Origin of the sequence: Acetobacter lambici (assembly GCF_011516885.1) — a bacterium.
In the GTDB taxonomy this organism is placed as follows: domain Bacteria; phylum Pseudomonadota; class Alphaproteobacteria; order Acetobacterales; family Acetobacteraceae; genus Acetobacter; species Acetobacter lambici.
Genome location: NZ_WOTD01000001.1, coordinates 112,952 through 340,392, shown reverse-complemented (window position 1 = coordinate 340,392; position 227,441 = coordinate 112,952). Strand labels below are relative to the sequence as shown.

Sequence of the window (227,441 nt, the reverse complement as noted above, 5' to 3'; positions counted from 1 at the left end):
GAATGAAGTGATCAAGATTTGGTCGCGTCGTTCAACGATTCTTCCGCAGTTCGTTGGTCTGACGTTCGGTGTTTATAACGGTCAGAAGTTCCTGCCTGTGCAGGTGACGGAGAATATGGTTGGCCATAAGTTTGGCGAATTCTCCCCCACCCGTACATTTCACGGGCATGGTGCTGACAAGAAGTCTAAGCGGGGCTAAGAGCACAGATGAGCAAGCCGAAGCATCCGCGCACGCTCGCGGAAACAGAAGCGCAAGCTATCACGCGTAACATTCGGGTTAGCCCCCGCAAGCTGAACCTTGTGGCAGGCCTGATCCGTAATAAACCTGCATCTCAGGCAATTGCGACGCTAACATTTTCCAAGCGCCGTATCGCTCAGCAGGTTAAGAAAACGCTGGAAAGCGCGATCGCTAATGCTGAAAACAATCACCAGCTTGACGTAGATCAGCTGGTGGTGAAAACGGCGGAAGTGGGTAAGTCCATTGTCATGCGGCGTTTTCACGCCCGTGGCCGCGGTCGTTCCGCACGCGTCGAAAAGTTTTTCAGTCACCTGAAGATTGTTGTAGCCGAGCGGGCCGTTGTGTCCGACACGGCTTCTTCCGAGCAGAAGGCGGCCTGAGATATGGGGCATAAAGTCAATCCGATCGGGCTGCGGCTCGGCATCAACCGCACATGGGACAGCCGCTGGTACGCAGATGCAGACTATTCCCGTCTGCTGCACGAAGATCTTAAGCTTCGTGCATTCCTGCGCCGCAAGCTTGCTGGTGCAGGCGTGTCCCGCGTTGTTATCGAACGCCCGGCTAAAAAGCCGCGCGTGACGATCTACGCAGCACGTCCTGGTGTTGTGATCGGTAAGAAGGGGCAGGATATCGACGCTCTGCGCAAAGAACTGACCCGTATGGCCGGTACTGAAGTTGCGCTGAACATCGTTGAAATCCGTAAGCCGGAAATCGATGCAACTCTGGTTGCCGAAAACATTGCTCAGCAGCTTGAACGCCGTGTGGCTTTCCGTCGTGCCATGAAGCGCGCCGTACAGTCAGCCATGCGTCTGGGTGCTCAGGGTATCCGGATCAACTGCTCCGGTCGTCTGGGTGGCGCTGAAATCGCACGTATCGAGTGGTATCGTGAAGGTCGTGTGCCTTTGCACACCCTGCGCGCCGACATCGATTACGGCACGGCAACGGCGAAGACCACCTACGGCACCTGCGGTGTGAAGGTATGGATCTTCAAGGGTGAAATTCTTGCTCATGATCCGTTGGCACAGGATCGCCGGGCGGCCGAACAGGCTCCTCAGCGCTGAGGAGAGGATAAAAAACAATGCTTTCCCCTAAGCGGACAAAATTCCGCAAAGCACATAAAGGCCGTATTCACGGCCTTGCAAAAAGCGGTACCACACTGAACTTTGGTACGTTTGGTCTTAAAGCTCTGCAGCCGGAACGTATTACGGCGCGCCAGATTGAGGCCTCCCGTCGTGCCATCACCCGCGCTATGAAACGTGCTGGTCGTGTATGGATTCGGATCTTTCCGGATATTCCGGTCTCGACAAAGCCCGCAGAAGTGCGTATGGGCTCTGGCAAGGGATCGCCTGAATTCTGGGTGGCCCGTGTGAAGCCTGGTCGTATTTTGTTTGAGATCGAAGGTGTTCCGCCGGAACTAGCGCGTGAAGCGCTGGCTCTTGGGGCCGCCAAGCTGCCGATCAAGACCAAATTTGTGACCCGAATTGGAGATGCGTAAGATGGTAAAGGCAGTAAAGCCAGCTGATTTGCGCGCTAAAACGGCAGACGAGCTTGAAGCTCGTCTAGTTGAACTCAAGCGTGAACAGCTCAACTTGCGTTTCCAGCAGGCTACCGGGCAGACAGAAGCGCAGAGCCGCGTCCGTGTGGTCCGTCGTGAAATTGCGCGCATCAAGACAATTGCTGCGCAGAATGCAAAGAATGCAGCAGGTGCAAAAACATCTGCTGCCAATGCCTGAGGAGAGGTAGCCGATGCCGAGGCGCGTCCTAACCGGACGTGTGACGAGCGACAAGATGGACAAGACCGTTACGGTTCTTGTCGATCGTCGCGTCATGCATCCTGTGTATAAAAAGTTCATTCGTCGCTCCAAGAAATATGCGGCGCATGATGAAGAAAACATCTGCAAGACGGGTGATTCCGTGCGGATTGTTGAATGTGCGCCTATTTCTCGGCGTAAGACGTGGACCGTGATTTCCCGCAACGGTGAAGCCGTGGGCGTGGAAGCAACCGCGTCGGCCTAACGTAAGGATTTCAGGTTATGATCCATCCCGAGACCAACCTCGATGTGGCCGACAATTCCGGTGCACGTCAGGTGCAGTGCATTAAGGTGCTGGGCGGTTCCAAGCGGAAGTCTGCCTCGGTCGGCGACGTGATCGTCGTTTCCGTCAAGGAAGCCATCCCCCGTGGGAAGGTGAAGAAGGGCGATGTTCACCAGGCCGTTATCGTGCGTACCTCTTATCCGGTTCGTCGTCCCGATGGTAGCGCCATTCGGTTCGACCGCAACGCTGCTGTGCTGATTAACAAGCAGCAGGAGCCGATCGGTACCCGTATCTTTGGCCCGGTCGTGCGTGAACTGCGTGCTAAGAAGTTCATGAAGATCATCTCTTTGGCGCCGGAGGTGCTGTAATGGCTGCCCGCATTAAAAAAGGCGATACAGTTGTCGTCATCACCGGCTCTTCCAAGGGCGTGCAGGGTGAAGTTCTGGAGGTTCGTCCTTCAGAAGATCGTGCTGTTGTGCGTGGTGTTGCAATTGCCAAGCGCCACCAGCGCGCAAATCGTATGGGTGAAGAAGGTGGGATTATTGCCCGTGAGGCAGCTGTCCACCTCTCCAACCTGAAGCTGATTGATCCCGCATCCAAGAAGCCTACTCGCGTTGGTTTCCGGGTGCTGGAAAACGGCAAAAAAGTTCGCGTTGCCAAGGCGACTGGCGAAGTGATTGAAGGTTGAGAGGCCAGGTATGAGTGCGAATCAGGAAGGGCGTTCCCTCCCGCGCCTTCACCAGCGCTATGAGAGTGAACTTCGTGCCAAGCTGCGTGAGCAGTTTGGGTATAGCAACGAAATGCAGGTGCCGCGGCTTGAAAAAATCGTCCTGAATATGGGCGTTGGTGAAGCCGCTGGTGACCAGAAGAAGCTGGATGCAGCTGTTGCGGAAATGACCCTTATTGCAGGTCAGAAGCCGGTCAAAACGGTTGCCAAAAAGGCAATTGCTGGCTTCAAGATCCGCGAGGGGCTGCCGATTGGCTGTAAGGTCACGCTGCGTCGGGCTCGGATGTACGAATTTCTCGATCGTCTTGTGACGATTGCGATGCCGCGTATCCGTGACTTCCGTGGTCTGCCTGCGACGAAAGGCTTCGATGGCCGTGGCAATTTTGCCCTTGGCCTGAAAGAGCAGATCGTTTTCCCGGAAATCGAATATGACAAAGTGGACGAAGTCCGCGGTATGGACGTCGTGTTCGTGACCAGTGCGAAAACGGATGCTGAAGCTAAAGCTTTGCTGAAGGCGTTTGATCTTCCCTTCGTGGGATGATACAGGCTGCTTTATTGTGTGATCTTGGAAAACCGTCGAAGGTTTTCGAAGGGTTCCGGAGGTAATGTTGAATGGCTAAAACATCTGCCATCCTGCGTAATGCTAAACGCAAGCGCATGGCGGCACGGGATAATGAGAAGCGTACTGCTCTCAAAAACATTGTAATGGATCGTTCTTTGCCCGTGGAAGATCGGTTCGATGCGTCTCTCAAGCTGGCAGAACTGCCGCGTAACGGTTCTCGTGTACGCGTTCGTCTGCGTTGCAAGCTGACAGGTCGTTCTCGCGGTAACTACCGTAAGTTTGAGCTGTGTCGTATCGCTTTCCGTGATCTGGCCTCTGATGGTCAGATTCCGGGAGTGGTAAAAGCTAGCTGGTAAGGGCTCGAGATGTCGCTTTCAGATCCTTTGGGTGATATGCTCACCCGTATTCGCAACGCTCAGCGTGCGCGTCACAACTCTTGCGTTGCTCCGGCATCCAATCTGCGTGTGAACGTGCTTGAAGCTCTGCAGCGCGAAGGTTACATCCGTGGTTACAAGCGCGAAGACGTGCGGAAGGGTATTTCCCAGCTGCATATCGAGCTGAAGTACGCGGAAGGTGAACCGGTTATTCGTGAAATCCAGCGTGTTTCCCGCCCTGGCCGCCGCGTCTATTCCAAAATTAAAGAACTGCCGCGTGTCTGTGCTGGTCTGGGTGTTTCCATCCTTTCCACGCCGCGTGGTGTTCTGTCCGATGTAGAGGCCCGCGCCGCCAATGTTGGTGGTGAAGTCCTTTGCCGCGTATTCTGAGGAGGGATAAATGTCACGAGTAGGCAAGTATCCCGTCGAAGTTCCGGCAGGGGTAACAGTTTCCATCGCGGACGGTGTTTTTAAGGCCAAGGGTAAGCTGGGTGAGCTTTCTCTGCCGATCACCAGTCATGTTACGGCTGAAGTGAAGGATAATTCGGTTGTTGTGCAGCCGAATGGTACCGAATCTCAGGCCCGCATGATGTGGGGAACAACACGCGCACTTATCGCTTGTGCGGTCAAAGGGGTTTCCGACGGGTTTTCAAAAACCTTGGAAATCAACGGGACAGGTTATCGTGCTGCAGTGCAGGGTTCTAACCTGGTTATGAACCTCGGCTTTTCTCACGATGTGATCTATCCGATTCCGGCTGGCATCAAGATTTCTACCCCGCGTCCGACCGCGATTGTGGTGGAAGGGATTGATAAGCAGCGTGTTGGCCAGGTGGCTCTGGATATTCGTAGCTACCGCAAGCCTGAGCCTTACAAAGGCAAAGGTGTGCGTTACGAGACGGAAACCATCCGCCGTAAGGAAGGCAAGAAGAAATAATGAGCACTCAGCAGGAATTGCGGAACCGGCGACGTGCGCGTCTCCGTTTTCAGCTTCGCCGCAAGGCTGGTGGCCGTCCTCGTCTGTCGGTTTTCCGGTCTGGTAAGAACATCTATGCTCAGGTGATTGATGATGCGCAGGGACTGACCCTTGCTGCTGCGTCAACACTGGATAAAGAACTGCGTGAAGCCCTGAAAAATGGTGCTACGCAGGACAGCGCGGGTGCTGTAGGTAAGCTGGTTGCCCAGCGTGCTGTTGCTGCCGGCGTATCTCAGGTCGTATTCGACCGGGGGTCTTATCTTTATCACGGGCGCGTCAAGGCCCTGGCGGAGGCGGCCCGTGAGGGCGGTCTCTCCTTCTGAGGAAAGGATCACGCAATGGCTCGTGAACCAAGAGAAGGCGGTCGAGGCGGCCGTGAGCGCGAACGCGAAGGCGATGAACTGGTTGATAAACTGGTAACCATCAATCGCGTTGCAAAGGTTGTTAAGGGTGGTCGGCGCTTTGCGTTTGCTGCTCTGGTTGTGGTTGGTGACCAGAAAGGTCGCGTGGGCTACGGTGCCGGTAAGGCACGTGAAGTTCCCGAAGCTATCCGCAAGGCGACTGAGCGCGCAAAGCGTGGGATGATTCGCGTTCCCATGAAAGAAGGGCGTACGTTGCACCATGACGTTGCTGGCCATTTTGGTGCCGGTAAAGTTGTGCTGCGCTCGGCGGAAGCCGGGACCGGGATCATCGCTGGTGGTCCTATGCGTGCGGTTTTTGAAAGCCTTGGCATTAACGACGTTGTTGCCAAGTCTCTGGGAACCCGGAACCCGCATAACATGGTCAAGGCGACATTCGATGCCCTGACGCGTTGTGCAAGCCCTCGCGCCGTGGCAAACCGTCGTGGCAAGAAAGTGGCGGAAATCTTTGGCAAGCGCGACCAGGCTGCTGGTGCGGAGGCTGCAGATGTCTGAGAAAAAAACCTTCAAGGTGATTCAGGTTGCGTCCGGTAACGGACGTAAGCCGGGTCAGCAGGAAACCCTGATCGGGCTTGGTCTGAACAAGATCGGGCGCGAAAAGGTTCTGGAAGATACCCCCTCTACCCGGGGTATGGTCCGCAAAGTGGCCCACCTGGTGAAGGTGGAGGACTGATATGAGACTTAACGAGCTTCGTGATAACGAAGGCGCTCGCTACCGCAAAAAGCGGCTTGGGCGCGGTATTGGTTCCGGTAAAGGCAAGACGTCCGGTAGGGGTGTTAAAGGCCAGAAAGCACGTGAGGGTGTATCTCTTAACGGCTTTGAAGGTGGTCAGCTCCCGATTTATCGTCGTCTGCCGAAGCGGGGCTTTAAAAACATCTTCCGCAAGGTCTATGCACCAGTTAACCTTGGTGCGGTAGAGCAGGCGTTGGCTGATGGTAAGCTGGAAAACGGCGCCACCATTACTGAAGAAGCGCTGAAGAAAGCTGGTCTGGTCGGGACCGGCAAGTACGCAGGGGTTCGCATTCTTGGTGAAGGCGAACTGACAAAAGGCGTTTCTTTTGAAGTGTCTGGTGTTTCTGCTTCTGCTAAAGCGGCCATTGAAAAAGTTGGCGGCAGCATCAAGCTGCTGGTGGCTGCCCCTGTGGAAGCTAGCGCCTCCTGATTGGCGTGGGAGAGAGAATGGTGGGAGACCCTGTTCTCTCTTTCTTCCCCAGATCAGAACAGCTGTCTGATATTTTTCAGGCAATCATGCCAGCGTCTCCACATTGCGTGGCGGCGCTGTTTGTGTGAAAGGACGGATGCATGGCTTCCGCGGCCGAACAACTGGCTGCCAATTTTAACGTAGGCTCCTTTGCCAAGGCGACGGAACTCAAAAAACGGATCTGGTTTACGCTGGGTGCGTTGATTGTTTATCGTTTGGGAACGTATATTCCTGTGCCCGGCGTAGATGCTACGGTTATGGGGCAGCTTCTGGCGCAGCATCAGGGCGGCATTCTTGGCATGTTCAACATGTTCTCGGGGGGCGCTCTTGGGCGTATGACCGTGTTTGCGTTGAACATCATGCCCTATATCTCTGCGTCCATTATTGTGCAGTTGATGTCTACGGCGGTGCCCTCTCTTGAAGCTCTCAAGAAAGAGGGTGAGCAGGGGCGCAAAAAGCTTAACCAGTATACGCGTTACCTGACCGTGCTTATCGCCGTTTTTCAGGCATATGGCATTGCGATCGGGCTTGAGAACGTTCAGAGCGGCGCGGCCGTCGTAAACCCCGGACCACTTTTTCTGGTAACCTGTGTAACCGCACTTGTTGGCGGAACAATGTTCCTGATGTGGCTGGGTGAGCAGATTACGTCCCGTGGTGTTGGTAATGGCATTTCGCTGATTATTTTTGCCGGTATCGTCGCCAATCTGCCGCATGCGTTGGTGAGCCTTTTCCAACTGGGTTACACTGGCGCTCTGTCCTCCTTCTTTGTGCTGTTGTTCCTTGTGCTGGCTGGTCTGACCATCATGTTCATCGTGTTCATGGAGCAGGCGCAGCGACGGGTTGTTATTCAATATCCCAAGCGGCAGATGGGGCAGCGGATGTTTGGTGGAGACACTACGCATATGCCGCTCAAGGTGAATACTGCTGGTGTTATTCCGCCTATTTTCGCGTCGTCGGTCCTGCTCATTCCTGTAACCCTTGCGGGTTTCATGAATGGTATGTCCTTGCCGGGATGGTTGTCTTTTCTGGGTGAGGAACTGGGGCAGGGGCAGCCTTTGTACCTGCTGTTTTACGCCCTGATGATTATCTTCTTCTCGTACTTCTATGCTGCGGTGACCTTTAACCCGGCAGAGACGGCAGATAACCTGCGTAAGCAGGGTGGGTTCATCCCTGGTGTACGGCCGGGTGCTTCTACCGCATCTTATTTTGACAAGATCCTGACGCGTCTGACGACCATTGGTGCGGCGTATATGGTTGCTGTCTGCCTACTACCGCAGATATTGATCAGCCGTTACAATGTGCCGTTCTACTTTGGTGGGACCAGCCTGATCATTATTGTATCAGTTACGATTGATACGGTAACGCAGGTTCAATCCCATCTTGTGGCGCACCAGTATCAGGGTCTTATGCGTAAGTCCCGTGGTGGCCGGAAACAGAGGATCATCAGACGATGAACATTATTTTTCTGGGTCCGCCGGGGGCCGGGAAAGGTACCCAGTCCAAGCTTCTGGAAGAGCGCCACGGTCTGGTCCAGATTTCCACGGGGGATATGCTGCGTGCGGAAGTTGCACGTGGCTCCGAGGTTGGTAATCAGGCAAAGGCGTTGATGGTTGCGGGCAAGCTTGTGCCCGATGCCTTGATCATTGCCATGCTCAAGGACCGGATTGCCCAGCCGGATTGCCAGAATGGGTTCATTCTGGATGGTTTTCCACGCACTTTGGCGCAGGCCGAAGAACTGGATACCATGCTCGCGGCTGATGGAAAAAGCATCGATGTGGTGCTCTTTCTGGATGTGAATGAAGAGATTCTTGCCGATCGTATTTCAGGGCGTTTCACCTGCGCACAATGTGGGCAGACTTATAATGAAGCGTCCAACCCTCCTGCAAAGGAAGGGGAGTGCGATACGTGCGGGAGCCACGAGTTCAAGCGTCGGGCAGACGACAAGCGTGAGACAGTTGTCGAGCGCCTGAAAGAATACCGCAATCTTACGGCGCCGATTCTACCGTTTTATGAAAAAACGGGACGTTTGCGTAAGGTGAACGGCATGCTTTCGACTTCTGAAGTGACAGCAGAAATTGAAGCAGCGCTTGAAGATAGCGGCGCGATCACGAAGAAGTGATCAGTTTTCGTTGACTTGTAACGGTGGTCGGTATATTTCGCGGCCACCAAGTGAAATCCGCCCAGTCAAAACAGGGCTATGAGCCGTTCGCTGAAAAAGCGGGCGAACAGGAGTATAAGGCGTGGCACGTATTGCCGGCGTGAATGTCCCGACGAACAAGCGGGTTGTGATCGGGCTTCAGTATATTTATGGAATTGGCGCATCTAAGGCGGCAGAAATCTGCAAGTCCTTGGAGATTCCGGAAGCAAAGCGGGTTAACGAACTCAGCGACGATGAAATCATGAAGCTCCGTGAGCTGATTGATGGCACCTATCGCGTTGAAGGTGACCTGCGTCGTGAAATTGCGATGAACATTAAGCGCCTGATGGATCTTGGTTGCTACCGCGGCCTGCGTCATCGTCGTGGCCTGCCGGTTCGTGGCCAGCGGACGCACACCAATGCCCGTACCCGCAAGGGTAAGGCAGTGGCCATTGCCGGTAAGAAGAAAGCAACGCGTTAATCCAATCCGCTAAGGCGGCCAGCCTGCACACGCAGGCTGGACAGGGACTGAGGTAGAAAAGACATGGCGAAAGCCGCAACACCGCGTGTTCGTAAAAAAGAGCGTAAGAACATTATTTCGGGCGTGGCGCATGTGCTCTCCACGTTCAACAACACCATGATCACCATTTCTGATGCTCAGGGGAATGCTATCTCCTGGTCTTCTGCTGGTGCGCAGGGCTTTAAGGGCTCGCGGAAGTCTACGCCTTATGCGGCGCAGGTTGCGGCTGAAGATGCTGGCCGCAAGGCCCGTGAACACGGCATGGAAACGCTGGAAATCGAAGTTTCCGGTCCCGGGTCGGGGCGTGAAAGCGCACTGCGTGCCCTGCAGGCCGTTGGTTTCACGATCACTTCCATTCGTGATATGACACCTGTCCCGCACAATGGCTGCCGCCCGCGCAAGCGTCGCCGCGTCTGAGCTTACGAGCGGAAAGGCGGCCTGTTTGCAAGCCGTCTTTCCATTTGTTGTGTCCACTTCAGAGAAATCGCTGCGCAAGCAGTGGTTTTTCGTATTGAAAGGCCGGTCCATTGGTCCTTCAGAAAAACTGGCAATCTCTGATCAAGCCCGAAAAGCTTGAAGTTGAATCCGGAGTGGAGCCCGCTCGTATCGCAACCGTAGTGGCTGAGCCGCTGGAACGCGGTTTTGGTATGACGCTCGGTAACGCTCTGCGTCGGGTTCTGCTGTCTTCTCTTCAAGGTGCTGCGGTCACAGCGGTTCAGATTGACGGCGTTCTGCACGAGTTTTCGTCTGTTGCCGGTGTGCGGGAAGATGTGACTGACATCGTCCTGAACATCAAGCAGTTGGCGTTGCGCATGCACGGTGAAGGGCCGAAGCGTATGGTGCTGACGGCCACCGGCCCCGGCGAAGTGCGCGCAAGCCAGATCCAGACGGGTCATGACATTGAAATCATGAACCCCGATCTGGTCATCTGCACGCTCGATGACGGCGTTAAGCTGGGTATGGAATTCATTGTTAACACCGGAAAAGGCTATGTTCCTGCGGCGGCTAACCGCCCGGAAGATGCGCCGATCGGCCTGATCCCGGTTGATGCAATCTATTCGCCCGTCAAGCGCGTGTCCTACAAGGTGGAGCCGACCCGTGTTGGTCAGGTCACCGACTATGACAAGCTGCTGCTTACGGTCGAAACAAACGGTGCGGTAACGCCTGAAGATGCGGTGGCCCTTGCTGCCCGTATTCTGCAGGATCAGTTGCAGCTCTTCATCAACTTTGATGAGCCGCGTCCTGTACAGGCTGAAGAGCCTGAGGATGATCTGCCGTTCAACCGTAATCTGCTGCGCAAGGTGGATGAGCTTGAATTGTCTGTTCGAAGTGCAAACTGCCTGAAGAACGACAATATCATCTACATCGGGGATCTGGTTCAGAAGAGTGAGCAGGAAATGCTGCGCACACCGAACTTTGGCCGTAAATCCCTGAACGAAATTAAGGAAGTCCTGACCTCTATGGGGCTGTCCTTGGGTATGAACGTCCCGGCTTGGCCGCCGGAAAATATTGAAGAGTTGGCAAAGCGGCTTGATGAGCCGTTTTGATCTGACTTTTCTCGATACTAGGAACTGAACCATGCGTCACCGGATTGCCGGCAGAAAGCTCGGCGTTACCTCTTCTCATCGTGCAGCCATGTTCCGCAACATGGCTGTGGCTTTGATCAAACATGAGCAGATCACCACCACGCTTCCCAAAGCGAAGGAACTGCGCCCGTTTGTTGAAAAGCTGGTCACCCTTGGCAAGCGTGGCGATCTGCACGCACGTCGGCAGGCATTTGCTGTGCTGCGTGATGATGTGATCGTTAAAAAGCTGTTTGCAGCCGTTGCAGAACGCTACAAGGCTCGCAATGGTGGTTACACGCGCGTTCTGCGTGCTGGCGTACGCTACGGCGATGCCGCCCAGATGGCTGTGATCGAACTGATCGACCGCGATGTCAGTGCTAAAGGGCAGGACAGTGGTCCGCGCCCGGAAGTGGAAGATAAGCAGGACCTTGCTGCTTAATTTTTGCTTTCAAGCAGAATGAAAGAAGCTGGCTCTTAGGAGCCAGCTTTTTTTATGTCATTCGGTTGTGGCTGATATGTGTGAGTAATGTGCGTGGAATAAAATTATTCCATGATCATGCGTGAGTGATTGACAAATTCGAGAATATATTCACTTTTATTTTTGATAAAATATTTCAGTGAAAGAGATAACATCATGAAACGCGCGTTACTAAAAATGTTAACGCTCGCCACCGTGGCATTTGGCTGGGCTGTAAGCCCCGTGCAGGCGGCGGAGAGTATTCGTATCGGCTATATTCCTGTTCTGGGGTCTTCCGCGCTGTTCGTGATCGACGGTGAGGGCTGGGCCAAACAGGCCGGTCTGGACGTGCAGCTTGTCCGCTTTACCTCTGGCCCGCAGGCCATTCAAGCTCTGGTCGCCGGGCGGATTGATGGTTACGTGGCGGGCGTTCTGCCGTTGTTGCAGGCGCGTGCACATGGTGTGGATGTCAAGGTCGTGGCAACTGCCTCGATCGAGGAACTGTCTGTGATTGCGCGCGGTGCGTTGGCGCAAGGTATCAAGCCGGATGTGGATGGCGGGTTAGCCCCCGATGACGTCAAAGCCATTTTTGCGCGATTCAAGCAGGACCAGACGCGGCTACCGCGTCTGGCTGCACAGCCTGCGGGTTCCGTGCCCGATACGCTGTTGCGCTACTGGCTGCAAAAGCAGCTCGACTTTGCACAGGTCAATACCGTGGCGTCCATTGTTGGGGTGGATATTGACGCTGCCCAGCAGGCCTTCCTTGCTGGTGCGGTGGATGGTGCGGTTTTGCGCGAGCCAGCATTAACGGTTGTAAAAACCCGTCTGCCAGATGCCCGTATTCTGGCATCTGGTCATAGCATGATGCCTGATCAGCCCGGCTCGGTTCTGGCTATTGTCAAACCGGATGCGCCTGAACACAAAGTATGGGCGGGAACACTGACAAACCTGTTCGTACGCGCGACAAGGCTGCTGGCCCAGCACCCTGATGATGCGGTGCCATTTGTGCAAAAAGCGCTGGGTGGTGGTATGCTCAATGACGACGTTATGAAAACAGCGTTGGAGCATTCGGCATCCCGGTTTGTCAGTGATCCGGCGCGTATTGTGGAAAGTGTTAAGCAGTTGCAGGAGTTTGAAGTGTCCGAAGGTCTGCTGCGTAAGGCTGAACCTGTGGAAGACCTGTTTGATACGGGTCTGTGGCAGCAGGCCAAGCCGTGAGCATAAAGCTGTCTGGTTCTGTCCGCCTTGGGCTTGGGTTGGCAGGGCTTGTTCTGTTCTTTGGTTTGTGGGAGGCAGCAGTCCAGTCCGGGCTGCTGCCATCTGGCATGGTGCCAGCACCTTCCTCCCTCGGACCAGCATGGCTGGACGAGGTGCGGGGTGGGTTCTGGCAACAGGCTATTCTGGATAGTCTGAACCATTACCTGCTTGGGCTGCTTATTGGCTCGGTTCTGGGGGCTGGACTTGGCATATTGTGCGGTATGCTGGGCCTGCTGGATAGCCTGCTGGAAGGCATTGTCCGCCTGTTGCGGCCCGTGCCGGGGCTGGCATGGGTGCCGTTTGCCATTCTATGGTTCGGGCTGAGCACTGCCGGGGCAACTTTTGTGATTGCCATATCGGTTTTCTGGATCAATTTTTATGCAGCCCATAGCGCCGTAAGGGGCGTTGACCCCGAACTGTATGAACTGGCATCCGCCTTCGGGCATGGCAGTTTTGTGGGGCGGTTGTTCAAGATCGTACTCCCCGCTTCCGCTCCCGGTATTATGGCAGGATTGCGGACCGGGCTGGGGCAGGGGTGGATGTCTGTTGTGGCGGCGGAGCTGTTTGGTGTGCCGGGCATTGGTGCGCGTATGATGCAGGCTTCCAGCCTTCTGGCGACCGATGTTGTCGTGGTTTACATGCTGACCATGGCCATGCTGTATGCCATTACCGATTTTCTTTTTGGGTTTGTGCGCAAATGGGTTCTCAGATGGCAACCATGAACGGGGCGGATGTGGTTGCCTCTTTGCATGATGTTGGCCTCTCGCATGATGGAGGGGCACATTTTGTGCTGCGCCATGTCAGTCTGACACTCGCGCGCGGCGAATTTGTTGCGCTTCTGGGGCCATCTGGCGTGGGCAAGTCCACGCTTCTGAGGGTGTTGATGGGGCTGATGCATCCAACCGAAGGCCAGACAGGTGGTTCCGCCTGCACAGCCGGTGCCGGGGCGCATGCCACGCGGCGTAGCCGGGCTATGGTTTTTCAGGATGCGCGGCTGCTACCATGGCGCTCGGTGTTGCGTAATGTCATGTTCGGGCTGGAAGGCCTGCACCTGAATAAAAATGAAAAAAAAGCCCGCGCGCAGGAAGCTCTAAGACTTGTCGGGCTGGAGGAGGTGGCGGACAGGTTGCCACGCCGCCTGTCTGGCGGGCAAAGGCAGCGTGTGGGTGTTGCCCGCGCCCTGACCGTGGACCCGGACCTGCTGCTGATGGACGAACCCTTTGGCGCACTGGACCCCATTACCCGCACAAGTCTACAGGAAGAGTTGCAGCGGATATGGCAGCAGACGCACAAAACAGTTCTGTTTGTGACGCATGATATTGAAGAGGCCCTGCGCCTTGCCACGCGTGTTGTAGTGCTGGCTGGTGGACCGCCTGCGGGCATTACGGGCGAGATAGTGCTGGATATGCCGCAGCGTAACCCCGATAGCCCCGCTTTTAGAACCTACGCGGCCCGTCTGCGCGCCATGATTGCAGGGGAACCCGACCCGGGTGGTGAAGCCTACTGGCGCTCGGCTGAAATCTAGTCTTGAGCGAAAAAATCGTTCACATAGGCATCTTTAGGGGTGCGCAGCGCGTTACCCTTTAATCCAGTATGGAGGACATCCTCTTATGAGTGATGAGAGCAAGACGGATTTTGGTCTTGAGGATGGTATTGGCAACCTTCAGGATGGGGCCGATGGCCTTTTGGGCAAGGTATCCAGTTATGATGCCCTTGATCCGGGCAAACGCAGTGCCGCTGCTGAGGCACTGCGAGATGTTGTTATTGACCAGCCACTGTTTGCCGTCGCCACGGCGGGGATTGTTGGTCTGATTATTGGAATTTTCCTGCGGCGCAGGAAGTAAGGCGGCAGGGCGTTTTTGGCTCTGACCGGGATTGGAATGCAAGGGAGTTCGTTATGCTGAAACTGGCACTGTTTTTTCTGGTTATTTCACTTGTTGCAGGGCTGTTTGGTTTTGGCGGAATTGCCTCTGCCTCGGCCGGGATGGCTAAAATTCTGTTCTTTATCGCCATTGTTCTGTTTGTGGTGTTTCTGGTGGTCGCCCTGCTGGCCGGTCGCGCGGTCATGAAGTAACGGGCTTGGCTTCCAGTAACCGGGTATAAAAAAACCTCCGGGGCCAAAAGCTCCGGAGGTTTTTTTATTGGGTAAGCCCCTGCGTGGCGGCTAGTTTTTATCTTTTTGGATAAAGGACGGCAGGAAGGGGTTGTCCGTCTGCATGGAGTTTTTGCTCGGCAGTTCGGAGGCATCCCAGCCACCACCAAGAGCTTCCACCAGACTGACAGAGTCCAGTATGCGGCTTTGCTGGATTTGTAACGCGGTTTGGGCGTTGGACAGGGCCGTAACCTCGGCGGTAATCACGGTCGTGTAGATCTGGGTGCCCGCCATGTATTGGTTAAAGGCGACTGTCACAGCTTTGTTGGCGGCTTCGAGCGCTACATGCTGCTGGTCCGCCTGATCGGCCAGAATGCGTAGGTTGGAGAGTTGGTCTTCCACTCCTTGCAGGGCTGTCAGCACGGTCTGGCGGTAAGTGGCCACATAGGCATTGTAGTTGCTGTCGGCCTCATGAACCGCAGCGGTCCGGGAGCCCCCGGAAAACAGTGTTTCCGTGGCTGAGGCACCTAGTGTCCATATGCGGTTTGCAACCTGCACGAGCGAGCCGACCGGGTCCCCACTATAGGAGTAGGTCGCGGTTAGTTTGACGTCGGGGTAGAAGGCCGCCATGGCCGCGCCAATCTGGGCGTTATATTCCTCCATCCGGCGCTCGGCGGCGGCAATGTCGGGGCGGCGCTGGAGCAGGCTTGCAGGCACCATGACCGGAATGGCCGGAATGGCGCGCGGCAATGCGCCGTGGGGAATGGAAAGCTCGGCAGGCGCTTTGCCCATCAGCACGGCAACGGCGTGTTCGTACTGGGCGCGGGCTATGCCGGTTGCGGTCGCCTGCGCGCGGGTCTGTTCCAGTTGTGTCTGGGCCTGGAGCAGGGTGGTCGGGTCCGCGGTACCCGCATCATACTGGTTTTTGGTAATCTGGTAGGACCGCTCATAAAACGCCACGTTTTTGGTCAGCAGGTCATACAGACTGTCCTGATACCGCAGGTTGAAATAGGCCGTGGCCAACTGCGCCTGATAGGACAGGCGCGCATTGGCAAGGTCAGCGGCCGTGGCCTGTGCCTCGGTCACCTGTGCTTGAATCTGCCGCCGGATCTTACCCCACAAATCCAGATCCCATGATACGGAAGGCCCCATGGCATAAGTGTTTTCGGTCGAGTTGGAAGGGGTGGACGTTGTGCTGGTGGTGCCACCGGACCCATAGTTGATGATGGTGCCGCTCGAACGCGACCCACGCCCCGAACTCTGCCGGTTGAAGGACAGCGCCCCGCTGAGCGTTGGGTAGAGCTGCGCCCGTATGGAGTTAATGGTGGCACGGGCGTTACGGTAGCGTGCCTCGTACTGAATGATGTTCTGGTTGTTGATGTCCACCTGCGCTTCCAGCGCATTCAGTTGTGGATCGTTATAGATCGTCCACCATGAGCCTTTGGGCAGGCTGGCCAGTTGCGGCGTTGCATACTGCCACCCGGGTGCTGGGCGAAGCTCCTTGAAAACAGGCGAGATAATAGGAGTGGGCCGCTTGTAATCCGGCCCAACCATGCAGCCAGCCAGAACGGCAGGGGCCAGCAGCAGGGACAGGCGAAGGGAACGGAAGGGACGATAAAAAGGCATTCAGCTATCCTGCCTGAAACTGCGGGAAAACGAAAACGAGCGGATAAAGGAACCAGCACGCGACTGCCAAGTATCGAACATCAGATAAATGACAGGCGTTGTATAAAGTGTGAGCGCCTGACTGACGATCAGCCCGCCAACAATGGCAATACCCAGCGGGTGCCGCAGTTCCGCTCCGTATCCATTGGTGACCATAAGCGGGGCGGCCCCAAGGGCGGCTGCAACCGATGTCATCATAATCGGGCGGAAGCGGAGCAGGCAGGCGGTGCGTATGGCATCATGGGCGGACATGCCCTGTTCGCGTTCGGCCATAATGGCAAAATCCACCAGCATGATGGCATTTTTTTTCACAATGCCAATCAGCAGGATCACGCCGATCATGGCGATGAGGGAAAATTCCTCCCCCGCCAGTTGCAGGGCCAGCAAAGCGCCGACACCAGCCGATGGCAAGGTGGAGAGAATGGTCAGTGGATGGACGTAACTTTCGTAAAGCACGCCTAGAGTTATATACACGGCCACAAGGGCTGCCAGAATAAGCAGGGGTTCATCACTGACCGCCTTTTGGAACTGCGCGGCATTACCAGCAAAACTGCCATGAATGGTGTTGGGCATGTGCAGGGCAACTTGTGCAGTGTTTATAATCTGCGTTGCCGTGCCAAGCGAGACCCCCTTGGCCAGATTGAACGAGAGCGTTGCCGCAACAGCCAGACCCTGATGATTGACCGAAAGGGGGGTGCGGCTGGGAACCAGATGGGTCACCAGTGTAAGCGGTACCATGGCCTCGGACGCGGTGCTAACGGCCGAGCCATTGGATGCACCAGCCCCCCCGGCCAGCGCATTGGCGATCTGGTTTTTAAAGGACAGGGAGCTCTGGGTGGCCTCCGTACTGGTGGTGGAGCCGGTGCTGGAGGCATTACGCACCCGTATGGTGTTGGACTTGGTGCCACCGCCAGCAGAGCCCCCGGCAACGCTGATCCAGACCTGCATCAGGCTTTCCGGGTTTGACCAGTTTTTGGGGTCGGCTTCCATGATCACACGATACTGGTTCAGCCGGTTATAAATGACCGAGGCCGCGCGCTGGCCAAACGCATCGTACAGCGTGTTGGACAGGAGCTGGGGGGTAATGTTCACACGGGCGGATGTATCGCGGTCGATCTCGGTGCTGATGGCCGAGCCACCGAGTTGCACGTCCGAGGACAGGGTTGTCAGTTCCGGGTGGCGGCGCAGTTCCGCCAGCAGGCGGGATGTCCATTCGTAGAGTTCGGAGGAATTTTCGCCTTCCAGCGTGTACTGGTAGGCCGCATTGCTCTGCCGTGCGCCCGAGCGGATGGCACCGGGCTGCATAAGAAAAAAACTGGCGCCAACCAGATTACGCAGCTTGCGGTTAACACGGGCGATCAGTTCTGTTGGGGTATCGCTGCGATCACTCTTGTCCTTGAGTTGCAAAAACAGCCCCGCCTCGTTGGATGAACCGCGGCCACCAATAAAGGAGGACACGCTCTCCACGTCCCGGTCGTGCAGGAGCACTTTTTGCACTTCGGTCAGCTTTTTGGCCAAAGCCCCGAAGGAGATGGACTGGTCACCCTGCAAGTGCCCCATGAGCATACCCGTGTCTTCCACCGGGAAAAAACCTTTGGGCATCAGCACGAACAGGGCGGCTGTAAGGGCCAGCGTAAAGGGCAGGCTGAGCAGTACGGTCTTGTGGTAGCGCAGGGCAATGTCGAGCGAGCGGGTATAGCCCGCCTGCATGTGGTCCAAAAAGGCGGTCATGACGGCAATGGCGTGGCGCATAAGGCTGCCAGAGCCAGCCGGAGCCGTGCCCGCCTTGTGGGGGACCAGCAGATAGGCCGCCATCATGGGGGTCAGGGTCAGGGACAGCACCATTGAAATCAGGATGGTGATGGAGACCGTCATGGCAAATTCATGGAACAGGCGGCCCGCCAGCCCCCCCATGAGCAGAATGGGCAAAAAGACGGCGATCAGGGAAACCGAGATCGAAATAACCGTAAAGGCGACCTCGCCACTGCCTTTTATGGCGGCGTCGCGCGGGTGTAGTCCCTGCTCAATATAGCGGGCTATATTTTCCATAACCACAATGGCGTCATCCACCACAAAGCCGGTGGAAACCGTAAGCGCCATGAGCGACATATTATCGAGCGAAAAACCAAGCAGGCGCATAACGCCAAACGTTGCCACAATGGAGGTAGGCACCACCACGGCGGGAATAAGCGTCATCCGCCACGAATGCAGGAAGAGCAGCACCACCAGCACTACCAGCACGACCGAGATCAGGAGTGTAAGCTGCGTATCCACCAGCGCCGCGCGAATGGTCAGTGAGCGGTCCAGCCCCACATGCAACGCCACCCCGCCGGGCAGGGCGGATTTGAGCATGGGCATTTCGGCATTGATCTGATCCACCGTGTGGATCACGTTGGCACCAGCTTGGGGAAACACAACGGCAATCACCGATGCCTGACCGTTGTAGTACCCTGCGTTGCGCAGGTCTTCCACACTGTCCTGCACCTGTGCCACATCGGCCAGCCGCACGGGGCGGTTGTTGCGCCATGCAATAATCAGGTCACGGTAGTCCTGTGCTGTGCGAACCTGATCATTCGTGTCCAACGTGTAGCGGGCACCGTTCTGGTCAATAATGCCTTTGGGCGTATGCGCGTTGGCCGAGGCAAGGGCTGCGCGCACGTCCTCGAACCCGATCCCGTATTTGAACAGGGGGAGAGGGTTTATTTCCGCCCGGATGGCGGGCAGCGCACTCCCGCTGATTTCCACCTGACCAACCCCCTGTATGGCGGACAGGTGCTGCACCAGCACGTTGGTTGCGTAATCGTACAACTGGGGGCGGGTATGGGTGTCCGACGTTAGGGTCAGGATGAGAATGGGTGCGCCGTTGGGGTTGGCTTTGCGGTAGCTTGGGTTCTGCCGCAAGGAGGAGGGCATATCCGCATGGGCGGCCTGAAGGGCGGCCTCCACATCACGCGCAGCCCCGTTAATATCGCGCGAGAGGGCAAACTGAAGCGTAATGCGCGTACTGCCCTCGGTGGATTGGGATGTCATTTCCGTAACATCTGCAATCTGGCCCAGATGCCGCTCCAGCGGTGCTGCCACAGCACTTGCAATTTCCTCCGGGGAGCCACCAGCCTGCCGTGCCTGAATCTGGATGACCGGAAAATCCACATTGGGCAGGTCAGCAACCGGCAGGCCGCGATACCCCAGTAGCCCCCCAAGGAACAGGGTTATGGTCAGCAGGATTGTGGCAACAGGCCGGTCAATAAAAATCCGGCTGATGTTCACGGCACGGCCTGCCCGTTAGGGGGGGAGGTCGTGCGGGCATGGCGTAGCTTGCTCCATTTGTGTGCCCATGTATCCAGTGTCAGATAGATTACTGGTGTTGTGAACAGCGTGAGCAACTGCGAAAGGGCAAGCCCGCCAATAATGGCCAGCCCCAGCGGGTAGCGCAGCTCAGACCCCGTACCGTGCGAGAGCACCATGGGCACAGCCCCCAGCATGGCTGCCAGAGTGGTCATGAGAATGGGCCGAAAACGCAGCGTGGCCGCCGTGCGGATGGAGCGCAGGCTGTCCATCCCATGTTCACGCTCTGCCTCCAGTGCAAAGTCGATCATCATGATGGCGTTTTTCTTCACAATCCCAATCAGCAGCACAATGCCAATAATCCCCATAATGTCGAGGTTCACACCCGCCACGATCAGGGTCAGCAACGCGCCAATGGCTGCGGAGGGCAGGGTGGAGAGAATGGTAATGGGGTGGATAAAGCTCTCGTACAGAATGCCCAGCACAATGTAGACGGCAATAATGGCAGCCGCGACGAGGAACATTTCGTTGCTGAGCGAGCCTTCAAACGCCGCCGCAGTCCCTTGGAAAGACGTCTGGAAAGCGGAGGGGAGGTGGATATCCGCTTCCGCCCGGCGAATGGCCGCAGTGGCGTCTCCCAGCGCATAGCCGGGGGCGAGGTTGAAGGAGATGGTCGTAGCCGGGAACTGCCCGAAGTGGGTCAGCAGCAGCGGAGCGGTTTCCTGCGTGACCTTGGTAACCGCAGGGAGTGGCACCAGCCCGGAGGTGGGCGAGCGCGTAGGCCCGGACGTGCTTTCCCCCGTATTGCCACTGATCCCGGGCAGATAAAGCTGGCTAAGGGAGGACAGATCCGTCTGGAACTGTGGGTCCGCCTCCAAAATTACGCGGTACTGGTTGGACTGCGTATAGATTGTGGAAATCTGGCGCTGGCCAAAGCTGTCATACAGCACGTTATCAACTGTCTGGGGTGTTACGGAGTAACGTGCCCCCGTGGCGCGGTCGAGTGTTACGCGCGCGACCAGCCCTTCGGCCTGTAGGTCGGAGGTCACATCGGCCAGAGCGGGCTCTTGCTGTAGCCGCTCGATCAGCTTGGGTATCCAGATTTTGAAGGCGTTGTAATCGGGATTTTCGAGCAAAAACTGGTATTGCGTTGCAGATACCGTCGTGTCGAGCGAGAGGTCCTGTACCGGTTGCAGGTAAAGTTTGATTCCTGTGACCTGCGCTGTTTCCTGCTCCAGCCGCGTTGCAATCTCGGTCGCGGAGGAGGAGCGGGCGTCATGCTCTTTTAGGTTGATCAGGAACCGGCCCTGATTAAGCGTTGCGTTCTGCCCGTCCACCCCGACAAAAGAGGACAGGGACGCCACATCCGGGTCCTTGAGAATAACATTGGCCAGTTCCTGCTGGTGCACCTTCATGCTCTCGAACGAGATGGACTGTGCGGCAACGGAAATGCCCTGAATAACCCCCGTGTCCTGTACGGGAAAAAACCCTTTGGGAATGTACCAGCCCAGAACACCGGTCAGCACCAGCGTGCCTACGGCCACGGTCAGCGTTAGCTTGCGCCATTCCAGCACCACATCGAGCATACGGTCATAGGCTGCAATCAGGCGCTCGGTTGCGGCTTCCATCCGTGCGGACCAGCGCAGGAATGGTGTTGCCGCACTCCCCGCGTCATGCGGACGTTCGGAGAGGATGCGTGCACACATCATAGGCACCAGCGTGAGCGACACCGCGGCGGACAGAATAATGGTGGTGGCCAGCGTAAGCGCGAATTCGTGGAACAGCCGCCCTACCACATCGCTCATGAACAGCAGCGGAATCAGCACGGCAATGAGCGATATGGTCAGGGAGATAATGGTAAACCCGATTTCCCCCGCACCCTTGAGTGACGCACTCATGCGGTCCTCGCCCGCTTCCACATAGCGCGAGATATTCTCGATCATGACAATGGCATCATCCACCACAAAGCCGGTGGCGATGGTCAGGGCCATGAGTGAGAGATTATCGAGCGAGAAGTCGAGCAGATACATAATGGCCAGCGTGCCAATAATGGAGAGCGGCACGGACAGGCTGGGAATAATGGTGGCGGGAACATTACGCAGGAAGACAAAAATAACGGCCACAACCAGAACAAGGGCCAGAAAAAGCTCAAACTGCACATCCGATACGGATGAGCGGATGGTTGTGGTGCGGTCGGTCAGGGGCACAATATCAATGCCCGGTGGTAGCGTCTGGCGCAGGGCGGGCAGGGTGGCCTTAACATTGTCCACCACGGCAATTACATTAGCACCGGGCTGGCGCTGCACGTTCATGATCAGGGCCGGGGTTTTGTTGGACCACGCGGCAAGCTGGGTGTTTTCTGGCCCAATAACCACCGTGGCCACATCGCGGATGCGTACCGGTCCGCTGCTCTGGTAGGCGATAACCTGATTGAGCAGCATCTCGGGGCTGGTAATCTGGCCATCCACCCGCAAGGTGGCCGAGCGTTGCGCGCCATCAAACGTACCCGTGGGGGAGTTGACGTTCACATTGCCAATGGTCGTGCGCAGTGTGTCCAGGTCAATACCGTAGGAGGTCAGTTTGGGAACATTCACCCGCACCCGGTAGGCCTTGCGGTTCCCGCCCGAGAGCGTGACCAGCCCGACGCCCGAAATCTGGCTGATTTTTTGCGCAAGCCTTGTATCCACGTAGTCTTCCACTTCGGGCAGTGGAATGGTGGCTGACGTAATGCCCAGCGTAAGCACGGGCGTGTCCGCCGGGTTGACCTTGGCGTAAACCGGGGGGGCGGGCAGGTCGGTTGGCAGCAGCGAGTTGGCCTGATTGATGGCGGCCTGCACCTCCTGCTCCGCCACATCCATGGACATGGACAGGTCAAACCGCAGGGTAATGACCGACGCCCCACCTGATGAGCGCGATGTCATCTGGTCCAGACCGGGCATCTGGCCAAGCTGGGTTTCCAGTGGTGCGGTCACCGAGGTCGCCATAACATCTGGCCCGGCACCGGGGTAGAAGGTCTCTACCGTTATGGTGGGGTAATCAACCTGCGGCAGCGCGGAAATGGGCAGAAAATGATAGCCCAGCAATCCGGCCATAAAAATGGCCAGCATCAGCAACGTGGTTGCGACGGGCCTGCGAATGAAAATGGCGGATGGGTTCACGGCGTGGCATGGTCCGGCGTTGGGGTGGGAGCCGTGGAGGGAATGGTCACCTTAATTCCCGCGCGCAAATGGTCCGTGCCGTCCGTGACAACCCGGTCACCGTCCTTCAGCCCGGTAGTGACAACACTGAGCGTGCCGTTGGAAATGCCCGTGGTCACTGGCTGTACGCTCACCGTGTCATCATCCTTGACAACGTAGACAAACAGGCCGGAGGGGCCGGTCTGCACGGCGGTTGTGGGTAACAGCAGCACGTGGTCCAGTGTTTTGACCAGCAGACGCGCGTTGACAAACTGGTTGGGGAACAGGTGTTCGTCTTCATTGGTAAAAATGGCGCGCAGGCGCACGGTGCCGGTTGCCGTATCTATCTGGCTATCCAGCGTGCTGACCGTGCCATCGGCTATTTTTTGTGTGTTGGAACTGTTCCACGCCGAAACGGGGAGGGACTTGCGGGCCTGCAACTGGGCAAACACCTCGGGCAACTGGTCCTGCGGCAGCGTAAATATGACCGATATGGGCTGCATCTGGGTGAGCACCGCCAACCCGCCAGACTGGCCCGCCGCAACATAGTTGCCCTGATCAACGGCGCGAATACCAATGCGCCCGTCCACGGGGGCGATAATGTGACAGTAGATCAGTTGCAGCTTCTGGTTATCAATCAAGGCCTGATCAGCCTTGACGGTACCTTCGAGCTGCTGGACCGTAAACTGCTGGTCGCGCGCGGTTTTTGCGTCAATGCTGTCCTGCTTGATCAGGCGCTGGTAGCGTCCGCTATCCACGCGGGCCTGTTCAAGCTGCGCCTTATCCTGCGCCAGTTGGCCTTCATACTGTTCCAACTGGACCTGATAGGGGCGGGGGTCGATCAGTGCGAGCAGGTCGCCCTTATGCACATGCTGTCCTTCGGTAAAAAGCACCTGCATCAGGTAGCCTTCCACGCGGGTTTGCACGGTTACGTTGGTAATGGGCACAACCGTGCCCAGTTCGGTCAGTTCCACGGGCATGCTGCCGGCATGGACCGTTTGCACGGCAACGGGCTGGCTTTGGCCGGAATCGGCCGTGCTGTGGTGTGTTTTGTGCCCGGCCTGCGGGCGCAGGAAGGCAAAGCCTAAAATGCAGGCTCCCACCAGAACGCCACCTGCCAGAAGCAGACGTTTTTTGGAGGAACGTGGTTTGGCGGGAGTGGTGGTGGGCGGAGTGTTATCGTCCATGAGGTGCGCTGTTCGTTAACCTAAGTTGCGTCAGAATGTTCAGGGGAACGCTGTGCATAGGGGCACCCTGCTGATGGAGGGGAAGTGTGCTGAACTCTTTGCTTAAGTGCAAGCCTCGTCATTGAAAGCATGCATAAAATAACATTTCTCTATGTAATTTGTGCGTTAAAAACGTGCGTTTAACGGCGGTTGCCACTCATGTTTGCCCCAGCGGAAGGAGAAAGTGTGGCGCACAAAGGCACGGCAAAAAGGGATATGGCGCCAGTCACAACAAAACCAAGGGCAAAATCGGTCATGTTTGCGGGGGTGTTATGGTGCAGCCTGCTCAGTACCGTCAGGGTGCCAGCGGCAATGCATATGCCAGCCGAAAGCATGATCTGTTGCATGGTGGAATACAGGCTGGTCGCAGCACTCATCCTGTCTGCTGGAATGTCGGCATAGGCAACGGTGTTATAGGCCGAAAACTGGAGAGACTGCGCAGCCCCCGCCAGTGTGAGCACGAGCGAGAGGAGCCACAACGGATAGGATGGGCGAAAAAGCGCTATCATCGCAAAGACCAGTGCTGCCGAAGAGCCATTGGCCATGAGAATGGTGCGAAAACCCCAGCGTTTGAGCAGTGCAGGCACAAAAGGGCGCATGGCAATGGCCCCAAGTGGCGCCACAAATGTGACAAGCCCGCTTTGTGCGGCACTCAGCCCCGCCCCGATCTGCAAGAAGGAAGGGAGCAGAAACGGCAATGAGCCCACGGCAATGCGTGATGCCGCTCCCCCAAAAACGGAGATACGGAATGTCTGGAAGCGCATAAGCCGCAGGTCCAGAAGCGGAAAAGACGTACGCCCCGCGTGGTAGGTGTACATTCCCAACAGCACCAGCCCCACGCACAAAAAGCCCGTAACCAGCGCGGGTGAACCCGTGCCATGGCTGAACAGTTCGGCAAAAACGGACAGAACCGCCAGCCCCCCGCCAGCCAGAAAAAGACCTTTGACATCAAACGGAGGGGGCGATGGCTCGCGCACTTCGGGAATAAAGCGGTAGGTCAGGAGCAGGCCAACCAGCCCGACTGGAATATTAAGGTAAAAGTTCCACCGCCAGGTCAGCCACGTTGTAATATACCCCCCCACCACAGGACCAAGCAGCGGACCAAGGGTTGCGGGGAGCATCATCCATGTCATGGTGCGGACAAGCTGGTCCGCGGGCGTGCTGCGGATAACCGCCAGCCGCCCCACAGGCACCATAAGTGCCCCGCCAATGCCCTGTATGGTACGCATGACTGCCAGAAACAGCAGGGAATGGGCGGTGCCGCAAAAAATTGAACTGCCCACAAAAATGCAGATCGCCAGCATCAGGATCGTGCGGCTGCCCAGACGGTCGGCCAGTGCGCCGGACGCGGGAATAAAAATGGCCAGCCCAATAATATAGGACGTCAGGGCGACAGAGGTAGCCACTGTATCCACATGCAGGCTGTGGGCAATGGAGGGCAGGGCGGTCGCCAGAATGGTGCCATCAAGCTGTTCCATAAAAAACATGGAACCAACAATGAGTGCAGTCAGTTGTGTGGACGTCGGAGAAGGCATGCCTAGTCAGAGACGCGTTTTTGCGGTCTGATGCAACAGGCGATCGTGCAGATCTCCGGTCGCTTTCATGCGCGGACCATTACAGAATGGTTCAGAAAAGGAGAAAGTCGTCATGGCTAAAGATAAAATCGACACCATCGAAAGCAAGATCGATGCCAAGGTCCGGGACGTTCAGGGACATGTCAAGGATGCCGCTGGCGGGTTGACCGGAGATATCGGTCTTCAGGCTGACGGAAAGGTCGATCAGTTCACCGCACACATGCAGGAAGATTTTGCAGACCTGTATGAAGAGGGTGAGGGCGCGGTAGAAAAAGCAGTAACCTTTGTGCGGGATAAGCCCTTGCTTTCATTGGGGATTGTTTCGGTCGTGGGTATCCTGCTCGGCTGGCTTTTCTTCCCCCGTCGTAGCCGTTCCTGAAAAATCATTTGACCGGGACTCTTGCGCTCCCGGGTAAAAAAATGCTTCTCCTTCCCTACGGAGTCGCGATTGCTGCGACTCGGTAATTTTAACCGAGTCGTTTCAAGCGGACGGGAAGGGAAGCAATGCCGGATTTCAGGCGTGAACAACAGCATGGCGGTTTGGTCGCTGGAGTGGATGAAGTGGGCCGTGGTCCGCTGGCCGGTCCGGTTGTGGCCGCCGCTGTGGTGTTCGCCTGTGGCGTGCCAGATGACCTTGCCGCCATCATTGATGATTCCAAAAAATTAAAACCCACTGTGCGCGAGGCCATTGCCAAGCGTCTGCCCCATGTGCCCGGTGTGGCCATTGGCGTAGGTGCCGCCTCCACGGCGGAAATAGACCGTATCAACATCTACCATGCGTCCCATCTGGCCATGCAGCGTGCAGTTGCCCGTCTGCCGGTCCGGCCCGACCATGTGCTGGTTGACGGCAACAAAATTCCAGATTTCGGGTGCAGTGCGGAAGCCATTGTGGGCGGGGATGGGGTTAGCCTGTCCATTGCCGCGGCCTCCATTGTGGCCAAGGTGCTGCGTGACCGCATCATGGCGCGGCTGGATGTGCGCTGGCCCGATTATGGATGGGAAAAAAATGCAGGATACGGCACGGCGGTCCACCGTCAGGCTCTCATGCAGACCGGTGTGACCCCGCACCACAGAAAAACATTCGGCACGGTACGCCAGCAGTTGGAACATTTGAAAACGGAGACCCGGGCATGAGCGGCGCAAAAGCAGTTTCCATGGACCTCCCACTTGACGAAATCCTGCGGGGTGAATGCGTGGAGACCATGCGCACCCTGCCTTCGGGTTCTGTGGACTGCATTTTTGCCGACCCGCCATATAACCTGCAACTCAGGGGCGAACTCCGCCGCCCCGATGACAGTGTTGTCGATGGCGTGGATGATGACTGGGACAAGTTTTCCGACCTGCAGGAATACGACCGCTTTACGCGTGAATGGCTGAGCGAGGCCCGCCGTCTTTTGCACAAGGATGGCACAATCTGGGTTATTGGCTCCTACCATAATATTTTTCGCCTTGGGGCTATTCTGCAGGACCTTGGGTTCTGGATTTTGAACGATGTGGTCTGGCGCAAATCCAACCCCATGCCCAACTTCCGGGGCCGTCGTTTTACCAACGCGCATGAAACGCTCATCTGGGCCGCACGCAGTCAGGACAGCCGCTACCGCTTTAACTATCAGGCCATGAAGGCGCTGAATGATGATGTGCAGATGCGCTCGGACTGGTACCTGCCGCTGTGCACAGGCAATGAGCGGTTGCGTAACGAACATGGGTTGAAACTGCACCCCACCCAAAAGCCCGAAAGTCTGCTGCACCGCGTATTGCTGGCGTCCACAACGGTGAATGACGTCGTGCTCGACCCGTTCTCTGGCTCAGGCACCACGGTCGCCATGGCCCGCCGCCTGCGCCGCCATTTTGTAGGCATTGAGCGTCACCCGGACTATGTGGAGGCCGCCAAGGCCCGCGTGGCCCGTGAAGTGCCACTTGATGATGATGCCATACAGACCACGCAGGACAAGCGCGAAGCGCCGCGTGTGCCGTTTGGCAGTTTGGTGGAGCAGGGCGCGCTGGTGGCCGGGACGGTTCTGAGTGACAAAAAACAGCGTATTCAGGCAACAGTTGCAGCAGATGGCACGCTGGTCAGTGGGGCCAAACGTGGTTCGATCCATAAAATGGGGGCCATGCTGACTAACGCGCCATCGTGCAATGGCTGGACATTCTGGCATTTTGAACGTGAGGGCGTGCTGCTACCGCTTGATGTGCTGCGGCAGGAAAGTCTGGGCGGCACGGTCTCGCTGTAAAGACGGCTTTCTGGTTACGGAATGGCATAAAAAAAAGGGGGCATCGCAATGCCCCCTTTTTTTATGAAGTCAGGTGAAAACAATAACCGGATTAGCTGCCGCCAAAGCCCAGAAAACCGATAGACGGCTGGGCGGCGCCTCCCGTCCGGTCATAGCGCGGGTCATGCGCCTTGTTCTTTGAGGTATCGTCCTCATCCGCGCTGCCACCGCCCATACGCAGGTCGGATGTGCTGACCGCTCCCACACTGTCATCCCCCCGAAGGCTGCTGGAATTGCGCAGGGACAAAAGCAGGAAGGTAATGGGGTTACGGTTCAGGTCGATGGACATATCAAGCGGCGTCTGACCCAGAATGTTGTGCCCGTTCAGGTCCGCGCCACGGTTAATGGCGTCACGCGCGGAGGCAACGCTGCCCCGGTTAATGGCCTCGAACAAAGCCACTGTGGGTTCAATATCCCTGTTGGGGTGCCCGCCCCCTTCGCCCGCTTCATCATCGCTCCCTTCGGCACCGGGAATGGCGGTCGGCGGGGCTGCATGTTTGGCGGCCTTGGCGCTTTCCGATTTTTCGGCGGATTCAGCAGCGGCAGCCTGATCTTCGGCCTCATCGGCAAATGCCGGAACCGCTACAAGCATGGCAAGGCTGCTGAAGAGCAGAGCGGATGAAACAAGGCGTGGAAAACGGGTCATTGTCTGTCCATCAATACAGGTAACCTTTAGCGTATCACACCCCATGGGAGCGGAAAAGACGGCCCATTCCTATCGGGTGCGGCCTTCGCGCCACCATGCGGCAAAGAGCAGCATGAGTGCGAGTGCCATGGCAAGGGGGGCGGGCAGAAGTGGTATGGGCGTTCTACCCGTTACCAGATGCGCGTCGCGCTGTGCAAAAGCCAGCCAGTTGCTACCATGCAGCGCGCCGGATGTAGCCAGTTTTGGCGTAGGTGTCTGCATGCTGGCCGTGGTGTCGCCCAGCCAGAACACACCACCTCCGGTCATTTTAGCCATATCGGCCACACGGGTTGCGGTTACGCGCAGGTCGGTCTGTTCAGGTGTGTTGTCCTGCTCGGAGGCAGCGTAGGTCGTGTGCGTACCATCGGAAATACGCCAGATACCGGATTCCGTTATGGGCACATGGGTCGTCTGCGTTCCCTCATCCCCACTTGTATGCAGGGTTACAGTGCTGGTCTGCCCGGAGGGGGACGTAAGCGTTATGGCAGCGGCTGCCGGTGCGCCAATACTGTGACGGGTTATGTCGAGCGCGTCCGGGGTCATGCTGGCCGTAAGTTGCTCTTCCTCCAGTTCTGGCTCCTTCATCAGCCAGTGCGAGATACGGCGGAGCAGTTCGGCCTGTGGGCCACCGCCATCCTCTCCGCGCGACCAGAGCCATATCTGGTCGGACAGGAGGAGCGCAATCCGCCCCTGATCAACCCGGTCCAGCACCAGCAGGGGGCTGTTGTCCGGTCCGTTCATCAGCACTTCGCCATGGGTGCTGTCGGGGTGCAGTGCGCGGTACCACGGTCCCCACAGGCCGGGAACGGCTGTGGGGCTGCCAAGCTGCGCATCGGCCTTTGGCGCACCGGGAAGGGACGCCGTAACAGGGTGCCTGCGGCCCGTGTCTGTCAAGGTGGGGCGGAAGCGGCTGATGAGCATACTGCTCTGGTCCGGGGCCACGTGGGCGGGCAGCACATCGCCCACCGGGGTATCCTGCAAGGAGCCGGGGCCAATAAATTCGGGACCGGCAGTCAGGAGCAGGCCACCGCCACGGCGCACGAAGCTGGCAATGTTCTCCAGATAACTATGTGGCAGAATATGCCTGTTTTCAAAACCGTCGAGAATGATCAGGTCAAACTGGTTGATTTTTTCCTGAAACAGCTCGCGCACGGGGAACGCAATAAGTGCGAGGTCGGATAGCGGGGTGCCATCGTCCTTTTCAGGCGGGCGCAGGATGGTAAAGTGGATCAGATCAACCGAAGGGTCCGCCTTGAGCAGCCTGCGCCAGACCCGTTCCCCCTGATTGGGAGTGCCCGAAATCAGCAACACCTTCAGCCGGTCGCGGATGCCGGTAATACGGGCCACGGTCTGGTTGTTCAACTGCGATGCTTCACCCGGCAGGGGGGAGGCAGACAGGCTGACCAGAAGAGGCCCCGGCTGGGTTACGGGGACCGTAATCTCTTGTGGCGCACCGCTCAGGACCGGAATACTCCGTGCTTCCTCCCCATTGATCCGCACACTCAGTTCCGCTGGAGTGCCAGCCTGTGTGCCCGGTCCCATGTCGTCCACCTGCACGCGCAGCTTGGCGCTCTGGCCTGCAATGGCGTAGGGCGGAGCCTGTAGAACACTCAGCTTGCGGTCTTTCTGCTCCTTGCTGGCGCTCAGCAGAATGTGCAGGGGCAAGGTCGCGCGGCTGTTGGTGTCCAATAGGGGGCGCAGGCGCTCGGGTATGGTGGTGGGCACATCGGCAATCTCACCATCCGTTACCATCATGGCACCAGCAAACTGGGCGGGGGGAATGTCGGCCGCCGCCTGATCCAGAGCGTCAAACAGCTTTGTGCCGTCATGCGCGTTGCCACGCACGGTCACGGTGCGGATGTTCAGCCCATCCACCTTGGTCTGGGCCAGTGTATCCGCCGCCTGCCGGGCTATGGCGGCACGCTGGTCAAGCCCCATGGAGGGGGACTGGTCAACTACCAGCAGGGCGGTCTGGGGGAGTGTGCGCCGCTGTTCATGGTAGCGTTGCGGCCCGGCCAGCCACAGAAGCACCACACAGACGCTGCATAGGCGCAGGATGGCCCCCCGAGTGCGGCTGAACACTCCCCACCCGCACAGAACCAGAGCCAGAGCACCTACTAGGGTGAGCAGCCACAACGGCAGTAACGGGGCAAAACCCACGGAGGCAAAGAGGGGGGTCATGGCTTGTCCTCCAGCCGTTTGAGCAGCATGGGAACATGCACCTGATCAGCCTTGTAGCTGCCTGTCAGGGCGTAAATAACGGTGTTCAGCCCAAATCGGTAAGCCTGCAGGCGCTGGTCACCGCCACCGGGAATAACGGCAAATGGCGTATTGCCTGCACTGTCCACCGCCCAGGCATGCGCCCAGTCGGCCGAACCAATAATAACCGGGCTGACATCATCATTCTCGGCATCCCCTTCCTTGGCAACCCAGATGGGCTGGCCCGCATACCGGCCGGGAAAGTCGTGGAGCAGATAAAAGGTATGGGCGAGCAGGTGGCGGTCGGTCATGACCACCAGCGGAGGTACTACAAGCCCGGTTGTAACCCGGCGCAGGGCTGCACCCGTGCCCGGTGCATCGGCGGTAAAGGTGGTGTCGGCCGAACTGGTGCTGCCGTCCTGCCCCTGTGTGTCAATCAGCAGAATACCGCCATGCGCCATAAAGGTGTTCAGGGCTGCCGTCATGGCCGGGGTGGTGGTGGCATCCGCCGTAATTGGCCAGTACAGCAGCGGGTAATAGCTCAGATCATCCGTGCCGGGGTGCACGGCATCGGGGTGGCCCATCACGGCGGAGGTGCGGGCGTTTACAAAGTCGGATAGTCCCTGCAACCCGGCGCGGGAGGCATCATCCACATCATCATGCCCGGTGTCAATGTAGCCCAGCCGGGTTTCCAGCGCTGCGGCTGGTACCTTGGCCACGCTGTTCAGGTCCTGCGCGTGGAGGGGGGGGGAATGCGCGCCAAGGGCTGCAAACAGCGCGAGTAAGGGGGCTGCGGCTTTGGGTGCCAAAAGTTTGCCTGCGCGCATAAGGCCAACGGCCACACAGTCGAGCAGTAAAAGCACAAGGGCGCCTAGCAGGCAGTAACGCCCCAATGGCAGATCCGGCCTTTGACCCGAGGAGTCCGTTATGGTGCCCACAGGCTGTGCGGGTTGCAGGCTTTGCAGCCCAGTGGCGGCATTGAGTGCCCTGTGTCCATCCGCTGGGCCATACAGGCCGGGGGGATGAATGGGGGAGACAGAGGTTGTGGCAAAAACATTGCCCTGAATGCCGCGCGCCGTTGGTGGGGGCGGGCCTGCCATGCCCTCTCCATCCAGTGTTATGGCGGGGGCAAGCAGTGCGTTGTCTGCTGGAATGTTCAGCCCGTTGGCATGTTCCGTCAGGCGTTGCAGCATGCTCACAAACAGGCCGGAAAGGGGCAGGTTGGACCAGTCCGCCGTGCTGCTGACATGGAACAGGATCACTTCGCCCTTGCCCAGTTCCGCATGTGTGACCAACGGCGTGCCATCGGCCAGACGCGCCCACACATGTGCCCCCAGATCAGCCGAAGGGCTGGCCAGCACCTGCCGCGAGACCGTAACATCGGCTGGAATATCCAGCCCCCGGAAGGGAGATGCCTGCTCAAATGGGGCCAGTTTTTGCGGTGTGCCCCATGTCATGGAGCCACCTAGCTGGCGTGCGCCGTCCAGCAGAGGCACCGGTAGCAGGTCTTGCGCTATGTCCGGCGTATTGGGGGGGGGGGCCGTATCGTGCTGGCTGCCAGCCAGTGCGGGGCCTGCAAAGCGGATGAGCGTGCCGCCGTTTTTTATCCAGTCCAGCACGGTTTTCTGGCTTTGGGCACCCGCCAGTGTGCCATCTGGCGCGATCAGCACGGACAGGGGGCGGGCCAACAGTGTTTCCAGATTACCCTCATGCAGGTCGGACAGGGGGGCAAGTGCCCGGCGGAGGTAAAAAACCGAGCCGATCAGCGGTGTATCAGCCCCACCGCTGGAGAGCAGGCCAACGGGGTGCAGGCGTGTATTTTCGTCCAGTAGAACAGTGGTGGCAGCACTCGCCACGCCCTGTATGGCCAGTGTGTCAATCCGGTTGCGGACGGTTATGGGCAGGTTGATGTGCACGTCTGCCTGCGTGGCATTGGCGGCTACGGGTACGGGCACCACTGCCAGCGTACCGCCATCTGTTGCGCGGGCTACCACATGGACAAGACGGGGTTGCCCGGTGGGGAGTGTAATCAGGTGCGCCATGGCGCCGTCCGCCGCAGGGGTGGCGGGGGCAAGTGCTATGCCTGCCTGAGTGGAAAAGCGGATTTCCCGCACAGCACCCCGTGCGCGCAGGGCTTGGGCAAAGGCTGTATCTCCGCTTTGGGCAACGCCGTCGGCCAGATACACAACACGGGCAAAAGGAGTGGCAGGCAGGTGCAGGATCTGCTCGGCGGCCCGCTCGCGGTCCACGGGCCACGGGCTGGGGTGGTGGCTGTTGAGCATCTGCCGCACAGTGGTCGCAGGCTGAGGCGTAAGGACTGGCGAGGCATCCTCCGCCTGTGGGGCGGTGCCCAGCACCAGCATGCTGGATTGCGTGCGCTCTGCGTCATCTACAATGGTTTGTGCTGTGGTCAGGCGGTCAGTCCAGTCCGCCGCACTCAGCATTCCGTCGTCAAGGACCAGCAGAACAGGCCCGTGGGTTTGCACCACATCACGGGTGCCGGGAATAAACGGGCGGGCAAACCCGACCACCAGCAACCCGATAGCGACAAGGCGGAGCAGCAGCAGCCAGAGGGGGGAGCGCGCGGCTTCCGTTTCCTTCGGACGTAATTTGGACAGAAAGGCAATGGGGGGGAAAACCTGCTGGCGCGCGCGTGGCGGGGTTGCGCGGAGCAGCCACCACACCAGCGGCAGGCTAAGCAGGGCAAACAGCAGGGTGGGGGATTGGAAGATCATACGCGTTGGCTCATCTGGGCATGGAGCGCCAGCAGCGTGGGCAGTGGTGCCATATCGGTCTGGTGGCGCGTGAACAGATGGCCAGACCGGCTTATGGTCTGCTCAAGCCACTGGTTGCGGGCCGTAACAAGGGCTGCGTAATCCGGGCGCAGGCTCTGCACGTGCGGTAGCTCCAGCGTGGCTTCTCCCTCAAGGCCGCAGAACTCGGTGCGACCGGAGTAGGGGAGTGTGTTTTCGGCCGGGTCGCTCACATGCAGCACGTAGGCCCGTGCGGGGTGGGCTGCCAACTGGTGCAGGCAATCCTGTAGCTGGGCATCGGGGCAGAGCAGATCGCTGGCAAGCAGCAGGCGTGTGCGCCGGGGCACAAGGGCAGGGGGCGGGAGTGGGGCAGCCGCAGGGTCGGTGCTGGTCGCCAGCCCGCAAAGCCCCAGTGCCAGCCGCTCCAGCGCGGAAGAAGCGGGGGGCAGGGGAACAAGACCGGAGGGGGAAAGAAGCTGGACCCGCTCACCATTGCGCAGCAGTAGGGCGGCCATGCTGAGCAAAAGCAGGACGGCGCGGTCTAGCTTGCCGGGCAGGGCGTTGGTGGAGCGCCATTGCATGGAGCCGGAAAAATCGCACCAGAGCAGCACTGTCTGCGCGGCTTCGGCTTCGGTTTCGCGCACATGGGCGCGGGCTGTGCGGGCGGATTGCCGCCAGTCTATGCGGTTGACCGGCTCGCCCGGTTGTGCGGGGCGGTATTGCCAGAACGTATCCCCCCACCCCGCGCGGCGCTGTGGGTGCCTGCCCGATGCCAGCGTTGTGGCAATCTGGCTGGCATGGAGCAGAAGGTCCGGCATGCGTGTGGCCAGCGTTTGTGCAGAGCAGGCCATATCCGCCGTAGCGGAAAGTGGGGGGCTTGCGGTGCCCGACGCACCGTGTTGCCCGCCCGCCACGGTGCGGTTCTGGCCCAAAAACCGGCGTAGCAGAGTGGTTGGCGTCAGTCCGGACCGGCTCATGGGGTCAACCCAGAGTCTTGACCAGTCGGGCCACAATATCGTCCGTGGTCACGCCCTCAGCGCGGGCGGCAAAGGTGAGCGCCATGCGGTGGGCCAGCACGGGGCGGGCCAGAGCGGCCACGTCGTCCAGACCGGGGGAGAGCCTGCCATCCAGCAGCGCGCGCGCGCGGGTGGCCAGCATGAGCGTTTGTGCTGCACGCGGGCCGGGGCCCCATGCAATCTGCTCGCGCAAGGTGGCGTCGGGCGTGCTCTGGGGGCGGGCGGCGCGGACAAGGTTTACAATGGCGTCCAGCACTTTTTCGCCCACAGGCATGCGGCGGACCAGGTCCTGTGCCTGCATAAGGCTTGGCGCGTCCATGACCTGCTGGGCCTGTTTGTTCTGGGCGCCAGTTGTTGCCAGCAGCATGGCGCGCTCTGACGCAGCATCGGGGAAGGTCAGGCCGATCTGGAGCATAAAGCGGTCAAGCTGTGCTTCGGGCAGAGGGTAGGTACCTTCCTGCTCCATGGGGTTCTGCGTTGCCAGCACATGGAAGGGCTGGGGCAGGGGGTATTCCACCCCGGCCACAGTCACATGGTGCTCCTGCATGGCCTGCAACAGCGCGGACTGGGTGCGCGGGCTGGCACGGTTGATTTCGTCCGCCATCAGCAGTTGGGTGAACACGGGACCATGCACAAAGCGGAAGCTGCGGTGGCCGGTTGCATCCTCGTCCAGAATTTCACTGCCGGTAATGTCGGAGGGCATCAGGTCGGGAGTAAACTGCACGCGGCGGGCGTTCAGGCCCAGCACAGTGCCAAGTGTGGTCACCAGCAAGGTCTTGCCCAGACCCGGAGCGCCAACCAGCAGGGCATGCCCACCAGCCAGAACCGTGGTCAGCGTCTGGCGGATAATCTGGTCCTGCCCGAAAATGACGGTTGAAATTTCCTGCTGGACGGCGGCAAGCCGTTCACAGATACGATCTGCCTCCCGCACTTCTGGGGGGGAGGAAGGCTGTTGTGCCGGAAACGGTGCGTCTGATGTGGTCATGGATCCAGTCTGAATTACATGCAGGGCTTACATCAAGCGGGGTAAGCTCCCTATATCATTGTGCACAACACAAGGACACGTATTAACAGGATGGTGAGTCAGTGAAAGGTGAACAGGTAGGCGGCGCGCAGGCCCTTTCGTGCCACGATAAGCACGGGACCGATACCCCTGACGGAGCGGAAAACCGGCGTCTGCCTTTTTTGGTCAGGCGGGATGGCGTGTGGCTGTACCGTGGGTCCGAGATCAAGCGCAAGGCCATGTCCTGCCTGTTTGGCTCCCTGCTCACGCGGGATGCGCAGGGCGCTTACCTGCTCCGCACACCGTTTGAGAGCGGCGTGATCGAGGTTGAGGATGTTCCCTTTTTAGCGGTGGAGCTGGACTGGAGCGGCATGGGGCGTATGCAGCGCCTGAGTTTTCGCACCAACATGGACGAGGTGGTGGTGGCCGATGCCGAACACCCGATTCGGACCCTGTGGGACATCCCGCCCGAAGCCTGCCCCGAGGGCTGCCCCCCTTACCTGACCATAAGGCAGGGGGAGGGGACCTACCCGCTGGAGGCACGCCTGTCCCGCGCGGTGTGGTACGAACTGGCGGCTCTGGCCGAGCCGGGGGCCTGCCAAGGTGTGCCCTGCATGGGTGTGTGGAGTTGTGGCTGCTTTTTCCCCATTGCGCGTATGCCGGTGGATAGTGGTGACGCATGATTCGCTCATAAGCAGGCTGGAGCCGCCCCGGCAGGCTGCACTGGCGCGCCTGTGGTCGATCCTGCCCGCCATGCGCCTTGTTGGGGGCGTTGTGCGTGACCTGCTGGCAGACCGCGCCATTGCGGATATTGATCTGGCCACCCCCGAACCACCCGAACAGGTTATGGAACGCCTGCGCGCGCAGGATGTGCATGTTGTGGCGACCGGCCTGCAACATGGCACCGTGACCGCCGTCATGGATGGAGCGCCATACGAAATTACCACACTCAGGTGTGATGTTGAGACAGACGGGCGGCACGCCGTTGTGCGCTGGACGCAGGACTGGCGGGCGGACGCGCTGCGGCGGGATTTTACAATCAACGCCATGTCGGTCGATCGGGCCGGAGTGCTGTACGATTATTTTGCCGGGCAGGCCGATCTGGCGGCCGGGCATGTGCGCTTTGTGGGCCAGCCCGCGCTGCGGATAGAAGAGGACGCACTGCGTATTCTACGGTTTTTCCGCTTTTATGGGCGTTACGGGCGGGGGCAGCCGGATCAGCAGGCCCTGTATGCCATAAGCTGCGGTGTTGCTTTGCTTGATGGTCTGTCGGTCGAGCGGGTGTGGATGGAGTTGCAGCGGATTCTGGTCGGGCCGAATGTGGCCGCCATTCTGCGTCTTATGGAGAATACAGGCGTTCTGGCCCGTATATTGCCAGAAGGCCATACACTGGAGCGGTGTGTGCGGCTGCTGGACTACGGCGCACCGGGGCATGCGTTATTGCGGCTGGCGGGGTTGAGCGCGGCTCCGCTTGCTGTTGCCCGCCGCCTGAAGATGTCCCGCGCCCAGACCGGACTGCTGGCGGCGTTAAATCGATCCACCCCCATGCCCGATGTAAGCATGAGCGATGATGCTCTGCGCCGCCTTGTGGCAGACGAGCCGCATGATGTGCTGGAAGGGCGCATATGGCTGCATCAGGCCGCAACGCCACGCACGGCGGTGCAGAACGCGGCGTTTGCACAACTCAGGAGCCGGTTGCGCGGGATTGAGGCTCCGGTTTTTCCCATAGCCGGGCGGGATGTGCTGGCCATGGGTGGGCAGGCAGGGCCGGAAGTCGGGCGGATTATAGGGCTTGTCCGCCAATGGTGGCTGGACGGAGGGTGCCGTGCGGGAGCGCATGCGTGCCGCATGCAGATAAAGCACCTGCTGGATGCAAAAGCGGCACAAAGCTGAGCCCCGCCCCTTACATGGGAGGGGGAGAGGCTGGTAAAGACAGGGTATGACGTCCGAGCCCCCTGCCGCCCCATCCGCTTCTTCCCGCCCCCTGCGGCCCGATGATACGCGCGCCCTGCTCAGAAGGCTGTGGCGTACGCAGATAAGCCAGTACCCCGCCCGCATTGCCACAGTTGTAGCCGTTACGGTGCTGACAGCGGCGCTGACAGCACTGTACCCGCTGGTTATCCAGCGAGCACTGGACATGTTTGCCACGCGTGATCCGCGTATTCTGTATCAGGTTCCGCTGCTGGTGGTGGTGATCACACTGGCCAAGGCTCTGGCCCAGTACGCGCAGACCCTTGCAACACACGGGCTGGTGCTATTGGTGATCCGGGGTTTGCAGGAGCAGATGTTTGAACACCTGCTCCGGACTGATATCGCCCATGTGGAGCGGGAGGCTCCGGCCAAGCTGGCCGCGCGCTTTACCACGGATGCGGTCACCATTCGGGATGCCCTGATCCGTGCCGTAAGCTCCATGGGAGATGTGGTTACGGTTGTGGGGCTGATCATCTCCATGCTGTACATGGATTGGGAACTCAGCCTGATCGCAGCCGTGCTGTACCCCATAGCCGCAGTGCCCATCCAACGTCTTGGCAAGCGTGTGCGCCGCGCCTCGAACGGAATGCAGGAACGGGTGGGGGAAACAGCAGCCTTCCTGACCGAAAGTTTTGCGCAGGCCCGCACGGTGCGCGTTTACAGGCTGGAAGAGAGCGAGAGCGCGCGGGCAGCGCTCTCGTTTGGTCATCTGTATCAGGCCATGCTGCGGATCACCCGTGGCCGTGCACGGGTGGAGCCTCTGCTGGAGGCACTGGGGGGAGCCGCAGTTGCCGCCGTGCTTGGCTTTGCTGGCTGGCGTGCGGCCATGGGTGGGGCGACGCTGGGCGATTTTTCCGGTTTTGTGGCGGCCCTGTTGCTGGCCTCGCGCCCGTTGCGGGCGCTGGGTTCGCTGAACGCAGCCTTGCAGGAAGGACTTGCCGGGCTTGTGCGTGTGTTTGCCGTGGTGGATGACCCCCCGGCGGTAACAGACAGCCCACAGGCCCGTTCGCTGCCTGCGGGGGGTGGGCACCTTGTTTTTGAGAATGTCCGTTTTGTTTATGCCGATGGGCGCGTGGGGCTTGATCATCTGAGTTTTGATGCGCAGCCGGGGTGTACGGTTGCACTGGTCGGGCCGTCTGGGGCCGGTAAGTCCACAGCACTTTCCCTGGTGCCCCGCCTGCATGATGTCTCGTCTGGTCGTATCCTGCTGGATGGTATGGACCTGCGGGATGTGCAACTGGAAAGCCTGCGCGGCGGCATGGCCTATGTCAGTCAGGACCCGTTGCTGTTTGACCTCTCGGTCCGGGAAAATATTCTGATCGGCCGACCCGGGGCGTCCGATACGGAGGTCGCCGCTGCCGCCCATGCAGCGGCCGCGGCAAAGTTTATTCAGGCTCTGCCCAATGGTTATGACACGGTGGTCGGTCCGGGGGGGCAGCGCCTGTCCGGCGGGCAGCGCCAACGCGTGGCCCTTGCCCGCGCCCTGCTGCGCAACCCCCGTCTGCTTTTGCTGGATGAAGCAACCAGTGCGCTCGATAGCGAGAACGAGGCTCTGGTGCAGGATGCACTGGCCACACTGCGCAAGGGGCGCACGACTCTTATCGTTGCGCACCGCCTGTCCACCGTGCGCTCGGCCGATATGGTTGTGGTCATGAAGGAGGGGCGGGCCGTGGAATGCGGCACGCATGATGATCTGATGCGCCATGATGGACTTTATGCCCGTCTGGTCAGGACACAGGGGCTGGATCGCTAGAAAACTGACGGCGGTTTCGCACGCATAACCGTAAATTATGGGCATGGCGGTCCATGTGGCGCTTGATGCAGGGGTATGAACGTGCCACATACTGACCGAACTGGTCGGTCAGCGCTGCTGGCCGAAAAAAAATGCCGCGCAGGATGTGTTTGAGAGGGCAAGGAACAGAATGGCCGACGACCACAACGAGCAGTCTTTATCATCCCCCCCCGCGCCGGAGCAGAGTGGCCCCACGGACCAGCCTACGGCTGATCAGCCACAGGCCAAAAAGAGCAGCCGGGGCAAGGTCATCCTTTCTGGCGTTATTGGCTGTCTGGTTGTAGCGGGCGGGCTTTACTGGTTCATGACCCGTAATGAGGTGGAAACGGACGATGCCTTTACCGCAGGGCGTTCCGTAACCATTGCCCCCCATGTTGGTGGCTATGTGACCGAACTGCTGGTGAATGATAACCAGTTTGTGCGCAAAGGGCAGATTCTGGCCCGCATTGACCCGCGTGACTGGGAAGCGGAAAGGGACAAAGCCGCCGCACAACTGGCCAACGCACAGGCCGCGGCCCAGGCGAGTGACATGATGCACCGCGTGGCATTGCTGGAATTCCCCGGTAAGCTGTTGCAGGCACAGGGCCAACTGGCAGACGCCAAGGCCCAGTTGTTCAAGGCGGAAACAGACTATAAACGCCAGCATGGCGTGGAACGCGCGGCAACCTCCCAGCAGGATATAGATTACGCTAAGGCAGCGCTGGAGGCCGCACAGGCACGGGTCATGGCCTCCGAAGGGTCGGTGCAGATGGCCCAGCCCGTCCAGCCGAATATTGAAAATGCAGCCGTGCAGATTTCGCAGCAGGAGGCACAGGTCAAGGCCGCGCAGGCCGGTCTTGTGTCCGCTGCGCTGAATGTGGAATGGACTGTTATCCGCGCGCCTCATGATGGCTGGATTTCGCAGCGTAATATCGAACAGGGTAACTTTGTCCGTCAGGGCCAGAGCCTGTTTGCCATTGTAGAGCCCGAAGTCTGGGTTGTGGCCAACTACAAGGAAACACAGGTCACCAGAATGCACCCCGGCCAGAAGGTGGATATCCGGGTGGATGCCTACCCCAGCCTTAAGCTGCACGGACATATTGATTCGCTGCAAAAAGGCACGGGCGCGACCTTTAGCGCCTTCCCGCCCGAAAACGCGACCGGCAACTACGTAAAAATCGTGCAGCGTTTGCCAGTTAAAATCCTGATTGATGAAGGTCTGGACCCAGAGCAGCCTCTGGCCCTTGGTCTGTCGGTTGAGCCAACCGTCCATGTGGAGACGCAGGGCCACTCCGATGCGCCCCCGCATGGTGTTGTGGATAACGGCGGGCAGGTCGCTCCATGAGCGCACAGGCAGGCGCTGCAACGGCGGGGTGGAAACCAAAACATAATCCATGGACCGTGGCTTTTGTGGTGACCATGGCCGCGTTCATGGAAATTCTGGACACCACCATTGTCAACGTGTCCCTGCCGCACATCGCGGGCAGCCTTTCCAGCACGTATGACGATTCCACCTGGACGCTCACCGCCTATCTTGTTGCCAACGGCATTGTGCTCACCATATCTGGCTGGTTGGGAAAAGTGTTTGGTCGCAAGCGCTATTTTCTTATCTGCATTACCATGTTCACCGTATCGTCCTTTTTGTGCGGTATGGCGACCAGTCTGGGTGAACTGGTTGTTTTCCGCCTTATGCAGGGCTTTTTTGGGGGTGGGCTCCAGCCCAACCAGCAATCCATTATTCTGGACAGCTTCCCTCCTGCCAAACGTGCGGCGGCGTTCGGGCTGACCGCTATTGCCGCAGTTGTGGGGCCAGTTATTGGCCCAACGCTGGGGGGGTGGATTACGGATAACTTCTCATGGCGGTGGATATTTTTCATTAACGTGCCATTCGGCTTTCTCACCACGGTGGGGGTCATGGCCGTGGTGGAGGACCCGCCATGGGCGCAAAAGCAGAAGGCCCCGGTGGATGTTATTGGCATCAGCCTGATCACCCTTGGCTTTAGCTGCCTTGAGGTCATGGTGGACCGTGGGGAGGATGCCGACTGGTTTGGCTCCAACTTTATCCGCATTATGGGTGTGCTGGCTTTTCTGGGGATTACGGGCGCTGTGTTCTGGCTGCTCCATACCGATAAGCCGGCTGTGGACCTGCGTGTTTTCAAAGACCGTAATTTTGCCGTGGGCACGGCCATTATGGGGGCCATGGGGGCGTTGCTGTATGCATCGGCCATTGTGGTGCCGCAGTTTGCCCAGCAGGTTATGGGTTACACCGCAACCCTGTCCGGTTTGCTGCTCTCCCCCGGTGGGATGGCCGTTATCGTGCTTATTCCCATCGTGGGTAAGCTGATGACCCTGACCAGCGTGCGTAATGTGATTGCTATCGGCTTTGCGCTTATGGGGCTGGCGTTGTTCTATTCGGCCCAGTTGCTGCCTTTGCTGGATTTCAGGCATCTTATGCTGTACCGCATGAGCCAGACGGCCTGTCTTGCCTTTTTGTTTGTGCCGCTCTCAACCATTGCCTATTCAACGATCCCCGAACGGTTGAACCCCGATGCATCGGCCCTGTTCAGCATGGCGCGAAATGTGCTGGGGTCCTTGGCAATTTCTGGCGCAACCGCGTTGCTAACCGAGCGCAAGCAGGCGCACCAAGCCTATATGGTGCATTGGATGACGCCGTTTAACCAGCCATTCAATGCGTATCAGGATCAGGTGCGGCAGGCGGCAACGGCTCGTGGCGCGCCGGAAGGACTGGCCGACGCCGTGGCGCAACATACCCTGTTCAAGGAATTTTCGCGTCAGGTGGCCATGTTGTCTTACAATGAGGTCTTCATGATTTTGGGTATTGGCGCGTTCCTGTGCGTGCCACTGTGCTTTTTACTTTCCCCCCTCAGGGGTGATGGAAAAGCCAAAGGTGCTCATTAAAAACAACGTGTAAAGCTCAGGTTTAAAAAAAAGCCATTGGTCGGGGCATTTGCTCCCCAATCAATGGCTTTTTTGTTTATGGGCTGTTTGCTGTTTGCTGTTTGCTGTTTGCAGGGGAGGGGAAGATTCCGTCCCTCCGCAGTTTAGGTCGCGACAGCAAGGTGGGCAAAAACCGGAACCAGTTGTTCATAGACCGGTTTTTTAAAACCAACGGCGCAATCGGGTAGAGTTTGCAGGTCAATCCACATCCAGGCATCAAATTCGGCGGGCAGGTGACTGTCGAGTTGGATGTCAGCTTCCGTGCCCGTAAAGCGCAGGGCAAACCATTTTTGGGTCTGTCCACGGTAGCGCCCGCCAAGGGCATGGCCAATCAGTGCTGCGGGCAGGTCGTACTGGATCCACGCCGGGTGTTCAGCCAGAATGCTGACCTGCGTAGTGCCAAGTTCCTCCCCCACTTCACGCAGAACGGCTGTGCGTGGGTCTTCCCCTTCGTCTATCCCGCCTTGTGGGCATTGCCATGTTCCTTGCGAGAGTGGCCCCCCCGCACCGGGCATGTCCGTCCGGCGGGCAATAAGCACGCGGCCTTCTGCATTAAAAATCAGCGCGCCTACATTGGGGCGGTAAGGCAGGGTGGTCGGGTCAACCGGCATTAGTGGCGTCCCCCCATCATGTTTGGTGTCGGGTTGGAAAGGTTGACGTGCATCTGCCCGTTGCTGGCCGGTTGGGGCAGGCTTGCCGGGTCCGGTGGCTGGATAAGCTGGCTAACAGGAACCAGCGTTATGCCCACGTCCTTGAGGTGGGGCAGCCACGCCCGCAGGCAGGCCAGCGCTACGGGACGCAGGGGGCCAAGCACACCAATGGCGCGCCCGTTCTGGCGGGCAAGCTGCTGGAGTTTGAGCAACTGGATATCAATATTAACAATATCCTCATCGGTATTGATGCTCACGTTAGCCGTGCCAACCGCGTTGCTACTGTCAATATGGATATCGGGGCTTGCATTCAGGTAAAGCAGGCCACGCTGGTCCAGAGCGGACAGAATGGATTTGAACCCGTTGGAATTGGAGAACCCGCCACCATTCTGCCCGTCAAAAGCATTGGTAACCCCAACATAACCCGCCAGATGCGAGAGGGACCAGTTCAGGTTATCCATGTTCTGTTGGGCGGAGAGCAGAACGCCCAGTGCCTTTGGGCCTTCGCTGTCGGTGGCGGCATCCTTGCCAGTATTATCCGCTTTGCCTGCATCCGCCGTATCCCCCTGCATGGGCAGGGAAAGCAGGAGTTCATGCTGGTGCAGGCGGGCCGCTTCCATAATAGCGTCCGGGTCCGCCACATAGGGGGAGACCGCAAGTGACACCTGCCCGGGCAGGGCTGCAATGGCGTCCTTGGTCAGGTCATCGGACTGGCCAACACCATCAACCAGCAACGCAACCATGGGGGAGCCGGGGGGCACGTCCACTTGAGGCGCTGCATAAATCTGCCGTGGCAGTGCGCCGTGTAGCCCGCGCTTTGGGAGGGGAAAACCACCGGGGCCAACATTTTTTTCCAGAAGACTGGCCTGTGGGGGAGGAATATTGACCAGATGGGTCGCAGAGCCGGCTTTGTTTGCTGGTTCTGCGACCGTATCAATATCATCCCCCCCGGCAATCAGGTGGGGTGGCCCCATAACCTGGAGTGCCAGAGCCAGAACAGCCGTTGCCGTAAGGCAGCCCCCCCAGAAGCGGATGAACAACCGACCATTGGCCGGAAGCTGCTGCCATAGGGGGGGTGTCTGCATGACCACTGCCTTTTGCCTGCTATGCGTTAGTTATGAGCCGAACAGTCGGTCTTGGCCGCTGGCTTGACCGGCGGCAGGGATGCCGTGGGGTCGGGGGCTGGTAGGCCAGCCATGGACCGCACAACACGCAGGCCTTCTTGGAGCTGGAAGTCCGTATTGGGCTTGTTGTATTCAAATTCCGGCCAGTTGGCGGGGGGCTGGTCGGGAATAATCTTGGCAATGGCAGGCAGGTCCGTGCGTGGCTGCGCCTTGGTCTGGTTGCCGCCCTGATTTTTGAGAATATGTTCCAGATCGGCTTCACGCAGGCTGAATGCGGGGTCTTCGCGCGTTTCCTTGACCACAACATCAGGTGTAATACCCAGCGCCTGAATGGAACGGCCAGAAGGTGTGTAGTAACGCGCGGTTGTCAGGCGTACCGCCCCATTGCCGGGAATGGGAATAATGGACTGCACGGAGCCTTTGCCAAAGGTGCGCGTACCAACAAGCACGGCGCGGTGGTGGTCTTGCAATGCGCCGGACACAATTTCCGACGCGGAGGCGGAGCCACCATTGATCAGCACCACCATGGGCAGACCATCCGTAATGTCGGTTCCGTGGGCATCCCAGCGCTGGCTGTCCTTGGCGTGGCGGGCACGGGTGGAGACAATTTCGCCCGAGCGGATAAAGCTGGAGGAAACTTCCACCGCCTGATCCAGCAGGCCGCCGGGGTCGTTGCGCAGGTCAAGCACCAGACCGCCCAGCTTGCCACCAGCCTGCTGTTTGAGGGCGTTATACCCCTTGAGCAGTTCTTTTTCCGTGGTTTCGTTAAACTGGGCAATGCGCAGGTAGCCAATCCGGTCGTACAGGGCGGATTTGACCACATCAATATGAATGATCTCGCGCGTAAGGGTGACCGTAATGGGCTTGGGCGTTTTTTCGCGCACAAGGGTCAGGGTAATTTTGGTGTTGGCCTTGCCACGCATTTTTTTAACCGCTTCGTCCAGCGGTGTACCGTCTATGGTGTGGCCATCCACGGCAATGATGTAATCCCCGGGTTTGATGCCTGCGCGAAAGCCCGGTGTGCCATCAATGGGGGAGACAACGCGGATATGCCCATCCTGCTGCTGTAGCTCCAGCCCAAGGCCGCCAAATTCGCCCTTCATCTGGACCATCATGTCATCATACTGCTTTTGGGTCATGTATGAGCTGTGGGGGTCCAGACCGCTGAGCATGCCGTTCAGGGCGTTGGTGATCAGGTCCCGGTCGGAAACAGGCTCAACATAGTCGGCCCGGACCAGATCCAGCACCGTGCCAAACAGGGTCAGCAGGCGGTAGGTTTCCGCGTGGTTGGTGGTGGGGGAGGCATCCGGCGTAGCACTCTGGGCCTGAGCCGGGGTGGCCAGCAATCCCGCACCATTGTTGTGTCCGGGGTGAAAAGTCAGGGCAAGGCCGGTCATGGCTGCGGCGCCGAGCATCAGACCTGTGCGGAACTTCATGCGATCTTGTCTCCTGTCGCAGGGCTTTGGCCCGTGCGCTTGTTCTTCCTGTCTTTTCAAATGCGCGCGCCAACCACGGTCGGGTGCGTTGCGCGCCGTGCCGGAGCATGGCGGCATATTGCCCAAGACTAGCGTGTTCCGCAACGAAGGGGAACAGCCAGAGAGCGCAACCCGCCTCACTCTTTACAGAAAGGGGGCGGGATTGACGGTTTTTTGTCCGTTACGCAACTGAATGAAAAGTGTGGCGGAACTGCCTGTTGCACTCATGTGTCCCAGTGGCGCGCCTTTTGTCAAACTCTGTGCGGTGTCCACGCTCAACTCGGAAAGTCCAGCAAGAACAAAGCGGTAGTGTCGGCCACAGTTCAAAATCACCATCTGGCCGTAGCTGCGGAACGCCCCGGCAAAGTCCACGCTGCCAGAACAGGGGGCGCGCACGCTGGCCCCCGGAGGGGTGCGGTAGGTCAGGCCCGTTGTGGGGCCAGAATCGCTGGCGACCCCCCAGCCCGAAACCAGCCTGCCCGCAACGGGCTGCACACCAGCACCCGTGCCACGTTCGGCCAGCCCCGGTCCTTCGTTCCGGCTGAGTGTGGCTTCCTGCTGGCGGGCAGCGCGGACCCGTCCGGCCGGGTGGGCCTGTTCGGCAGCGGCAATCTCATGCTGCAAGGCGGCGCGGGCGGTATCTTCCAGCGCGTCCAGCCGAGCAATGGCGTCCTGCAAGCTGGAGGCGCGCTGGGTTGCCGCCAGCAACTGCTGTGCGGCACTTTGCGCCATTTTGCTAGCCTGTTGCTGGGCAATGCGGGCAAGGGCTGCCTGCTGGCGCACCGTATCGCGCTGCTGGCTCTGGTTCTGCTTGAGCCCCGCGAGTGTGGCATACTGGGCCGAGAGGTCCTCATCCACGCTGCTCAGACGTGCCTGCTGGGTGCGCATGGCCTGTGCCTGCACTTCCATCTGCCGGGACAGCCCACGCAGGATCAAAAAACCGGTGACCGCATCCCCCTGTGGCACGGGGGCCGCCAGCAGGGTGTCTGACGGATAGAGCGACAGGCGCTCGGCCAGTGGCAGAATAGGGCCAAGGGCTCGGGCATTGGTGCTTAAGGCCGCCTGCAGGCTCCTCTGTTCATCCCGGATTGCGGTAATGCGCTCGCTCAGATCGGATATCTGCTGTTCCGTATCATGCAACTGGCTTGTTGCGGCAACGGTTGCGGCGGACAGGGCCAGAGCCTGATTTTTTGCCTGAGCGGCGGCGGCCTGTGCGGCATCATTTTTTGCGCGCGAGGCTTCAATGGCTGTGGCCTGCCGGGCTTTTTCCATTTCCATGGCTTTGTGCTGCGCACGGGCGGCAGCCACGGCTTCCTGTGCCTGTAGGACGGAATGGCCCTGCCTACCATGTGTGGTGGCGTGTGTATCAGCCAATCCGTCCGGGGTTTGTGTGCCGGTTTGGAGCGTGTGGCGTTTTTTGTGTGTGGTGGTGGAGCCTGCCTGCCGGGTCCGGGCCGCGTGTGTTGTGCCTGTGTGCTCAGCACTCCATGCCAGCGCAGGGCAGAGCATCCCTGCTCCCAGCAGTAGTGCTGCTGCCCCGGCCAGCTTTCTGCCCGTTCTGGCAGATGGGCTTTGGGTGCAAAAAGGTGGCCGGGGGCTGGTCATTCAGTGCGCAAGCAGGGACTGGCCTGTCATTTCGGCTGGTTTGGGCAGGTGCAGAATATCCAGCAAGGTCGGGGCAAGGTCGGCCAGTTTGCCGCCATCATGCAGTTGGCCTGCTTTGGCGCCCGCTACAATAAAGGGCACAAGGTTGAGCGTGTGCGCTGTGTGTGGGCCACCGGTTTGCGGGTCTTTCATGGTTTCGCAGTTGCCATGGTCGGCAGTAACCAGCAGAACGCCGCCTTCTTCCTCCAGTGCGTGTGCAATGCGGCCCAGCCCGGTATCCACTGTTTCCACTGCTGTAATGGCCGCGGCCAGCACTCCGGTATGGCCAACCATGTCCGGGTTGGCAAAGTTGAGGACAATCAGGTCGTATTCCCCGCTCTTGATGGCGGCCACCGCCTTGTCGGTCAGTTCGGGGGCGGACATTTCGGGTTGCAGGTCGTAGGTGGCCACTTTGGGGGAAGGCACCAGAATGCGGTCTTCGCCTTCAAACAGTTTTTCGCGCCCACCGTTCATGAAGTAGGTGACGTGGGGGTATTTTTCGGTCTCCGCCATGCGGAGCTGGCGTAGCCCGGCCTGCGCCACCACCTCACCCAGCAGATTGGTCAGTTCCTCTGGTGGGAACAGAACGGTCATGCGGTTTGCCAGAGCGTCGCTGTAATGGGTCATGGCAAGGGCTGCGGCAAAATGCACGACCTTGCCGCGGGCAAAACCAGTAAAGTCCGGCTCCAGCAATGCGTCCATCAACTGGCGGATGCGGTCTGCACGGAAGTTGAAGGAGAGAATGCCGTCTCCATCCTTCATGCCCGTATAGCCATCCAGCACAGTGGGGAGGATGAACTCGTCCGATACATCCTGCGCGTAGGCAGCGCTGACAACCTCTTCTGGTGTTCCGGCCTGCGGGCCGGTTGCACTGAGCAGGGCGTTGTAGGCTTTTTCCACCCGGTCCCAGCGTTTGTCACGGTCCATGGCGTAATACCGGCCGGAAATGGTGGCAAGCTGCACTGTGGCAGGCAGTGCAGCGCGGAGCTGTTGCAGGTAGGTTGCGGCCGAGCGGGGGGCCGTGTCGCGCCCGTCAGTAAACAGGTGGAGTGCTACAGGCACTCCGGCGTCACTTACAATACGGGCAAGGGCTGCCGCGTGGTCCTGATGAGAATGGACCCCCCCAGCGGAGACAAGCCCCATAAGGTGGCATGTGCCCCCGGTTTTTTTGAGCGTTGCAATAAAATCGGTCAAAGCCGGATTGCGCGCCAGAGAGCCATCTGCAATGGCGGCAAAAATACGCGGCAGTTCCTGCATGACCACCCGGCCCGCCCCGATATTGAGGTGCCCGACCTCCGAATTGCCCATCTGCCCTTCCGGCAGGCCCACATCCTCGCCACTTGTGCGCAAAAAGCTGTGCGGGTTTGCCTGCCACAGCCGGTCAAAATTGGGCGTTCTGGCCAATTGCACGGCGTTGTCCGACGAGTCTTCCCGCCAGCCAAATCCGTCAAGAATGACCAGCATGGCGGTGCGCTTTTGGGGGGTATGGGTGGATGGCATGGAGTTGGACCTCTTCTTATGTTTTTTGGTTATGGCGTGAATAATGCCACCAAAACGCGGGGAAGATAAAGAGGTCACGGAGCAGGGGGGCAGGAGGCATAAAAACGGGGTGGTGGAATGCGCTCCACCACCCCGTTTTGCGTGCGGTCAAAAGTGCGGAGGAGCCCTTACGCCCTGCGCACGATGTAGGACAGACCAAGCGCTTTGGTAATAAGGGCTGCGTGTTCAGGGTCACGCGCTTCGATCATGACTTCCAACTGGGCGGCCTGCACGGATGGGGCTGCAAAAAGCCGCTGGTGCGACACTTCTATAATGTTGCCGCCTGCTTCCCCAATGGTTTTGGAAATATCGGCCAGAACACCCGGCCGGTCGGGAATTTCCATGACCAGACGCAGGATGCGGCCATCACGCAGCATGGCGCGCAGGAGGGTGTTGGCCAGAATGCGGCTGTCGATATTCCCGCCAGAAATGGGGAGTGCGACCTTTTTGCTTCGGAACAGTTCGGGGTAGGTCAGCAAGGCGGCAAGGGCTGCGGCCCCAGCGCCCTCGCTTACCTGCTTTGCCCCTTCGGCCAGCAGGGTAATGGCATTTTCAATCGCACATTCGGAGACAACCAGAACCTTGTCGACCTGTTTGCGTATGACCTCATCCGTCTGTGTGCCAATCTGGAGTACGGCAATGCCCTCGGCAATGGTGGAACCGCCATTGGGGTGTGTGGCGGGGCCGGGGAAGGCGGAAAGGGAATCGTAGGATTCAACCTGCACGCCAATCAGTTCCATATTGGGGCGCATGGCGCGCGCGGCAATGGAACAGCCCGCCAGCAGGCCACCGCCGCCAATGGGGGCTACCAGCATGTCCAGATCGCCCGCGTCTTCCAGCAGTTCCAGCGCGCAGGTGCCTTGGCCAGCCATAACGGCGGCATCATCATACGGATGGACAAAGGTCCGGCCCTCGCGGGCCTGCATGTCCTGCGCGAACATCAGGGCTTCGGCAAAGGTCTCGCCTTCTAGCACCACGCGCGCACCCCAGTTGCGGGTCCGCACCACTTTGCCCGCGGGGGTGAATTTGGGCATGACAATAACCGCGTCAATACCCAGCAGGCTGGCGTGGCGGGCAACACCCTGAGCGTGATTGCCAGCGGATACAGCTATTACGCCGCGCGCGCGTTCCTCCGGGGTCAGCAGGGCCAGCTTGTTGGCCGCCCCACGTTCCTTGAAGGAGCCGACCGCCTGAAGGTTTTCCAGCTTGAGCGTAATGTCCGCCCCCGTCGCGCGGGAGAGTGCGTGCGAGGCCAGCGTTGGCGTGCGGATAACCTTGCCACGAATGCGCTCGGCCGCGGCGGTGACATCTTCGAACGAGATCATGTCAGATGAATTTGACGGACAGGATTTCGTAAGTCCGGTCTCCACCAGGAGCAGGCACGGACACGGTGTCGCCTTCCTGCTTGCCTATAAGGGACTTGGCGAGCGGGGATGAGATGGAAATTTTGCTCTGTTTGATGTCCGCCTCGTGCAGGCCAACGATCTGGTAGGTGATTTCCTTGTCCGTATCCTCGTCAACAAGGCACACGGTCGCGCCAAATTTGACATGGCTGCCAGACAGGGAGGAAGGCTCGATCACCTCGGCGGTGGAGATCAGTTCTTCCAGTTCCTGAATGCGTCCTTCAATAAAGGACTGGCGCTCACGCGCGGCATGGTATTCAGCATTTTCCGAAAGGTCGCCATGGCTGCGGGCTTCCGCAATGGCGCGGATAACAGCCGGGCGTTCTTCTGACCGGAGCCTGCGCAGCTCATCTTCAAGCTGTAGCAGGCCCTTGCCCGTCATTGGAGTTTTCTGCAAGACGTGTCCCCAGAATAAAAGCTGCCGGACCTGCCGGCCCGGCGCAGTAGTTACATCAATATTCGCGTCGGGTGACGCCTCACACTCGTGGGGTTTGGCCCGGCATGGAACGGATGGGGCAGCCGGTCCGGCTACCCCGTGCGCTCAGAACGAACCACTAAAGTATGACTGAAGTGGCGCAACATCAAGCGGTCCTTCGCGCATTGCCGCAATAGCGTGGATTGCAGCGCGTGCGCCCGCCATGGTGGTGTAGTGCGGAATGCCCAGTACAAGGGCGGAACGGCGGATGTCAAAACTGTCCGCCACGGACTGTGCGCCCTGTGCGGTGTTAATGACCATCTGCACTTCGCCCGAGCGAATGGCGTCCACGCAATGCGGGCGGCCTTCGAGCACCTTGTTGACCACACTGACCTCGATCCCGGAGTCACGCAGCTTGCGCGCCGTGCCCCGTGTTGCCACGATTTTAAAGCCCATGGAGGCCAGCAGGCGGCCCAGCGGGGGCAGTTGCGGTTTGTCGCTCTCCCGCACGGACAGGAACACCGTGCCACTCATGGGCAGGCGCACGCCAGCCCCAAGCTGTGATTTGGCAAAGGCCCGCTCAAAGGACGTATCCAGCCCCATGACCTCACCCGTGGAGCGCATTTCCGGCCCCAGAATGGTGTCCACTTCGGCAAAGCGGTTGAAGGGGAACACCGCCTCCTTGACAGCCACGTGCGGCACCACGGCCCGGTCGTCCAGATTAAAGCCGCTCAGCTTGCTGCCCGCCATAACCCGTGCGCCAATCTTGGCAACCGGAACCCCCGTTGCCTTGGCCACGAACGGCACGGTGCGCGAGGCACGCGGATTGACCTCCAGCACAAAGATCTCCTGATCCTTGATCGCGTATTGGACGTTCATCAGCCCCACAATGCCAAGCTCACGCGCCATGGCCTCGGTCTGGGCCTTAAGCTCGGTCACAATGGCGGGGGAGAGGGTATAGGGCGGCAGTGCGCAGGCGCTGTCGCCCGAGTGAATGCCCGCTTCCTCAATGTGTTCCATAACGCCTGCCACGTACACGTCCGTGCCATCGGCAATGCAGTCCACATCGGCTTCGATCGCTTCGTTCAGGTAGCGGTCGAGCAGAATGGGGCCGGAGGAAATTTCGTGCCCGGCAACGCGCAGCACGTCACGCATGTAACGCTGGAGGGAGGCGCGGTCATACACAATTTCCATCGCCCGGCCACCCAGCACGTAGGACGGACGCACGACTACGGGGTAGCCCACGCGCTCGGCCACAGCTTCGGCTTCCTCGGGGCTGCGGGCAATGCCGTTTTCGGGCTGGCGCAGACCAAGTGTGTGCAACATGGCCTGAAAGCGCTCGCGGTCCTCTGCCCGGTCAATGGCATCGGCTGGTGTGCCCAGCAGCGGAATGCCAGCCGCTTCCAGTGCGCGGGAGAGTTTGAGCGGGGTCTGTCCGCCATACTGCACAATGCAGCCCTTGACCGTGCCGTTGCGCTGTTCGCAACGGATCAGGGCAATGACGTCCTCGGCCGTAAGGGGTTCAAAATACAGACGGTCGGATGTGTCGTAGTCGGTGGAGACCGTCTCGGGGTTGCAGTTGACCATAATGGTTTCATACCCGGCCTCACGCAGGGCGTAGGCGGCATGAACACAGCAATAGTCGAACTCGATCCCCTGACCAATGCGGTTGGGACCACCCCCAAGGATAATGATCTTTTCGCGGTCTGTCGGGTTGGATTCACAGATCGGGGGGGCAAAATGCCCTTCGTAGCTGGAATACATGTACGGTGTTGCGGAGGTAAACTCGCCAGCGCACGTATCAATCCGGCGGTAGACCGGTGTTACGCCCGCTTTTGTGCGCAGCTCGTCCACTTCCTCGGGCTGTGTGCCCGACAGGCGGGAGAGTTGCACGTCTGAAAAGCCAAGGGCCTTCAGGCGGCGCAGGCTCTGTGCGTCCTTGGGCAGACCGTGGTGTTCGACCTCGCGCTCGGCACGGATGATTTTTTCCATCTCGCGCAGGAACCACGGCTCAAACTTGCAGGCTTCATGAATGGCCTCAACCGACAGGCCTGCACGCAGCGCCTGAGCGGCCATAAGAATACGCTCGGGCCGGGGCTGGGAGAGGGCGGCGCGGAATGCGTCTTCCCCACCATCGCCGGGGGCTTCCACCGGGTCCAGCCCGTGCAGGCCGGTTTCCATCGAGCGCAGGCCCTTCTGGAGTGCCTCGGGGAAGGAGCGGCCAATGGCCATGGCCTCACCAACCGACTTCATGGAGGTGGAGAGCAGAGCCGGAGCGCCGGGGAATTTTTCAAACGTAAAGCGCGGAATTTTGACCACAACGTAGTCAATGGTCGGCTCGAAGGAGGCCGGAGTTGTGCGCGTGATGTCGTTTTTCAGCTCATCCAGCGTGTAGCCAACCGCAAGTTTGGCTGCGACCTTGGCAATGGGGAAGCCCGTAGCCTTGGACGCAAGGGCGGATGAGCGCGAGACACGGGGGTTCATCTCGATCACAACCATGCGGCCATCGGCGGGGTTAATGCCGAACTGCACGTTGGAACCACCCGTTTCCACCCCAATGGCGCGCAGGCATGCCAGCGAGGCATCGCGCATACGCTGGTATTCCTTGTCGGTCAGCGTAAGGGCGGGCGCGACTGTAATGGAGTCCCCCGTATGGATGCCCATGGGGTCGATGTTTTCGATCGAGCAGATGATAATGCAGTTGTCCGCCGTGTCGCGCACAACTTCCATTTCATACTCTTTCCAGCCCAGCACGGACTCTTCGACCAGCACTTCCGTGGTGGGCGAGGCGTCCAGACCCGAGAGGATGATCCGCTCGAACTCCTCGCGGTTATAGGCAATACCGCCGCCCGAACCACCCATGGTAAAGGAGGGGCGGATAATGGTGGGGAAGCCGATCTGCTTGAGCGCTTCGTGCGCTTCGGCTAGTGTGTGGGCAATAAAGCTGCGTGGGCTTTCAATGCCAATGGCGTCCATGGCCTCGCGGAACTTCTGCCGGTCTTCTGCGCGGTCGATCACGTCGGCTTTCGCGCCGATCAGTTCAACATTATGCTTTTCCAAAAAGCCCGAGGCATGCAGCGCCATGGCTGTGTTCAGCGCTGTCTGCCCACCCATGGTTGGCAGGACCGCGTCGGGCTTTTCCTTGAGAATAATGCGCTCGACCACTTCTGGCGTAATGGGCTCCACATAGGTGGCGTCCGCAAGGCCGGGGTCGGTCATGATGGTGGCGGGGTTGGAGTTGACCAGAATAACCCGGTAACCCTCCTCCCGCAGGGCCTTGCAGGCCTGCGCGCCGGAATAGTCGAACTCGCACGCCTGACCGATAACAATGGGACCGGCGCCGATGATGAGGATGGAGCGGATGTCTGTCCGTTTGGGCATGATGCGTTCGGTCCTGTTAGTGCTTGACGCCGTTGGTGTCGATCAGGGTGACAAAGCGTTCGAACAGATAAAAACTGTCGGACGGGCCGGGGCTTGCTTCGGGGTGGTACTGCACGGAAAACGCTGCGTATTTATCCGATGCCAGACCTTCGTTCGAGCCATCAAACAGGCTGACGTGGGTGACATGCGCGTTTTCGGGCAGGGTTTTGGCATCTACGGCAAAACCGTGGTTCTGGCTGGTAATTTCCACCTTGCCGGTTGCCAGGTCCTGCACGGGCTGGTTAGCCCCCCGGTGGCCGCGTTCCATTTTGTAGGTCTTGGCCCCCAGTGCTTGCGCAAGCAACTGGTGCCCGAGGCAGATGCCAAACAGCGGTATGCCAGCTTCCAGCACGGTGCGGATGGCGGGCACGGCGTAGGTGGCGGTGGCCGCAGGGTCCCCCGGACCGTTGGAGAGGAACACACCTTCGGGTTTGAGTGCCAGTATCTGCTCGCCCGTGGTGGTGGCGGGGACCACGGTCACGTCGCACCCGGCACTGACAAGGCAGCGCAGGATGTTGCGTTTGGCCCCGTAATCCACGGCGACAACCTTGCGGCGTTTGCCTGTGGGGGCTGCGGTGTTGGCAGGCCACGACCATACACCTTCGGACCATTCATAGGGTGCTGTGCAGGTGACTTCCTTGGCAAGGTCCATGCCCTCCAGCCCCGGCCACGCGGTAACTGCGGCGGCAATGGCGTCCAGATCAAACTTGCCGTCGGCGGGGAATACGAGGGCTGCGGTCTGTGCGCCACCATCGCGGATTTTCAGGGTCAGGCTGCGGGTGTCCACGCCGGCAATGCTGGGGGTGCCGTGCTGCTTGAGCCACGCATCCAGACTGCTGGTCGCGCGCCAGTTGGCCTGCTCGGTCGGGTCTTCCTTGACCACCAGCCCAAGAGCTGCGGGGCGCGTGGCCTCGTCATCCTCCGCATTCGTGCCAACGTTGCCGATATGCGGGAAGGTGAAGGTGATGATCTGCCCGGCAAAGGAAGGGTCGGTCAGGGTTTCCTGATACCCGGTCATGCCGGTGGAAAAGCAGATTTCCCCAATGGCGGGTTTGGGTGTGAAGGCACCAAAGCCTTTCCCCCACAATACGCTGCCATCAGCGAGAACAAGAGCGGCGGTCGCGCCATCCGGGCGGGCTTGAGGCATGGATGATCCTGTCTGGCTGCCTCCCGCAAGCGGGGAGGGTCTGTCTGTAACTGCGGGTGCGGGCTGGAGGTCCTGAAGGGAAAGACCCGTGGCCTGGGCAATGGCTGTCCAATGGCGGGAGGGAATGGCCTGCGCCTGCCGCCATTTGCGAATGGCCTCGGTGCCAACGCCGGTCAGCCGCGCCGTGGCGTCTGCTCCGCCAATGCGGGCTATAATGGAGTCGATTGACATGGGCATGTGCAAAATGGTTCCTCCCGGGGCGCTCTTTTAGCAGCATGTCAAACCGGTGGGAAGAAATTTCCCACCAGCAGGCGCTGACCCTGCGGGAGGCTGGGAAGTTTTTTCCCGTAAAGCTTTTTTTCGTGGCGGGTGATATGGTGCGCAGCGATTATAAACACATATGGAGCGTAGAAGAAGCATGACCCTTCGTGAAAGCCTGATGGCAGATCTGAAAACCGCAATGAAGGCAGGCGAAAGCGCACGTGTTGCCACCATTCGCATGGTCACGGCCAAGCTCAAGGATGTGGAAATCGCAGGCCGTGCAAAGGGCAATGAAGGGCTGAGTGAGGATGAAGGCGTGTCCGCCCTGCGCGGCATGATCAAATCCCGCACGGAATCCGCCACCCTGTACCGTGATGCCGGTCGCCCGGAACTGGCCGACAAAGAAGAGGCGGAAATTGCCGTAATCCGTGGCTATCTGCCGCCAGAACTGGATGAGGCAACCCTGAATGCCGCCGTGGCCGAAGCTATTGCTTCCACGGGTGCGGCATCCATGAAGGATATGGGTAAGGTCATGGGTGTGCTCAAAGGCAAGTTTGGTGCAGTGCTGGATATGAGCCGCGCAAGTGCCGCCGTAAAGGCGCTGCTGGGTTAAGGCTGAGGGTGGCAGCAGCTCCAAATGGCCATTGATTCCAACTTTCTGGATGAGTTGCGTGCGCGCACCCCCATAACGTCCGTAATTGGACGCAGGGTCAAACTCGCGCGTTCTGGCCGGAACTGGAAAGGCTGTTGCCCGTTCCACGGGGAAAAAACGCCCTCGTTCTATGTGTATGACGACCACTTCCATTGTTTTGGCTGTGGTGTGCATGGAGATGTGATCTCCTTTGTCATGCAGATGGAGGGCAAAAACTTCCCCGAGGCGGTGGAAGAGCTGTCCTCCGCCGCAGGCATGGAAGTGCCAAAGGACACCCGCGTCATGCGTGAGCAGGTGGCCCATGTCCGCTCTTTGGAGGATGTGCTGGAGGCCGCGCAGGCGGTGTGGTCGGCAGCACTGTACAAACCCGAAGGCCGCGCCGGGCTGGACTATCTGCTCGGGCGTGGTCTTACGCGTGAGACCATAGCAGCATTTGGTCTGGGTTGGGCCAGTGCGGGGCGTGGTCAGTTGGTGGAAGCGCTGGCCCCACAGGGCATTACACCGGAGCAGATGGCGCAGGCCGGGCTGATGCGGGTGGATGAGGATGGGCAGCCCAAAGGGGAGCTGTTCTGGGGGCGTGTGACGTTCCCTATCCGTGACCGCAAGGGGCGGCTTGTCTCCTTCGGGGGGCGTATTCTGGGGGATGGGCAGCCCAAATACCTGAACGGGCCGGAAACCCAGCTTTTTTCCAAGCGCAGGCTGCTGTTCGGGCTGGACCGCGCCCGCGCTGCCGTGCGAGCGCCAAGACCAAAGGGTGTGGTAGCCCCGGACCTGATTGTGGTGGAAGGCTATATGGATGTCATAGCCCTGCATCAGGCGGGCTTTACGGGGGCGGTAGCCCCATTGGGTACGGCCCTCACACCTGAGCAACTGGAAGTGTTGTGGCAGGTCGATCGCGCCCCCATATTGTGTTTTGACGGTGATGGTGCAGGCAGGCGGGCTGCGGTCAAGGCAGCAGAAACCGGGTTGCCTCTGCTCGCACCCGACCACACGCTCCGCATCTGCCTTCTGCCCGATGGGGAGGACCCCGACAGTCTGGTCCGCCAGCGGGGGGCTGCGTTTGTAGCCGAGTTTTTTGCCGGGGCATCCCCCCTGTCCAGCGTACTGTTCGACCTGCTGGTGGGCGGTGTGACCAGTCCGGGGCCGGAGGAGCGGGCCGCCCTGCGGCGCAGGCTGGCCGAAGTTGCCGCTCTTATTCCAGACAAGGCTCTGGCCTCGGAATACCGCGCAACGCTGTTTGACCGTTTTTTTGCGACTTTCCGCCAGCAGGGGCGGGGGAAGCAGCATAAGGGGGGCAGGCCCAATTTTGTTCCGCCGGGTGCTGTGCAGGATTCGCACACGGTGGATATGGATCAGGTGCGTGAGCAGCAGCGGCTTATGCTGCTGCTGCTGGTGGAGCACCCGCAACTGGTGGCGGAAATGGAAGAAGCCCTGTGCCGCCTTGACTTACCAGTGGATTTTGCGCCATTGCGTGGTGTGCTGCTGGACTTGTCGGCCGATGGTCGTCTGCCCCAAACAGGGGATGACCTGCAGGTATGGCTGAAGGAGCACGGGCAGGAGGCAACTCTGGCGCCGCTCATGCGTGTTGATGGCACAGGCCTGAGCCATGGGGACGTGGAGATTGTTGCTGCCAGAACACGATGGTGGCATTTTTACGGCTTGTTGTACCGTGACCAGTTCATACGTGAGGTTACGGACGATGTGGCCCGTTTTTTTTCCGAAAAAACGGGAGATACCAGCCAGTGGCAGAGATTACAGGCGCGGCTGGAGGCCATGGAGCGCCTGCGCCGTGGCGGACTGGATGACGCGGATATCTGAGCAAATGCTGAATGTTCCTGAGGGTGTTCCTCTTGACTTCGTGCTCAGTATATCCCACGTCCTGCCCGCCCCGAATAACGTGAACAGTGTAGTGTGGTAAACTGGTCGTTCTGTATCCTGTCCGGGATGCAGATGGGGGGAGGAGCAGGTCTGGCATGGCGACAAAAACGGCATCAACGAACGCAGCGCAGGAACAGGATGGTGATTCCAGCCTGTTGGATACTCAGTCATCCGCGGTCAAAAAGCTGATCGCAAAAGGGCGCGAGCGGGGATGCATCACGTTTGATGAGCTGAATGCCGTTCTGCCGCAGGATAAGATGTCCTCCGAACAGATCGAGGACATTATGGCCGTCCTGTCCGAAATGGGCATTCAGGTGGTCGAAAGCGAAGAGAGCGAAGAAGGCGAAGCCCAGAAGCCTGCCGAAGACGATGAAGAATCGGATGAGGAAGAGCCCGAAGCCGAAGCTGATGCAGAAAGCCCCGCTGTAGGGAATGTCAACGAAAGTGCGGGTCGTACGGATGACCCCGTTCGTATGTATCTGCGCGAAATGGGCACGGTCGAACTGCTCTCCCGCGAAGGCGAAATCGCCATTGCAAAGCGGATCGAGGCAGGCCGGGACGAAATGATCGGCGGCCTGTGTGAAAGCCCGCTGACCTTCCGCGCCATTATCTCGTGGCATGAAAAAATCCGTAACAATGAAATGCTGCTGCGTGACATTGTGGATCTTGAAGCCATGCAGAGCGGCGGCCCGATGGAAGAAGGGGCCGAGGGCGCTGAAGGAGAAGGCTTTGCCGAATCCGAGACCGAAGAGACGGAAGAGCCAGATACCGAATCCGAAGGCGATATTGAGGGCGAAGGCAGTGGCCTGTCCCTTTCCGCGCTGGAAGAAAAGCTCAAGCCCGAAATTCTGGCCCATTTTGCTGAAATCGAACCGCTGTATGAGGCCCTGCGTAAATTGCAGGTCCACCGGATTGAAGCCCTGACATCTGGCGAAGATGTGGATGGTGCGTTCGAGGATAATTACATCGCACTGCGTGACCAGCTGGTCAGCAAGGTTGAGCAGGTCCACCTGCACAACAACCGGATCGAAGATCTGGTGGCCCAGCTCAAGCAGATGTTCCAGCGCCTGAACGTGCTGGAAGGGCGCATGCTGCGTCTGGCGGAAAGCTGCCGCGTCTCGCGCGATGATTTTTTGATGAAGTACCGTGACCGCGAACTCGATCCGGGCTGGATGGACATGGCCTCCGCCCTGCCGGGCCGGTCATGGAAGAACTTTGTGGCCAAACACGCGCCAACTGTTGTGGATCTGCGCAACAATGTGGCGGGTCTGGCGCAGGAAACCGGCCTGCCAATTGGTGAGTTCCGGCGTGTGTATGCAACGGTCGCCCGTGGCGAGCGCGATTCCGCACGTGCCAAAAAGGAAATGATCGAGGCCAATCTGCGGCTGGTTATTTCCATTGCCAAAAAATATACCAACCGTGGTCTTCAGTTCCTTGACCTGATTCAGGAAGGCAATATCGGCCTGATGAAGGCGGTGGACAAATTTGAATACCGCCGTGGCTACAAGTTCTCCACCTATGCCACGTGGTGGATCAGGCAGGCCATTACCCGCTCTATTGCGGATCAGGCCCGCACCATCCGTATTCCCGTGCATATGATCGAGACCATCAACAAGCTGGTGCGCACCTCGCGCCAGATGCTGCATGAAATCGGTCGGGAACCTGCACCGGAGGAACTGGCTGAAAAGCTGGGGATGCCTTTGGAAAAAGTGCGTAAGGTGCTCAAGATCGCCAAGGAGCCAATTTCTCTCGAAACCCCGATCGGGGATGAGGAAGACAGCCATCTTGGGGACTTCATCGAGGATAAATCGGCGGTTATCCCCCTCGATGCGGCAATCCAGACCAACCTGCGCGAAGCAACGACCCGGGTTCTGGCTTCCCTTACCCCGCGTGAGGAGCGTGTGCTGCGCATGCGCTTTGGTATTGGCATGAACACCGATCATACGCTTGAAGAGGTCGGTCAGCAGTTCAACGTTACCCGTGAGCGTATTCGTCAGATCGAGGCCAAGGCGCTGCGTAAGCTCAAGCACCCCAGCCGGAGCCGCAAGCTGCGTTCCTTCCTGGATGATAACTGATCTAGGTTTTCTTCAGCCGGTTACGCGCATGAGGGTGCTTGTCACCTTCATGCGTATGGCCCGCCCACCCGTTATGCCTCCGTTGGCACTACCGCGGGGATGGGTGTTTGAAGATGATGTGCGTCTGTCCGTCTCCCAGTATCGGAGCCTGCATTTTGGTGTCGGGCGTAACTGCTGCTGGTGGATGCGGCAGGTCCTGTCCGACAAGGCATTGGCCCACCTGCTGGCCACCGCTCCCATAAAAGTTGGTCTGTTGCGTGAGCACCGGCATATTCGTGGGTTTTATGAGCTGAACCTGACAGACCCGCAGGATATTAATCTGGCCTATTTTGGCCTGCTGCCCGAGGCAATAGGGCAGGGGGTAGGCCGGGCTTTTCTGGATGGGGTTCTGCGCCGGGCATGGGCCTGCGGGCCAAAAAGTGTGCGGGTCAACACCTGTACGGCGGATCATCCCCGCGCTCTGCCGCTCTACAGGCAGATGGGGTTTGAGGTGATCCGGCGCGTGGAGGAGGAATGGGATGTGCCAGACCGGCTTGGTCTGGATATTCCGGCTCATCTGCGCTGCTAAATATCTTGCATTTCGGGTCGGGGTGTGGTTGACACTCCCTTTCCCTGCCGGGCTCAGGCATTGGTCCGGCTATACCCTTGGTTTCTGGCTTGTTCAGAGGCACCGCTGCCGAAAGGGTTCGGCGCGGGTGGGTTGATTGTATCCGAAGGGAGCAAACATGCCACTTTACGAAAGCGTGCTTATTGCACGTAATGACATTTCTCAGCAGCAGGTCGACGCTATTCTGGACGGCATTGCCGCTCAGATCGAAGCAGACGGCGGTGCCGTTCGCAAGCGTGAATACTGGGGTCTGCGCAGCCTTGCATACCGCATTAAAAAGAACCGTAAGGGCCACTACGCTCTTCTGGGTCTGGAAGTGCGCTCCGAGCTGCTCAAGGAAATTGAACGCCAGCTGTCCCTCAATGAAGACATCCTGCGTCTGCTGACGCTGCGGGTGGACGAAATTGACGAAGCTCCGTCCCCCGTTCTGTCCCGCAAGGGCGAAGATCGTGGCGAACGCGGCAGCTTCCGTGGTGGCGCCAAGCCAGCCGGTGGTCGTTTTGAAAGCGGCCGTGGTGGCCGTCGCGGTGGCGACGACCGGGTTGCTGACCAGCCAGAAAACGCAGCGGAGTAATTCAGATGTCTGAAACAGCAGAAATCAATCCCGCCGCCCGTCGTCCGGCTGTTGGCGCTCGTCGTCCGTTCTACCGTCGTCGCAAGTCCTGCCCGTTCTCCGGCCCCAATGCGCCGAAGATCGACTACAAGGACGTGCGTCTGCTCAGCCGCTTCCTGTCCGAACGTGGCAAGATCGTGCCGAGCCGTATCACGGCGGTTTCCGCAAAAAAGCAGCGTGAGCTGGCGCAGGCTATCAAGCGTGCCCGCTTCCTGGCTCTGCTTCCTTACGTTGTAAGCTGAGGGGAACAACCATGGCTGCTACAGAAGTAATCCTGCTCCAGCGCGTAGCGCATCTGGGTCAGATGGGTGATGCGGTAAAGGTTCGTCCGGGTTATGCCCGTAACTACCTGCTGCCGCAGGGCATGGCTATTCGTGCGAACGAAGCCAACCGCGCCCGTTTTGATCGTGAACGTGCTCAGCTCGAAGCGCAGAACATCAAGAACCGCGAAGAAGCAGAACGTCTGTCCGAACGGATGGAAGGTCTGGCGGTTGTCCTGATCCGTCAGGCTGGTGACAGCGGTAGCCTGTATGGCTCCGTAAGCCCCCGCGATGTGGCAGAGTCCGTGACGGAAGCTGGTTTCACCATCTCCCGCCAGCAGGTCTCCCTTGCACACCCCATCAAGTCCCTTGGGCTTTATGAGGTTAAGGTTTCCCTGCACCCGGAAGTTGTCGTGTCTGTTATCGTTAACGTTGCCCGTTCGCAGGAAGAAGCTGAACGTCAGGCACGTGGCGAAGCGACCTCCGTGGAAGAAGAAGCCACTCTGGCCGGTGACGAAGCCTTTATTGAAGGCGAAATCGTTGCTGACGCAGAAGACACCGAAACTCAGGAAGCAACTGCCTGATTTTTCGCTTCTGCGAGAGTACGAAAAGAGGATCGGCTTCGGCCGGTCCTTTTTTTTTGTCGGTTTGTCGGTTTCGTTCTATGTAGTTGCTAGATATTTTTACATATAGGGATTTTTCAGCATGAAGCGCGTTCTGGGGCCGATCTTGCGGCATTTTGTAGAATCCGGCTCCCTGCGCGTGCTGTGGCCAGATGGTGCAAGCAGCACCTACAAGGGCAAAAAGCCCGGGCCACAGGCCGGTGTGCATTTAAAAAATACAGCAGCGGTCAAATCTCTGGTGCTCAACCCCGGTCTGGCTTTTGGCGAAGCGTATATGGATGGCTGCCTGGAGCCATTGGACTGCACACTCTACGATCTGCTGCATCTGCTTATGCTGAACGCCATGAACCCGTCGGGGCATATAACGGAGCAGTTCTCCGCAGCTTTGCGCTACGTACGGCGTGGCTGGATCCAGTTTAACTCCACCTCCCGTTCCAAGCAGAATGTGGCCCACCATTACGATCTGGGTAATAGCCTTTATGCGCTGTTTCTGGATAAGGACTGGCAGTATTCCTGCGCGTACTTCCGTACGGGGGAGGAAACGCTGGACGAGGCGCAGGAGGCCAAAAAGCACCACATTGCCTCCAAGCTCAAGCTTGACCGGCCGGGGCTGGAGGTGCTGGACATAGGCTGTGGCTGGGGTGGCATGGCCCTGACACTGGTGCGCGATTACGGTGCGGTTGTAACCGGCATCACCCTTTCGGAAGAGCAGCTGGCCTTTGCACGCAAGCGTGCGCAGGATGCCGGGCTTGCGGAGCGTGTTCATTTTGAACTGCTGGATTACCGCCATTTACAGCGCAAGTTTGACCGTATTGTCTCGGTTGGTATGTTTGAGCATGTCGGCGTTGGACACTACAAGGCATTTTTTGAGACGGTCCGTAACGCTCTGAAGCCCGATGGTATTGCGCTGATCCACTCCATTGGCCGTAGTGACGAACCGGGAACCACCAATCCGTGGATGAACAAATACATCTTCCCCGGTGGGTATTCTCCCGCATTGAGTGAGGTCTTTTCCGCCGTGCAGCAGACCGGACTATGGGTTACGGACTGCGAGATCCTGCGGCTGCATTATGCCAGGACCATTGCCATCTGGCGTGAGCGCTTTGCCGAGCATCGTGCGGAGGCCGTGGCCATGTATGATGAGCGCTTTGCCAGAATGTTTGAATTCTATCTGGTCGCGGCGGAGCTCGCCTTCCGCGTGCAGGGGCACATGAACTTCCAGTTGCAGCTCTCACCATCCATCAACGCGGTACCCTACACCCGCGATTACATGGTGGATGCGGAAAGACGCCAAACCGCCAGCTAATACCTAGCCCAGTGCCAGATGGGCACGCGCCAGTTGGTCGAACTCTGCAATGCTCAGGGTCTCGGCCCGGCGGGTGCCGTCTATATTGGTGGCATCCAGCAGCTTTGCGCCGTTCAGGCTTTTAAGTGACCCACGGAGCATTTTACGCCGCTGGCCAAAGGCTGCGGCAGTTACGCGCTCCATGGCTTTGAACAGGGCGGGAGAAGGCTGGTCACGATGTGGGGTAATGCTGGCTACAGCCGACCAGACCGCCGGAGGTGGGGTAAAGGCACCCGGGGGTAGCTTCATGACCACAGAACAATCCGCACACCATTGGCTTAAAACTGCCAGACGACCATAATGTTCGCTGTCGGGGGCCGCACATATCCGTTCGGCGACCTCCCACTGGAACATCAGGGTCAGACGGTCCCATGCCGTACCCTGTCGCAACCACCCGATGAGCAGGGGCGTTGCAACATTGTAAGGCAGGTTGGCTACAACCTGCCGGGGGGCCGGGCAGAGTGTTGTCAGGTCATGCTTGAGGGCATCGGCCTCGATTACGCTCAGGCGATCAGGGTAAAACTGGGCCAGTTCCGCAATAACCGCTACCGCACGTGTGTCCAGTTCCACGGCGGTCACCGTGCTAGCCCCTGCGGCCAGCAATGAGCGGGTCAGGCCACCGGGGCCGGGGCCAACTTCCACAACATGTTGCCCGGCCAGAGCGCCAGCAAGGGCTGCAATATGGTCGGTAATACCCGGGTCGAGCAAAAAGTGCTGGCCCAGAGCCTTACGGGCGTCCAGTTCATGCCGGCGAATAACATCGCGCAGGCTTTCCAGTTCGGGAGGCAGGATTATGCCCCTTTCAGCTTAACGTGCAGGTCAATCATGGCGCGGCGATGCAGGTCGCTGTCGAGCTGGCGGGCTGCCTGCTCCACGCGTTCGTTCATCAACTGGTCGGCAATTTCGCTCGGTGAGCGGTTGGAAAAGTTCTTTTCCGTTTTGGAGCAGACCATCAGCAGGTCAATCCCCTCGCGCGAGACCATGGGGCGGGAGGCCTGAGCAATGGGAAGCTCGGCCAGCACCGACTGCATTTGCGGGTTAAGGCGTTCAAGAGGCAGTTCACCGGGGTTGCTCGGGCGTTTTTCGCCCTCAGCCTTGTTGGCGGCTTCCATTTCCGTACAGCTATGGGTTGTCTGGATAATGTGCATGGCTTTTTGCAGCGCGGCTTCCTGCTGCGGGGTTACGTGCTGGGGGTCCAGTGGTGTGTCAAACGCCACAAAGACCTGACGGATATCGACCATATGGCCCATTTCCTTCCCCACGATCCGTTTGCCGTTCAAGGACACAATCAGGAACCCGCCGGGTACGGTAATGGGGTTGGAGACCGCACCCACGCCCACAGGCATCTGCCGCACAATATCCACAACGCTCGGGTCGAGCTCATCTTCCTGCACCCAGCCCATGGAGCCGCCGTCGAGCGCTGTCTGGCTCTGGGAGAACTGGGCCGCAACAATGGGGAAGGGGGCACCCTTATGCAGTTCGTCAATAACCGTGTTGGTAAAAGCGAGTTCTTCTTCCGCGTGGCGGGGGTCATCCACCTTGACAAAAATTTCGCTGATTTCGTATTCCGTCCGGCCTTCCTCGCGCTTGAGCGCGGCCTGACGCTGGGCAATATCACCAGCGGATACGCGTGAACGCGGGCCAAGCTCCTGCCGCAGAACCTGAATCCAGCCAATCTGTACGCGCAACTGGTCGATGAGCGTGGTCAGGGAGACACCATCCTGCGCAAGGTGGCTGCGCAGGGTGCCTTCGGGCATGCCGTTACGTTTTTCAATATTGACTATGGCTGCGGCAATCTGTTCGGGGGCAATGTTGATGTGGCGGCTCAGGATTTCCTGCGTACGCAGTTTTTCATCAATCATCTGCCGAATAATCTGCGGGCGCAGGCGGGCCATCAGGTCATCGGATACGGGCAGGCCAGTGGAAAGGGCAAACAGTTTGCCGCGGTTGTCCACGTCTCTTTTGGTCAGCGGAATGCTGTTCACCACCGCGACGATCATGTCATCGGGTTCGGGCTGTGCCTCGGGGGCCGGGGTTTGCGCGGTTTTGGCAGCGGACGTGCGGTGGTGTGTGGCCGCCACGGCATGGGGAGCCGCCAAACAGACCGGAAGGGCCAGCGCGGTAAGAGAACAACAAGCCAGTGTTAAGGAGCGCAGACGCATACGGAACGGTCTTTCAGCTTTCTGCCATATCAGAACGATCTGTTTGTGATACCGGAGATGGCACTATTTTTGAAGCAGTTCTTACTTGAGCCCAAAGGCCCCCAGAGTTTTAAGGCTTACCGTGACCAGATAGGTCGAATTACGCTGCTGCCCACCGATGGTTGTGTATTGCTTCAGATACATGAAGTCGATAGCGAAGCAGTCATTATCATACCCCAAATCACCGCCAAGAGAGACGAAGTCCTTGCGTGAAAGGCTACGCCGCGAAAAGCCTGAAGCGTGCCAGTTCTGCCAGTCCACAGATACGCCGCCACTGAGTTCGCTCGTCTGTGTTGTGTAAAGCTGGTTGGGGGAGTAGGCGCGGTAGTTGGTGGCAAAATAGTAATAGGGCGTGACAGGCTCGTAAATATAACCGCCACGAATGCGAAAATGCGGCACACCAGCGCTGAAGAGCGCATCGCCAAAATTGATTTTGGTATTGTGCGGGTCCAGCCGCATGCGGGCTGTAAAGTCAAAATACTGGCTGGGTATGACGCGTGCGCGCGCCACCACGTCCGAGGCATGGTGGTCCAGCCCGGAGTATGGGAGCATGTCATGCGTAATGTGCTGCTGGAAGCTTTCGCCCGCCAGCAGGTCGACTACGTGCCCGTCCCATGTCCAGTTGGCATGAATGCCCACATTACCGCGCAATCCGCCATCCAGCCTGTCCGTTCCCTGATAACGGTTGAGGGCAAATAGTGTGCTATCGGTAAATTCGTAGCTCATGCTGTCTTCATTGGGGATCATGTCACTCGCACCTGCGCCGGTATTGGGGGCGTAGATGCCTTGCACAATCGGTTCGATCAGCTGTGTGCCCCGGCCATGTTCAAACGTGCGGACGAATGGCCAGTTGGTTTTCAGGGCGATGGTGGGCAGCACCTGCCCGCTTACGGTTGTACGGGCCGTATTGTAGTAAGTGGGCTGCTGGTACAGCTTGCGGGCGCGGTAGACCATTGAGTCCAGACGCAGGGTTAGCAGGAACTGCTGGCCCATTTTGGTATGGAATGGCCGGTTCCAGTTCAACTGGAGTTCGCCACGCTGGTCGGATACGCCGTTTTCACGCCGGACGTTGAAGTCCGTTGTATCAACACTCAGACGCCCACCCAGCGCATCAGGTTGCCCCGTAAAGCTGTAGGTATAGCGGGGCAGTACAAGAGGCAGGTCCTTGTTGTGGATGATACCCTGGTTCAGCCCCTGATAGTACTCGCCATCCAGGCGGCTGTAAGAACCGGTGCCAAATCCTTCCAGATTGGCGGTGGTGTTGAGGGTATCTTCCCCATAACCCTGCACACGGTAATCGCGCATGTAGTTTGCCGAACTGGTCAGTTTGATGTTGGCGCCAGCCCGCCAGTAGTTGTTAATAGAGAAATCACCGCGGGCGAAGAAATGGCCCTGCACGCCATGGTTGCCCCCGCTCGTTTCCTCATGGCCAAAGCTGTTGGTGTAAGTCTCGCTTCTGTGGGTGTCATAGGCGATCCCGCCACGGATGCTCAGTCGGCCAAAATTCAGGTGGTTACGGTAAAGGGCACTAAGTTGCGGCCCTGTTTTGGTGGCGAACAGCCCCTGCACATTCATGTCAGACTGCTGATTGATGACCCAGTAATAAGGAATTGTAAAATAGGTGCCAAGGTAGCGGTCATGCGGTGTCACGCCCGGCATGAGAAAACCGCTGCGCCGCTTGGCGGAGGGGTCCGTCATGGAAAAATAGGGTAAATAAACGACCGGAACGCCCATAATATCCAGATAGGCATCGCGGAAGTCTATTTTCTGGTGCTCAAGGTCCTGTGTCGCGTTAAAGGCGCGGAACTGCCAGAATGGTGGGCGGGTTTTGTCTTTTTCACAGATTTCGCAGGCCGTGTATACGGCGCGGCTCATATCGTTGATCTTGCCGCCGGTGCGCCGCATGCCGTTGGCGGCCATTTTGGCGTTGTCAGGCATGGTTGCATTCACATGCAGCAAGATCCCGTCCTTCATGCCGCCTGTCAGTTCGGCATAATGGGCATACATGACCGACCCATCCGGCTGGATGGTGGCCACATTGCCACGGGCGGCAATAAGACCTGTATCCCTGTCATACACAATTTTGTCCGCGCGCAGGACACGCTCGCCTTGCCAGACCTGTACGTTGCCCGTCCATGTCACGGTATGTTCGACATCGTTGTAATCAACTTTGTCGGCCTGAAATGTCGCGGGGTCGGTGGGGGATGTCCGTTGACTGGAGTTGACGTGCATAGGCTTGGGTTTGAACTGTGCAAACGCGGCCCTTGGCTGGCTGATGACCAGACAAGCTGCAACACTTCCCAGTGCTGTTGCTGCACTAAGGGTGGAGCGGCGGCGCAGCAGGGCGCAGCAAAAAGGCCGGAGCGCCACGATCAATCAGCCATCCTCCAGATGAAGAAGTAGTGCAACAGCCAGGCAGAGCCCGGCAAGGGTAGGTGCCCATGCAGCCAGAACGGGGGGAAGCGCTCCTGACTTTCCAAGCTGCTCAGCGACTTTGGATATGGTGAAAAGCAGAAAACCCGCCGCAACACCAGACCCAACCATTTTGGCAACGCCGCCTCGCCGTGAGGGACGCATGGAAAAACCAGCGGAAACCAGCGTCATGGTGCCTGCCAGTATAGGCAATGCCAGCAGGGACTGAAAATGAATACGGTGCCGTATGGATGAAAAACCTGAATGTTCGAGTAGGGTTATAAAGCCCGGCAATGTCCAGACGGAAAGCGTGTCGGGCGCGGCAAAACTTTCCTGCACGCGTTCAAGGGTCAGGCTTGTGGGGAGTATGATCGAGCCTACGGACTGAAGAATGTTGTTCGGTTTTACAACCGAAGCCTCTGTAAGCTCCCATCCGGCACTTTTTAGGGACCCTTTGGGGGATTCGATTCGCATGACCAGACGGTCTTCGTGGTCGAGACGAAAGACGCTGATATCGCGAATATGCAACTGCCCCTGAGTGACCTGCACGTCCCCTGCATGCAGCATGGCAACGCCCTGGGGGTCGTACTGTGTGTCCGCCTGCCGGAGCCACAGGGAGCCGCCGGAAAGGCTGAGTGGCCCCCCATCGGAGCGGAGATACTGCTGGTCCAGATCCGCCGCCCGACGATACATGACCGAAGAAAGAGGGGAGAGTACGCATGTGGCCAGTAAGCCAAGTATAATGGCGCAGGTAAGGGGGGCCGCAAGGAACTGCCATGCGGAGATCCCCGCCGCCCGCGCAACAATCAGCTCGGACGAGCGGGTCAGCCGCCAGAAGCACACAATGCCGCCAAGCAGAATACCAAAGGGCAGAATTTCAATGGTAAAATAGGGTATGTGCAGCCCCGCGATTTCCGTCACGATATTAGAGGAAACCTCGGGGCGGGAGGCAACCCGACGGAACAGGTCAATAAGGTCGAACAGGCAGATCACACCCGTAAGTGCCGCGACCATGGCCAGAACGCACAGCATGAACTGCCGCGCAATATAGCGCGAGAGAGTGACGGCGACGATCATGCGTTCGAACGTCCTCTCATGCCTGCTGGTGCCGGGAGGCTTTTATTTCTGGCATGAACAGCGCGTAGGCGCAGACCAGCCCCGGCAGGGTGGCAAAGAGCGGAATAAGTGGAAGAAGGCGGATGTTGCGCCCGGCCAGATTTTGCAAAAGCATGGTCATGGCCAGCAACCCAACAACGCACAGCACGGCCACCAGAGGGCGCGTTACACCACCATGGCGCGAGAATGCGCCCCTGAGCATGGCGAACATGCCGATCATGGCAAAGGAGAAGCATGTGAGCGGGGATGTAACGCGCCGCCAGCCCTCCACCCTGAACTTGCCCCTATCCCGCGCGGATACGGTGTTCGGGTCGGGGGAGAGCAGTTCGGAGAGGGACATCTCAGCCGAATCACGCGTGTGCTGGTTTGACGGACGTACGGTTGAAAAATCCATGGTGTCCTGTTTGAAAACAAGCATGTTCAACCGGCCGGTCTTGCGGTCGATAACCTGACGCGAACCATCATAGAGCACAACACGCGGCACGTCATTGACAATGACCATATTGCCGTGGCTGGCCAGAATTGTGGCGTGGTTGTCGGGCTGGCGGTCATCTTCCACCAGAATACCCCACAAAACCCCATTCTTGTCGCGTGAGCGGATATAGACGGTCATGGTGTTTGATACTTTTGTAAAAACACCATCTTGCAGCATGAAAGCCGCCATCTTGTTTCTGATCTGAATTTCGTACTGGCGGAACGCGTGGTAGGTGGTCGGGACAATCCACACGTTGAGCACGAACACGATCAGTGCCGAAATCGAGGCGCAGATCAGCCCCGGCCGCGCCAGAGCAAAAGGGGAAAGCCCGGCCGCCTGCATGACCGTAAGCTCACGGTCATTGGCCAGCCGCTGGTAGATGAACAGGCTGACAACAAAAGTTGTAATGGGCATGACCACCGCCACAAAGGACGGTAGCAGAAGACTGGTCAGGCCAATAAACACCCGCAGGGACAAACCCCGGTCCACAACCAGCGAGACAAAGTGCAGCGACTGCATAAGCCAGATCAGTGCGGCCAGCCCCCCCGTTGTGGCCGCCAGCGCAACCAGCAACTGACGCAGCACGTAACGGTCCAGCGTCAGAAGGTGGTGTTGGAGCCACAGGATAAGGGAGCGGACAGTCATGGTGTCGGTTATCTACCTCCGTGGTGCCAGAGGCAACAGTCCGGGCTGTAATCGGTCTATAAAATAGAGATCACAGAACGCCCTGACCCGACTAGAACATCAGCATGACGCCGCCCGATGCGGTGTTGTCGCTTTCCTTGCTGCCACCATGCGCGGAGGAGGACGTGTGGGAGTATTCCCCGATCACGGTCAGCCAGTCGGTCATCTGGTAGTACGCGGCCCCGACCTCGGACTGGTTGCGGCGGACCAACCCTGCGGACCCGGAGGCACTTTCCAGAGCGGTGTTTTCGCCACCTGCCAGATACAGGTTGCTCACGCCATAACTGCCAACAAGGCGGAATTTTTTGGTAATATGGTAAGCGCCCTGCACGTAGTACCCTTCGGAGCTACGCTTGCGGCCATTGGCGTCCACACCATCAAAGAACAGGCCCGTCGTGCCCAGCCCGCTGCCACGGTAGTAGTAAGCAACGCCTTCAAACGGACCGTAGGTGACCTTGGAGCCAATGTCTCCGGCTTCCACCATGGTGCTGCGGTGCTGATCGGAACTGAGCAAGGCGTTGCCGTTGAGCTGCTGGCTGCTAAGCCCCTGCATGTGCTGGATCAGGAAGCTGGCCCAGATATGGAACTGCACATCGGAGACGGAAAAGTCATACACCGCGCGGCCCTGCACCATGGGGGAGGAATGCTGCGTGGACCCTGCGGAATACTGGCTGTTGCCTACCCCGGTTGGGTTGGTGGCATCGGCATAACCGAATTCATCCAGCGGCTGGAAAATACCCACAGACCCCTGAAAACCACCTAGCTTGGGGGAGGTGTAGGAGATCTGGGGGATCCAGTCCGCGTACACATAACCCACACCAATACGGCCCAGAGACGTATTGCCCGGCGATGCATTGCTCCCCGTGGAGCCAACACTCAGCAGGGTTGCGTCGTTCATAATGGCGTCGCTGGCGAACAGGGCCAGGTCACGGCCGATCTTGAACGTGCCGATGTCCTTGTTGCCAAAGGTCATGTAAACCTGACGAAGATCGATGCCAGCCGTGCCCAGCCCCACGGGGCTACCGCCGGAGTTGGCGTTAAAGGCGGCGGGCTTGGCGTTGTCCAGCCCCGGATACATGCCCAGCACGGCGGAAATATCCATCCCCTGCTGCACGGTGTTCATCTTGAGAATGAACCCTGCGGGGAGCAGCCCGTTCCGGACAGCCGATGAGTCAAAGCCCGAGGAGCCGGAGGATACGCCACCCGCAATGGGGCGGCCACCAGCCGGGCTGTTATAGGAATAAAAACCGTTCACAAAGCCAGACAGGTTAATGTCTATGGGGCCAGCTTTAAACGTCAGGCCCTTGCCGGGCACGTATTTGGCAACCCGTACAAAATTGCCGCCATCCAGCGCCTTGGCCGCTTCCTGCGCGGAGCGTGCGCTGGCCTCCGCACGGGTGGCGGCGTCTTCCGCCCGCAAGGAGACATCGTTTTCGCCCGTACCTGGGTCAAAGCGGATGCCCGGTTCGTAGCCCGCCTGCGCGCCACGGGCCGCATGGGCCATGGCCGTGTGGGCACTGCCCGAGGCAACATGGGCCGCGTGCGTGGCATGTGGTTCGGCCGCAAGGGCGGCATGGTGAACATGCTTGGCCAGAAGTGTGTCATATTCATGTCTGGTCAGGCTGCCTTTGGCGCGCAGCACATCCAGCAGGTCCGCGTAGTCATCCGCGTAAGCGGGTGTGGGGAGCATATGCGGCATCCCGGCAACTGATGCAGCCATGACTGTAGCCAGCAGTGCCTTTTTTCCCGATGCCATGAACTGTGTACTCCCTTGAATTCTCATGTTCTCTGTGGGAGCCAAGCCTTGCTGTCGTCAATATGTTGATGACGGGCGGTAAAGCTGCGTGCGCGTTGGATAATCCATTCGTTTTTTGGTCATCTGCTCTGCATATTGTGGCGCTGTGGTGGTTTTTGTGCGCGGTGTGGTTGGTATGTGCTGCGATACATCAGTTAAAATAGTGTAATATTTTCAGGGATTTATATAATTTTTAGCATATGTTGGCCCTGAAAAATTCTGTTTGGAGATGAGCCAGCCCCGCAAGGCCCAGATAGAAAGAGAGCGGGAAAAAGTTGAAAAACAGGTGAGTGAAGGGTGTTTTGTGATGTGGCTCATCACGCAATCTTTATCGTTATAACAAGGACTTCGGGTCGTGCTGCTCGGCCCGCCCCCGTAATGCGCGTGGCGGATGGCATGCGTTGGCATGCAGGAAAACCTGTTTGGGGGAAGCGCAAAAGACCCGTATTGTGGGGCAGCCCCGGTTACGGAACAGGGGGCCGCCGTTCTGATCTGGTAGCAGGGTCAGGCGTATTCTGCCGGGGAAGAAACAAAACGTGTTGGTGGATCATAAAAAGAATAATACCGCCGGGGCAAAGCCCGTATCCGACCCTGTGACCGTGCCCGATGAGGCGCTGCCAGCCTATGCGGGCAGGCCGGTCAGCTTTTTGCTGCGCTACATGCGGGCCCGCCCGTTGGGGCACGCGCTGGTGTTTGGGGCCGTGGGTGGGGCCATAAGCTGTATTGTGCTGTCGTCTTACGGCATACGCCATCTGGTGGATTTGATGACCAGCCATTCCGGTGGTTCCGTGGTGTCGGCTGTATGGGCCGCCGTGGGGGTGCTGATCGGGCTGATCGTGGCGGACAACATATGCTGGCGTATTGCAGGCTGGTTTGCCGCGCGCACATTTGTGGCGGTCACGGGGGATATACGGCAGGACCTGTTCCGGTTTTTAACCGGGCATTCCCCGGCCTATTTTGCCGATCGTATGCCCGCATCCCTTGCCGCGCGCATAGCAACGGCGGGGAATGTCAGCTTTACCATCGAGAACATGCTGGCATGGAACGTTATCCCTCCCAGCCTTAATGTGCTGCTCTCTGTTGTGCTCATGCTCTCGGTCAGTTGGACCATGGGGGGCGCGACCGTTCTGCTGGCGGGCGGGTTATGCCTGATCATGTTCCGTCTGGCGCTCAAGGGCCGTCGCCTGCACGGGCATTACGCCGTGGCCGCCGCCGGGCTGGAGGGCGAGACGCTGGACGTTATGGGCAACATTGCCCTTGTGCGCGCCTTTGGCATGCGCAACCGTGAGCGCCAGCGCTTTAACGCCCTGACAGAGCGGGAAATGGGCGAGCGGCTTAAATCCCTGCGTTACATGGAACAACTCCGCATGATCCACGCGGGCATAACTGCCGTGCTGACGACGGGGCTACTGATCTGGGCGGTGCTGCTGTGGCAGTGGCAGCAGGCCAGTGTGGGGCAGGTGGTTATGGTCATCACGCTCGGCTTTGCCATTCTGCACGGTACGCGCGACCTTGCTCTGGCGCTGGTGGAAACCATTCAGCACAATGCGCGCCTGTCCGAGGTGCTGTCCTCCCTGCTGGTTCCGCATGACATGCCCGACCCGCAGGTGGCCGCCGACCTGCCCAGCCCGGTGCGGGGGGATGTACGCTTTGGCGATGTGACCTTTGCCTACCCCGGAGGGGAGCCTGTTCTGGCGCATTTTAATCTGCATATCGCAGCGGGTAGCCGTGTGGGGCTGGTGGGGCGCTCCGGCTCGGGCAAAAGTACCGTGCTGGCCCTGTTGCAGCGCATGCGCTTTGTGCAGTCCGGGTCTATTCTCATAGACGGGCAGGATATCCGCGAACTGACGGATGACGCCTTGCGGGCGTGCCTGTCTGTTGTGCCGCAGGATGTCTCGCTCCTGCACCGTAGTGTTATGGAGAACATCCGTTACGGTCGGCCCGATGCGAGTGACGAGGCCGTGCGGGCTGCTGCTGCTGCTGCCGGATGCGCCACATTTATTGATGCGTTGTCCGAAGGGTTCGAAACAGTTGTGGGTGACCGGGGGGTCAAGCTCTCGGGTGGTCAGCGCCAGCGTATTGCCATTGCGCGCGCTTTTTTGCGTAATGCCCCCATTCTGGTGCTCGATGAAGCAACCAGTGCGCTGGATACGGAAAGCGAGGAGCATGTGCAGCGCGCGCTTGACCGGCTTATGGTCGGGCGCACGGTTATTGCCGTGGCACACCGCCTGTCCACGTTACGAAATTTTGACAGAATCGTTGTTATGCAGGATGGCAGAATTGCTGAGGATGGCTCTCCTGCGCTACTTGAGCGGCAGAATGGTCTCTACAGCCAGTTTCTGAACAGGCAAATGGCACATGCGCAATGACATTTAACACCACCACCATACCAGCGCAGGGTGAGAGCAGGCCCGAAGGGCGGGGCGCTCTGGCAGCGTATGCCTACCAGCAGATCCGTGACCAGTTGATCTATTGCCGCTATCAGGGGGGCGAGCGTCTGGTGCTGCGGCCATTGGCTGTATCTCTTGGGTTAAGCCCGACCCCTGTGCGTGAAGCGCTCCTGCGCCTTGTGTCCGAGCAGGCTCTGGTGCTGGATGAGCGCAATACGGCTTGCGTCCCTCTGACCTCACGCCCTGTTTTTCTGGATATTCATGGCGTGCGCGAGGTGCTGGAAGAACGCGTAACCCGCGATCTGGCAGCCCATATTACACCCGAACAGATTGTTATTCTTGAAGATAAACACAAAGCCTTTGTTGCCGCCTATGAGGCTGGTGAGCCGCATGCAACGGCCATTACCAACGTGTATTTCCACAGCACCGGGGCCAGTTTTTCCAGACTGTCAGTGACCGTGGGGCTGATCCGTGGGTTATGGACCCGCATGGGGCCGATTTATGCCGCAGCCAATGGCCTGCCCACCATTAGCCCGGCCAACCCCGATCACCCACACCTGCAATTGCTGGAAGCTTTTCGGGCTGGGGATGCAGATGCGGCTGTCAGGGCTTTGAAGCGCGACTTCATGCAGGCCAAGGAATGGCTGGAGCCATTGCTGCCCGGCTAGATTTTGTGGGCACACCCATAAAAAAGCGCCCTGATCTGGTCCATGTGTCATGGGCAGGCAGGGCGCTTTTTTTGTGCGGACATGGGCGTGGCCAAGCCGCCTTGCAGCAAACTGATCTGGCGTGCAGTCAGCTTTTTTTTGCGTTTTCGGGCCTGTCGGTCAGGCCGGGAACCTCAACATCAATTTCCAGCACCGAGCATTGCGCACCCCGGTCCATTTTGATCTGGACCTTGTCCTGATCAACCGCCACATGCCGCTTGATGACTTCCATAATCTCGCGGTGCAACTTGGCCAGCAGGTCGTCCTTGCCGTCACCAACAGCAATACGTTCGTGCGCCAGCAGGATCTGTAACCGATCGCGGGCAACCGGTGCCGATGAGCGGCGCTTGAAGATGCTGGAGAGAAATGTCATGCGACTCTCCGTCTAAACAGCCAGTCAAACAGGCCTTTGCGTTCTGTGGGAATGGTGACTTCCACCTTCTCTCCCATCAGGCGGCGTGCGGCTTCGGTATAAGCGCGGGCTGGCGCGCTTTCCGGTTCTGCAATGGTTACGGGCGCACCCACGTTGGACGCCTTGAGCACGTCCGGGCTTTCGGGGATAATGCCCAGCAGCGGGATGGACAGAATTTCCAGCACATCATCCGTACCCAGCATGTCGCCGCGTGCGGCGCGCTGCGGGTCGTAGCGGGTGATCAGGAGGAACTTCTCCATTTTCTCGCCAGCTTTGGCTTTTTCCGTCGTGCTGTCCAGCATGCCGATAATACGGTCGCTGTCGCGCACGGAGGAGACTTCGGGGTTGGTCACGATCACGGCCATATCGGCATGGTGCATGGCCATTTGCGCGCCACGCTCAATGCCTGCGGGGCTGTCGCAGATTACCCAGTCAAACTTTTTGCTCAGATCGGCAATGACCTTGGCAACGCCTTCGGGGGTCAGCGCGTCCTTGTCCCGCGTCTGGGAGGCGGGGAGGAGGGAGAGCGTGTCTACCCGCTTGTCCTTGATCAGGGCCTGCGCAAGGTTGGCGTCGCCCTGAATGACGTTGATCAGGTCGAACACAACGCGGCGTTCGGCCCCCATGACCAGATCGAGGTTACGCAGACCAACGTCAAAATCAACCAGAACCACGCTCTGGCCCGCCTTGGCGAGTGCTGCCCCAAGAGCTGCGGTGGTGGTGGTCTTGCCGACACCCCCCTTGCCTGACGTGACGACCAGAACCTTTGCCATCAGTCTTCCTCTTCCTTTGTAAGCCGGTAAAGCCGCATGCTTTATGCCACGGCGCATTCTGGGTGTGACATTACAATCTGTGCGCGAAAATGAAACTTATAATGTGACATTAACACGGTTTTTTATAGCATGTTTTATTCAAACCCGCATCAGGGTAGGGGTTTGAATACCAGAGTTTCCCCCGCCAGCAGAACCTGCGCGGGTTTGGAGGTGCATTTTGCATCCATTTCTTCCGCCGTAGCGTAGAATCCGTCAATGGCGACAAGCTCGGCAGCAAGGTTACGCGTAAAAATCCGCGCCTCCGCATTGCCGCCAATTCCGGCAATGGCCCGCCCGCGCAAGGCTCCGTAAATATGCACGGACCCACCCGCCGTGACTTCCGCCCCGGAGGACACGGCTCCCAGAACAACCACGTCGCCATCGGGCCATATAATGTGCTGGCCCGAGCGCACGCTTTCCTCCACCACAAGTGTGGGGGGCAGAGTAGGGGTTTTGTCACCCTCGGGTATGCTCACAGGGCCGGAGGCGCGGCCACCCATCGGGGTTTCTGGCCATGCCCAGTCGGCCACGGCGGGCCAGGACCTGTCGCCCCCTTCTATGCCCAGCACACGTATGCCCCGTTCGTGTAGCGCGGGGAGCAGGTGGTGCAGGTCGGGTGTGTTGGCCTGCATCAGGCTGAGGTCAAGAATGACCGGCTTTCCAGCAAAAAAACCCACCGCACGCTGGATCTGGTGGTCCAGTGCGGCCAGCCAGTCTACCAGCGGTGTTTCCGGCGTGAGGGTCAGGGCCAGAAAAGACCGCCCAGACATACGGATGCGGGGGGAGTGGGAATGTGTGCCGGACAACGAACAGATGCTCTCTCAAAAACAGGAACGCCAGTTAGCGTGTAGAATAACAGGGTTGTATTGCAACAGAGAAGTTTGTGTTGCGCGTCAGTTTTTGCCGCGTAAAGGGGATATGTGGAAATTGATGGCTCCTGCCGGGTTTTCCCTCTGGCGTGGCTGCATGCAATGGCATAAAGCACTAGGGTATGCGTACCCTGTTCCATTCCCCCCTTTCGCCCGCCAGCCGCACGGTGCGCCTTGTGCTGGGCGAAAAACGCCTGCCGTTTGAAGCTATTGTTGAACGTGCATGGGAAAAACGCCCCGAATTTCTGGCCCTGAACCCCGCGGGCGAAGTGCCCGTTCTGGTGGAAGATAACGGATTGATCGTACCCGATGTGTACGTGATCTGCGAATATCTGGAAGAGGCCTATGCCGATATTCCCCTGCTGGGTCGGACGCTGGCCGAGCGCGTGGAAGTACGCCGTGTTGTCGCATGGTTTGAAACCGTGTTCGCCCGCGAAGTCTCCGGCCGGTTTATTGATGAACGGGTGATGAAGCGCCTGAGCGGGCGCGGCAACCCCGATGGCGGTGCGCTGCGCGAGGCATATGCCTCCATGCGTCCGCTCATGAAATACGTGAACGATCTGGCCGAAAACAGGAACTGGCTGGGTGGGCACTTTTTGTCCCTTGCCGATTTTACGGCCGCAGCCCATCTGTCCTGCCTCGATTTTATTGGCGATATAGACTGGGCCAAGGTACCTGCCGTGCGGGACTGGTACGCTAAAATGAAGTCCCGTCCGTGCTTTCGTCCGCTGTTGAACGACCGCGTTTCCGGCATTACGCCGCCTGATTACTATACCAATCTGGATTTCTGATATTTTGACACAAAATAACGCAGCACCGATGTTTGATGTTCTTGTTATCGGTGGTGGGGCAGCGGGGTTAATGGCAGCCCTGACGGCAGGCCAGCATGGCCGCAGTGTGGCTGTGCTGGAGCATGGGCCGGAAGTCGGGCGCAAAATCCTGATCTCTGGTGGCGGACGGTGCAATTTTACCAACCAGACCATGCGGGCGGACCGGTTTTTGTCCGCCAACCCGCATTTTGTCAAATCCGCCATCAGCCGCTACCAGCCCAGCCATTTTCTGGACCTGCTCGCAAAGCACCGCATTGCGTGGCACGAAAAAAAACTGGGCCAGCTTTTTTGTGACAACTCCGCCCACGACATTGTTCAGATGCTGCTCAATGAGTGCGCGGCCGCCCATGTGCGTATCCTGACCGATGTGCGTGTGTATGACGTGAGCAAAGCCGATACCTTCCGGGTCCAGACATCGCGGGGGGATATGACCGCCCGCGCCGTGGTGCTGGCAACGGGCGGGTTGTCCATTCCCAAGCTGGGGGCCAGCCGCTTTACGTACGAGATGGCGCGGCAGTTCGGTCTTGGCGTTATCCAGCCCGAACCAGCACTTGTCCCGCTGACCTTTGGCGGGGAGAGTGATGAATGGGTGCGCGCATTGGCCGGACTTTCCCTGCCTGTGCGGGTGACATGCGGCAAAACCGCGTTTGAGGAAGCCCTGCTGTTTACGCACCGGGGGATGTCTGGCCCGGCTCTGTTGCAGATTTCGTCCTACTGGTCTGCCGGGCAACCGCTGTTTGTGGATTTTCTGCCCGGTCAGGATATTGCCGACCTGTTGATGAAGCTGAAAAAGGAAGGCTCCAAGGCAAAAGGTGCCGGAGCACTGGCCCGCTGGCTGCCGCAGCGTCTGGCGCATGCGCTGGTGGAACTGGGAGCGCCCGAGCGCACACTGGCCGAATGGGCGGACCGCGATATCCGCCTTATGGCCGATCGGGTGCACCGCATGGAGTTAAAGCCACAGGGGACGGAGGGCTTTGCCAAGGCAGAAGTCACGCGTGGCGGGGTGGACACCAAGGCTTTGTCCTCACGCACCATGGAGGCGCAGTCCGTGCCGGGGCTGTATGTGGTGGGCGAGGCGGTGGACGTAACCGGCTGGCTGGGTGGCTATAACTTCCACTGGGCATGGGCCAGCGGCCATGCTGCGGGTGAGGTCGCGGGCGGGTAAGGGCATTTCTGCCCCTTCCACGCATCCACTCCACGCCGCATTTCCCGCTTTTGGCGGTTGCCCGGCTTACTGGTTTTTGAGTTCTGCTGCCAGTTCCAGCGCACGTGCATAGACCGTGCGTTTGGGTAGCCCGGCTGCTGCGGCTGCCAGTGCCGCCGCATCCTTGACCGAGTGCGTGTCCAGAAGGGTGCGGAGTGTGGTGTCCAGATCATCGGCGGAGGTTTCAATCTCCGGGGCAGGGCCGAGTAGCACCGTAATTTCGCCCCGTGGTGGGGTCTGGGCGTAAAATGTGGCCAGTTCTTCCACCGTGCCGCGCTTGACTTCCTCAAAGCGTTTGGTCAGTTCCCGCGCAACCGCTGCCGGGCGGTCTGGGCCAAATACACCTGCCATGTCCGCCAGCATTTCCGCCAGACGGTGGGGGGCTTCGTGCCAGATCAGGGTTGCACTCAACCCTGCGCGTTCGGCTGCATGCAGCTTGGCGAAGGCGGCTGAACGCGCGGCGGAGCGAGGGGGAGGGAACCCCACAAACATGTAAGGGTGTGGCGGCAGACCAGACAGGACAAGGGCCGTCAGGGCTGCGTTGGGGCCGGGGATGACGGTTACGGGAATATCCGCATCAATGGCTGCGCGTGTCAGCCTGAATCCGGGGTCTGAGAGCAGGGGCATGCCTGCGTCGGAGACTAGGGCAATATGCGCCCCTTCGCTCAGGCGGCGGATCAGGTTGGGTACACGCTGGCGTTCATTGTGTTCATGCAAAGCTTCTGTCCGGACGGAAATGCCACGGTCGGACAGAAGGCGGGCGGTCATACGGGTGTCTTCGCACAAAACCAGATCGGCCCGCGCCAGCGCTTCGGCTCCTCTGGGGCTAAAATCTCCCAGATTGCCAATGGGTGTTGCAACCAGCACCAGACCACCTGAAAAACGCGCATGACTTGGCGCATCTGCTTCGGTATGCAAAGGTTCGATCCCATTGGAAGACGGTGCCTCGGACGGGGTGTTGGTAGAGGATGATCTGGATGATGACGCGTGCATACTCGCTCCTGTCAGGGCTTTCCCGTCAAGGTCTGGGGGCAAACCGGGCATTGTGCAAGACCGGAGTGGCCGCCCTTGGTGTAACGGGGCTGATCCTTGCCGGGTGCGCCGACCAGTCCGCGCCGTTGGGGGCGGGGTCGGTTACGGCGCCTGCCACGCAGGCCACCAGCCATAAGGTCGGTGTGCTGCTGCCCTTGAGTGGCGCTAACGCAGCCCTTGGGCACGAATTGCTGGCAGGCGCGCAACTGGCGCTGAGCGGGGAAGGACTGCCCGCCGACATGCAGATGGACGTGCATGATACGGCGGCAATAGGTGGCGCGGCCTCCGCCACATCCGCCGCATTGCAGGCGGGAGATGGTATTCTGCTTGGTCCGCTGACCAGTGGTGATACTGCTGTTGCAGCCCCCCCGGCGCAGGCTGCGGGTATTCCCGTTCTGGCTTTTACCAGCGATATTACGCAGGGGCGGCCTGGTGTGTGGGTTATGGGTATAACCCCCGAGGAGCAGGTGCAGCAGCTTGTGGCGCAGGCCAAGCGGGAGGGACGGCAGCATTTTGCAGCCCTGCTGCCGGACAACGCTCTGGGCCACGCAATGGGTAATGGTCTGGTCAGTGCCTGCCGTGATCAGGGGCTGGCTGCTCCCAGCATTGCCTACCATAACGACACGGCGGACAGCATTAACCAGACATTGCGCCAGTTGTCCGCTTACGATGCGCGGGTGGCCGCCGTAAAGCAGGCCATGCCCGCAACCCCCGTGCCCGGCTCAACCACAACCAGCGGTAACCCGAGCGAAGTGCCTGCGCTGACCGAACTGCCCAAGCAGGCACAGTTGCCCGCAAGCCTTGCCGCCGCCCTTGGGCAGGACCCTAGCCAGCTACCACCAACACAGCAGCCAGATGGCACAGCTACCCCCGCTGGCCTTGTTGCCCCCGCAGGTCCCCAGATTACACTGGGCAGCCCGCCGTTTGATGCACTGGTGCTGGCCGATATTGGGCTGGGGCTGAAAAACGTATTGGACGCGCTGGCCGTAACGCAGGTCAACATGCCCGATGTCCGCATTATGGGGCCGGGACTATGGGCGTCTTTTGCCTCCAAGCTGGGGGCGATCAAGGGGGCATGGTATGCAGCACCCGACCCGACGTCCCGTCAGGCTTTTGTAACCCGCTTTATGGCGCGTAACCACCATATGCCCAAACCGCTGGCCGATATGTCCTACGATGCGGCAATGGCAACCCTGACTGTTGCCCGCAGTGGTGTGCCCGGCTACCCGGCTGCGGCCCTGACCCGTGTGGGTGGTTTTGCCGGGGTGGATGGCACCTTTACCCTGCTGCCCGATGGGCGTGTACGTCGCGCCCTTGGCGTGTTCGAGGTGATTGGTAACGGCTCCGACGCCCGCATGATCTCCACCCCGGTGCAGACGCGGGTGGGTGTATCCGGTTAAGAAGTAAACAGACCAGAATGCATAACAAAAAAGGGCGGCCCTGCTTATGTGGGGCCGCCTTTTTTGTTGCTGCTTGCTCAGGCGTGAAGTGCGGCCATGTCCGTTAGCACCTGCGCCACCCGTGCCACAACATCGTCCCATTGCCGTGGCGTGGTCTGGCGGATAATGCGCAGGGTTGGGTACCATGGCGTGTCCTCCCGCCCATGTAGCCAGCGCCAGCAATTATCGTAACGGTCCATCAGCAGCACGGGTTTGCCCAGAGCGCCTGCCAGATGGGCGACCGATGTATCCACCGTAACAACCACATCCAGCCCCATGATCAGGGCTGCCGTGTCATCCAGCGTGTGCAGGCTGTCCGTTGGGTCGTGCAGCACCATGCCCTCTGGTGGGTCCATCATCTGTTCGGCGTAGGGGCCTTTTTGCAGGCTGATCAGGTTAACCCCCTCCACCGCTCCCAAGGGGGCCAGTGTGTGCAGGGTCATGGAGCGCCTGCGGTCGATCATATGGGCAAAATGGGAGGTCGGGCGTGGCGCGCCCCCCCAGACCAGCCCCACATTCAGTTTGCCATTCCTCGGCAAAAGCGGGGCCAGAGCGGCAACCTTGTGGCTGTTGGCCCGGATATACGGCACGGCCGCACCCCATGGCTGTGCTGTGGAAGCAAAAACCCGTGGCAGGCTGATAAAGGGGCAATGCCAGTCATACACGGGGGTGGTACCACCAACCTGCACGCTGTGTACGCCGGGTATGGCGCGGCATAAATCCGCCAGTGCTTGTGGGACCCACAGGTGGATTATGGCTCCACGCTCGGCAAGAGGCTGCACATAACGCGCGAACATGAGCGTATCGCCCAGACCTTCCTCATGCGTAATCAGCACCCGCTGGCCGGTCAGGTTTGTTTGGGGGCCAAGGGTGGGTAACAGGCGTTCCATGGGCAGGCTGGTATGGCCCGGCAGGCGGAAGCGCCATTCATGCGCGCTCCAGCCCTGTGTGTAATGACCGGCCTTGAGCAGGGCTACGGAGTAATTGACCCTGATCCGCGCATCCTGTGGGCGCAGGGCCAGAGCCTGCCTGAAATACGTAAAGGATTGCTCCATCTGCCCCAGTGCTGCCAGTACGGAGCCAATATTGGCCAGTGTGGCCACATCCTCCGGGGCCTGGGGCAGGCAGGTAGTCAGGCACTGCAAGGCAGTATCAAGCGATCCACGTTCGGTATGGGCCATGGAGAGCAGGTTATGGGCAAGCATGTCCTGCGGTTGCCGGGTGGTTGCTTCTGTCAGGGTGCTTATGGCGGCATCAAACTGCGCGCTCTGGACCAGCAGGTCGCCCAGAGCGGTGTTGATCCGGTTGTCCGTTGGAGCCAGTTGGCTTGCCGCGCGGCAGACGGCAATGGCTGCTGCACGCTGGTCCAGTGCGACCATGAGCTCGCTCAGGTCCTGTAGGGGGTGCTGGCTGTCCGGGTTGCGTAAACCTATGGTGGCCAGAATACGGGCCGCATCCTGTATATCGCCCTCACCACACAGGCAGAAGGCGTGCAGAATCAGCGCCTGTTCGTTCTGTTGCGCAACAAGGGGGGCCAGCAGGGCGCGTGGCTGGCTGAACTGGCCTGCCTGTATGGCCTGCATGGCGTGGCGCAGGGTTGTCAGGCTGGTGCGGGTTGTGGCGGAAGGGGGCTGCATGGTTATAATCCGCAAGGTTTACGGGTGGGCTACAAAAATATTCCCCACACGGCAGGGCATAAAAAAACCCGGCAGGGCGGGGAGCCTTGCCGGGTTGGGGTCAACTGGACCAGAAGAAAACGCACCGGAGACCAAAAACCTCAGGCGGCTTTCATGACCGCGGTCAGTTCTTCCAGAACCGCGTTGGGTTCTTTCTTTTCCAGCACGGCAACTTCAGCCACAAAACGCTCCTGTGCGGCTTCAAACAGTTTACGTTCGCTAAAGCTGCCGTCCAGACTGTCCACGTTGCGGCGCAGGTCACGCAGGACTTCGGCAATCTGCACCAGATCACCGGAGTTGATTTTTTCCTGATAAGCCACGGCGCGGCGTGCCCACATGCCTTTGCTGACATGGGGTTTACCCTTGATGATGGACATGGCCTTGTCCACAATCTCGCGCGAGACAATTTTGCGCAGGCCGGACTTGCGGGCCTTGGACAGCGGGATGCGCAAGGTCATCTGGTTGCCGGGGAAGGAAATCTGGATGACTTCCAGCTTGGTCCCGGCAATTTCGTCAATCCCGATCCGGTCTACACGCCCAACGCCGTGAGCGGCATAGACAATAGCATCCCCTTCCTGAAAAGGATCTTCGTCTTTCACCTTGGTTTTGGCCTGGGCTGCAGTCGTGGCGGCAGCGGTGCGTGCCATTGCATCTGTCACGCCGCCTTTTGGAGGTGTTCTAAACGTGTTCATGGTCGGGACCTGTAGCATAAAATGCGCTGATTGTCTGCAATATAAAGAATAGGGGCGGCAATGCCCTTATTGCTGGACGCCATTGTGTGTTTGCAGGGGGGGCGCTGTCTGGTCGCCTGTGGGCTGGACCACGTCAATTTCAATATTGCGGGCCATGGTGGCCATGGGCAGCGCATGTGGCGTGCCCGAAAAAGGGTTTTGCAGGTCGTCGGCACTCTTGTCCAGAATAAGGAACAGGCACCCCACGAGCGAGGAACCCAAGGGTGTAATCCATTCCAGCGTCTGCACCATGGACAGGGGCAGAACAATGCAGAAAATATTCACCAAAGCGCGGGGCAGGGCGGAAAACTGCATGGGTAGGGGCGTGTTGCGAATACGCTCAAGCCCGCCCTGTGCATTGGCGATATCGGACAGAATGCGATCAATCTGCCCGTGGACCGCGCCATCTATGCCCTTGCGTGTAACCTCCTCGGTTACACCAAGGCCGATCTGGTAAAGAATGGCGTTGGGCTTGTTGCGATACGGGGCAATGGCCTTGAGCATTTCTGGCGGTAGCAGGCGCTCCACATCCTCGGTTGCATCCACCGGGCCGAGCGCCATGCGCAGGGCATGGGGGTATGCGGCTATGGCGTACATCAGGTCATGGCGGTCACCCAGCAGTGTGCCTGCCTGCCTGCCAAAGGAGCGGCAGTTGTTGGTAATTGATCCCCACAAAGTGCGCCCTTCCCACCAGCGGGCATATGCGCTGTTGGAGCGGAACCCCATGAACAGCGCCAGAGCGGAGCCGATAAGGGAGACAGGCAGACTGGGCTGCTCCATCCATTCCTGATGGAAAATCTGAAAGAGAATGACAACAACCAGATCCCACGCAGCCATAAGCAGGATAACCATTAAAATTTCCCGCGTGATAATGCGTAGGCCGACCTTCTGGTCAACGATCATTCAAAAATCTCCGGTTCTGTATGCAGGGGGCGGAATGCCCGGTGTCATTTTAACACACAATACATCGCAGGGTTGCCTGCGAGATTATGGTTTGTGCATGCTGGGCAATGGTAAGCATGAGCTGGCATGGCTGACCAGATGAAAAGGGATGCGGGAATGACTGAAGCAACAGGGCTGACACTGCTTGAAGAGCATAACGCTCACGGCGGGCGCGTTATGTTTTACCAACATCCGTCCAGCGTACTGGGCCTGCCCGCGCGGTTTGGCGTATTTTTGCCGCCCTCAGCCATGCAGGGCAGCAGGGTGCCGGTTGTGTACGCACTGGCCGGACTGACCTGCACGCAGGAGACTTTTCTGATCAAGGCAGGAGCGCTGGCCGAAGCCGCCCGGCTGGGCATTGCCCTTGTCACGCCCGATACCTCCCCACGTGGTGCGGGTATAGAGGGAGAGGCCACGGACTGGGACCTGGGAACAGGGGCGGGGTTCTACCTGGATGCAACACAGCAGCCATGGGCGCAGCATTACCGTATGGGGAGCTACATAGCGCAGGAACTGCCTTTGCTGGTGGAGGCCGCCCTGCCGCTGGATGGTGCAAGGCGCGGGATCATGGGGCATTCCATGGGCGGGCATGGGGCGCTGGTGCATGGTTTGCAGGCTCCCTTGTTCTGGAAATCCATTTCCGCCTTTGCCCCCGTTGTGCACCCCTCCATTGTGCCATGGGGCAAAAAGGCGCTCTCCACCTATCTGGGTGCCGATCACGCCGCATGGCGCGCGCATGATGCGGTGTGCCTGCTGGAAGATGGATATAAGCACCCATCCCCCATTCTGGTGGATACGGGTCTTGCGGACCAGTTTTTGCAGCGTGAGTTGCAGCCGTGGCATCTGGTGGCTGCCGCCGAAAAAGCAGGGCAGGCGCTGATCTGCCGTGAGCAGGCGGGGTACGACCACTCCTACTGGTTTGTGCAGAGCTTTGTGGCCGAGCACCTGCGCCACCACGCCGCAGTGCTTGGTGTGCCTGTGCCCGCCTGATCTGGCGGGTGACCCTAGAGTGAGGGGTTGCGCTTCATGCCTGCCAGCGCGCCAAGCCACTTCATGTATTCCATGCCCATCAGCCGGATTGTGGAGAGCCGCCATGGGTGTTCCATGGCGGGGGGCATAACCGGGTAGGGGCTCAGGGTTACGCCGGGCAATGTACGCCCCAGTTCCAGCATGGCGCGGCGCATATGGTAGCCTGCGGTTACAATAATCAGGCTGTTCATGTGGTGGTCCGCAACCCAGACCGCGGTTTCGGTTGCGTTACCAATGGTTGAACGGGCCTGATACCCCAGTGTAATGCGGGCCGCCAAATCTGGCGGAGTGGTTGTGGGTAGCAATGCACGCACCGATGTTTGCAGGTCCACGCCCGAAATAAGCAGGCGGGCATCCGGGTTGCTGGCAAGCAGGCGGAGCGATGTTTCCACCCGCCCCGTGCCACCTGTCAGGGCAACAATGCCATCGGCATGCAATGTGGGTGCGGGGGGCTGGCGTGCGTCATAAATAAACCAGCCAAACCCCACCAGCCAGCAGGTGCCAGCCAGCAGACAGGTTTTTTGCAGCAGAGGCCCAAAGCGTTGGCTCAGGCGGGGCAGGGGCATGGTGTTACGCATTACGGCAGGCGCAGCAGCCACAGGCGCACCATGACCTGAGTTGTAAACCAGCAGATAAAAGCTGCCGCAAAGGGGAGGAACGCAAGGGCGCACAGCATATCTGGCGGTATGGTGTTGGCCAGAGCCTGCCAGTCTGTTGGCAAAAGCCGCTCAGGCGTGGCCTGCGGTGCGCTGGCAAAAGGTGCTGCCATTTGCAGGAGCAGCAAAAGGGGCGGGCACGCCACCAGTGTGCCGGTCAGTCCGCCGCCAAAGCCAAGGGTTGCCGTGCGCCATGCAAAACGGCCTGCAATATAGCTATCCGAGGCTCCAAGCCCATGCAGGGTTTTAATAATGTCCTTGCGGGTGGCAAGGCCGGTGCGGGTGGCAAGGCCCGTAATCATGGTGGCAATACCGCCTACACTGAGCAACGCCAGCCCCGCGCAGGCCAGCAGACTGTTGGCCAGTGCGCGCAGGCGCTCGCCCCAGCGGGCGTTATGCTCGACTATGGTGCCGGGAACATGGGCGTTCAGGGTTTGCTCCAGCGCGGCGGGCACGGTCGTATCAGGCGGGAGTTTGACGCGGATAATCGCTGGAAGAGGTAGGGCGGAATTATCCGTCTCTCCCAGCCATGGTTCCAGCAGGCGAGCCAGTTCGGGTGGGGTTAACTGGTGTATCTGTGCCCCTTCGGGCAGGCTGGCAAGGTCGGCCAGTACGGCCTGCACGCGTGTTGTGGTGGCGCTGGGGCCATTTTGCGTCGTTAATGCGGTGTCCGCATCTGGCACCTGAATGGTCAGCAACTGGGCCGCACCACCGGACCAGCGGGCGGACAGGGCACGGGCGCCACTGGCCCCGGCCAGAGTGAGTGCCGCGAGAAAACCCATCATAGCCACAAGAGCGAACAGGCTGCGGTCTGGTAGGGCTTCGGAAAGGGAAAGACCGTCCTTACGGCCAGAGAAGGGGCGGCTCATGCGCGCTCGCCTCCCTCTTCAACCAGACGCCCACGTTCGAGAAACAGAAAAGGCCGCTCAAGCCTGCGGACAAGGGATTCGTTGTGGGTTGCAACAACAACAGTGGTCCCCATGGCGCTGAGTTCGGCAAACATATCGAGCAGGCGGCAGGCCTGACTTTCTTCCAGAGCGTTTGTGGGTTCGTCCGCCAGAATAAGGCCCGGCCGGTGGATAATGGCGCGGGCAATGGCGGTGCGCTGCTGCTCCCCGCCAGAAAGCCGCGTTGCGGGTACATCCACGCGCTCGCCCAGACCCACCCATTTGAGAATAGCGTGAACCTCGTCCTGAATTTCGTCTTCGGGGCGGTTTTGCAGGCGCAGGGGCAGGGCCACGTTATCGGCCACCGAAAGGTCGGGCATAAGCTGGTAGTCCTGATGCACCATGCCGATTCTTTGGCGCAGGCGCACAAGGGCTGCGCGCTTTTCTTCCTGCGCGACCGTTTTGCCCAGAATGGACATCTGCCCATCCGTAGGCAGGTTTTCAATGTGCAGCAGGCTGAGCAGGCTGCTCTTGCCCGCCCCCGAAGGGCCAAGCAGCCAGCGGAAGCCGCCCTGAGGCACAGCAAAGGACAGGTTGGCCAGCACTGGCCCATTGTCCTTTTTGCCCCGGCGCCAGGAGACATTGTCCAGACGAATCATTTACCTGTTTCCGGGCGAAAGAGCATAAGAATAAGGCAGGTCCCACATGCGGCGAGTGTAGCGGATAGTCCCGTGGACTGTCGATTGCGAAGCGCCATCAAGAGCTGAATTGAAAAAGGTGTTCCGTGCCTTTAGGATCGGGGGCTGGCACGGTTTGCCCTTTCCTGTGATATAGAAGGGGGATTACGTTCGTCTTCCGTCCTGATGCCTAGCCTGCCGTTCCAGCCAGATCGGGGCAACGGGGAGAGGCCCTGCTAAGAGAGTGTTCATGAAGATTGTCTGTCCTTCCTGCGGTGCGGCATATCAGGTTCCCGAAGCTCTTCTGGCTAAACGGCACACGCTTAAATGCTCCGTCTGTGGTGTAAAATGGCGGCTTACTCCCCCAGAAACACATGATGACGGGCACGAGAGCCCACAGGCCAACACGCCCCCGCAGGATGTTGCTCCGGCTGTAACGCCCTCTCCCGCAGGGGCTGACCTTGCAAAGCCCGGCATGCCGCCCCCACAGGCGGAGGAAGAATCTGCTCCTGTTGAGCATGCCCCAGAACAGGCCATTGCTGACGCAGCGCAGGCGGTCCCTGTGTCCGCGACCGTGGACGTGGCAGTGGATGTGCCAGAACCAGCTGCCGAACAGCAGACCAAAGCGTTGCTTCCCACCGCGCCGCAGGTGGCGGATGAAAGCGTTGACGCTGACCAAACCGCGGCAGAACCGGCAGCAGCCCCCCCGGCAGAACCAGACGAACTCCTTGCCCCTCCACCACAACCGCCTGTAGGCACGCCAGAGCCAGAGCCAGAGCCAGAGCCAGAGCCAGAGCAGGTAAACTCGGTGGCGAATGCGCCTGCCACACCTGTATCAATACCAGTTCCGCCGGTAATGGCTCCGGTAGCTACCCCTACGGTGGATGCAGCAGTACCTACCCGTGAACCAGAGGTTGTTGTGCCAGCCAGCCAGCCACAGGAACCGGGCAAGGCAGGTAAAATTGGAAGCGCGCCACTGGCTGCTCATATTGCCCGCCCGGCTTATAAGCTGGGCTCTGGGTCGGCTGTGCAGATTATGCAGGAGGTTGTGGCAAACTGCACCAGACGGCTGGCAGGCACCGATGTACGTACCTTGCTGCAAAGCGAGCAGTTCTGGCGCAGGGCGTGGATTGCAAGCTTTGTGCTGGCGGCACTGGTTGTGCTGGGTGCTTGGCACTGGTGGGCGGCTGTGGTGCAGGCATGGCCAGCCGCCGCCCGGCTGCACCAGCCGGGATAACGCCATTTTACGCCCCCAAGGCCCTGCTGGGCAGGGGGGCTGGTTACTTAGAGTTTGCGGCCGACCAGCATGGCCAGAGTTGCCCCCGCTGCTGCCACGGCCATAAGCCCCAGACCGTCGCAGATCAGTCCGCTGGCGGTCAGTTCGTGCCCGGCAAGGGTAATCTGTTCGGGAATGGCGTTGGCAACGCTGGCAATGGCGTCATGCGCCTGCGGGTCGGCCGATGCGGTGGTGCGGGTCAGGGTTTTGACCAGCGCAGGCAGCGCTGCCCATGCGGCGCCGGCAATAAGCAGGAGGGGGGCAAACAGTTCTGCCATCTGCTGCACAAAATAGAACACAAAATAACAGGCGGCCCCTATGGCCGTACGCAGCAGCCGTAGTCCGGCGGAAGCAGATGTGTTCTGGCGGGAGGACATGGCAATAGGTTGCTGGGAAGCGGGTAGGGGTGTGCGCGTGTCCATAAACCTGTGTTCCTTCAGGTAATCCGAGGCGGAAGTGTCGGCCAGACTGCCAGTGGGGCAGGCTACCCAAGTAAAGATCGGTCTTTATACCGTTCTTGTGCGTGTCTTGCCACCATGCTTGCAGGGGGGCAGATGCGGGCAGCTATCGTGGTAACGCATTCGCGAGCAGACGGCGGATGTTTTTGTTTGGTATGGGTTTAAAATCAGATTTAAGCGCAAGAAGGATGGGCCTAGGCGTCCAGCTATAGGCGGAATTTATGGATTTTCTTTCCTGCACCATCCTGTTCGCGGGGGTCAATGCAACCTGCGAACAACAGCTTGTGGCTGAACTGGACAAACGCGGTCTGGGGGTGCGCATAGCCGCGGATGGTCGTACGGTTTTTGCCGGGTTTGACAGCGAGCTCCCTAGCCTTCTGGTTGTGCAGGACCACCTGCCGGATATGTCCGCAGCCCAGTTGTGCCAGCGCCTGCGCCTGACATCGGCCACACGGGGCATACCCGTTGTTGTGCTGGTGGACGAACATAACGCGGAGCAGGAGCGCGAAATTCTCGAGCGCGGGGCGGATGCCTGCTTTTGCGCAACGGATGACCCGGTTTTTCTGATTTTTCGGATATGCGCTCTCCTGCGCGAATTCGGGGATGAAACAGCCGAGCGTGAGGGAGCCGTGTTCCGCCAGCCGCGCGTATCCGTCGTGACCGCGCCCGGTGGTATTTTATGGGCATGGCCCGATGGGGCCAATGTTGGCAAAACCCCCCGTATTGTCAAAATGCTGCGCCAGAATGGCGAGGACGCAAAGCTGGTGGAGGACCCCGACCGGCTTGAGTTGTCCAATGTCAGTGCCGGGCGCATCCAGCCAGACTGTATTGTGGTGGATCTGAGCTGCCCGGCCTTTAACGGGTTGGCGCTGGCGCAGACCGTTTCCGCCTTCCGACGCAGGAGCCGCCAATGCACCCGTGTGCTGGGCGTTGTGGAACATGGCCAGCTTACGGCAGAAAAAATACGGATGGCGTTTAATGCCGGCGTGGATGACCTGACGGATTCGGACATAGAACCCGCATTGCTGGTCGCACGCATAAGCAGCCTTGTGCGCCGCAAAACCTTGCAAGACGAAGCCCGGCGTGAGGAAGCGCATATAGAAAGTGCCCGTGCGCGTATGGCGCTGGCCGATGCGTTACGCCGGGTTAATGCGGATCTGGCGGCCGCTAACCGTAAGTTGATCGATGCGCAGGTCAAACTGGTGCAGTCCGCCAAAATGGCTTCTCTGGGGGAACTCGCTGCTGGTATTGCGCATGAGTTCAATAACCCACTGGCTTTTGTGCTGGCGCATGAGAACACGGTCAAACGCAGTATGGCGCAGGCTTTGCAGGCTGTAAGGCAGGGCGATACCGTGGTGGCGGAAGCCGCGCTGACCAAAGGGTCCGAGCGGCTGGCCTCCTCCCTTGTCGGCCTGTCCAGACTGCGTGAACTGGTTGCCAGCCTGCGGCGTTTTTCCCGTCTGGAGGAAGGCGAATTCCGCCGGCTGGATGTGCCGGACGCCATTGCCATGGTGCTGACACTTCTGGCCCCCAAACTCGGGCAGGAAATAGCCGTGGAATGTCGGTTGGAAGCACCGCCCGAACTGGTCTGTCAGGCGGCGCTGGTCAATCAGGTGGTCATGAACATTGTGAGCAACGCAGCCGACGCCATTCTGGAAAAGCGCGAGACAGCCCGCAAGCAGGGGGGGATCGTGCCTGGCAGACGCAAGGACCAGATTCTGATTGCCTCTTTTTTGGAGGCGGCAGAGGCCGGAGGGACCGAAAATTACGTGTTGCAGATATCGGATACAGGGCCGAGGGTACCACAGGAATTGCAGGAACGCGTTTTTGAACCGTTTTTTACAACAAAACCTGTAGGCTCGGGGACCGGGCTTGGTCTGGCAACGGCGTATGGGGTTGTGCAGGCACACGGCGGGAGTATTGTTATAACAAACTCAGGGACCTTGGGTGGTGCCTGTTTTACCATCCGTGTGCCCTACAAAACAGGAGAGGAGAGGCGCGGTGAGCACGTTATATGAACCAACACAGCGCCCTTTGGTGCTCGTTGTGGATGACGAGCCCGAAATTCTGGTCGCACTGTCCGATCTGCTGGAGAGTGCTTATACGGTTCTGACCGCGTCCTCGGGGGAGGAAGGGCTGGATCGCCTGCGCCAGAATCCCGGCGTTGCGGTCATTGTTTCTGACCAGCGCATGCCGGGCATGACGGGTGATGTCTTTTTGGCCCATGCGCGCGAGCTTTCTGCTGCGGGGGCCATTCTGCTCACGGGGTATGCCGATATTTCGGCCGTGGAGGCTGCCCTGAACCGGGGTCAGATTTCCTTTTTTGCATACAAGCCGTGGGATGATGAAACCCTGCTCTCCATGGTTGGGCAGGCGGCCGCGCGGTACTTTTTGGAAAAAGAGCTGGAGTGCGAACGCCTGCTCCTGCGTGGCCTGCTGGACAACCTGCCTTTCGGGCTTGCGGTCAAGGATCAGGCTGGCTGCTTTGTGCGGCTTAATCAGCAGATGGCAAGCCAGTTGGGGCATACGGTCGCGCAGTGCATTGGCCAGCGCGAAGAGGATCTGGTGGATGGCCCAAGACTGGAAAGTCTGAAGGAGGCTGAAGGCCAGCTTGCCCAGACCGGGCGTGACCAGCAGGTGCTCCAGCTCCCTGCGCACGACGGTCCGGCCCGCTGGCATGACCTGACGCGCGTGCGGCTGGACAGCCTGCGGAATACTCCCGTGCAGTCGGCCATGCTGTCCGATTACTCCATTCTGATCGACCGCGATGTCAGCGAGCTTTTAAGTCTGGAGCAGCGGTTGCGGCAGGCGCAAAAAATGCAGGCCATTGGCACGCTGGCTGGTGGCATTGCGCATGACTTTAACAACCTGCTTACGGCCATTCAGGGCTCCTTGGAGCTTGTGCAGGATCTGGAGCCACCAAAGGAGGCCTCGGTCGTCCGGCTGTATGAGAACGCCATGGAGGCCGCCCGACGTGGGGCTGTGTTAACCCGCAAGCTGCTGGACTTCAGCCGCCCAAGGCATCTGGTTTGCCAGCGGGTGGATATGCATGACGTGCTGGAAAACCTTCAGAACTTCATGAAGCAGGGGAAAGTGCCTGAGGAAATCCGTGGGGCGCTGGACACCTCCCGGCTGGAAGGTATGAGCCGCTTCAGCAGTGTGCGCTTCAGTATTCCTGACGAGGCCCTGCCTCCAGTCTGGACCGATGCGGTGCAGCTTGAACTGGCAGTGTTCAGCCTGTGCATTAACGCACTGGATGCCCAGTCTGAGGGAGGGGCGACCTGTGTTTCCGTCCGGCGGGTTGCGCGCCTGCTGGGACGGCATGTCGGGCGTGAGCATGCGGGTGCATGGGTTGTGGTGCAGGTCACAGACCGCGGCATTGGCATGACGGAGGACATACGCGCCCGTATTTTTGACCCGTTCTTTACCACCAAAGGTACGGGGCAGGGTGTTGGGCTTGGCCTGTCCATGATCTACGGCTTCATCAGCCATTGTGGGGGAGAGGTGCGGGTGGATAGCGCCCCCGGTGGCGGCACATCGGTAGAGCTATGGTTCCCCGCTATGGATCAGGAGATGGCGGCGGCCATTCCCGCGGTACCGGCCAACACGGTGCAGACCATTGCCCGTGTCCTGCCCGAAAACGGAGTAGGCAGCACCATTCTGGTCGTGGATGACGAACCGGGCGTGCGTGCGGTAACCAGCGGCTTTTTACGCCGCGCTGGGTATGAGGTCATGGAGGCGGCAAGTGGTGCGGAGGCGGTGGAAAAAGTACAGTCCACCACCAGCATTGCCCTTGTGGTCATGGACGTGATGATGCCGGGCATGAACGGGGGCGAGGCCGCACGGCGCATCCACGACGTCCGTGCCGACTTGCCGGTTCTGTTTGTAACCGGCTATGCGGATTTTGGTGTTCTGCCCGAAGGGGTTGCCGTTCTGCACAAGCCTTACACGCGTGATGCGTTGCTGGGAGATGTAAGGGCTATGCTGGCAGCATAGCCCGCCCTCTTGTGTCCTGCGCCAGAACGCCTATTTCTTGGTGTTATGGATAGTTTTCATTCTGCTTCGTCTTCGCATGATCCCGTCGGCTGGCACGGGACCACCATTCTTTGTGTGCGCCGGGGTGCGCAGGTTGCCATGGCGGGTGACGGTCAGGTCACGCTGGGCAGCACCGTGATCAAGGGCAACGCCCGCAAGGTCCGGCGCATTGGCCCCTCTGGCAGCATTCTGGCAGGGTTTGCCGGTGCCACGGCGGATGCCTTTACGCTGCTGGAACGGTTGGAGGCCAAGCTGGAGCGTTACCCCAACCAGTTGGAGCGCGCCTGCGTGGAACTGGCCAAGGACTGGCGCACGGACCGCTACCTGCGCCGGCTGGAGGCCATGATGGCCGTAGCCGATGCGGAACACTCCTTTACCCTGACAGGCAATGGTGATGTACTGGAACCAGAGGACGGCATTATCGCCATTGGCTCGGGTGGTAATTACGCCCTTTCCGCTGCCCGGGCACTACTGACGGTAGATGGGCTGAGTGCTGCGGAAATTGTCACCCGCGCCATGAAGATTGCTGGCGATATCTGTGTTTATACCAACCATTCCGTGCGGATAGAAACGCTGGATGCCAGCACTGCGGGAGAAAACGCCTGATGCAAGCCCCCCATCTTTCCCCGCGTGACATTGTTGCCGAACTTGACCGCTACATTGTGGGTCAGGGGGATGCCAAACGTGCGGTTGCCATTGCCATGCGCAACCGCTGGCGCCGGGCACAACTGCCCGAGGCCATGCGTGAGGAGGTCGTACCCAAGAACATCCTCATGATCGGCCCGACCGGCTGCGGCAAAACCGAGATTGCCCGCAGGCTGGCCAAACTGGCGCAGGCTCCATTCCTTAAGGTTGAGGCCACCAAGTTTACCGAGGTCGGCTATGTTGGCCGGGACGTGGACAGCATTGTGCGCGACCTTGTGGATGCCGCTATTGTCATGCTCAAGGACCTGCGCCGCAAGGATGTGGAGGAGCAGGCTGCCCAAGCGGCGGAAGAGCGGATTATCAATGTGCAGGCGGGCGAGGGCTCCTCGGCCGATACCAAAAGCAAGTTCCGTACCATGCTGCGCAGCGGGCAGCTTGAGGATAAGGAAATTGATATTGCCGTAACCGAGCCAGCCCCCACCGGGCCGGGGGATATGCCGGGTATGATGCCGGGGAGCGTGATCAATATTGGGGACATGATGAAAGGCTTCATGAACCGCGCGCCCAAACAGAAAAAACTCAAGATTTCCGCCGCCCGCGAACATCTGCGGCGTGAAGAAGCCGAGCGCCTGCTGGATAGCGAAAGCCTGACGCGGGAAGCCGTGGCCCATGTGCAGAACAACGGCATTGTCTTTTTGGACGAGATCGACAAGGTGTGCGCCCGCTCATCCGAAACGGGGATGAAGGGGGGCGATGTCTCGCGCGAGGGGGTGCAGCGTGACCTGCTCCCCCTTATTGAAGGGACGACTGTTTCCACCAAGCACGGGCCGGTCAAAACCGACCATATTCTGTTCATTGCCTCGGGCGCGTTCCATCTGGCCAAGCCATCAGACCTTTTGCCCGAATTGCAGGGGCGTCTGCCCATCCGCGTGGAATTACAGCCCCTCTCGCGCGATGATCTGCGGCGTATTCTGACCGACCCGGAACATTCGCTGCTCAAGCAGTATACCGCCTTGATGAAAACCGAGGGTGTAAGCCTGACGTTTGCCGATGATGCGGTGGATGCACTTGCGGAACTGGCCGCCGATATTAACGACCGGGTGGAAAATATTGGTGCGCGCAGGCTTGCCACGGTGCTGGAAAAACTACTGGAGGATATTTCTTTCACAGCCTCCGACCGTCAGGGCGAAAATGTTGTGGTGGATGGCGCCATGGTGCGCGACAAGGTGGCACCTTTGGCCCGGAAGGGTGATCTGAGCAGGTTTATTTTATAATGGAAGCACCATTTGTTAATCCGCAGGAAGACACTGCGGCAGAAGCGATCGAAGCCATTGGCGATGAGCTGGACGTGTTTGATGACTGGATGGAGCGCTACCAGTACATCATAGAAATGGGGCGCAAACTGCCACCATTCCCGCCCGAGTGGTGCAACGATGCGCACCGCGTGCCCGGCTGCCAGAGTCAGGTCTGGCTGGAGGAAAAAGAAGCAGACGGCAGGCTCTACTTTGCTGGCCTGTCTGATGCCGCCATTGTGTGTGGGTTGGTCGCGTTGCTGCTGCGCGTCTATTCAGGCCGCACGCGGGAGGAAATTCAGGCAACGGACCCCGGATTTCTGCGTGATCTTGGGCTGGTGCAGGCCCTGTCCACCAATCGTGGCAACGGGGTGGAAGCCATGGCCCGCGCCATTCGCACGGCTGCTGCTGTGTCCGCCTGAGCGGTTGCCGCATATTGGTTTTTAGTGCGGCAGCATGACAGCCCGCCATAAAAAACCCCCAGTCCGCATAACCATGCCGGGCTGGGGTTTTTTTTAATCATGGGGCCGGCCCGCTATATGTACGGACCGGTTTTTGTATTTAGCCTGACCGGGGTAAGGTCAGGCGTTCCCTTTTTCTTTCAGGCCTTTAAGCACATCCGCCGGGCGGATGGGCAGGTGGCGCAGGCGCACACCCACGGCGTTGAAGATGGCATTGCCCACAGCAGGTGCAATGGTTGTTACACCCGGCTCGCCCAGACCCATGGGTTTTTCCGTGCTGGGCAGGAATTCAACATCCATCTCCGGCACATCCGCAATACGCAGTGGGGTGTAGGTGTTCAGGTTCCGGTCGCGCACGTTGCCGTCCACAATTTCCGTTCCCTCAAACAAGGCCATGCTTAGCCCCCACAATGCACCACCTTCGGTCTGTGCAGCTGCGCCATCGGGGTCAATAATGGTGCCCGCATCCAGCACCAGCCAGATTTTCTGGCAGGTTACAACGCCTGTTTTGCGGTCAACATGCACCTGCACGGCGCCTGCCGTCCATGTTGGCATGTTGCGTTCCTGCCCAAAAGTGGTGGCAATGCCAATGGCTGTATCCGCAGGCAGGGAGACTTTGCCATAGCCGCATTTTTCCACCAGATGCCTGAGCACATTGGCCTGACGGCTGGCCCCACCCACGGAGTTGGGCGCGCTGCCTGCATTGCGGCCTTTGCTATCCAGCAGGCTCAGGCGGTAGTCCACCGGGTCCAGCTTGCGGGCATAGGCTATTTCATCCAGAAAGCTCTCATGCGCCCATGGGGTCCAACCGGAACTGACTGAGCGCAGCCAGCCGGGGCGGAAGGTATCGCTCGCCAGATCGTTGTCCAGTGCGCGCACCAGCATGGGGCCTACGTCGTACCAGTGGTCAGCACCAGCAATGGCAAACTGGTCGTAGGGTTTGCCATCTTCGCCTTTTTCCATAAACGCGCTGGCCATAACGCGGGTCGGCCAGCCAGCGGATGCATGGTGCTGCCATGCCGTAATTGCACCATCTTGGCCCAGTGCGGCACGGACCGTCTGCACGGAGGGGGAGCGGATGGAATCAAACAGCACGTCGTCCGAGCGGGTAAAGATCAGCTTGACCGGCTTGCCACCAATGGCCTCGGAAATAAGGGCCGCAGGCACTGCGTAATCCCCGTTCAGGCGGCGGCCAAAGCCCCCACCCAGCAGATAGCTGCGCATGACCACTTCGGATTCAGGAACCTGCAAAGCCTTGGCTATAACGGGCAGGAAGAGGGTCTGCCACTGGTTGCCACAATGCACTTCCCACTTGCCTTCGTGCTGGCGGGCCAGCGCGTTCATGGGTTCAAGCTGGTAATGCAGCACGGAGGAGCAGGTATAGGTCTGCTCGACCACCTTGGCGGCCTTGGCAAATGTTTCGTCAACACCGGGGTCGTTGAACACGCGGGAGCCACCGGCCTTGTTGGCAATCTGCTTGCGGCCGTAGTCCAGAATGTCCTGCTCGGTAATGTTGGCGGTTTTGCCCGGTGTCCACACGACCTTGAGAGCATCTGTCGCACGGATGGCAGCCGGGTAGGAGGATGCCAGAACCGCAACCCAGCCGGGAACGGTGTCTGATGGGTCTTCGAGCACAATGTAGCGGATGTAGCCCTTGACCTTTTTGGCCTCGCTATCATCAACCGAGACAACCTTGGAGCCATAACGCGTGGGGGGCAGTTTGGGGCGGGCATAGACCATGCCGTCCAGCTTGGCGTCTATGCCGTAAATGGCGGTTCCGTTGGTTTTGGACGGAATGTCCAGCGCCTTGACGTCCTTGCCAATCAGCCGGTGCTCGGATGCGGGCTTGAGCGGCAGCTTGGCCATTTCCTCTGGCGTATAGGTTTTGGTCGGGTGCGCGCGGCTGACAATATCGCCGTAGCCAATGGAGCGGCTGCCCGCAATAACCTGCCCATTACGCGCAATACAGGCCGAAGGTGCAACGCCAAGCAACTTGGCGCCCTGTTCGACCATAACCGTGCGTGCGGCAGCCCCGGCCTGACGGAACTGGTCCCATGTCATCCAGACCGACCAAGAGCCGCCGGTAATCATAAGGCCCCATTTGGGGTCTGTGTCCACATAGGTAATGCGGACCTTGTTCCAGTCGGCTTCCATCTCATCCGCAATAATGCGGGCAAGGGCTGTGCCAATATGCTGGCCCATTTCCGCGCGGATGATGTTGACGTTCACCCAGCCATCCGGTGCGATGGAGCACCAGATTGTGGGTTCAAAGGCGCTGGCCTCCTGCAAGGCGGCGGGGGCATCCTGCGGGTAAACCTGTGCTGCCTTACCCTGACGGGCAAACCCGAACAGGAAGGCAGACCCCGCAGCCGTAAGCAGAAAACTGCGGCGCGAGGGGCCACGGCCTGCGGCCCGGTCCTGCTGTGCGGCAATACGTTCGAGCTTACCCATTGGACGGCTCCTCCTTGCGCAGGGCGGCGGCTGCTTTTTTTATGGCTTTGCGAATGCGGACATAGGTCATGCAGCGGCACAGGCTACCACCCATAACGCCGTCAATTTCCTCATCCGTAGGGTCCGGATAATCCTTTAACAGGCTGACTGCCTGCATGATCTGGCCGGACTGGCAGTACCCGCATTGCGGAACCTGAATATCCTTCCATGCTTCCTGCACGGCATGTTTGCCATTGGGGTCCAGCCCTTCAATGGTGGTAACATCCGCCCCTTCGAGCGAACTGAGCGGGGTAATGCACGAGCGCGTTGCCCGGCCACCAACCAGAACGGTGCAGGCACCACACTGACCTACACCACAGCCAAATTTTGTGCCCGTCAGATCCAGATCATCACGCAGCGCCCACAGCAGGGGGGTGTCGTCTGGCACATCGACAGAAACGTCACGGCCATTGAGTTTGAATTTTACCATCTCGTGCTCCGTGGTCCGTCTTAGTGCGATGAATTGACAGGAATGGTGGTAATGGTCTTGCGCACTGCGGCTGCTTTCTTTTCCAGGTCGGTCCATGGTGGCAGGGTGGTACGGGTGCGGCGCAGGTAGCCCGCAATCCGAGCCATATCCTGATCGGACAGGGCATTGTAGAAGCTGGGCATAGCCACGCCGGTCTGGCCCTCTTCTGCGGTCAGACCATGCAGGATGACCTGATAGAGGTTGGTGGGCTCACTCAGCCACAACGCGTTGTTCAGTGCCAGATCTGGGCGGCCAAGCACGGGGGAGGGGGCTGCATTGTAATGGCAGGCAGCACACGCACCCTGATAGAGCTTGGCGTCCGGGTCCACGCTGGGGCCAATCAGATCGGTCTTGGACTGTTCCATGGCAAGAGCAAGGGCGGCCTTGTCATGTTTTTCACGCTCGGCGGCATGGTCCACATCAGCAAAGTAATGCGCAATGGCATGCACGTCCTCTTCCGGTACAGTGGACAGGAAGCGGTGCGGCACGGGGGACATGGGACCACCAGCAGGGCCATGCAGCGGTGCGACCCCAAAGCGCAGGTACTGGAAGAGTTCGTCCTCCGTCCATGTGGTGGGGGTGGGGTTGTGTTCGTTCAGCGGCGGGGCAATCCAGTTGTCCACGACCGCGCCATCGTAAGGAGCGCTCTTTTTCTCGGCTCCCATGAAGTCGCGCGGGGTGTGGCATGCGCCACAATGGGCGTTGCCTTCGGACAGGTAGGCTCCGCGGTTCCATAGCGCGTCATGCCGGGGGTCGGGCTTGTACACACCGGGGGTGAAGTAGAGCAGCTTCCATCCGGCCTGAAGAATACGCAGGCTGAGCGGGAAGGGCAGTTCGTTGGTGCGGTGCGTCATATGCACGGCGGGGCGTGTCATCAGGTAAGCATAGAGGTCGGACACATCCTGCTCGGTCATTTTGGTAAAATGATCAAACGGGAAGGCCGGAATAAGATGTACGCCCTTGCGTGAAACCCCAAGGTGCATGGCGCGCTGGAAGGCTTCTTCCGACCAGTTGCCTATGCCGGTTTCGAGGTCTGGCGTAATATTGGAGGAATAGATGGCGCCAAAAGGCGTTTCCATTTTGTAATCGCCCGCCAGTTCGGGGCCGCCACTTCCATCCGTGCGGGTATGGCACTCTGCGCAGTACCCTTCGGCGGCCACAATGCGGCCACGCTCGATCTGTTCGGCGGAAAAACTGCCCGGGTCAGGGGCTTCTACCGGTTCAATAGGTGGGTACCAGGCGTAATAAAGAAAGCCCAGGCCACCTATGGCACCAATGGCTGCTGCTCCTGCTAATAGACGTTTGATCACTCTAATCCCCACCTTATGTGTAAACGTCCCGTCTGGCGGGCAGATGGATCAAGTCTGCCCAACACAGCCAGAGGAACAGCGTCTGCGGTCTGTCGTTGATTGAGATCAATCCTATCTGGATTTGCATCATAGATAAACGTATAGAAGCCGTGTTATTACACGAGTAAGTGTATATGATTTATATATATCGCAAGAATATTACAAAAAACGGCCTTTTCTGGTTATTACCTATATTCGCGCAGATACAGACAAGTAAAGATTTGCATGTGCGGCATGCATTTTCTTCGGGCGAGTGGAGGGGCTTGCTTTATATATAGGGGGTAGATCGTCCCCTTTGGGCTCACAGAATCCGACCGGTCGAAGAATCGGGTGGGCTCTGTGTTGCGCATTTGTTGCAAACCAAGGCTTGAAAGCGAACCGCCTTTCTTTTAAGGAAGCGCATTCGCGCACGCGTCCGGGCCTGTGGGGCATGCCCGGCCGTGCAGAAGCCGCTTTACACCCTTGCGGGGATAAGGCGGTTAAGTTCAGCGTATTTCAGGAGTAAAGAAATGCCCAAAATGAAGACCAAGTCGTCGGTCAAAAAGCGGTTCAAGATCACCGCGACCGGCAAGGTGCTCTCCGGCCCGTGCGGTAAGCGTCACGGCATGATCAAGCGTACCCAGAAGATGAAGCGCTCCGCACGCGGCACGCAGGTTCTTCAGCCGCAGGACGGCCGTACGGTTAAGCAGTGGGCCCCCTACGGGCTGTAAGGAGCATCTAAGATATGGCACGTGTTAAACGCGGTGTAACCACACTCGCACGCCACAAAAAAGTTCTGGAACTGTCCAAGGGTTACCGCGGCCGGTCTTCCACCAACTACCGTATTGCTCTGGAACGCGTTGAAAAGGCGCTTCAGTACGCATATCGTGACCGCCGCAACAAGAAGCGCGAATTCCGCGCTCTGTGGATCCAGCGTATTAACGCCGCAGTGCGTGAACACGGCCTGACCTACAGCCGTTTCATTAACGGTCTGGCCAAGGCTGGGATCGAGATTGACCGCAAGGTTCTGGCCGCCATCGCATTTGATGACGCAGCAACCTTTGCCGAAATCGTCAAGAAGGCACAGGCCGCTCTGGCAGCCTGATTGCCGGTCCTGACAGATCCGGTATACAAGAAGGCCGTCCATTACCGGGCGGCCTTTTTGCTTTTTGGCGGATGGTTTTTGGGCCAAAGGGCTTTTCTCCCGGAGCGGGAGATTGTATCCGCTCGGTAGCATTTTTTCCTCAGCGCGGGGTTCCATGAGCGACGATCTAGAAACTCTTCGGCAGGATGTCCTGTCCGAACTGGCTGGTGCCACAGACCTGCGGGCATGGGATGCCGTGCGCGTTGGCACACTGGGCAAATCCGGCCGCCTGACCGGCCTGCTCAAAGCGTTGGGAAAAATGCAGCCCGATGAACGCAAGGCCCGGGGCGTAGCCCTGAACCGCTTGCGGGATGAGCTGACACAGGCTGTGGAAGCACGTGGCAGGGAGCTCGAAGCCGCCGCCCTACAGGCCCGCCTGATTGCGGAAAAACTGGATGTGACCGCCCCCCCTCCGGCGGAAGCCACGGGCTACATCCACCCGATCAGCCGCACGATTGAGGAAATGACGGCCATTTTTGGCGTTATGGGTTTTCACGTTGCCGAAGGGCCGGATATCGAGACCGACTGGCACAACTTCTCGGCCCTGAATACACCGGACCACCACCCCGCCAGAACTGATCACGACACGTTTTACCTTCCTCCCTCACCGGGGCTGGACGTGACCCGCGTTCTGCGGACCCAGACCTCCGGCGTGCAGATCCGCACCATGCTGGGGCAAAAGCCCCCTATCCGCATTATTGCCCCCGGCCGCACTTACCGTGCCGATCATGATGCAACGCATTCCCCCATGTTCCACCAGTGCGAAGGTCTGGTCGTGGGCGAGGGGATTACTCTTGGGCATCTCAAAGGCTGCCTGATCGAGTTCCTGCGTGCATTTTTTGGCAAGCCGTCCCTGCCGGTGCGCTTTCGTTCATCCTACTTCCCGTTCACCGAACCCTCCTTGGAGGTGGATATCGGTTGGTCGCGCAAAACGGGCGAGATCGGGGCAGGGGAAGACTGGCTGGAAGTGCTGGGTGCCGGCATGGTCCATGCCCGCGTTCTGGCCAACTGCGGACTAGACCCGCGCGTGTGGCAGGGCTTTGCCTTTGGTATGGGGGTCGAACGTCTGGCAATGCTGAAGAACGGCATTCCCGACCTGCGTTCGTTCTATGAAAGCGATATCCGCTGGCTGCGACATTACGGGGCAGACCCGCTCGCACCCGCACTGCTGCACGAAGGGGTGTGAGAGTATGAAATTCACGCTGTCATGGTTGTATGACCATCTGGAAACCCAGGCAACGCTGGCCGAAATCTGCGCCATGCTCAACCAGATCGGTCTGGAGGTGGAAAGTGTCGAGAACAAGGGTGCTGCCCTTGAACCCTTCCTGACCGCCCGTATTCTGGACGCCCAGCCCCACCCCAACGCGGACCGGTTGCAGGTTTGCCGGGTGGATGCGGGTCCGGGTTTTTCGGACGTACAGGTTGTGTGCGGTGCCCCCAATGCGCGCAAGGATCTGGCGGTTATTTTTGCTCCGCCGGGCGCTTATGTGCCGGGGCTGGATATTACCATCAAGGCGGGCAAGGTCCGGGGTGAGCTGAGTGGGGGCATGTTGTGCTCCCTGCGCGAACTGGGGCTGGGTGAGGAAACCAGCGGCATTGCCGAACTGCCCGCCGACACACTGCCTGGCCAGTCCTACCCCGACTTTGCCGGGCTGGATGATGTTGTGATCGACATTGCCATTACCCCCAACCGGGGTGATGCACTGGGTGTGCGCGGCATTGCGCGCGATCTGGCCGCGGCAGGTCTTGGCACACTGCGCCCATGGCTGGCCGAAACGGTGGAGGGTACGTTTGCCTCCCCCGTGGAATGGGCCATTACCTACCCCGAGGCGTGTCCGTGGGTGCTGGGGCGGACCATTCGTGGGGTCAGGAATGGCCCCAGCCCGGACTGGCTGCGCAACAGGCTGGAAAGCATTGGCCTGCGCTCCATTTCCACACTGGTCGATATTACCAATTATTTCTGCTTCGACCTCGGTCGTCCGCTGCATGTGTTCGATGCGAACAAGATTGCGGGCGGCAGGCTGACCCTGTGCCGGGGCGAGGGCGAGACCTTCCGCACGCTCGATGGGCAGGACTGCACCGTAACAGCGGAAGACTGCGTGATTGCCGATCAGAACGGCGTGCAGTCCCTTGCCGGGATCATGGGCGGGGACGGCACGGGCGCGACCGAAGCCACGACTGATGTGTTTGTGGAATGCGCGCTGTTTGACCCCGTGCGTGTGGCGCTGAGCAGCCGCAGGCTCGGCCTGTCGTCCGATTCCAGCTACCGGTTTGAGCGCGGTGTGGATCAGGCGCTACCCGTGGCAGCCCTTGAGGCCGCAACCCGCATGATTGTTGAACTGTGCGGGGGGGAAGCGAGCGAGGTCGTCTCCGCCGGGCAGCAACCCGCATGGCAGCGCAACGCAACTTTGCGCTTTGACCGGGTGCGTGACCTTGGCGGGCTGGACGTGCCAGCCGATGAGAGCGTGGCCCTGCTGGAAAAGCTGGGTTTTGAGGTGCATGCGCGCTCTGAAACTCAGGTCGAACTCGGCGTGCCATCATGGCGCAATGATGTGGCGCAGGCTCCCGTCCTGTCACAGGGCAGGGACCTGCCCGCCGATGTGGCGGCCTGTGCCGCACAGGGCGTGGCCACGATTGAGGCGGAGAGCGATCTGGTGGAAGAGGTCCTGCGGCTTAAAGGGCTGGATGCGGTGCCGGCCGTGCCTCTGCCGCCCATCAGCGTGGTGCCGGGTGCATCGCTTACGCCCGCGCAGGCCCGTTTTGCGCTGGCGCGCCGTGTGCTGGCGGCCCGTGGGCTAACGGAGACGGTAGGCTTCTCGTTTGTTTCGCACGAGGAGGCCATGCATTTTGGTGGCGCGCCAGAAAGCCTGCGTCTGCTCAACCCCATTGCTTCCGATCTGGACCAGATGCGGCCGACACCGCTGGTCAATCTGGTCGCGGCAATCCGGCACAACAGTGTGCGCGGGTGGGGAGATATCGGACTGTTTGAAATTGGTCCGGCCTTTGCCGAGGCCGCGCAGCAGACACTGGCCGCAGGTGTACGCTCGGGCCATACCCAGCGTTACCCCGGTGTGCCCAGCAATGCGGTTTCGCTTTGGGCGGCCAAGGCCGATGCGCTTGAACTGCTGCGCCAGTTCGGGGTTAATCTCGATGCCATAACCACCACGGCGGATGCGCCCGCATGGTACCATCCGGGCCGCTCCGGTGTGCTGCGGCAGGGGCCAAAGAACATTCTGGCGTATTTTGGCGAACTGCACCCCTCCGTGCTTCAGGCTGCGGGGATTGATGTGCCAGTTGTGGCGTTTGAAGTGTTTGTGGAAGGTGTGCCACAACCCAAAAAGAAGAAGAAAAGCGCGCCGGTCCTTTCCGCCTTCCAGCCTGTGCGGCGCGATTTTGCGTTTGTGCTCGCGCAGGATATTCCAGTGGAAAGCGTGTTGCGCGCCGTGCGTGGAGCCGACCGCCAGCTTGTGGCCGATGTCAGCCTGTTTGACATCTATACCGGTCAGCATGTGGCGGAAGGCATGCGCTCGGTGGGGATGGAAGTGACCCTCCAGCCTACCGATAAAAGTCTGACGGATGCTGAACTCGAGGCAGTGTCCGAGCGTATTGTGGCCGCTGTCAGCAAGGCAACGGGTGCGGTCCTGCGCTAAAGGCAGGAGATGGCGGCAAAAGGAGCAGATCATGGCATATTCCCACCTCACCCATATGCGTTGTTGGGTTAAAGCCGGTTTTGCCGCCCTGCTCCTGTGCGGTGGGTTTACCCTGCCGCATGCCGCGCGGGCGGAAAGCATTACGGGGGCAGGCTCCAGCTTTGCCGCGCCGCTGTATCAGGCATGGTCGGCCGCCGCTCCCTCTGGCGTGGATGTGCGGGTCAATTACCAGACCATAGGGTCGGGGGCTGGGCAGAACCAGATTCTGGCTGGCACGGTGGACTTCGGAGCGTCTGACGCCCCCATGGTCCATGCACGGCTGGAGGCTGGCAAGCTTGTGCAGGTGCCCACGGCTATTGGCGGCGTGGTCATTACGGCCAATGTGCCCGGTATTGCCAATGGAGCCTTGCGCCTGAGCGGTCCAGTTCTGGCCGATATTTATGCGGGGTCCATAACGCAGTGGAACGATGCCCGGATCGCAGCCCTTAACCCCGACCTGCATCTACCCGATCAGGTGATAGCACCTTTGCACCGGGCGGATGGTTCGGGCACGACCTATGTTTTTACAGACTACCTCGCCCATGTTTCGCCGCAGTGGAAGGAGGGCGTGGGTAAGGGCACATCCGTTGCATGGCCAGCAGGTGCGGGTGCGCGCGGGAATGATGGCATTGCAGCCTATGTGCAGAATACCGCAGGCAGTATTGGCTACCTTGAATACGCCTATGCCGAGCGCAACCATCTGGCCCTTGTGCAGATGCAGAACCACGCAGGGTTTTTTGTCAGCCCGTCGGCCAGCAGTTTTGCCCAGGCCGCCCAGGCCGCCCAGTGGGACGAGGCAGACCTGACCGCAGCACTGAGCGATGTGGACGGTGCGCAGAGCTGGCCCATTATCACCACCACGTATGTGCTGCTCCCTGCCACAGCCACTGCCGATAATCAGGGGGATGCCGTGCGCCGGTTTTTCCGTTGGGGGCTGGTGGACGGCGCAACCGTTACCCAGCAGCTTGATTATGTGCCCCTACCCGAGCAGATCAGGGCGCGGGCACTCAGGCGGCTTGGCGCGGAATAAACTGTTAGCGGGTGTTATCCCGCAATCATTCCAGACTTGTCCTGCATTTCATCCACAGATTCTGTGGATAACCCCGATTGGCCCTGCTGTTAGTGCAACCAGACCTGAGAGAACAGGAGTTGGTTGACCTCGGTATAAAAAAAGTTCCGAACGCGGGCGGACGTCAGCACCACATTGTCTTTTTCAATCATGGGGGCTGCGGGGGCCTGCGCCATGATCAGTCTGTTGGCGTCCACCCAGAACTGGTCGCGCTGCATTGCGCTCAGGCTGGTATCCGTTCTGGCACGGTCCATGATGGCTTGAGCCTGCGGGTCGCAAAAGCCGGGAATGTTGATGGAACTGTCGGAATGGGGATGAAAATTCTCACAGCCAAACAGTGCGTCTACAAAGTTGGAGGCGGAAGGATAATCGGCGGACCAGCTAGTGAGCGCTATTTGCACATGGTTGTCGGTGTTCTGGATGTAGGGCAATTGCAGGCTGCTGCTAATCGGGCGTAAAACCGCCTGATATCCAAGGTTTTGCAACATGTCGCGGACCCAGACGCCCATGGCCATGTCGGCGCTGGAACTGGCGACAACCAGAGTGATCTTTTGCCCCATTGTGCCGCTGGCACGTACCAGATTACGGGCAGCCTGCATGTCTGGCGCGGACCATTGTTGTGCTGGTGCTGTAGGGGATGCCGCGCGCGTGTAGGGGCAGGTCTGGCCCTCAACCCCTAAAGCGGAAGGGATAAGGCCGCAGAGTGGGCGCGCAATACCCGGCCCGCCGTACAGAATAACCAGTGCCTTGCGGTTGAGCGCGTAATTGACCGCCTGACGCACCCTTATGTCTGTAAAAGGGGCTTCGTGCATGTTCATGCTAAAAAATAGAGCGAAGGGTGGCGCATGACATGCGTTTGCCCGGCAAAGTGGCTGCCCAGTTCGCCCAGCCGGTCAAGGGGAATGGTATCGGCCATCCAGTCGTATTGCCCGTTCTCCACGGCTGTTACGGCGGCTTCCTCTGGTATGCCAAAGGTATATTCGATCCGGTCCGGGTAACCTGCGGGTTGTGCCTGCGGGTTCCACTCATGGAAGGCGGGGTTGCGGGCAAGGTGGAGGAAGTTGCTGGGGTCGTAGGCTTCCAGCGTGTAAGGGCCGGTGCCGGGTAGGGGGGTATTGCCCGTATCATGGTCGGGGGTGCTGGCGGGCAGAATAACGGCGTGGGTAAAGGCAAGCTTTTGCAGGAACTCTGCATCCGGGTGTGTCAGATGGAAGGTTATGCGCCTGTTGGGGGCGTCTACCTCTATGCCATGGTCGAGTGTGCAGTGCGCGGGTGTGCGCAGGCAGGCATCTGCACCTATGATGGCACCATAAAAAGACCCCGCCGTTGGCGCGCCAATCCGAAAAAGCCGTTGGAAAGAGGCCACAACATCTGCCGTGGTCACGGGCTGACCGTTGGAGAACAGGATGTTGGGGCGCAGGGTAAAGGTATAGGTCAGCCCCCCATCCTGCGGAGCGGGCAGGGATTCGGCCAGATCGGGCACAACCTCCTTGCCCGCAGGGCCTGTGACTTTGTTAAAGGTGGTCAGCCCATCATACACATTGGCAAAAAGATTGATGTATTTGCCTGTGTAGTTGATCTGGGGGTCCAGCGTACCGCCAGAAGCGGCCGCTACCAGCCGCAGAGTGCCCCCGCCATGTTCGGGCTGGGGCAGTGGGGCAAGGCCCGCGCAGACTGCCACAATGGGGTGGCAGGTCAGCAGGCAGGCCAGCAGGCTGCCCACCCGCTGCGTGTAAAAAGGTCGTTTTTTAATGGGTCTCATTCGGCCCCATGGTCTGGGCGGGCTGCCCGGGCATGGGTTGGCCGGTCATAAGGGCGGCAAAGCCGGAATACATGGAGGTCAGAACAATAATGCCAACCATGATCGCCCCGGCAATAATGGCCAGACGAACAACTTTTTCCGTTTTATCTTTATCGGTCATACTGTAGGCCTTCCTGAGCCCCAACAGCCTTTTTTGTATAAAAATTCTTGGAATTTTTATACTGGAAGGTGTTCTGTGGTGTTGCTGGTGGTCTGTACCAGTCGGGGGCGGCCTGCCCTTTGTGGCTGTGCGGATGGTAATAATGCGCATGCGGGTCTTCAGCACAGGCCGAAAGTCCTGTGAGAATAAACACAAGCATGGCAAGCTGAGGTCGGGAGCACATCAGTTTTTTCATGCGTGGGAGCATACTCCCAATCTTCCCGCCCGAAAAGTCTTGCCCTGTGTGGTTTGCGGTCATGCCTTGTGTGTTCAGCAGGTTCCGTAAAACAGGCAGTTATGCGCTGCCTGCATGTTCCAGACCTGTGCTTGCAGGTGTGGCATGGTTGCCTCGGGCCTGTTAAAAGCGGAGCCAGAGAGCAGAGTCTGCCATTTCCTTGCCTTATCATTGTGTTAGCAAGGGTGGAATTCAGACAGGTTTTGGCAAAGAGGGGCATGGGTATGGCGGTAACAGGTCTGGCTGCGATACTACTTGTTATTGCGCTCCTTCTGGTCGTGGTGAGCGCGGTGCAGCCGATTGCCCGCAAGCTTGAACTGTCCGAGACCGTTCTGCTGGCCATTGTGGGTATTATTATCGGCTCTCTGGCGGATTTTGCGCTGCGGACATCCTATGCTTCCGCTCTGAGCGGCATAGCAGAAACCCTGCTTGATTTTCCCATAAGCAGTGAGTCGTTCCTGCTTATATTTCTGCCTGTGCTGGTTTTTCAGGGCGCTCTGGCTATTGATGTACGCCGTCTGGCGCATGAGGCGGCAACCGTTCTGCTGCTGGCCGTGGTGGCTGTGGCCCTGTCCACCGCCCTGATCGGTTTTGCCCTTATGCCGTTTGCGGGCATGCCACTGGTGGTCTGCCTGCTGCTTGGCTCCATTGTGGCGACCACGGACCCGTCCGCCGTGGCCGGGATTTTCCGCGATATCGGAGCCTCCACCCGCCTGACCCGACTGGTGGAGGGGGAAGCGCTGCTGAATGATGCGGCCGCCATTTCCATTTTTTCCATCCTGTTGCCTTCGGTCACACTCCACCGCGCCATTCATCCGGGGGAGGCGGTTGTCTCGTTCGTCGTGTCCTTCGTGGGGGCGCTGGTGGTCGGGGTGCTGTGTGGTCGGCTGACGCTGGCCATGATGTCGGCCATTGGCAGTTCCGCGGCTGAAATTACGCTCAGCGTCGCACTGCCTTATGTTGTCTATATTATTTCGGACGAATTTCTGGGCGTATCCGGTGTGGTGGCGACGGCTGCTGCGGGGCTGACGCTCTCGGTTTACGGGCCATCCACCGTGCGGCCCCAAACGTGGCTGTTCCTTAACCAGCTCTGGCAGCAACTGGTGTTCTGGGCGGGGTCACTGGTGTTTGTGCTCGCCTCCATGCTGGTGCCGCACCTGCTGGTGGGCATGACCCGCTGGGACTGGGTCCTGATCCTGATTGCAAGTGTGGCCGGGCTGACCGCGCGTGCCGCCGTGGTGTTTGGCATGTTGCCGCTTCTGGCGTGGTCGCGTCTTTCCCCCCCCGTGCCAACGCCGTTCAAGGTTACCATGGTGTGGGGCGGGTTGCGTGGGGCCATTACGCTGGCTCTAGCGCTGGCGGTTACCGAAAACGAACATGTGGCTACACCAATTGCTCATTTTATTGGGATCATCGCCACAGGGTTTGTTCTGATTACCCTGCTGGTCAATGGCACCACCCTGCGCTCGCTTGTTCTGTTTTTGAAACTTGACCAGCTTTCTCCCATTGATGAGGCCATGCGGCATCAGGTTCTGGGCATTGGTCTGGGCAATGTGCGCGAACGGGCGGAGGAACTGGGGGGCGAACTAGGCTTTAGCGCGGATGCCACGCGCCCGGTTCTGGACCAGATCGAACGCCGCTCGGAGGAGGAGCAGGCCGCCAATGTGTTCGATCAGGCTTTGTCTGACACTCAGCGCGTCAACCTTGCCCTGATCACCATTGCCAGTCAGGAACGCTCTTTGCTGCTGGACCTGTTCCGTATGCAGGGGTTGTCCCGCCGGGTGATGGAAACCCTGCTGCGCTCATCCGAAGCCGCTATTGATGGAGCAAGGCTGGAAGGCCGTCTGGGCTATGTGCGGGCTCTCCGGCGGCGGCTCAGCCCATCCTTCCGGTTTGATCTGGCGCAGTGGATCCATAATTACCTGCACTGGGACAGGCCGTTAATGCTGTGCATGGCCGAACGGTTTGAAATGCTGATGGTGGCGCATTTTATTTCCATCTCGCTGACCCGCTTCATGCGCGAGCGGCTGGAACCCACGCTGGGTAGCCGTATTGGGGAAATTGTGGCCGAGGTGCTCTCGCGCCAGCGTAAACTGCTTGATGAGGCGCTGGAAACCCTGCGCCTGCACTACCATGGCTATGCCGAGGCGCTGGAAAACCGCATCTTCCGCCAGATATCTCTCCGTCTGGAAGGGGAGGAATACGATACCCTGCTCGCGGAATCCCTGATCAGTGATGAACTGAACCGCGAATTGCTCAAGGAACTGGAGCGGCGCAGGCACAGGCTGAACAAGCGGTTGAGCTTTGACCTGCGTAGCGGAATTGAAGACCGGATTAAAAATGCGGCGGTGTTCAAGGGCCTGCCCGGCGCGGAGTTGCATGATCTGGCCACCACCACATCTCTGCGGTTTGTGGCGCCGCAGGAGCTGCTGTGCCGCAAGGGGCAAAAGATGCGCTACGTCTACTTCATCAGCGCTGGGCTGGTGGAGGCGCATATAGCGGGTGTGGATGAACTGTACGGCGCAGGGGACCTGCTGGGCGCGCAGGAGGCTCTGCACGGCTGGCGGTGCGTTGGCAACGTGCGTGCGGTGCAGTTCGGGCACTTTATGGCCATCAAGGCGTCACGCTTCCGCCGTCTGGTCGATGACTACCCGGTGGTGATGCAGAATATCGAAACCATTCTGCGTAAGCGCGAGGCGGGCGAACGTCCGACATCTCTCCTGCCAAGGCAGAAAATAGCGGCCATGGATGAGGATGGTCTGGCCGCAAGGGCACTGCTCTCACCCGAGACGGATGTGCTGGCCCTTATGCCGCCCGAAAAGCCCGATGCTGGTGAGGGTTCGGGCAAAGAGGCAGGTCAGGAGTAACGTCTCCCGGCCTGCCGCTATGGTGCCTGCGCTATGCCTTTAGCGCAGGTTGCTCTGGCGCAGGGCAAGGCCGAACTGTACCCAGCCAATGCCGCTTGCAATCAGTTCCACGGCAATAAAGGTACCAATCAGCCACAGGCCGGACCACGGCAGGCTGAGGTACAGGCACACGCCCACCACAAGGCTGATCAGCCCGCTGCCCAGAATAATGCCCCAGCCCGGCAGGCCACGGTATTGCAGCGCCATAACCGAGCGCAGAACGCCAACCACAACAAAACAGACCGAGGCAAAAACCGTAATGGCCACGGAGCCAGAGACTGGTTCCTTGATCAGCAGCGCACCGGCAATAATATAAAGCCCGCCACAGAGCAGGGAAAACAGGAATCCGCCCCAGTCCTTGACCGCAAGGGCATGTACGCCCTGCATGATCCCGGCAAAAATAAGCAGGCCACCAATAAACATGGTGCTGGCGAGTGTTACGGACACAGCGTCAATACAGGCCACAAAGCCCAGTATGACCAGTGCAATGCCCAATCCGACGAAGAGGGCCCATTTGTGTGCAAATGGCATGGAGTTCATCCTTGCATATCAGAGGAAGAGAGTGATGATCTGATAGTATGTTGCCACCCATTAATACAAAGCAAAAACAGGGGCACACGCCAGTAATCCGCACCACCTGCGTGGCTTTTGTTGACAGGTGGGCGACGTTCTCGTAAATCCTGCGACCATTGCCGGGAATGTGGACAGACCGGCCAGCGCCTTTTTGCTGGTAATGCGGTATGCGCCCGCTCCGATCCGTGGTGGACGGAGACTACCGGTGTAATGACGGGCTGTTTCTCCCAGCCTGCCTGTTGAGAGATGAAGAGCGCACTATGAGCAAGCGCCTTGAGAGCAAGTACAAAATCAACCGCCGCCTTGGCGTAAACCTGTGGGGCCGTGCAAAGTCCCCCGTTAACCGTCGTGAATACGGTCCGGGTCAGCACGGTCAGCGCCGCAAGGGCAAGCCTTCCGACTTCTCTGTCCAGCTGATGGCCAAGCAGAAGCTCAAGGGCTACTACGGCAACATCACGGAAAAGCAGTTCCGCCGTTACTATCAGGAAGCCGTGCGTCGCAAGGGCGATACGTCTGAAAACCTGATCAACCTGCTCGAACGTCGTCTGGACGCGGTCATCTACCGCATGAAGTTCGCGATCACGCCGTTTGCCGCACGTCAGTTCATCAGCCATGGCCACATTCTGGTCAACGGCCGCAAGCTGAACATCCCGTCCTACATCGTTAAGGATGGTGACGTGATCGAAGTGCGCGAAAAGTCCAAGCAGCTCGCCATCGTTCTGGATGCAACCCAGTCCGCCGAGCGTGACGTGCCGGAATACATGGAAGTAGATCATCGCCAGATGAAGGGCACGTTCCTGCGTGGCCCGCAGCTTTCCGATGTGCCGTATCCGGTGCAGATGGAACCGAACCTGGTGGTCGAATTCTACTCCCGTTAATCGGGAACTCCGGTTCGACCTGTGGACGCCGGGTGGAGGGGTTACTCTCCATCCGGCGTTTGCCGTTTTTATTCATGCCAGAAGCCCCGGAACTGATTTATGTCTGATACCGCCAATCCTGAACTGGGTAAGGAAATTATCCGCCGTCGTACGTTTGCGATCATCTCGCACCCCGATGCCGGTAAAACCACACTGACCGAGCGCATTCTGCGTGCCGGTGGTGCCATTCAGCTGGCGGGTAACGTGCGGGCCAAGGGCGAACGCCGCCGCACACGGTCGGACTGGATGGCCATTGAGCGTGATCGCGGGATTTCCGTTGTCAGTTCTGTCATGACGTTTGACTACGGCGGGTGCGTGTTCAACCTGCTCGACACGCCGGGCCATGAAGACTTTTCGGAAGATACCTACCGAACCCTGACAGCAGTGGATTCGGCGGTCATGGTGATCGACGCCGCCAAAGGCATAGAAGACCGGACACGCAAACTGTTCGAAATCTGCCGCCTGCGCGATATTCCCATCGTCACCTTCATCAACAAGATGGACCGCGAGGCACAGGACCCCTTTGCCCTGCTCGACGAAATTGCATCTTCCCTTGCACTCGATACATGCCCCGCCACATGGCCGGTTGGCCGGGCCGCAACCTTTATCGGCACGTATGATCTGCTGAACGGCAAGCTGAACACGCTAACTCCGCTGCCCGAGGACGACGACCGGCTTGTGCACATGCGCGAGGAGCTGGAGCTGGCCGAGGCCGCCCTGCCGGAGTTTGACCGCGAATCCTTTGATGCAGGCCATCTGACCCCGGTCTTTTTTGGGAGTGCGATCAAGGAAATAGGCGTGACCGACCTTTTGGACGCGCTGGTGGCGTTTGGTCCATCCCCCCGTGCGCAGGCTGCCGAAAGCCGCACGGTAACGGCGGATGAACCGGGTATGACGGCGCTGGTGTTCAAAATTCAAGCCAACATGGACCCCAACCACCGCGACCGTATTGCCTTTGCCCGGATATGCTCAGGCCGTCTTACGCGGGGTATGCGCCTTAAGCACACCCGCACGGGCAAAAGCTTTGCGGTGCATACACCCCAGTTCTTTTTTGCGCAGGACCGGCATCTGGCAGAAGAGGCCTTTGCTGGCGATGTGGTGGGTATTCCCAACCACGGTACCCTGCGTATTGGCGATACCCTGACCGAAGGCGAGGACATCCGCTTTACAGGCGTGCCTTATTTTGCGCCCGAAATTCTGCGCCGTGTCCGGCTGGATGACGCCATGAAGGCCAAAAAGCTCAAACAGGCGCTGGTGCAACTGGCGGAGGAGGGCGTGGTCCAGCTTTTCCGCCCTCAGGATGGGTCACCTCCCATTGTGGGGGTGGTGGGTACGCTCCAGCTTGATGTGTTGCAGGCCCGTTTACGGGCGGAATATGGCGTTGGTATCGGTTTTGATTCCACACCTTTCTCCCTTGCGCGCTGGATAACCGGCTCGCGGGATAAAATTGAGGCATTTACCGCATCCAATCGTTCGGCCATGGCGGATGATCTGGATGATGACCCGGTTTTTCTGGCGACTTCGAACTTTATGATGCGCCGGACAGAGGATCAGAACCCGGATATCAAGTTCCACGATATCAAACAGATCGGGATTGAAATCGGCTAAGGCCGCATTATTGCAGGTTTGTGCCGTATTGGTGCAGCACCAGTGTGGCGGCTGGTGAGTGCGGGCGGGGGCAGGGCTGCGGACCGCTGCATTATTTTGGGTAAAGGGGCATCGCACAGGTGTTTTTGCGCCAACTCAGCTACCTGATCGCACTGGACCAGCACCGCCATTTTTCACGCGCGGCACAGGCATGTGGTGTGTCCCAGCCTGCTCTTTCCTCCGCAGTCCGGCAGTTGGAAAACGAGCTGGGTATTACCATCATCAATCGCAACCGCCGGTTTTTCGGGCTGACGGAGGAAGGCCAGCGTGTGCTGATCTGGGCACGCCAGACGCTGGCTGATCTGGACAGTCTGCGGCAGGAGGCCGCCTTTGCGCAGGATGTGGCAGGCGGGTTTGTCTCCATTGGCGTTATGCCGCAGGGGGTGCAGGTTGTGCCATTGCTGCTGGAGCATTTCCGTAGCGCCGTACCGGCCTTGCAGGTTGAGGTCACCGTTTATCCCAATGCCGAAATTCTGCACCAACTCAGGGAGCAGCGTATTCAACTGGGGCTGATGTATCTGGATCAGGTTCCCAAGGACGGACCGTTTGAGGTCCAGCGTCTGTATGCCGAGCAGTATGTGCTTATTGCGGCTCCATCCATTCCGCTGCCTGCGGGGCGGGAGTGCGGGTGGGAGCAGGCGGCGGCACTACCGTTGGGCCTGCTCAACCGCAATATGCGGAGCAGGCAACTGGTGGATGCCTGTTTTGCGCACGCAGGGGTTACACCGCGCGTTATGCTTGAGACCAACGTGCTGGAACTGCTGCATGTGGAAATTATGGCGGGCAAGGTTGCTGGTATTATGCCTGTGTCCGCCCTGCCGGAGCGTATGGGGTTTATGGGCCCACTACAGATCCGCAGGCTGGACCCGTCGCCTGCGCCAGAGGTTGGGGTGCTGCGGCTGAACCAGCCCAATTCCACGGCGCTGCTGACCCGATTGTGGCATGTTTCCACCAGTCTGGAACTGGACGATATTTATACCGCTTAGTCTAATGCGGGTTCATTATAAGTTTTGCTTATGATGTGATCAGAATAAACGCTTGGACTTATACGGGCAAGCTGAACATCGTGCGGTTTTTCCGGTTGGCTGAGTACAACACACCATGAGCAATATGGACCCAGACGCAGGCATGCCAGACGTCCACCGGTGGGGGGGCGTGCCCCTGTCTGCCATGTGGCAGGCGCTCCTTTTGCGATGGGCAGGTAAGCTGAAGTGGCTTGTCGCTCCATCATGGGGGGATGTGGCTTTTGCCGTGCGTTCGGCTCTTGCCGCCGGGTTGTCGCTTGTGATCGCCATGGCCATGGAGCTGGATAGCCCCCAGTGGGCACCACTGACCGTGTGGGTGGTTGCCCAGTCCTCCCGCGGGGAGAGCCTGTCCAAGGCGCGGTGGCGCATTGCAGGTACGGTTCTGGGGTGCTGCGTGGCTGTGGGGCTTATTGCGGCTTTTCCACAAAGTCCTGCCCTGTTTTTTGGTGTGCTGGCCTGCTGGATTGGCCTGTGCTGCGGCATGGCCACGTTTTTGGAAGGGTACAAAGCCTACGGGCTGGTTCTGACCGGATTTACCTCCGCCATTGTGGCCACGGGGGCCATTATGCAGCCCGATCAGGTGTTCGACATCGCCATGTCGCGCGGCACATATATTGTGCTGGGTGTTGTGTGCGAGGCGCTGCTGGCCCTTTTGTTCATGCCCGGCTTGCAGGCCCGCGCGCGTGCCCGGCTGCAAATGCGGTTGGACGATGCGCAGGCGCTGGTGCGCAGGCGCGTGGCCTGTCTGGTGGAAGGCCACCCGACAACAGAGCTGGACCAGAGCCCGCTGCTAAGCGAACTAACAACCGCAGGCAGCCGTATTGAGTACGATGCGCTGGAGGCCGGTGGTTATGGTCACATGGCCGATCACGCCCGCGCCGCACTGGCGGGGTTACTGGTCATGCTGGCGCGGGCGGAAGGGCTGGCAACCCTTAAGCTGTTGCCAGCACAAAAGGTGCCGCCTTCCATCCGCAAGGATGAGCGGACAGTTACGCAGCATGTGGATGCCTGCCTGACCCATAGGCGGGGCGATCGCTTCCGGTTTCGTATCCGCTCGCGCAGGCATACGCTGGAGGCGGTGGAAAACGGCGTGCGAGCGTGCGCGGGTATTCTGGTTGGCTGGCTGTTGTGGGAAGTCACGGCATGGCCTGCGGGGCCGACCTTTATGTCGCTTCTGGCTCTTGTGTATGGTCTGCTGGCCACGCGGGAGAACCCGGTTGTGGCCTCGGCACCATTTTTTCGGGGGGCTGTGTGGTGCGTGCTGGTGGCGGGTGTGTACGTCACGCTGGTTCTGCCAGCGCTCAGCACGCCAGAACTGCTGGTGTTGCTACTCATGGTGCCCATGGTTATAGGCGGGCTTGCCGCGCGCAACCCGGCTACGGCGGGTTATGCTTTTTCGTTCAATATGTTTCTGCCTGTCCTTATGGGGCCAAATAATCAGGGACGGTATGACGAGGTCTCTTTCCTCAATACGTCACTCGCATTTTTGGGGGCGGTGCTGGTAGCCGGGTGGACATACCGCACGGTTCTGCCCTTCCGGCCAGACTCCCACATGCTGCGCACGGCACGTTGGACCAGCAGGCAGTTGCAGGATCTGGCCTCCGCCAATAACAGCGTATCGGTTTATCAGTGGCTGTCCGGCAATGCGGATAGTCTGGTGCGTATTGTACGCAACGCGCAGGGCATTCCGCTCCCGCAGCGCAATGCTTTTGCGCGCCAGCAGTTCTCGGGCATGGTCAGTGGCATGCATGTTATTCTGCTGCGTGAACTGGCACTGGCTCCAACCACGCCACATAGTGTGCAGCAGGCACTCCGGGCATTTTTGCGGCACTGGGAGCAGGATGATGGCGCGGTAGTGACCCGTCAGGCCGCCGTAACCGCGCGCTGGCTCGACCGGCAGGTGGCGCAGATGCCCCCACAACAGCAGGAAATTTTTGAGCACGCACTGGTCAGCCTTAGGCTGCTGGCCTGTGCCCAGCCCGTGGACCTGCCATAAAAAAAGGGGATGCCAGAGCACCCCCTTGTGGTCATCCTCCGCTACTGGGCTGGCCAGTGGCGGAAGAGTGCCCCGTAACTTAGGCCAGACCCTGCTTAAGGGCTGCCGTCAGTTCCTTGGATGTGGCGTTGCCGCCCAGATCCTTGGTGCGGACGCCACCTTCGGTGATCACTTTTTTGATCGCGGCGTCAATCCGGTCGGCCTGCTTTTCGTGGCCAACGTGGCGCAGCATCATAACCGCAGCCAGCAGCAGGGCCAGCGGGTTGGCAATGCCTTTGCCTGCAATGTCTGGCGCGGAGCCATGGACGGCTTCAAACACAGCGGCTTTTTCGCCAATGTTCGCACCCGGGGCCATACCCAGACCACCCACCAGACCAGCGGTCAGGTCGGACAGGATGTCGCCGAACAGGTTGGTGGTGACAACCACGTCAAACTGCCACGGGTTGATGACAAGCTGCATGGCGCAGGCGTCCACAATCCGTTCGTTAAAGGCGATGCGGCCTTTGTATTCTTCGGCAACCTTACGGCCTTCCTCAAGGAAAAGTCCGGTCAGCAGCTTGAGAATGTTGGCCTTATGCACGATCGTAACCGTCTTGCGGTTGTTCTTCACGGCATAATCAAAGGCGTATTTGACAATCCGGCGGCATTCCGCGCGGGAGGTAAAGCCGGAGCTTAGAGCAATACCCTTGGGGTCTTCACCCACGGGAATGTAATGCTCCATGGCGGCATAGTAGCCTTCCAGGTTCTCACGGAAGAGAACGAGGTCAATGTCATCAAACCGGCCACCGGGCACAATGGTCTTGGTGGGACGCAGGTTGGCGAACAGGCCGAATTCCTGCCGGAGCGTCACATTGATGGACTTAAAGCCACCCCCAACAGGTGTGGTCAGCGGGCCTTTAAGGGCAAGGCCCGTACGGCGGATGCTCTCAATGGTCTGCTTGGGCAGTGGGTCGTTAACCGCATCTACACCAGCCATGCCGGCCAGTTGACGGTCCCATACAAACGGGGCCTCAACCGCGTCCAGAATTTCTATAACCGATTCAACAATTTCAGGGCCAATGCCATCACCGGGAATAAGTGTGGCGGGAATGGTCTTGCTATGTGCTGTCATTCTGAGAAGCTCCCTTTCAACTTCGGTGCCTGTTCTGCGCTTCTTTGCGCATACAGGCGATTCCCATTTACGTGACCATTGGTGGCAAATGCCTGCTATCACGCCTTATTGAGAGGCGCACAGGCCGTTTGCAGCCATTTTTGTGCATCCGCAGGCAGATATGGGCCAATCTGCTGCAAGATTTCTGCATGGTAGCTATCCAGCAGGGCGGTATCTGTTTCCCCCAGAAGGGCCGGGTCTATCAGGCGGCGGTCGAAGGGGGCCAGAGTCAGGGTTTCAAATTCCAAAAAGGCCCGCGTGGAGTCTGCCTGCGTGGCCGGGCGGACCAGAACAAGGGTTTCCAGACGGATACCGTAAGCACCGAGCAGGTAAAAACCCGGCTCGTTGGACAGGACCATACCCGCCTGCAACGCAATGGTGGATGTGGCCTTGGAAATACGGACCGGACCTTCATGCACGGAAAGAAAACTGCCAACGCCGTGGCCGGTCCCATGGTCAAAATCCAGCCCGGCCTGCCACAGGTCGTACCGTGCGAGCGCGTCCAGCGCATGGCCCTTGGTGCCGGTGGGAAAGCGTGCATGGCCAAGGCGCAGATTACCTTTGAGCACGCGGGTAAAGGCGGCCTTGAGTGCTGCGGGGGCTACGTTTGGACCACTCCAGAGGGTGCGGGTCACATCGGTTGTGCCATCGGGGTACTGGCCGCCACTGTCGATCAGGTACACCTCATCGGGGGCTATGGCGCGGTTGCTCTGCTCGGTCACACTGTAATGGATCACCGCCCCGTTGGGCCCGGCCCCCGAAATGGCTGTAAACGAGTCTTCTACATACTCGGCTGCCTCACGCCGGAAGGCGGTCAGTTGTCTGGCCGCGTCCAGTTCGGTTGTGGTGGTGGCGTGTGTGTCCATCCAGTGCAAAAAGCGGCACAGGGCAACGCCGTCGCGCAGGTGGGCTGCGCGCATGCCCTGCTGTTCCACCGCGTTTTTGCAGGCTTTGGGTAGCAGGCATGGGTCTGGGGTGGGGGCAACGGTTGCGTTGTGGTGGCCCAGCGCTTGCGTAAACCATACGGCATTGCTGGCCGGGTCCACGCCTACGGTGCGGCCTGCCAGTGTGGCCAGAACCTGCTCCAGCGCATCGGGTGCCTGCACATGCACATCCGCACCCAGCCACGAGCGGACATCGGCCGGAATTTTGTCTGGCTGAATAATCAGGTCAACGCCTGCGTCTGCATGGATAATGGCAAAGGCCAGCACCACGGGGGTGCAGGGAATATCCGCCCCACGTATGTTGAGCAGCCAGGCAATGGAGGCGGAATCGCTTATAATCGCAGCGTCCTGCCCCAGCGCGCGCAGGTCATGGGCAATGCGGGTGCGTTTGCTGGCAGCACTCTCCCCCGCATACTGCAAAGGATGCACAAAAGCGGGGCCAGCGGGCAGGGCGGGGCGGTCCAGCCACAGGGTGTCGACCAGATTATGGGGTGTGGGGGTCAGGCACAACTGGTCCTGTTGCAGGTAGGGGGCCAGTTCGGCGGCACTCATAATGCGTGGGTCGTAGCCAATGGTGGCACCGGGGTGGGTGTTGCTGCCCAGCCATGTGGCAGGGGGGACCTGCCCACCATGCACGCGCTCCCAGCATGCGCCATCCACCTGCTGGTCCATTTGCGTAATGTAGCGCCCGTCGGAAAAAACAGCCGCCTTGTCTGCCAGCACAATGGCGGTGCCTGCACTGCCGGTAAAGCCGCTTATCCATGCCAGCCTTTGGGCGCAGGCAGGCGTGTATTCGCCCAAAAACTCATCACCATGCGGAATAATCAGCCCATCCAGCCCGTTCTGGCGCAACAGGGTGCGAAGGGAGGTCAGTCTGCTCATGGATAAGGAGGCCAAGGTACTACTCCGCAAAATGGTGGTGGATGGGGGGAATGGTCAGGCGGAAGGCAGGCTCGGGCGAGCCTGCTTGAACATGCCGCACAATATCAGGCTGAAAAATAACCAGCCGGGCGGCGCAGAATAAGGGTTGCCCAGTCTCCTTCGGTCAGGACCTGCTCAAGCACCAGCCCCTGCCTGCGGTGGGCGGCCAGCACCATACGCACCTGTGTCTGCAACAGGCCTGCCAGAATAACCGTGCCACCGGGGGCCAGTGCCTGCGCCAGATCCTTGGCCATAAGGCACAGCGGGCGGGCGAGAATGTTGGCGAACACCAGATCATACGGTGCATTTTTGCGGATGGCGGGGGTCTGCCAGCCATTGCCCAGTCGGCAGGTGAGTGCCCGGTTCAGCCGGTTACGCCGCGCGTTCTGGGCGGAAACACGGACAGACCATGGCTCGATATCCACTGCCAGCACCTTCTGGTGCAAAAGGGCGGCCGCAGCCATGGCCAGAATACCCGTGCCGCACCCAAGGTCCAGAATACGGCGCGGGTGGCGGTGGGCTATGCGCTCCAGCGCGCGCAGGCACCCACGGGTAGACCCATGTTCGCCCGAGCCAAAGGCAACGCCCGCATCCAGCGTGAGGACAATACGGGTGGCTTCGGTGGCATCAGGCAGATGCGTGCCACGCACCACAAAGCGCTTGCCAACCTGTTGTTCGGGAAAAGCCTCATACGTGCGGGCCAGCCAGCCTTCGGCCTCGGTTGCGGCACGTTCGAGGGAGGCGGACACGCCACTGGTCAACTCGGCCAGCATAAGGGCAAGTGCGAGTTCGTCCTCCATGTGGCCAGAGTCTTTTACGCCTTCAACCCGCCACTGGGTGCCTTCTGGGTTGGCTTCAAAAATACCAACGGTGGTGCAAACGCTGCCTATTGCGTTTTCGTACGATTCCACGGCCGCTTCTGGCACGGTGACGGAAATGGTTTCCAGGCTGGTTGCGTGGCGGCGGGTCGGAGGGGCCATTATAATTTCTCGATAAAGGAGGAAAGAAGTCGTTTTGTTCCCGCGTCTTCAAACGCGATTTCCAGATGGTTGCGGTCAGCCGCAATCACTATGCCCACGCCAAAGCGGGGGTGGCGGACCTGCTGACCAAGAGCAAAGGCGGGTTCGGCCTCGGGGGTGCGTTTGCGGCGGGCTACAACGGGGCCGTTGTCAAACAGGCTCTCCTCCGCAAACAGGCTGCGGCGGGTAGCGCCCCCTTCGTTTTTGCGGGTCACATGCTCGTCAGGCAACTCGTCCAGAAAGCGGCTGGGCATGGAGGGCTGCCAGTTGGCATAAATGCGCCTGCTTCCGGCATGGTAGATCAGGGCCTGTTTGCGCGCGCGCGTAATGCCCACATAGGCCAGCCTGCGCTCCTCCTCCAGCCCCTTTAAACCGCCTTCATCCAGCGTGCGCTGGGAGGGAAAAACACCTTCCTCCCAGCCGGGCAGAAACACCGTGTCAAACTCCAGCCCCTTGGCGCCATGGAGCGTCATGATCGACAGTTTGGCGTCCTGTGCTTTCTCGTCCGTCTCCATGACAAGGGACACATGCTCCAAAAACTCACCCAGCGTGCCAAAATCTGCCAGTGCGCGCACCAGTTCCTTCAGATTTTCCAGCCGTCCAGGCGCTTCGGGCGAACGGTCGAGCCGCCACATTTCCAGGTACCCGCTTTCTTCCAGCAGGTGTTCAACTGCCAGAACGTGGCCTTCGCGCCCCAGAATGTCGCGCGTGGTGTTCAGGGCGTTGATCAGTGTGCGGAGCTGGTCGGCCATTTTGCCCTTGAGCTGGCCTGTGCTGAGCATGGTCTCGGTCGCAACGCTCACAGGTGTTCCGGCAAAGCGGGCGGCCTCGCGCAGTTTTTGCATGCTGGCGGGGCCAACACCGCGTTTGGGTACGTTGATGATCCGCTCAAACGCCAGATCATCCGCAGGCTGGCTGACCACGCGCATATAGGCCAGAGCATCGCGGATTTCCGCCCGCTCGTAAAAGCGCACACCGCCAACAATGCGGTAGGGCAGGCCGGTCTGCACAAGCCGTTCCTCAAACGCACGGGTCTGAAAGCCCGCGCGGACCAGAATGGCCATTTCCGCTAACGACTGGCCCTTGTGGTACAGCTTTTCGGCCATGTCGCACACGCTGCGGGCTTCGGCATCGGAATCCCATACGCCGGTTACCAGCACTTTTTCCCCGTCCGATGGGTCGTCCCGCCCCGAGCGCAGGGTTTTGCCCAGCCGTTCCCCATTATGGGCGATCAGCCCTGCCGCAGCCCCCAGAATGTGGCGGGTTGAGCGGTAGTTGCGTTCCAGCCGGACAATCTGGGCCCCGGGGAAATCTTTTTCAAACCGCAGAATGTTTTCAACTTCCGCCCCGCGCCATGAGTAGATGGACTGGTCATCATCCCCCACGCAGCAGATGTTGGCCGTGCCATCCGCCTGTTTGGCCAGCAGCCGCAGCCACAGATACTGCACGGTATTGGTGTCCTGATACTCATCAACCAGAATGTAGCGGAACAGGCGGTGGTACTGGGCCAGCACATCGGGGCGGGTGCGCAGGATTTCGGTCACATGGAGCATCAGGTCGCCAAAGTCGCAGGCGTTCAGTTGTATCAGACGGGCCTGATACGCCTCGTAAATGGCGCGGGCGTGGTTGTTGGCAAAATCCGTATCTTCCGAAGGGGTTACGCGCGCTGGTGTTAGCCCCCGGTCTTTCCAGCGCTGGATAACCCCGAGCAGGCCGGGTGCGGGCCAGCGTTTGGTATCGATCTGCCACGGTTCCATAACCTGTTTGAGCAGGCGCAACTGGTCGTCCGTATCCAGAATGGTAAAGTTCTGGGTCAGTCCCACATATTCGGCATGGCGGCGGAGCATGCGCGCGCACAGGGCATGGAAGGTGCCAAGCCAGAGCCCCTCGGCTGGAGAGCCAAGGAGCGTGGCCACGCGTTCGCGCATTTCCCGCGCTGCTTTGTTGGTAAAGGTTACCGTCAGTATCTGCCACGGCTTGGCGCGCTCGGTCAGCAGGATATGGGCAAAGCGTGTGGTTAGTACACGTGTTTTGCCCGTACCTGCGCCAGCCAGAACCAGCAGCGGACCATCTGTTGTCTCAATGGCCGCGCGTTGCTCCGGATTAAGGCGCGCAAGGTAGGAGGAACCGCTTTGGGGGGCGGCGTGGGAGGCGGGATGAGAAGGGGGCTCGAATGTGGTCACCATTCCCTTATATAGTGATGTCCGCCTCAGGCCAATCGGAGCAATAGGATGGCGAAAACAAAGATGCCGCCAGACCGCAGACCTTCCACTCAGGAGGGAGATACCGTTTTTGCCTCCACCGGGCCTGTGGGGCACCGCAAGCGTATGCGCCAAAGGGTGCTGGCCCATGGTGCGGGCGCGCTGGCTGATTATGAACTGCTGGAGATGCTGCTGTTCTACGCGGTGCCCCGGCGCGATACAAAGCCATTGGCCAAAAGCCTGATCAACCAGTTTGGGTCTTTTTCCGGCGTGCTCGAGTCCACGCCTGATGCGCTGCATGGGGCGGGTATGCCACGCGGCGCAGCAGCATTATGCACGCAATTACCCCATGTTGCGGCATGTCTGGTGCAGGACAGGAGTGGCGAGCGTACCTATTTAGGCGATTGGGACAGTCTTTTGCAGTATTGCAACACGGCTTTAAAGGTGGTGGAGCGTCCGCAAATGCGCATGCTGCTGTTGGATAGCCGCAATAGCCTGCTGGTGGATGAGCAACTGGTGCGGCCAACCTGTGGGCCAGAAGCAGAAGCAGAAGCAGAAGCAGTGCGCCAGAGCGTCGCCCATATTTTGCAACGTGCGCTGGAGGTGCAGTCCTGCGCGGTTGTAACCGTGTATCTGGCCGAACAGGGGCAGGATGTACGCGCTCTTCTCCAGAGCAGTGCGCCATTTGTTGCGGCCATGCGCCAGTCTGCTCCGCTGCTGGCGGTCAGCCTGCATGACCATCTGGTGATCGGGCCGGAGGTATGGGCAAGCGCACGCCAGATGGCGCCAGACTGGTGAGCAGCCCCCCAACCCAGCCCGGCGTTGCCGATGGTGCCGCCTTTTTTATTGCACCGCAGGACGGGTTGGCGCAGATCTGGCCCGTGGCAAAGCTGGAACAGGTGGGGGCGGATGACCAGCACTGCCTTGCCGCCCTGCTTGGGGCTGCGGGCATGGCGGACATTCCTGCCAGAGAGCAGGCGGTCGCTCTTGTTGCGGAATATGGAACCCTGTCCGCCCTCCTGCTGGCAGCAAGCCAGCAGGAGGGGAGTGTGCGGCTGCTCCCCGAATCTGTACGTGTGCTGCTGATTCTTGCGCTGGAAAGTATATTCCGCCTGTATCGTGCCCGATTGATGCGGGGGAGTGTTCTGTGCGAACGCCCCGCCCTGAACGCCTATCTGTTGGCCCTTATGGCGCGTGATAAAACCGAGCAGATGCGTGTGCTGTTTCTGGACACGGCAAACCGGCTTGTGGCGGATGAGGTCATGGGGCGCGGTACGGTGGACCATGCCCCCGTGTACCCGCGTGAGATTGTGCGGCGCGCGCTGGCCCTGCGGGCTGGTAGTTTTGTGCTGGTGCATAATCACCCCAGCGGGGATGCAACGCCCTCAGCCGAGGATATAAGCATGACCGGGCAGATCATTGCCGCGGCCCGGATTGTGGGCCTGCATGTGGCGGACCACCTGATTGTAGGCAAGGAGCAGGTCCTGAGCATGAAGGAGGCAGGGCTACTCTAGGCCATATTCCTCATGCTCAGGGTGATGTGGTTTGTCAGTCTTCGTCTACGGGGGAAGGGGCTGCGCATTTGGTGGCCAAGGGGCCAAGGGCGGCCTGTATGCCCCAGTCACCCGGAAGAGCGCCGTAGGGGAACAGAATGTTCACGTGCCCCATCTTGCGCCCCACGCGCGCGTCTTTTTTACCGTACAGGTGGGGGATATGGCCCGGATAGGCCACAATGGCGGGCCATAGAGCCATATCTTCCGGTCCTACCAGATTTTTCATCACCGCGTCCGAATGGCGGGCGGCATGGGGCAGGGGCAGGCCCGCAACAGCACGGATGTGCATGTCAAACTGGTCCTGCGCGCAGGCATCCATTGTCCAGTGGCCTGAATTGTGTGGCCGGGGGGCGACTTCGTTCACCATCAGCGAGCCATCACGCACAAGGAACATTTCCACCCCCATAATGCCGACCAGATCAAACTGTTCGGCAATAAGGGCGGCCAGTCGGCCCGCTTCAAGCGCTACGTCGTCCGGCACGGGGGCGGGGGCTAGTGTCAGGTCCAGAATGCCGTGCCAGTGGTGGTTCAGAACCGTGTCAAAGCACCGGATTGTGCCGTCCGTGCCGCGGGCGACCATAACGCTGAGTTCGCAGGCAAAATCGACCATACCTTCGGCCACCAGCGGGTGCGGGGCCAGTGCGGCAAACGCTTCGTCCAGTTCAGCCTCGGTATAAACGCGGCGCTGGCCTTTGCCGTCGTATCCGTTGCGGGTTGTCTTGAGAATAAGCGGGAAGCCAAGCTGGGCTGCCGCTTCGAGCAGGGAGGCATGGTCCGTAACCGCATGCCACGGTGCCAGAGGCACATCGGCGGAGGCCAGAAAAGTCTTTTCCGCCAACCGGTCCTGACTAATGCGCAGGATATGGTCAGATGGACGTACGGGGCAGTGCCTGTTCAGCCGGTCCAGCGCGTCCGCACTTATGTTCTCAAACTCGAACGTGACAACATCAACAGCCTTGGCAAAAGCGTCCAGTGCATCGGGGTCATCATACGCGCCAAGAGTAATGGCGCTGCAAACCTGTGCTGCGGGGCCGTGCGCATCCTGCGTGAGAATATGGGTTTTATAGCCCAGCCGGGAGGCTGCAACAGCAGACATGCGGCCAAGCTGCCCCCCGCCCACAATGCCAATAACAGCGTTGGGGGCAAGGGCTGCGTGTGTATGGGTCATTCGTTTTCTGTCACGGGTGTGTCGGCGACCGATGCAGTCTGTACCGCGCGCCATGCCTCAAGCCGTGCGGCCAGATCCGGGTTCTGCAAAGCCAGAATTGAGGCCGCCAGCAGTGCCGCGTTCTTGGCGCCAGCGGACCCGATGGCCAGCGTGCCAACCGGCACACCGCCGGGCATCTGCACAATGGAGAGAAGGCTGTCCATGCCTTTGAGCGTGCGGGATTCTACAGGTACGCCCAGCACGGGCAGGCGGGTCCATGCCGCACACATGCCTGGCAGGTGTGCCGCTCCCCCAGCACCTGCGATAATAACAGACAATCCCCGCTCCGCCGCCGTGCGGGCATAGTCCGCCAGCCTGTCCGGTGTGCGGTGGGCGGATACAATGCGGGTCTCGTGCGGGATTTCCAGCTCGTTCAGAATGGCGTCGGCATGGCGCATGGTTTCCCAGTCGGACTGGCTCCCCATGATAATGCCAACCTTGAGGGGGCTGGCTGCCGCGCTGTTGTCTGCTGCGTTGGAGGTGGTGGTCTGGGGGGCTGTCGTGTTCACAGGGGTAGGGTATCCGGTCTTGCTAGTGCTGGTCCTGTTGCAAAGTCAGGCAATATTGTCGGGTATCAGTTGGCTTTCAACCCGTGTTATGCGGTCTTTGAGCAGTAATTTCCGTTTTTTGAGCCGCTGAAGGTACAACTGGTCGATAAAGGTTGTCTCGACGGTCATTCTGTTGATGACCGTATCCAGATCACGATGCTCGCTTCGCAGTTCAAGAAGTTGCCCCAGTAGTGACTCGCGGTCTTGCATCATGGCGCTGGTTCTCCCTGTGTGCATCTGACTCGTGCATTCAATCGGATTACTCCGTTGTCGCATTTATGGTGCGCTTTACCAACCATGCATTGCGGAGCCAGCTTGCGCAAACTTGAAAAAGTTCCATGTGCACAGCGCATATCGGTATGCGGTGGAATATGAAATTAGCATGAAATTTTTGGCCGCCTGTACGCTAGCGTAAAAGAGTCACTAACCGAATGGAGGCAGCCATGGCGCGCCTAGCAAGGATAGAGTCTCTCAAACACCGCCATTCCCATATTGACCAGAAAATTGCATCCGAAGGGGGTAGGCCCAGACCGGACGAGCGTGTTCTGATGTGCCTGAAGCTGCAAAAGCTCAGGATCAAGGAAGAAATAGAACGGCTGGCGGGCTAAAAAACGCAGCGCGGTTCAGTCTGCCGCGTATTCACACGCGGCAGACTGAACCGGAAAAATTTTATTCAGCAGAAAAATCAAGATCGCCCGCATCCAGTGCGGGCATGGGAATTTACGCCCCTTCACGCTCAAGCCGGGCATTGGCGTCGGCTACGGCGGCGTTCAGGTCCGTCTGGCTGCACAGGCCCACGGTCACCGGGTCACGCGGTTTGATGTTGGGCGTGTTCCAGTGCTGCTTGTCACGCACTTTAGCAATGGTGTCCTTGGTGGTGCCCAGCAGCTTAACAATCTGCTGTTCGCTCAGTTGCGGGTAGTTGCGCAGCAGGAAGGCAATACCATCGGGGCGGTCATGGCGTTTGGCAACAGGTGTGTAGCGCGCACCCTTGGAGCGGCGGCGCACGGGGTTGTTTGTCGCCAGAATTTTAAGCCGTGCGGTGGGGGTTGCCTCGCAACGGCGGATTTCTTCCAGTGCAAGCTGGTGGTTGGCAATGGGGTCATAGCCAACAATGCCCTGAGCGACTTCACCATCGGCAATGGCCTGCACTTCCAGCGGGTGCATCCCACAAAAAGCGGCAATCTGTTCAAAGCTGAGCGCGGTCTTTTCGATCAGCCACACAGCGGTTGCTTTTGGCATCAAGGGTAAGGTCGTCATTTGGCTTCTATCCTGTCGTCGGGCGGCGCTCACGCAGGCACCGGTAAAATTGACGGCCTGGAACCTCTTCCGAAGCCTGCGTGCCTGCCGACGCGCATCTATGCCCCCGATATGGAGGGAGCAGCCCGTTCAGGTCAAGCCGCAAAAACACAACAAAAGGGGGCGGAACCAGAGTTCCACCCCCTTTTGGCCCCGTAAGGCGCGTTCAGGCCGCGTCTGGCACAGGCTGGTTACGGGTCGTGTTGGCTGTAGCCACGTTGTGGTTTGGAGCAAATGGCGCGCTGCCCGGCTCGGCTGGCATATCGGCATTATGGCCAGCCCTGACCGGAATACGGCGTGGCTTAAGGGCCTCGGGCACAATCTGGCGCACACTAATGCGGAGCAGGCCATTATTCATGTCCGCCCCTGTGACCTCCACATGGTCGGCCAGTGCAAAGCGGCGTTCAAAGGCGCGCCGGGCAATGCCGCGGTGCAGCACTTCGCCCTCATCCTGTGGGGCACTGACCCGACCGGAGACAACAAGCGTGCTGTCCTGAACCAGCAATTCAATATCATCGGGGGCAAAGCCTGCCACGGCCATGGTCAGGGCGTAGCTGTCGCTCCCTGTTTTGGCAATGTCATAGGGGGGGTAGCTTGGTGTGCCCGTGTTGCGGGCTGCGGTGTCCATTACCTGTGCCAGCCGGTCAAAGCCGATGGCGGTACGGAACAGGGGTGCAAAATCATAGGTCATGTGGAACCTCCTCGTTCAGCAAGGTTCTGCCGTGCAGCAGGCCCCATGAGGCGGCCCGAAGTGGCAGGTCTGTCTGGCCGACCCCACAAGGGGCATCAGCCATACCCCAAACGTGGAAAGCCCCGCCTCCTTTTTCAAGAGGGCGGGGCCTGAAGCACACAAAGACGCTGAAAAATCAGCCCTTGGAACGGGTGCCGATCCCTGCAAAGCGCTTGTTGAACTTGGCAACCTGGCCCCCGGTGTCCATGATGCGCTGAACGCCGGTCCACGCCGGATGGGACTTGGTGTCAATGTCCAGACGGATGGTGTCACCGGCTTTGCCGTAGCAGGAGCGGGTGGTGTATTCCGTGCCGTCGGTCATGATGACGGTGATTTCGTGGTATTCGGGATGAATGCCGGACTTCATGGGACAGGTCTTTCTTTACAGCAGACGAAGGCCCGATACCGACCGGGCCGAATTGCCGTGCATATAACGGTATGCGGCAGTAGGATCAACCGTTGATTGCACACCTTTTGCATCAGACCGGGGCAGGGCAAGCGGCCGGTTGCTGGGTAACGCATTGAATAGTCCGTGTGAATAACGGTCGGGTACGGGCATACGTGGCAAAGATTTTTAAATATTCCAACAATAAAGCTTGAGAAACAGCCAGTCAGGCGGATAGAGATCAGTATCTTTGTATAAAACCCTACAAACAGGATAATTATTCATGGCTGATCTTAAAACTGATCTTAAGGCGCATGTCCGCACACCGGGTTGGGTGGGGGAGTTCCGCTCCTTTATCATGCGTGGCAACGTGGTCGATCTGGCCGTTGGTGTGGTCATTGGTGCCGCGTTTACGGGAATTGTGAACAGTCTGGTCAAGGATGTGTTCAACCCCATTATTGGTCTGCTGGTGGGCGGGATTGATTTTTCCAACCTGTTCGTCACCCTTAAAGGCCCGCACGAGGCAACGCTGGATGCAGCACAAAAAGCCGGGGCGGTTACACTTAACCTTGGCCTGTTCGTGAATGCGGTTATCCAGTTCCTGATCGTGGCTATGGCCATTTTCTGGATGGTCAAAGCCCTGACCCGCCTGCATGTGCGTGAAGAAGCCAAGCCCGCAGCCGCGCCTGCTCCCACCAAAACGGAAGTGCTGCTGACCGAAATTCGTGATGAGCTTGCAGCACGGAACAATGCCCAGACAACGCCGCAGGGCTAAAGGGTAATCAGGCATAAAACGGGCTTGGCTAATGCCGGGCCAGTGGCCGTATTTTCGGCAGGCGGAATATGGGGTAGGTTCTCAAACATGAAGCGCCCTGTATTCCGCTTTTTTTGTAAAGCGTCCCCCTTTGCCGTCCTGCTTGCCCTTGTTGGCGTGGCGGGCTGCCAGAGCGTGCCATACCAACTCAAGGTGGAGCAGACCCCCAGCACGTTGCTGTACAGCTACGCCATAGCCAACGGCATGGCGCGTGGGCAGTTGATGAGTGGTGGCCTGACGCTACCGCAGATTGTTCACATTGTTACGGCAGATCGGGCAGCTCTTGCGGCCATTCTGGCGTTTCGTGATCACCCGGGTAGCAATACGCTCAAGGTGGCAGGGCTGAAGGTGGAAGATTTTCTGGCTACTATTGATGAGCCAGCCATTTTTTCGGGCAGTATGATGGTGGTGCCCAATGGTGCACCGGTTCCACTCTCCCAGCATTGAGGCATAAAAAAACGGAGCAGTCAGACTGCTCCGTTTTTTTATTTATCCCTGATCCAGTGTGATCAGGTTGATGACGTTGCGGTCTTGCCACTTTTGGCGCCCCGTTTCAGGCGGCCTTCCCCCATGAACAGCAGAAGGGGAGCTGCGATGAAGATGGAGGAAGACGTCCCCACCACAATGCCAAACAGCATGGTCCACGCAAAGCCCGACAGCGTAGCACCTCCCCACAGAGCCAGTGGCAGGGATGCCAGAAAGACTGTGGAGGATGTGCCCAGCGTGCGGTTGAGCGTCTCGTTGATCGAAAGGTTGATCAGATCAATGAGCGGCATGGTGCGGTACTTGCGCAGGTTCTCGCGCACACGGTCGTAGACCACCACCTTGTCGTTGGTGGAGTAGCCCAGAATGGTCAGGATGGCGGCTACCATGACCAGATCGAACTCAAAGCCGGTCAGGACCAGAAAGCCCACCGTCTTGGTCAGATCGAGCACAAGGGTGATGACCGCACTGAGGGCAAACTCCCACTCAAACCGGAACCAGATGTAGCCTAAAATCATGGCAAGGCTGAGCGCCAGCGCCAGCATGCCGTTGCGGAACAGTTCGGCCGAAACCGAAGCCCCCACCGCATCGGCCCGCAGGATGGTCGTGCCGGGCAGGGCTTCGGCTACAGTGTGGCGCACCTTGTCCACAATGGCCTGCGTATCCTGCTCCGAGCCAGCGTCCAGCCGGATCAGAACATCGTTCGCTGCGCCAAAGGACTGGAAGGAGGCGTGCTGCACCCCATGTTCTGCCAGTGCTGCGCGGATTTTGGCAAAGTCCGCCGGGCCGGGTGTCTGGGCTTCCACCACAATCCCGCCCCGAAAATCCAGCCCCAGCGTAAGGCCGGGGTGGAAGAACAGGACAAGTGATGCGATCGAAAGCACGGCCGAGACGATCAGCCCCATGTAGCGGCCGCGCATGAAGTTGATGTGCGTATCCTTGCGGACAAAACGCAGAAGAGGACGTCCGAACATAAGTAGCGCCTCGTTTCTTCAAACAGGCAGGCTGGTTGGGCGCGTACGCGCGTACCAGCGGGCCATGAGCATGCGGGAAAGCAGCAGGGTGGTGAACAGGGTGGTCACAATGCCAATGGTAATGGTGAGCGCAAACCCACGGACCGGACCTGTGCCAAAAACAAACAGCATCACATGGGCCAGCAGGGCCGTGGCGTTACTGTCGATAATGGTGGAGGTCGCTTTTTCAAACCCTGTCTGCATGGCTGCCAGTGGGGTGCGCCCACGGGCAATTTCCTCGCGTATGCGTTCGTTGATCAGAATGTTGGCGTCCACCGCCATACCCAGTGTAAGCAGCATGCCCGCCATGCCGGGTAGGGTCAGGGTTGCCTCAAAGAGCGAGAGAATAGCCACCATGAGCACCAGATTGGCCAGCAGGGCCAGATCCGCGTACCAGCCAAAGCGGCCATAAAACAGCACCATAAAGACCACGACCATAACAAAGCCGACGCCAAGGCTGATCATGCCCGCGCGGATGGAATCCGCGCCCAGCGAGGGGCCAATGGAGCGCTGCTCAATAACGCTCAGGGGGGCGGGCAGCGCGCCCGCGCGGAGCATCAGGGCAAGGTCGGTGGCCTTCTGGGCGTCAAACCCGCCGGTAATCTGGCCATTGCCACCGGTTATGGGGCTCATGATCACGGGGGCTTCGATAATCTTGTTATCAAGCACGATGGCGAATCGCTTGCCCACATTGGTCTGTGTGACGGCGGCAAAGGCGTGTGTGCCTATCGAATCGAAAGAGAAGCTGACCGCCCATTTGCCGCTCTGCTGGTCAATAACAGCGCCTGCGTTGGTCAGGTCCGAGCCATCCACATCCACATGGTCAAACACGGGCAGGGCCCCCCCCTCCGCCGGGTCAGCCATCTGGAGCAGGCTTACACCCTGTGGCGGGTAGGTGGCGTGCAGCGGGTTGGCATCCACCAGATGGAAGCTCATTTTGGCCGTAGTGCCCAAAAGTGCCTTGATCCGGTCCGGGTCGCTAATGCCGGGCAACTCCACCACAATGCGGTCATCACCCTGACGGGTAATTTCGGGGTCCACGGCACCTGTGCCGTCAATACGGCGGCGCACGATCTCAATAGACTGGGTCACGGCTTCACGCGCACGGACGCGAATGGATTCGGGGGCCAGCACAAGGGCAATGCTGCCGTCTTCACGCCTGCTTACGCTGAATTCGTTCGGCACCGCGCGGGGCAGGGCGTTCAGTGCCGCTATGTCCGCATCGGTTTCAGACGCCATGCGTGGCATGAACGAGATGGTGGCCTTGGCCGCATCCACCGTAATGTTCTGGTAGCCAAGATGTGCGTCAAGCAGCGCATCACGCGTGTTTTCCGAGAGGGTTTGCAACCTGTCATGGGTCAGGCTTTGCAGATCAACCTGCATGAGCAGGTAGGAACCGCCCCGCAGATCCAGTCCGAGGTGGATCTGTCGCCATGGTATGGAAGGGAGCGGCTTGCGCATGCCGTTAGGCAGGCACAGCAGCAGGCCTAAAAGGCATACGCCCAGTACCGAGGCCAGTTTGAGGCGGCTGTAATACATTCTCACCTGATCGCTTGCAGTTTTGCTGCCCGGAACATGCCGTTCAACCCCAACAGATGCAACCCGTTCGCGCGCTTATGGGTGGAATGCTGTGCTTTTTCGTTCATTTTGCGTGGCTCAGGCGCATCACTCCACGCCAAATGGGGCCGGCATGGCAGATGCCGCATGCCCGGGTCGGGGGCTTTGTTTGCATTCGGGGGTGAGACTGCTACCCCTTGAGGAGACTAAAAACTGGCCAGATCAGGCAAGGGCGGTAACAGATGAACATAACGCTGCGAGTAGGGGTTATTGGGGCAGGGCATTTTGGGCGGTACCACGCCCTGAAAATACGCGATGTGCCCGGTGAGAGCCTGTCTGGTCTGTTTGACCCCGATCCCGCCCGGGCCCGGCTTGTTGCGAGCGAGGCAGGGTGCCCGGTCGTGGCGGATGTGGACACACTGCTTGCCCAGTCCGATGCGGTGGTGGTGGCGGCCCCGGCGGAGTTTCATTTTGACCTTGCCGTGCAGGCTTTGCGGGCGGGGCGGCATGTGCTGGTGGAAAAGCCGGTGGCGGCAACGCTGGAACAGGCGGACATGCTGGTCACGCTGGCGCGGCAGAGCGGGCTGGTCTGCCAGGTCGGGCATCTGTTGCGCTACTCCGCCGAGCATGAGGCCATAAGCAGGCGCATTACCCGCCCGCTCTATATAGAGGCCACGCGCATAGCCCCCTACAAGCCACGCGGAACGGATGTTTCCGTTATTCTGGACCTTATGATCCATGATCTGGATCTGGTTCTGGCCCTTGTGGATAGCCCGATTGCGCAGGTGGATGCATTGGGGGCTGCGGTCAGCTCCGAGTATGAGGACATCGCCAATGCGCGGGTGCGGTTTGAAAACGGGTGTGTGGCCACCATTACCGCCAGCCGCATTTCGCTCAAGACCGAGCGGCGGATGCGTCTTTTTTCCGAGGAGGGGTATCTGTCGGCCGATTTTGTCAAACGTGAACTGAGCATGATCGGGCGTGAGCGTGGGCTGCCGCTACCGGGCACAGGCGGCTTTAAGCGTGAGAGCATAAGCTGGAAGGAGCATGATTCGCTGTTCGCGGAGCATCAGGCTTTTGTGGCCTCCTGCGTGCATGGCGCACCTGTTGTGGTGGATGCGGTAGCTGGTCGGCGCGCTCTGGCGGCGGCTCTGGCCGTGGCGGATGGAATTACGACCACGCGCAATCTTATGGAGCAATCCGGGCTGATCCGGGGGAGCTGAAAAGACGCGCTCAAGCGACGCGGGAGAAATCCGCCGTTTTTTAAAGAGCAAGTCTAAAATTGGTCATTTTCATCAAAAAAAAACCTAGATATGGGGGCAAAGTGGGGTAAGAAGCGCGATATATGGTGTGTGCGTCCGCGCCAGTCACACGCCCCCCAAGATCGTTCGTAAAAAACCGGAGAGCAAAAGCCATGAGTCTTATCGACGTGCATGAGAATGACGTTCGTCGTTCCCATTCAGGAGCATCAGGCTCGGCTGAGGAACCGGATCTTTTCGGTGCCGAGCAGATGCAGGATACGGTGCAGCTTCCGGGGCACCATCAGGTGCGTGTGGACCGCTCGCGCGATGCATTGCTGACCCCGTTTGGCAAGGCCACGCTGGATAACCGCTACCTGCTGCCCGATGAGAGTTATCAGGACCTGTTCGGGCGCGTGGCGTCCTATTACGGGGCCGATGCAGCCCATGCGCAGCGTATTTACGACTATATCAGTCGCCACTGGTTCATGCCCGCAACGCCTGTGCTGTCCAATGGTGGCACAACGCGCGGCCTGCCTATTTCGTGCTTTCTGAATGAAGCGAACGACAGCCTGAAAGGCATTGTCGATCTGTGGAACGAGAATGTGTGGCTGGCCAGCAAGGGTGGGGGCATTGGCTCCTACTGGGGCAACCTGCGCTCCATTGGCGAGAACGTGGGCCGTAATGGCAAAACCTCGGGCGTTATCCCCTTCATCCGTGTGATGGACAGCCTGACACTGGCAATCTCCCAAGGGTCCCTGCGCCGTGGGTCGGCGGCGGTCTATCTGCCGGTCTGGCACCCCGAGATTGAAGAGTTCATAGAAATCCGTCGCCCAACGGGGGGAGACCCCAACCGTAAGGCGCTCAATCTGCACCACGGTATTCTGGTCTCCGACGCATTCATGCGTGCTGTGGAAGCCGATGCTGAATGGGCGCTGCTCTCGCCCAAGGATAACTCGGTTATCCGCAAAATTTCGGCCCGCGGGTTGTGGATTCGTATTCTCACCGCGCGCATGGAGCAGGGTGAGCCGTATATTGTTTATTCCGACCATGTGAACAATGCGCGCCCCGAGCACCACAAGCTTGCCGGGTTGGAGGTCAAGACTTCCAACCTGTGTTCCGAAATTACGCTGCCAACGGGCATAGACCATCACGGCAAGGCGCGTACTGCGGTGTGCTGCCTGTCCTCCCTCAATCTTGAGACATGGGATGAGTGGTCGGATAATCCTCAGTTCATTGAGGATGTCATGATCTTCCTCGATAACGTGTTGCAGGACTTTATCGACCGCGCACCGGAGGACATGGAGCGGGCCAAGTATGCCGCCATGCGTGAACGTTCCGTGGGTTTGGGGGTTATGGGGTTCCACTCCTTCCTGCAGGCCAAGAATGTTCCGTTTGAGAGCGTGATTGCCAAGGTCTGGAACCGCAAGATCTTCAAGCATATTCGCGAGCAGGCCGATGCCGCCTCCCGCCATCTGGCTGATCTGCGTGGTGCCTGCCCCGATGCCGAGGAATATGACATTAAGGAACGCTTTTCCAACAAGATGGCCATTGCGCCCACGGCGTCCATTTCCATTATTGCAGGCAATGCCAGCCCGGGGATCGAGCCGATCGCGGCCAATGTGTTCTTGCAAAAAACCCTCTCGGGCTCCTTTACGGTGCGTAACCGGCACCTGCTCAAGCTGCTGGTGGAAAAAGGGCAGGACACGCCAGAAGTGTGGTCCTCCATCACCACCAGTAAGGGCAGCGTGCAGCATCTGGATTTTCTGACCCAGCAGGAAAAGGACGTGTTCAAAACCGCGTTCGAGCTGGATCAGCGCTGGGTAGTGGAACATGCGGCTGATCGGCAGCCCTTTATCTGCCAGGCGCAGTCGGTCAATCTGTTCCTGCCTGCGGATGTGCATAAGCGCGACCTGCACCAGATTCATTTTCAGGCATGGAAAAAGGGGCTGAAGTCTCTTTATTACTGCCGCAGCCTGTCCATCCAGCGGGCGGATACGGTGAGCAACGTGCTCGCCAAGTCCGAGGTGCTGGGGGTAGGCGTTGCCGAGCAGGCAGCCGCGGACCATGCCGCAAGTGGCAATAATTATGACGAGTGTCTGGCCTGCCAGTAAGAGCTGGCTGATCCGTATCCGTTTTTTCTTACAGTCGAGTGGCGGTTTCCTTGGGTGGTGCCGCCTGATGGAGGCACAATGAGCGAGCACAAAACCGGCCAGCAGCCGCAGGAACAGCGTTTTGACCTGCTGACAGCCAACCCGGTGTACAAGCCGTTTCGGTACCCGTGGGCGTATGATGCATGGTTGACGCAGCAGCGCGTGCACTGGCTCCCCGAGGAAGTGCCTCTGGCTGATGACGTAAAAGACTGGCACCGTGTGCTCAACGAGAGCGAGCGCCATCTTGTGACGCAGATTTTCCGCTTCTTCACCCAGTCGGATGTGGAAGTGAATAACTGCTACATGAAGCACTACAGCCGGGTTTTCAAACCGACTGAAGTGTTGATGATGCTCTCGGCCTTTTCCAACATCGAGACCATTCATATTGCGGCGTACAGCTACCTGCTGGACACGCTGGGTATGCCCGAGGAAGAATATTCCGCGTTCCTTAAGTACAAGGAAATGAAGGATAAATACGATTACATGCAGTCCTTTAACGTGGACAGTAAGCATGAAATCGCAAAGACGCTGGCAGCCTTTGGTGCGTTTACGGAGGGGCTACAGCTTTTTGCCTCCTTCGCCATCCTGCTCAACTTCCCGCGCTTTAACAAGCTCAAGGGCATGGGGCAGATCGTGTCCTGGTCGGTGCGGGACGAGACCCTGCATTGCCTGTCCATTATCCGCCTGTTCCGCGTGTTCATTCAGGAAAACCCGCATATCTGGACCGATAAGCTGCGGCAGGAACTGACCGACATCTGCAAAACCATTGTCGAACACGAAGAAGCCTTTATTGATCTGGCGTTCGAAATGGGGCCGGTGGAAGGGCTGGATGCGGCACAGGTTAAAACCTACATCCACTTTATTGCCGACCGCCGCCTGACCCAGCTTGGGCTGGACCCGGTTTACAACACAACCACCAACCCGCTGCCTTGGCTGGACGATATGCTGAACGCGGTCGAACACGCCAACTTCTTTGAAAACCGTTCGACCGAATACAGCCGTGCTTCCACCTTGGGTACATGGGAAGAAGCGTTTGAAAGCTCGGTTTTCTCGTAATATCGGGCCGAAGGGGCGGGCCTAAAGGCCGGGCAGGGCTGTGCCGTTTTCCAGCACGTCGCGTGCCTGCGGGGTAAAGGCTCCGTCCGCTTCGTGCAGGATCAGGCCGGACAGAACGCGCGCAGGGCTTTTTACCCCAAGTCTGGCTTGCACCAGCAGAATGCGTGCCTCGCGGTCTGCCTTGGGCCAGAAGGGGTAAAGGGTTACGCCCCCAAAGCCGTGGGAAACCAGTTCGGCCACGGCTCTGTCGGTCAGGGCTGTGGGGAGAGCCAGCGTCAGGCTGCCTTTATGGCGCAGGATGGCGGCAGCTCCCTTAACCCATAGAGGCAGGGTCTGCATGCCCATCCGGCGGGCAAGATCACGGCGGGGTTCGGGGGAGGCTGTGCCGGTTGTTGCGTGCCACGGTGGGTTGGTCATGCAATGCTCAAAGCGCAGATTCTCTGGCACACCTTCGGGGAAAGATGTTGCAAGAACAGAGACCTGCTCCTTTTTGTTAGCAAGCAGGTTGGCGCGGGCAAGCTCTGCGGTCTCGGAGTCTTTCTCAATGCCTGTTCCGTGCAGGTCGGGTACGCGGTGCATCAGGCATAACAGCCCTGCACCGGCTCCGCAGCCAATTTCCAGCACATGCTGGCCCTGGCGCGCGGGCACGGCTGCGGCCATAAGAATGGGCTCAAGCCCTGTACGGTAGCCTTGCTGGAACTGGCTGTAAGCGATACGTCCACGCAAAAGAGTGCCGTGCGAGGTCGTTGGAAGGTGGCTTGATGGTGCTTGTTGCATCACTGTATCTGGCTGGCTTGAATTTGTTGGTGCTTGACCGTTTTTCAGGTGCCTCGCATATAAGAGAACGTCAACTCATCCCGTGGCTGGGGGAATAGCATTTGGGTGTTGCAGTCAGTCTGTCGGAAATGGACAGCGCCGCGAGCCAGGATGGATCTGGAGTTTCTGTGAGTAAACCAGGGGAAGCTGGCCTTAAGGCGCTGGCTGATTATCTCGCTGCGGATATGCAGGCATGTAATCAGGTCATTGTGGACCGCATGCAGAGTTCCGTAGCGCTTATTCCGCAGTTAGCTGCGCATCTTGTGGCCGCTGGCGGCAAGAGGCTGCGGCCACTGCTTACACTCGCCTCCGCGCGGTTGTGTGGCTACAACAATCAGGACGGGCGCATGCGGCATGTGGAAATTGCCGCCTGTGTCGAGTTTATTCATACAGCAACGCTGCTGCATGATGATGTTGTGGATGACAGCCAGCTCCGGCGCGGTCTGGCAAGCGCCAACGCAATTTTTGGCAATAAGGCATCTGTGCTGGTGGGGGACTTCCTGTTCGCCCGCTCGTTCCAGATTCTTACGGCTGATGCCTCGCTTGATGTCATGGCGATTCTCTCCGCTGCATCGGCAACACTGGCCGAAGGCGAGGTCATGCAGATGACCACGCAGAACGATCTTACCACCTCGGTTGAGCAGTATCTTCAGGTTATCTATGGCAAAACGGCGGCGCTGTTTGCCGCCGCCTGCGAATCCGGCGCTGTTATTGGGGATGTAACCCCAGCCGAGCGTGAAGCCCTGCGTGTTTATGGTGCCAATCTGGGTATGGCGTTCCAGCTTGTGGACGATGCGCTGGATTATTCAGCCGATCAGGCCGTGCTGGGCAAGGAAGTCGGGGACGACTTTAAGGAAGGCAAGGTCACTCTGCCTGTACTGGCAGCCTACGAGGCTGGTAGCGAGGAGGATCGCGTATTCTGGCGTCGTGTGATTGAGGAATGTGAGCAGCAGCCGGAAGATCTGGATGCCGCACTGTCCCTTATTGCCCAGACCAACGCTATTGGTATTACCCTTGCCAAGGCGGAAGATTACGCAACTCTGGCCCGTCAGGCGTTGCAGGGATTCCCTGATAACGACCTTAAAGCCCTGTTGCTGGAAACCGCCAGTTACTCCGCCAGCCGCGCCAGCTAGGCTGGCTGAAGGCCATTTTGGCAAGATCAGGCAAACCATGCCTGCCCAGTGCCAAAGTGGCCTGTACCAGCGAGAAAACCTGCCAGCGCTTAGGCCGTGCAGGCCCGTGGCTGGCTTGTCTGCTCCTGCCATAGATTGATTTTGTCAAAACCAAAGGCAGGCAGATGCGCGGCCAAAGCCTCCGCATCTGCCGGGATTGCCGTAAACCATGCCTGCTCTGGTGGTGTCGAGGTGTCTGGCATGGGCTGTAAGGTTTGCAAAACCGTACAGGTCTGGCGGGCTACAGCGTCTGCCGGGTCCAGCCATGTCATGGTGGGTGGGGTAAGCCTGCGGAGCAGATCGAGCACAAATGTGTAATGGGTACAGCCAAGCCCGATCGCATCCAGCCGACCGGAATCGGGGTGGCTGAACAGGCCCTGAATATCTTTATAAATAAGAGCATCGGGGACGGAGTGACCACGAAAAACCTGTTCGGCATAGCTTGCCAGATGTGGGGCAGCGTGTGCGATCAGGGTGCAGTCTGGCGCGTAAAGCGCATGCAGGCGGGACAGGTACGGTCGACGGATTGTCGCACGGGTGGCGAGCAGCCCAATAACGCCCGTTTTGGTCTGGCGCGCCGCCCAGCGGATAGGGGGAACACAGCCAATGAATGGAATGGTGGGGCAGGTTGCACGCAAGGCATCCAGTGCGAGCGTACTGGCAGTGTTGCAGGCAATAACAACGGCTTGGGGCCGTAGTCGGGCAATAGCGGCGGAGACAAGGGAGATGATGCGCCGGGTAAGGACGGCATCATCCTGCTCGCCGTAAGGAAAAACGGCAGTGTCTGCCAGGTAGTCGACCCCAATGTGAGGAGAGAGTGCCCGAATGGCCCGCACAATACCCAGTCCACCAATGCCTGAGTCAAATGCCAGAACACGGTAGGGACCACTGAGTGCGGGGCCAGACGTCTGCACGGTGTTATTTGTCCTTGCGAGCCTTGAATTCGGCAGCTTCTTCCAGACTACCTACGCCACCACGGCGGGCGGACCAGCCACAGGGGTCTTCCAGAAAGCGCCGGACTTCAGACGCCGCTTCTTCAGAGAAGTAAGGACGGCTGGCGCAGGCTTCGAGAACATCCCACCATGTGCACAGCGAGTGCAGGGCGACGTTCATGTCTGTCAGGGTCTGTTGCGCACCGGGGAACACACCGTAGTAGAACACGACAAAGGCGTGGTTCACAATCGCGCCCGCATTGCGCAGGGCATTGGCGAACTGCACCTTGGATGCGCCATCCGTTGTCAGATCTTCCACCAGCAGGGTCCGCATGTTTTCGGGCACATCGCCTTCAATCTGGGCGTTGCGGCCAAAACCTTTGGGCTTTTTGCGCACATAGGCCATGGGCAGCAGCATGCGGTCTGCCATCCATGCGGCAAACGGAATGCCTGCTGTCTCGCCCCCTACAATGGCTTCAAGGCTTTCGTAGCCAACGTGACGACCAATTTTCTCAACACCCAGTTCCACAATTTTTGCGCGAGCACGGGGGAAGAAAATAATCCGGCGGCAGTCGATATAAACAGGAGACTTCCAGCCCGATGTCAGGGTGTAAGGTTCTTCGGGACGAAAGTTGACTGCCTTGATTTCAAGCAGCAGGCGTGCGGTGGTGAGGGCGGCATCACGATCCCATTCGCTGGACTCTCCGGTAGGAGAGGCAATGCCTGCTGGCGACATCATGGCAGATTCCTTGAAGTTATGGTGGTTAAAGTCGGATTGGCATACCGCTAGCCGGGCTGAAAATCCATGCCTCATCTGCCTGTATATGTGATTTGCGGCGTGCTTTTGGCGGGAAAACGCAGGATTTGGCTGCAATGTAGAAAAACGGGAGATATACGCAGGTTGTGATTTTATGTGTAAAGTAAATTACAACTTAATCCTTGCGTTGACGCAGGATGTGGCGTTTAATTGCGCAAGTTAAGATCGATTATCAATTAAGGGTAAATGTCGTGGCTATGGAAGCAAGTCGGATCGCACGGAAATGCGAGCGTGCCGTCATCACGGCTTACACGGAGCTGCGTGAAGTGGGTACGGCAGACGTTACCGCGTTTAATGCCTGTACAACCCTGTACCGCATTCATCACCCTGAATCATCTTTGAGCGAAGCGCGCATGCTGGTCTCCGAATGGATTGACCACCACATGGTACGCAAAGCTGATGGTCCTACAGCCGGGTGCAATTGCGCCTGACCAGTAGGGGGGGTGTTAACCGGCTAGGATTTGGCCGGGACCATAAGAGAATTGTAGCGGATACTCATGATAAATGAGCATCCGCTTTTTTTATGACTTACAACGGCGCGGAACCTCTGTGGTTTTGGCAGGCCACAAAAAAAAGCTGGCCCGCATTGCCGCGGACCAGCTTTTGACCAGCCAAAGGTAGGCTTGGGGTATTTAGCGCTTGTTCAGGGGCACAAAGTCCCGTTCTTTCGCACCCAGATACAACTGGCGGGGGCGACTGATACGCTGGCCGGGTTCCTCGATCATTTCTTTCCACTGGCTGACCCAGCCAGTTGTCCGCGCGACGGCAAACAGCACGGTGAACATGCTGGTCGGAATGCCCATGGCCTTGAGGATAATGCCGGAATAGAAATCCACGTTCGGGTAGAGCTTGCGCTGCACAAAGTAATCGTCGCTCAGTGCAATGTTTTCCAGCTCTACAGCCAGATCAAGCAACGGATCGTCCTTGATGCCCAGCTCTTTGAGAACTTCGTGGCAGGTCTGCTGCATGATCTTGGCGCGCGGGTCAAAGTTTTTGTACACACGGTGGCCAAAGCCCATGAGCTTGACGCCACTGTTCTTGTCTTTGACCTGAGCGATAAAGGCAGGAATGTTCTCTTTTTTGCCAATGTTGGCCAGCATTTTCAGCACAGCTTCATTGGCGCCACCATGGGCCGGTCCCCACAGGGCGGCAATGCCCGCTGCGATACAGGCAAAGGGATTGGCCCCGGTGGACCCTGCCAGACGCACGGTGGAGGTGGAGGCGTTCTGCTCATGATCAGCATGCAGGATCAGAATCCGGTTCATGGCGCGGGCCAGAACAGGGTTGACCTTGTAGGGTTCGGACATACGCGCGAACATCATGGACAGGAAGTTTTCCGCGTAGTTCAGATCATTGCGCGGATAAATAAAGGCATCACCCTGCGTGTATTTGTAAGCCCATGCCGCAATGGTCGGAATTTTGGCGATCAGACGCATGGCCGCGAGTTCGCGGTTTTCAGGAATGGCGATGTCGCACGCATCGGGGTAGAAGGCCGAAAGTGCGCCAACCGTGCCACACAGAATGGCCATCGGATGGGCATCACGCCGGAAGCCATTGAAGAAGTTGCGGATCTGCTCGTGCAGCAGGGTATGGTTGGTCAGCGTGGAAGAAAATGTGTCGTACTGTGCTTTGTTGGGCAGTTCGCCATTGAGCAGGAGGTAGATGACCTCTTCGTACGAAGCATTTTCCGCCAGTTGGGCAATGGGGTAGCCACGGTGCAGCAGAACGCCTTTATCGCCATCAATAAAGGTGATCTTGCTGTTGCAGGAGGCCGTCTCGCCGTAACCGGGGTCAAACGTGAACACGCCCAGCTCGGAGGGCAGTTTACGAATATCAATAACATCCGGTCCAAGGTTGCCAGAAAGTACGGGCATCTCGGCGGTTTTGCCACCGATCGAAATGGTAGCGATGGACTGCTTACCCTCGTTCTGCGACACGCTCATGGTGTTTCCTTTTGCATAGTGGGGTCACGGTCGCGACTGCGGCCTGCTGTTTGAGTGTTGTCTCCCATTCAGGAGCAAACAAAAAGGTTCATCCCGATAAACCGCGCGTTATCACGCGTCTAGATCGGCAGGAAACCGGGGTTTTTTCTCTCAGGGTCGCGTGAATGTGTGCAAAACAAGGCTCATGCTGCCGCAGTTTGCCCAAGAGCTCTGGTCAGGAACAAGGTCGCTCCCGACCATCTTGAAGACCGCTAGCGAGGCTGGCGCGAATCCCTGATCAAGCATTTCGTTCCTGTTATCCAGCCAGCGTGCAAACTCGGAAATGCCCGGATTATGCCCGATCAGAAGGACCGTGCGTGCCTGTGGGGGAACCTGCCAGAGCGCCATGGCCAGAGCGCCCGGTTCGGCCTCATATATTTCGGGACACAAGAACACATTGTTTATGACTGGGGGGCGCAGGACGTTCTGCACCCCTGCAAGCGTCTGCTGTGTTCTTACCGCCGGGCTACATAGGGCTGTATCGGGTGTCAGCCCATTTTCGCGTAGCCATATCCCACACCGCATGGCTGCCCGCTCTCCATCATGCGTCAGAGGTCGCGCCATGTCTGACTCGGCGGAAAAGCTGCCAAGTTCGGCTGGTACTGCTTCTGCGTGACGGAGGAGAATCAGGCGGCGGGGTGTGGGGAGAGCGGGCATAAGATCACATGATGTTATGGTGAGGGAGGAAGGGGCGAGGCCTCAAGCGCAATGGCTTCATGGTGGCGGATGACTTCGTGGATGATGAAGTTGAGGAACTTCTCCGCAAAGTCGGGGTCCAGATGTGCGTCTTCGGCCAGGCGGCGCAGGCGGGCGATCTGCTGTATCTCACGCGCGGGGTCCGCGGGCGGGAGCTTGTGCAGGGCCTTGAGCGCGCCAACCGCTTTGGTGCAGCGGAAGCGTTCGGCCAGCATGGCAACAAGAGCTGCGTCAATATTGTCTATGCTACGGCGGAGGTCTTGCAGGGCTTCCGGGGGGCACGGCTGATTTGTCACGGTGATCAAGGTCTCTGGCTGCTGGTAAAAAACATTATGGGAGCGTTATAAACGCGTAACGCCCTGACGTTAACAGACAAAAAGTTTTTCTTCCACGGGGGGGTAGGGCAGGTCCACCCATGCCAGATGCCCACCTTTGCCTGCACCCGTATCTACAAATATGGCACGCCCACCGGCACGGCCGGGTATGGTTAACGGGCAACCGTTGGTCGAGCGCTGGTCATGGCCACAGTAAACGGTATAGCCGTTGGGAATATGGTTGACCCAGTTCAGCGTGCGCTCGGGGTAGCCATCGGCCTGCATGCGGCTTGTGGTCTCGCCAAACAGGGCGCGGGAGAGCAGGTAGGTCACGCGCCCCAGCGGGGGGGGGGGGGGTCGTTCAGCATGTGCGGCTCAAATGCACCATGCACAAAAACGGTCCGGCCCATAACCAGCCATGCCGGCGCCTGCTCCAGTGCGGGCAGTACGTCGTGGAGGACATCCACATTATCCGGCGCACCAAGCTGGGCCAGTGTTTCGTCCAGATGGGGGGAGGATCGGAGCTTTTTACCCATAAGCGCGCGACCGAGCTTGCGGTCGTGGTTGCCAATCAGGAACAGGCCGCGCCCCTCGCGCTGGACCTGTAGCATCAGACGCAGCACGCCTGCGCTATCTGGCCCATAATCCACCAGATCACCCAGTTGAATGACAAAACGATCCGTGGCCACGGCATGGCGGAAGGCTTCCAGATCCCCATGCACATCGCCCACAATGCGGAGTCCTTTCCGCATTGCGTTCTTCACGTTTTCGTCATGCCCGGTATCCGTGAACATTCCATCCATACCTGTTCTTTTCTAACCTTCATGTAGGCTTTTCGAGCGAAAACAGGAACGGTGCTGGCAAGTTTTTTTTGAAGGGGGCATACGCATGCACAAGTATGTGACGCGCCAGAGGGTTCTGTTTGAGCATAGGGTGCAAGAGCTTTCAGGGGCGGAAACAAGCCTGAAAAATGCAAAAGCGGATGCAGCCATGGCAAGTGGCGCACAGCCCCAGCCGGGTTGTGGCGTGCAGGCTCCAAGGTGGTTTGTCCCTTTTGTATGTTCGGAACAGTTTGAGAAGAAAAACAGGAAGGCCTCTCATGACAGAGCGCATTCGGAACGTCGCGCTGCGTAGCAAGGTTTGTCCGGCAGAGGCCGCGGCAAAGCTGATCCGAAATGGTGACGTGGTCGGCACCAGCGGTTTTACAGGCGCAGGTTACCCCAAGGCCGTGCCCATGGCGCTGGCCAAACAGATGGAAGATGCCCACAGCCGTGGGGAAAAGCACCAGATCAGCCTGATCACCGGTGCCTCCACCGGCCCGCAGCTTGATGGTGAACTGGGCAAGGTGAATGGTGTTTCCTTCCGCTCCCCGTTCAATACCGACCCGGCCATGCGCAACCGCATTAATGCTGGCGAGACAGATTATTTTGATAATCATCTCGGGCAGGTGGCGTTGCGCGCATGTCAGGGTAACTACGGCAAGTTCGATGTGGCCGTAGTGGAAGCCACAGCCATTACGGAAGAAGGGGGCATTGTGCCGACCTCCTCCGTTGGCAATTCACAGGCTTTTCTCGATCTGGCCGAAAAGGTCATTATCGAGGTAAACGAATGGCAGAATCCGGGGCTGGAAGGCACGCACGACGTATGGGATGGCAATAGCTATGCCAGCGCCCCGCGTGATATTATTCCGCTCTCCCGCGCAGACCAGCGTATTGGCCGTACGTTCCTCAAGGTTGATCCGGCCAAAATTCAGGCCATCGTCCGCACGAACGATAGCGACCGTAACGCTCCGTTTGCCGCACCGGATGGCACGGCCAAGGCCATTGCAGGCTACCTGCTTGATTTTTTTGAACACGAAGTCAAACAGAACCGTCTGCCGCCCTCCCTGCTGCCGTTGCAGTCCGGGGTTGGCAATGTGGCCAATGCCGTGCTGGACGGGCTGAACGAAGGGCCGTTTGAAAATCTGGTTGGTTTTAGCGAGGTCATTCAGGACGGCATGCTTGCCATGCTGGATTCGGGGCGTATGCGTATTGCCTCGGCAACCTCCTTCTCCCTCAGCCCCGAAGCTGCGGAAGAGATCAATAACCGGATGGACTTCTTCCGTTCCAAGATCATCCTGCGTCAGCAGGATATCAGCAACAGCACGGGCGTTATTCGCCAGTTGGGCTGTATTGCCATGAACGGTATGATCGAGGCGGATATTTACGGCAACGTCAATTCCACCCGCGTCATGGGCTCCAAAATGATGAACGGTATTGGTGGTTCGGGGGATTTTGCCCGGAATGCCTACCTGTCTATCTTCCTGTCGCCGTCCACGGCCAAGGGTGGCAAAATTTCGGCTATTGTGCCCATGGCAGCCCATGTGGACCACATTATGCAGGACACCCAGATTTTTGTAACCGAGCAGGGGTTGGCCGATCTGCGTGGGCTTTCCCCCGTCAAGCGTGCTCAGGCCATTATCGAAAAATGCGCACACCCGGATTACCGTCCGATGTTGCAGGATTATTTTGACCGTGCACTCAGGGATTCTTTTGGCAAGCATACACCACATCTGCTGACCGAAGCCCTGTCATGGCACCAGCGGTTTATTGAAACCGGGTCCATGCTCCCCGCGTAAGCGGGGCGGCTGGTTCGGGTTTTGGGCCTCTGCTCTTTTCACAAGGGCAGGGGCTTTTTTTTATGGCTATCTGGAAGGCTTCCGGCAGATCAGTATCTACGGCCCGGAGTTGTGCTTGGGGTGCGTGTGCGGAAGAGTGTGTTATTCGGAGTGCGTGACTGTGGACGGAGGGACCGCAAGCGATGTGGTCAACTGGTAAGGCTGGTGCGTGATCACAATATCAACCGGCCGGTTTGCCAGAAAGTCAGCAGTGGATATTTTGGTCGAAGGACTATCGGTAATAATCGCCTCGGCATCGCGGTGGACCAGAGAGAACAGGCTCGGTGCGGCGGAGGGGGAAAGGTAGGCGGCGTAAGGATGGCGACCGGCCATGCGGTGGGCGTTATAGGCGTCCCGCTCGGAGTTTATGGGAATGGCCACCATAACCTTGGAATCAGCTTTTAGGGCTGCGGCAGTGCTTTTGTAATCTGCGGGTACAAAAATAACCCGGTCACGCATATGCGCCTTGCTGACCTCGGACGCCACTTCCTTGGGGTCTGCGCCATGCAGGTCCAGCATTAGCAGGGTGTTGGAATGGCTTGCAGTGTTCAGAACAGTGGCCAGAGTACTGCTGCCCGGTTCCACAGCAACCTGTCCATCTGCTCCGCTGGTCAGCCCAAAGCGGATCATACCGGGGCGATCCATGGAGGAAATGGTTGCTGCCTGCGCAATGTTCTGTGCGCCAGTATTGCTGGCGCACAGAATAAGCCCGTGGTGGATACGCGCCATGATCCCACTGGTTTTGGTGTGGTGGATAGCCAGTACTGCCACGGATGCAACGCACAGGGTTGCCGCAAGGGCAATTTTTTTCAAACACCTGTGCGATGTGGTCGCACTGCAGCAGACAGACATGCCAGCTCCCTTTTCAGGATGTGACATCAGTGGGTTCCTTGTCCTTCTGACCGACCATTGAGGCCGCTTTAGCCAGATCAACAGAAAGAACGCGGCTTACTCCGCGCTCCTGCATGGTTACACCAAAGAGCTGGTCCATATGGGCCATGGTGAGCTGGTGGTGTGTCACAACCAGAAAACGCGTACCGGCCTCTACAACCATGTCGCCGAGCAGGGCGCTAAAGCGGCCTACGTTGGCGTCATCCAGTGGAGCGTCCACTTCATCCAATACGCATATCGGAGCAGGGTTACAGCGGAATACCGCAAAAATCAAGGAAAGCGCGGTTAAAGCTTGTTCACCTCCGGAGAGGAGAGACAGTGTGGCCAGTTTTTTGCCCGGTGGCTGGGCGTAAATTTCCAGCCCGGCTTCCAGCGGGTCATCACTGCCAACAAGACCTAAATGGGCGCGCCCCCCACCGAACATGCGCGTAAACAGTGACTGGAAATGCTGGTCCACCTGCGTAAATACGGCCATAAGCCGCTCGCGCCCTTCCTTGTTGAGCGAACCAATGGAGCCACGCAGCCGGTTTATGGCTTCCTCCAGATCGCTCATTTCAGCCCCTAGCGTCTGGGCCTGAGTAGAGGCTTCCTCGGCTTCGAGTTCAGCGCGCAGGTTGACGGGGCCCATATCGTCACGTTCACGGGTCAGGCGGGCAATCTTGCGGCGCAGGGAGGTTTCGGCCCCTTCCGTCAGGTCGGAAACGGGTTGTCTGGGCGGGTTTGGTGTCTCGACCAGTAACTGGTCCAGAATTGCCTGAGCCTGTTCGCTCTTACCTTCCGCCTTGAGCAGATTTTCACGGGCTGTGGCCAGTTCGCCCTCGGTTTTTCGGCGCTGCTCATGAGCGGCGTTCAGTGCGGCTTCGGCCTCGGTCCGTAAACGATCAGTCTGGGTAAAATGCTCTTCCGCGTCATCCAGAGCGGCCAGAGTGCTGGCTTTTTGTTGCTGCGCGGCGGTGGGCAGTTCGGCCACCTTGCTATGGTTGGCACGTGCGCTTTCCAGCCGCTGGAGGGCATTGGTGTTGTCCGTACGGGCAAGGCTCTCGCGCGCATTCCACTCAGCCTGTGCGGTATCCAGCGCGGCAAGTCGGTCCGCCAGCGTGGTGGACTCGGCTTGCAACGCGGCCCGTAGTTCACGCGCGCTGTCCAGTCTGGCCAGCAGGTCGGCCCGCTGGGTGTTCAGGTGGTCCAGTCTGGCTTCGGCGTTTTCGGGTATAGCGGCAAGGGCTGCATCCAGCGTGGCCTGTGCGGCGTGCAGGAGGTGTGTTGCGTCCGTGTGCTCGGTTTGCAGGTCTGCCTGCCGTGGGGTCAGCCCCGCCAGACGGCTGCGCAGGGTAAGGGCCTGCTCCTGTAGTTTGCGGTTGGTCTGCGCGGTTTCGGCGGCCTGCCCATCGGCTTGCAACGTAATCTGTGTTGCGGCCTGTAGCGCTGTGTTGGCAGTGTTCAGCCTGTCCTGTGCTTCGCGCAGGGCGGTCTGGGCGTGCTGCATGGACTGGGCCGAGGCCAAGTTTGCTTCCATCTCCGTTACGGTGGTGGATTCTGTTGCCAGATTGTGGCGCAGGCGCTCAAGCTCGGGGGTGAGTGTTTCCAGCCGGGTGGTGGCCGATGCGTGCTGCTGCTCGGTCCGTGCAAGCTTGTCCCGTGCAGCCTGCAAAGTGGCTTGCGCCTGTTTGAAGGCGGTATGGGCCTGCTGCTCGGCAACCTGTGCGGTGGCGTTTGTGTTACGCGTTGCGGCCAGTGCGGACTGAATATCCTGCAACGATGGCAGGCTTTCATGGGTGGTCTGGGCTTTGGTGAGTGTTGCTCCCGCTTCCTCCAGTGCTGCCTGCGCGCGCTCATGCTGGGGGAGCATGGCGTCCAGCCGGGCACGGTAGGAGGCATGGCGACGCTCGGTTTCGGTTTCATGCGCACGGGCTTTTTGCAGGGATTGTTCCTGCACGTGGCGTTTGTGCCTAAGTTCCTTGAGCGCGTTCTCACTGGTGCTTACGGCTGTGGCGCAGGTGGCCACGCTGGCCTGTATGGCAGGCAGGTCGGCCTGTAGCGTGGCAAGGCGAAGTTGCGTTTCACGCAGGATACGGCGCTGGGCCAACCTGCGGGCGGCGGTGCTGGCCCCGCCTGCACGAGCGTAAAATCCATCCCACCGCCACAAATCCCCGGCGGTGGAGACAAGGCATTGCCCCGGTGCCAGAGCCTGCTGGAGGGCACGCCCGTCCGCACCCTGGGGGAGCAGACCGGTGGAGAGTAGAACACGGTCCAGCTCAGGGGGGGCTGTTATGCAGCTCTTGAGTGGTTGCGCGCCACCGGGCAGGGCAGGCAGGCTTTCGGGCGGGAGTTGCCGCCAGCCCTGTGGCGCGTCGCCTGCCGTTGGGGCGTCCAGCCCTTCGGCCAGAGCGGCAGCCAGAGCGTTTTCGTACTCCTCGGGAACAGTGATCTGGGTGGAAACGGGGTTTTCCGCCACCGCGCTGTCCTGCCCCAGAGCCTGATCCAGCCCTTCGGCCTGTGCTTGCAGGCGGGTCAGTTCGGTCTGGAGAGAGGTCTGCTGCTCGCACGCTGTTGCATGCTGGGCTTTTTGCTTACTCAGCGTGTGCTCGGCCTGCTCCATATCCGCGCCGGTTTGGGCCAATGCGCTTTCGTGTTGGGTGCGGGCTTGTCTGGCCTCGGCCACAACCGTGTCGGCAATGGCTTCCGCGCGGATTTTGTCCAACTCGCGCGCGAGTGTCTGTGCTTCCTGCTGCGCGCGCTGCTGTGTGGTGCGGGCCGTACGCAGGGCTTCGGCAGCACTACGCTGGTGTGCCTCCGCCTCCTGCGCCGCACGGCTGGCCTCGGTAAAGGCGGTGCTGGCCGCGCGGCGTTCGGCCTCGGCTTGTTCCTGCGCCTGAGCGGCAAGGTCCAATGCGGCCGTTGCGTGCTGGCTATTGGTTTGCAGGGTATTCAGCACGTCGGGGCTGACTAGAGCCTCCAGAGCCTCGGCATGGCGCTTTTCGGCCCCTTGCAGTTCGGTTTGCAAGGATGTCAGGCGCTGGCGGGCCTGTTGCAGGGCTTTCTGTTGCTCGGTTTGTGCGGCCTGAGCCGCCTGTGCATTATTTTTGGCAATGGAGAGGTCAACATTGCACTGGGCGCAAAGGCGTTCGGCCTCCTCCTGCGCGGCTTTTGCCGCCTGCTGGGCAAGGCTTGCCTGTTCCGCCCGTTCCTGCGCCGTGGCCAGAGCCTGTTCGGAGGGGAGTTGGCGCTCCAGTTCCGCCAGTTCGGCCTGAATGGTGTTGAGCGCATGGCAGACCCGGTCATGCCGTGCGCGGGCACTGGTCAGCCCATCTTCGGCCCGTTCCTTGCCTGCACGGGCTGTGTTCAGGTCGGCGGTCAGGCTGGCAAGGGCCTGTTCGGTTTCGCTCTGCTGGGCACTTAACTGCTGTAGCTGCTGCTCGGCGTCGGCCGTGCGGGTGGGGAGTGAGGTTAGCGCAACCTGCGCCTCGGCCTTTTCTGTCTGGAGCCGTTCCAGTGTGTCCAGAACATCCTGCAAGCGGGTTTGAGCAGCTTGGGCATCAGCCTCGTGTTGTTGCAACAGTTCGGCTGCGGCCTGTGCTTGTGCGGCGGCACGCTCTTCCTCCCTGACCACGCCTTCGGCCAGCACGCGGCACCGCTCCAGCGCCGTGCGGGCGGCATCTGCTTTTTCACGCAGGGCGGGCAGGGCCTTTGTGGCTTCAAATTCGGCCAGAACGGCTGTTTCGGCCGTTTCTTCGTGCTCGTTCAGGTTTTTGCGTGCCTGAACGGCCATGGCGGCTGCGCGTTCCACGGCCAGTCTGGCCCGTGCGTGCAGGACCGCCAGCAACTCGGTTTCCGCCTCGCGCAGGGCGGCGGAAATTTCGCGGTAGCGTGTGGCTTCGCGCGATTGTTCGGCAAGACCGCTCAGCCGTTCAGTCAGTTGCACGCGGCGGTCTTCCGCGCGGGTCAGGTTGCCCTCGGTCGCGCGGAGTTTGATCTCGGCTTCGTGCCTGCGGGCGTGCAGGCCGGTAATGCCTGCCGCTTCCTCCAGAATACTACGCCGCTCTTCCGGCCGAGCCCCGACCAGCATGGCCACCCGGCCCTGACTGACCATGGCGGAGGAGCGCGCACCGGACGCCAGATCGGCAAACAGGGTCTGCACGTCTCGCGCACGGACGGTGCGGCCATTAATACGGTATTCGCTGCCCGCTCCGCGTTCGGCCCTGCGGGTAATCTGGAGTTCGTCCAGATCGGCAAAGGCTGCCGGGCCAAAGCCCTTTGTCCCTTCCAGCGTTACGGTCACTTCGGCCAAAGAGCGGGCGGGGCGACCGGCTGTGCCTGCAAAAATAAGGTCGTCCATTTCGCCCCCACGCAGGGAGCGGGCGGAGGATTCCCCCATAACCCAGCGCAGTGCTTCCACCACGTTGGACTTACCGCACCCGTTAGGGCCAACAACGCCGGTCAGTCCGGGCAGTAGCTCCACGGTTATGGGGTCGGCAAAGCTTTTGAACCCCACAATGCGGAGGCGAACAAAACGAACCGTCATACAGATCTGTGTTTTTCTGGTCGGGAGGGCTGACTGTTAAAAAACAGTCAGCTTGCCTTGGTCAGATATTTGACAAAATCGTCGTAGGAGAGGGCGCTGGACACCTGCTCCTTGTTGTTGAAGCGGAAGGTGGGCGTGGACTCAATGTTATATTTGTCCTGCGCCTCGCTCTGTTCGGTCATGATGAACTGGAGCAGCTTCTGGTCCGTAACCGCTTTTTCAAACGTTTCGGCTGGCATGCCAGCAAAGGCGGCCATTTTCTGCAACTCGGCCTTGTGGTCGACCTCGTTGTTATAGGCCCAGCGGTCGAGGCTGGAGAGCACGGCCGAGCAGAAAGGTTCGTACCGTTCCTCGGGCAGGGTGCGGGCAACCATGGCGGCAAGGGTTGCCAACTGGTCGGTGGGGAAGTCATGAAAAACGTAACGGATTTTGCCCGTATCGATCAGGTTTTTCTTAACCTGCGGAAAGGTCTCTTCCGCAAAATGCGCGCAGTGGATGCAGGTCAGGGAGAACCATTCCTCCACCACAACCTTGGCATCCGGGCTACCCAGCACACGGGGGGTAAAGAGCGTATCGGGCGCATCGGCCGCAAAAGCCGCACTCTGGAATGAGTTGGCAGTGAGTGCGGCACCCGTGGCGACAAGAAAAGAACGACGTGTAAAGGACATGAGAACCAAGCCTTCCCGATCAATGGACCATAATTCTGGGAACAGGGATGGCGGCAGAAAGAACCGCCGTCAACCTGTTGTTGAGGGCTGACCTGCCTGAGCAGGGGGCGCGGAGGCATTTTCCCCCTCGCTGAGCAGCCTGCGGACCCGAACGCGGCGGATATGGCGTGCATCCGCATCCAGCACACGGAACAGATAGCCGTTTTCGTGCGTCAGCACCTCGCCGCGGGTGGGTACATGCCCGGCCATGCGGAAGACAAGGCCACCAATGGTCTCGATTTCGGCTTCTTTTTCGCTCTCGGTCAGAATCGGGCCAATTTTTTGCTCGAACTCTTCAACCGGGCAGCGGGCGTCCACATCAAACGATCCATCCGGGCGCGGGGTAATCAGCACTGCCTCGGGTTCGTCATGCTCGTCGGAAATATCGCCCACAATGGTTTCGATCAGGTCTTCAATTGTGACCAGACCGTCAATGCCGCCATATTCGTCAATCACAAGTGCTAGGTGCATATGGCGCTGGCGCATTTGCAAAAGCAGGTCCAGCACGGGAATCTGCGGGGCAATAAACAGCGGCTGGCGGAGCAGGGGTTCCAGATTGAACGCCTCGCTGGTGCCCACATAGGCAATCAGATCCTTAACGTGGATCATGCCCACAATGTCATCCAACTGGTCACGGTAGACAGGCATGCGCGAGTGGTTTTCGCGCCGCATCATGGCCAGTGCCTCGTCCAGACTGATGGAAACCGGCATGGCCACAATATCGGCCCGTGGCACCATAACGTCATCGGCCGAAATATTGCGCAGGCGCAGAATGTTGGCGATCAGCGCGCGTTCCTGCCGGTCCAGTTCCGGTTTTTCGCCGTCTGGCGCGGTTTCATCCCCTGCTTCGGCGGCCTGCTGCACAAGGGCTGCAATGGAACTACGCAACCCGCCTGTGGGCTTTTTGCGCTGAAAAAACGAAAACAGGCCACGCCCGGAAGGGTCCGCCCGTTCGGCTGAAGTATCGTGTTCGCTCATGACCGGGTCTTCCACGGGTTAGGCACTTTCATGCGGGAAAGCAGGCGGGATTCCAGCATTTCCATTTCCCGTGCTTCGCCTGGGTGGTGGTGGTCGTAACCTGCCAGATGCAGGCTGCCATGCACAACCAGATGCGCCAGATGGTGGCTGACCGGGCGACCGGCCTTGCGGGCCTCCCGCACAACCGTTTCCAGCGCCAGAATAATATCCCCCCCACCATAGCCCGGCGGGGGTTCAAAGGTCAGTACATTGGTTGGCTTGTGTTTGCCCCGGTGCCTGCCATTGAGCAGCCGCACCTCCCGATCAGTCGCCAGCACAACACTGCCGGGCTCCAGACCATATTGCGCGCACGCCGCCAAGGCACGGCGCACGGTTTTTTCGGGGGTGGGGGCGTAGGAGCGCCAGCGGGCGTCCCGGACCAGCACGTCCGGGACGTCCTGCGTCAACTCATCATGAAACCCTGCTGGATACGGGTCCGTATCCACCGGGTCGGCCACGTCTTGGGTCAAGACAGGGCCAAGGCTACTTCGCGGTTCCATTGTTCTCCTGACGGCCCTTGTGGCGGGAGTGCCCTTTTTTATCAGCCGTCGTCGTTTTTGCATCATAAGCTTCAATAATGCGCGCGACCAGCTTGTGTCGCACAACATCTGCTGCTTCAAAACGGGAAATGGTAATTCCCTTGACGTTTTCAAGCGTATCCACCGCGTCCTGCAAGCCCGAGGGTGTATCGTGCGGCAGGTCGATCTGGGTCAGATCCCCCGTTACAACCATGCGTGACCCCGGGCCCAGACGGGTCAGGAACATTTTCATCTGCGCGATGGTGGTGTTCTGGGCTTCATCCAGAATAACAAATGCGTGCGAGAGTGTTCGCCCACGCATGAAGGCAAGGGGAGCGACCTCAATTTCGCCAGCACTCATGCGGCGCATGACCTGATCGCCGGGGAGCATGTCGTGCAGGGCGTCGTAGAGCGGGCGCAGGTAGGGGGCGATCTTGTCCTTCATATCTCCGGGCAGAAAGCCAAGTCGCTCGCCCGCTTCCACCGCCGGGCGGGAGAGGATGATCCGGTCAATGGAGCCTGCCAGCAGGAGGGAGACCGCCTGCGCCACGGCAAGGTAGGTTTTGCCCGTACCTGCGGGGCCAATGCCAAAGACCAGCTCCTTGCTGGCAAGAGCGCGCATGTAGGTGGCCTGTCCGGGGGAGCGGGGTTCTATGTTGCCCTGCCGTAGCCGGATAATGGGCCATGTCGGGTCCTGATTGGCAATGGGGGTTGCCGGAGCAACAGACAGGGGGAGGGTGGGTCTGCTTTCATGCACTCTGGACATGCGTATGGCCGCCTCTACTGCGCTGATGTCTATGGTCTCGCCCGCTGCCAGTTTTTGGTACAGCAGGCTAAGGGTCGTGCGGGCAAGGGACGTGGTCTCTGGCAGACCACGGATGGAAATGCGGTTGCCGCGTCGCGCAACGTCCACTTCCAGCCCTTCTTCCAGGCAGCGCAGGTGCCGGTCGTGGTCTCCGACCAGTCGGGCAAGTAGCGCATTGTTTTCAAATTGCAGAGTTACGGGCTGAACCAGCTCCGCAACCGCGACGGAAGGAGGGGGGGACGTGCGCGTGGTATTCAAGCGTAAACATTCTCCTCTTCCAGAATACCGCCCAGCGAATTTGTCAGGCGTTCTGTTATGCGGACTGGCAGGGTCTGACCGATCAGGTGGTCAGGGCCGATCACATGGACCGGCTGGAGCCAGGGTGAGCGTCCTGTTATCTGCCCGGGCTTACGCCCTTTGCCAGTAAACAGGACGGGCACGGTCTTGCCAACCATGGAGGCGTTGAACGCATCCTGCTGTTCGCGCAGGAGCTTTTGCAGGGCTTGCAGGCGGGCATCCTTTACGTCCTCGGGCACCTGTAGGGGCGCTCCCGCGGCCGGGGTGCCGGGGCGCGGGGAGTATTTAAAGGAATAGGCCAGCGCAAAACCCACATCACGCACAAGCTGCATGGTGGCTTCAAAGTCCTCGTCCGTCTCACCGGGGTGGCCGATAATAAAGTCGGAGGACAGGGCAAGGTCCGGCCTTGCCGCACGCAGGCGGTGGACAAGGTCGCGGTATTCATCTGCCGTGTGGCCACGGTTCATGGCACGCAGAATGCGGTCCGAACCGGATTGGACAGGCAGATGCAGGAACGGCATGAGGGCGGGTAGGTCCCGGTGTGCCGCGATCAGCGTATCATCCATATCCCGTGGGTGGGATGTGGTGTAGCGGATGCGTGACAGACCGGGAATTTCGGCCAGCGCATAGGCAAGGCGCGTCAGGTCCCATACCGCGCCATCGGGGCCGATCCCGTGATAGGCGTTTACATTCTGGCCCAGCAGGCTGATCTCGCGCACGCCACTTTGGGCCATGCGGCGTGCTTCAGCCAGAACGGACTGCGCGCTGCGGCTGCTTTCCGCCCCACGGGTGTAGGGCACAACGCAGAACGAGCAGAACTTGTCACAGCCTTCCTGAATTGTCAGGAAGGCTGTGTAATTGCCCGGTGTCTGCGGGGCTTCGGCTTCTGGCAGAAAGTCGAATTTCTGCTCAGCGGGAAAATCGGTTTCGATAATGGCGTTGCCCGCACGGGCTGCGCGGGCCACCATTTCGGGCAGGCGGTGGTAGGTCTGCGGGCCGAGCACAATGTCCACATACGGGGCGCGGGCCAGAATTTCCTGCCCTTCGGCCTGTGCTACACAGCCTGCCACGGCAATAATGGTCTGCTGGCCTTCCGCCTTGCGAGCTTCCTTGATCAGCCGCAGACGCCCCAGTTCGGAAAAAACCTTTTCCGCCGCACGGTCACGGATGTGGCAGGTGTTAAGGATGATCATGTCCGCCGTATCGGGCGTATCCACCGGCTGGTAGCCCAGTGGGCGCAGCACATCCCCCATGCGTGCACTGTCGTACACGTTCATCTGGCAGCCCCATGTAATCACATGCAGGGCGCGTGATGGTGCTGTCTGGTCGGGGGTTCGGGTCATAATGGCTGCCACTCTGCTCTGCCGCTGGCCCATTCCATGCGGCGGAAAGAGGACATCAGGCGTGAGGCGGCGCAGGTCAAGCCTCTTTTCTCACGGCTTGCGGGTGAGCGGGGGGGATTGGTGTGTAATAAGGTCCATGCCGTGCCTGACAGAGTGGTCTCCTGCCCTGAACAATACGGAAGCGCAGGAATGCGACCCGCTGGTTATGTCCTCTTTCTCAATGAAGCAAAAAATGAGGTGGTTCTGTCAAGCCGCAGTTTTGTTTTCTTGATATGCGCGGGCAAAAAATTGGCAGGCAGGGAGGCTGGGTTGAACCGACCGGGCTGAATCCGTGGCTCGCGGTTTTGGCGCAGGTCCGCGCAGCCATCGGCCACGGCCTTCCATGCTGCCTGCGCCAGCGCCTTGCGGCTGGGGAACAGGTCGGGGTCCAGTGGTTCGTGCAGAACAACAGTTACGCGCGAGCGCTTCCATTGCAAAAGCTGCCATACATGCGGCCCCAGATCCATGTCTCCGTACCACGAAAAGATCGGACGGCGGAAACGGCTGATCGGCAGGCCTTCCAGTTGGTTGTAAACAAGGGAGACAGGCTGGATAAGCGGGGCCATGCCCGGCGCATAGGTTACAGGCAGCAGGCTTTTGTCCATGCCTTCCTTGAGTTTGGGCAGTTTGGCGATGGCAAAAAAAGCGGACATAAACGGCAGAACGCGTGACCCGTCGGAGGATGTGCCCTCGGGGAAGAGGACCAGATTGTCTCCCTCCACCATGCGCTGGATCATCAGGTCACGTTCGCGGCCAGTGGTGCTGCGCTGGCGGCTGACAAAAATGGTGCGTCCGATATGGGAGACCAACCCCATGACCGGCCATTTTTCAATATCTCCCTTGGCCACAAAAACAGAGGGCAGCAGCGTGCCAAGCACAGGCACGTCCAGCCAGGACATGTGGTTGGAAATATAGATAACAGGCCGCTCGCCACGTTTGCGGGCTTTTATGCCCCCGACCGTGCCGACCCGTTTGCCCTTTACTGTAATGTGCAGGCCAATAATGCGGCACAGCACACCCCAGATAACCCGCGTCCAGCGGATTTTGGCCGTGCCGGGCACAGGCAGCAGGCAGGCTTCAAACCCGACGGAAAGCGGCACCCATACCAGCAATCCTGCCAGACGTAGGGCCGAACGCGCTTCCCCCGCGCGGCGGAACAGCACATCTACCCATGTGGGAAGGGGGGAGATCGGGGCGGTGGTGGCAGGCGTGCCCAAGGGCAGGGGCTGCGTAGGTTGGTCAGGCTTGGTGCGCATGGTCCTGCTTCTGCCAGAGACTGGCCGGACAGGCCAAGGAGCGGGCAGCAATGTGGAAGAAACACATAAACATGCGTTCTCATACCGCGAAGATGGGTAAAGGGACAATCCACCGTGTATGAAGGTTTTTTTGGCGGAGGCACCTAAATTTTGTCATGGTGTGGTTATAGGCAGGGTAGACGTGCAAAAATAAGGCCGCGCAACAGGCCGCATGAACTTTATTGAGCAACAGGCAGACGGGGCAGAGTGGCCGTTTACAACCGCAATATATTTGGCAGGTATACAGGCACCGCGAATCGCCTTCTGGCTGGAGCGGCGCTATGGAGCGCGTTAACATGCGGCGCACATGCGGCGGACCCGCAGCCCTATGTGACAAGTCTGGACCCCACAGGGCAGAGTGATCTGGATACCGCGCTCAAGACCTCGTCGGACCTGTTAAGCCTGCAATCCACACGCGCGGTTGGTCCGTTTGCGTTGGCCGGGCGTGTTCGGAACGAGTATGACCGCCTGCGCGGCGCGCTGGAAAGTTGCGGCTATTATGATGGCACGGTGCATATCATGCTCCGCAGTGGCAAGCAGGGTATTGCCATGGATGGCATGTCCACCGCTCTGGCCACATGGATCGGAGCCGTTCCAGCGCACGAAAAAGTGGATATTACCGTCAAGGTCGATAAAGGCCCGCTATTCCATGTGGGGTCGGTCAAGCTGGTGGAAAGTGCAACCGGCGTGGCACCACAACTGACCGACGCACAGCAAAAAGCGTTTGGCCTGCACACAGGTCAACCCGCCATAGCGGCGGACGTGCTGGCGGCAGGTGGCCGCCTGCTTGAAGCCCTGCGTGAGAGCGGGCATGCGCTGGCACAGGTGGACAAACCCATGGCCTATCTGCGCCCGGCCACCAAAACGTTGGACATTGTGTACCCCGTTGTGCCCGGCCCCATACTGGATATTGGCAAGATCAACATGGACGGGCTTAAGCAGGTGCATGAATCGTTCGTGCGCAGGCGGTTGACTGTGCATGAGGGCCAGCTTTACCAGCCATCCCGCATAGAAGCCGCCCGGCAGGACCTGACCACGCTGGGTGTATTTTCCAACGTTACGGTCAAAGATGCCTCCAATAAGGCGGTCAACGGCACCATGCCGCTGGACTTTTTGTTTCAGGAGGGCAAGCGCCACTCCATTGGGGCGGAGCTTGGGTATTCCACGGACCTTGGTGCACGTGTGGGGGCAATGTGGACCCACAACAACCTGCTGGGTAATGCCGAGCGCCTGCGCCTGACCGCCCTGATTACGGGCCTTGGCGGGTCCGCCCAGCAGGGGCTTGGGTATGATGTGTATGCCGATTTTTTCAAACCGGACTTTTTGGAAAGCAAACAGAACCTGAATGCCCGCATAGAAGGACTACGCCAGTTGTTCTGGTCTTACCGGCAGACGGCGCTGCTGCTGCGTGGGGGCATAACCCGCCCGTTGGCCAAAAACTGGAATGGCAATTTTGGCCTTGCCGCGGAACAGGAAAGTATTGAGCAGTTTGGCGTAACCCGCAGTTACACCATTCTTTCGGCACCACTTTCGGGCATGTATGACAATACGGGGGTGGGTAACCCCATAGAACCCGCAACGCATGGTGTGCGCGCGAACATCAATGTAACCCCATCGGTCTCTCTGGGGAGCAAGGGGGCGGGCACGTCGTTCTTTACAATCATGAACGCAACGGCCTCCACCTATGTGGACCTGCATAAGCTGGGCATAAGCCGTCCGGGGCGCAGTATTCTGGCTTTTCGTGGGACTATTGGCAGCATTCAGGGGGCTGGTACGTGGGACATCCCGCCTGATCAGCGCATGTATGCAGGGGGCAGTGCCACGGTGCGAGGCTACCGCTGGCAGGGGGTGGGGCCGCAATATGGCCACACCAAATACGCCATTGGCGGCACCTCGCTGGATGCGGGAACGGTGGAATACAGGCAGCGGCTGTTCAAAAGCTTTGGCATGGCCGCCTTTGCGGATGCAGGGCAGGTGGGGAGCAGCAGCATGCCCTTTACCGGCACCCTGCGCGTGGGTGCAGGCGGTGGTGTGCGGTATTACACCCCCATTGGACCAGTCCGGCTGGATGTGGCAGTGCCGCTTAACCGTGCACCACGTGGGGATACGTGGGACCTGTATATTGGGCTGGGGGAAACATTTTAATGCCGGATGCTACACCCGCCCCCCAGCGCAGCCTATGGCGGCGTGCTGGCCGTTTTGCGCTTATTGCCGCTGGTTCGCTGCTGGGTATTGGTGCGCTGGCGACAACGGTCCTGCTGGTAGGGGCCAATACGGGACCAGGGCGGCGGATGCTGGTCCGCCAGACCGAATCCCTGACCGGGGGCATGGTGACGCTCACGGGGTTGTCCGGGCGTTTTCCAGATAATCTGCATGTTGCAACCCTTGCCATCCACGACAGGCAGGGGGCGTGGCTTACACTTCAGGACGTACGACTGGACTGGTCGCCTCTGGCCATGGTGTGGCGGCAGGCAAAAATTTACGCCTTTACCGCAGGCGAACTAGATATTCCGCGCCTGCCCGTGTCCGATGCCGCACCGCAGCCGACTCCGGTGGCCCCGTCCGCTCCATCCGCATTGCGATTGGGAGTGGATATTCGCAAACTGGAGGTTGGGCGGATTAATGTGGGCGCGCCCCTTGCCGGGCAGGCCGCCAGCTTTCGGGTGAGTGGTCACGGCAGGCTTGCCAATATTGACCCGGTGATTAACGGGTTAAGCCTGCCCAGACTCCCCCAGTCGGATATTGCCTTGCAGGTCACGCGGCTCGATCAGGCGGGGCAGATCGGCCTTGCTACGGCAACAGGTGGGGGCAAGCTGGCCCTGCACCTGAGTGCGCGCGAGGGTGCGGACGGGTTTGCCGCCACACGGTTGGGTATGCCGCAACTGGCGCCCTTGGCCATCAAGCTGGACATGCAAGGCCCGGTTACGGCCACCACTTTGGCGTTTGATGCCTCGGCCGGAGCCATAAGTGCACGCGCGCGGGGCACGCTGGACCTGCTTGGGCAACAACTGGCCAGTCTGGAGCTTTCCGCCCAGTCTCCGCAACTTAGCCTTACGCCGGATATAGGCTGGCAGGCCGTGCGCCTTGCTGCCCGCCTGAACGGCAAAATGGCCGCACCACACGGCACGGCGCAACTGGATGTGGACCAACTGGCCGCATCGGGCGTGCAGGTTGGCACACTGAATGTTCGTTTTGCAGGGGAGGGCGGGAACGCCAGCGCACTGGCCGAGCAACTTCACCTCCTGCTTACAGCCGATGGGCTGCGTCTGCCCGGCAAAGCGCCCACAATGCTGGCGGCGGCCCCGCTTAAGCTGGACGCCCTGCTCAAACCCGCCGAGCCGGGCATGCCTGTTGTATTTACACTCGACCACCCGGTTCTGGCCCTGTCGGGTAAGGTGCGGGTGCAGGCTCCGCAAAACGGCACACTCAGCCTGAGCGTGCCAGATCTGCTCCCCTTGGGTGAGGCTGCGGGGGTGCCACTGCGTGGCCATGCGGACGTGAACGCACAGTTCGACCGCCCCCTTCACCCGCAGGATGACACACATCTTGTGGCTAATGGCATACTGGCCATAACGGGTGGGCAGGCGCAGGCAGCGGGCCTGCTTGGACCCGATGGGCGTTTTGCGCTGGCCGCGGCCATGCACCCCCTACCAGCGCAGGGCAACATGCCTGCGGGGCAGCAGATTGATCTGTCATCCCTCACTCTTGCGGGGCAGGCGCTGGCCGCTGCGGTGCAGGGGCATGTGCAGACCGGGCGCACTGTGGACATGACTGCCAATATCAGCCTGCCCGCGTTGGAAAAACTGGCCCCCAATCTGCGGGGGGATACAAATATTGCGCTGGCAGTTAAGGGGCCATTGCAGGATTTTGTGGCAACGCTGGAGGCCAAGGCCAATCTGGGCACGGCGACCATGCCCAAGGGGGCATTGGCGCTGGATGCAACGGTTGCCCACCTGCCAACAGCCCCGCAGGGCACACTTGCGCTTGAGGGCACACTGGACCGGGCTCCAGCATTACTGGAGGCAGCGTTTGGGCAGGCTGCTGATGGTAAGCGCCATCTCGACCTGCAAAAACTGGCGTGGAACAGCACAAAAGGGCAGGGCGCACTCACCCTTGCTCCCAAGGAAGTGGTGCCGCAGGGCAATCTGGACCTGACAATTGGCAAACTGGCAGATTACAGCCCCCTTGTGGGGCAGAAAATAGCTGGCTCCATGGCGGCGTCGGTCACGACCAGTATGGTGGCGGACAAGCCAGTCGTGGCTCTCAAGCTCAAAGGCAATGTGGTTACGCCCACCATCCGGGTAGGTTCGATTGCGCTGGCGGGGTCTGTGACGGACCCGGTTGCCCACCCCACGCCGGATATGACCCTGCGCCTTGGTGGCATTGCTGTAGCCGGCGTAAGTGGGCAAGCGCTCCTGAGTGCCAAAGGGCCGGATACAGCAATGCTCCTTTCAGCACAGGTGGGGCCTGCAAGCTGGTCGGGCAGTCCTCTTGCGTTGAACACGCAAGCTTTGCTCAACCTGCCGGACAAGCATCTCAAACTTCAGAAGCTGAGTGCCACCGCAAAGCAGGAAACCCTGAATCTGCAAGCCCCCGTGCTGGTATCCTTTGGGGATACACTGGGCATTGACCGCTTGCGGGCGGTGCTGGGCACGCCGGGTAGCCAGCCCGCCACGTTGGATGTGGCGGGGCGGATAAAACCCAGTCTGTCGGTTACGGCGGATATTCGGAATGTAACCCCGGCTCTGGCGCACCCGTTTATGCCCGACCTCCATGCCACGGGGGTTGTCTCGCTGAGTGCCAAACTGTCTGGCGCACTGGATAAGCCGGAAGGCAAGGTGCAGGTCAGGGGCAGTAACCTGCGGATGGCAGATAGTTCGGCTGCGGCGTCCGTGCCCGCAATGGAGGTGGATGCCACGGCCAACCTTGCCCGCACGTTGGCGCAGATACAGGTCAACGCCTCGGCAGGGAGCAAGCTGGGCTTACAGGTGCGTGGTAGTGCGCCTCTGTCCAAAACGGGCCAGATGGACCTGCGGGCCGACGGACATCTGGACCTGAGCATAGCCAACGGCATACTGGGCGCGCAGGCGCGGCAGGCGCAGGGGCAGGTGCAGATGGCTCTTCAGGTCCGGGGTAGCCCTGCCGCCCCCGCCGTTACGGGGGCGATTGACCTGATCAATGCGGATTTTCAGGATTTTTCTCAGGGTTTTCACCTCAGTGCGATCAATGGCCGTGTGGTGGGGGCGCGTGACCGTATTGTTATCCAGAGCCTGAGTGCAAAGGCCGGAGACGGCACTCTGGGCGGGAGCGGGTTTGTGGGCGTTGCCATGCCGGGTTTGCCCATAGACCTGCACCTGTTTGCCCAAAACGCACGTCCAGTGAGCAGCGACCTGCTGACCGCCGTACTTAATGCCGACATAACGGTGCGCGGGCAGGTACGCACACGCATGGATGTTGTGGGGGGGGTGGATTTGCAGCGTGTGGAAATCAATATTCCCAACTCGCTCCCCGCGTCCATTGCCCGGCTGGATATTATCCGCCCCGGGGAGGAAAAACAGCGCGTGGAGGAAGCCAAAGCCTCCAGCACGCATCAATCCGTAATCGGGTTGGACCTTAAGCTGACATCTCCGGGCAAGTTTTTTGTGCGCGGGCATGGGCTGGATGCGGAAATGGCAGGCCGCCTGATGGTTACAGGCACCACGCAGGCTCCCATTGTAACAGGTGGGTTTGACCTCAAACGCGGGAACTTTGATCTGGCGGGTATTTCGCTCAACTTCACCAAGGGGCGGGTTGGCTTTAACGGTTCTGGCGTGGGGCACCAGCTTGATCCGACACTCGATTTTGAGGCCGATCGCGCAGTCGAGGGGCAGACTGCCATGCTCAAGGTCGGGGGGTATGCCAGCGCGCCAAAAATCAGTTTTGATTCCATGCCCGCCCTGCCGCAGGATCAGGTTCTGGCCATGCTGCTGTTTGGCACCGATGCCCGCTCCCTTTCCGCTACCCAGATGGTGGAAGTGGGCACGGCACTGGCAACCCTGACCGGGCTGACAACCTTTGACCCTATGGGCACCTTACGCAAAACCCTGCATCTGGACAGGTTGGCCGTGGGAGGCGGCTCGGGTGTTGGTAATGGTGGTTCCAGCGTGGAAGCGGGCAAATACGTTATGAAAGGGGTTTATGTGGGGGCCAAGCAGGCCACCTCCGGTTCGGGCACGCAGGCACAGGTGCAGGTGGACCTGACAAACCACCTCAAGCTCAATACCACCGTGGGTACGGGTGGCTCCGTAACCGGATTTACCACACCTGAGAACGATCCGGGCAGCAGTGTGGGGCTGCTCTGGCAGTATCGTTACTAAAGAGGATTGGCGGCAGTAAGAGTGCGCGCCATGAAACACCTTGTTGCCCACTCTTGTCGGTAACAGGAGACATGTTGCCCCTAGTGCGCCCAAGAGGAGGCTTATGGCCTGAATGGTCCGTGGTAACAGGTACGCGGATTATTGTGGATGTGCGTTTACAAGTGGACTGTTTTCTGGGGGAGGGAGGCGTTTGTAGATAAGCAATTTCTCCCCACCATTCTCCAGAACAGTATTTAATTTGTATTGTGTTTTTCCGCTACTAAAGCAGGGTAATACCAAAGAGTCAGGCTTGAGAATAACAAGTTCGATTTCTGAGGCATTTATGAGCGTACAATAGTGCTTGTCGTCCACCGGGTTAAGGAAGTTCTTGCTCTCAAAAGAGATATGTTTCCACCAGCCCAAAAAAACATGGTTCGTGTTGGCTGAATGGGGAAAACCGTGGCGTGGTTCACTAAAGAACCAATGAGCTTTCATGCTGTCGGGGAATAAAAAACTCGGGCGAGTTGTTGTATAATTTTCGTTTAGATAGGCGTTAAACGAGATGACTTCCCAGCTTTTATCTGGCGTGTTCAGGGCGGCAACATTGTTTTTTTGAGCTGCTGGCAGATTGTGCAGGGTTTTGGCTGTGTTAACAAACAGGAAGAATACAAAAGAAGCCTGTAAAATGTACAATATGTTTTTGTAATAACGAAATTTTATGAGTGGTGTATAGTTCTGAGATTGGATGATATTTTTTTCAACCATAATAAATGAAACAACGCAGAGGCAGAAATTGCCTATAAACAACTGCATATAATGTGCCCAATAATGCTCAAGGCACATATGGATAATGATCAAGAGCAGAGAGATAAAGGATGCAATAAAAAGCTTTACTTCATTCCGCTTTAGAATTGTAACGTTCCTGAATACGCAAATAAGAACGCATATGGACATGAAAATCCATGTTATCCAGAAAAAAATACTGGGCACTCGTTTTGCAAGTACAAAAAAATCATGCTTGCCAGATAATGGATTTATATGTTGCCGAAACATCAGCAAACCATCGCAAAAAGCAGAAAACTGACCCGTTAAAATATAGGGTAGGGCATTAAATATAAATCCCCACAGACCAATGGCGAGAACCCAGAGGCCTAATATTTTTATACACTGAATATATAAGGATTTATTTCTGGTCTGACCAAGTATCCGGCCAAGAACAATAGAAGAAAGAATTACACCGGCTAAAGCGACAAAATAATAGGGGCGTATGGATATAGCCAATGCCCCCGAACTTCCCCCCCACATAAGGGAGGATAATCTTGGGTAATATTTTGAATCAGGTGCATTTGTATTGGATTGGAAAATAAATAGGAAAGAAATAACATATAAGCTGACGGAAATGGCATTGATGGTTTCGGTCGATCCATAGGTAAAATAGATCAATCCCAGATATAAAACTGAGTAAAAATACACAATTTCCCGCTCATTTCCCTTCATGTTCAATATTTTTGGGATTATGGAGCAGGCGACTACGCACGAAAGGCATATAAATAATAAAGAGATCAAGCTGAACAACTTGACGCTCTTAAAGTATGCGGGAATTGCAAGGAAGAACGGAACAATGGGGAACTTATCATGGAACTCTTTGGTCCAGATAAGCTCTCCAGAAATCAGGCGATCTCCAAAATAGATTTCGTGGTCAAGATCCCAGTCGTGATACGGATTTAAAAATATGTTTGCAACAAGCAGAAGGAAAATAAAAGCGTAGATAATATGAATATATTTCCATTCTCCACGGAAAAAATTCTGAATCTTCGTAACAGCAAACATTAGGTTTACCTACGCTATAAATTTCGCCGCAATTTTACGACCTTCACGGATGGCATAGTTCGTTCCTCTGTCTTCAGGGTAAATCTGAGCCATGGAACAAAGGTGAAAGCCTTCGCGCGGGCCGTCCTGACTGGGGATCAGGCTGGAGTAATGTTTTTCCACAACCGGTTGCGACCAGCGTGCTTTCCAGACATCGAACTTTTGGATCCATGATCTGTCAAATTTGGGGAACATCTTCTGGATATAGGGGAGCGAGAAGTCCAGAACCTCCTGGGGGCTCATGGTATAAAGTGCATCTGTATGCGGTAAGTATTTGGACAGGTAGACAATATGGTTACCCGCGTAACTGGATGCATTTTCAAAATTTGTATGTTCAATAATACCAACGAATGGAAAGCTGGGGTCGTTCACATTCAACCAGTATGTTGAAGAGAGGGAACGGTCCAACTGCAGCACAAGGCAGACATTGGCAAGGTAATCAATCCGCCGCAGGCTGGCGAGGTATTCGGGGGTTGCCCAGTTTTCCACCATGTCGGCAACAAGGGGCAAAGCTGTGGTGGCAATGACCTTGTCACTTTCCACGCTGCCCCACGGGCCGGAAACCTGCCATCGCCCGTTATCCAGAGGTGTGACCTGCGTAACCGGTGCTTCGCAGATAACCTTGCCGCCTGCTTTTTCAATCCCTGTGGCGGTTGCTTCCGCAAGACGGGCAAAGCTCCCTTTCATGTAAACAAGTCGCTCTTCACCACCCTTGCCACGGCTGCCGCCACGGAGTTTGAGCTTGTTCCAGAACCATACTGCCGAGACTTTATCTGCATAAGGCCCGAACTTGCCGGCCAGAAGTGGCTCCCACACAACGCGAAAAACGTTTTCTCCTCCCAGCTTACGCAGCCATTCGGCTGCGGTCTGGTTTTCGAGTTCCTTCCAGTCCTTTACGTGCCGGGCACGCAGGGTGAGTAACCCAAGGCGGATACGGTCGATAAAGGGGAGGGCCGTGAATTTGAGAAGATCAAGCGGGGTTGATAATTTAAAAAAATGCCCTGCGTAATACAGTCCGGTATTTGTCGGCTGCACAACCACATCATCAGCCAGTCCGGTATCTTTGATCAGGCCCATAACTTCCTGATCGTTTGTAAACCAGTGATGGTAAAAGCGGTCCAGCCTTTCCCCCGCCGTGTCAAACGCTCCGGCAAGCCCGCCCACGTAGCGGTCCGCCTCAAGCACAGTGACCTGATGCCCGGCGCGAGCAAGGTCATATGCTGCGCTTAATCCGGAAAATCCACCACCAATGATCGTAAAGGAAGGAAGATGCTGGGACATATAAATTTTCTATCTGGCAGAGGAGGAAGAAGCAGCAGGCACGGTGTTACGTTTAATAATCCAGTAAACAAAACACAGAGCACCGCAAAGGGTTACGGGCAGCCACAAAACAAGATGGATAAGAATGGCAAATGCCGTGGATGCGTCGGTTGTGTTGCCAAGCGATTTGGCGGCGATCGTGACAAAATAATGAAACGTGCCAACATAGCCGGGGCTGGAGGGCAATACAGTCGATAACGTGCCCACGGGCATGGCAAGCCACCCTGCGGCCGGGTTTGCGATTTCTGGAATGGAATGCGCGACGACAAAAAACGTACAGGCCTCCAAAAACCACGAAATGCCGGTATAGCCGAAAAGCAACGTCATGCGTGGCCGATGCGCCATGAGCACTAGGGTGCCGAACAGTTTGTCTGTGTGCGGCCGTAGTTTGCCCACAAGTGTGGGAACTATGCGGGCAAGTTCCTTCAGACACCATTCAGTTGGAATGCGCATGACCGCCGGGAACAGCAGCAGCACAATAATTGCGATCGCCAGCAGCATAAGAAAGGTGGAACTGCCGTGCAGTAGAATATCTCCGCTATCACTGCGGGGGTGAAAGAGGAAAAGCGCCAGTCCCAGTGCTGCAATAATGACCAGCAGGTCCATCAGACGCTCAACCATCATGACCGCCAGAATACTGACAGTGGGGATATTGAGCCATGAGGAAAAGTTGACCGCGCGTAAGGCATCTCCGGCACGGAGTGGCAAAACATTATTGGCCGCGACGGAAACCATATAAGGCACGGCGCTGCGGCCAAAAGACAGGTCCGGGTTGAGTGATGCTAGCATGATCTGAGACCGCTTTATGCGGAATACATACGCCCCCAGAAGGCAGAGAGGAGACCAGAGGAACCATGACAGATTAATATGATCGAGCGCAGTAAAAAGGCTCTGAATGGAGACAGAACGCAGAACCAGATAAACAAAAAAGACGGATGCTATTAATCCTATGCTGAACTTTATGCACTTTTTGTAAAGCATGATCTTAAATCCGAGAGTATGATATGCATGTAGCAATCACCAACGCTTCTGTTTTCCTCTATAAGCAAAGACCGTATGCTCTTTAATGGGGCTTGTGTAAATGCTTCAAATCCACCGCAATCGTGGTGTGGCATGCCGGCAATCTGCCGGGAATTAGGTCTTTTTGCTACGATAAGGCGGTAAAAAATAACCGCCTTTTGGTAGTCGCTCAACCAGCCTTGCCATGCATGAAAATTGGTCCGTGGGCAAAGCCGCTGGTGGACCGTAGGGAGCAGGGCGCTCAGGGGGATGGGTGGATGTCCATGACCACGGGCACATGGTCGGAGGGGGAGGGCCAGTCTCTGGCATCTTCCAGTACGCTCATACTGGCAAGTTGGGGTACAAGGTCGGGAGTGACCCATACATGGTCCAGCCTGCGCCCCCGGTTGGACTTACGCCAGTCCTTGTTACGGTAGGACCACCATGTGTAAAGCTTGTCCGTGGGGGGCACAAAATGGCGCATGGCGTCCACAAAGCCGGTCTGCTGCCAATGGGTCAGGCGTTCCGTTTCTGGCGGAGTATGGCTGACAATCTTGAGCAGTTGCTTGTGGCTCCAGACATCATGTTCCAAAGGCGCGATGTTAAGGTCCCCGACTAGCACCGTTCGGGTGGGCTTGTTGTGGGTAAACCACTGGGTCACTTCCTCCACAAAGGCAAGCTTGTGGGCAAATTTGGGGTTGGTATCGGGGTCTGGCTCATCCCCACCCGCTGGGACGTAAAAATCATGCAGGGTTACGTCGCCTTCGGGGGCGTGGACGGTGGCCGCAACATGGCGGCAGTCCTCCTTGCCGTACCAGGTCGGGGTGTTCGTTGCTGGGCTTAGTGGCAGGCGGGAGAGAATGGCTACGCCGTTGTAGCTCTTCATCCCCTTGTAATGCAGGTGTTCAAAACCAAGGGCGCGCACCGCATCAAGCGGGAAAAGTTCGTCTGTCACCTTGGTTTCTTGCAAGCAGACAACATCTGGCAGCAAGGAGGTGGTCAGCTTTTCCAGCAGCGGCATACGCAGGCGGAGGGAATTGATGTTCCATGTCACAAGTCGCATGGGCAGGGCATGGCGTATTGCATGCCGCAGAGCAAGTAAAAAGAACAGTGCGCTAAGGGGCTGTGCGGGGGATGTCTCTTGCAATTTTTGGTAGCAACCCCATGATATCAGAAGATGGATACAGTCATGACCCCGCCCGCCCCTCCGCAGGACGCCATAGCCCTGCACCGTGCCCTCCTGACACTGGACAGCCACATAGACATCCCGTGGCCTGACAGGGGCGATGCGTTTGTCGATACCGCCACCCGCAAGGTGGACTTGCCCAAAATGCACCGTGGCGGCATGTCGGCTGGCTGTTTTGTGGCCTATACCGCGCAGGGGCCGGTTACGGCGGAGGCGCATGCGCAGGTCCAGCGCGAATGCCTTGCCATGCTGGATGCCATTAATACCATGCAGGGCACGCAGAATGGGGTCACAGCGCGCGTCTGCTCCCGTGTTGCCGATATTCGGGCCACCCACGCCAAAGGTGAGATCGCGGTTATTCCCGCAGTGGAGAACGGCTACGGTATGGGGGATGATCCGGCCCTGCTGGGTGCGTTTGCGCAGCGTGGGGCACGGTATGTAACCCTGACCCATAATGGCCATAACGCCTTGGCGGATGCGGCCATCCACCGGCCAAGTCTGGGTGATACACCGCAAAAACATGGTGGCCTGTCCTCCCTTGGGCGCGAGGCCGTGCGGGAGATGAACAGGCTTGGCCTGCTGGTGGATGTCTCGCACTCATCCAAACAGACCATGTTGCAGGCGGTGGAGGCGTCCGCCACGCCAGTTGTTGCCAGCCATTCCTGCGTGCGTACATTGTGTGACCACCCCCGCAATCTGGATGATGAGCAGCTTGACGCACTTGGCGCCAGCGGTGGGCTGATCCAGATAACCGCCATGCCCGCCTTCCTCAAGCCCAAACCGGAGGAGGGCAGGCGCTCGGCGGGGGTTGCGGACCTTGTGGACCATATTGATTACGTGGTGCGCAGGCTTGGACCTGCTTATGTGGGTATTTCCTCCGATTTTGATGGTGGAGGCGCGCTGGCCGACTGGCAGGACGCAACGCAGGGCGCGAACATTACCGCCGAGTTAATGCGCCGGGGGTATGATAGAAGCGAGATTGCCGCCTTCTGGGGCGAAAACTTTTTGCGGCTCCTGCAAAAGGCAGAACAGGTCGCAGAACAAAGCGAGATTGCGGCCCATGGAGTGGACTGAAAATTTTGTCCACTATTCCTCTTGACATGCCCTATTTTCAACAAAGAGTTCAAAAAAGCAAAGATGGCTCAAGAGTGCTAAAGAGTAAAACCCTTTTAAATCAAGGGTATGGGTTGTTTGATTAAAAAATATGCAATCCGTTGGAAGGGCTGAAAATCTGCGGTTTGCACCCTTTCAGCCCCACATCGTCCACAGACTTATCCACAAAAACGGTGGATGAAATTGATTGCCCGTCAAAGAGCGCCAGATGACTGCACAAAATTCGTCACAGGATAACACAGCGGCACAGGCTACCCCCCTGCCGCAGCCCCCGGCCAAAGGGGTGGAGGTCATTCGTCTTGCCCTGCGCACCATGCCGTTTTCGCCCGGTGTGTACCGTATGCTCGGGAGCAAGGGGGAGGTGCTGTATGTGGGCAAGGCGCTCTCGCTCAAAAAGCGCGTCACGTCTTACACGCAGGTGGCCCGCCTGCCCGAACGCCTGCGGCGCATGGTGTCGGAAACGGCCACCATGGAAATTGTGACAACCCATACCGAGGCCGAAGCTTTGCTGCTGGAGGCCAATTACATCAAGCGGATGAAGCCCCGCTTCAACATTCTGCTGCGTGATGACAAAAGCTACCCGTGGCTGATGCTGACCGACGGACAGGCATTCCCCCAGATTGCCAAGCACCGTGGCAAGGCGGTCAAGGGGGCCAGCCTGTGGGGGCCGTTTGCCTCCGCATGGGCGGTCAACCAGACACTCAACCTGATCCAGCGGGTATTTTTGCTCCGTTCTTGTGCGGATTCAGTTTTTAACAGTCGTAGCCGCCCGTGCCTTCTCTTCCAGATCAAGCGCTGTTCCGCCCCGTGCGTGGAGCGCATAGACCAGCAGGCCTACGGGCAACTGGTTGAACAGGCGCGGGATTTTTTGTCCGGTAAGGATTCGGCTCTGCGGGACACGCTGGGGGCAGACATGAACAGGGCTGCCGAGGAAATGGATTTTGAGCGCGCTGCCGTGCTGCGCGACCGTATTCGCGCACTGGCGCAAATGCAGGACTCCAACGTGATCAACCCGGCCTCCTTGCAGGATGCGGACGTGTTTGGTCTGTGGCAGGAGGCCGGGCAGACCTGTATTCAGGTCTTTTTTGTCCGTGGTGGGCGCAATAATGGCAGTCGCTCGTTTTTCCCCGCCCATGCGCAGGACGAGGCCGCGGCAGATATTCTATCCGCCTTCATCACCCAGTTTTATGATGACAAACCATGCCCGGCACAAATTCTGGTCAACCATACACTGGCCGAAAGCCCGCTCATGATCGAGGCATTCACGCTACGGCGGGGTAAGAAGGTGGAAATTCTCAACCCGCAGCGGGGCGAGAAAAAGCAGGTGGTTGATCACGCCGTAACCAATGCGCGTGACGCACTCAACCGCAGGCTGGCCGAAACGGCAGGGCAGGCCAAACTGCTCAAAGGTGTGGCCGAGGTGTTTGGGCTGGATGCCCCGCCTGAGCGTATAGAAGTGTATGATAACAGCCACATTCAGGGCGCACACGCTTATGGCGTGATGATTGTGGGCGGTCCGGAGGGCTTTAACCGAAAAGCGTATCGCAAGTTCCGCATCAAAGGCCCCATTACACCGGGGGATGATTTTGCCATGATGCGTGAGGTGCTGGAACGCCGCTTTGGTCGCGCATTGCGTGAGGCGGATGAGGGAGATACCTCCAACTGGCCCGATGTGCTGCTCATCGATGGCGGGGCGGGCCAGTATTCCGCCGTGCGGGCCGTGCTGGATGAGCTGGGGGTGAGTGGTGTCAAACTGGTCGGTATTGCCAAGGGGCCGGACCGAGATGCAGGGCGTGAGTGGTTTTATACGGACCACAAGGAGCCGTTTCAGCTCGCTCTGCGCGACCCGGTTCTGTATTACCTGCAAAGGCTGCGTGACGAGGCGCACCGTTTTGCCATAACCACCCACCGTTCCGGCCGTTCCAAGGCGCTGGTCACGTCCGAACTGGATGATATTCCCGGTATTGGGCCCGCGCGCAAAAAAATGCTGCTCAACACCTTTGGCTCGGCCCGTGCAGTCAAGCAGGCCGGGTTGGAGGCGCTGGAGGCGGCACAGGGCGTTAGCCGCGAACTGGCGCGGGCGGTCTATGGGCATTTTCATCCCGGCTGGTCACCGGATTAGGGCCAACGCTCCGATTTTTTGCACGCGGATGGCAGCCCTGCGGTCAAATTGTGCATGAGTGACGACTTTGCGATAGGTCAAACCATTCCAGTCCGGCGGGAAATGCGCTAGCATACGTCGCAATGTTGACAGACCTGCCCAACGTCCTGACCCTTTCGCGCATTGTGGCTATTCCAATTGTGATTGGATTTGCCGCATGGGGAACGCCGCAAACGGACGCGCTCGCGTGTCTGCTGTTCATACTGGCAGGTATTACCGATTATTTTGATGGTAAACTCGCACGCTCGCGTCATCAGTTATCCGACTTCGGGCGTATGTTTGACTCCATTGCCGACAAACTGCTGGTCGGGGCCTGCCTTATGGTGCTGGCGGGCTTTTTGCGCCTGCCGTACCTTAGCCTGTGGCCTGCCATCGTCATTTTGTGCCGCGAAATTCTGGTATCTGGTATGCGCGAATATCTGGCCGAGCGTCGCGCAAGTCTGCCCGCGACCCGGCTGGCAAAATGGAAAACCGGTTTTCAGATGACCGCCATAGGTTTTTTGCTGGCGGGGGATGGAACCGGCGCGCTGCTGGGTATGCCCTGGCTGCCAGTTGCCCTGATCGGGGCCATACTGCTCTGGATTGCCGGGGTGCTGACAATTATTACCGGGTGGGACTACCTGACCAAGGGTCTGCAACACGTCGACCTTTAGTTGCTCAGTTCCCTTGCTAGGGCTTCGCCTGCGCGACTGGCCCGCCGCTCTGTGTTATAGGGGCTGCCCGATCTGGTACAGGGGCCGGGCTGTTGCGCCCATGTGGCGGACAGCATTGGCCCCACGGCTGAAAATACTGGCGTAATGCGGAGTCTGGGTATGCGAAAAGCCGCTCTTCTTGGAGTGTGCGTCATGATGAGCGGATGTGCGGGCTTTGAAAAAGTCATGTCTGACACAATCTCTCTACCCGGCGAAAACCCTAATGCTCCCTCAGGTTCGGACCTGAATATGCGGCGCGTGCAGGGGCAGGCTACTAAGGAAGTGCCTATTCTGCCCCAAGGCGGCAATGTATGGCCCGGCCCCCCCGATCCGCTACCAACGCTGGAAGATGTGGCCAGAGGGCGCGCTGGTCGGCCTGCTGGTGCCGAGTTGTCCGCCACTGGTCCGCAATTGCCCGATGGGCAGGAAATCAGCATTGGGGAGCAGGAGAGTATCCACAAGGGTGTTGTGGCCAGCGGTCTGTATGGCGCACCCGCGGTCGGGCACACAGGGACTCCCGCTCCAGGTGGCGTGAAGCCTGTTGCGGCTCCCATCGAAATTCCCAATGGGGATGGTACAACAACCCTTGTTAATTCGGATGGGTCCATCAGCACCATTGGCACGCCCAGCCGCAAGGGGTTGCCCGCGCATTAATATGCGACAGGCCCGGAAGGCGCATTCTATAATGCGCGCACGATGCTGGGCGTGTTGAGAGTAAAAGGTTGGTAAGGCGGATTATGGCAGACCGGGTAACAGTCTTGTTTTTTGCAGCACTGCGCGAGCAGATCGGTCAGGAGAGCCTGAGCGTGACCATACCGGCAGGTGGTGTGCCAGTGCAGGTTCTGCGTGAGCAAATTGAAAAGGCAGACCCTGCCATTGCGCTGGCCTTTGCCGAACAGCCCAGATTGCGCGTGGCCGTCAACCAGACGCTGGTGCCGTTCGAGCAAATGGTACAACCGGGGGATGAAGTGGCTTTTTTCCCTCCCATGACCGGGGGCTGATCAGGGTATGTCTGTTCATGTCCGCGTACAGGCCGAGCCGTTTGATGCTGGGGCGCAGACCGCGCGCCTGAGCGCTCTTTCAACCCACACAGGGGGGGTTGGGGTGTTTGTGGGGCAGGTCCGGGGTGGGCACGGGCTGATAGCCATGACCCTTGAGCATTATCCGGGCATGACCGAAGCCTCGCTCAACATGCTGGCGCATGAAGCTGTTGCACGGTTTGCGTTAACGGGCTGCACTCTTATCCACCGTGTAGGGCGGTTGGAGGTCGGGGCGGGTATTGTGTTTGTTGGCGCCAGTGCACCCCACCGTGGTGCGGCGCTAACGGCGACTTCTTTTCTGATTGATCGGCTTAAAACTGGCGCTCCGTTCTGGAAGCGCGAAGAGTATGCGGATGGTCGCACCCAATGGGTGGACGCGCGGGAAACGGATGAAGATGCCGCCCGCGCATGGGGGCTAAAAAACCCGTAAAACCCGCATGCCAACCCCGACCTGCCTTGTTGGCAGGGTCTATGCTGCCAGAACGGTATGGATTGTGTGGCACAAAAACCTGAGGTCCTGTTCCGCTATGGTAAAGGCAGGGGTCAGGTAAACAATATTGCGGAATGGGCGTATCCACGCGCCATGGGCCACCAGTTGCTGGCGCAGTGCATCGGGGTTAGCAATGGCGTGCAGTTCCACAACGCCAATAGCCCCGAGTGTACGAACGTCGCGCACACCGGGGAGTGCGCGGCAGGGTTCAAGCGCTTCGGTCATGATCGCGTTGATTGTGGCAACCTGTTCCAGCCGGGGTTCTGTTTCAAACAGATCGAGCGACGCATTGGCGCAGGCACAAGCTAACGGGTTGGCCATGAATGTTGGGCCATGCATAAGCGCATGCTCGGGGTTGTCGGACAAAAATGCTTCAAACACATGCCGCCGCGCAATTGTGGCCGCAAGGGCCATGGTGCCCCCCGTTAGTGCCTTGGACAGGGTGATGATGTCAGGCGTAATGCCTGCCTGCTCACAGGCAAACAGGGTGCCGGTGCGGCCAAAGCCCGTAAAAATTTCATCCAGAATCAACAGCACATCGTAGCGGTCAGCCGCCGCGCGGACAGTCCGCAGGACCTCTGGCGTATGGAAGAGCATGCCGCCTGCACCCTGCACCAGAGGCTCCATAATAATGCCTGCCAGTTCGTGCGCATGGCGTGCCAGCAGTGCCATAAAGGTTTGTGTGCTTGTTTCGTCCACGGGCAGGGGAGCAATAACGTGTTCCGCCAGAGCTGGTCCGTACAGGTGGTGCATCCCTTCCTCGGGGTCACACACGGCCATGGTGGCCAGTGTGTCCCCATGGTAGCCCCCCCGGAAGGCCAGCATTTTTGTGCGTTGGCGTTCCCCTTTGTTCAGCCGGTACTGGATGGCCATTTTCATGGCCACTTCCACCGCAACCGAGCCGGAATCCGTAAAAAATACCCGCTCAAGGTCACCGGGCAGCAGCGCGCACAGCCTGCTGGCAAGGCGCAGAGCAGGTTCATGCACCATGCCGCCAAACATAACATGCGGCATGGTGCCCAACTGCTCGGTTACGGCCTGTTGAATATGGGGGTGGTTGTAGCCGTGGCAGGCTGTCCACCATGCGGCAACACCATCAACCAGCACGCGTCCATCGGTCAGGGTAATGTGGCTTCCCTGTGTGCTCCGTGGCGCCAGCGGGGTTGGGGCGGTTTTCATCTGGCTGTAAGGGAGCCAGATATGGGGCAGGCCCTGCTGGTACCAGTCGGGCATGGGGTTTGGTGCGGACATGCGGTGGTGTTCCTGTAGATGATTGACCCGGAGGGCTGGCTCCGGCACCACAGATGTCATGACGCGGTTTGACAATCTTTTCCAGCAGGGGCTGGCTGGTTTTGTAACGCAGGGGCGTATGCGCTCGTGCAAACAATGGCATGCGGCTGGTCCCGGACTTTTGCGCCAACCAGATACGGGCGCTGTTCTGGTGGACTTTTCGTCCAACGATTATCTGGGGCTGCGTACCCATCCCTTGCTGCTTGAGCGTGCCAATATATGGGCGCGGGCTGAAGGGAGTGGCAGTGGTGCCTCGCGCCTTGTTACGGGCACGCCACCGCAGACTGTGGCATTGGAGCATCGGCTGGCAGCCCTTAAAGGCATGGAGGCGGCCAGAATTTTTTCGTCCGGCTGGCAGGCCAATGCATCTGTGGTGCCAGCCCTTGCCCGTTTTTCCGCGCAGGTTATGGGGGCACCGGCTGTTATTGTTGCAGACCGGTTCATGCATGCCAGCCTCTACCATGGCTGTGCGGCTGCTGGGGTAAGGCCCAGGCGGTTCAGACATAACGACATGGCGCATCTGGATGCACTGTTGGCGCAGGACGGCGGTGGTGGGTTGAAAATCGTCCTGACCGAGAGCGTGTTCAGCATGGATGGAGATAGGGCGGACATGGCGCAACTGCGTGCCATAACCCAACGCCATAACGCTTTTTTATGTGTGGATGAGGCACACGCCACGGGCATTCTGGGCGAGCAGGGCAAGGGGTTGGCGCACGGTCAGGCTGACCTTGTTGTGGGTACCTTCAGCAAGGCATTGGGGGGGATGGGCGCTTTTGTCGCGGCATCCGATGCCGTGTGCCGGTGGCTCGATAACACAGCTTCGGGCTTTATTTATTCCACAGCACCTTCCGCCATGGTGCTGGGCGCGGTGGATGCGGCCCTCGACCTGTTGCCCGGTATGGTGGCGCAGCGCGCGCATGTGGCGGAACTTGCCAGCAGGTTCCGGCAACGGATGGAGCAGGCCGGGCTGGATGTGGGGTTGTCAGCCACCCAGATTGTGCCCGTGGTCGTAGGGGCCGAACGGACCGCTCTGGCGTTGGCGCAGGCGGTGGAACACGCTGGTTTTCTGGCAGTGGCCATTCGCCCGCCAACCGTGCCGCCGGGTGGGTGCCGCCTGCGGGTGGTTTTTCATGCACACCACACGCATGAGCAGATGGAGGCTTTGGCTCAGGCCATTGTCAGTGCGACAGCACAAGGGAGCGGGGCATTGGGAGCATGATGCCGGTTCAGCCCGTATTTGTGCATGGTTGGGGGTTTGGTCCGGGCTTTTGGGCACCTTTGGTGGACGCGTTGGGCTGGACAGATGCATGCATGCTGGATCTGGGTTTTCTGGGGCAGGGAGCTACGGCATCGCCAGCACTGGCGGCGCGGTGTTTGCAGGCCGTGCAGGCGCAGGGCAGGGCGGTGCTGGGGGTTGGGCATTCCTTGGGTTTTTTGTGGCTGGCGCAGCATATGGCCCTGTCTGCGCAGGACCGGCTTGTGGGACTTAACGCTTTTGCGGCTTTTGCTGCCTGTGGGAGTTTTCCCTCTGGTGTTCCGGTCAGGGTTTTGCAGCGTATGCACAAAGGACTGTCTGGGAACCCGGAAGAAGTTCTGGCCGATTTTTGCAGCCATTGTGGCACGCAGGTTGTTCAGGGTACGCCCAACGCCTCCAATCTGAGCATTGGGCTTGATCTGCTCATAAACGGCGATGTTCGGCCCATACTGGCTGCTAAAACAGGGCAATATGCTATTCTGGCCGCACGGCAGGACCCGGTTGTGTCTGCGACCATGACGGAAGACAGTTTTGTGGAGGAGGACGCCGTGCAGTGGGTGGATGGTGGGCACCTTCTGCCACAAACCAATGTGCGGGCTTGTGTGGCGTTCCTGCAAGCTGCGCGAAGGGCGATGGAACAGGACGCAAAATGACAGGACCGCACCACAAGGAGCAAATACGTAGCAGTTTTGACCGTGCAGCCGGGTATGACAGTGCGGCTACGGTGCAGCGGCTTGCCGCCAGAGAACTTGCCACCCGGCTTGCCCGATGTCTGGACGGCAGAAAACCCGTGCGGATTTTGGAGATAGGGTGCGGCACTGGCCTGCTGACCGAACAGTTGGTTCATTATTGGCCAGATGCACAGATTGTGGCGACCGACTTTGCGCCGCAAATGCTTGAGCGCGCCAGATGCCACGGTTCCCCCTCCACTGTGTTCAAACTGATGGATGCCGCCAACCCCACGGTTGACGGGCCGTTTGATGTGGTCTGTGGCAATCTGGTCATGCAGTGGGTCGCGCAGCCAGAGCAGGTCATGGAACGCCTTGGTGCGCTTTTGGCTCCCGGTGGTGTGCTGGCGGTATCAGCCTTGCTGGATGGTACGTTTGCGGAGTGGAAAACCGCCTGCACGCGTGAAGGCGTGCAGCCCTCCACCCCCCGTTATCCAGACAATGCGCACATACAGAGTTGGGCACCGTGGCTGTATTCTGGCCTGTGGGAGCACAAAAGCTGCGTGCAGGCTTTTGCCTCCGGGCTGGATTTTGTCAGGCACCTCAAGGTAACAGGGGCCTCTGTGCCCCAGTCGGGGAGCAGGCCAATGGGGGCCGCTGCGCTCCGGCGGGTTGCCCATCGTCTGGACCAGTCTGGGGCTGCGGTTACGTGGGAACTGGCTTATGGCTGTTTTCGTAAGCCTCCCGTGGCAGGTGTTTTTGTAACCGGGACGGACACGGGGGTGGGTAAAACCCTTGTTTCTGCCTGCCTGGTCAAACGGTGGCAGGCCGCGTACTGGAAGCCCCTGCAAAGTGGTCTGGCGGACGAGGCGGGGGACACCAGTACGGTGGCTTCTTTGGCGGGCGGGCCTGTGTGCTTTCCACCCGCAGGGGCGTTTCAGGCATCCCTCTCCCCGCTGGCGGCGGCCGAGGCGGAGGGAGCGCATATTGACCCTGCACATCTGGCATTGCCTGCGGTGGAGTCTGGCAAGGTGCTGGTGGTGGAAGGGGCCGGTGGTCTGATGGTCCCCGCAACGGATGACCTGATGATGCTGGATATGGCAGCCTTATGGGGCCTGCCCGTGGTGCTGGTGGCCCGTAGTGGGCTTGGCACACTCAACCACACATTGCTCAGTTTGCAGGCCATGCGCAGCCGTGGTGTGGCTGTTGCCGGTGTTGTGCTGAATGGGCCGCACAATCCGGCTAATAGCCGCACCATTGCGCAGTTGGGCAGGGTGCGTATTCTGGCCGAGGTAGGGCATCTGGCCCAGATCACGCCGGATGTTGTGACCGCTCAGGCGGCTGCTTTTCCCGCGTGGGAGGAGGTATGTTCAGGTCCCTGAACATACCGTGGGGCAGGCGGAAGTCTGCCCGTACGGATGAAAAATCTGGCCAATCTGGCTCAGTAATGGCGGATTAGCCCGGCCAGATGCCCCTGAATGCGCAGGCGCTCGGCGGGAACGATGCGGGTTTCGTAACGGGCGTTGGCGGGTTCAAGAGCGATCATGTTGCCCTTGCGGCGCAGGCGTTTGAGCGTGACTTCCTGCCCATCAATCAGGGCAACGATGATCTGCCCGTTTTCCGCCTGATCCGATTTTTTGATAATGACCTGATCACCGTCCAGAATTCCGGCTTCGATCATGGAATCTCCGGTCACTTCAAGCGCGTAATAGTCCCCACTGCCCAGCATGTCCGCCGGGATGGAAAGGGTGTTGGAGGTATCCGCCATGGCTTCGATCGGCAGGCCTGCGGCAATACGGCCATAGAGCGGAATTTTAATGGGGTCCGGTTTTTGCCGCGTAAAGCTGCCACGGATAACGTTGGCGGGCAGTTCCTCCTCCATTTCGGGGAGCTGAATGACCTCCAAGGCACGGGCGCGGTGGTGGTGGCGGCGCAGAAAACCCCGTTCCTCCAGCCCGGAGATCAGGCGGTGAATGCCTGATTTGGAGCGCAGGCCCATGGCTTCACGCATTTCGTCAAAAGAAGGGGAAAAACCGGTCTGTTTGAGGTGCGAATCAATAAAAAGAAGAAGCTTGTGCTGTTTTCGGGTCAGCATGTCGCACCTCGGCCTGTCTGTTCAAAATGGAATATCAATCTCATGATTTGTTCTATGTAGGTTCTTGTTTTTGTCAATATCTAATTCAGGGCAGGCGCATAATCAGGCAGGGCGTTCCCGCTTTTTGGGCATTGGCGTGGGGGGGGCGTATAATCAGTGCCTGACTTTGGGCCAGAATGTTCAGTTGCGCAGACCCCTGCTGACCAAAAGGTGTTGCCACAAGCTGGCCGTCGGGGGCGGTGTGGAGTGTGGCGCGCAAAAAATCCTGCCTTTGGTCATTGTCCCCCACATCCGCGCCAAGCAGGGCGGGTTGCGTATCCAGCGCGTCTGCCACGGCGCGCCCCATGAGTTTATGCAGGGCGGGGAGCACAAACACCATGCTACAGACCAGCGCGGCAACAGGGTTACCGGGTAGCCCAAGCACGGGCATGCCATTGAGCGTGCCGAACATGAGCGGCTTGCCCGGACGCATGGCTATTTTCCAGAAATTCTGGACAAGCCCTGCTTTTTCCAGAGTTGGGCGGACCAGATCATATGTTCCAACACTAGCACCACCAATAGTGACCAGCATGTCCAGATCATGTGTGTTGGCAAACGCGTTGGAGAGCGATGTAGCGTTATCACGCGCGACAGGCAGTACAATGGCATCTGCTCCTTCCTGCCCCAGCAGGGCTGCGAGCATGAAGGACGCGGAATTGAAAATACCATCCGGCGGGGCTGTATCTCCGGGGAGCAGAATTTCATCCCCCGTGGCCAGAATACCCAAGCGGGGGCGGCGGAAGACCGGCAACCAGACCAGACCACCTGCTGCGGCCAGCCCTATGTCCCTTGGTCCGAGTCTGGTGCCTGCACGCAGTAGCACGGCCCCTTGGGCAAAATCCTGCCCCTGGGTGCGAATGTTCTGCCCTTTGGTGGCAGCACGGGTCAGTGTGACCTGTTGACCCGCAAGCTGGGTGTTTTCCTGAATAACAACGGTGTCTGCCCCGGTGGGGACCTGACTGCCTGTAAAGAGGCGGATACATTCGCCCTCAGCCACGGTCCGGGCGGAAGGTCTGCCTGCGGGAGCCTCGTCTATAATGCGCAATACAGCGCCCTGTGGGGCGTCTGCCGCCCTTACAGCGTAGCCATCCATAGCAGAGACATTAACGGGAGGGTTGGCCCTGCGTGCATGGACGTCCTGTGCCAGAATGCGGCCACATGCGGCGCTCAGGGCGACGGTTTCCTGCCCGCAGGGTGGCAGGTTTTCCAGAATTCTGGCCCGCGCGGTTGCCACATCCAGCATGAATTCGTCTCCTTTTGGCGTTGGTGGCGCCATATTGATGTAAGAAAGCTTGACCTTTTGCCTTTGTATGCGCATTTTGCCGCAACTTGAACACCGCCGGAGCCGTATGGACCGGCTCTGTAAATATGTTCTGCTGAGGAAGTCATGGCCAAGACCAACGTCATCAAGATCCGTCTCGTCTCGACGGCTGACACCGGTTACTTCTATGTGACCAAGAAAAATGCCCGCGCTCATACGGGTAAAATGGAACTGAAGAAGTACGACCCGGTTGCACGCAAGCACGTCGTATTCCGTGAAGCCAAAATTAAGTAATTCTGGCCAGATCGGTATGTTACAAAAAACGGCGCTTTCGAGCGCCGTTTTTTTGTGCCGTTCCTTCAGGAAAATTCCAGCTTTGCACGGGATTTGGGGGAGGGGCGTTAGAAAAGAGGATCGCGCCGGTCGTAGGGAATGACCAGATCATTCCGGTTGGCCATGTTCAGCATGGCGCGCGCGCGTTCGTCCAGAATATCCGTATCCAGTGTATTTTCGCGCAGGCCATTCACGCGGCGCTTCCATGCGTTCTGCTCGGCCTGTGCGTCTGTTCTGGCCTGCTTGGCCTGTTCCAGTAGACCAAGCTGCTGCTGGTAGGCCTGCATGCCATGGTCGCCCTGTGTGGCGTTCCAGCCAAAGTAACCGGCAATACTCAAAAATGCCAAAGGCGGCACCACAGCCCGCACAACACGGCGAAAGAAACGGCCAATCTGCACTTTTGGTCTGCTCCCTGCCAGAGTCGTGGTTACCAAGAGACATGAATACAGAGTAATGTCTAACCCATATTACGCTGGCTGGGGAAGGGCGTTGCGTACAAAAAAACCGGTCCCCAGAAGGGACCGGCCTGCTTGATCGTGCAAAAAGGCGCAAGCTGCTGCCAGCTTGCAGCCTTTAGCTGTTTTTCAGAATAGTGCGGCCTGCATACTGGGCAGCGGTCACCAGTTCCTGTTCAATACGGATCAACTGGTTGTATTTGGCTGTCCGGTCGGAGCGGGAGAGCGAGCCGGTTTTGATCTGCCCACAATTTGTGGCCACAGCCAGATCGGCAATGGTGGAATCTTCCGTCTCGCCCGAGCGGTGGCTCATAACCGCCGTGTAGCCAGCCCGATGGGCCATTTCCACGGCCTGAAGTGTTTCGGTCAGTGTGCCAATCTGGTTGACCTTGACCAGCAGGGAGTTGGCAATGCCAGCCTTGATCCCACGGTTCAGGCGTTCTGGGTTGGTCACAAACAGGTCGTCGCCCACAAGCTGTACTTTTTTGCCCAGTGTCTGGGTCAGTAGTGCCCAGCCTTCCCAGTCATCTTCGGCCATGCCATCTTCAATGGAGACAATCGGGTAACGGCTGACCAGATCTTCCAGATAAGCGGCCATACCTGCGGAATCGAAGCTCTTGCCTTCGCCTTCCATCACGTACTGACCGTTCTTGAAGAATTCCGTGCTGGCGCAATCGAGCGCAAAGGTCACGTCCTGCCCCGGGCGGTAACCTGCAGCTTCTACCGCGCGGGTAATAAAGCCCAGCGCTTCATCAGCGGATTTAAGGGCGGGGGCAAAGCCGCCTTCATCCCCCACATTGGTGTTCAGGCCCGCAGCACTCAGTGCTTTTTTAAGCTGGGCGAAAATTTCCGAACCCCAGCGAATGGCGTCCGCTACAGTGGGTGCGCCCACGGGCTGGATCATGAATTCCTGAATATCGATCGGATTGTCTGCGTGCTGGCCACCGTTGACAATGTTCATCATTGGCACGGGCAGAATATGGGCGAATGCACCACCGATATAGCGGTAAAGTGGCACTTCCAGTTCTGCCGCCGTTGCCTTGGCCACAGCGAGCGAGACGCCCAGAATGGCGTTGGCCCCCATGCGGCTTTTGTTGGGCGTGCCATCCAGATCGATCATGGCGTTGTCGATGTCGATCTGGTCGGACGATTCCGCGCCCTGCAATGTGGGCAGGATTTCGCTCTCAATGTTTTCAACAGCCCGCAGCACACCTTTGCCACCATAGCGCCGTGCATCGCCATCGCGCAGTTCAACCGCCTCGTGCGCGCCAGTTGAAGCACCAGAGGGAACAGCCGCGCGGCCTTTGGCGCCAGAGGCCAGTTCCACATCCACTTCCACGGTGGGGTTGCCACGGCTATCCAGAATTTCGCGGGCGATAATGTCAACAATGGCGCTCATGGTGTGTTTGTTCCTGCTTGTCTGTGGGCACAGGCTGGGGCCGGTGCCGTCGTTTCTTATTCTTGCTCTAGGACGAAACCTGCATGGAGCTTTTTTCCACGCGGTTGCTAGTGGCAGCGTCTTGGGCTTTTCTGTCAACACTGAGAACAAGAAAATACAGAGAAAAGGGTGTCTGTTCCCCTATGAAGAAGCTTCCATTTCTGGGCGTGGTTCTGATGCTGGCGGGGGTTCTGCCCTATGTCTTATGCACCTGCGCCATTGTGTTTTACGATTCCCGCATTCCCGTGCCCAATCTGCTTATGGCCGAACTGTTTTATGGGGCCATCTCCCTTTCCTTTATAGGTGCCGTCCACTGGGGGCAGGCGCTGGAGGTGGAGCGCACCATTATTGTGGCGTCTGCTGGGCGCACGGACCATGTGCGTCTGCTGCTTGGTGTGGTGCCTGCACTTGTGGGCTGGATTGCGGCCTGCACGGGGTTTATGTGGCAGCCATTGGGGGGGCTTGCGTTGCTGGCTGTGGCGTTCCCGCTTGTGGCGCTGGCCGAACGTGCTGCTTGGCGGCGCGGCTGGGTACCACCGGGTTACATGGGGGTGCGCTGGATTGTGAGTGCCGTTACGGAATGTTGCCTGCTTATGGTGCTGCTGGTTCGCTTTTTGTGAATGGCAGAGGATGGCCCGGTGCGGTAAAACCCATGCCGGATATGTTATAACACGCATGTATCGCATAAGGCGCGCATATCAGTCAGGAAGTGGAAAGCAGGGCTTATGAACGGCAAACCGCGCATTCTGGTTAAAGGTGCTGGTGTGGCGGGGCTGACCGCCGCCGTAACGCTTGCGGAGCGTGGCGGGGTTGTAACCCTGTATGACTGCGCGGACCGGGTTGGAGCCGGTGCATCATGGATGGCAGGCGGCATGCTGGCCCCATGGTGCGAGGCGGAATCGGCTCCAGCGGAAGTAACCGCCCAGTCGGTCGATTCGGTGGACTGGTGGACAAAGCATGTGCCCGGCGTTGTGCGTGAGGGCAGTCTGGTCCTCGCACCTGCGCGTGACGTGGGTGAGCTTGCACGCTTTGGGCGGCGGACCTCGCACTTTGAAACCGTGGGAGAGGCGGAGATTACCCGGTTGGAGCCAGACCTTGCCGGGCGCTTCCAAAAAGGTCTGTTTTTTGCCGATGAAGGGCATGTAGACCCGCGCAAGGCTCTGCCCGCGCTGGCGCAGGCTCTGGAGCAGATGGGCGGGCAGGTGCACGTAGCTCCGGACCCCGCACCGGACGAAGCCGGGTTTGACTGGGTGGTGGACTGCACAGGCCTGCATGTGCGTGACCAGCTAGACCATCTGCGCGGAGTGCGGGGCGAAATGCTGCTGCTGCGCTGCGAGGATGTGATCTTGCACCGGCCTGTGCGCATGTTGCACCCGCGTATTCCGGTTTACATTGTGCCGCGTGATAACCATGTGTTCATGGTCGGGGCCACCATGGTGGAAAGCGAGAACGCAGGGGGCATGACCGTTCGTTCCATGATGGAACTGCTCAATTCCGCATGGACCCTGCACCCCGGCTTTGCCGAGGCGGAAATTCTGGAAATGGGTACCGGCCTGCGCCCGTCTTACCCGGACAACATGCCCCGTGTGGTGCGGCAAGGGCGGCATGTTTATGTTAATGGCATGTACCGTCATGGTTTTCTGCTCTCTCCCGCTCGGGCACGGGAGGCTGCGGATCTGGTTTTCGGGCCATAAGGCCCAAGGAGTGATGCCCGATGAAAATAACCGTCAATGATGAAGCGCAGGATGTGTCCGCCACGACCCTTGCAGGGCTGATTGATGAGCTAGGATACGCCGGTGCGCGGATTGCCACCGCGCTGAACGGGCATTTTGTACCAAAAACCGCGCGAGAGCAGGCCAGACTGGACATGGGGGCACGGGTGGAAATTGTTGCTCCCATGCAGGGGGGCTAAGGGTATGGCCGCATTGTTTTACGGGCAGGAACTGTCCTCCGCTCTTATGTTGGGTACGGCGCAGTACCCATCGCCCGAAATTTTGCGTGATGCTGTTTTGGCTGCACGCCCGGGTGTGCTGACGGTCTCCTTACGCCGCGAATCCGCTGGTGAGCGGGCAGGGCAGGCTTTTTGGTCCATTGTGCAAGAACTTGGGGTGCCCGTTCTGCCCAACACAGCAGGCTGCCACACGGTCAAGGAGGCAGTAACAACCGCGCATATGGCGCGTGAAGTGTTTGGCACGGACTGGATCAAACTCGAAGTTATTGGCGAGTTGGATACCCTCCAACCCGATGTGTTCGGGCTGGTTGAGGCTGCACGGATTTTGACCGAGGAAGGGTTTAAGGTTTTCCCCTACACCACGGAGGATCTGGTGGTGGCCGAGCGTCTGCTTGCGGTCGGGTGCGAGGTGCTTATGCCGTGGGGCGCTCCCATTGGCTCTGGCAAGGGGTTGAACAACCTGTTTGGCCTGCGGGCCATGCGTGCGCATTTTCCTTCCGTGCCGCTGGTGGTGGATGCGGGCATTGGCGTACCCTCCCACGCGGCGCAGGCGCTGGAATTGGGGTATGATGCTGTGTTGATCAACACCGCCGTGGCCAAGGCGGGGGACCCGGTGCATATGGCGCAGGCATTTGGGCTTGCGGTGCAGGCTGGTATGCTTGCGCGCATGGCCGACCCAATGGAAGAGCGGGATATGGCCGCGCCCTCCACCCCCGTTGCAGGAAAGGCTTTTTTGGGATGAACGCGCTGGCGCAAAAATTTTACCCAGTTGTGGATGACGCCCGGTGGGTTAACCGCCTTGGGGCCGCAGGGGCGCGTTTTATTCAGCTCAGGGTCAAGGACCTGCCAGAGCCGGAGCTGCGCGCACAGGTACGGGCCGCGCGCGATTATGCGGCAAAGCATGATGTGTGTCTGGTGCTCAATGACTTCTGGCAACTCGCGCTGGAGGAGGGGGTTTCCTACATCCATCTGGGGCAGGAAGATCTGGATACAGCAGATATGCCCGCCATCCGTAAAGGTGGCCTGCGCGTTGGCATTAGCACCCATTGCCACGAAGAGCTTGAACGCGCCCTGACCTTTGCCCCCGATTACGTTGCACTGGGGCCAGTATGGGAAACCAGGCTGAAAAAAATGGCATTCGGCCCGCAAGGTGTTGAAAAACTGGGTGAATGGAAGCGTCTTATTGGCAGCATGCCGCTGGTGGCCATTGGCGGCATAACGCTGCAACGCGCACCATTGTGCCTTGCCGCTGGTGCGGATTGTGTATCCGCCGTATCCGCCTTTACGCAGCATGCGGACCCGGAAGGGCAGGTCAAGGCATGGCTGGCGGCAACATCAGTTTAGCCGAGGTTAGCCGCCGCTAAACATACGGGCGGCATCCGCTTTGCCAAATAGTGTCAGAAGCACACGGGCGGAGCCGGGCAGGCGATAGCTGGCTGTAGGTTTTGTGCCCATGTCGGGCAGAATGCGCTGGGCTTCGGCATGGGCGGTATCCAGCAGCAGATCGACCAGAATTTCTGGGGCCATGCGGTATTCGGGTAGTCCGGACTGCCTGCGGCCCGTGGCCTCGCCTCCACCACGTAGGCGAAAATCCTCATCCGCGATTAAAAAACCGTCTTCGGTCTCGCGCAGGCAGGCCAGACGGCGGCGGGCTGTCTGGCCTAGTCCTGCATCATGGAGCATCAGGCAATAGGATGCCTTGGAGCCACGGCCCACGCGCCCGCGCAACTGGTGGAGTTGGGCCAGCCCAAACCGTTCGGCATGTTCGATGACCATGATTGTTGCGGTTGGCACGTCCACCCCGACCTCGATCACGGTTGTGGCGACCAGAATGCGGGTCTGCCCCTTGGCAAAATCCTGTAGAGCCTGCTCGCGCGCGTTGGTGTCCTGCTGCCCATGGGCAATGCCCACCAGATTGCCAAACCTGTCTGCCAGTATGGCCTGCCGCGCCTCGGCCGCGGCAATGTCGAGCGCTTCGCTCTCGGAGACCAGCGGACAGACCCAGAATATCTGCGCCCCCGCGGTAAGGGCGCGGGCAATGCCTTCGAGAATGTCGTCCATTGTGTTCAGGCTGTGCAGGGAGGTGCGGATGGGCTTGCGCCCGGAGGGTTTGCCCTCCAGACGGCTGACCTGCATGTCTCCAAACTGGGTGAGCAGCAGGGTGCGGGGTATGGGGGTTGCGGTCATGACCAGCATGTCCGCCTTGTGGCCTTTTTCCACCAGTGTCAGGCGCTGGTCCACGCCAAAACGGTGCTGCTCATCCACCACTGCCAGCCCGAGGTCGGCAAATTTGACACTCTCCTGCACCAGTGCGTGGGTGCCAACTATCAGTCTGGCGGTGCCGTCGGCCATGTCCGCCAGAGCCTGTTTGCGCGCCTTGCCTTTGACGGAACTGCACAAAAACGCCACCGGCACGGGGGAAAGGCGCGCAAAGGTTGCCGCATGCTGGCGGGCCAGAATTTCGGTCGGGGCCATAATGGCGGCCTGAGCACCTGCCTCGGCCGCGCGGAGCATGGCCAGCAGGGCCACCAGTGTTTTGCCTGCGCCCACGTCCCCCTGAAGCAGCCTGTTCATGCGGTGGGGGGTGGCCATATCTGCCTCGATCTGGCGCAGTACATGGGCCTGCCCGTGCGTGAGCGGGTGGCCAAAGGCAGCAAGGGCCTGCTGTTGCAGGTGTCCATCGCCTTGCAGGCTGCGGCCGGGGCGGCAACGTGTAGCCTGCTGGGCAATGCGCATGGCAAGCTGGTCGGCCAGTAGCTCATCACAGGCAAGGCGGGCCTGCGCGCGGGCACGCTCGGCCTGCCACTCCATGCCGGTGTGGCTGTTGGGAATACTGTCCGGCCTTTGCATCCATGTGAGTGCCGTTACAAAGTCGGGCCAGTTTTTTTGCGTGATCAGTGCCGGGTCATGCCATTCGGGCAGGTCTGGCGGCAGCAGGGCGAGGGCTGCTGTCATGGCTTGACGCACCTGCCCGCCAAACAGCCCCGCAGTCAGTGGCCAGACCGGGTCGAGCAGCGGAATACGGTCTATCTGGCGGGCAGGGAGCAGGTAGTCGGGCGAGGTCATGCACAGCCGGTCACCAAACCGTTCAATCTTGCCCGATACGGCAAGCTGCGCCCCACTTAAAGCCTGCTTGGCCTGCCAGGGGGAAAAAAAAGCGATCTCCAGTAATCCCGTCTCGTCCGACAGGGTGGCCCGCCATGGCTGGCGGGTGCGCGGGGCGGGGGGGCGCACGTCCAGCACCGTACCGCAAACTGTTGCAATCGTGTCAGCCCTGAGTTGTGCAAGCGTGGGGCGCAGCCGCCTGTCCGTTACACTTTCGGGCAGGCAGAACAGCAGGTCCATGACCCGTGAGCCACCAGCAATTTTGGCCAAAAGCCGGGAGCGGGCCACGTTAACGTGGCTCAGGCTGTCCAGTGGCGCGGCAAGGGGGGTCAGGGCCGGTGCATTTGCCCATTGCGGAACCGAAGCGGATGTGAAGGATGGGGGGCTGGACACGGACGGTATACAGGCCTCTGTTTGCAGGCTGACAGACAGGAACAGCCCCGGTATAGGACAGCAACGCCATGCAACACAATTTTACAACGCCATCCAGCACGCTTTCTTCCAACGCCTCCGACGGGTCGGAAGATTCGCTTGCGGCCCGCCGCCGCCGGCTCAAGTTCCGCGCCAACCACCGTGGCACGTTTGAGACCGATATTCTGATCGGCGGTTTTGTGGAGGAAACGGCGGACAGCCTGAGTGCCGAGGAACTGGCGGACATGGAAACCATACTGGAAATGCCTGATCCCGACCTGACGGACTGGCTGTTTGGCCGTCTGCCCTTGCCGGAGGAAAAAGCAACGCCCATGTTGCGGCGTATGGTGCAATCATGCCGCGCAAGGTGCGGAAAATAAACTATTCTTCCCATATGGTGAAGACAGGCAGGACAGAGAAACAGGGCATATGACAGCAGACACAGGTGCGGCATCGGAGCGTCGGGTTGCCACGATTTGGGGCGTGCCAGAGGGGTACGACGCCCTTTTGCTTGCGCGGCGCGCGCGTGAGCACAAGGGGCCATTGCTGCACATAGCCCGCAACGATGCCTCCATGGCCCGGCTGGCGGAAACGCTGGCCTTTGTTGCGACCGATGTGGAGGTGCTGCGTTTTCCCGCGTGGGACTGCCTGCCTTACGACCGGGTATCACCCAACCCCACAATTGTTGCCGAGCGTGTGGCAACCCTGACCCGCCTGCTTGAACCATCTGGCGGTAAGCCGCGCCTTGTGCTGACCACAGTCAACGGTGCCATCCAGCGTGTGGCCCCGCGCAAGACGTTTGCGGGGCAGTCCCTGAGTATTCGCACGGGGGAAAGTCTTGACCAGTCCTTCCTGATCGACCTGCTGATCGCCAATGGTTACACCCGCACTGATACGGTGATGGAGGCCGGGGAGTTTGCAACCCGTGGTGGTATTTTTGACCTGTACCCCGCCGGTGCGCCCGAACCCGTGCGCCTTGACCTGTTTGGGGACGAGGTGGAGAACATCCGCGCGTTTGACCCCGGTACCCAGCGCTCGACCGACAAGCGTGATGGGCTGGTGCTGTGCCCCGTGTCCGAATTTTCGCTCGACAGTGCCAGCATAAGCCTGTTCCGTACTGGCTGGCGCGACATGTTCGGCCCTGCGGCCGCGTCCGATCCGTTGTACGAACATATTTCTGACGGGCGCAGATACCCCGGTATCGAACACTGGCTCCCCCTGTTCCATGACCAGTTGGAAACCGTGTTTGATTACCTGCCCGGCGCAGCACTCTCGCTCGACTATCAGGTCGAGGAGGTTCTGACCGCGCGGCTGGACATGATTGCCGACCATTATCAGGCCCGCAAAATGCCTGTGCGGGAGGGGGAAACCTCCTACCGTCCGCTGCCGCCCCACCTGTTGTACATGGACCTCAAAGGTTGGGAGGCCGCCGTTGCGCGCCTGCCAGCCGTGGCCTTTAGCCCCTATGCCCAGCCAGATGGTGCGGGTGGGGTGGACGTAGGTGGGCGTCCGGGCAAAATGTTCTCCAAGATCGTGCCCGGTGCCCAGCGCGAGCAGGTGTTTACCTTGCTGGGCGAGCAGGTGCGCGAATGGGCGCAGGTCAAGCGCCGTACCTATGTGGCGGCATGGAGCAAAGGCTCGCGCGAGCGGATTGGTGTGCTGCTGCGCGAACACGGGGTGGCGACTGACACGTTCGAGACATGGGAGCAGGCGCGCAAGGCCAAGGCAGGCCCGGTCGGGTTGCTGACCCTTGGGCTGGAACGCGGCTTTGTGGCCGAGGATGTGGCGTTTGTGTCCGAGCAGGACCTGCTGGGCGAGCGCATTGGCCGCCCACCACGCCGCCGCCGCCGCGCGGATGAACTGATTGCCGAAGCCAGTGAACTGTCCGCCGGGGACCTGATCGTCCATCAGGATTACGGCATTGGGCGTTATGACGGGCTGGAGACGGTCAGTGTTGGCGTGGCCCCGCACGATTGCCTGCGGCTTTTGTACGATGGTGGGGAAAAACTCTACCTGCCGGTGGAAAATATTGAACTGCTCAGCCGGTTTGGCTCGGATCAGGCGGGTGTGTCGCTCGATCGTCTGGGCGGGGTTGCATGGCAGAACCGTAAATCGCAGATGAAAAGCCGAATCCGCGATATGGCGGGTGAGCTCATTCGCACAGCGGCAGCCCGAGCGCTCAAGGAAGCGCCCGAACTGCTCCCGCCCGAAGGGATGTGGGACGAGTTCTGTGCCCGCTTCCCCTTTGTGGAAACGGACGACCAGTCCCGCGCCATATCCGATGTGCTGGAGGATATGTCCTCCGGTCGCCCCATGGATCGGCTGGTGTGTGGTGATGTGGGCTTTGGTAAAACGGAAGTCGCACTCCGGGCTGCTTTTGTGGCGGCCATGTCTGGTGGGCAGGTGGCGGTGGTTGTGCCCACCACCCTGCTGGCCCGCCAGCATTACCGGACCTTTACCGCGCGCTTTGAGGGCTTTCCCATAAAAGTGGCCCAGCTCTCGCGCATGGTTACGGGCAAGGAGGCAACGGAGGTGCGCAAGGGGCTGGCTGATGGCAGCGTGAATGTTGTGATCGGCACCCACGCGCTACTGGCCAAAACGGTCAAGTTTGCAGCCCTCGAACTGCTGATTATTGATGAAGAGCAGCATTTTGGTGTGTCGCATAAGGAAAAGCTGAAAGCTCTGCGTGAGGATGTGCATGTGCTCACCCTTTCCGCCACACCTTTGCCCCGCACACTCCAGCTCTCGCTCTCCGGCGTGCGGGAGATGAGCCTGATTGCAACGCCGCCAACGGACCGTCTGGCCGTGCGGACATTTATTATGCCGTTTGATAGTGTGGTCATCCGCGAGGCCATACAGCGCGAGCGCTTCCGGGGTGGGCAGATTTTTTGCGTGGCCCCCCGTGTGGAGGATCTGGACCGGCTGGCTGAACGCCTGACCAGCATAGTGCCCGATGCCCGGCTGGTGCAGGCCCATGGCCGCCTGACCCCCACAGAGCTGGAACGGGTGATGACGGAGTTTTCCGATGGTCAGTATGACATCCTGCTCTCCACCAATATTGTGGAAAGCGGGCTGGACATGCCTGCCGTTAACACGCTGATCATCCACCGGGCGGATATGTTTGGTCTGGGTCAGCTTTACCAGCTTCGTGGCCGTGTGGGCCGTGGCAAACAGCGGGGTTACGCATACCTTACGTGGCCACAGACCCATGCCCTGTCTCCCTCAGCGGAAAAACGGCTGGAGGTCATGCAAACGCTCGACACGCTGGGAGCTGGCTTTACGCTGGCATCGCACGACCTGGACCTGCGCGGTGCGGGTAACCTGCTGGGTGACCAGCAGTCTGGCCATGTGCGTGAAGTGGGGATTGAGCTGTACCAGCAGATGCTGGAAGATGCCGTGGCAGACCTGCGCAGCGACAAAAGGCGCAACGCGGAGAACGACCGGGGCTGGACACCCAATATTGTTATGGGTCTGCCGGTGCTTATTCCCGATGAGTACGTGCCAGATCTGCCGGTTCGGCTCGGACTTTACCGCAGAATCAGTGCTTTGGCGTCTGATGCTGAGCTGGAGGCTATGGAAGCGGAACTGGTGGACCGTTTTGGCTCAGTTCCTGATGAAGTTAAGAACCTGCTCAACATTGTTGATCTTAAAAGACTTTGCCGTCAGGCGGGAGTGGAGCGGGTGGAGGCTGGCCCCAAAGGCATGGTGCTCCAGTTCCGCAACAACAGTTTTGCCAACCCCGGCGGTCTTGTGCAGTGGATGGGGCGTTGGAAGGATGGCGTGGTCCGCCTGCGCCCAGACCACAAAATGGCTGTTGTGCGGGAGTTAACCAACGTGCAGCGCATTGACCTTGCCCGGAAGGTGCTCAAGGACCTCGCCCATATGTGTGAGCGTGAAATGGCCTGAACAACGGCCTGTTTCCCCCCTGTTTTTAAACAACAAAATCCCTGCGCACGCCTTGGCTCGTGTGCAGGGACAATGCTTATTTGATGGGGAGCGGAAAGCCGTTAACGGTGAGTACGCCGCCTTCCCATGTGGTGTCCCATGTATTCTGTTCGCCCGAGCGGTGGCTGACCAGCCTGCCCAGCACAAGGCCCGCAGCCAGTTTCATCTGATGTGCGGCGCGGGCTTTTTCAATCAGTGCTTCCAGATTGGTAATTTCGAGGTGCCCGGAGGCGGAGGTGGCCGCCACATCGCCCGTCAGCGTGGCCTGACCATGCCCCTGTAGTTTGACCGTGCCCTCGGATGCCTCAAAGTTGCTAATGGTGGCATGGACCGCCGGAGCTGCCGTGCTGCGCCCACCTATGGCGCTCATGAGCGCAGGCAGTTCCGAAGTGGGGAGCGAAAACGCGGCACGCGCGGCGGAGGGCAGCAGTTGCTGGTTGGCTACGTTATGGAAGGCCAGACCGCTCATGCTCAGGGTGGCGGCACTGGTGCGTGGGGTAGCGGCCCCCTGTATCTGGTAGTGCGCGGTTGTGGCGGTCACATGGGCTGCACCGTGTTCAACCGTTGCGTTGTTCCATGTCAGGTCATAGCTGCCACCAGACTGAAGGCTGGCGGTCACCTGTTTGCCCTCATCCATCAGCCATTGTGTGCAGGCTGCGTTGTGCTGCCCGGTCATGGCCGATACCAGCAGCAGCGATGCAGCCTGTGCCAGGTCCTGCATGGCCTGCGGGCTGGAAGCCTGTCCGGCAAAAACCAGTTTTTTAACATGCAGGCTGGTGATCCCGCTTGGGGCGCGTACAGTCAGGTCATGGTAAATCAGGCCTTTGGGGGTGTCTTCCTCCGCACTGGCGCTAACGCTTGCACAGGTGGAGGGAGGGGCGGCTAGGGCGGTTTCTGCGGTGGCGATGGTGCAAAGACTCACGACCCCGAGAAGATGGAGGGAAAAAGGAGAGTTCTGCTTCATTTCGCAAGGAAGGTGCCGTAAGTAAAAATTACAGGCAACACAAGATTACCATGGAAGAGCCAGAACTGTGCGGTTTTTGAAGATTGACCCCTTTTTGCTGGGGCTGCTGGCCTCTGTTCTGCTGGCAACTGTTGTGCCGTGCCATGGGGCGGCGGTGCCTGTTTTTCACTGGCTGTCGGTGGCGCTGATCGCGCTCATGTTTTTTTTGCAAGGGGCGCGCCTGTCACGCAAGGCGGTATTGGACGGGATGGTGGCATGGAAGCTGCACCTGCTTATTCTAAGCTGCACTTTTGTCCTGTTCCCGCTGCTGGGGCTTGCAGCACACGCCCTGTTCCCCGGCCTGTTGCAACCAGATATCTGGATGGGTGTGCTGTTCCTGTGCTGCCTGCCATCCACGGTGCAGTCTTCCATTGCGTTTACTTCCATCGGTGGGGGTAACGTGCCTGCGGCGGTGTGTGCTGCTACGGCGTCCAACGTTTTTGGTATTTTTATTACGCCGGTGCTGGTGGGGCTGGTGCTCAGCCAGCATGGGCAGGCAACGGGCAATCCGCTGGATATTGTGTACCAGCTTTTGCTGCCATTTATTCTGGGGCAGGTGTTGCAGCCGTGGCTTGGCGCATGGGCACACCGGAACAAGAAGATGCTCTCTTTTTCCGATCGCGGTTCGGTGCTGGTTGTTGTTTATGCTGCCTTTAGCGATGCGGTCATGCAGGGGCTATGGCACCGCCTGCCTATGGCCGAACTGGGCATGATTGCGGTGGCCGATACAGTGCTGCTGTTTAGCGTGCTGGGCCTGACCATTTTTGGCGGTCGCCTGATTGGCCTGCCTTTGAAGGACGAAATTGCCGTGGTGTTCTGCGGCTCCAAAAAAACACTGGCATCCGGTGTGCCCATGGCCAATGTTCTGTTTCCGCCTGCATCCGTGGGGGTTATTGTTCTGCCGCTCATGCTGTATCACCAGATCCAGCTTTTTGTCTGTGCCGTGCTGGCCCGCAGGTTCGCACGGCTCCGTCAGGAGCAGGATGACGCTGCCGTAACGCCAGCGCAGTAGTCTGGCCAGGGCGGGTTTGTTTTGAATTTAGGCGAGGGGAGCGGGGTTGTGGCGGGTCTGGATCCTGAAGACTGGGAAGAACTGAAAGCTCAGGGCCACCAGATGCTGGATGATATGCTAGAGAGCATTCGCCACGTATCCCAAGGTCCAGTCTGGCAACCAATGCCGACGTCCGTGCGTGAAGGGTTCAGGGAAGCACCACTACCCGATGCGGGGCAGGAACTGGGGGCTTTGTACCAGCAGTTTACCAGCATGGTGCAGCCTTATGCCGTGGGTAACAGGCACCCGCGCTTTATGGGCTGGGTCCATGGGGGGGGCACGGCGCAGGGTATGCTGGCCGAAATGCTGGCAGCCGGGCTGAACGCCAATCTGGGGGGGCGTGACCACGCACCTGTTGAGGTTGAGCGCATGGTTATCCGCTGGGCGGCGGATATGTTCGGCTTCCCCCCCGAGGCCACCGGGGTACTGGTGACCGGCTCCTCCATGGCCAATTTTATTGCCATTCTAACCGCTACCCGCAACGTAGCAGGGGGTGCGGACCTGCGGCAGCAGGGCGTTGGTGGGCGCAGGCTGGTGGGTTATGCGGGGGAGAGTGCCCATGGCTGCGTAGCCCGCGCGTTTGATATGGCTGGGCTGGGCGAGCAGACGTTGCGGCGTGTGCCACTGGACGGCGCGTTCCGCATGGACATGAACGCTCTTGAGGCCATGATTACGCAGGACAGGGCTGCGGGGTTTGAGCCGTTCCTGGTCGTGGGAACGGCAGGGACCGTGGACACAGGCAGCATTGACCCGCTGAATGCGCTGGCTGATCTGGCCGGGCGCGAGGGGCTTTGGTTCCATGTTGATGGTGCCTTTGGTGCGCTGGTAAAACTGGCCCCCGACCTTGCTCCGTTGCTTGATGGGCTTGAGCGGGCGGACAGTCTGGCCTTTGACTTTCATAAATGGGCGCAGGTTCCGTATGATGCTGGTTGCGTACTGGTGCGTGAACCGGGCAGGCAGGCGGCAGCCTTTGCGCAGTCCCTCGCATATCTCTCGCGCGAGGACAGGGGACTTGCGGCCGGTGCCCCTTGGTTTTGTGATCTGGGGCCAGACCTCTCACGCGGGTTCCGCGCACTCAAGGTCTGGTTCGCGCTGGCCGGGTTCGGTACCCGGAAGCTGGGGCAGGTTGTAACCAGTTCCTGCACTTTGGCGCAGGGGTTGGCGCAGCAGGTACAGGCTATTCCATACTTGCAACTTTTAGCCCCTGTAACGCTGAATGTTGTGTGTTTTCGGGTCGTAACGTCAGATGTGGACGATCTTGACTGGCTGAATGGCGAACTGGTCAAGGATTTGCAGGTGAGTGGCGTTGTAGCCCCGTCCACAACCCGGATTGGTGGCGTGCTGGCCATTCGGGTGGCGCTGGTAAACCACCGTACCACCGAGGCGGATGTGGCAATCCTGCTAGACGCCCTGCATTCCTTTTTGGAGGTGCGACTGGCACATGTGAAGATGATGAAGGAAATGGCAAGTCTGGCGGGGGCTTAACCCCGCCTGCGCGTCCGCTTTTCATCAAACAGGGCGGAAAGGGACTGGAGCATGGTCCCGCCCAGTTCTTCCGCATCGGTAATGGTAACGGCCCGCTGGTAGTAGCGTGTTACGTCATGGCCAATGCCTATGGCGGTCAGTTCCACCGGGCTGCGGTTTTCGATCATGTGAATGACCTCACGCAGATGATCCTCAAGGTAGGATGCCGGATTGACCGAGAGTGTGCTGTCATCCACCGGAGCACCGTCGGAAATAACCATCAGGATCTTGCGTGCCTCAGGGCGGCTTTTAACGCGCCGCCATGCCCAGAGCAGGGCTTCGCCGTCTATGTTTTCCTTCAGCAGACCTTCACGCAGCATCAGGCCCAGATTGGTGCGTGCGCGCCGCCATGGCGTATCCGCCCCTTTGTAAACAATGTGGCGCAGGTCGTTCAGACGGCCGGGGTTTTCGGGCTTGTTGTTCTGCACCCATAGCTCGCGGCTCTGCCCGCCTTTCCATGCGCGGGTGGTAAAGCCCAGAATCTCCACTTTTACGCCGCAGCGTTCCAGCGTACGGGCCAGAATATCCCCACAGGATGCGGCAACAGAAATGGGGCGGCCACGCATGGAGCCCGAATTGTCGATCAGCAGGGTTACAACCGTATCGCGGAACTCGGTGTCTTTTTCCTGTTTGTAGGAGAGGGACAGGCGCGGGTTGACCACAATGCGCGAGAGCCTGCCCGCATCAAGCATGCCTTCCTCCAGATCAAACGACCAGGAGCGGGTCTGCTGCGCCATAAGGCGGCGCTGGAGCCGGTTGGCAAGGCGGGAGACAACCCCGTGCAATGTTGCAAGCTGGAGGTCCAACTGGTGCCGCAGGCGGGTCAGCTCCTCAGGGTCGCACAGGTCTTCGGCCAGAATTTCTTCATCAAAACTGGTGGTATAGGCGTGGTAGCCCTTGGCGGTCTGGCCTGCCTCTATCTCCTTGCGGTTGCCCGGTCCGGCAGCATCACCTGTGCCTTCGGCCGAACCCGATTCCTGCTCAACTTCTGGCGTGTTGTCCGCAGCATCGGCACTGCCCGCCATAAGTTGGGGTTCAGAGACCGCATCCGACATGTCGGGGGCAGCGCCGGATGTATCGTCCTCCTGCTCCGGCGGGGGCTGATCGCTCTCATCCTCGTTAGAGTCCGGGGCGCTGCCGGAGTTATCCTCCTCATCTTCCTGATCAGAGAGGGAGTCGTCATCCGTGAGCGCGCAGGCGGCCAGCAGTTTGCGGGTTGCGCGGGAGTAGGCCTTCTGGCTGTCCTGATCCGCGGCCAGCGTGTCCAGCGCGTCCAGTGCTGTTTGCGGCAGGGTCTGCTTCCACTGCTCCATAATGGCGCGAGCGGATTCGGGCAGGGGTTCGCCTGTCAGTTTTTCCCGTGCTAGCAGTTCCAGCCCTACAACGGGGGAAAGCTGGGCCGCATCAGTCATATGGTCCAGACCGGCGGCGCGGACTTCCTGCTCCAGCCTGTGGCGCAGGTTGGCGGCGACCCCTTTCATGTGGCGCGCACCTATGGCCTCCACACGGGCCTGTTCCAGTGCGTCATAGACCTCGCGGGCAATGGTGTCGGCCGGGCGGCGTGCGGTATGCAGGTCAAAATTGTGGTGTTTAAGCCGTAGCGCCTGCGCGTCGGCGGCACCGCGCAGGCGCTGGGTTTCCTCCTCGTTCAGGTTGAGGGAGGGGGAGGACAGGCGAATTTTCTCACCCAGACTGATCGGGGCCATGGGCATGTTGCCACTATGGAAGGAGACATCCGCCTCCTTCCGCCCGCCAAGGGCGCGCAGGGTTGCCTCCGTTGCCTGTTTAAAGGCATCGGCCCGCTTTTCCGCCTCCTCGCGCGAGAGGCGGATGGGTGTGTTGCCCGTATCCTTTGCCTGATCAGCCATAACGCCCCCTGTCAGTCTGTTTTATTTTTTCAGGTAGAGCGTTTGGGCAGGGGGCTGCTGTTGAAGCAGCGCTGGTAATACTCCGCCACCATGCCACGCTCGGCCTCATCACATTTGTTGAGGAATGTGACGCGGAAGGCAAAGGCCAGATCCTTGAAAATACGCTCGTTTTCCGCCCAGGCAATAACCGAGCGGGGCGACATGACCGTGGACAGATCCCCCGCCATGAACCCGGCGCGCGTAAGCCCGGCAAGTGCGACCATATTGTCAATTTTTTCACGCCCGGCCTTGTCATCCTCCGCAATGCCCAGACGGGAGCAGACAATGCCAACTTCCTGCTTGTGGGGCAGGTAGTTGAGCGAGGTCACAATGTTCCAGCGGTCCATCTGCCCCTGATTGATCTGCTGGGTGCCGTGGTACAGGCCCGTTGTATCCCCCAGACCGACTGTGTTGGCGGTGGAAAACAGGCGGAACCACGGGTTGGGGGTGATCACGCGGTTCTGGTCGAGCAGGGTCAGCTTGCCCTCCACTTCCAGAATACGCTGGATCACGAACATTACATCCGGGCGGCCGGCATCGTATTCATCAAACACCAGCGCGCAGGGGCGCTGCAGGCACCACGGTAACAGCCCTTCCTGAAACTCGGTGATCTGCTGGCCGTCCTTGACCACAATGGCGTCCTTGCCCACCAGATCTATGCGCGAGACGTGGCTGTCCAGATTGATGCGGATACAAGGCCAGTTCAGGCGGGCGGCAATCTGTTCCACATGGGAGGATTTGCCTGTGCCGTGGAAGCCCTGCACCATAACGCGGCGGTTAAATGCAAAGCCAGCCAGAATGGCCAGAGTTGTGTCGTGGTCAAACAGGTAGGCCGTATCAATCGGGGGAACATGCTCGGTCCGGAGCGAAAAGGCGGGAACCGTCATGTCGGAATCGATCCCGAACACATCACGGACGCAGACTTCCACATCCGGCACGGAAACCGCCGAAATGGGCGGAAGATCAAGAGCTGCTGTCTGGGGGCTGGTATCCGTCATGATTATCCGTCTGATCGTAAGGGGTTCAACATAAAACCGGCGGGGTGAGCCGGAGCAGGATACAGGATCAGCCTGCTTTTTCGAGTTCTTCCGTCTGCAGATGTGCCTTCACAATGGTGAAAGCAACGTTGATCTTTTTCAGACGTTCCTCCGCCGCAAGGTCACCCTGATTGGTGTCCGGGTGGTGCTTGCGGGCAAGGGCGCGGTAATGCGTCTTGGCGTCTGCCAGTGTCACTGGCCAGTCCAGCCCCAGAATGGCCAGTGGTTCACGCAGATGGGCAGGAATGCGCGGTTCCGCCTGCGCGCGGGCCCGATCGGCGCGGGCGCGGCGGTTCTGGCCCAGTATGTCCAGCGGGTCCAGAATATCCTCTTCATTGGGCATGGTGCGTTTGCCCGGCCCCGGGCCTTGCCCGAACGTCCATGTGGGCCGGTCCCAGCTTACATCAGCCCGCAGATGGGCTTCAATCTGGCCGGGGGACATGCCTTTGTAATAGTCCCACCGCGCATTATATTCACGCACATGCTCAAGGCAGAACCAATAATACTGGTTCAGGCTATCGCGGGAGCGAGGCGCGCGGTATCCTGCCGGACTTGTGCAGTCCGGCATGTCGCAGCAGCGCTGCGGCGCGTTAGGATCGGGATCAAACGCGCGGGGACGGGTGTTCCTTCGCTTCATCATTCATCGTTATTTGCGTTGCAAATGCTTTGGTCGCAAGAGGTGAGTTGCCATATGACCAGTCTTTCAGACTCCGCATCCTGTTCAGCGTCGGGGGCAACACGTGCCCAGCGGGCACGCAAAGTGCTGGAAACAGCGCTTTTTCCCACCAGACTGGACATACAGGACGAGAGCCACCGCCATGCCCACCACGTGGAGCAGACACGCGGCCCCAATGCGGGTGCGACGGAAACCCACTTCCGCCTTTACATCGTCTCCCCTGTTTTTGAGGGCATGAGTCGCGTGGCACGTTCGCGCAAGGTGCATGACCTGCTTGCCCCCGAACTGGCCGATGGTCTGCACGCTCTGGCCTTGACCCTGCGCACCCCGGCGGAAGAAGAGGCCGCTCCATGAGTGGGAGGGCATTCAGCCGCCGCGGCCTGTTTGCTCTGGCGCCCCTGTTCCTTGCAGCCTGTGCCACCACGCAACAGGGGGCAGGCAGGCCGCAGAGTGCCACGGTTAACCGGGTGGAATCCTATTTTCGCACGGTCAATCTACAGGATGCGCCGTTTACGCAGATATGGCCCAATGGAGCGAGTGGTAACGGGCTGATTACCTATCGACCGGGTTATCTGGACATGCGCTTTACCGCGCCGCACGATATGGAGCTGAAGGCATCCGGGCGTTCAGCCGTGTTTACAGATGCGCGGAATGGTTCGGAAACCCATATCGGGTTGGGTCATAGCCCGCTGGGGCTGCTGCTGGGCAACCCTGTGCGGCTGTCTGGCCCGGTTATGGTAACGGATGTTCAGCAGCCACCGGGCCTTGTCCAGATTTCTCTGACCAGAGCGGATAACCCTTCTCAAGGGCTGATCACGCTCCGTTTCAGGGATGAGCGAGGTGTATTAAGCCTGTATGATGTGCGCATTCTGGATGCGGAGCGCAAACTTACGCAAATTCGACTGGACCCTGCGTAAGTTCCACAGGGCTAAGGACGGATGGCGTGCTGCCGAACACAGTGCGCCATGCGGATTCCAGCGCAAGGTCCAGATCTTGCATGCTGGCTTTGATTCCCAGTTTTTCAAAACTGGTCACGCCATATTCACGGATGCCGCACGGAACAATGCCCTCAAAGTCCGGTAGGGCTGGGGCCAGATTGATCGCAACGCCGTGCCAGCTGACCCAGCGCGAAACGCGTACGCCAATGGCTGCGATTTTTTCCTCCCCCCCGGTCTGTGGGTTGACCACCCATACTCCCACGCGGCCTTCGCGCACCTCGCCACGGAGACCAAAGCTGGCGAGTGCGGTAATAATCCACGCTTCCAGAGCCTGCACATAAGCCCGCAGGTCACGTGCGGGTACGTTGCCGTGAGGGCGCTGGAGGTCCAGCATGGCATAGGCCGTGCGTTGCCCCGGCCCGTGGTAGGTCCACTGTCCGCCCCGGCCTGCATGGTATGTGGGGTAGCCTGATGGGTTGAACAGGTCCTCCGCCTTGGCCGATGTGCCCGATGTGTACAGAGGAGGGTGTTCAAGCAGCCATACACGTTCGGCTGCCTCGCCCGCCCGTATGGCCTTGGCTATCTGCTCCATTCTGCTCAGGGCGGCTGGGTAGGGCACCAGTTTTTTGCTTATTTCCCATAAAATTTGTTCTTTGGTCATTGCCGCCTGCTTATGGTTCGGTTATAGGGCTTCGTATCACACGGTATCGCCTTTTTTGATACCGTTTGTCACGTGCGGTCGTGGCGGAATGGTAGACGCGCAAGCTTGAGGTGCTTGTGGGGGTAAACCTCGTGGAAGTTCGAGTCTTCTCGACCGCACCAAATTTTTTCATGACAAAATTTGACGTTATGAACGGCAAAAGGCTGACGCCTTGAGCCGTTTTTTTCGTTTGCGTGCATTTTTCTGCAAATTGAGCGGGATTTGTCATATTCGCGCCGTTCTTTTGCTGTTTGTTGCAGTGTAGAAGCATGGTTGCAGTTATGTAAAAAAGGCCATGCCAGTCGGCCAGAGATACAAGGCACACTGTTGGCAGCCTTGATCTTTTTCCGACACTGGTTGGACACTGGGGCCGATAACCTCGTGTTTTTGGACAAGCCGGTTCGGATGGTCTTAGGTTTAACTTGATTTAAAGGTGTTATATTCGTGTCCAATCCCAAGCCTTTACGTAAAGCAGTCCTGCCAGTTGCGGGGCTGGGAACGCGCTTTCTGCCTGCCACCAAGGCCATGCCAAAAGAAATGCTGCCGGTCGTGGATAAACCCCTTATTCAATACGCCATAGATGAAGCACGAGCCGCGGGTATTGAGGAATTCTGCCTGATTACCGGCCGTGGCAAAGATTCCCTGATTGATTATTTCGATATCGCCTATGAGCTGGAAAGCACGCTCAAGGAACGCAACAAGGTAGATTGTCTGGAAGCGCTGGAACCCAGCAGCATTCAGGCTGGCTCCCTTATTGCCGTGCGTCAGCAGGAACCGCTTGGGCTTGGGCATGCCATCTGGTGCGCCCGTTCCTTTATCGGGGATGACCCGTTTGCCATTCTGCTGCCTGACGACATGGTGATGTCCAAAAAAGGCTGCCTGAAGCAACTGGCCGACGCTTATTACGAAACTGGCGGCAATGTGGTGGCCGTGTCCGAAGTGCCGCGTGAACACACCAACCGCTACGGTATTCTGGACACCGGCAAGGACGATGGCCGCCTTGTGGAAGTGAAGGGGCTGGTTGAAAAACCTAAACCTGAAGATGCACCGTCCAACCTGTCCATTATCGGGCGTTATATTCTCACGCCCGATGTCATGCCGCATCTCGCCAAGCTGGAAAAAGGTGCTGGGGGCGAAGTGCAGTTGACGGATGCCATGGCCAAAACCATTGGTCACGTTCCGTTCTTTGGTTTGCGGTATGAAGGCGTTCGCTACGATTGCGGCAACAAGCTCGGCTTCCTTGAAGCACAGATCGCTTTTGCGCTGGAACGGCCCGAACTGGCTGATGGTGTGCGCGAATTCCTTAAAAAATACGAAGGACAGAATTAATGTCGTTCGCTCATGACTTTGATGCCACAAGCCTGCGGGAATACGATATTCGCGGCATTGTTGGTAAAACCCTGAGTGCGAAAGATGCGTTTGCCATCGGCCGCACATTTGGCAGTCTTGTACGCCGCAATGGCGGTAAAACGCTGGTTGTGGGTTACGATGGCCGTCTGTCCTCCCCTATGCTGGAAGAAGCCCTTGTAAAAGGTGCTCTGGAATGCGGTCTGGACGTGACGCGCGTTGGGCGCGGGCCGACCCCCATGCTGTATTACGCATCGGCAACGCTGAATGCGGACGGGGCCATTATGGTGACGGGTAGCCACAACCCGCCCGACTACAATGGCTTTAAAATGATGCTGGCTGGCAAGCCGTTCTTTGGCGCCCAGATTCGTGAACTGGGGGATCTGTCCGCCAAGGGGAATGTGGTTGCGGCAGAGCAGGGGAGCGTGCGCACGATTGATGTGCGGGATGAATACGTCAAACGTCTTGTAAAGGATTATGACGGCGGCACGCGCAAGCTCAAGATCGTCTGGGATAACGGCAACAGTTCCGCTGGCGAAGTGCTGGAAAAAATGGTGGCGGTGCTGCCGGGTGAACACATTGTGCTCAATGCCGAGATTGATGGCACATTCCCGGCCCACCACCCCGATCCAACGGTCGCCAAAAATCTTGAGCAGCTTATTGCCGCAGTCAAGGACAACCACGCCGACCTCGGTATTGCCTTTGATGGGGATGCCGACCGGATTGGCCTTGTGGACAATAAGGGCGAAATCCTGTGGGGCGACCAGACTCTGGTCCTGCTGGCGCGGGACGTGCTTAAAAGCCATTCCGGGGCGACCATTATTGCCGATGTCAAAGCCAGTCAGGTGCTGTTTGACGAGGTAGGGCGTGCTGGTGGCAAACCGCTTATGTGGCGGACGGGGCATTCGCTCATCAAATCCAAAATGGCGGAAACCGGTTCCCCGCTGGCGGGGGAAATGTCGGGCCATATCTTCTTTGCCGATAAGTGGTACGGGTTTGATGATGCCCTCTACGCCGGTGTGCGTGTGCTCGGTATTGTTGCACGGTCGCATGAATCGCTGGCCGCTTTCCGCGAGGCGCTGCCTGCAACGCTTTCCACCCCCGAAGTACGCTTTGACTGTGATGACCATCGCAAGTTCAAGGTTATTGAGGAAGTGGCCGAACGCCTGCGCAAGGCTGGTGCGGATGTGTCCGAAATTGACGGTGTGCGCGTCAACACCACCGACGGCTGGTGGCTTTTGCGCGCATCCAACACGCAGGCCGTGCTGGTCGCACGGGCCGAAGGGCGGGATGATGCCGGTCTGGAACGGCTGAAGAGTGCTCTGGTGGAGCAGCTTGAACAGTCCGGTCTGGCCCGGCCAGATTTTTCGGGCAACAACGCCGGACACTAATATCCAGTTTTTCAGCTTGTCTGCTGCATACGGCCCGCTTAAAGCGGGCCGTATGTTTATTTGCAGGGCTGGGTGTTGTTTCCTCAGTGCCGGGGTGCTCTTTTGCATTTAATGCCGCAGAGGTTTCTGATATAAAGTGTACCTATGTTGTCCTCTTTAACGGACCCCGCCGGAAGGCGGATATCCTACCTTCGTCTTTCCGTAACTGACCGGTGTGACATGCGGTGTGTGTACTGCATGTCCGAACAGATGTCGTTTTTACCACGGGCGGATGTGCTGGACTTTGAGGAACTACTGCGCCTGAGCCGGGTATTTGTGCATCATGGTGTGCGCAGGTTGCGCATTACGGGTGGTGAACCACTTGTGCGGCGCGATATTGGTTTTTTCTTCAAGGAACTGGGGTCATGGCTGCGCCAGCCCGAGCAGTCTGGCAGGCTGGATGAGCTGACACTGACCACCAATGGCAGCCAGTTGGCGCATTATGCGCCCATTCTGGCGCAGGCCGGGGTCAGGCGTGTGAATGTCAGCCTGGATTCTCTGGATGAACAACGTTTTGCCAAACTGACCCGCAGGGGCAGGCTTGCCGCAACGTTGGAAGGTATTCGGGCCGCCCGTGCCCAAGGGCTTGCCGTGCGTATAAACACCGTGGCCATGGCGGGCGTGAATGATGATGAGTTTGACGCGCTGCTGGCATGGTGCGGGGAAATTGGCGCGGACCTTTGCCTGATCGAGACAATGCCCATGGGGGAAACGGGCGAGGACCGCACGGCGCAGTATCTTTCGCTCGATGCTGTCAGGCGTAATTTATCCCAACGCTGGACGTTTGAGCCCCTGACCTACCAGACCGGCGGCCCCGCGCGCTATGTGCGTGTGGCGCAAACAGGGCGGCGGCTGGGGTTTATTACCCCCATGAGCCATAATTTCTGCGCGAGTTGTAACCGTGTCCGCCTTTCCTGCACCGGGCAGCTTTATACCTGCCTTGGGCAGGAAGAGGGTGTGGACCTGCGTCACCTTATGCGCGGGGGAGCAACGGATGCGGCGCTGGAGGTTGCCATACAGCAGGCCATAGCCCGCAAACCCACAGGCCATGACTTTTTGCTCGATGCGCAGACAGGCGCTGTATCCGGCCCGCAAAGGCATATGAGCGTTACTGGCGGCTGAGCACGCGCCTGTGCGGGCAATGGAGCTAGTGGTTAGCTGGGTGGGGTCTGCTGGTTTAAAGCGTCATGTAGGGAATGCTCGAACTGCCCGGGCTGCAAAGGCACGGGCTGGGTTGGGGCAGGGGCCCAGCCGGACAGGACCGCCATATGCAGGGGCATGGCAAAACTGTCTGCTCCGGGCTTTTCCAGTTCTGCTGCCGCTGCGGGGAATATCATGCACGGCGGTGGGGTGCGTGTGCGCTGTATCAGGGCATTTGTTTCACCCGCCGCACGTAGGTCGGCCATGAGTGCACGGAGCGAACGGTAGCGTAGGTCCAGTTGTTCGGTATCAATAACCGGCAGGGCAAACCCGGCACGCTGCATAAGCTGCGCACAGCTTTGCTGTGTGGGAAAAGGCGATACACGGGGGGATACCCCATCGCACAATGCCAGTTCTGCCGCTTCCAGTGCCGTGCGCAGGGGGCGCAATGTTGGTAGGATGGGCATGCTGGCCAAAAATAGCCCATCTGGTTGGAGAACATGCCTGATCTGGCTGAACACGCCCGGCAGATCATTCACCCAGTGCAGGGACAGGTTGGCAATGACCAGATCAAAACTCTGTGGTGCAAAAGGCAGCCATTCTTCATCCGCGCAGACACGCAGTCCATTGGAGCGGGCGACCAGTCTGGCAGAGAGGTCCATGCTGATTGTGTGTATGCCGCGCGCGGCAAGCCGCTGGCTGGTTACACCGCGCCCGCCTATGTCCAGTGCCGTGGAAAAAGGTCGCACCATGTCATCCAGCCGGTCGAGCAGCAGATCGGTTGTAATATCCAGCACGGGCATAATGCCGTCCTGCATATGTGCGGCACGGTCCCGGTGCAGTCTGACGGCTTTGCGGTCAAAAATAACAGGTGTATCCATAAAAGCAGATGTGCGCGTATCCATGCTTTTTGCCAAGCTGCCAGCCATGACAAACCTGTGTTTGCTCTAGCGGGTGGTGTTGTGGCGCGGTTGCGGCCTTTGGGGCAGATGGCGCTGGGAGTGCTCTATCCGCCAGCCTGTCTGCATTGCGGGGCGGATGTTGCGCGGCATGGTCTGTTATGCTCTGCCTGTTTTGCGCGCCTGCACGGCGTTGTTGCACCATTTTGCAAAGCCTGCGCGGTTCCACAGGTCAGCGCGGGCATGCTGGGGGCGGACGGCCTGTGCCCGGCCTGCGAGCGGCACCACTCTGCATGGGGGCAGGCGCGGGCGGCCTTTGTTTACGAAAGTGTCGCAAGGGAGCTGATTTTAAAGCTCAAATATGCAGACCAAACAGATAACGCCGCGTTTCTTGCCCAGCAGATGGTGCGGGTCGGGCGGGACATTCTGGTGGATGATGCGCTTGTTGTGCCCGTACCCGTGCATCGTTGGCGTTTGTTCAGGCGGCGCTACAATCAGGCCGCTTTGCTGGCGCATGCTGTGGCAAAGCTCGCTGGCCTGCGCTGCCTGCCTGATGCACTGGTCCGTGTTCGCTCCACCGTACCTTTGGCGTCATTCTCGCGTCAGGCAAGGTGGGATGAGGTGGCGCAGGCTATCATGTTGCGTTCGTCCTGCGGGCCGAGGGTGCGCGGGCGCGATATTGTGGTGGTGGATGACCTGCTGACAACAGGCGCCACGGCAGCAGCCTGCACCAATGCTCTGCTTCAGGGCGGGGCACGGAGCGTGAGCCTGCTGGTCGCCGGGGTGGTGCCGCCCCGCCGGGATGTGGACATGGATCAACCGGACTATGGACATGTCGGATGAAGACCATAACATGGCCTCCAGAAAAGCTGATTGTATCCATAACCCAGAACCAGTAAGGACAGTTTATGCCTGAAATCAAGATTTATACCCAGCCCGGTTGCCCCTACTGCATGCGCGCTGTTGCTTTGCTGGAAAGCAAAAAAGTCCCGTTTACCGAGGTCAATGCCCCCCGCGGTACGGCCGAGCGGGAGCAGGCCATAGCATTGTCGGGCGGGCAGACAACAGTGCCCCAGACATTTGTGGACGGCAAAGCGCTTGGTGGATGTGACGACCTGATGCGGCTGGAACGTAGCGGCCAGTTGAACGGTCTGCTGGGCCTGAGCTGATTGTCCGCCACGACCGGGACGGTATGCCGCCAAGGTAAGTTGACATGATCTGCTATCGTTTACGTTGCGCCAATGGCCATGTGTTTGAAGGTTGGTACAAAGACAGCAGTACATTTGCCATGCTCAGGCAGAAGCACCTTCTAAGCTGCCCTGACTGCGGTACGGCCAGCGTGGATCAGGCTCCTATGGCCCCAGCCATTGTTGGGCGTGCCCCAAAGCGTGCGGCACCGCAGAACGTGGTGCCGGATGTGGCGGCAGCAGCCCCGGCCGCCACGCCCACCCCCGCAGCAGGGCAGGTGCTACCGGTTCTGCCGGATGTGGTATTGGGCACCCTGCGCGAAGTGCGGCGCACAATTGAAGAAAATTGTGAAAACGTGGGTAACCGGTTTGCAGATGAAGCCTTGCGCATTCATTATGGCGAAGCCCCGGAGCGCGGGATTTATGGTGAGATGTCTCAGACCCAGCAAGAAGAACTGAAAGAAGAAGGCGTTGCGTTCCAGAATGTTCCCTGGGTGCGCGATACGGACAGTTGAATGTCTGGGCTGACCATATACAAATGGGGGTGGTGCGTTAGAGGGTGGTCCCCCACATCCTACAGGGCTGGACGGGGTAGGCCATACCGCCAGCCCGGTTGAGGGAGAGGCAGAGATGAAAAAAGACGGAAAGTCCGGCGTGGTGCGTAAAGCCAAGGTGGGGCTTGCTGCCCTGCTGGCTGTGTTTCTGGCTGGTGTTCCCGTGTCTCTTTCCGCTGCGGAACCTCTATCGAATGAAGCGGGGCTGAGTGGTTACTGGCTTAGTCAGGACCATGACGGCGTGTTTAAAATCGACCGGTGCGGCCAAAATCTGTGCGGCCATCTTATTGGCCTACGTTATGAGGGCACGGACGTGCCGCATGGGCATGATGGCAAAACAGAATGTAACCTGCTGATGCTAACGGATTTTCATCCAATGGCAGACAGTAACGAGGGGCGCTGGGCGGGGCATATTCTGGACCCCGATACAGGGCACCTATATGATTCGCAGATATGGCTGGCCCAGCCCGATGTGCTCAAGCTACGAGGTTATATCGGGCTACCCATTTTTGGGGAAACCCAGACATGGACCCGCTACACCGGCCCTGCCATGGGGCCAGTGTGCAAAATCCCGGACGCAGTCAAATAATGTTGGCTGGTCTGGAGCGTAAAAACCTCTCCAGACCAGTAAAAATTTTAAAATCAATACTTTGTAAATGCCGCAATGTAGTTAATGCCTAGGTCGCGGGTTTCTTTCCAGCCCATGGGGCCGGGGGCCATGCCAGCTATGGCGGTCATGCGCAGGCCCGCCGCACGGGCATATTGCCCCAGTTCGGATGGCTGGATGAACTTGCGCCATTCATGAGTGCCCACGGGCAGCAGCCGCAGAATATATTCAGCACCGATCTTGCCAACCGCAAGGGAGCGCAATGTGCGGTTCATGGTGGAGACAATAACCGTGCCCTTTGGTCCGGCAAGCTGGGAAAGCATCTCCATAAATGCCGCAGGATCAGTGACATGCTCAATAATTTCTAACGCGACAACCGCGTCAAACTGCGTGCCTTCAGCCACAAGGTCTTCTGCGCTGCCGTTGCGGTAATGCAGCGGGCCTGCATGTTCGGGCAGCGGGTTGGAGGCCAGATGTTCCTTTGCTGCGGCAATGCCATTGGCCGAGGCATCCAATCCAAGTACGTCGTACCCGGCTGTGGCCAGTGCTTCGCTCGCCAGTCCGGCACCACACCCAATGTCCAGAATTTTTGCACGGCGGGTTGTGCGGCCACGCAATGGAAGGTGGCGGCAGGCCCAGTCTATGCGCAACGCATTCATGGCGTGCAGTGGGCGCATGGGGCCGGAAGGATTCCACCACTGCTCCGCAAGGGCGCTAAACCGTGCGATTTCTTCATCAGAGACCGAAGAGGCCGCGTGTGGGCTGGTGGCGTTCATGCAACAAAATCCTTTCCTGCTGGTCTCCCCGCTGGACGAAAGGGGGCCGGGAAGGTTATGTGACGCGCCTTGTAAAGCTGTGCAACCGTTCCTGTTCGTCTTTTCTGGCAAAGTCAGGAACAAATAGGGATGGGTGGCATGTTCTGCGGCTTGTCTGGTGGAGAATAAAGCTATGTCCGGTTCCGCACCCCGGATTGTCATGAAATTCGGCGGAACGTCTGTCGGCGACCTTGATCGTATTCGCGCCGTGGCCGAACGCGTCAAAAAACAGAAAGACGCAGGATGTGATGTTCTTGTTGTCGTGTCCGCCATGGCGGGGGAGACAAACAGGCTTGTCGGTTTCTGCCAGTCCCTCTCTCCTTTGCATGACCCCAAGGAATACGATTCCATTGTGGCCACGGGTGAGCAGGTGACAAGTGGCCTGCTGGCTATTGCGTTGCAGAAGCTCGGCGTGCCCTCACGCTCGTTCGCGGGGTGGCAGGTGCCGATCCTGACCGATTCGGCGCATGGCAAGGCCAGTCTGGATTCGATTGATGGCGCAAAGCTGCTGGGCTGCATGGCCGAGGGCATGGTGCCGGTTGTTGCGGGTTTTCAGGGTGTGGCACCCGACGGGCGTGTTTCCACCCTTGGGCGTGGTGGGTCGGATACTTCGGCCGTGGCCCTTGCCGCAGCGATCAAGGCGGACCGGTGCGATATCTACACCGATGTGGACGGTATTTACACAACCGACCCGCGCATTGTGCCCAAGGCGCGCAAGCTTGATAAAATTACCTATGAGGAAATGCTGGAACTGGCTTCTGTTGGTGCCAAGGTGCTGCAAACCCGCAGCGTAGGCCTTGCCATGCGCGAAGGGGTGCGCGTGCAGGTGCTTTCCAGCTTTGCGGATGGCCCGGCTGTTATGGAAGGGCATCTTCCGGGGTCTTTGGTGGTGGATGAGGACGAAATCGTGGAAAAGAAACTGGTTACCGGCATTGCCTACTCCCGTGATGAAGCCAAGCTGTCGGTCCGGCGGATTCCGGATCGGCCCGGTATTGCCGCCGCAATTTTTGGCCCCATGAGCGAAGCCCATGTGAACGTGGACATGATCGTGCAGAGCACCGGGGCGGACGGCACGACCAACATGACCTTTACCACCAGCAAGAGCGATCTGCCGCAGGCGATCAACGTGCTGGAAAGTGTGCGGGACTCCGTGCAGTACGAAGAGCTGGCGACCGACCCCGATATTGTTAAGATCAGCGTTGTGGGCACGGGTATGCGCTCGCACGCAGGGGTGGCCAGCACCATGTTCCGTACACTTTCGGAGCGGTCCATTAACATTCAGGCCATCTCCACCAGCGAAATCAAGATTTCGGTGCTGGTGGCGGCGGAATACGCAGAGCTTGCCGTGCGGGCCCTGCATACCGCATATGGGTTGGATAATGTCTGAGCAAAGCAACGCGATTACCGCGACCGACGAACCCACACAGGTAGAACTACAACGCGCCCGCAAGCGGCTGGGTGCGTTGTGGCGGCGTGGGACCGAATTTTTGGGTACGCAATACGCCATTCTTGGCGGGGCCATGTCCTGGGTCAGTGAGCGTAATCTGGTGTCCGCCATTTCCAATGCCGGTGGCTTTGGGGTTATTGCCTGCGGGGCCATGGAGCCTGCGCGTCTGGCGGAGGAAATTAAGGCGACCCGCGCCCTGACCGATCGCCCGTTTGGTGTGAACCTGATTACCATGCACCCGCAGTTGGACGAACTGGTGCAGGTCTGTCTGGACGCGGGTGTTGGTCATATTGTGCTGGCCGGGGGTATTCCGCCCGGTGCGGCTATCAAGGCGATCAAGGATGGTGGGGCAAAGGTTATTGCCTTCTCCCCCGCGCTGGTTCTGGCCAAGCGTCTGGTCAAAATGGGCGTGGACGCGCTGGTGATTGAAGGGGCCGAGGCTGGCGGGCATGTTGGTCCGGTTTCGCTGACGGTTCTGGCACAGGAAATTCTTCCCCATATCCAGAGTGTTCCGGTTTTTGTGGCCGGTGGTCTGGGTCGGGGGGACGCTCTGCTCTCCTATCTGGAACTGGGGGCTTCGGGTGGGCAGTTGGGCACGCGCTTTGCCGCGGCCGAGGAAAGCATTGCTCACGAAAAATTCAAAAAAGCGTTTGTGCGTGCCGCCGCGCGTGACGCCATAACCTCTGTTCAACTCGATGACCGCTTTCCGGTTATTCCCGTGCGCGCGTTGGGCAACGAGGGCGGGCGGCAGTTTGTTACCCATCAGGCAGACGTGATCCGCCGTTTTCAGTCCGGTGAATTAACGCGTGAGGCTGCCCAGCTTGAAATTGAGCACTTCTGGGCGGGTGCGCTGCGCCGTGCGGTTATTGACGGCGATGTTGAACAGGGGTCTGTTATGGCAGGCCAGTCTGTTGGTATGGTAACATCTGTCCAGCCTGTGGCGCAGATCATTGAAGATCTGGTCGATCAGGCTACTGTGGCTCTGGTACGTCAACAACGTCGTATGGATGCGGATGGCTGAATACGCCCAAGGTTCTGATCATGAGCAAGGCTCGCCATTACCCCCGCTTCCAGATGTGGAGGTTCTGGGGGTAGGCGAAGCTTTGCGTAAGCGCCGTGAGCAGCTTGGCTGGAGCATCGGAGATGTTTCTGCCTGGTTGCGGATTCGCAGCGTTTATCTGGACGCGCTGGAAAGTGGAAATTCCAGTGTACTGCCAGCAGAGGTCTATGCTCTGGGTTTTTTGCGTACGTATGGGCAGGCTCTTGGGTTCAATCCCGACCAGATGCTCAAGCTATACCGGCAGGAAGGGCGGCTGGGCACGCGCAAGCCTGATCTGGATTTTCCCGATCCGCCACCCGACCGCCGTCTGCCGCCAGCCGTTAGTATTTCGCTGGGGTTGGTCGTTATTCTGGCAAGCTATGTGGGCTGGTACTGTTTTGTCGGGCATGTGCCCCCCGTGCCAGAGCGCGTGCCACCTGTAGCAACCCTGATGCCCGGTGAAAGTGCAAAAAATGCACCATCGCCGCAGGTTGCCTCCATTTTGCCTGATCACAACATGGCGGAGGTGCCCGTTGGTGCGCAGGCGGCTCCGCCACAAAGCGTGCCTGTTACGCCCAGCGGGGTAGATGCAGCCCCTACGGGCAATGCCACCAATACAGCCGATGTGGCATCTTCCTCCGTAGCAGCCGCTCCTGAAAATCAGGCCACGCCCGCAACGGTGCCTGACGTGGAGCAGCCATCTCATGCACAGCCGGATACGGCTACGGCCAGTGTGGACGCTCCCCTTATGCTCAAGGCGACAGCTCCGAGCTGGGTGCAGCTCAAGAATGCAGGTGGTAAGGTCGTTTACGATCATATTTTGCAATCGGGCGATGCATGGACTGTTCCCTCCGATAATGGACCATACAGTCTGACCGTGGGGAATGCGGGTGGCATCACTCTTGCCCAAGGAACAATGACCACCCCACCATTGGGGAGGAATGGCGCTGTATTGCGGCATATTGCGCTTACGCCAGAAACGGTGCGGCAGGTACAGGCGGGTGGCGGTGTAAGCCCCATGCCAGCCGCACCCGCGGCGGTTACACCTGTGGAGCAGGGGGCTGGTTTGCCAGCCAAGGCCACAAGGGATGATGCGCCAAAGCCCGATCTGCCAGCAGTGGCTTCAGGCGCTGGGGCAGGCGGCATTGCTGCGGCTCCGGCCGAGGCGGTCAAACCGGCAGCACACCGGGCGGCTCCCCCCGCCGAACCCAGTGCGGATGACCTGAACGCCCGCCAGCTTAATGGGGCTGGCGCGCACTGAATGGCTCTTTCCATGCTTTATGTGTAGCCAACCGGCCTTGATTTTGGCAGGAAAGCACCAAACCTAGAGCGGGAGACGCCGCAGCGCCGAAACGCGGCCAGACCTCCCCCAACTGTCGTCTCGACAAAAGGATGCAAGATGAGCGGCTACCGGCCTTACCAGCATATCGAGCGTCGGAAATCTCGGCAGATCCACGTCGGCAAGGTAGCCGTCGGTGGAGATGCCCCGATTTCCGTCCAGACCATGACCAATACCTTGACCAGCGATGCACAGGCGACCATTGAGCAGATTCGCCGTGCCGAACTGGCAGGTGTGGATATTGTTCGTGTTTCCTGCCCGGATGAGGAAAGCACGGCGGCACTGGCTGAAATTGTAAGGGAAGTGAACGTGCCGATCGTGGCCGATATTCACTTCCACTACAAACGTGCGATCGAGGCTGCCAAGGCGGGCGCTGCGTGCCTGCGCATCAATCCGGGCAACATTGGTAGTGCGGAGCGTGTGCGCGAGGTGGTTCAGGCCGCCAAGGATTACGGCTGTTCCATTCGTATTGGCGTTAACGCCGGGTCGCTGGAAAAGCACCTTCTGGAAAAATACGGTGAGCCCAACCCCGAAGCTCTGGTGGAAAGCGCGCTCGAACACGCCAAAATTCTGGAAGATCATGACTTCCGGGAATTTAAGATCAGCGTAAAGGCGTCTGACGTGTTCATGGCGGTTGCTGCCTATCAGCAGCTGGCAGATGCGTGCGATTACCCGCTGCATATTGGTATTACCGAAGCAGGCAGCAAACGTGCCGGTACGGTCAAATCCTCCATCGGGCTGGGCAATCTGCTCTGGGCCGGGGTGGGTGACACCATGCGTGTTTCGCTTTCCGCTGCACCGGAAGAAGAAGTGCTGGTTGGGTGGGATATTCTTAAATCCCTTGGCCTGCGCCACCGTGGGGTCAAGATTATTTCCTGCCCGTCCTGCGCACGTCAGGGCTTTAATGTGGTGGAAACGGTCCAGACACTGGAAGACCGTCTTGCGCACATTAAAACCCCGCTCACGCTCTCCATCATCGGGTGTGTGGTCAATGGTCCAGGCGAAGCGCTTATGACCGATCTGGGTGTGACTGGTGGTGGCTCTGGCCGTCACATGGTCTATTCCGCAGGTAAGCAGGACCATACCATTGCCGCAGGCGACATGATCAGCCACGTTGTTGAGTTGGTTGAAGAACGCGTAGCCGCCATTGAGGCTGAAGAAGCCCGCGCAAAGCAGGAAGGGGCTACCCCCGAACTGCCGGATATGGCGTCCGCCAAATAAGTTCGCCTATCACCCGCCGTGCGCGCCCGGTATATGCGGGCCGCGTGGCGGGCTTTATTTGCCCAATACACATAGATACAGGACACAAACCCGCAAGGGTTCTGCGTCAATCAGGAAAAACAGGCCGTGAGCAGCATTCAGCCCGTAAGAGGAACGCACGATCTTATTGGAGAAGAGCAGCGCCGCCATGCGCGCGTGGTCCATACCGCGCGCCACATTGCCGGGCTCTACGGGTTTGATGAATGGTCCACCCCCATTTTTGAAGAAACCCGCGTATTCTCCCGCTCTTTGGGCGATACGTCGGACGTGGTCTCCAAGGAGATGTATTCCTTCAATGACCGCGATGGGGAAAGCCTGACCCTGCGGCCAGAAGGAACTGCGGCTGTCTGCCGTGCGTTGGTGACCAATGCGCTCACCCAGTCGTTGCCCCAGAAGGTGTTTTATACCGGCCCCATGTTCCGGCATGAGCGACCGCAAAAGGGGCGTTACCGCCAGTTCCACCAGATCGGGGCGGAACTGCTGGGTGCTGCCGAACCACTGGCCGATGCGGAAGTCATAGCTCTTGGCTATGCGGTGCTTGAAGCACTGGGTGTGGCCCAGTACGTAACGCTGGAGCTGAATACGCTGGGGGACGCCGCGAGCCGGGATGCATGGCGGCAGGCGCTCGTTGCGTATTTTTCCGCTCATGGGGATAAACTGTCGGAGGATAGCCGCGTAAGGCTTGAAAAAAATCCGCTGCGTATTCTCGACAGCAAGGACGCGGGCGATCGTGAGCTTGTTGCCAATGCGCCCATGATGGAAGAATTCCTCACCCCCGAGGCCCGTACCTTCTGGGATGAGCTACGCCAAAAGCTTGACCTGTTTGGTATTGCCTACACGGTCAATCCCGCCATTGTGCGTGGGCTGGACTATTATAACCACACTACCTTCGAGTTCGTGACCAACCGCCTTGGCTCACAGGGGACGGTTCTGGCCGGTGGGCGGTATGATGGTCTGGTCAAGCAGATGGGCGGGCCGGAAGTACCCGCAATTGGCTGGGCTGCTGGGGTCGAACGTCTTGCCATGTTGCTTGAAGAAGCACCGCAGGCTCCGCGTTCCGTAGTGCTTATTCCCGTAGGTTCGCCGGATGAAAAAGCCGTCTGCCAGATTTTGCAGGCTTTGCGCCAGCAGGGTGTGCGGACCGAAATTGGTTATAAAGGCTCGCTACGCAAACGCATGGAGCGGGCTGGAAAGCAGAATGCAAGCCATGTTCTGTTTTTGGGTGAAGACGAACTGGCCCGTGGCGTGTTCCGTGTAAAAAGCATGGAAACCGGGCAGGAGAGTGAAGTGGCAACACAAGCCCTTCTGTCTGATGCGCGGAGCATTTTTGCGTAATGAATCTTGATGAACGGCTGGACCGGATTGCCAGTCGCGCGCTTGAATTGGAAGCGCATCTGGCAAGCGGTCTGAGTGGGGATGCCTTTACACAGGCATCCCGCGAATATGCGGAAATTGAGCCGGTTGTAAGCCGCATTAACGACCTGCGCGCAACCGAACTGAGCATTGCTCAGGCGGAGGCATTGCTGGCCGACCCGGAAATGCAGGAGCTTGCGGGGGAAGAACTGGCTGAGTTGCGCGAGCAGCTACCCAGATTGCAACGAGAGGTCCGTCTGGCGCTGCTCCCCAAGGATGCAGCGGATGAACGGAGCGCTATTCTGGAAGTGCGTCCTGCTGCTGGTGGGGATGAAGCTGCTCTGTTTGCAGCCGAGTTGTTTGACCTATACCGCCGCTATGCAGATTTTAAAGGCTGGCGCTTTACGGTTATGGACTATGACGAAAGCGAACTCGGTGGTCTGCGCGGCGGCATTGCTGAAATTAACGGCAAAAGTGTTTTCGCCCGGCTAAAATACGAATCTGGCGTGCACAGGGTACAGCGCGTGCCTGCAACAGAGGCGCAGGGGCGCATTCACACCTCCACGGTTACGGTTGCCGTTCTGCCGGAGGCGGAAGAGGTTGACGTAACAATTAACGAGACCGAACTGCGGATAGATGTTTTCCGTGCATCGGGTGCTGGCGGGCAGCATGTGAACAAAACCGAAAGTGCCGTGCGGATTACCCATTTGCCAACAGGTATTGTTGTGTCCATGCAGGAAGAGAAAAGCCAGCACAAGAACCGTGCCAAGGCGATGAAGATCCTGCGCGCACGCCTGTACGAGCGTGAGCGCGAGCAGGCTCATGCTCACCGTGCGGCGGACAGGCGCTCCCAGGTTGGAACGGGCGATCGCTCAGAGCGGATACGCACCTACAATTTTCCGCAAGGACGGGTAACGGACCACCGGATCAACCTGACCTTGTACAAGATTGACCGCGTGATGCTGGGTGAACTGGATGAGTTTGTGGATGCGCTTACGCAGGAGGAACAGGCAGCCCTTATGGCGGATGCGGGGTTCTAGCCTGCCTAGCTGATCGGGGTCGAGCAGACTTCGCCCCGGCCGGGAATGCGCTCGGCAGCGTCTGGTGCCTGCGGGTCGACCAGAAAAAAGTCTGTAAAGCCATCCGAGCCCAAGGCATCAAAATGGTGGCCATCGGGGTTGTGCAGAATGCCGCTACTACTGACCTCGTGTGTTTCCGTCCGGCCATCTACGGTGCGAATGGTAATTTCGCCGCACAATGTGTAGGTGTGGTCAAGACGGCCCTGTGGGGTAGGAATACGAACCGTCCTGTACCGCGTGGCATCATCGAGTCGGAATACGGATGCCAGTTTGCCGTCTAGATAGATGCGTGAGACTTCGGAAATTTCCATGTCAGCTTTTTCGTCCGTGACCGTAAACTCGCCTGCCATGGCAGAGCGCAGGGGGGCGACCAGCAACCCTATGGCGGTTAGCAGAACAAAAGACCAAAGACTGAATGAAAAGCGCGAAGCGGGCATTGATGTGTGGATCGGGTGATTTGTTGAAATGACACGGCAAAGCAAAGCAGAAAAAACACCACACCACCAGCCCATACAGGACCTGCTTGCCAGTGGTGCGGCTCTTTTGCGCGGTGCCGGGGTGGAAAACCCCCGCAGGGAGGCACGTCTGTTACTGCAACATGCGTTGGGGTTGACGCCCGAGGCTCTGCTTGGACTTTCCACCCGCGAAGAAGTTTCCGCTGAACCTTTTTTGGCATGGGTGGCCCGTCGGGTACGGCACGAGCCATTTGCTTATATTACGGGTAGCAAAGGGTTCTGGAGTCTTGATCTGGCGGTCTCTCCCGCATCCCTTGTGCCGAGGGGAGATACGGAAACCCTGATTACCGCACTTCTGGGGCAATGCCCTGACCACAATGCCGCTTTGTCATTTCTGGATCTGGGGACAGGATCGGGGTGTATTCTGCTTGCAGCCTTGGCTGAATACAGGAATGCGTGGGGAGTGGGGGTGGATATCAATCCGGCAGCGGCTCATCTGGCCCATGCCAATGCCCGGCGCTGCAACATGGCGGGGCGGGCGCTGGTTATGGTCGGTCAGTGGGGGGAGGCCCTGAACCCTCAAGCTCGGTTTGATGTTGTCTTCAGTAACCCTCCCTATATTCCCACAACGGACCTTGCGGGGCTGATGGAAGAGGTGAGGGCGCATGAACCTGTGCGTGCGCTGGACGGTGGACAGGATGGTCTGGATGCGTACCGTGACCTGTGTGCCCAACTCCCCCGACTTCTGAGTGACAATGGGGTTGGTATTTTTGAAATCGGGATTGGACAGGAACAGGACCTGCGCGATATAGCCGCACAAAGCGGGCTGGATGTGGTGTGCGTGTTGCCCGATCTGGCTGGGATTGTCCGCTGCGTTGTGCTGCGCCACGGTGAGGCATGGACCGGAATATGAAAAAACCGGTTGGCTTTGTGGTTGGGCGTTGTTATTGTCGTCTGGCTCAGTCCTGCGGCAGAATGCAGATGAATAAAATCTGCCACGGTGGATGAGCGGTGAGGGTTTTTTTCCCGGCAATAAAAACAGGTTGTCGCCAAAAGCCCATTCCGAAAAACAATTCGGCCTTCATTCAGGAACATGCCATTTGTATCGGACTGTTTCTTCATGCAAAGTGCCATGAACAGGAAAGCGCTGTGATAAACCCATGAATGTAAAACGGATGCGTACCAGACACCATCGTTCCAGCGGGAGCAATGGAGCGTCCAGGCAGTTGAATGGCCAGATTCCCATGAACCGGAATCATGTTTTTGACAGTCATGGCCCCGATGTGCGGGTCAGAGGCACAGCACAGCAGCTTTTTGAAAAATATCTTCAGCTCGGTCGCGATGCGACAGGTAGTGGTGACCGCGTAGCGGCCGAAGCGTATTTCCAGCATGCCGAACATTATTTTCGTATCCTGAACGCGATGGCGCAGGCCGCCCAGCAAAGCCAGCAGGAGCGCGCGGAACGTCAGGCAGCCAGACAGCCGCGGGCTCAGTCGAATTCTTCCGAAGATGAGGAAGATGATCAAACCGAAATGGATAATGAGGGGACGTCTGAATCCAAAGACCTGTCCGCCGCACCTCAGCCTGAATTATCCGAAGGCTAATTGAGCCATACTCCTGCACCCGAGCTATGCCATGAATATGGAATAGGGGGTGCAGGGCGGTTCTGGTTTGGTATGGACGATCACGGTTTTGAAAACCGTTAGTCGTCCGTGTTTGGCGGCTGCGGTATTTTGATGATGTCGTATGAAGTCAAAATTTGATTTCACGCATAATCTACATGAAGACAAACCAGACAGAGTCTTGTCCGGCTGTAAAACAAATTTCTCGCTCTCTTCCAAATAGATGACTATGTTCATTTCTTTTTGCGTGGATTGCGAGGGAAGACTGTGCAACTATCTGAGCCAAAAGGGAATTTACGTTTTTTAGATGGATTGCGAGGCATTTTATGCCTAATTGTTATATTTAGTCATTGCGTCCAAGCTTACTGGCCGGATCTTAGATTTACGGCGGACCGTTCGTTTTTTGGGATGTGCGAACATTTTATTGCGAATACTCCATTAAACCTTTTTTACAGCGGCCTTCCACCTGTAACGTTATTTTTTATTATGAGTGGTTTTGTTATTTCGTATAAATATAACAAAACAAGAGACAGGAAAATAATAACAAATTCTGCGTTAAAAAGATATTTTAGATTTTTAATACCGGTCACAATTTCATATGTATTTATGTATGTTCTTTCTGTTATATTTTTCCCAAAACCTATTGGCCTAAAGCGTTTAATTATACAGGCATTTTTCAAAACATATTTTTTCGATATTAAAACGATCAATCCCATTTTATGGACAATTTCGTTCGAGGTTATGGGGTCTTTTCTGGTATTTGCTCTCCTTGCATTATTTGGAGACCAGAAAAACAGGTTGTTCTTTTATTTCATTGTGATGCTATTTTTTATTAAGGAGCAGTATTGCTTTTTTGTTTTCGGGCTAATGATGTCTGATATTTATGTATCAGGGGGGATAAGGAAGGCGACAAATGGGATACTCAATTATAGCCTTTTTGCCCTTGGGCTTATTTTAATCTCATATCCTATTCATTATGATATGGACGGAGATTTTGTTGATGGAATGTATAAATACATAACGTTTTCAAAAAATTGGGACTTAAACTATGCAGTTTTTCTTAGGATAGGGTGTTTCTTGTTTTTTATATCCGTTCTAAGGTCGGGGTTAATTCAAGGTATACTTGAGAGAAAGGTTATTCTGTTTATCGGAAAGATATCTTTTTCATTATATGTTCTGCATTTTATGATTCTGGAATGTATTCTGGCCAAAATGGGGAATGTTGTCTTTTTTAGAGATTTTATTTTTTACTCCATATTAACGTTCGCCATAACAATTGTTGTTGCCATTCCATTTGAGATTTATGTGGATCGGCAGGGAATTCGTATCTCGAACAGAATTGCAAATTTTCTTATGGAAGCAAAGTTGGTCCCAAATTTCATGCGTATCAACTCAGTGAATAATAAAATCACATGAGTTAAAGAGCGATGCTCGCTACGACACCGCGCAAGGCAGAACAATTGCCTTGCGCGTCTCATACCTGAGTTACAAAGCCGATGCTCCGGCTAAAATATAGGCGAGGCGGTATGGCGCTCAGACTTGGGTGAGGATCAGATGCCTTTAGACGCAACTCTTTCTCGGGGAGAAAGGGCATTTAAAAGTCTATGGTATTTAAGGGGAAATATCACCGCATATCTCTTGATATTTTACAAGAGTATTAGGGTGATGGTAGCGGCGGAAGGATTTGAACCTCCGACCAAGGGATTATGATTCCCCTGCTCTACCACTGAGCTACGCCGCCATTGGTTGGTGGCGATTATGTATCTGTTCCAAAGGTGAGCGTCAATCCACCTTATCAGTTTTTTTTAAAAAACTGATAAGGTGGAAGGAATTGGCTCACTGCTCCAGATTTCCCGCCCCAAAAATGTAGTTGCTGACCTGCTGCTCAAGGCTGGTGGGTTCAAGTGTGTGGGTCAGCATCTGCCCGGATTGGGCCAGTGTTGTCGCTTTACCCGGTTCGATCATCAGCGCATTTTCGGAGGAGAGGGTGCCACTGCCAATTGTGAGTGTGCTGTCTGTAGGCAGGTGGAGCGCTCCATCAAGCCGGAAGCGGACAATGGCCATCTGGGATGCAGGGTCAAGCGTAATGCTGGAAACCCGGCCCACTTTTACGCCGGCAATATCCACATCCGCGCCGCGGGCCAGACCATTGGCCGAAACAAAACGGGCAGCAAGTTCGTAGGATGTTTTGCCCGGTGTTTTTTGGGTGTTGGTAGCGTACATACCAAATCCAGTTGCCGCAGCCAGAACCAGAGTGCTGCAAATAATAGCGCCTATGTGGTTTTGTCGGCTCATGGTCGGTTACGGCCCTTATGATAAAAGTGTGCTTGCGCAAAAAGTTAAACAGGACGAAATCCTTGCAGCACTTAGGCGCATGGTGCAAGGACAGCAGTCAGATATCAGACAGTTTGGAACCCTAAACCTACATGTCCCTTTTTCAGGCACTTATCATGGCGCTGCTTCAGGGCGCTACTGAGCTTTTTCCTGTCAGCAGTCTTGGGCATGCTGTTGTCCTGCCGTCTTTGCTGCACTGGTCATACGATCTGCATGATCCGACATTTCTGCCATTTCTGGTTATGTTGCACATGGGGACCTCTGTCGCGCTGCTGGTTTTTTTCTGGCAGGACTGGCTGGCTCTGTGCAAAGGAGCGTTTGGGGCGTTCGGGCATCGTATTCAGTTGGAAAGCCTGCATATTCTGTGGCTGATCTGCCTTGCTACGGTGCCTGCCGTTATTGTGGGGGGCCTGTTTGAACACTGGTTGCGCAGCGTGTTTGGCTCCGCATCTTCCGCTGCGCTGTTCCTGTTTTTTAACGGTGTTCTGCTGCTGGTGGTTGAAAAACTGCGGAGCAGTGTTGTCCGCAAGGATGTTCGTTATCTGGCCAGCCTTACATCGCGCGATGCGTTGTTTATTGGTTTTTTCCAGTGCTTTGCTTTTTTTCCGGGATTGTCGCGCTCGGGGGCCACAATCTGTGGCGGACTGCTGCGTGGGTTGCACCATGATGCGGCAGCACGTTTTTCGTTTCTTATGGCCCAGCCCGTTATTATTGCGGCAACGGTGCGCGAAGCGTTTAAAATGCGCCACACACCTATTGACCCTGCCCAGATGCATATTGCTCTGCTGGCAGCCGTTGTTTCCGGGGTAACCGCTCTGGCAAGTACGGCTTTTCTTATGCATTATTTCCGCAAGCATGACAGTTGGGCCATGTCTCCTTTTGCGTGGTATTGCATGGTGGCAGGGGGAGCCGCGTTTTTGATGTTCCACTTCGCAGCGTAAGTCGTGGATAGGATGAAACGTGGTCGCGCCCCCTTGCTGCGCAAGACACTCGCCAGAATAGAGCTTGAAAACGGGCGGCAACGCCTGAAAAAAACGCTGGGACCATTGCAGTTGACCATGCTTGGCGTGGGTTCAACCATTGGTGCTGGCATTTATGTTATGACTGGCACGGCGGCCGCCAATTATGCTGGGCCTTCCATTCTGCTGTCTTTTGTCGTGGCGGGGATTGCCTGCCTGTTTACCGCTTTGTCCTACGCGGAACTGGCGTCTGTTATGCCTGTGTCGGGGTCGGCCTATACCTATGCTTATGTGTCCATGGGGGAAGGGTGGGCATGGGCTGTTGGCTGGTTGTTGTTGATGGAATACGGCATTTCCTGCGCGGGGGTGGCTGCCGGTTTTTCCGGGTATGCCGCCAGTCTGCTGGATGATCTGGGAATCCATGTGCCAACCGCTTTGCACACCACAACATTGGGTGTGACCCATCAGGGGTTAGACAGGCATATTGTAGGCAACTGGCAGTGCGACCTGCTGGGCGCTCTATCCATTGTGGTTGTGACTGCACTGCTGATTGTAGGGGTGCGGGAATCCTTTAAAATCAATTCGCTTATTGTTGTGCTTAAAGTCGGTGTGCTGGCAGTTTTTGTGGCTCTGGGTGTTTGGGAAATGCACCCGGCGTACTGGACCCCCTTTATCCCCGCCTATCAGGGTGGGTTCCGCTACGGTGTGCCGGGTATTTTCCGGGCGGCGTCTGTTATCTTTTTTGCCTATGTCGGGTTCGAGGCGGTTTCCACCGCTGCGGCCGAGGCCAAAAATCCCAAGCGGGATGTGCCCGTGGGCATTGTGCTCTCACTCGTGATCTGCACGGTGGTTTATATGGTGGTGGCGGCCGTGCTGATCGGAGTTGTGCCGTGGCAGTCGCTCGACGTGGCGGACCCGTTGGCAATTGCTGTCAACGCCATGCACCAGCCTTGGCTGGCCCTGTTTGTTAAAATTGGCGCCGTGGTTGGTCTTTGCTCAGTGCTTATGGGGCTGCTGTATGCCCAGAGCCGTATTTTCTTCGCCATGGCGGAAGATGGTCTGCTGTTCCCCATTTTTTCCCGCCTGCACAGACGTTACCATACGCCATGGCTTGGTAGCATAATGCTGGGGAGTGTGGTTGCGTTGGCTACTGCGGTGCTGCCGATTGATATTATTGGCGATCTGGTCAGTTTGGGCACGGCAACAGCGTTTGGTATCGTCTGCTTTACCGTCATATGGATGCGGAACACGGCCCCTGATTACAGGCGTGCCTTTGTTGTGCCCTTTGGCGGGTTTGTGCTGCGCGGTGTGTGGATTGGCTACGTACCGTTGCTGGGCATGATCTTCTGCGGTTTTATGGTTGCCCCACTCTGTTGGGACATGGTTCTGGCATTTATGGGGGGGGACCCCGTGCCAGTAGTGCTTCTTGCGTTTTATGCTCTGTGCGGGTGGAGTTGTTACCGCTTTTATGGGCGGCATCATTCCCGCTTGGGGCGGGAACAGCGGGCCGCAATGGCGGAGGCTCCCTCTAGTCGTTAAGAGGGTAGGACGCCAGCAGCTTTTTCTGTTCGCGCCATAAGCGTAGTCCGTACCACAGGTTTGTGGGCTTCCAGCCCGCTGCCTTGTTTTTTGCCCCTATGCGGTAGCTCTCGCCATAATGCAGGAACTGTGCGGCATAGGCCTCACGCAGGGTGGTGCGGGAATCCCAGATGTGAATGGCTTCCGCCCCGACACCATTAATTTCGATGATTTCAAAATTTTCGCCACGCGCCAGATCTTCTTCGCTACGGAATTTAAGATCAATGCGTCCAAAATAAAAATCGGGAATATCCTGCATGATCCGATCGATCTTTTGCGTCAGTTCTGGCGTAATGTCGGGAATGCCGTTGCGAAAGACAGCACCTTTGCAATGATTGCCAGCAAAAACCAGATCCAGCCTTTCGCCTTGGGCAGGAATGGTGTTCAGGCGGTGTTGCAGACGGGGGGTGTAGATGTGCAGAACCTTGCTGGTGCGTACGTCCTGCTTGAGTAGCTCCAGAACCGTGTCTTTCCCGTTGCCTGTCAGGAAGGGAATATCCTTGTATGTCAGGGAAGTCAGGCGGCCAGTTGGTTCGTCGGGGTGGCGGATGTAAAATAGCCCCGCCTCGTGCGGCCACGTAATCAGCCTTTGAATGACCAGTTCGATATTACGTGGGAATGCGGCGCAGACCTGTGCCAGTTCTTCCTGCGAATGGACCAGTTTTACACCCGTGCCGTTGCACCCGATATCGGGTTTGACAACAACGGGGAATTCCAGCCCCTTGGAGCGCATGGCTTCCGTGGCGACCGCCAGATCGTTCTGGCCTGTGGTCAGTGTGGTGTATGGCGCAATCCACCGCGTTGCATAGGGGCCTGCCATATCCAGCAGATCACTCTTTTTTTCACCACATAGACCGCCTGTTGTTATGCGGGGGTTGGCGGCGGTGGGCAGGGTTACGTCCCTGTAGCGCAGGCCCAGAAGTATCCAGTATGCCACAACAGGCGTGTAAAACAGCCAACGCGGCCAGAACTCGAAAAGAGAGAGGGGATTAGGCTGTTTGTCGTGCTGGGGCATGGGCAGGGTCATATCTTGTGTTTTTGGGTGCGTGCAACCAGCCGCCCCATAAGAATGATAACAACAACAAAGCCCGCAACCCCAACCCAGCGCCATGCGCCAAGATGGGCCAGCAAAGCCCCCCCTACATGGAGGGAGAGCATGAACAGGGCTGTAGTCCAGATCAGGGTGGCGCAGAGGGTTGCTGCCGTAAAAACAGGTAATCCCGCACGGAAAAAACCACATGCGGTATAAAGGGGCAGGCGGGTGCCGGGAATAAACCGGCTGATGAACACAACCCCGAACAGGTTTTTGCTCAACCAGGCCTGTTGTGCCTGAGCAGAGGGAACAGTAATCCACCGTTGCGCAGGGGGCCATCTGGCCGCAAGTGCTCCCAGAGCGTACAGCCCCACATCCCCCAGAACAATGCCGACATATAGGGAGATCAGGGCAAGCGGGATGCTGATTGTGTGTAAATGAACCTGAATGGCCGTAATAACGGTTGCCGCATCTTCCAGCACAAAGGTGGCCAGAATAACAATCAAAACCTGCCAAAGAGGTTGTGTGGCGGTCAGTTCCAGAAAATGGTCAAGCACAACGGAGCCTGGTCTCCAACACGGCGGATATGTTCAGCTTTCGCTCAGAACCTGCGGCAACAGGCTCTTTTACGCGGCACATGTCAAGCTTTTGGGCGGGAAAGGTCGCTCGGCGGCATCGCATGCAGTGAGCCAGAGTATGTGATGGATTAAAGAGGACAACATAGCCTGACAGACGGGTAAAAGCAGGATAGT

General features: G+C 58.7%; 209 protein-coding genes, 2 tRNA genes and 1 pseudogene (1 of these 212 cut by a window edge). 118 read left to right on the top strand and 94 right to left on the bottom strand.

The genetic code is table 11. The features are described from left to right. The 27 genes from rpsS to GOB86_RS01485 all read left to right on the top strand — a co-directional run. Window positions 1-199: the 3' portion of a 30S ribosomal protein S19 gene (rpsS, locus tag GOB86_RS01615; protein ID WP_012812769.1), read on the top strand. 80 nt of this gene lie to the left of the window's left edge; only the last 199 of its 279 coding nucleotides appear in the window; its start codon lies beyond the left edge, outside the window; the stop codon is at window positions 197-199. Between the two features lie 8 nt (window positions 200-207). Next, window positions 208-618: a 50S ribosomal protein L22 gene (rplV, locus tag GOB86_RS01610; protein WP_086647127.1), complete on the top strand. Its 411-nt coding sequence runs from the start codon at window positions 208-210 to the stop codon at window positions 616-618. A gap of 3 nt (window positions 619-621) precedes the next feature. Next, window positions 622-1,299: a 30S ribosomal protein S3 gene (gene rpsC, locus GOB86_RS01605; RefSeq protein WP_165990628.1), complete on the top strand. Its 678-nt coding sequence runs from the start codon at window positions 622-624 to the stop codon at window positions 1,297-1,299. Window positions 1,300-1,316: 17 nt separating this feature from the next. After that, entirely contained in the window at window positions 1,317-1,733 is a 417-nt protein-coding gene (gene rplP / locus GOB86_RS01600; RefSeq protein WP_025826957.1) for a 50S ribosomal protein L16, read from the top strand. A 1-nt stretch (window position 1,734) separates the two neighbouring features. After that, window positions 1,735-1,971 (top strand): 50S ribosomal protein L29, encoded by a 237-nt coding sequence (gene rpmC, locus GOB86_RS01595; protein WP_165990627.1) that lies wholly within the window; start codon window positions 1,735-1,737, stop codon window positions 1,969-1,971. A gap of 13 nt (window positions 1,972-1,984) precedes the next feature. Further along, on the top strand, window positions 1,985-2,254 hold the full coding sequence (gene rpsQ / locus GOB86_RS01590) for a 30S ribosomal protein S17 (RefSeq protein WP_025826953.1): 270 nt from the start codon (window positions 1,985-1,987) through the stop codon (window positions 2,252-2,254). Window positions 2,255-2,271: 17 nt separating this feature from the next. Then, the gene (gene rplN, locus GOB86_RS01585) at window positions 2,272-2,640 is read left to right on the top strand and encodes a 50S ribosomal protein L14 (RefSeq protein ID WP_025826951.1); all 369 of its coding nucleotides are present in this window, start codon (window positions 2,272-2,274) and stop codon (window positions 2,638-2,640) included. After that, window positions 2,640-2,960, top strand: coding sequence for a 50S ribosomal protein L24 (rplX, locus tag GOB86_RS01580; protein WP_165990626.1), 321 nt, complete (start codon window positions 2,640-2,642; stop codon window positions 2,958-2,960). Before rplN ends, rplX begins: the two co-directional genes overlap by 1 nt. Before the next feature lie 10 nt (window positions 2,961-2,970). After that, complete coding sequence (gene rplE, locus GOB86_RS01575; RefSeq protein WP_165990625.1) at window positions 2,971-3,540, top strand: 50S ribosomal protein L5; 570 nt, start codon at window positions 2,971-2,973, stop codon at window positions 3,538-3,540. 71 nt (window positions 3,541-3,611) lie between these two features. Further along, the gene (rpsN, locus tag GOB86_RS01570) at window positions 3,612-3,917 is read left to right on the top strand and encodes a 30S ribosomal protein S14 (RefSeq protein ID WP_025826945.1); all 306 of its coding nucleotides are present in this window, start codon (window positions 3,612-3,614) and stop codon (window positions 3,915-3,917) included. A gap of 9 nt (window positions 3,918-3,926) precedes the next feature. Then, window positions 3,927-4,325, top strand: coding sequence for a 30S ribosomal protein S8 (rpsH, locus tag GOB86_RS01565; RefSeq protein ID WP_165990624.1), 399 nt, complete (start codon window positions 3,927-3,929; stop codon window positions 4,323-4,325). Between the two features lie 10 nt (window positions 4,326-4,335). Continuing rightward, window positions 4,336-4,869, top strand: coding sequence for a 50S ribosomal protein L6 (gene rplF / locus GOB86_RS01560; protein WP_165990623.1), 534 nt, complete (start codon window positions 4,336-4,338; stop codon window positions 4,867-4,869). Continuing rightward, entirely contained in the window at window positions 4,869-5,231 is a 363-nt protein-coding gene (rplR, locus tag GOB86_RS01555; RefSeq protein ID WP_165990622.1) for a 50S ribosomal protein L18, read from the top strand. Before rplF ends, rplR begins: the two co-directional genes overlap by 1 nt. Window positions 5,232-5,246: 15 nt before the next feature. After that, the gene (gene rpsE, locus GOB86_RS01550; protein WP_048852990.1) at window positions 5,247-5,822 is read left to right on the top strand and encodes a 30S ribosomal protein S5; all 576 of its coding nucleotides are present in this window, start codon (window positions 5,247-5,249) and stop codon (window positions 5,820-5,822) included. Continuing rightward, window positions 5,815-6,000 (top strand): 50S ribosomal protein L30, encoded by a 186-nt coding sequence (rpmD, locus tag GOB86_RS01545; protein WP_025826935.1) that lies wholly within the window; start codon window positions 5,815-5,817, stop codon window positions 5,998-6,000. Before rpsE ends, rpmD begins: the two co-directional genes overlap by 8 nt. A gap of 1 nt (window position 6,001) precedes the next feature. Beyond that, window positions 6,002-6,490 (top strand): 50S ribosomal protein L15, encoded by a 489-nt coding sequence (gene rplO / locus GOB86_RS01540; protein WP_165990621.1) that lies wholly within the window; start codon window positions 6,002-6,004, stop codon window positions 6,488-6,490. 140 nt (window positions 6,491-6,630) lie between these two features. Then, window positions 6,631-7,983 carry a preprotein translocase subunit SecY gene (gene secY, locus GOB86_RS01535; RefSeq protein ID WP_165990620.1) on the top strand — a complete coding sequence of 451 codons (1,353 nt, stop codon included), beginning with the start codon at window positions 6,631-6,633 and terminating at the stop codon, window positions 7,981-7,983. Further along, window positions 7,980-8,648: an adenylate kinase gene (locus tag GOB86_RS01530; RefSeq protein WP_165990619.1), complete on the top strand. Its 669-nt coding sequence runs from the start codon at window positions 7,980-7,982 to the stop codon at window positions 8,646-8,648. Before secY ends, GOB86_RS01530 begins: the two co-directional genes overlap by 4 nt. A gap of 121 nt (window positions 8,649-8,769) precedes the next feature. Further along, window positions 8,770-9,147 carry a 30S ribosomal protein S13 gene (rpsM, locus tag GOB86_RS01525; RefSeq protein ID WP_086647139.1) on the top strand — a complete coding sequence of 126 codons (378 nt, stop codon included), beginning with the start codon at window positions 8,770-8,772 and terminating at the stop codon, window positions 9,145-9,147. Window positions 9,148-9,210: 63 nt separating this feature from the next. Further along, the gene (gene rpsK / locus GOB86_RS01520; RefSeq protein WP_025826926.1) at window positions 9,211-9,603 is read left to right on the top strand and encodes a 30S ribosomal protein S11; all 393 of its coding nucleotides are present in this window, start codon (window positions 9,211-9,213) and stop codon (window positions 9,601-9,603) included. A gap of 110 nt (window positions 9,604-9,713) precedes the next feature. After that, window positions 9,714-10,733: a DNA-directed RNA polymerase subunit alpha gene (locus tag GOB86_RS01515; protein ID WP_025826924.1), complete on the top strand. Its 1,020-nt coding sequence runs from the start codon at window positions 9,714-9,716 to the stop codon at window positions 10,731-10,733. A 31-nt stretch (window positions 10,734-10,764) separates the two neighbouring features. Continuing rightward, window positions 10,765-11,190: a 50S ribosomal protein L17 gene (rplQ, locus tag GOB86_RS01510; RefSeq protein ID WP_165990618.1), complete on the top strand. Its 426-nt coding sequence runs from the start codon at window positions 10,765-10,767 to the stop codon at window positions 11,188-11,190. 195 nt (window positions 11,191-11,385) lie between these two features. Next, window positions 11,386-12,426: an ABC transporter substrate-binding protein gene (locus GOB86_RS01505; protein WP_165990617.1), complete on the top strand. Its 1,041-nt coding sequence runs from the start codon at window positions 11,386-11,388 to the stop codon at window positions 12,424-12,426. After that, the gene (locus tag GOB86_RS01500; protein ID WP_408737276.1) at window positions 12,405-13,187 is read left to right on the top strand and encodes an ABC transporter permease; all 783 of its coding nucleotides are present in this window, start codon (window positions 12,405-12,407) and stop codon (window positions 13,185-13,187) included. Before GOB86_RS01505 ends, GOB86_RS01500 begins: the two co-directional genes overlap by 22 nt. Continuing rightward, a complete protein-coding gene (locus GOB86_RS01495) occupies window positions 13,175-13,990 on the top strand; it encodes an ABC transporter ATP-binding protein (RefSeq protein WP_165990615.1) in 816 nt (271 codons plus the stop codon). The genes GOB86_RS01500 and GOB86_RS01495 overlap by 13 nt, the downstream gene beginning before the upstream one ends. A gap of 85 nt (window positions 13,991-14,075) precedes the next feature. Further along, complete coding sequence (locus GOB86_RS01490; RefSeq protein ID WP_165990614.1) at window positions 14,076-14,309, top strand: hypothetical protein; 234 nt, start codon at window positions 14,076-14,078, stop codon at window positions 14,307-14,309. A 53-nt stretch (window positions 14,310-14,362) separates the two neighbouring features. Further along, window positions 14,363-14,539 carry a DUF1328 domain-containing protein gene (locus GOB86_RS01485; protein ID WP_165990613.1) on the top strand — a complete coding sequence of 59 codons (177 nt, stop codon included), beginning with the start codon at window positions 14,363-14,365 and terminating at the stop codon, window positions 14,537-14,539. Window positions 14,540-14,629: 90 nt separating this feature from the next. Here the strand turns inward: GOB86_RS01485 and GOB86_RS01480 are convergent, their stop codons facing one another. From GOB86_RS01480 to GOB86_RS01460, 5 genes are all read right to left on the bottom strand, one after another. Further along, entirely contained in the window at window positions 14,630-16,183 is a 1,554-nt protein-coding gene (locus GOB86_RS01480) for an efflux transporter outer membrane subunit (RefSeq protein WP_165990612.1), read from the bottom strand. Next, window positions 16,184-19,489, bottom strand: a complete 3,306-nt coding sequence (locus GOB86_RS01475) for an efflux RND transporter permease subunit (RefSeq protein WP_165990611.1) — start codon at window positions 19,487-19,489, stop codon at window positions 16,184-16,186. Beyond that, a complete protein-coding gene (locus GOB86_RS01470) occupies window positions 19,486-22,665 on the bottom strand; it encodes an efflux RND transporter permease subunit (RefSeq protein ID WP_165990610.1) in 3,180 nt (1,059 codons plus the stop codon). The genes GOB86_RS01475 and GOB86_RS01470 overlap by 4 nt, the downstream gene beginning before the upstream one ends. Next, entirely contained in the window at window positions 22,662-23,870 is a 1,209-nt protein-coding gene (locus tag GOB86_RS01465) for an efflux RND transporter periplasmic adaptor subunit (RefSeq protein ID WP_165990609.1), read from the bottom strand. The genes GOB86_RS01470 and GOB86_RS01465 overlap by 4 nt, the downstream gene beginning before the upstream one ends. 179 nt (window positions 23,871-24,049) lie before the next feature. Then, window positions 24,050-25,444, bottom strand: a complete 1,395-nt coding sequence (locus tag GOB86_RS01460; RefSeq protein WP_165990608.1) for an MFS transporter — start codon at window positions 25,442-25,444, stop codon at window positions 24,050-24,052. 112 nt (window positions 25,445-25,556) lie between these two features. Between GOB86_RS01460 and GOB86_RS01455 the strand changes: the two genes are divergently transcribed. The 3 genes from GOB86_RS01455 to GOB86_RS01445 all read left to right on the top strand — a co-directional run bounded on the left by GOB86_RS01455 (window position 25,557) and on the right by GOB86_RS01445 (window position 27,717). After that, window positions 25,557-25,862, top strand: coding sequence for a DUF883 family protein (locus GOB86_RS01455; RefSeq protein ID WP_165990607.1), 306 nt, complete (start codon window positions 25,557-25,559; stop codon window positions 25,860-25,862). Window positions 25,863-25,987: 125 nt separating this feature from the next. Beyond that, on the top strand, window positions 25,988-26,617 hold the full coding sequence (locus GOB86_RS01450; RefSeq protein ID WP_165990606.1) for a ribonuclease HII: 630 nt from the start codon (window positions 25,988-25,990) through the stop codon (window positions 26,615-26,617). Then, window positions 26,614-27,717 carry a site-specific DNA-methyltransferase gene (locus tag GOB86_RS01445; protein WP_165990605.1) on the top strand — a complete coding sequence of 368 codons (1,104 nt, stop codon included), beginning with the start codon at window positions 26,614-26,616 and terminating at the stop codon, window positions 27,715-27,717. Before GOB86_RS01450 ends, GOB86_RS01445 begins: the two co-directional genes overlap by 4 nt. Window positions 27,718-27,808: 91 nt before the next feature. On the opposite strand, the gene GOB86_RS01440 is transcribed toward GOB86_RS01445, so the two are convergent. The 5 genes from GOB86_RS01440 to GOB86_RS01420 form a co-directional block, all read right to left on the bottom strand. Continuing rightward, window positions 27,809-28,402, bottom strand: coding sequence for an ankyrin repeat domain-containing protein (locus GOB86_RS01440; protein ID WP_165990604.1), 594 nt, complete (start codon window positions 28,400-28,402; stop codon window positions 27,809-27,811). 69 nt (window positions 28,403-28,471) lie between these two features. Next, window positions 28,472-30,622 carry a VWA domain-containing protein gene (locus GOB86_RS01435; protein ID WP_165990603.1) on the bottom strand — a complete coding sequence of 717 codons (2,151 nt, stop codon included), beginning with the start codon at window positions 30,620-30,622 and terminating at the stop codon, window positions 28,472-28,474. Next, entirely contained in the window at window positions 30,619-33,375 is a 2,757-nt protein-coding gene (locus tag GOB86_RS01430; RefSeq protein WP_165990602.1) for a DUF4159 domain-containing protein, read from the bottom strand. The genes GOB86_RS01435 and GOB86_RS01430 overlap by 4 nt, the downstream gene beginning before the upstream one ends. After that, window positions 33,372-34,370, bottom strand: coding sequence for a DUF58 domain-containing protein (locus GOB86_RS01425; protein ID WP_165990601.1), 999 nt, complete (start codon window positions 34,368-34,370; stop codon window positions 33,372-33,374). Before GOB86_RS01425 ends, GOB86_RS01430 begins: the two co-directional genes overlap by 4 nt. A gap of 4 nt (window positions 34,371-34,374) precedes the next feature. Then, window positions 34,375-35,394: an AAA family ATPase gene (locus tag GOB86_RS01420; RefSeq protein WP_165990600.1), complete on the bottom strand. Its 1,020-nt coding sequence runs from the start codon at window positions 35,392-35,394 to the stop codon at window positions 34,375-34,377. Between the two features lie 191 nt (window positions 35,395-35,585). Here GOB86_RS01420 and GOB86_RS01415 point away from each other — a divergent pair, with 191 nt between their 5' ends. The 5 genes from GOB86_RS01415 to GOB86_RS01395 all read left to right on the top strand — a co-directional run bounded on the left by GOB86_RS01415 (window position 35,586) and on the right by GOB86_RS01395 (window position 42,073). After that, on the top strand, window positions 35,586-36,095 hold the full coding sequence (locus tag GOB86_RS01415) for a DUF1285 domain-containing protein (protein ID WP_194301027.1): 510 nt from the start codon (window positions 35,586-35,588) through the stop codon (window positions 36,093-36,095). Then, on the top strand, window positions 36,085-37,305 hold the full coding sequence (locus GOB86_RS01410) for a CCA tRNA nucleotidyltransferase (RefSeq protein ID WP_253543637.1): 1,221 nt from the start codon (window positions 36,085-36,087) through the stop codon (window positions 37,303-37,305). The genes GOB86_RS01415 and GOB86_RS01410 overlap by 11 nt, the downstream gene beginning before the upstream one ends. Before the next feature lie 46 nt (window positions 37,306-37,351). Beyond that, on the top strand, window positions 37,352-39,136 hold the full coding sequence (locus GOB86_RS01405) for an ABC transporter ATP-binding protein (RefSeq protein WP_165990598.1): 1,785 nt from the start codon (window positions 37,352-37,354) through the stop codon (window positions 39,134-39,136). 169 nt (window positions 39,137-39,305) lie between these two features. Further along, entirely contained in the window at window positions 39,306-40,499 is a 1,194-nt protein-coding gene (locus GOB86_RS01400) for an HlyD family secretion protein (RefSeq protein ID WP_165990597.1), read from the top strand. Continuing rightward, window positions 40,496-42,073, top strand: coding sequence for a DHA2 family efflux MFS transporter permease subunit (locus tag GOB86_RS01395; RefSeq protein ID WP_165990596.1), 1,578 nt, complete (start codon window positions 40,496-40,498; stop codon window positions 42,071-42,073). The genes GOB86_RS01400 and GOB86_RS01395 overlap by 4 nt, the downstream gene beginning before the upstream one ends. Window positions 42,074-42,216: 143 nt before the next feature. On the opposite strand, the gene GOB86_RS01390 is transcribed toward GOB86_RS01395, so the two are convergent. The 9 genes from GOB86_RS01390 to carA form a co-directional block, all read right to left on the bottom strand. Further along, the gene (locus tag GOB86_RS01390) at window positions 42,217-42,723 is read right to left on the bottom strand and encodes an RNA pyrophosphohydrolase (RefSeq protein WP_165990595.1); all 507 of its coding nucleotides are present in this window, start codon (window positions 42,721-42,723) and stop codon (window positions 42,217-42,219) included. After that, entirely contained in the window at window positions 42,723-43,847 is a 1,125-nt protein-coding gene (locus GOB86_RS01385; protein ID WP_165990594.1) for a divergent polysaccharide deacetylase family protein, read from the bottom strand. Before GOB86_RS01385 ends, GOB86_RS01390 begins: the two co-directional genes overlap by 1 nt. A 26-nt stretch (window positions 43,848-43,873) precedes the next feature. Further along, complete coding sequence (locus GOB86_RS01380) at window positions 43,874-45,322, bottom strand: S41 family peptidase (RefSeq protein WP_165990593.1); 1,449 nt, start codon at window positions 45,320-45,322, stop codon at window positions 43,874-43,876. Window positions 45,323-45,505: 183 nt separating this feature from the next. Continuing rightward, window positions 45,506-46,966, bottom strand: coding sequence for a murein hydrolase activator EnvC family protein (locus GOB86_RS01375; protein WP_165990592.1), 1,461 nt, complete (start codon window positions 46,964-46,966; stop codon window positions 45,506-45,508). After that, window positions 46,967-48,505 carry a 2,3-bisphosphoglycerate-independent phosphoglycerate mutase gene (gene gpmI, locus GOB86_RS01370; protein ID WP_194301006.1) on the bottom strand — a complete coding sequence of 513 codons (1,539 nt, stop codon included), beginning with the start codon at window positions 48,503-48,505 and terminating at the stop codon, window positions 46,967-46,969. 167 nt (window positions 48,506-48,672) lie between these two features. Continuing rightward, entirely contained in the window at window positions 48,673-49,869 is a 1,197-nt protein-coding gene (locus GOB86_RS01365; protein WP_165990591.1) for a threonine ammonia-lyase, read from the bottom strand. A 1-nt stretch (window position 49,870) separates the two neighbouring features. After that, window positions 49,871-50,344: a transcription elongation factor GreA gene (gene greA / locus GOB86_RS01360; protein ID WP_165990590.1), complete on the bottom strand. Its 474-nt coding sequence runs from the start codon at window positions 50,342-50,344 to the stop codon at window positions 49,871-49,873. Between the two features lie 144 nt (window positions 50,345-50,488). Beyond that, window positions 50,489-53,743: a carbamoyl-phosphate synthase large subunit gene (carB, locus tag GOB86_RS01355; RefSeq protein ID WP_165990589.1), complete on the bottom strand. Its 3,255-nt coding sequence runs from the start codon at window positions 53,741-53,743 to the stop codon at window positions 50,489-50,491. 16 nt (window positions 53,744-53,759) lie between these two features. Continuing rightward, window positions 53,760-55,166 (bottom strand): glutamine-hydrolyzing carbamoyl-phosphate synthase small subunit, encoded by a 1,407-nt coding sequence (gene carA, locus GOB86_RS01350; RefSeq protein ID WP_165990588.1) that lies wholly within the window; start codon window positions 55,164-55,166, stop codon window positions 53,760-53,762. A 181-nt stretch (window positions 55,167-55,347) separates the two neighbouring features. On the opposite strand from carA, the gene GOB86_RS01345 reads away from it, so the two are divergent. The 8 genes from GOB86_RS01345 (at window position 55,348) to GOB86_RS01310 (ending at window position 63,204) form a co-directional block, all read left to right on the top strand. Next, window positions 55,348-55,803 (top strand): GatB/YqeY domain-containing protein, encoded by a 456-nt coding sequence (locus GOB86_RS01345; RefSeq protein WP_165990587.1) that lies wholly within the window; start codon window positions 55,348-55,350, stop codon window positions 55,801-55,803. 24 nt (window positions 55,804-55,827) lie between these two features. Next, window positions 55,828-57,660: a DNA primase gene (gene dnaG, locus GOB86_RS01340; protein ID WP_165990586.1), complete on the top strand. Its 1,833-nt coding sequence runs from the start codon at window positions 55,828-55,830 to the stop codon at window positions 57,658-57,660. A 155-nt stretch (window positions 57,661-57,815) separates the two neighbouring features. Then, entirely contained in the window at window positions 57,816-59,795 is a 1,980-nt protein-coding gene (rpoD, locus tag GOB86_RS01335; protein ID WP_165990585.1) for an RNA polymerase sigma factor RpoD, read from the top strand. Beyond that, window positions 59,785-60,363: a GNAT family N-acetyltransferase gene (locus tag GOB86_RS01330; protein WP_165990584.1), complete on the top strand. Its 579-nt coding sequence runs from the start codon at window positions 59,785-59,787 to the stop codon at window positions 60,361-60,363. The genes rpoD and GOB86_RS01330 overlap by 11 nt, the downstream gene beginning before the upstream one ends. Before the next feature lie 157 nt (window positions 60,364-60,520). Next, window positions 60,521-60,976 (top strand): 30S ribosomal protein S6, encoded by a 456-nt coding sequence (gene rpsF, locus GOB86_RS01325; RefSeq protein ID WP_165990583.1) that lies wholly within the window; start codon window positions 60,521-60,523, stop codon window positions 60,974-60,976. A gap of 5 nt (window positions 60,977-60,981) precedes the next feature. Continuing rightward, window positions 60,982-61,257, top strand: coding sequence for a 30S ribosomal protein S18 (rpsR, locus tag GOB86_RS01320; RefSeq protein ID WP_165990582.1), 276 nt, complete (start codon window positions 60,982-60,984; stop codon window positions 61,255-61,257). A gap of 11 nt (window positions 61,258-61,268) precedes the next feature. Continuing rightward, a complete protein-coding gene (rplI, locus tag GOB86_RS01315; protein ID WP_165990581.1) occupies window positions 61,269-61,859 on the top strand; it encodes a 50S ribosomal protein L9 in 591 nt (196 codons plus the stop codon). 121 nt (window positions 61,860-61,980) lie between these two features. Further along, window positions 61,981-63,204 carry an SAM-dependent methyltransferase gene (locus tag GOB86_RS01310; RefSeq protein ID WP_165990580.1) on the top strand — a complete coding sequence of 408 codons (1,224 nt, stop codon included), beginning with the start codon at window positions 61,981-61,983 and terminating at the stop codon, window positions 63,202-63,204. A 3-nt stretch (window positions 63,205-63,207) separates the two neighbouring features. On the opposite strand, the gene rsmA is transcribed toward GOB86_RS01310, so the two are convergent. The 6 genes from rsmA to GOB86_RS01280 form a co-directional block, all read right to left on the bottom strand. Continuing rightward, window positions 63,208-64,038, bottom strand: a complete 831-nt coding sequence (gene rsmA / locus GOB86_RS01305) for a 16S rRNA (adenine(1518)-N(6)/adenine(1519)-N(6))-dimethyltransferase RsmA (protein ID WP_165990727.1) — start codon at window positions 64,036-64,038, stop codon at window positions 63,208-63,210. Further along, window positions 64,035-65,405 (bottom strand): peptidylprolyl isomerase, encoded by a 1,371-nt coding sequence (locus GOB86_RS01300; RefSeq protein ID WP_165990579.1) that lies wholly within the window; start codon window positions 65,403-65,405, stop codon window positions 64,035-64,037. Before GOB86_RS01300 ends, rsmA begins: the two co-directional genes overlap by 4 nt. A gap of 81 nt (window positions 65,406-65,486) precedes the next feature. After that, window positions 65,487-67,814: an LPS assembly protein LptD gene (locus GOB86_RS01295; protein WP_165990726.1), complete on the bottom strand. Its 2,328-nt coding sequence runs from the start codon at window positions 67,812-67,814 to the stop codon at window positions 65,487-65,489. Between the two features lie 6 nt (window positions 67,815-67,820). Continuing rightward, window positions 67,821-68,933: an LPS export ABC transporter permease LptG gene (gene lptG / locus GOB86_RS01290; RefSeq protein WP_165990578.1), complete on the bottom strand. Its 1,113-nt coding sequence runs from the start codon at window positions 68,931-68,933 to the stop codon at window positions 67,821-67,823. 16 nt (window positions 68,934-68,949) lie between these two features. Continuing rightward, the gene (lptF, locus tag GOB86_RS01285; protein ID WP_165990577.1) at window positions 68,950-70,092 is read right to left on the bottom strand and encodes an LPS export ABC transporter permease LptF; all 1,143 of its coding nucleotides are present in this window, start codon (window positions 70,090-70,092) and stop codon (window positions 68,950-68,952) included. Between the two features lie 91 nt (window positions 70,093-70,183). Further along, complete coding sequence (locus GOB86_RS01280) at window positions 70,184-71,887, bottom strand: porin (RefSeq protein WP_165990576.1); 1,704 nt, start codon at window positions 71,885-71,887, stop codon at window positions 70,184-70,186. Window positions 71,888-72,462: 575 nt separating this feature from the next. On the opposite strand from GOB86_RS01280, the gene GOB86_RS01275 reads away from it, so the two are divergent. Together GOB86_RS01275 and GOB86_RS01270 are read left to right on the top strand one after the other, a co-directional pair. Further along, window positions 72,463-74,295 carry an ABC transporter ATP-binding protein gene (locus tag GOB86_RS01275; protein WP_253543634.1) on the top strand — a complete coding sequence of 611 codons (1,833 nt, stop codon included), beginning with the start codon at window positions 72,463-72,465 and terminating at the stop codon, window positions 74,293-74,295. Then, window positions 74,292-74,984 carry a GntR family transcriptional regulator gene (locus tag GOB86_RS01270; protein WP_165990575.1) on the top strand — a complete coding sequence of 231 codons (693 nt, stop codon included), beginning with the start codon at window positions 74,292-74,294 and terminating at the stop codon, window positions 74,982-74,984. The genes GOB86_RS01275 and GOB86_RS01270 overlap by 4 nt, the downstream gene beginning before the upstream one ends. Before the next feature lie 127 nt (window positions 74,985-75,111). Here the strand turns inward: GOB86_RS01270 and minE are convergent, their stop codons facing one another. The 3 genes from minE to minC form a co-directional block, all read right to left on the bottom strand. After that, entirely contained in the window at window positions 75,112-75,396 is a 285-nt protein-coding gene (gene minE, locus GOB86_RS01265) for a cell division topological specificity factor MinE (RefSeq protein ID WP_165990574.1), read from the bottom strand. Then, window positions 75,393-76,208: a septum site-determining protein MinD gene (minD, locus tag GOB86_RS01260; protein WP_165990573.1), complete on the bottom strand. Its 816-nt coding sequence runs from the start codon at window positions 76,206-76,208 to the stop codon at window positions 75,393-75,395. The genes minE and minD overlap by 4 nt, the downstream gene beginning before the upstream one ends. Window positions 76,209-76,357: 149 nt before the next feature. Continuing rightward, entirely contained in the window at window positions 76,358-77,053 is a 696-nt protein-coding gene (minC, locus tag GOB86_RS01255; protein ID WP_165990572.1) for a septum site-determining protein MinC, read from the bottom strand. A 185-nt stretch (window positions 77,054-77,238) separates the two neighbouring features. Here minC and GOB86_RS01250 point away from each other — a divergent pair, with 185 nt between their 5' ends. Then, window positions 77,239-77,907 carry a glutathione S-transferase family protein gene (locus tag GOB86_RS01250; protein WP_165990571.1) on the top strand — a complete coding sequence of 223 codons (669 nt, stop codon included), beginning with the start codon at window positions 77,239-77,241 and terminating at the stop codon, window positions 77,905-77,907. Between the two features lie 28 nt (window positions 77,908-77,935). Then, a complete protein-coding gene (locus GOB86_RS01245; RefSeq protein WP_165990724.1) occupies window positions 77,936-79,111 on the top strand; it encodes a BaiN/RdsA family NAD(P)/FAD-dependent oxidoreductase in 1,176 nt (391 codons plus the stop codon). Window positions 79,112-79,177: 66 nt separating this feature from the next. Here GOB86_RS01245 and rsmI read toward each other — a convergent pair whose 3' ends face one another. Continuing rightward, window positions 79,178-80,143 carry a 16S rRNA (cytidine(1402)-2'-O)-methyltransferase gene (gene rsmI / locus GOB86_RS01240; RefSeq protein ID WP_165990570.1) on the bottom strand — a complete coding sequence of 322 codons (966 nt, stop codon included), beginning with the start codon at window positions 80,141-80,143 and terminating at the stop codon, window positions 79,178-79,180. Between rsmI and GOB86_RS01235 the strand changes: the two genes are divergently transcribed. Continuing rightward, window positions 80,131-81,582, top strand: coding sequence for a penicillin-binding protein activator (locus GOB86_RS01235; RefSeq protein WP_165990723.1), 1,452 nt, complete (start codon window positions 80,131-80,133; stop codon window positions 81,580-81,582). The two genes, rsmI and GOB86_RS01235, sit on opposite strands and share 13 nt — an antisense overlap. A gap of 77 nt (window positions 81,583-81,659) precedes the next feature. Here the strand turns inward: GOB86_RS01235 and GOB86_RS01230 are convergent, their stop codons facing one another. The 3 genes from GOB86_RS01230 to GOB86_RS01220 all read right to left on the bottom strand — a co-directional run bounded on the left by GOB86_RS01230 (window position 81,660) and on the right by GOB86_RS01220 (window position 84,931). Then, on the bottom strand, window positions 81,660-83,258 hold the full coding sequence (locus GOB86_RS01230) for a tetratricopeptide repeat protein (protein WP_165990569.1): 1,599 nt from the start codon (window positions 83,256-83,258) through the stop codon (window positions 81,660-81,662). Between the two features lie 140 nt (window positions 83,259-83,398). Next, a complete protein-coding gene (locus GOB86_RS01225; protein WP_025827163.1) occupies window positions 83,399-83,989 on the bottom strand; it encodes a CarD family transcriptional regulator in 591 nt (196 codons plus the stop codon). Between the two features lie 66 nt (window positions 83,990-84,055). After that, a complete protein-coding gene (locus tag GOB86_RS01220; protein ID WP_165990568.1) occupies window positions 84,056-84,931 on the bottom strand; it encodes a bestrophin family protein in 876 nt (291 codons plus the stop codon). Window positions 84,932-85,087: 156 nt separating this feature from the next. Between GOB86_RS01220 and fghA the strand changes: the two genes are divergently transcribed. Continuing rightward, window positions 85,088-85,960, top strand: a complete 873-nt coding sequence (fghA, locus tag GOB86_RS01215) for an S-formylglutathione hydrolase (RefSeq protein ID WP_165990567.1) — start codon at window positions 85,088-85,090, stop codon at window positions 85,958-85,960. Between the two features lie 14 nt (window positions 85,961-85,974). On the opposite strand, the gene GOB86_RS01210 is transcribed toward fghA, so the two are convergent. Genes GOB86_RS01210 through GOB86_RS01200 form a run of 3 tightly spaced genes read right to left on the bottom strand, consistent with a single transcriptional unit; the run spans window position 85,975 to window position 88,201 of the window. Next, window positions 85,975-86,565: a YdcF family protein gene (locus GOB86_RS01210; protein WP_165990722.1), complete on the bottom strand. Its 591-nt coding sequence runs from the start codon at window positions 86,563-86,565 to the stop codon at window positions 85,975-85,977. Window positions 86,566-86,576: 11 nt separating this feature from the next. Then, a complete protein-coding gene (locus GOB86_RS01205; RefSeq protein WP_165990566.1) occupies window positions 86,577-87,524 on the bottom strand; it encodes a cell division protein FtsX in 948 nt (315 codons plus the stop codon). Continuing rightward, a complete protein-coding gene (locus GOB86_RS01200; protein WP_165990565.1) occupies window positions 87,521-88,201 on the bottom strand; it encodes a cell division ATP-binding protein FtsE in 681 nt (226 codons plus the stop codon). Before GOB86_RS01200 ends, GOB86_RS01205 begins: the two co-directional genes overlap by 4 nt. 268 nt (window positions 88,202-88,469) lie before the next feature. On the opposite strand from GOB86_RS01200, the gene GOB86_RS01195 reads away from it, so the two are divergent. After that, window positions 88,470-89,456 carry a zinc-ribbon domain-containing protein gene (locus GOB86_RS01195; RefSeq protein WP_165990564.1) on the top strand — a complete coding sequence of 329 codons (987 nt, stop codon included), beginning with the start codon at window positions 88,470-88,472 and terminating at the stop codon, window positions 89,454-89,456. Between the two features lie 47 nt (window positions 89,457-89,503). Here GOB86_RS01195 and GOB86_RS01190 read toward each other — a convergent pair whose 3' ends face one another. After that, window positions 89,504-89,917, bottom strand: a complete 414-nt coding sequence (locus GOB86_RS01190) for a hypothetical protein (RefSeq protein WP_165990563.1) — start codon at window positions 89,915-89,917, stop codon at window positions 89,504-89,506. Window positions 89,918-90,174: 257 nt separating this feature from the next. Here GOB86_RS01190 and GOB86_RS01185 point away from each other — a divergent pair, with 257 nt between their 5' ends. From GOB86_RS01185 to GOB86_RS01165, 5 genes are read left to right on the top strand one after another with little or no spacing between them, the layout of a single operon-like run. Beyond that, window positions 90,175-91,971, top strand: coding sequence for an ATP-binding protein (locus GOB86_RS01185; RefSeq protein ID WP_165990562.1), 1,797 nt, complete (start codon window positions 90,175-90,177; stop codon window positions 91,969-91,971). Next, window positions 91,955-93,949 carry a response regulator gene (locus GOB86_RS01180; RefSeq protein WP_165990561.1) on the top strand — a complete coding sequence of 665 codons (1,995 nt, stop codon included), beginning with the start codon at window positions 91,955-91,957 and terminating at the stop codon, window positions 93,947-93,949. Before GOB86_RS01185 ends, GOB86_RS01180 begins: the two co-directional genes overlap by 17 nt. A 45-nt stretch (window positions 93,950-93,994) precedes the next feature. Continuing rightward, the gene (gene hslV / locus GOB86_RS01175; protein ID WP_165990560.1) at window positions 93,995-94,594 is read left to right on the top strand and encodes an ATP-dependent protease subunit HslV; all 600 of its coding nucleotides are present in this window, start codon (window positions 93,995-93,997) and stop codon (window positions 94,592-94,594) included. Continuing rightward, complete coding sequence (hslU, locus tag GOB86_RS01170; protein WP_165990559.1) at window positions 94,594-95,907, top strand: ATP-dependent protease ATPase subunit HslU; 1,314 nt, start codon at window positions 94,594-94,596, stop codon at window positions 95,905-95,907. The genes hslV and hslU overlap by 1 nt, the downstream gene beginning before the upstream one ends. Further along, window positions 95,907-96,347 (top strand): SufE family protein, encoded by a 441-nt coding sequence (locus tag GOB86_RS01165; protein ID WP_165990558.1) that lies wholly within the window; start codon window positions 95,907-95,909, stop codon window positions 96,345-96,347. Before hslU ends, GOB86_RS01165 begins: the two co-directional genes overlap by 1 nt. 159 nt (window positions 96,348-96,506) lie before the next feature. On the opposite strand, the gene GOB86_RS01160 is transcribed toward GOB86_RS01165, so the two are convergent. The 3 genes from GOB86_RS01160 to GOB86_RS01150 are packed head-to-tail and all read right to left on the bottom strand — an operon-like array spanning window position 96,507 to window position 100,655. Then, window positions 96,507-98,837 (bottom strand): xanthine dehydrogenase family protein molybdopterin-binding subunit, encoded by a 2,331-nt coding sequence (locus GOB86_RS01160; RefSeq protein WP_165990557.1) that lies wholly within the window; start codon window positions 98,835-98,837, stop codon window positions 96,507-96,509. Next, window positions 98,830-99,306: a (2Fe-2S)-binding protein gene (locus tag GOB86_RS01155; protein WP_165990556.1), complete on the bottom strand. Its 477-nt coding sequence runs from the start codon at window positions 99,304-99,306 to the stop codon at window positions 98,830-98,832. The genes GOB86_RS01160 and GOB86_RS01155 overlap by 8 nt, the downstream gene beginning before the upstream one ends. Window positions 99,307-99,326: 20 nt before the next feature. Further along, entirely contained in the window at window positions 99,327-100,655 is a 1,329-nt protein-coding gene (locus tag GOB86_RS01150) for a c-type cytochrome (RefSeq protein ID WP_165990555.1), read from the bottom strand. A gap of 548 nt (window positions 100,656-101,203) precedes the next feature. On the opposite strand from GOB86_RS01150, the gene rpmI reads away from it, so the two are divergent. The 5 genes from rpmI to pstS all read left to right on the top strand — a co-directional run bounded on the left by rpmI (window position 101,204) and on the right by pstS (window position 106,536). Further along, on the top strand, window positions 101,204-101,404 hold the full coding sequence (rpmI, locus tag GOB86_RS01145; RefSeq protein ID WP_048853984.1) for a 50S ribosomal protein L35: 201 nt from the start codon (window positions 101,204-101,206) through the stop codon (window positions 101,402-101,404). 14 nt (window positions 101,405-101,418) lie between these two features. After that, entirely contained in the window at window positions 101,419-101,778 is a 360-nt protein-coding gene (gene rplT, locus GOB86_RS01140) for a 50S ribosomal protein L20 (RefSeq protein WP_025824929.1), read from the top strand. Between the two features lie 154 nt (window positions 101,779-101,932). Continuing rightward, window positions 101,933-103,003 carry a phenylalanine--tRNA ligase subunit alpha gene (gene pheS / locus GOB86_RS01135; protein ID WP_165990554.1) on the top strand — a complete coding sequence of 357 codons (1,071 nt, stop codon included), beginning with the start codon at window positions 101,933-101,935 and terminating at the stop codon, window positions 103,001-103,003. Between the two features lie 4 nt (window positions 103,004-103,007). Next, window positions 103,008-105,467: a phenylalanine--tRNA ligase subunit beta gene (gene pheT / locus GOB86_RS01130; RefSeq protein ID WP_165990553.1), complete on the top strand. Its 2,460-nt coding sequence runs from the start codon at window positions 103,008-103,010 to the stop codon at window positions 105,465-105,467. A 31-nt stretch (window positions 105,468-105,498) separates the two neighbouring features. Further along, complete coding sequence (pstS, locus tag GOB86_RS01125; RefSeq protein WP_242012374.1) at window positions 105,499-106,536, top strand: phosphate ABC transporter substrate-binding protein PstS; 1,038 nt, start codon at window positions 105,499-105,501, stop codon at window positions 106,534-106,536. Window positions 106,537-106,625: 89 nt separating this feature from the next. Here the strand turns inward: pstS and GOB86_RS16685 are convergent, their stop codons facing one another. From GOB86_RS16685 to GOB86_RS01110, 4 genes are read right to left on the bottom strand one after another with little or no spacing between them, the layout of a single operon-like run. Further along, window positions 106,626-107,387, bottom strand: a complete 762-nt coding sequence (locus tag GOB86_RS16685) for an ABC transporter substrate-binding protein (RefSeq protein WP_253543630.1) — start codon at window positions 107,385-107,387, stop codon at window positions 106,626-106,628. A gap of 2 nt (window positions 107,388-107,389) precedes the next feature. Then, window positions 107,390-108,337 (bottom strand): ABC transporter substrate-binding protein, encoded by a 948-nt coding sequence (locus GOB86_RS16680; protein ID WP_253543628.1) that lies wholly within the window; start codon window positions 108,335-108,337, stop codon window positions 107,390-107,392. Further along, window positions 108,324-108,497, bottom strand: a complete 174-nt coding sequence (locus GOB86_RS01115; RefSeq protein WP_165990552.1) for a hypothetical protein — start codon at window positions 108,495-108,497, stop codon at window positions 108,324-108,326. The genes GOB86_RS16680 and GOB86_RS01115 overlap by 14 nt, the downstream gene beginning before the upstream one ends. Continuing rightward, window positions 108,487-108,732 carry a hypothetical protein gene (locus GOB86_RS01110; RefSeq protein WP_165990551.1) on the bottom strand — a complete coding sequence of 82 codons (246 nt, stop codon included), beginning with the start codon at window positions 108,730-108,732 and terminating at the stop codon, window positions 108,487-108,489. The genes GOB86_RS01115 and GOB86_RS01110 overlap by 11 nt, the downstream gene beginning before the upstream one ends. A gap of 263 nt (window positions 108,733-108,995) precedes the next feature. Here GOB86_RS01110 and GOB86_RS01105 point away from each other — a divergent pair, with 263 nt between their 5' ends. Further along, window positions 108,996-111,638 (top strand): cation:proton antiporter, encoded by a 2,643-nt coding sequence (locus GOB86_RS01105; RefSeq protein ID WP_165990550.1) that lies wholly within the window; start codon window positions 108,996-108,998, stop codon window positions 111,636-111,638. Window positions 111,639-111,677: 39 nt separating this feature from the next. Here the strand turns inward: GOB86_RS01105 and GOB86_RS01100 are convergent, their stop codons facing one another. Then, window positions 111,678-112,208 (bottom strand): HdeD family acid-resistance protein, encoded by a 531-nt coding sequence (locus tag GOB86_RS01100; protein WP_165990549.1) that lies wholly within the window; start codon window positions 112,206-112,208, stop codon window positions 111,678-111,680. Window positions 112,209-112,510: 302 nt separating this feature from the next. Between GOB86_RS01100 and rpsD the strand changes: the two genes are divergently transcribed. The 4 genes from rpsD (at window position 112,511) to GOB86_RS01080 (ending at window position 117,835) form a co-directional block, all read left to right on the top strand. Beyond that, window positions 112,511-113,128, top strand: a complete 618-nt coding sequence (gene rpsD / locus GOB86_RS01095) for a 30S ribosomal protein S4 (RefSeq protein ID WP_025824941.1) — start codon at window positions 112,511-112,513, stop codon at window positions 113,126-113,128. 99 nt (window positions 113,129-113,227) lie between these two features. Next, the gene (locus tag GOB86_RS01090; protein ID WP_165990548.1) at window positions 113,228-114,775 is read left to right on the top strand and encodes a peptide chain release factor 3; all 1,548 of its coding nucleotides are present in this window, start codon (window positions 113,228-113,230) and stop codon (window positions 114,773-114,775) included. Window positions 114,776-114,894: 119 nt separating this feature from the next. Next, complete coding sequence (locus tag GOB86_RS01085; protein WP_165990547.1) at window positions 114,895-115,800, top strand: LysR substrate-binding domain-containing protein; 906 nt, start codon at window positions 114,895-114,897, stop codon at window positions 115,798-115,800. A gap of 115 nt (window positions 115,801-115,915) precedes the next feature. Next, window positions 115,916-117,835 carry an FUSC family protein gene (locus tag GOB86_RS01080; RefSeq protein WP_165990546.1) on the top strand — a complete coding sequence of 640 codons (1,920 nt, stop codon included), beginning with the start codon at window positions 115,916-115,918 and terminating at the stop codon, window positions 117,833-117,835. Between the two features lie 79 nt (window positions 117,836-117,914). Here the strand turns inward: GOB86_RS01080 and GOB86_RS01075 are convergent, their stop codons facing one another. The 4 genes from GOB86_RS01075 to GOB86_RS01060 all read right to left on the bottom strand — a co-directional run bounded on the left by GOB86_RS01075 (window position 117,915) and on the right by GOB86_RS01060 (window position 124,055). Further along, window positions 117,915-118,946 carry an isocitrate/isopropylmalate dehydrogenase family protein gene (locus GOB86_RS01075; RefSeq protein ID WP_165990545.1) on the bottom strand — a complete coding sequence of 344 codons (1,032 nt, stop codon included), beginning with the start codon at window positions 118,944-118,946 and terminating at the stop codon, window positions 117,915-117,917. A gap of 98 nt (window positions 118,947-119,044) precedes the next feature. Continuing rightward, window positions 119,045-120,826, bottom strand: coding sequence for an aminopeptidase P family protein (locus GOB86_RS01070; RefSeq protein ID WP_194301004.1), 1,782 nt, complete (start codon window positions 120,824-120,826; stop codon window positions 119,045-119,047). A gap of 89 nt (window positions 120,827-120,915) precedes the next feature. Beyond that, window positions 120,916-121,830, bottom strand: coding sequence for a 50S ribosomal protein L11 methyltransferase (locus GOB86_RS01065; RefSeq protein ID WP_165990543.1), 915 nt, complete (start codon window positions 121,828-121,830; stop codon window positions 120,916-120,918). Further along, window positions 121,830-124,055, bottom strand: coding sequence for an ATP-dependent helicase (locus GOB86_RS01060; protein WP_165990542.1), 2,226 nt, complete (start codon window positions 124,053-124,055; stop codon window positions 121,830-121,832). Before GOB86_RS01060 ends, GOB86_RS01065 begins: the two co-directional genes overlap by 1 nt. A 45-nt stretch (window positions 124,056-124,100) precedes the next feature. Between GOB86_RS01060 and GOB86_RS01055 the strand changes: the two genes are divergently transcribed. Further along, window positions 124,101-124,868: a JAB domain-containing protein gene (locus tag GOB86_RS01055; protein WP_165990541.1), complete on the top strand. Its 768-nt coding sequence runs from the start codon at window positions 124,101-124,103 to the stop codon at window positions 124,866-124,868. Beyond that, window positions 124,865-125,584 (top strand): RadC family protein, encoded by a 720-nt coding sequence (locus tag GOB86_RS01050; protein ID WP_165990540.1) that lies wholly within the window; start codon window positions 124,865-124,867, stop codon window positions 125,582-125,584. The genes GOB86_RS01055 and GOB86_RS01050 overlap by 4 nt, the downstream gene beginning before the upstream one ends. A 34-nt stretch (window positions 125,585-125,618) precedes the next feature. Here the strand turns inward: GOB86_RS01050 and GOB86_RS01045 are convergent, their stop codons facing one another. Genes GOB86_RS01045 through GOB86_RS01035 form a run of 3 tightly spaced genes read right to left on the bottom strand, consistent with a single transcriptional unit; the run spans window position 125,619 to window position 127,591 of the window. Further along, window positions 125,619-126,791 carry a 5-(carboxyamino)imidazole ribonucleotide synthase gene (locus GOB86_RS01045; protein WP_165990539.1) on the bottom strand — a complete coding sequence of 391 codons (1,173 nt, stop codon included), beginning with the start codon at window positions 126,789-126,791 and terminating at the stop codon, window positions 125,619-125,621. Further along, window positions 126,788-127,339: a 5-(carboxyamino)imidazole ribonucleotide mutase gene (purE, locus tag GOB86_RS01040; protein WP_338421499.1), complete on the bottom strand. Its 552-nt coding sequence runs from the start codon at window positions 127,337-127,339 to the stop codon at window positions 126,788-126,790. The genes GOB86_RS01045 and purE overlap by 4 nt, the downstream gene beginning before the upstream one ends. Before the next feature lie 45 nt (window positions 127,340-127,384). Then, window positions 127,385-127,591 carry a YdcH family protein gene (locus tag GOB86_RS01035; RefSeq protein ID WP_165990719.1) on the bottom strand — a complete coding sequence of 69 codons (207 nt, stop codon included), beginning with the start codon at window positions 127,589-127,591 and terminating at the stop codon, window positions 127,385-127,387. A 230-nt stretch (window positions 127,592-127,821) separates the two neighbouring features. On the opposite strand from GOB86_RS01035, the gene GOB86_RS01030 reads away from it, so the two are divergent. After that, window positions 127,822-127,986 (top strand): YdcH family protein, encoded by a 165-nt coding sequence (locus GOB86_RS01030; RefSeq protein ID WP_086646044.1) that lies wholly within the window; start codon window positions 127,822-127,824, stop codon window positions 127,984-127,986. A gap of 112 nt (window positions 127,987-128,098) precedes the next feature. Here the strand turns inward: GOB86_RS01030 and GOB86_RS01025 are convergent, their stop codons facing one another. The 3 genes from GOB86_RS01025 to rpmE form a co-directional block, all read right to left on the bottom strand. Beyond that, window positions 128,099-128,638: a DUF1013 domain-containing protein gene (locus GOB86_RS01025; RefSeq protein ID WP_165990538.1), complete on the bottom strand. Its 540-nt coding sequence runs from the start codon at window positions 128,636-128,638 to the stop codon at window positions 128,099-128,101. 205 nt (window positions 128,639-128,843) lie between these two features. Then, window positions 128,844-129,368 carry an Hsp20 family protein gene (locus GOB86_RS01020; protein ID WP_165990537.1) on the bottom strand — a complete coding sequence of 175 codons (525 nt, stop codon included), beginning with the start codon at window positions 129,366-129,368 and terminating at the stop codon, window positions 128,844-128,846. A 175-nt stretch (window positions 129,369-129,543) separates the two neighbouring features. Next, on the bottom strand, window positions 129,544-129,774 hold the full coding sequence (gene rpmE, locus GOB86_RS01015) for a 50S ribosomal protein L31 (RefSeq protein WP_086638545.1): 231 nt from the start codon (window positions 129,772-129,774) through the stop codon (window positions 129,544-129,546). 301 nt (window positions 129,775-130,075) lie between these two features. Between rpmE and mscL the strand changes: the two genes are divergently transcribed. After that, window positions 130,076-130,567, top strand: a complete 492-nt coding sequence (mscL, locus tag GOB86_RS01010; RefSeq protein WP_165990536.1) for a large conductance mechanosensitive channel protein MscL — start codon at window positions 130,076-130,078, stop codon at window positions 130,565-130,567. 87 nt (window positions 130,568-130,654) lie between these two features. Next, complete coding sequence (locus GOB86_RS01005; RefSeq protein ID WP_165990535.1) at window positions 130,655-131,053, top strand: hypothetical protein; 399 nt, start codon at window positions 130,655-130,657, stop codon at window positions 131,051-131,053. Between the two features lie 62 nt (window positions 131,054-131,115). Here GOB86_RS01005 and secF read toward each other — a convergent pair whose 3' ends face one another. Together secF and secD are read right to left on the bottom strand one after the other, a co-directional pair. Then, window positions 131,116-132,063, bottom strand: coding sequence for a protein translocase subunit SecF (gene secF / locus GOB86_RS01000; protein WP_165990534.1), 948 nt, complete (start codon window positions 132,061-132,063; stop codon window positions 131,116-131,118). Between the two features lie 18 nt (window positions 132,064-132,081). Further along, the gene (gene secD, locus GOB86_RS00995; protein ID WP_253543625.1) at window positions 132,082-133,647 is read right to left on the bottom strand and encodes a protein translocase subunit SecD; all 1,566 of its coding nucleotides are present in this window, start codon (window positions 133,645-133,647) and stop codon (window positions 132,082-132,084) included. A gap of 254 nt (window positions 133,648-133,901) precedes the next feature. On the opposite strand from secD, the gene GOB86_RS00990 reads away from it, so the two are divergent. The 3 genes from GOB86_RS00990 (at window position 133,902) to GOB86_RS00980 (ending at window position 138,106) form a co-directional block, all read left to right on the top strand. Continuing rightward, window positions 133,902-134,882: a Gfo/Idh/MocA family protein gene (locus tag GOB86_RS00990; protein ID WP_165990532.1), complete on the top strand. Its 981-nt coding sequence runs from the start codon at window positions 133,902-133,904 to the stop codon at window positions 134,880-134,882. Between the two features lie 191 nt (window positions 134,883-135,073). Beyond that, the gene (locus GOB86_RS00985) at window positions 135,074-137,011 is read left to right on the top strand and encodes a ribonucleoside-diphosphate reductase subunit alpha (protein WP_165990531.1); all 1,938 of its coding nucleotides are present in this window, start codon (window positions 135,074-135,076) and stop codon (window positions 137,009-137,011) included. 78 nt (window positions 137,012-137,089) lie between these two features. After that, the gene (locus tag GOB86_RS00980) at window positions 137,090-138,106 is read left to right on the top strand and encodes a ribonucleotide-diphosphate reductase subunit beta (protein WP_165990530.1); all 1,017 of its coding nucleotides are present in this window, start codon (window positions 137,090-137,092) and stop codon (window positions 138,104-138,106) included. Between the two features lie 21 nt (window positions 138,107-138,127). Here GOB86_RS00980 and GOB86_RS00975 read toward each other — a convergent pair whose 3' ends face one another. After that, on the bottom strand, window positions 138,128-138,883 hold the full coding sequence (locus GOB86_RS00975; protein ID WP_165990529.1) for a tRNA1(Val) (adenine(37)-N6)-methyltransferase: 756 nt from the start codon (window positions 138,881-138,883) through the stop codon (window positions 138,128-138,130). Between the two features lie 101 nt (window positions 138,884-138,984). Here GOB86_RS00975 and GOB86_RS00970 point away from each other — a divergent pair, with 101 nt between their 5' ends. Then, window positions 138,985-140,055 carry a polyprenyl synthetase family protein gene (locus GOB86_RS00970; protein ID WP_194301003.1) on the top strand — a complete coding sequence of 357 codons (1,071 nt, stop codon included), beginning with the start codon at window positions 138,985-138,987 and terminating at the stop codon, window positions 140,053-140,055. A gap of 89 nt (window positions 140,056-140,144) precedes the next feature. On the opposite strand, the gene GOB86_RS00965 is transcribed toward GOB86_RS00970, so the two are convergent. Together GOB86_RS00965 and GOB86_RS00960 are read right to left on the bottom strand one after the other, a co-directional pair. Further along, on the bottom strand, window positions 140,145-141,008 hold the full coding sequence (locus tag GOB86_RS00965) for an aspartate/glutamate racemase family protein (RefSeq protein ID WP_165990528.1): 864 nt from the start codon (window positions 141,006-141,008) through the stop codon (window positions 140,145-140,147). 4 nt (window positions 141,009-141,012) lie between these two features. Then, a complete protein-coding gene (locus GOB86_RS00960; protein WP_165990527.1) occupies window positions 141,013-141,765 on the bottom strand; it encodes an orotate phosphoribosyltransferase in 753 nt (250 codons plus the stop codon). A 269-nt stretch (window positions 141,766-142,034) separates the two neighbouring features. On the opposite strand from GOB86_RS00960, the gene GOB86_RS00955 reads away from it, so the two are divergent. Next, a complete protein-coding gene (locus GOB86_RS00955) occupies window positions 142,035-142,274 on the top strand; it encodes a hypothetical protein (RefSeq protein ID WP_165990526.1) in 240 nt (79 codons plus the stop codon). A gap of 201 nt (window positions 142,275-142,475) precedes the next feature. On the opposite strand, the gene gltA is transcribed toward GOB86_RS00955, so the two are convergent. From gltA to GOB86_RS16495, 4 genes and pseudogenes are all read right to left on the bottom strand, one after another. Further along, on the bottom strand, window positions 142,476-143,786 hold the full coding sequence (gene gltA / locus GOB86_RS00950) for a citrate synthase (protein WP_165990525.1): 1,311 nt from the start codon (window positions 143,784-143,786) through the stop codon (window positions 142,476-142,478). A gap of 150 nt (window positions 143,787-143,936) precedes the next feature. Continuing rightward, entirely contained in the window at window positions 143,937-144,482 is a 546-nt protein-coding gene (locus tag GOB86_RS00945) for a SixA phosphatase family protein (protein WP_165990524.1), read from the bottom strand. Between the two features lie 14 nt (window positions 144,483-144,496). Continuing rightward, complete coding sequence (locus GOB86_RS00940; protein ID WP_408737272.1) at window positions 144,497-144,817, bottom strand: chorismate mutase; 321 nt, start codon at window positions 144,815-144,817, stop codon at window positions 144,497-144,499. Window positions 144,818-144,886: 69 nt separating this feature from the next. Beyond that, window positions 144,887-145,629, bottom strand: a pseudogene (locus tag GOB86_RS16495) (metallophosphoesterase). A gap of 305 nt (window positions 145,630-145,934) precedes the next feature. Here GOB86_RS16495 and GOB86_RS00930 point away from each other — a divergent pair. Beyond that, complete coding sequence (locus GOB86_RS00930) at window positions 145,935-147,452, top strand: acetyl-CoA hydrolase/transferase family protein (protein ID WP_165990523.1); 1,518 nt, start codon at window positions 145,935-145,937, stop codon at window positions 147,450-147,452. A 141-nt stretch (window positions 147,453-147,593) separates the two neighbouring features. On the opposite strand, the gene GOB86_RS00925 is transcribed toward GOB86_RS00930, so the two are convergent. The 8 genes from GOB86_RS00925 to GOB86_RS00890 all read right to left on the bottom strand — a co-directional run bounded on the left by GOB86_RS00925 (window position 147,594) and on the right by GOB86_RS00890 (window position 158,886). Beyond that, window positions 147,594-148,370, bottom strand: a complete 777-nt coding sequence (locus GOB86_RS00925; RefSeq protein WP_165990522.1) for a hypothetical protein — start codon at window positions 148,368-148,370, stop codon at window positions 147,594-147,596. Then, window positions 148,357-152,904, bottom strand: a complete 4,548-nt coding sequence (locus GOB86_RS00920; RefSeq protein ID WP_165990521.1) for an AAA family ATPase — start codon at window positions 152,902-152,904, stop codon at window positions 148,357-148,359. Before GOB86_RS00920 ends, GOB86_RS00925 begins: the two co-directional genes overlap by 14 nt. Before the next feature lie 47 nt (window positions 152,905-152,951). Then, the gene (locus GOB86_RS00915; protein ID WP_165990520.1) at window positions 152,952-153,572 is read right to left on the bottom strand and encodes a DsbA family protein; all 621 of its coding nucleotides are present in this window, start codon (window positions 153,570-153,572) and stop codon (window positions 152,952-152,954) included. A 69-nt stretch (window positions 153,573-153,641) separates the two neighbouring features. After that, complete coding sequence (locus tag GOB86_RS00910; RefSeq protein ID WP_165990519.1) at window positions 153,642-154,589, bottom strand: hemolysin family protein; 948 nt, start codon at window positions 154,587-154,589, stop codon at window positions 153,642-153,644. Next, window positions 154,586-155,128: an rRNA maturation RNase YbeY gene (gene ybeY / locus GOB86_RS00905; protein ID WP_165990518.1), complete on the bottom strand. Its 543-nt coding sequence runs from the start codon at window positions 155,126-155,128 to the stop codon at window positions 154,586-154,588. The genes GOB86_RS00910 and ybeY overlap by 4 nt, the downstream gene beginning before the upstream one ends. Next, window positions 155,112-156,209, bottom strand: coding sequence for a PhoH family protein (locus GOB86_RS00900; protein ID WP_408737270.1), 1,098 nt, complete (start codon window positions 156,207-156,209; stop codon window positions 155,112-155,114). The genes ybeY and GOB86_RS00900 overlap by 17 nt, the downstream gene beginning before the upstream one ends. Next, window positions 156,206-157,624, bottom strand: coding sequence for a tRNA (N6-isopentenyl adenosine(37)-C2)-methylthiotransferase MiaB (miaB, locus tag GOB86_RS00895; RefSeq protein ID WP_194301000.1), 1,419 nt, complete (start codon window positions 157,622-157,624; stop codon window positions 156,206-156,208). The genes GOB86_RS00900 and miaB overlap by 4 nt, the downstream gene beginning before the upstream one ends. A 170-nt stretch (window positions 157,625-157,794) precedes the next feature. Continuing rightward, window positions 157,795-158,886, bottom strand: coding sequence for a lysophospholipid acyltransferase family protein (locus GOB86_RS00890; RefSeq protein ID WP_165990516.1), 1,092 nt, complete (start codon window positions 158,884-158,886; stop codon window positions 157,795-157,797). A 267-nt stretch (window positions 158,887-159,153) separates the two neighbouring features. Here GOB86_RS00890 and GOB86_RS00885 point away from each other — a divergent pair, with 267 nt between their 5' ends. Continuing rightward, window positions 159,154-161,070 (top strand): BamA/TamA family outer membrane protein, encoded by a 1,917-nt coding sequence (locus GOB86_RS00885; RefSeq protein ID WP_165990715.1) that lies wholly within the window; start codon window positions 159,154-159,156, stop codon window positions 161,068-161,070. Continuing rightward, window positions 161,070-165,281, top strand: a complete 4,212-nt coding sequence (locus GOB86_RS00880) for a translocation/assembly module TamB domain-containing protein (RefSeq protein WP_165990515.1) — start codon at window positions 161,070-161,072, stop codon at window positions 165,279-165,281. Before GOB86_RS00885 ends, GOB86_RS00880 begins: the two co-directional genes overlap by 1 nt. A gap of 138 nt (window positions 165,282-165,419) precedes the next feature. Here GOB86_RS00880 and GOB86_RS00875 read toward each other — a convergent pair whose 3' ends face one another. From GOB86_RS00875 to GOB86_RS00860, 4 genes are all read right to left on the bottom strand, one after another. Beyond that, the gene (locus tag GOB86_RS00875; RefSeq protein WP_165990514.1) at window positions 165,420-167,090 is read right to left on the bottom strand and encodes a hypothetical protein; all 1,671 of its coding nucleotides are present in this window, start codon (window positions 167,088-167,090) and stop codon (window positions 165,420-165,422) included. A gap of 9 nt (window positions 167,091-167,099) precedes the next feature. Further along, on the bottom strand, window positions 167,100-168,410 hold the full coding sequence (locus GOB86_RS00870; protein ID WP_165990513.1) for an NAD(P)/FAD-dependent oxidoreductase: 1,311 nt from the start codon (window positions 168,408-168,410) through the stop codon (window positions 167,100-167,102). A 9-nt stretch (window positions 168,411-168,419) separates the two neighbouring features. Continuing rightward, complete coding sequence (locus GOB86_RS00865; RefSeq protein WP_165990512.1) at window positions 168,420-169,430, bottom strand: lysylphosphatidylglycerol synthase transmembrane domain-containing protein; 1,011 nt, start codon at window positions 169,428-169,430, stop codon at window positions 168,420-168,422. A 280-nt stretch (window positions 169,431-169,710) separates the two neighbouring features. Continuing rightward, window positions 169,711-170,511 (bottom strand): exodeoxyribonuclease III, encoded by an 801-nt coding sequence (locus GOB86_RS00860; protein ID WP_165990714.1) that lies wholly within the window; start codon window positions 170,509-170,511, stop codon window positions 169,711-169,713. Between the two features lie 126 nt (window positions 170,512-170,637). Between GOB86_RS00860 and GOB86_RS00855 the strand changes: the two genes are divergently transcribed. The 6 genes from GOB86_RS00855 to GOB86_RS00830 all read left to right on the top strand — a co-directional run bounded on the left by GOB86_RS00855 (window position 170,638) and on the right by GOB86_RS00830 (window position 176,070). Next, the gene (locus GOB86_RS00855) at window positions 170,638-171,708 is read left to right on the top strand and encodes a dipeptidase (protein WP_165990511.1); all 1,071 of its coding nucleotides are present in this window, start codon (window positions 170,638-170,640) and stop codon (window positions 171,706-171,708) included. A 247-nt stretch (window positions 171,709-171,955) separates the two neighbouring features. Next, window positions 171,956-173,869: an excinuclease ABC subunit UvrC gene (uvrC, locus tag GOB86_RS00850; RefSeq protein ID WP_165990510.1), complete on the top strand. Its 1,914-nt coding sequence runs from the start codon at window positions 171,956-171,958 to the stop codon at window positions 173,867-173,869. A gap of 122 nt (window positions 173,870-173,991) precedes the next feature. After that, on the top strand, window positions 173,992-174,561 hold the full coding sequence (gene pgsA, locus GOB86_RS00845) for a CDP-diacylglycerol--glycerol-3-phosphate 3-phosphatidyltransferase (protein ID WP_165990509.1): 570 nt from the start codon (window positions 173,992-173,994) through the stop codon (window positions 174,559-174,561). Window positions 174,562-174,720: 159 nt separating this feature from the next. Then, window positions 174,721-175,254: a hypothetical protein gene (locus GOB86_RS00840; protein WP_165990508.1), complete on the top strand. Its 534-nt coding sequence runs from the start codon at window positions 174,721-174,723 to the stop codon at window positions 175,252-175,254. An 83-nt stretch (window positions 175,255-175,337) separates the two neighbouring features. After that, a complete protein-coding gene (moaD, locus tag GOB86_RS00835; protein WP_165990507.1) occupies window positions 175,338-175,601 on the top strand; it encodes a molybdopterin converting factor subunit 1 in 264 nt (87 codons plus the stop codon). A gap of 7 nt (window positions 175,602-175,608) precedes the next feature. Next, window positions 175,609-176,070 (top strand): molybdenum cofactor biosynthesis protein MoaE, encoded by a 462-nt coding sequence (locus GOB86_RS00830; protein WP_165990506.1) that lies wholly within the window; start codon window positions 175,609-175,611, stop codon window positions 176,068-176,070. Between the two features lie 39 nt (window positions 176,071-176,109). Here GOB86_RS00830 and GOB86_RS00825 read toward each other — a convergent pair whose 3' ends face one another. Next, a complete protein-coding gene (locus tag GOB86_RS00825) occupies window positions 176,110-177,381 on the bottom strand; it encodes an adenosylmethionine--8-amino-7-oxononanoate transaminase (protein WP_165990505.1) in 1,272 nt (423 codons plus the stop codon). Window positions 177,382-177,439: 58 nt separating this feature from the next. Here GOB86_RS00825 and GOB86_RS00820 point away from each other — a divergent pair, with 58 nt between their 5' ends. From GOB86_RS00820 to bioD, 3 genes are read left to right on the top strand one after another with little or no spacing between them, the layout of a single operon-like run. Beyond that, window positions 177,440-178,639, top strand: a complete 1,200-nt coding sequence (locus GOB86_RS00820) for an aminotransferase class I/II-fold pyridoxal phosphate-dependent enzyme (protein ID WP_165990504.1) — start codon at window positions 177,440-177,442, stop codon at window positions 178,637-178,639. Further along, window positions 178,636-179,328: an alpha/beta fold hydrolase gene (locus tag GOB86_RS00815; protein ID WP_165990503.1), complete on the top strand. Its 693-nt coding sequence runs from the start codon at window positions 178,636-178,638 to the stop codon at window positions 179,326-179,328. The genes GOB86_RS00820 and GOB86_RS00815 overlap by 4 nt, the downstream gene beginning before the upstream one ends. Further along, window positions 179,325-180,725, top strand: coding sequence for a dethiobiotin synthase (gene bioD / locus GOB86_RS00810; protein WP_165990502.1), 1,401 nt, complete (start codon window positions 179,325-179,327; stop codon window positions 180,723-180,725). The genes GOB86_RS00815 and bioD overlap by 4 nt, the downstream gene beginning before the upstream one ends. A gap of 59 nt (window positions 180,726-180,784) precedes the next feature. On the opposite strand, the gene lexA is transcribed toward bioD, so the two are convergent. Together lexA and GOB86_RS00800 are read right to left on the bottom strand one after the other, a co-directional pair. Further along, window positions 180,785-181,438, bottom strand: a complete 654-nt coding sequence (gene lexA / locus GOB86_RS00805; protein ID WP_165990501.1) for a transcriptional repressor LexA — start codon at window positions 181,436-181,438, stop codon at window positions 180,785-180,787. 85 nt (window positions 181,439-181,523) lie between these two features. Then, window positions 181,524-182,795, bottom strand: a complete 1,272-nt coding sequence (locus GOB86_RS00800; protein ID WP_194300999.1) for a molybdopterin molybdotransferase MoeA — start codon at window positions 182,793-182,795, stop codon at window positions 181,524-181,526. A 69-nt stretch (window positions 182,796-182,864) separates the two neighbouring features. Here GOB86_RS00800 and rpmG point away from each other — a divergent pair, with 69 nt between their 5' ends. Then, window positions 182,865-183,032: a 50S ribosomal protein L33 gene (gene rpmG, locus GOB86_RS00795; RefSeq protein ID WP_003623017.1), complete on the top strand. Its 168-nt coding sequence runs from the start codon at window positions 182,865-182,867 to the stop codon at window positions 183,030-183,032. Between the two features lie 107 nt (window positions 183,033-183,139). On the opposite strand, the gene GOB86_RS00790 is transcribed toward rpmG, so the two are convergent. After that, a complete protein-coding gene (locus tag GOB86_RS00790; protein ID WP_165990499.1) occupies window positions 183,140-183,469 on the bottom strand; it encodes an FtsB family cell division protein in 330 nt (109 codons plus the stop codon). Between the two features lie 175 nt (window positions 183,470-183,644). Continuing rightward, window positions 183,645-184,925 (bottom strand): phosphopyruvate hydratase, encoded by a 1,281-nt coding sequence (gene eno, locus GOB86_RS00785; RefSeq protein WP_165990498.1) that lies wholly within the window; start codon window positions 184,923-184,925, stop codon window positions 183,645-183,647. A gap of 182 nt (window positions 184,926-185,107) precedes the next feature. Here eno and GOB86_RS00780 point away from each other — a divergent pair, with 182 nt between their 5' ends. From GOB86_RS00780 to GOB86_RS00760, 5 genes are all read left to right on the top strand, one after another. Continuing rightward, window positions 185,108-185,584 carry a DUF3429 domain-containing protein gene (locus GOB86_RS00780; RefSeq protein ID WP_165990497.1) on the top strand — a complete coding sequence of 159 codons (477 nt, stop codon included), beginning with the start codon at window positions 185,108-185,110 and terminating at the stop codon, window positions 185,582-185,584. 105 nt (window positions 185,585-185,689) lie between these two features. Then, complete coding sequence (thiO, locus tag GOB86_RS00775; RefSeq protein ID WP_165990496.1) at window positions 185,690-186,658, top strand: glycine oxidase ThiO; 969 nt, start codon at window positions 185,690-185,692, stop codon at window positions 186,656-186,658. A 20-nt stretch (window positions 186,659-186,678) separates the two neighbouring features. Beyond that, on the top strand, window positions 186,679-186,876 hold the full coding sequence (gene thiS / locus GOB86_RS00770) for a sulfur carrier protein ThiS (protein WP_165990495.1): 198 nt from the start codon (window positions 186,679-186,681) through the stop codon (window positions 186,874-186,876). 4 nt (window positions 186,877-186,880) lie between these two features. Then, window positions 186,881-187,657 carry a thiazole synthase gene (locus tag GOB86_RS00765; RefSeq protein ID WP_165990494.1) on the top strand — a complete coding sequence of 259 codons (777 nt, stop codon included), beginning with the start codon at window positions 186,881-186,883 and terminating at the stop codon, window positions 187,655-187,657. Next, window positions 187,654-188,259 carry a thiamine phosphate synthase gene (locus GOB86_RS00760; protein ID WP_165990493.1) on the top strand — a complete coding sequence of 202 codons (606 nt, stop codon included), beginning with the start codon at window positions 187,654-187,656 and terminating at the stop codon, window positions 188,257-188,259. Before GOB86_RS00765 ends, GOB86_RS00760 begins: the two co-directional genes overlap by 4 nt. A 6-nt stretch (window positions 188,260-188,265) precedes the next feature. Here GOB86_RS00760 and recG read toward each other — a convergent pair whose 3' ends face one another. Next, window positions 188,266-190,413 (bottom strand): ATP-dependent DNA helicase RecG, encoded by a 2,148-nt coding sequence (gene recG, locus GOB86_RS00755; protein ID WP_165990492.1) that lies wholly within the window; start codon window positions 190,411-190,413, stop codon window positions 188,266-188,268. Window positions 190,414-190,481: 68 nt separating this feature from the next. Between recG and GOB86_RS00750 the strand changes: the two genes are divergently transcribed. Both GOB86_RS00750 and mfd read left to right on the top strand, forming a co-directional pair. After that, window positions 190,482-190,811: an FAD assembly factor SdhE gene (locus tag GOB86_RS00750; RefSeq protein WP_165990491.1), complete on the top strand. Its 330-nt coding sequence runs from the start codon at window positions 190,482-190,484 to the stop codon at window positions 190,809-190,811. 49 nt (window positions 190,812-190,860) lie between these two features. Beyond that, on the top strand, window positions 190,861-194,337 hold the full coding sequence (gene mfd / locus GOB86_RS00745; RefSeq protein WP_165990490.1) for a transcription-repair coupling factor: 3,477 nt from the start codon (window positions 190,861-190,863) through the stop codon (window positions 194,335-194,337). 76 nt (window positions 194,338-194,413) lie between these two features. Here mfd and GOB86_RS00740 read toward each other — a convergent pair whose 3' ends face one another. Beyond that, window positions 194,414-195,340 (bottom strand): hypothetical protein, encoded by a 927-nt coding sequence (locus GOB86_RS00740; RefSeq protein WP_194300998.1) that lies wholly within the window; start codon window positions 195,338-195,340, stop codon window positions 194,414-194,416. A gap of 67 nt (window positions 195,341-195,407) precedes the next feature. Between GOB86_RS00740 and GOB86_RS00735 the strand changes: the two genes are divergently transcribed. Together GOB86_RS00735 and GOB86_RS00730 are read left to right on the top strand one after the other, a co-directional pair. Then, a complete protein-coding gene (locus GOB86_RS00735; protein ID WP_165990489.1) occupies window positions 195,408-196,391 on the top strand; it encodes a bile acid:sodium symporter in 984 nt (327 codons plus the stop codon). 48 nt (window positions 196,392-196,439) lie between these two features. Then, the gene (locus GOB86_RS00730) at window positions 196,440-197,915 is read left to right on the top strand and encodes a pyridoxal-dependent decarboxylase (protein ID WP_165990488.1); all 1,476 of its coding nucleotides are present in this window, start codon (window positions 196,440-196,442) and stop codon (window positions 197,913-197,915) included. Here the strand turns inward: GOB86_RS00730 and cobT are convergent. The 3 genes from cobT to GOB86_RS00715 all read right to left on the bottom strand — a co-directional run bounded on the left by cobT (window position 197,912) and on the right by GOB86_RS00715 (window position 201,538). Then, the gene (gene cobT / locus GOB86_RS00725; RefSeq protein ID WP_165990487.1) at window positions 197,912-199,822 is read right to left on the bottom strand and encodes a cobaltochelatase subunit CobT; all 1,911 of its coding nucleotides are present in this window, start codon (window positions 199,820-199,822) and stop codon (window positions 197,912-197,914) included. The genes GOB86_RS00730 and cobT overlap by 4 nt on opposite strands. A 29-nt stretch (window positions 199,823-199,851) precedes the next feature. Continuing rightward, window positions 199,852-200,859 carry an AAA family ATPase gene (locus GOB86_RS00720; protein WP_165990486.1) on the bottom strand — a complete coding sequence of 336 codons (1,008 nt, stop codon included), beginning with the start codon at window positions 200,857-200,859 and terminating at the stop codon, window positions 199,852-199,854. Between the two features lie 67 nt (window positions 200,860-200,926). Next, the gene (locus tag GOB86_RS00715; RefSeq protein WP_165990485.1) at window positions 200,927-201,538 is read right to left on the bottom strand and encodes a J domain-containing protein; all 612 of its coding nucleotides are present in this window, start codon (window positions 201,536-201,538) and stop codon (window positions 200,927-200,929) included. 51 nt (window positions 201,539-201,589) lie between these two features. Here GOB86_RS00715 and GOB86_RS00710 point away from each other — a divergent pair, with 51 nt between their 5' ends. Continuing rightward, window positions 201,590-201,928 (top strand): BolA family protein, encoded by a 339-nt coding sequence (locus GOB86_RS00710; RefSeq protein WP_165990484.1) that lies wholly within the window; start codon window positions 201,590-201,592, stop codon window positions 201,926-201,928. Beyond that, on the top strand, window positions 201,925-202,491 hold the full coding sequence (locus GOB86_RS00705; RefSeq protein WP_165990483.1) for a LolA family protein: 567 nt from the start codon (window positions 201,925-201,927) through the stop codon (window positions 202,489-202,491). The genes GOB86_RS00710 and GOB86_RS00705 overlap by 4 nt, the downstream gene beginning before the upstream one ends. On the opposite strand, the gene lipB is transcribed toward GOB86_RS00705, so the two are convergent. After that, window positions 202,463-203,173: a lipoyl(octanoyl) transferase LipB gene (gene lipB / locus GOB86_RS00700; RefSeq protein WP_165990482.1), complete on the bottom strand. Its 711-nt coding sequence runs from the start codon at window positions 203,171-203,173 to the stop codon at window positions 202,463-202,465. The two genes, GOB86_RS00705 and lipB, sit on opposite strands and share 29 nt — an antisense overlap. 74 nt (window positions 203,174-203,247) lie before the next feature. Between lipB and GOB86_RS00695 the strand changes: the two genes are divergently transcribed. The 4 genes from GOB86_RS00695 (at window position 203,248) to moaA (ending at window position 207,111) form a co-directional block, all read left to right on the top strand. Continuing rightward, window positions 203,248-203,334, top strand: a tRNA-Leu gene (locus tag GOB86_RS00695). 322 nt (window positions 203,335-203,656) lie between these two features. Further along, the gene (gene galU, locus GOB86_RS00690) at window positions 203,657-204,541 is read left to right on the top strand and encodes a UTP--glucose-1-phosphate uridylyltransferase GalU (RefSeq protein WP_165990481.1); all 885 of its coding nucleotides are present in this window, start codon (window positions 203,657-203,659) and stop codon (window positions 204,539-204,541) included. Further along, window positions 204,541-205,950 carry a phosphoglucomutase/phosphomannomutase PgmG gene (pgmG, locus tag GOB86_RS00685; RefSeq protein WP_165990480.1) on the top strand — a complete coding sequence of 470 codons (1,410 nt, stop codon included), beginning with the start codon at window positions 204,541-204,543 and terminating at the stop codon, window positions 205,948-205,950. The genes galU and pgmG overlap by 1 nt, the downstream gene beginning before the upstream one ends. Before the next feature lie 144 nt (window positions 205,951-206,094). Further along, window positions 206,095-207,111, top strand: coding sequence for a GTP 3',8-cyclase MoaA (gene moaA, locus GOB86_RS00680; RefSeq protein WP_165990479.1), 1,017 nt, complete (start codon window positions 206,095-206,097; stop codon window positions 207,109-207,111). Window positions 207,112-207,143: 32 nt separating this feature from the next. Here moaA and GOB86_RS00675 read toward each other — a convergent pair whose 3' ends face one another. Next, window positions 207,144-208,010 carry a class I SAM-dependent methyltransferase gene (locus GOB86_RS00675; protein WP_165990712.1) on the bottom strand — a complete coding sequence of 289 codons (867 nt, stop codon included), beginning with the start codon at window positions 208,008-208,010 and terminating at the stop codon, window positions 207,144-207,146. 57 nt (window positions 208,011-208,067) lie between these two features. Here GOB86_RS00675 and GOB86_RS00670 point away from each other — a divergent pair, with 57 nt between their 5' ends. From GOB86_RS00670 to GOB86_RS00655, 4 genes are all read left to right on the top strand, one after another. After that, window positions 208,068-208,871: a double zinc ribbon domain-containing protein gene (locus GOB86_RS00670; protein ID WP_253543621.1), complete on the top strand. Its 804-nt coding sequence runs from the start codon at window positions 208,068-208,070 to the stop codon at window positions 208,869-208,871. A 65-nt stretch (window positions 208,872-208,936) separates the two neighbouring features. Then, the gene (gene grxC, locus GOB86_RS00665) at window positions 208,937-209,197 is read left to right on the top strand and encodes a glutaredoxin 3 (RefSeq protein ID WP_165990478.1); all 261 of its coding nucleotides are present in this window, start codon (window positions 208,937-208,939) and stop codon (window positions 209,195-209,197) included. A gap of 44 nt (window positions 209,198-209,241) precedes the next feature. Further along, complete coding sequence (locus GOB86_RS00660; RefSeq protein ID WP_165990477.1) at window positions 209,242-209,730, top strand: DUF1178 family protein; 489 nt, start codon at window positions 209,242-209,244, stop codon at window positions 209,728-209,730. A gap of 115 nt (window positions 209,731-209,845) precedes the next feature. Next, entirely contained in the window at window positions 209,846-210,358 is a 513-nt protein-coding gene (locus tag GOB86_RS00655) for a DUF2147 domain-containing protein (RefSeq protein WP_165990476.1), read from the top strand. 53 nt (window positions 210,359-210,411) lie between these two features. Here GOB86_RS00655 and ubiG read toward each other — a convergent pair whose 3' ends face one another. Further along, a complete protein-coding gene (gene ubiG, locus GOB86_RS00650) occupies window positions 210,412-211,152 on the bottom strand; it encodes a bifunctional 2-polyprenyl-6-hydroxyphenol methylase/3-demethylubiquinol 3-O-methyltransferase UbiG (RefSeq protein WP_165990475.1) in 741 nt (246 codons plus the stop codon). Window positions 211,153-211,324: 172 nt separating this feature from the next. Here ubiG and GOB86_RS00645 point away from each other — a divergent pair, with 172 nt between their 5' ends. The 6 genes from GOB86_RS00645 (at window position 211,325) to prfA (ending at window position 218,669) form a co-directional block, all read left to right on the top strand. After that, entirely contained in the window at window positions 211,325-212,578 is a 1,254-nt protein-coding gene (locus GOB86_RS00645) for an aspartate kinase (protein WP_165990474.1), read from the top strand. Beyond that, complete coding sequence (locus tag GOB86_RS00640; protein WP_165990473.1) at window positions 212,571-213,659, top strand: NAD(P)H-dependent flavin oxidoreductase; 1,089 nt, start codon at window positions 212,571-212,573, stop codon at window positions 213,657-213,659. The genes GOB86_RS00645 and GOB86_RS00640 overlap by 8 nt, the downstream gene beginning before the upstream one ends. Then, complete coding sequence (locus tag GOB86_RS00635; protein ID WP_194300996.1) at window positions 213,652-214,938, top strand: helix-turn-helix domain-containing protein; 1,287 nt, start codon at window positions 213,652-213,654, stop codon at window positions 214,936-214,938. The genes GOB86_RS00640 and GOB86_RS00635 overlap by 8 nt, the downstream gene beginning before the upstream one ends. 138 nt (window positions 214,939-215,076) lie before the next feature. After that, entirely contained in the window at window positions 215,077-216,237 is a 1,161-nt protein-coding gene (ispG, locus tag GOB86_RS00630) for a flavodoxin-dependent (E)-4-hydroxy-3-methylbut-2-enyl-diphosphate synthase (RefSeq protein WP_165990472.1), read from the top strand. 126 nt (window positions 216,238-216,363) lie between these two features. After that, a complete protein-coding gene (hisS, locus tag GOB86_RS00625; protein ID WP_165990471.1) occupies window positions 216,364-217,611 on the top strand; it encodes a histidine--tRNA ligase in 1,248 nt (415 codons plus the stop codon). Beyond that, entirely contained in the window at window positions 217,611-218,669 is a 1,059-nt protein-coding gene (gene prfA, locus GOB86_RS00620) for a peptide chain release factor 1 (RefSeq protein WP_165990470.1), read from the top strand. The genes hisS and prfA overlap by 1 nt, the downstream gene beginning before the upstream one ends. Window positions 218,670-218,674: 5 nt before the next feature. Here the strand turns inward: prfA and GOB86_RS00615 are convergent, their stop codons facing one another. Then, window positions 218,675-219,058 carry a hypothetical protein gene (locus GOB86_RS00615; protein WP_242012393.1) on the bottom strand — a complete coding sequence of 128 codons (384 nt, stop codon included), beginning with the start codon at window positions 219,056-219,058 and terminating at the stop codon, window positions 218,675-218,677. A gap of 115 nt (window positions 219,059-219,173) precedes the next feature. Here GOB86_RS00615 and prmC point away from each other — a divergent pair, with 115 nt between their 5' ends. After that, on the top strand, window positions 219,174-220,076 hold the full coding sequence (prmC, locus tag GOB86_RS00610) for a peptide chain release factor N(5)-glutamine methyltransferase (protein WP_165990469.1): 903 nt from the start codon (window positions 219,174-219,176) through the stop codon (window positions 220,074-220,076). Window positions 220,077-220,122: 46 nt separating this feature from the next. Here the strand turns inward: prmC and GOB86_RS16310 are convergent, their stop codons facing one another. Beyond that, window positions 220,123-220,248 carry a hypothetical protein gene (locus GOB86_RS16310; protein WP_277875423.1) on the bottom strand — a complete coding sequence of 42 codons (126 nt, stop codon included), beginning with the start codon at window positions 220,246-220,248 and terminating at the stop codon, window positions 220,123-220,125. A 75-nt stretch (window positions 220,249-220,323) separates the two neighbouring features. Here GOB86_RS16310 and GOB86_RS00605 point away from each other — a divergent pair, with 75 nt between their 5' ends. Continuing rightward, on the top strand, window positions 220,324-220,767 hold the full coding sequence (locus tag GOB86_RS00605) for a DUF4167 domain-containing protein (protein WP_165990468.1): 444 nt from the start codon (window positions 220,324-220,326) through the stop codon (window positions 220,765-220,767). A gap of 285 nt (window positions 220,768-221,052) precedes the next feature. After that, complete coding sequence (locus GOB86_RS00600) at window positions 221,053-222,201, top strand: acyltransferase family protein (RefSeq protein ID WP_165990467.1); 1,149 nt, start codon at window positions 221,053-221,055, stop codon at window positions 222,199-222,201. Window positions 222,202-222,451: 250 nt separating this feature from the next. Here GOB86_RS00600 and GOB86_RS00595 read toward each other — a convergent pair. Together GOB86_RS00595 and GOB86_RS00590 are read right to left on the bottom strand one after the other, a co-directional pair. Beyond that, a tRNA-Met gene (locus tag GOB86_RS00595) sits at window positions 222,452-222,526 on the bottom strand. Window positions 222,527-222,621: 95 nt separating this feature from the next. After that, a complete protein-coding gene (locus GOB86_RS00590) occupies window positions 222,622-223,080 on the bottom strand; it encodes an MlaD family protein (RefSeq protein ID WP_165990466.1) in 459 nt (152 codons plus the stop codon). A gap of 131 nt (window positions 223,081-223,211) precedes the next feature. Here GOB86_RS00590 and GOB86_RS00585 point away from each other — a divergent pair, with 131 nt between their 5' ends. Beyond that, window positions 223,212-224,060, top strand: coding sequence for an undecaprenyl-diphosphate phosphatase (locus GOB86_RS00585; protein WP_165990465.1), 849 nt, complete (start codon window positions 223,212-223,214; stop codon window positions 224,058-224,060). Window positions 224,061-224,072: 12 nt separating this feature from the next. Beyond that, window positions 224,073-225,617, top strand: coding sequence for an amino acid permease (locus GOB86_RS00580; protein ID WP_165990464.1), 1,545 nt, complete (start codon window positions 224,073-224,075; stop codon window positions 225,615-225,617). On the opposite strand, the gene GOB86_RS00575 is transcribed toward GOB86_RS00580, so the two are convergent. Both GOB86_RS00575 and GOB86_RS00570 read right to left on the bottom strand, forming a co-directional pair. Further along, window positions 225,607-226,671, bottom strand: coding sequence for an ATP-grasp domain-containing protein (locus GOB86_RS00575; protein WP_165990708.1), 1,065 nt, complete (start codon window positions 226,669-226,671; stop codon window positions 225,607-225,609). The genes GOB86_RS00580 and GOB86_RS00575 overlap by 11 nt on opposite strands. A gap of 8 nt (window positions 226,672-226,679) precedes the next feature. Then, on the bottom strand, window positions 226,680-227,246 hold the full coding sequence (locus tag GOB86_RS00570; protein WP_165990463.1) for a VTT domain-containing protein: 567 nt from the start codon (window positions 227,244-227,246) through the stop codon (window positions 226,680-226,682). Window positions 227,247-227,441 lie beyond the last annotated feature (195 nt).

Bases quoted from the DNA above. Each gene is read 5' to 3' on its own strand.
- moaD (WP_165990507.1), top strand. From the start codon at position 175,338: ATGGCAGACCGGGTAACAGTCTTGTTTTTTGCAGCACTGCGCGAGCAG.
- GOB86_RS00640 (WP_165990473.1), top strand. From the start codon at position 212,571: ATGTCTGAGCAAAGCAACGCGATTACCGCGACCGACGAACCCACACAG.
- rplN (WP_025826951.1), top strand. From the start codon at position 2,272: ATGATCCATCCCGAGACCAACCTCGATGTGGCCGACAATTCCGGTGCA.
- GOB86_RS01365 (WP_165990591.1), bottom strand. From the start codon at position 49,869: ATGATCTCGTTCGAAGATGTCACCGCCGCGGCCGAGCGCATTCGTGGC.
- GOB86_RS01460 (WP_165990608.1), bottom strand. From the start codon at position 25,444: ATGCCTTCTCCGACGTCCACACAACTGACTGCACTCATTGTTGGTTCC.
- GOB86_RS16685 (WP_253543630.1), bottom strand. From the start codon at position 107,387: ATGCACGAAGCCCCTTTTACAGACATAAGGGTGCGTCAGGCGGTCAAT.
- dnaG (WP_165990586.1), top strand. From the start codon at position 55,828: ATGGCCATTGATTCCAACTTTCTGGATGAGTTGCGTGCGCGCACCCCC.
- lipB (WP_165990482.1), bottom strand. From the start codon at position 203,173: ATGACCAAAGAACAAATTTTATGGGAAATAAGCAAAAAACTGGTGCCC.
- GOB86_RS00575 (WP_165990708.1), bottom strand. From the start codon at position 226,671: ATGCCCCAGCACGACAAACAGCCTAATCCCCTCTCTCTTTTCGAGTTC.
- GOB86_RS00645 (WP_165990474.1), top strand. From the start codon at position 211,325: ATGTCCGGTTCCGCACCCCGGATTGTCATGAAATTCGGCGGAACGTCT.
- rpsE (WP_048852990.1), top strand. From the start codon at position 5,247: ATGGCTCGTGAACCAAGAGAAGGCGGTCGAGGCGGCCGTGAGCGCGAA.
- GOB86_RS00825 (WP_165990505.1), bottom strand. From the start codon at position 177,381: ATGTCCGCACCAAACCCCATGCCCGACTGGTACCAGCAGGGCCTGCCC.
- GOB86_RS00930 (WP_165990523.1), top strand. From the start codon at position 145,935: ATGACAGAGCGCATTCGGAACGTCGCGCTGCGTAGCAAGGTTTGTCCG.
- gpmI (WP_194301006.1), bottom strand. From the start codon at position 48,505: ATGCCATCCACCCATACCCCCCAAAAGCGCACCGCCATGCTGGTCATT.
- hslU (WP_165990559.1), top strand. From the start codon at position 94,594: ATGCAAGCCCCCCATCTTTCCCCGCGTGACATTGTTGCCGAACTTGAC.
- GOB86_RS01075 (WP_165990545.1), bottom strand. From the start codon at position 118,946: ATGACAGCACATAGCAAGACCATTCCCGCCACACTTATTCCCGGTGAT.
- GOB86_RS01405 (WP_165990598.1), top strand. From the start codon at position 37,352: ATGACGTCCGAGCCCCCTGCCGCCCCATCCGCTTCTTCCCGCCCCCTG.
- rpmG (WP_003623017.1), top strand. From the start codon at position 182,865: ATGGCCAAGACCAACGTCATCAAGATCCGTCTCGTCTCGACGGCTGAC.
- GOB86_RS01465 (WP_165990609.1), bottom strand. From the start codon at position 23,870: ATGGACGATAACACTCCGCCCACCACCACTCCCGCCAAACCACGTTCC.
- GOB86_RS00945 (WP_165990524.1), bottom strand. From the start codon at position 144,482: ATGCCCGCTCTCCCCACACCCCGCCGCCTGATTCTCCTCCGTCACGCA.
- ybeY (WP_165990518.1), bottom strand. From the start codon at position 155,128: ATGGAACCGCGAAGTAGCCTTGGCCCTGTCTTGACCCAAGACGTGGCC.
- GOB86_RS01530 (WP_165990619.1), top strand. From the start codon at position 7,980: ATGAACATTATTTTTCTGGGTCCGCCGGGGGCCGGGAAAGGTACCCAG.
- GOB86_RS01005 (WP_165990535.1), top strand. From the start codon at position 130,655: ATGAAGCGCCCTGTATTCCGCTTTTTTTGTAAAGCGTCCCCCTTTGCC.
- GOB86_RS01190 (WP_165990563.1), bottom strand. From the start codon at position 89,917: ATGGACACGCGCACACCCCTACCCGCTTCCCAGCAACCTATTGCCATG.
- prfA (WP_165990470.1), top strand. From the start codon at position 217,611: ATGAATCTTGATGAACGGCTGGACCGGATTGCCAGTCGCGCGCTTGAA.
- GOB86_RS00840 (WP_165990508.1), top strand. From the start codon at position 174,721: ATGCGAAAAGCCGCTCTTCTTGGAGTGTGCGTCATGATGAGCGGATGT.
- pgmG (WP_165990480.1), top strand. From the start codon at position 204,541: ATGTCGTTCGCTCATGACTTTGATGCCACAAGCCTGCGGGAATACGAT.
- GOB86_RS01225 (WP_025827163.1), bottom strand. From the start codon at position 83,989: ATGAACACGTTTAGAACACCTCCAAAAGGCGGCGTGACAGATGCAATG.
- GOB86_RS01230 (WP_165990569.1), bottom strand. From the start codon at position 83,258: ATGCAGCCCCCTTCCGCCACAACCCGCACCAGCCTGACAACCCTGCGC.
- GOB86_RS01430 (WP_165990602.1), bottom strand. From the start codon at position 33,375: ATGATCTTCCAATCCCCCACCCTGCTGTTTGCCCTGCTTAGCCTGCCG.
- GOB86_RS00925 (WP_165990522.1), bottom strand. From the start codon at position 148,370: ATGTCACATCCTGAAAAGGGAGCTGGCATGTCTGTCTGCTGCAGTGCG.
- lexA (WP_165990501.1), bottom strand. From the start codon at position 181,438: ATGCTGACCCGAAAACAGCACAAGCTTCTTCTTTTTATTGATTCGCAC.
- GOB86_RS01195 (WP_165990564.1), top strand. From the start codon at position 88,470: ATGAAGATTGTCTGTCCTTCCTGCGGTGCGGCATATCAGGTTCCCGAA.
- thiS (WP_165990495.1), top strand. From the start codon at position 186,679: ATGAAAATAACCGTCAATGATGAAGCGCAGGATGTGTCCGCCACGACC.
- minD (WP_165990573.1), bottom strand. From the start codon at position 76,208: ATGGCAAAGGTTCTGGTCGTCACGTCAGGCAAGGGGGGTGTCGGCAAG.
- GOB86_RS00990 (WP_165990532.1), top strand. From the start codon at position 133,902: ATGAACATAACGCTGCGAGTAGGGGTTATTGGGGCAGGGCATTTTGGG.
- pheT (WP_165990553.1), top strand. From the start codon at position 103,008: ATGAAATTCACGCTGTCATGGTTGTATGACCATCTGGAAACCCAGGCA.
- thiO (WP_165990496.1), top strand. From the start codon at position 185,690: ATGAACGGCAAACCGCGCATTCTGGTTAAAGGTGCTGGTGTGGCGGGG.
- gltA (WP_165990525.1), bottom strand. From the start codon at position 143,786: ATGAGCGTGTCGCAGAACGAGGGTAAGCAGTCCATCGCTACCATTTCG.
- GOB86_RS00740 (WP_194300998.1), bottom strand. From the start codon at position 195,340: ATGAAGCAGAACTCTCCTTTTTCCCTCCATCTTCTCGGGGTCGTGAGT.
- GOB86_RS00750 (WP_165990491.1), top strand. From the start codon at position 190,482: ATGCAACACAATTTTACAACGCCATCCAGCACGCTTTCTTCCAACGCC.
- miaB (WP_194301000.1), bottom strand. From the start codon at position 157,624: ATGGGCCAGCGGCAGAGCAGAGTGGCAGCCATTATGACCCGAACCCCC.
- rplE (WP_165990625.1), top strand. From the start codon at position 2,971: ATGAGTGCGAATCAGGAAGGGCGTTCCCTCCCGCGCCTTCACCAGCGC.
- GOB86_RS01395 (WP_165990596.1), top strand. From the start codon at position 40,496: ATGAGCGCACAGGCAGGCGCTGCAACGGCGGGGTGGAAACCAAAACAT.
- GOB86_RS00890 (WP_165990516.1), bottom strand. From the start codon at position 158,886: ATGCGCACCAAGCCTGACCAACCTACGCAGCCCCTGCCCTTGGGCACG.
- GOB86_RS00655 (WP_165990476.1), top strand. From the start codon at position 209,846: ATGAAAAAAGACGGAAAGTCCGGCGTGGTGCGTAAAGCCAAGGTGGGG.
- GOB86_RS00780 (WP_165990497.1), top strand. From the start codon at position 185,108: ATGAAGAAGCTTCCATTTCTGGGCGTGGTTCTGATGCTGGCGGGGGTT.
- pgsA (WP_165990509.1), top strand. From the start codon at position 173,992: ATGTTGACAGACCTGCCCAACGTCCTGACCCTTTCGCGCATTGTGGCT.
- rpoD (WP_165990585.1), top strand. From the start codon at position 57,816: ATGGCGACAAAAACGGCATCAACGAACGCAGCGCAGGAACAGGATGGT.
- GOB86_RS00815 (WP_165990503.1), top strand. From the start codon at position 178,636: ATGATGCCGGTTCAGCCCGTATTTGTGCATGGTTGGGGGTTTGGTCCG.
- GOB86_RS01445 (WP_165990605.1), top strand. From the start codon at position 26,614: ATGAGCGGCGCAAAAGCAGTTTCCATGGACCTCCCACTTGACGAAATC.
- rpmE (WP_086638545.1), bottom strand. From the start codon at position 129,774: ATGAAGTCCGGCATTCATCCCGAATACCACGAAATCACCGTCATCATG.
- rpmI (WP_048853984.1), top strand. From the start codon at position 101,204: ATGCCCAAAATGAAGACCAAGTCGTCGGTCAAAAAGCGGTTCAAGATC.
- GOB86_RS01165 (WP_165990558.1), top strand. From the start codon at position 95,907: ATGGAAGCACCATTTGTTAATCCGCAGGAAGACACTGCGGCAGAAGCG.
- GOB86_RS01450 (WP_165990606.1), top strand. From the start codon at position 25,988: ATGCCGGATTTCAGGCGTGAACAACAGCATGGCGGTTTGGTCGCTGGA.
- ispG (WP_165990472.1), top strand. From the start codon at position 215,077: ATGAGCGGCTACCGGCCTTACCAGCATATCGAGCGTCGGAAATCTCGG.
- GOB86_RS01495 (WP_165990615.1), top strand. From the start codon at position 13,175: ATGGCAACCATGAACGGGGCGGATGTGGTTGCCTCTTTGCATGATGTT.
- GOB86_RS01060 (WP_165990542.1), bottom strand. From the start codon at position 124,055: ATGGTGACCACATTCGAGCCCCCTTCTCATCCCGCCTCCCACGCCGCC.
- rpmC (WP_165990627.1), top strand. From the start codon at position 1,735: ATGGTAAAGGCAGTAAAGCCAGCTGATTTGCGCGCTAAAACGGCAGAC.
- eno (WP_165990498.1), bottom strand. From the start codon at position 184,925: ATGAGCGCCATTGTTGACATTATCGCCCGCGAAATTCTGGATAGCCGT.
- rpsC (WP_165990628.1), top strand. From the start codon at position 622: ATGGGGCATAAAGTCAATCCGATCGGGCTGCGGCTCGGCATCAACCGC.
- hslV (WP_165990560.1), top strand. From the start codon at position 93,995: ATGGATAGTTTTCATTCTGCTTCGTCTTCGCATGATCCCGTCGGCTGG.
- GOB86_RS01045 (WP_165990539.1), bottom strand. From the start codon at position 126,791: ATGACCCATACACACGCAGCCCTTGCCCCCAACGCTGTTATTGGCATT.
- GOB86_RS00860 (WP_165990714.1), bottom strand. From the start codon at position 170,511: ATGCGACTTGTGACATGGAACATCAATTCCCTCCGCCTGCGTATGCCG.
- GOB86_RS01090 (WP_165990548.1), top strand. From the start codon at position 113,228: ATGTCTGATACCGCCAATCCTGAACTGGGTAAGGAAATTATCCGCCGT.
- GOB86_RS01115 (WP_165990552.1), bottom strand. From the start codon at position 108,497: ATGACCGATAAAGATAAAACGGAAAAAGTTGTTCGTCTGGCCATTATT.
- GOB86_RS01205 (WP_165990566.1), bottom strand. From the start codon at position 87,524: ATGAGCCGCCCCTTCTCTGGCCGTAAGGACGGTCTTTCCCTTTCCGAA.
- GOB86_RS01345 (WP_165990587.1), top strand. From the start codon at position 55,348: ATGACCCTTCGTGAAAGCCTGATGGCAGATCTGAAAACCGCAATGAAG.
- GOB86_RS00765 (WP_165990494.1), top strand. From the start codon at position 186,881: ATGGCCGCATTGTTTTACGGGCAGGAACTGTCCTCCGCTCTTATGTTG.
- GOB86_RS00985 (WP_165990531.1), top strand. From the start codon at position 135,074: ATGAGTCTTATCGACGTGCATGAGAATGACGTTCGTCGTTCCCATTCA.
- rpsH (WP_165990624.1), top strand. From the start codon at position 3,927: ATGTCGCTTTCAGATCCTTTGGGTGATATGCTCACCCGTATTCGCAAC.
- GOB86_RS01080 (WP_165990546.1), top strand. From the start codon at position 115,916: ATGAGCAATATGGACCCAGACGCAGGCATGCCAGACGTCCACCGGTGG.
- GOB86_RS00720 (WP_165990486.1), bottom strand. From the start codon at position 200,859: ATGACGGATACCAGCCCCCAGACAGCAGCTCTTGATCTTCCGCCCATT.
- GOB86_RS01425 (WP_165990601.1), bottom strand. From the start codon at position 34,370: ATGAGCCGGTCCGGACTGACGCCAACCACTCTGCTACGCCGGTTTTTG.
- GOB86_RS01250 (WP_165990571.1), top strand. From the start codon at position 77,239: ATGCGTACCCTGTTCCATTCCCCCCTTTCGCCCGCCAGCCGCACGGTG.
- GOB86_RS00915 (WP_165990520.1), bottom strand. From the start codon at position 153,572: ATGTCCTTTACACGTCGTTCTTTTCTTGTCGCCACGGGTGCCGCACTC.
- GOB86_RS01310 (WP_165990580.1), top strand. From the start codon at position 61,981: ATGAAGCGCGTTCTGGGGCCGATCTTGCGGCATTTTGTAGAATCCGGC.
- rplR (WP_165990622.1), top strand. From the start codon at position 4,869: ATGAGCACTCAGCAGGAATTGCGGAACCGGCGACGTGCGCGTCTCCGT.
- rpsR (WP_165990582.1), top strand. From the start codon at position 60,982: ATGTCTGAAACAGCAGAAATCAATCCCGCCGCCCGTCGTCCGGCTGTT.
- GOB86_RS01110 (WP_165990551.1), bottom strand. From the start codon at position 108,732: ATGAAAAAACTGATGTGCTCCCGACCTCAGCTTGCCATGCTTGTGTTT.
- GOB86_RS00870 (WP_165990513.1), bottom strand. From the start codon at position 168,410: ATGTCCCAGCATCTTCCTTCCTTTACGATCATTGGTGGTGGATTTTCC.
- GOB86_RS01485 (WP_165990613.1), top strand. From the start codon at position 14,363: ATGCTGAAACTGGCACTGTTTTTTCTGGTTATTTCACTTGTTGCAGGG.
- GOB86_RS01220 (WP_165990568.1), bottom strand. From the start codon at position 84,931: ATGATCGTTGACCAGAAGGTCGGCCTACGCATTATCACGCGGGAAATT.
- rsmI (WP_165990570.1), bottom strand. From the start codon at position 80,143: ATGCACGCGTCATCATCCAGATCATCCTCTACCAACACCCCGTCCGAG.
- rpsQ (WP_025826953.1), top strand. From the start codon at position 1,985: ATGCCGAGGCGCGTCCTAACCGGACGTGTGACGAGCGACAAGATGGAC.
- GOB86_RS00820 (WP_165990504.1), top strand. From the start codon at position 177,440: ATGACGCGGTTTGACAATCTTTTCCAGCAGGGGCTGGCTGGTTTTGTA.
- GOB86_RS01160 (WP_165990557.1), bottom strand. From the start codon at position 98,837: ATGGGTAAGCTCGAACGTATTGCCGCACAGCAGGACCGGGCCGCAGGC.
- GOB86_RS01390 (WP_165990595.1), bottom strand. From the start codon at position 42,723: ATGCCGGTTGACCCGACCACCCTGCCTTACCGCCCCAATGTAGGCGCG.
- GOB86_RS01330 (WP_165990584.1), top strand. From the start codon at position 59,785: ATGATAACTGATCTAGGTTTTCTTCAGCCGGTTACGCGCATGAGGGTG.
- rplX (WP_165990626.1), top strand. From the start codon at position 2,640: ATGGCTGCCCGCATTAAAAAAGGCGATACAGTTGTCGTCATCACCGGC.
- GOB86_RS16310 (WP_277875423.1), bottom strand. From the start codon at position 220,248: ATGAAGGCCGAATTGTTTTTCGGAATGGGCTTTTGGCGACAACCTGTT.
- GOB86_RS00855 (WP_165990511.1), top strand. From the start codon at position 170,638: ATGACCCCGCCCGCCCCTCCGCAGGACGCCATAGCCCTGCACCGTGCC.
- GOB86_RS00660 (WP_165990477.1), top strand. From the start codon at position 209,242: ATGATCTGCTATCGTTTACGTTGCGCCAATGGCCATGTGTTTGAAGGT.
- GOB86_RS01235 (WP_165990723.1), top strand. From the start codon at position 80,131: ATGACGCGTGCATACTCGCTCCTGTCAGGGCTTTCCCGTCAAGGTCTG.
- GOB86_RS00980 (WP_165990530.1), top strand. From the start codon at position 137,090: ATGAGCGAGCACAAAACCGGCCAGCAGCCGCAGGAACAGCGTTTTGAC.
- GOB86_RS01270 (WP_165990575.1), top strand. From the start codon at position 74,292: ATGACATTTAACACCACCACCATACCAGCGCAGGGTGAGAGCAGGCCC.
- GOB86_RS01025 (WP_165990538.1), bottom strand. From the start codon at position 128,638: ATGACGACCTTACCCTTGATGCCAAAAGCAACCGCTGTGTGGCTGATC.
- pheS (WP_165990554.1), top strand. From the start codon at position 101,933: ATGAGCGACGATCTAGAAACTCTTCGGCAGGATGTCCTGTCCGAACTG.
- lptG (WP_165990578.1), bottom strand. From the start codon at position 68,933: ATGATCGTCGCCGTCACTCTCTCGCGCTATATTGCGCGGCAGTTCATG.
- grxC (WP_165990478.1), top strand. From the start codon at position 208,937: ATGCCTGAAATCAAGATTTATACCCAGCCCGGTTGCCCCTACTGCATG.
- GOB86_RS01030 (WP_086646044.1), top strand. From the start codon at position 127,822: ATGGCGCGCCTAGCAAGGATAGAGTCTCTCAAACACCGCCATTCCCAT.
- GOB86_RS01505 (WP_165990617.1), top strand. From the start codon at position 11,386: ATGAAACGCGCGTTACTAAAAATGTTAACGCTCGCCACCGTGGCATTT.
- GOB86_RS01065 (WP_165990543.1), bottom strand. From the start codon at position 121,830: ATGGCCCCTCCGACCCGCCGCCACGCAACCAGCCTGGAAACCATTTCC.
- GOB86_RS00580 (WP_165990464.1), top strand. From the start codon at position 224,073: ATGAAACGTGGTCGCGCCCCCTTGCTGCGCAAGACACTCGCCAGAATA.
- GOB86_RS01455 (WP_165990607.1), top strand. From the start codon at position 25,557: ATGGCTAAAGATAAAATCGACACCATCGAAAGCAAGATCGATGCCAAG.
- prmC (WP_165990469.1), top strand. From the start codon at position 219,174: ATGACACGGCAAAGCAAAGCAGAAAAAACACCACACCACCAGCCCATA.
- GOB86_RS01300 (WP_165990579.1), bottom strand. From the start codon at position 65,405: ATGCGTCTGCGCTCCTTAACACTGGCTTGTTGTTCTCTTACCGCGCTG.
- GOB86_RS00875 (WP_165990514.1), bottom strand. From the start codon at position 167,090: ATGTTTGCTGTTACGAAGATTCAGAATTTTTTCCGTGGAGAATGGAAA.
- GOB86_RS01055 (WP_165990541.1), top strand. From the start codon at position 124,101: ATGGCGAAAACAAAGATGCCGCCAGACCGCAGACCTTCCACTCAGGAG.
- lptF (WP_165990577.1), bottom strand. From the start codon at position 70,092: ATGACTGTCCGCTCCCTTATCCTGTGGCTCCAACACCACCTTCTGACG.
- GOB86_RS01420 (WP_165990600.1), bottom strand. From the start codon at position 35,394: ATGACCACATCAGACGCACCGTTTCCGGCACAACAGCCTTCCTCCCCC.
- pstS (WP_242012374.1), top strand. From the start codon at position 105,499: ATGGCATATTCCCACCTCACCCATATGCGTTGTTGGGTTAAAGCCGGT.
- rplO (WP_165990621.1), top strand. From the start codon at position 6,002: ATGAGACTTAACGAGCTTCGTGATAACGAAGGCGCTCGCTACCGCAAA.
- GOB86_RS01105 (WP_165990550.1), top strand. From the start codon at position 108,996: ATGGCGGTAACAGGTCTGGCTGCGATACTACTTGTTATTGCGCTCCTT.
- rpmD (WP_025826935.1), top strand. From the start codon at position 5,815: ATGTCTGAGAAAAAAACCTTCAAGGTGATTCAGGTTGCGTCCGGTAAC.
- carB (WP_165990589.1), bottom strand. From the start codon at position 53,743: ATGCCCAAACGGACAGACATCCGCTCCATCCTCATCATCGGCGCCGGT.
- cobT (WP_165990487.1), bottom strand. From the start codon at position 199,822: ATGGCTGATCAGGCAAAGGATACGGGCAACACACCCATCCGCCTCTCG.
- GOB86_RS00705 (WP_165990483.1), top strand. From the start codon at position 201,925: ATGAGTGGGAGGGCATTCAGCCGCCGCGGCCTGTTTGCTCTGGCGCCC.
- GOB86_RS01440 (WP_165990604.1), bottom strand. From the start codon at position 28,402: ATGACCCGTTTTCCACGCCTTGTTTCATCCGCTCTGCTCTTCAGCAGC.
- GOB86_RS00715 (WP_165990485.1), bottom strand. From the start codon at position 201,538: ATGATGAAGCGAAGGAACACCCGTCCCCGCGCGTTTGATCCCGATCCT.
- rplV (WP_086647127.1), top strand. From the start codon at position 208: ATGAGCAAGCCGAAGCATCCGCGCACGCTCGCGGAAACAGAAGCGCAA.
- GOB86_RS16680 (WP_253543628.1), bottom strand. From the start codon at position 108,337: ATGAGACCCATTAAAAAACGACCTTTTTACACGCAGCGGGTGGGCAGC.
- GOB86_RS00800 (WP_194300999.1), bottom strand. From the start codon at position 182,795: ATGCGCATACAAAGGCAAAAGGTCAAGCTTTCTTACATCAATATGGCG.
- GOB86_RS01020 (WP_165990537.1), bottom strand. From the start codon at position 129,368: ATGACCTATGATTTTGCACCCCTGTTCCGTACCGCCATCGGCTTTGAC.
- GOB86_RS01490 (WP_165990614.1), top strand. From the start codon at position 14,076: ATGAGTGATGAGAGCAAGACGGATTTTGGTCTTGAGGATGGTATTGGC.
- rpsN (WP_025826945.1), top strand. From the start codon at position 3,612: ATGGCTAAAACATCTGCCATCCTGCGTAATGCTAAACGCAAGCGCATG.
- GOB86_RS01245 (WP_165990724.1), top strand. From the start codon at position 77,936: ATGTTTGATGTTCTTGTTATCGGTGGTGGGGCAGCGGGGTTAATGGCA.
- carA (WP_165990588.1), bottom strand. From the start codon at position 55,166: ATGCCCATGTCAATCGACTCCATTATAGCCCGCATTGGCGGAGCAGAC.
- GOB86_RS00920 (WP_165990521.1), bottom strand. From the start codon at position 152,904: ATGACGGTTCGTTTTGTTCGCCTCCGCATTGTGGGGTTCAAAAGCTTT.
- mfd (WP_165990490.1), top strand. From the start codon at position 190,861: ATGACAGCAGACACAGGTGCGGCATCGGAGCGTCGGGTTGCCACGATT.
- ubiG (WP_165990475.1), bottom strand. From the start codon at position 211,152: ATGAACGCCACCAGCCCACACGCGGCCTCTTCGGTCTCTGATGAAGAA.
- GOB86_RS00975 (WP_165990529.1), bottom strand. From the start codon at position 138,883: ATGCAACAAGCACCATCAAGCCACCTTCCAACGACCTCGCACGGCACT.
- secF (WP_165990534.1), bottom strand. From the start codon at position 132,063: ATGTTCGGACGTCCTCTTCTGCGTTTTGTCCGCAAGGATACGCACATC.
- GOB86_RS01035 (WP_165990719.1), bottom strand. From the start codon at position 127,591: ATGATGCAAGACCGCGAGTCACTACTGGGGCAACTTCTTGAACTGCGA.
- secY (WP_165990620.1), top strand. From the start codon at position 6,631: ATGGCTTCCGCGGCCGAACAACTGGCTGCCAATTTTAACGTAGGCTCC.
- GOB86_RS01480 (WP_165990612.1), bottom strand. From the start codon at position 16,183: ATGCCTTTTTATCGTCCCTTCCGTTCCCTTCGCCTGTCCCTGCTGCTG.
- GOB86_RS00910 (WP_165990519.1), bottom strand. From the start codon at position 154,589: ATGAGCGAACACGATACTTCAGCCGAACGGGCGGACCCTTCCGGGCGT.
- uvrC (WP_165990510.1), top strand. From the start codon at position 171,956: ATGACTGCACAAAATTCGTCACAGGATAACACAGCGGCACAGGCTACC.
- GOB86_RS01155 (WP_165990556.1), bottom strand. From the start codon at position 99,306: ATGGTAAAATTCAAACTCAATGGCCGTGACGTTTCTGTCGATGTGCCA.
- GOB86_RS01200 (WP_165990565.1), bottom strand. From the start codon at position 88,201: ATGATTCGTCTGGACAATGTCTCCTGGCGCCGGGGCAAAAAGGACAAT.
- mscL (WP_165990536.1), top strand. From the start codon at position 130,076: ATGGCTGATCTTAAAACTGATCTTAAGGCGCATGTCCGCACACCGGGT.
- moaA (WP_165990479.1), top strand. From the start codon at position 206,095: ATGTTGTCCTCTTTAACGGACCCCGCCGGAAGGCGGATATCCTACCTT.
- GOB86_RS01385 (WP_165990594.1), bottom strand. From the start codon at position 43,847: ATGCAGACACCCCCCCTATGGCAGCAGCTTCCGGCCAATGGTCGGTTG.
- GOB86_RS00615 (WP_242012393.1), bottom strand. From the start codon at position 219,058: ATGGCAGGCGAGTTTACGGTCACGGACGAAAAAGCTGACATGGAAATT.
- fghA (WP_165990567.1), top strand. From the start codon at position 85,088: ATGACTGAAGCAACAGGGCTGACACTGCTTGAAGAGCATAACGCTCAC.
- GOB86_RS00605 (WP_165990468.1), top strand. From the start codon at position 220,324: ATGAATGTAAAACGGATGCGTACCAGACACCATCGTTCCAGCGGGAGC.
- rplQ (WP_165990618.1), top strand. From the start codon at position 10,765: ATGCGTCACCGGATTGCCGGCAGAAAGCTCGGCGTTACCTCTTCTCAT.
- minE (WP_165990574.1), bottom strand. From the start codon at position 75,396: ATGACATTTCTCTCCAGCATCTTCAAGCGCCGCTCATCGGCACCGGTT.
- GOB86_RS00760 (WP_165990493.1), top strand. From the start codon at position 187,654: ATGAACGCGCTGGCGCAAAAATTTTACCCAGTTGTGGATGACGCCCGG.
- rplI (WP_165990581.1), top strand. From the start codon at position 61,269: ATGGCTGCTACAGAAGTAATCCTGCTCCAGCGCGTAGCGCATCTGGGT.
- bioD (WP_165990502.1), top strand. From the start codon at position 179,325: ATGACAGGACCGCACCACAAGGAGCAAATACGTAGCAGTTTTGACCGT.
- rpsD (WP_025824941.1), top strand. From the start codon at position 112,511: ATGAGCAAGCGCCTTGAGAGCAAGTACAAAATCAACCGCCGCCTTGGC.
- GOB86_RS00590 (WP_165990466.1), bottom strand. From the start codon at position 223,080: ATGAGCCGACAAAACCACATAGGCGCTATTATTTGCAGCACTCTGGTT.
- rpsF (WP_165990583.1), top strand. From the start codon at position 60,521: ATGCCACTTTACGAAAGCGTGCTTATTGCACGTAATGACATTTCTCAG.
- GOB86_RS00675 (WP_165990712.1), bottom strand. From the start codon at position 208,010: ATGGATACACCTGTTATTTTTGACCGCAAAGCCGTCAGACTGCACCGG.
- rplT (WP_025824929.1), top strand. From the start codon at position 101,419: ATGGCACGTGTTAAACGCGGTGTAACCACACTCGCACGCCACAAAAAA.
- GOB86_RS01100 (WP_165990549.1), bottom strand. From the start codon at position 112,208: ATGCCATTTGCACACAAATGGGCCCTCTTCGTCGGATTGGGCATTGCA.
- GOB86_RS00865 (WP_165990512.1), bottom strand. From the start codon at position 169,430: ATGCTTTACAAAAAGTGCATAAAGTTCAGCATAGGATTAATAGCATCC.
- GOB86_RS01375 (WP_165990592.1), bottom strand. From the start codon at position 46,966: ATGACCAGCCCCCGGCCACCTTTTTGCACCCAAAGCCCATCTGCCAGA.
- GOB86_RS00960 (WP_165990527.1), bottom strand. From the start codon at position 141,765: ATGATGTCGCCAGCAGGCATTGCCTCTCCTACCGGAGAGTCCAGCGAA.
- rpsK (WP_025826926.1), top strand. From the start codon at position 9,211: ATGGCGAAAGCCGCAACACCGCGTGTTCGTAAAAAAGAGCGTAAGAAC.
- rplF (WP_165990623.1), top strand. From the start codon at position 4,336: ATGTCACGAGTAGGCAAGTATCCCGTCGAAGTTCCGGCAGGGGTAACA.
- rplP (WP_025826957.1), top strand. From the start codon at position 1,317: ATGCTTTCCCCTAAGCGGACAAAATTCCGCAAAGCACATAAAGGCCGT.
- GOB86_RS01210 (WP_165990722.1), bottom strand. From the start codon at position 86,565: ATGCCCCTGCCCCGCCTGAGCCAACGCTTTGGGCCTCTGCTGCAAAAA.
- GOB86_RS01400 (WP_165990597.1), top strand. From the start codon at position 39,306: ATGGCCGACGACCACAACGAGCAGTCTTTATCATCCCCCCCCGCGCCG.
- GOB86_RS00880 (WP_165990515.1), top strand. From the start codon at position 161,070: ATGCCGGATGCTACACCCGCCCCCCAGCGCAGCCTATGGCGGCGTGCT.
- GOB86_RS01280 (WP_165990576.1), bottom strand. From the start codon at position 71,887: ATGGCATCGGGAAAAAAGGCACTGCTGGCTACAGTCATGGCTGCATCA.
- GOB86_RS00585 (WP_165990465.1), top strand. From the start codon at position 223,212: ATGTCCCTTTTTCAGGCACTTATCATGGCGCTGCTTCAGGGCGCTACT.
- GOB86_RS00710 (WP_165990484.1), top strand. From the start codon at position 201,590: ATGACCAGTCTTTCAGACTCCGCATCCTGTTCAGCGTCGGGGGCAACA.
- GOB86_RS01435 (WP_165990603.1), bottom strand. From the start codon at position 30,622: ATGACCCCCCTCTTTGCCTCCGTGGGTTTTGCCCCGTTACTGCCGTTG.
- GOB86_RS00830 (WP_165990506.1), top strand. From the start codon at position 175,609: ATGTCTGTTCATGTCCGCGTACAGGCCGAGCCGTTTGATGCTGGGGCG.
- GOB86_RS01380 (WP_165990593.1), bottom strand. From the start codon at position 45,322: ATGAAGTTCCGCACAGGTCTGATGCTCGGCGCCGCAGCCATGACCGGC.
- GOB86_RS01185 (WP_165990562.1), top strand. From the start codon at position 90,175: ATGGATTTTCTTTCCTGCACCATCCTGTTCGCGGGGGTCAATGCAACC.
- GOB86_RS00635 (WP_194300996.1), top strand. From the start codon at position 213,652: ATGGCTGAATACGCCCAAGGTTCTGATCATGAGCAAGGCTCGCCATTA.